The sequence below is a fragment of the Streptomyces sp. 3214.6 genome (assembly GCF_900129855.1).
GTDB lineage: Bacteria > Actinomycetota > Actinomycetes > Streptomycetales > Streptomycetaceae > Streptomyces > Streptomyces soliscabiei.
In genome coordinates, this window is sequence record NZ_LT670819.1 from 1658175 (window position 1) to 1887325 (window position 229151).

203 protein-coding genes, 1 tRNA gene and 15 pseudogenes (2 of these 219 cut by a window edge) are annotated in these 229151 nt (G+C 69.8%); 107 read left to right on the forward strand and 112 right to left on the reverse strand.

Annotated features, from left to right (window positions below; translation table 11 throughout):
* Window positions 1–835: the 3' portion of an MFS transporter gene (locus tag B5557_RS07400; RefSeq protein WP_079658367.1), read on the forward strand. The gene continues 509 nt to the left of window position 1, outside the view; the window shows 835 of its 1344 coding nt (coding positions 510–1344); its start codon lies off the left edge, out of view; the stop codon is at window positions 833–835.
* A 106-nt stretch (window positions 836–941) separates the two neighbouring features.
* Here the strand turns inward: B5557_RS07400 and B5557_RS07405 are convergent, their stop codons facing one another.
* Entirely contained in the window at window positions 942–1391 is a 450-nt protein-coding gene (locus B5557_RS07405) for a PPOX class F420-dependent oxidoreductase (protein ID WP_079658368.1), read from the reverse strand.
* Between the two features lie 83 nt (window positions 1392–1474).
* Between B5557_RS07405 and B5557_RS07410 the strand changes: the two genes are divergently transcribed.
* The 3 genes from B5557_RS07410 (at window position 1475) to B5557_RS07420 (ending at window position 4851) form a co-directional block, all read left to right on the forward strand.
* Complete coding sequence (locus B5557_RS07410; RefSeq protein ID WP_079658369.1) at window positions 1475–2131, forward strand: TetR/AcrR family transcriptional regulator; 657 nt, start codon at window positions 1475–1477, stop codon at window positions 2129–2131.
* The gene (locus B5557_RS07415; protein WP_079658370.1) at window positions 2128–3552 is read left to right on the forward strand and encodes an MFS transporter; all 1425 of its coding nucleotides are present in this window, start codon (window positions 2128–2130) and stop codon (window positions 3550–3552) included. Before B5557_RS07410 ends, B5557_RS07415 begins: the two co-directional genes overlap by 4 nt.
* Before the next feature lie 69 nt (window positions 3553–3621).
* Window positions 3622–4851 (forward strand): serine hydrolase domain-containing protein, encoded by a 1230-nt coding sequence (locus B5557_RS07420; protein ID WP_079658371.1) that lies wholly within the window; start codon window positions 3622–3624, stop codon window positions 4849–4851.
* 67 nt (window positions 4852–4918) lie between these two features.
* On the opposite strand, the gene B5557_RS07425 is transcribed toward B5557_RS07420, so the two are convergent.
* The 4 genes from B5557_RS07425 to ribA form a co-directional block, all read right to left on the reverse strand.
* A complete protein-coding gene (locus B5557_RS07425; RefSeq protein ID WP_079658372.1) occupies window positions 4919–6103 on the reverse strand; it encodes a saccharopine dehydrogenase family protein in 1185 nt (394 codons plus the stop codon).
* 81 nt (window positions 6104–6184) lie between these two features.
* The gene (locus B5557_RS07430) at window positions 6185–7240 is read right to left on the reverse strand and encodes a saccharopine dehydrogenase (RefSeq protein ID WP_079658373.1); all 1056 of its coding nucleotides are present in this window, start codon (window positions 7238–7240) and stop codon (window positions 6185–6187) included.
* Window positions 7237–8382 (reverse strand): NAD(P)/FAD-dependent oxidoreductase, encoded by a 1146-nt coding sequence (locus tag B5557_RS07435; RefSeq protein ID WP_079658374.1) that lies wholly within the window; start codon window positions 8380–8382, stop codon window positions 7237–7239. Before B5557_RS07435 ends, B5557_RS07430 begins: the two co-directional genes overlap by 4 nt.
* Before the next feature lie 113 nt (window positions 8383–8495).
* Window positions 8496–9155, reverse strand: coding sequence for a GTP cyclohydrolase II (gene ribA, locus B5557_RS07440; RefSeq protein ID WP_079658375.1), 660 nt, complete (start codon window positions 9153–9155; stop codon window positions 8496–8498).
* Window positions 9156–9193: 38 nt separating this feature from the next.
* Here ribA and B5557_RS07445 point away from each other — a divergent pair, with 38 nt between their 5' ends.
* On the forward strand, window positions 9194–10024 hold the full coding sequence (locus tag B5557_RS07445) for a creatininase family protein (RefSeq protein ID WP_079658376.1): 831 nt from the start codon (window positions 9194–9196) through the stop codon (window positions 10022–10024).
* Window positions 10025–10179: 155 nt separating this feature from the next.
* On the opposite strand, the pseudogene B5557_RS44905 reads toward B5557_RS07445, so the two are convergent.
* From B5557_RS44905 to B5557_RS07470, 5 genes and pseudogenes are all read right to left on the reverse strand, one after another.
* Window positions 10180–11193: pseudogene (locus tag B5557_RS44905) on the reverse strand (lysylphosphatidylglycerol synthase transmembrane domain-containing protein); the annotation flags it as partial.
* Window positions 11193–12248 (reverse strand): trans-aconitate methyltransferase, encoded by a 1056-nt coding sequence (locus tag B5557_RS07455; RefSeq protein WP_079658378.1) that lies wholly within the window; start codon window positions 12246–12248, stop codon window positions 11193–11195. The pseudogene B5557_RS44905 and the gene B5557_RS07455, both read right to left, overlap by 1 nt.
* Complete coding sequence (locus B5557_RS07460) at window positions 12245–13465, reverse strand: glycosyltransferase family 4 protein (RefSeq protein ID WP_099935516.1); 1221 nt, start codon at window positions 13463–13465, stop codon at window positions 12245–12247. The genes B5557_RS07455 and B5557_RS07460 overlap by 4 nt, the downstream gene beginning before the upstream one ends.
* Window positions 13462–13860 carry a 6-pyruvoyl trahydropterin synthase family protein gene (locus B5557_RS07465; protein ID WP_079658379.1) on the reverse strand — a complete coding sequence of 133 codons (399 nt, stop codon included), beginning with the start codon at window positions 13858–13860 and terminating at the stop codon, window positions 13462–13464. Before B5557_RS07465 ends, B5557_RS07460 begins: the two co-directional genes overlap by 4 nt.
* Window positions 13861–13971: 111 nt before the next feature.
* The gene (locus tag B5557_RS07470) at window positions 13972–14961 is read right to left on the reverse strand and encodes a zinc-dependent alcohol dehydrogenase (RefSeq protein ID WP_079658380.1); all 990 of its coding nucleotides are present in this window, start codon (window positions 14959–14961) and stop codon (window positions 13972–13974) included.
* Between the two features lie 108 nt (window positions 14962–15069).
* Between B5557_RS07470 and B5557_RS07475 the strand changes: the two genes are divergently transcribed.
* Entirely contained in the window at window positions 15070–15825 is a 756-nt protein-coding gene (locus B5557_RS07475) for a CDP-alcohol phosphatidyltransferase family protein (protein ID WP_079658381.1), read from the forward strand.
* Between the two features lie 92 nt (window positions 15826–15917).
* On the opposite strand, the gene B5557_RS07480 is transcribed toward B5557_RS07475, so the two are convergent.
* The 6 genes from B5557_RS07480 to B5557_RS07505 form a co-directional block, all read right to left on the reverse strand.
* On the reverse strand, window positions 15918–16646 hold the full coding sequence (locus tag B5557_RS07480; RefSeq protein ID WP_079658382.1) for a YcnI family protein: 729 nt from the start codon (window positions 16644–16646) through the stop codon (window positions 15918–15920).
* Window positions 16647–16721: 75 nt separating this feature from the next.
* Window positions 16722–17327, reverse strand: coding sequence for a hypothetical protein (locus B5557_RS07485; protein ID WP_079658383.1), 606 nt, complete (start codon window positions 17325–17327; stop codon window positions 16722–16724).
* Window positions 17328–17561: 234 nt separating this feature from the next.
* Window positions 17562–18812 carry an MDR family MFS transporter gene (locus tag B5557_RS07490; protein WP_079658384.1) on the reverse strand — a complete coding sequence of 417 codons (1251 nt, stop codon included), beginning with the start codon at window positions 18810–18812 and terminating at the stop codon, window positions 17562–17564.
* Entirely contained in the window at window positions 18809–20638 is a 1830-nt protein-coding gene (locus B5557_RS07495; RefSeq protein WP_079658385.1) for an ABC transporter permease subunit, read from the reverse strand. The genes B5557_RS07490 and B5557_RS07495 overlap by 4 nt, the downstream gene beginning before the upstream one ends.
* Before the next feature lie 4 nt (window positions 20639–20642).
* Window positions 20643–22157, reverse strand: a complete 1515-nt coding sequence (locus B5557_RS07500; protein ID WP_079658386.1) for an ABC transporter substrate-binding protein — start codon at window positions 22155–22157, stop codon at window positions 20643–20645.
* A gap of 11 nt (window positions 22158–22168) precedes the next feature.
* Window positions 22169–22765, reverse strand: a complete 597-nt coding sequence (locus tag B5557_RS07505; protein WP_079664648.1) for a GNAT family N-acetyltransferase — start codon at window positions 22763–22765, stop codon at window positions 22169–22171.
* A gap of 141 nt (window positions 22766–22906) precedes the next feature.
* Between B5557_RS07505 and B5557_RS07510 the strand changes: the two genes are divergently transcribed.
* The gene (locus B5557_RS07510) at window positions 22907–23860 is read left to right on the forward strand and encodes an ATP-binding protein (protein WP_079658387.1); all 954 of its coding nucleotides are present in this window, start codon (window positions 22907–22909) and stop codon (window positions 23858–23860) included.
* 59 nt (window positions 23861–23919) lie between these two features.
* Window positions 23920–24312, forward strand: a complete 393-nt coding sequence (locus B5557_RS07515) for an SCO5389 family protein (protein ID WP_079658388.1) — start codon at window positions 23920–23922, stop codon at window positions 24310–24312.
* Between the two features lie 169 nt (window positions 24313–24481).
* On the opposite strand, the gene B5557_RS07520 is transcribed toward B5557_RS07515, so the two are convergent.
* The 5 genes from B5557_RS07520 to B5557_RS07540 form a co-directional block, all read right to left on the reverse strand.
* Window positions 24482–25027, reverse strand: a complete 546-nt coding sequence (locus B5557_RS07520; protein ID WP_079658389.1) for a hypothetical protein — start codon at window positions 25025–25027, stop codon at window positions 24482–24484.
* A gap of 145 nt (window positions 25028–25172) precedes the next feature.
* Window positions 25173–26018, reverse strand: coding sequence for an alpha/beta fold hydrolase (locus tag B5557_RS07525; RefSeq protein WP_079658390.1), 846 nt, complete (start codon window positions 26016–26018; stop codon window positions 25173–25175).
* Window positions 26019–26217: 199 nt separating this feature from the next.
* A complete protein-coding gene (locus B5557_RS07530) occupies window positions 26218–27135 on the reverse strand; it encodes an LLM class flavin-dependent oxidoreductase (protein WP_079658391.1) in 918 nt (305 codons plus the stop codon).
* A 179-nt stretch (window positions 27136–27314) separates the two neighbouring features.
* Window positions 27315–29519: an elongation factor G gene (locus B5557_RS07535; RefSeq protein ID WP_079658392.1), complete on the reverse strand. Its 2205-nt coding sequence runs from the start codon at window positions 29517–29519 to the stop codon at window positions 27315–27317.
* A 361-nt stretch (window positions 29520–29880) separates the two neighbouring features.
* Window positions 29881–30585 (reverse strand): nucleotidyltransferase domain-containing protein, encoded by a 705-nt coding sequence (locus tag B5557_RS07540; RefSeq protein WP_079658393.1) that lies wholly within the window; start codon window positions 30583–30585, stop codon window positions 29881–29883.
* A 384-nt stretch (window positions 30586–30969) separates the two neighbouring features.
* On the opposite strand from B5557_RS07540, the gene B5557_RS07545 reads away from it, so the two are divergent.
* From B5557_RS07545 to B5557_RS07575, 8 genes are all read left to right on the forward strand, one after another.
* Window positions 30970–31758 (forward strand): hypothetical protein, encoded by a 789-nt coding sequence (locus tag B5557_RS07545; RefSeq protein ID WP_079658394.1) that lies wholly within the window; start codon window positions 30970–30972, stop codon window positions 31756–31758.
* A 68-nt stretch (window positions 31759–31826) separates the two neighbouring features.
* Complete coding sequence (locus B5557_RS07550; protein WP_079658395.1) at window positions 31827–32999, forward strand: NAD(P)/FAD-dependent oxidoreductase; 1173 nt, start codon at window positions 31827–31829, stop codon at window positions 32997–32999.
* A complete protein-coding gene (locus B5557_RS07555) occupies window positions 32996–33295 on the forward strand; it encodes a (2Fe-2S)-binding protein (RefSeq protein ID WP_079658396.1) in 300 nt (99 codons plus the stop codon). Before B5557_RS07550 ends, B5557_RS07555 begins: the two co-directional genes overlap by 4 nt.
* A complete protein-coding gene (locus B5557_RS07560; RefSeq protein WP_079658397.1) occupies window positions 33288–34718 on the forward strand; it encodes an FAD/NAD(P)-dependent oxidoreductase in 1431 nt (476 codons plus the stop codon). The genes B5557_RS07555 and B5557_RS07560 overlap by 8 nt, the downstream gene beginning before the upstream one ends.
* A 103-nt stretch (window positions 34719–34821) precedes the next feature.
* Window positions 34822–35745, forward strand: coding sequence for a dihydrodipicolinate synthase family protein (locus tag B5557_RS07565; protein ID WP_079658398.1), 924 nt, complete (start codon window positions 34822–34824; stop codon window positions 35743–35745).
* 24 nt (window positions 35746–35769) lie between these two features.
* Window positions 35770–36771, forward strand: a complete 1002-nt coding sequence (locus tag B5557_RS07570; protein WP_079658399.1) for a proline racemase family protein — start codon at window positions 35770–35772, stop codon at window positions 36769–36771.
* A 351-nt stretch (window positions 36772–37122) separates the two neighbouring features.
* On the forward strand, window positions 37123–37344 hold the full coding sequence (locus B5557_RS44910; protein WP_231976286.1) for a DUF6083 domain-containing protein: 222 nt from the start codon (window positions 37123–37125) through the stop codon (window positions 37342–37344).
* Window positions 37345–37487: 143 nt separating this feature from the next.
* On the forward strand, window positions 37488–38081 hold the full coding sequence (locus B5557_RS07575) for a CGNR zinc finger domain-containing protein (protein WP_099935525.1): 594 nt from the start codon (window positions 37488–37490) through the stop codon (window positions 38079–38081).
* 39 nt (window positions 38082–38120) lie between these two features.
* Here the strand turns inward: B5557_RS07575 and B5557_RS07580 are convergent, their stop codons facing one another.
* On the reverse strand, window positions 38121–38969 hold the full coding sequence (locus tag B5557_RS07580; RefSeq protein ID WP_079658401.1) for an MBL fold metallo-hydrolase: 849 nt from the start codon (window positions 38967–38969) through the stop codon (window positions 38121–38123).
* Window positions 38970–39188: 219 nt separating this feature from the next.
* On the opposite strand from B5557_RS07580, the gene B5557_RS07585 reads away from it, so the two are divergent.
* On the forward strand, window positions 39189–40364 hold the full coding sequence (locus tag B5557_RS07585; protein WP_079658402.1) for an alpha/beta fold hydrolase: 1176 nt from the start codon (window positions 39189–39191) through the stop codon (window positions 40362–40364).
* A gap of 2 nt (window positions 40365–40366) precedes the next feature.
* Window positions 40367–41284 (forward strand): alpha/beta hydrolase, encoded by a 918-nt coding sequence (locus B5557_RS07590; protein WP_079658403.1) that lies wholly within the window; start codon window positions 40367–40369, stop codon window positions 41282–41284.
* A gap of 705 nt (window positions 41285–41989) precedes the next feature.
* On the opposite strand, the gene B5557_RS07595 is transcribed toward B5557_RS07590, so the two are convergent.
* Window positions 41990–42907 carry a nuclear transport factor 2 family protein gene (locus tag B5557_RS07595; protein ID WP_079658404.1) on the reverse strand — a complete coding sequence of 306 codons (918 nt, stop codon included), beginning with the start codon at window positions 42905–42907 and terminating at the stop codon, window positions 41990–41992.
* 14 nt (window positions 42908–42921) lie between these two features.
* Window positions 42922–43704, reverse strand: a complete 783-nt coding sequence (locus tag B5557_RS07600) for an MBL fold metallo-hydrolase (protein WP_079658405.1) — start codon at window positions 43702–43704, stop codon at window positions 42922–42924.
* Window positions 43705–44015: 311 nt separating this feature from the next.
* Between B5557_RS07600 and B5557_RS07605 the strand changes: the two genes are divergently transcribed.
* The gene (locus B5557_RS07605; RefSeq protein WP_231976287.1) at window positions 44016–44831 is read left to right on the forward strand and encodes a helix-turn-helix domain-containing protein; all 816 of its coding nucleotides are present in this window, start codon (window positions 44016–44018) and stop codon (window positions 44829–44831) included.
* A gap of 187 nt (window positions 44832–45018) precedes the next feature.
* Here the strand turns inward: B5557_RS07605 and B5557_RS07610 are convergent, their stop codons facing one another.
* Entirely contained in the window at window positions 45019–45870 is an 852-nt protein-coding gene (locus B5557_RS07610) for an MBL fold metallo-hydrolase (RefSeq protein WP_079658407.1), read from the reverse strand.
* A gap of 96 nt (window positions 45871–45966) precedes the next feature.
* Between B5557_RS07610 and B5557_RS07615 the strand changes: the two genes are divergently transcribed.
* The 3 genes and pseudogenes from B5557_RS07615 to B5557_RS07620 all read left to right on the forward strand — a co-directional run.
* Window positions 45967–47028, forward strand: a complete 1062-nt coding sequence (locus tag B5557_RS07615; RefSeq protein WP_079658408.1) for a helix-turn-helix domain-containing protein — start codon at window positions 45967–45969, stop codon at window positions 47026–47028.
* Window positions 47029–47216: 188 nt separating this feature from the next.
* Window positions 47217–47393: pseudogene (locus tag B5557_RS46160) on the forward strand (histidine kinase); the annotation flags it as partial.
* Between the two features lie 19 nt (window positions 47394–47412).
* Window positions 47413–47798 (forward strand): annotated as a pseudogene (locus B5557_RS07620) (AMP-dependent synthetase); the annotation flags it as partial.
* 115 nt (window positions 47799–47913) lie between these two features.
* Here the strand turns inward: B5557_RS07620 and B5557_RS07625 are convergent.
* The 4 genes from B5557_RS07625 to B5557_RS07640 all read right to left on the reverse strand — a co-directional run bounded on the left by B5557_RS07625 (window position 47914) and on the right by B5557_RS07640 (window position 52974).
* The gene (locus B5557_RS07625) at window positions 47914–49185 is read right to left on the reverse strand and encodes an aldehyde dehydrogenase family protein (protein ID WP_231976288.1); all 1272 of its coding nucleotides are present in this window, start codon (window positions 49183–49185) and stop codon (window positions 47914–47916) included.
* 134 nt (window positions 49186–49319) lie between these two features.
* A complete protein-coding gene (locus tag B5557_RS07630) occupies window positions 49320–50420 on the reverse strand; it encodes an NAD(P)-dependent alcohol dehydrogenase (RefSeq protein WP_079658410.1) in 1101 nt (366 codons plus the stop codon).
* 125 nt (window positions 50421–50545) lie between these two features.
* Window positions 50546–51406, reverse strand: a complete 861-nt coding sequence (locus B5557_RS07635) for an SDR family NAD(P)-dependent oxidoreductase (RefSeq protein ID WP_331716829.1) — start codon at window positions 51404–51406, stop codon at window positions 50546–50548.
* Between the two features lie 146 nt (window positions 51407–51552).
* Complete coding sequence (locus B5557_RS07640; protein WP_231976289.1) at window positions 51553–52974, reverse strand: aldehyde dehydrogenase family protein; 1422 nt, start codon at window positions 52972–52974, stop codon at window positions 51553–51555.
* 159 nt (window positions 52975–53133) lie between these two features.
* Here B5557_RS07640 and B5557_RS07645 point away from each other — a divergent pair, with 159 nt between their 5' ends.
* Window positions 53134–53751 (forward strand): TetR/AcrR family transcriptional regulator, encoded by a 618-nt coding sequence (locus B5557_RS07645; RefSeq protein ID WP_079658413.1) that lies wholly within the window; start codon window positions 53134–53136, stop codon window positions 53749–53751.
* A 220-nt stretch (window positions 53752–53971) separates the two neighbouring features.
* Here the strand turns inward: B5557_RS07645 and B5557_RS07650 are convergent, their stop codons facing one another.
* The 3 genes from B5557_RS07650 to B5557_RS07660 form a co-directional block, all read right to left on the reverse strand.
* On the reverse strand, window positions 53972–54907 hold the full coding sequence (locus B5557_RS07650; RefSeq protein ID WP_079658414.1) for an alpha/beta fold hydrolase: 936 nt from the start codon (window positions 54905–54907) through the stop codon (window positions 53972–53974).
* 860 nt (window positions 54908–55767) lie between these two features.
* Complete coding sequence (locus B5557_RS07655) at window positions 55768–56004, reverse strand: TetR/AcrR family transcriptional regulator (RefSeq protein WP_079658415.1); 237 nt, start codon at window positions 56002–56004, stop codon at window positions 55768–55770.
* A 428-nt stretch (window positions 56005–56432) separates the two neighbouring features.
* Window positions 56433–57041: a CGNR zinc finger domain-containing protein gene (locus B5557_RS07660; protein ID WP_079664649.1), complete on the reverse strand. Its 609-nt coding sequence runs from the start codon at window positions 57039–57041 to the stop codon at window positions 56433–56435.
* 595 nt (window positions 57042–57636) lie between these two features.
* Between B5557_RS07660 and B5557_RS07665 the strand changes: the two genes are divergently transcribed.
* The 3 genes from B5557_RS07665 (at window position 57637) to B5557_RS07680 (ending at window position 60417) form a co-directional block, all read left to right on the forward strand.
* Window positions 57637–58425, forward strand: coding sequence for an enoyl-CoA hydratase/isomerase family protein (locus B5557_RS07665; RefSeq protein WP_079658416.1), 789 nt, complete (start codon window positions 57637–57639; stop codon window positions 58423–58425).
* Window positions 58426–58464: 39 nt separating this feature from the next.
* Window positions 58465–59181: a flavin reductase family protein gene (locus tag B5557_RS07670; protein ID WP_079658417.1), complete on the forward strand. Its 717-nt coding sequence runs from the start codon at window positions 58465–58467 to the stop codon at window positions 59179–59181.
* A 462-nt stretch (window positions 59182–59643) separates the two neighbouring features.
* Window positions 59644–60417 carry a maleylpyruvate isomerase family mycothiol-dependent enzyme gene (locus B5557_RS07680; RefSeq protein WP_079658419.1) on the forward strand — a complete coding sequence of 258 codons (774 nt, stop codon included), beginning with the start codon at window positions 59644–59646 and terminating at the stop codon, window positions 60415–60417.
* 372 nt (window positions 60418–60789) lie between these two features.
* On the opposite strand, the gene B5557_RS07685 is transcribed toward B5557_RS07680, so the two are convergent.
* The 6 genes from B5557_RS07685 to B5557_RS07710 form a co-directional block, all read right to left on the reverse strand.
* The gene (locus B5557_RS07685) at window positions 60790–61347 is read right to left on the reverse strand and encodes a TetR/AcrR family transcriptional regulator (protein WP_231976290.1); all 558 of its coding nucleotides are present in this window, start codon (window positions 61345–61347) and stop codon (window positions 60790–60792) included.
* 246 nt (window positions 61348–61593) lie between these two features.
* On the reverse strand, window positions 61594–62892 hold the full coding sequence (locus tag B5557_RS07690) for an SNG1 family protein (protein ID WP_079658421.1): 1299 nt from the start codon (window positions 62890–62892) through the stop codon (window positions 61594–61596).
* Between the two features lie 186 nt (window positions 62893–63078).
* On the reverse strand, window positions 63079–64281 hold the full coding sequence (locus tag B5557_RS07695; RefSeq protein ID WP_079658422.1) for an XdhC family protein: 1203 nt from the start codon (window positions 64279–64281) through the stop codon (window positions 63079–63081).
* Window positions 64282–64318: 37 nt separating this feature from the next.
* On the reverse strand, window positions 64319–66562 hold the full coding sequence (locus B5557_RS07700) for a xanthine dehydrogenase family protein molybdopterin-binding subunit (RefSeq protein ID WP_079658423.1): 2244 nt from the start codon (window positions 66560–66562) through the stop codon (window positions 64319–64321).
* Entirely contained in the window at window positions 66559–67557 is a 999-nt protein-coding gene (locus B5557_RS07705) for an FAD binding domain-containing protein (RefSeq protein ID WP_079658424.1), read from the reverse strand. Before B5557_RS07705 ends, B5557_RS07700 begins: the two co-directional genes overlap by 4 nt.
* Window positions 67554–68048, reverse strand: a complete 495-nt coding sequence (locus B5557_RS07710) for a (2Fe-2S)-binding protein (RefSeq protein WP_079658425.1) — start codon at window positions 68046–68048, stop codon at window positions 67554–67556. The genes B5557_RS07705 and B5557_RS07710 overlap by 4 nt, the downstream gene beginning before the upstream one ends.
* A 291-nt stretch (window positions 68049–68339) precedes the next feature.
* On the opposite strand from B5557_RS07710, the gene B5557_RS07715 reads away from it, so the two are divergent.
* Entirely contained in the window at window positions 68340–68924 is a 585-nt protein-coding gene (locus B5557_RS07715; protein ID WP_079658426.1) for a TetR/AcrR family transcriptional regulator, read from the forward strand.
* On the opposite strand, the gene B5557_RS07720 is transcribed toward B5557_RS07715, so the two are convergent.
* Complete coding sequence (locus tag B5557_RS07720; RefSeq protein WP_197697292.1) at window positions 68834–69577, reverse strand: IS110 family transposase; 744 nt, start codon at window positions 69575–69577, stop codon at window positions 68834–68836. The genes B5557_RS07715 and B5557_RS07720 overlap by 91 nt on opposite strands.
* Window positions 69561–70190, reverse strand: a complete 630-nt coding sequence (locus tag B5557_RS46165) for a TniQ family protein (RefSeq protein WP_443031338.1) — start codon at window positions 70188–70190, stop codon at window positions 69561–69563. The genes B5557_RS07720 and B5557_RS46165 overlap by 17 nt, the downstream gene beginning before the upstream one ends.
* A gap of 117 nt (window positions 70191–70307) precedes the next feature.
* Here B5557_RS46165 and B5557_RS07730 point away from each other — a divergent pair, with 117 nt between their 5' ends.
* The 10 genes from B5557_RS07730 to B5557_RS07775 all read left to right on the forward strand — a co-directional run bounded on the left by B5557_RS07730 (window position 70308) and on the right by B5557_RS07775 (window position 81972).
* A complete protein-coding gene (locus tag B5557_RS07730; RefSeq protein WP_079658428.1) occupies window positions 70308–71558 on the forward strand; it encodes an IS256 family transposase in 1251 nt (416 codons plus the stop codon).
* A gap of 65 nt (window positions 71559–71623) precedes the next feature.
* Window positions 71624–71863, forward strand: a complete 240-nt coding sequence (locus B5557_RS07735) for a DNA-binding protein (protein WP_231976169.1) — start codon at window positions 71624–71626, stop codon at window positions 71861–71863.
* Between the two features lie 625 nt (window positions 71864–72488).
* The gene (locus B5557_RS07740; protein WP_079658429.1) at window positions 72489–72752 is read left to right on the forward strand and encodes a helix-turn-helix transcriptional regulator; all 264 of its coding nucleotides are present in this window, start codon (window positions 72489–72491) and stop codon (window positions 72750–72752) included.
* Window positions 72753–72910: 158 nt separating this feature from the next.
* Window positions 72911–73795 (forward strand): DUF6083 domain-containing protein, encoded by an 885-nt coding sequence (locus B5557_RS44920; protein WP_231976291.1) that lies wholly within the window; start codon window positions 72911–72913, stop codon window positions 73793–73795.
* Between the two features lie 291 nt (window positions 73796–74086).
* Window positions 74087–75580: a UvrD-helicase domain-containing protein gene (locus tag B5557_RS07750; protein ID WP_079658431.1), complete on the forward strand. Its 1494-nt coding sequence runs from the start codon at window positions 74087–74089 to the stop codon at window positions 75578–75580.
* A 144-nt stretch (window positions 75581–75724) separates the two neighbouring features.
* Window positions 75725–76867: a PucR family transcriptional regulator gene (locus B5557_RS07755; RefSeq protein WP_159424342.1), complete on the forward strand. Its 1143-nt coding sequence runs from the start codon at window positions 75725–75727 to the stop codon at window positions 76865–76867.
* Between the two features lie 274 nt (window positions 76868–77141).
* A complete protein-coding gene (locus tag B5557_RS07760) occupies window positions 77142–78239 on the forward strand; it encodes an alpha/beta hydrolase (protein WP_079658433.1) in 1098 nt (365 codons plus the stop codon).
* Complete coding sequence (locus B5557_RS07765) at window positions 78236–80002, forward strand: FAD-dependent oxidoreductase (RefSeq protein WP_079658434.1); 1767 nt, start codon at window positions 78236–78238, stop codon at window positions 80000–80002. The genes B5557_RS07760 and B5557_RS07765 overlap by 4 nt, the downstream gene beginning before the upstream one ends.
* A 6-nt stretch (window positions 80003–80008) precedes the next feature.
* Window positions 80009–80896, forward strand: a complete 888-nt coding sequence (locus tag B5557_RS07770; protein ID WP_079658435.1) for an intradiol ring-cleavage dioxygenase — start codon at window positions 80009–80011, stop codon at window positions 80894–80896.
* A gap of 38 nt (window positions 80897–80934) precedes the next feature.
* Window positions 80935–81972, forward strand: coding sequence for a maleylacetate reductase (locus B5557_RS07775; protein WP_079664650.1), 1038 nt, complete (start codon window positions 80935–80937; stop codon window positions 81970–81972).
* A gap of 6 nt (window positions 81973–81978) precedes the next feature.
* On the opposite strand, the gene B5557_RS07780 is transcribed toward B5557_RS07775, so the two are convergent.
* On the reverse strand, window positions 81979–82884 hold the full coding sequence (locus B5557_RS07780) for a LysR family transcriptional regulator (RefSeq protein ID WP_079658436.1): 906 nt from the start codon (window positions 82882–82884) through the stop codon (window positions 81979–81981).
* A 228-nt stretch (window positions 82885–83112) separates the two neighbouring features.
* Here B5557_RS07780 and B5557_RS07785 point away from each other — a divergent pair, with 228 nt between their 5' ends.
* Genes B5557_RS07785 through B5557_RS07795 form a run of 3 tightly spaced genes read left to right on the forward strand, consistent with a single transcriptional unit; the run spans window position 83113 to window position 86484 of the window.
* On the forward strand, window positions 83113–84354 hold the full coding sequence (locus B5557_RS07785; RefSeq protein WP_079658437.1) for a hypothetical protein: 1242 nt from the start codon (window positions 83113–83115) through the stop codon (window positions 84352–84354).
* On the forward strand, window positions 84351–84926 hold the full coding sequence (locus B5557_RS07790; protein ID WP_079658438.1) for a flavin reductase family protein: 576 nt from the start codon (window positions 84351–84353) through the stop codon (window positions 84924–84926). Before B5557_RS07785 ends, B5557_RS07790 begins: the two co-directional genes overlap by 4 nt.
* A gap of 28 nt (window positions 84927–84954) precedes the next feature.
* Window positions 84955–86484, forward strand: coding sequence for an acyl-CoA synthetase (locus B5557_RS07795; RefSeq protein ID WP_079658439.1), 1530 nt, complete (start codon window positions 84955–84957; stop codon window positions 86482–86484).
* A gap of 296 nt (window positions 86485–86780) precedes the next feature.
* Here B5557_RS07795 and B5557_RS45670 read toward each other — a convergent pair whose 3' ends face one another.
* Together B5557_RS45670 and tcuA are read right to left on the reverse strand one after the other, a co-directional pair.
* Complete coding sequence (locus tag B5557_RS45670) at window positions 86781–86915, reverse strand: hypothetical protein (protein WP_269460209.1); 135 nt, start codon at window positions 86913–86915, stop codon at window positions 86781–86783.
* 534 nt (window positions 86916–87449) lie between these two features.
* The gene (gene tcuA, locus B5557_RS07800) at window positions 87450–88922 is read right to left on the reverse strand and encodes an FAD-dependent tricarballylate dehydrogenase TcuA (RefSeq protein ID WP_079658440.1); all 1473 of its coding nucleotides are present in this window, start codon (window positions 88920–88922) and stop codon (window positions 87450–87452) included.
* 241 nt (window positions 88923–89163) lie between these two features.
* On the opposite strand from tcuA, the gene B5557_RS07805 reads away from it, so the two are divergent.
* Window positions 89164–90066 (forward strand): LysR family transcriptional regulator, encoded by a 903-nt coding sequence (locus B5557_RS07805; RefSeq protein ID WP_079658441.1) that lies wholly within the window; start codon window positions 89164–89166, stop codon window positions 90064–90066.
* 222 nt (window positions 90067–90288) lie between these two features.
* Here the strand turns inward: B5557_RS07805 and B5557_RS46170 are convergent.
* Window positions 90289–90372, reverse strand: a pseudogene (locus tag B5557_RS46170) (hypothetical protein); the annotation flags it as partial.
* Window positions 90373–90422: 50 nt separating this feature from the next.
* Between B5557_RS46170 and B5557_RS07815 the strand changes: the two are divergent.
* A complete protein-coding gene (locus B5557_RS07815) occupies window positions 90423–90806 on the forward strand; it encodes a hypothetical protein (protein ID WP_037898926.1) in 384 nt (127 codons plus the stop codon).
* A gap of 242 nt (window positions 90807–91048) precedes the next feature.
* Here B5557_RS07815 and B5557_RS07820 read toward each other — a convergent pair whose 3' ends face one another.
* Entirely contained in the window at window positions 91049–91735 is a 687-nt protein-coding gene (locus tag B5557_RS07820; RefSeq protein ID WP_079658442.1) for a TetR/AcrR family transcriptional regulator, read from the reverse strand.
* 169 nt (window positions 91736–91904) lie between these two features.
* Here B5557_RS07820 and B5557_RS07825 point away from each other — a divergent pair, with 169 nt between their 5' ends.
* From B5557_RS07825 to B5557_RS07855, 7 genes are all read left to right on the forward strand, one after another.
* The gene (locus tag B5557_RS07825) at window positions 91905–93110 is read left to right on the forward strand and encodes a cytochrome P450 (RefSeq protein ID WP_079658443.1); all 1206 of its coding nucleotides are present in this window, start codon (window positions 91905–91907) and stop codon (window positions 93108–93110) included.
* Between the two features lie 48 nt (window positions 93111–93158).
* Window positions 93159–93356: a ferredoxin gene (locus B5557_RS07830; protein WP_030944786.1), complete on the forward strand. Its 198-nt coding sequence runs from the start codon at window positions 93159–93161 to the stop codon at window positions 93354–93356.
* Window positions 93353–94576, forward strand: a complete 1224-nt coding sequence (locus tag B5557_RS07835; protein WP_079658444.1) for an NAD(P)/FAD-dependent oxidoreductase — start codon at window positions 93353–93355, stop codon at window positions 94574–94576. The genes B5557_RS07830 and B5557_RS07835 overlap by 4 nt, the downstream gene beginning before the upstream one ends.
* Window positions 94573–95478 (forward strand): SDR family NAD(P)-dependent oxidoreductase, encoded by a 906-nt coding sequence (locus B5557_RS07840; protein ID WP_331716830.1) that lies wholly within the window; start codon window positions 94573–94575, stop codon window positions 95476–95478. The genes B5557_RS07835 and B5557_RS07840 overlap by 4 nt, the downstream gene beginning before the upstream one ends.
* 70 nt (window positions 95479–95548) lie before the next feature.
* On the forward strand, window positions 95549–96526 hold the full coding sequence (locus B5557_RS07845; protein WP_079658445.1) for a quinone oxidoreductase family protein: 978 nt from the start codon (window positions 95549–95551) through the stop codon (window positions 96524–96526).
* 87 nt (window positions 96527–96613) lie between these two features.
* Window positions 96614–97060: an SRPBCC family protein gene (locus B5557_RS07850; RefSeq protein ID WP_079658446.1), complete on the forward strand. Its 447-nt coding sequence runs from the start codon at window positions 96614–96616 to the stop codon at window positions 97058–97060.
* Entirely contained in the window at window positions 97057–97266 is a 210-nt protein-coding gene (locus B5557_RS07855; protein WP_079658447.1) for a hypothetical protein, read from the forward strand. Before B5557_RS07850 ends, B5557_RS07855 begins: the two co-directional genes overlap by 4 nt.
* On the opposite strand, the gene B5557_RS46175 is transcribed toward B5557_RS07855, so the two are convergent.
* The 4 genes and pseudogenes from B5557_RS46175 to B5557_RS43560 all read right to left on the reverse strand — a co-directional run bounded on the left by B5557_RS46175 (window position 97259) and on the right by B5557_RS43560 (window position 102020).
* Complete coding sequence (locus tag B5557_RS46175; RefSeq protein WP_079658448.1) at window positions 97259–98209, reverse strand: integrase core domain-containing protein; 951 nt, start codon at window positions 98207–98209, stop codon at window positions 97259–97261. The genes B5557_RS07855 and B5557_RS46175 overlap by 8 nt on opposite strands.
* A 254-nt stretch (window positions 98210–98463) precedes the next feature.
* Window positions 98464–98607 carry a hypothetical protein gene (locus tag B5557_RS43555; protein WP_159403790.1) on the reverse strand — a complete coding sequence of 48 codons (144 nt, stop codon included), beginning with the start codon at window positions 98605–98607 and terminating at the stop codon, window positions 98464–98466.
* 5 nt (window positions 98608–98612) lie between these two features.
* A pseudogene (locus tag B5557_RS44935) lies at window positions 98613–98708 on the reverse strand (hypothetical protein); the annotation flags it as partial.
* A gap of 144 nt (window positions 98709–98852) precedes the next feature.
* Entirely contained in the window at window positions 98853–102020 is a 3168-nt protein-coding gene (locus tag B5557_RS43560; protein ID WP_079658450.1) for a DUF1349 domain-containing protein, read from the reverse strand.
* 169 nt (window positions 102021–102189) lie between these two features.
* Here B5557_RS43560 and B5557_RS43565 point away from each other — a divergent pair, with 169 nt between their 5' ends.
* On the forward strand, window positions 102190–102963 hold the full coding sequence (locus B5557_RS43565; protein WP_159403789.1) for a FadR/GntR family transcriptional regulator: 774 nt from the start codon (window positions 102190–102192) through the stop codon (window positions 102961–102963).
* Between the two features lie 491 nt (window positions 102964–103454).
* Here the strand turns inward: B5557_RS43565 and B5557_RS07885 are convergent, their stop codons facing one another.
* Entirely contained in the window at window positions 103455–104213 is a 759-nt protein-coding gene (locus B5557_RS07885) for a FadR/GntR family transcriptional regulator (RefSeq protein WP_030944761.1), read from the reverse strand.
* 308 nt (window positions 104214–104521) lie between these two features.
* On the opposite strand from B5557_RS07885, the gene B5557_RS07890 reads away from it, so the two are divergent.
* The 13 genes and pseudogenes from B5557_RS07890 to B5557_RS44085 all read left to right on the forward strand — a co-directional run bounded on the left by B5557_RS07890 (window position 104522) and on the right by B5557_RS44085 (window position 116570).
* A complete protein-coding gene (locus B5557_RS07890) occupies window positions 104522–105886 on the forward strand; it encodes an ABC transporter substrate-binding protein (RefSeq protein WP_079658451.1) in 1365 nt (454 codons plus the stop codon).
* A complete protein-coding gene (locus B5557_RS07895; protein WP_079658452.1) occupies window positions 105883–106797 on the forward strand; it encodes a carbohydrate ABC transporter permease in 915 nt (304 codons plus the stop codon). The genes B5557_RS07890 and B5557_RS07895 overlap by 4 nt, the downstream gene beginning before the upstream one ends.
* Before the next feature lie 55 nt (window positions 106798–106852).
* Window positions 106853–107761, forward strand: a complete 909-nt coding sequence (locus B5557_RS07900) for a carbohydrate ABC transporter permease (RefSeq protein WP_231976292.1) — start codon at window positions 106853–106855, stop codon at window positions 107759–107761.
* 8 nt (window positions 107762–107769) lie between these two features.
* A complete protein-coding gene (locus B5557_RS07905; protein WP_079658453.1) occupies window positions 107770–109800 on the forward strand; it encodes a hypothetical protein in 2031 nt (676 codons plus the stop codon).
* Window positions 109797–110147: an L-rhamnose mutarotase gene (locus tag B5557_RS07910; protein WP_079658454.1), complete on the forward strand. Its 351-nt coding sequence runs from the start codon at window positions 109797–109799 to the stop codon at window positions 110145–110147. The genes B5557_RS07905 and B5557_RS07910 overlap by 4 nt, the downstream gene beginning before the upstream one ends.
* Window positions 110144–111049: an amidohydrolase family protein gene (locus B5557_RS07915; protein ID WP_079658455.1), complete on the forward strand. Its 906-nt coding sequence runs from the start codon at window positions 110144–110146 to the stop codon at window positions 111047–111049. Before B5557_RS07910 ends, B5557_RS07915 begins: the two co-directional genes overlap by 4 nt.
* 159 nt (window positions 111050–111208) lie before the next feature.
* Entirely contained in the window at window positions 111209–112252 is a 1044-nt protein-coding gene (locus B5557_RS07920) for a zinc-dependent alcohol dehydrogenase (RefSeq protein WP_079658456.1), read from the forward strand.
* Window positions 112249–113010 (forward strand): SDR family NAD(P)-dependent oxidoreductase, encoded by a 762-nt coding sequence (locus B5557_RS07925; protein ID WP_079658457.1) that lies wholly within the window; start codon window positions 112249–112251, stop codon window positions 113008–113010. Before B5557_RS07920 ends, B5557_RS07925 begins: the two co-directional genes overlap by 4 nt.
* On the forward strand, window positions 113007–113639 hold the full coding sequence (eda, locus tag B5557_RS07930; RefSeq protein WP_079658458.1) for a bifunctional 4-hydroxy-2-oxoglutarate aldolase/2-dehydro-3-deoxy-phosphogluconate aldolase: 633 nt from the start codon (window positions 113007–113009) through the stop codon (window positions 113637–113639). Before B5557_RS07925 ends, eda begins: the two co-directional genes overlap by 4 nt.
* On the forward strand, window positions 113636–114730 hold the full coding sequence (locus tag B5557_RS07935; RefSeq protein ID WP_079658459.1) for a sugar kinase: 1095 nt from the start codon (window positions 113636–113638) through the stop codon (window positions 114728–114730). Before eda ends, B5557_RS07935 begins: the two co-directional genes overlap by 4 nt.
* Window positions 114731–114791: 61 nt before the next feature.
* On the forward strand, window positions 114792–115790 hold the full coding sequence (locus tag B5557_RS07940) for an aldo/keto reductase (protein WP_079658460.1): 999 nt from the start codon (window positions 114792–114794) through the stop codon (window positions 115788–115790).
* Window positions 115781–116293 (forward strand): annotated as a pseudogene (locus tag B5557_RS07945) (IS5 family transposase); the annotation flags it as partial. The gene B5557_RS07940 and the pseudogene B5557_RS07945, both read left to right, overlap by 10 nt.
* 31 nt (window positions 116294–116324) lie before the next feature.
* Window positions 116325–116570, forward strand: coding sequence for a hypothetical protein (locus B5557_RS44085; protein ID WP_162499661.1), 246 nt, complete (start codon window positions 116325–116327; stop codon window positions 116568–116570).
* 35 nt (window positions 116571–116605) lie between these two features.
* Here B5557_RS44085 and B5557_RS07955 read toward each other — a convergent pair.
* Window positions 116606–116913, reverse strand: a pseudogene (locus tag B5557_RS07955) (transposase); the annotation flags it as partial.
* 135 nt (window positions 116914–117048) lie between these two features.
* Window positions 117049–117981 (reverse strand): LysR family transcriptional regulator, encoded by a 933-nt coding sequence (locus tag B5557_RS07960; protein WP_079658461.1) that lies wholly within the window; start codon window positions 117979–117981, stop codon window positions 117049–117051.
* Between the two features lie 105 nt (window positions 117982–118086).
* Here B5557_RS07960 and mdlC point away from each other — a divergent pair, with 105 nt between their 5' ends.
* The 3 genes from mdlC to B5557_RS07975 all read left to right on the forward strand — a co-directional run bounded on the left by mdlC (window position 118087) and on the right by B5557_RS07975 (window position 122543).
* Window positions 118087–119667, forward strand: coding sequence for a benzoylformate decarboxylase (mdlC, locus tag B5557_RS07965; RefSeq protein ID WP_079658462.1), 1581 nt, complete (start codon window positions 118087–118089; stop codon window positions 119665–119667).
* Window positions 119668–119747: 80 nt separating this feature from the next.
* Window positions 119748–121202: a benzaldehyde dehydrogenase gene (locus tag B5557_RS07970; RefSeq protein ID WP_079658463.1), complete on the forward strand. Its 1455-nt coding sequence runs from the start codon at window positions 119748–119750 to the stop codon at window positions 121200–121202.
* A gap of 57 nt (window positions 121203–121259) precedes the next feature.
* Complete coding sequence (locus tag B5557_RS07975; RefSeq protein ID WP_079658464.1) at window positions 121260–122543, forward strand: MFS transporter; 1284 nt, start codon at window positions 121260–121262, stop codon at window positions 122541–122543.
* A 4-nt stretch (window positions 122544–122547) separates the two neighbouring features.
* Here the strand turns inward: B5557_RS07975 and B5557_RS44940 are convergent, their stop codons facing one another.
* Window positions 122548–123327, reverse strand: a complete 780-nt coding sequence (locus tag B5557_RS44940; RefSeq protein WP_231976293.1) for a transposase family protein — start codon at window positions 123325–123327, stop codon at window positions 122548–122550.
* Window positions 123328–123391: 64 nt separating this feature from the next.
* Window positions 123392–123679 carry a hypothetical protein gene (locus B5557_RS07990; RefSeq protein WP_231976294.1) on the reverse strand — a complete coding sequence of 96 codons (288 nt, stop codon included), beginning with the start codon at window positions 123677–123679 and terminating at the stop codon, window positions 123392–123394.
* A gap of 1152 nt (window positions 123680–124831) precedes the next feature.
* Here B5557_RS07990 and B5557_RS07995 point away from each other — a divergent pair.
* Together B5557_RS07995 and B5557_RS42680 are read left to right on the forward strand one after the other, a co-directional pair.
* Window positions 124832–127051, forward strand: coding sequence for an alpha-L-fucosidase (locus B5557_RS07995; RefSeq protein WP_079658465.1), 2220 nt, complete (start codon window positions 124832–124834; stop codon window positions 127049–127051).
* 128 nt (window positions 127052–127179) lie between these two features.
* Entirely contained in the window at window positions 127180–127332 is a 153-nt protein-coding gene (locus B5557_RS42680; protein WP_107472564.1) for a DUF4177 domain-containing protein, read from the forward strand.
* On the opposite strand, the pseudogene B5557_RS08000 reads toward B5557_RS42680, so the two are convergent.
* Both B5557_RS08000 and B5557_RS08005 read right to left on the reverse strand, forming a co-directional pair.
* Window positions 127313–127675 (reverse strand): annotated as a pseudogene (locus tag B5557_RS08000) (transposase); the annotation flags it as partial. The gene B5557_RS42680 and the pseudogene B5557_RS08000 overlap by 20 nt on opposite strands.
* 150 nt (window positions 127676–127825) lie before the next feature.
* On the reverse strand, window positions 127826–128704 hold the full coding sequence (locus tag B5557_RS08005; RefSeq protein WP_037898931.1) for a 3-hydroxyacyl-CoA dehydrogenase family protein: 879 nt from the start codon (window positions 128702–128704) through the stop codon (window positions 127826–127828).
* A gap of 102 nt (window positions 128705–128806) precedes the next feature.
* On the opposite strand from B5557_RS08005, the gene B5557_RS08010 reads away from it, so the two are divergent.
* The 3 genes from B5557_RS08010 (at window position 128807) to B5557_RS08020 (ending at window position 131670) form a co-directional block, all read left to right on the forward strand.
* Window positions 128807–129604, forward strand: a complete 798-nt coding sequence (locus B5557_RS08010; RefSeq protein WP_079658466.1) for an acetoacetate decarboxylase — start codon at window positions 128807–128809, stop codon at window positions 129602–129604.
* Window positions 129601–130230, forward strand: a complete 630-nt coding sequence (locus B5557_RS08015; protein WP_007379932.1) for a TetR/AcrR family transcriptional regulator — start codon at window positions 129601–129603, stop codon at window positions 130228–130230. The genes B5557_RS08010 and B5557_RS08015 overlap by 4 nt, the downstream gene beginning before the upstream one ends.
* A 279-nt stretch (window positions 130231–130509) precedes the next feature.
* A complete protein-coding gene (locus B5557_RS08020; RefSeq protein WP_079658467.1) occupies window positions 130510–131670 on the forward strand; it encodes a serine hydrolase domain-containing protein in 1161 nt (386 codons plus the stop codon).
* A 484-nt stretch (window positions 131671–132154) separates the two neighbouring features.
* Here B5557_RS08020 and B5557_RS08025 read toward each other — a convergent pair whose 3' ends face one another.
* A complete protein-coding gene (locus B5557_RS08025) occupies window positions 132155–133375 on the reverse strand; it encodes a PucR family transcriptional regulator (RefSeq protein WP_231976537.1) in 1221 nt (406 codons plus the stop codon).
* A 292-nt stretch (window positions 133376–133667) separates the two neighbouring features.
* On the opposite strand from B5557_RS08025, the gene B5557_RS08030 reads away from it, so the two are divergent.
* From B5557_RS08030 to B5557_RS08040, 3 genes are read left to right on the forward strand one after another with little or no spacing between them, the layout of a single operon-like run.
* The gene (locus tag B5557_RS08030) at window positions 133668–133874 is read left to right on the forward strand and encodes a hypothetical protein (protein ID WP_079658469.1); all 207 of its coding nucleotides are present in this window, start codon (window positions 133668–133670) and stop codon (window positions 133872–133874) included.
* A gap of 38 nt (window positions 133875–133912) precedes the next feature.
* On the forward strand, window positions 133913–135343 hold the full coding sequence (locus tag B5557_RS08035) for an aldehyde dehydrogenase family protein (protein WP_079664654.1): 1431 nt from the start codon (window positions 133913–133915) through the stop codon (window positions 135341–135343).
* A 46-nt stretch (window positions 135344–135389) separates the two neighbouring features.
* Window positions 135390–136352 (forward strand): oxygenase MpaB family protein, encoded by a 963-nt coding sequence (locus tag B5557_RS08040; RefSeq protein WP_079658470.1) that lies wholly within the window; start codon window positions 135390–135392, stop codon window positions 136350–136352.
* A 265-nt stretch (window positions 136353–136617) separates the two neighbouring features.
* On the opposite strand, the gene B5557_RS08045 is transcribed toward B5557_RS08040, so the two are convergent.
* Complete coding sequence (locus B5557_RS08045) at window positions 136618–137187, reverse strand: MarR family winged helix-turn-helix transcriptional regulator (protein WP_079658471.1); 570 nt, start codon at window positions 137185–137187, stop codon at window positions 136618–136620.
* Window positions 137188–137266: 79 nt separating this feature from the next.
* A complete protein-coding gene (locus B5557_RS08050) occupies window positions 137267–138022 on the reverse strand; it encodes a glucose 1-dehydrogenase (RefSeq protein ID WP_099935560.1) in 756 nt (251 codons plus the stop codon).
* 108 nt (window positions 138023–138130) lie between these two features.
* On the opposite strand from B5557_RS08050, the gene B5557_RS08055 reads away from it, so the two are divergent.
* The 8 genes from B5557_RS08055 (at window position 138131) to B5557_RS08090 (ending at window position 146893) form a co-directional block, all read left to right on the forward strand.
* Window positions 138131–138754 (forward strand): hypothetical protein, encoded by a 624-nt coding sequence (locus B5557_RS08055; RefSeq protein WP_079658473.1) that lies wholly within the window; start codon window positions 138131–138133, stop codon window positions 138752–138754.
* Window positions 138755–138834: 80 nt separating this feature from the next.
* Window positions 138835–140445 carry an FAD-binding oxidoreductase gene (locus B5557_RS08060; protein WP_231976295.1) on the forward strand — a complete coding sequence of 537 codons (1611 nt, stop codon included), beginning with the start codon at window positions 138835–138837 and terminating at the stop codon, window positions 140443–140445.
* 73 nt (window positions 140446–140518) lie between these two features.
* Window positions 140519–141850, forward strand: a complete 1332-nt coding sequence (locus tag B5557_RS08065; protein WP_159424345.1) for an ABC transporter substrate-binding protein — start codon at window positions 140519–140521, stop codon at window positions 141848–141850.
* Between the two features lie 33 nt (window positions 141851–141883).
* Window positions 141884–142753: a branched-chain amino acid ABC transporter permease gene (locus B5557_RS08070; RefSeq protein ID WP_079658476.1), complete on the forward strand. Its 870-nt coding sequence runs from the start codon at window positions 141884–141886 to the stop codon at window positions 142751–142753.
* 3 nt (window positions 142754–142756) lie between these two features.
* Entirely contained in the window at window positions 142757–143827 is a 1071-nt protein-coding gene (locus tag B5557_RS08075) for a branched-chain amino acid ABC transporter permease (protein WP_079658477.1), read from the forward strand.
* A complete protein-coding gene (locus B5557_RS08080) occupies window positions 143824–144540 on the forward strand; it encodes an ABC transporter ATP-binding protein (protein WP_007379945.1) in 717 nt (238 codons plus the stop codon). The genes B5557_RS08075 and B5557_RS08080 overlap by 4 nt, the downstream gene beginning before the upstream one ends.
* Window positions 144537–145286, forward strand: coding sequence for an ABC transporter ATP-binding protein (locus B5557_RS08085; RefSeq protein WP_079658478.1), 750 nt, complete (start codon window positions 144537–144539; stop codon window positions 145284–145286). The genes B5557_RS08080 and B5557_RS08085 overlap by 4 nt, the downstream gene beginning before the upstream one ends.
* Window positions 145283–146893: an FAD-binding oxidoreductase gene (locus B5557_RS08090; protein WP_231976296.1), complete on the forward strand. Its 1611-nt coding sequence runs from the start codon at window positions 145283–145285 to the stop codon at window positions 146891–146893. Before B5557_RS08085 ends, B5557_RS08090 begins: the two co-directional genes overlap by 4 nt.
* A gap of 36 nt (window positions 146894–146929) precedes the next feature.
* Here the strand turns inward: B5557_RS08090 and B5557_RS08095 are convergent, their stop codons facing one another.
* The 5 genes and pseudogenes from B5557_RS08095 to B5557_RS08115 form a co-directional block, all read right to left on the reverse strand.
* A complete protein-coding gene (locus B5557_RS08095; RefSeq protein WP_231976297.1) occupies window positions 146930–147901 on the reverse strand; it encodes a transposase in 972 nt (323 codons plus the stop codon).
* A 2-nt stretch (window positions 147902–147903) separates the two neighbouring features.
* A pseudogene (locus B5557_RS08100) lies at window positions 147904–148418 on the reverse strand (IS5 family transposase); the annotation flags it as partial.
* Window positions 148419–148629: 211 nt separating this feature from the next.
* Window positions 148630–149469 (reverse strand): PRD domain-containing protein, encoded by an 840-nt coding sequence (locus B5557_RS08105; RefSeq protein WP_197697293.1) that lies wholly within the window; start codon window positions 149467–149469, stop codon window positions 148630–148632.
* A gap of 88 nt (window positions 149470–149557) precedes the next feature.
* A complete protein-coding gene (locus B5557_RS08110) occupies window positions 149558–151009 on the reverse strand; it encodes a glycoside hydrolase family 1 protein (protein WP_079658480.1) in 1452 nt (483 codons plus the stop codon).
* A complete protein-coding gene (locus tag B5557_RS08115; protein WP_079658481.1) occupies window positions 150996–152903 on the reverse strand; it encodes a beta-glucoside-specific PTS transporter subunit IIABC in 1908 nt (635 codons plus the stop codon). Before B5557_RS08115 ends, B5557_RS08110 begins: the two co-directional genes overlap by 14 nt.
* A 795-nt stretch (window positions 152904–153698) precedes the next feature.
* On the opposite strand from B5557_RS08115, the gene B5557_RS08120 reads away from it, so the two are divergent.
* Together B5557_RS08120 and ptsP are read left to right on the forward strand one after the other, a co-directional pair.
* Window positions 153699–153956 (forward strand): HPr family phosphocarrier protein, encoded by a 258-nt coding sequence (locus tag B5557_RS08120; RefSeq protein WP_079658482.1) that lies wholly within the window; start codon window positions 153699–153701, stop codon window positions 153954–153956.
* A 15-nt stretch (window positions 153957–153971) separates the two neighbouring features.
* Window positions 153972–155648: a phosphoenolpyruvate--protein phosphotransferase gene (gene ptsP, locus B5557_RS08125; protein ID WP_197697294.1), complete on the forward strand. Its 1677-nt coding sequence runs from the start codon at window positions 153972–153974 to the stop codon at window positions 155646–155648.
* Window positions 155649–156064: 416 nt separating this feature from the next.
* Here the strand turns inward: ptsP and B5557_RS08130 are convergent, their stop codons facing one another.
* The 5 genes from B5557_RS08130 to B5557_RS08150 are packed head-to-tail and all read right to left on the reverse strand — an operon-like array spanning window position 156065 to window position 160716.
* The gene (locus B5557_RS08130) at window positions 156065–157078 is read right to left on the reverse strand and encodes a branched-chain amino acid ABC transporter permease (RefSeq protein ID WP_079658483.1); all 1014 of its coding nucleotides are present in this window, start codon (window positions 157076–157078) and stop codon (window positions 156065–156067) included.
* Window positions 157075–157947: a branched-chain amino acid ABC transporter permease gene (locus tag B5557_RS08135; RefSeq protein ID WP_079658484.1), complete on the reverse strand. Its 873-nt coding sequence runs from the start codon at window positions 157945–157947 to the stop codon at window positions 157075–157077. Before B5557_RS08135 ends, B5557_RS08130 begins: the two co-directional genes overlap by 4 nt.
* Window positions 157944–158672: an ABC transporter ATP-binding protein gene (locus B5557_RS08140; protein ID WP_079658485.1), complete on the reverse strand. Its 729-nt coding sequence runs from the start codon at window positions 158670–158672 to the stop codon at window positions 157944–157946. Before B5557_RS08140 ends, B5557_RS08135 begins: the two co-directional genes overlap by 4 nt.
* The gene (locus B5557_RS08145; RefSeq protein WP_079658486.1) at window positions 158669–159397 is read right to left on the reverse strand and encodes an ABC transporter ATP-binding protein; all 729 of its coding nucleotides are present in this window, start codon (window positions 159395–159397) and stop codon (window positions 158669–158671) included. Before B5557_RS08145 ends, B5557_RS08140 begins: the two co-directional genes overlap by 4 nt.
* Window positions 159394–160716, reverse strand: coding sequence for an ABC transporter substrate-binding protein (locus B5557_RS08150; RefSeq protein ID WP_159424346.1), 1323 nt, complete (start codon window positions 160714–160716; stop codon window positions 159394–159396). The genes B5557_RS08145 and B5557_RS08150 overlap by 4 nt, the downstream gene beginning before the upstream one ends.
* Before the next feature lie 286 nt (window positions 160717–161002).
* Between B5557_RS08150 and B5557_RS08155 the strand changes: the two genes are divergently transcribed.
* The 7 genes from B5557_RS08155 to B5557_RS08185 all read left to right on the forward strand — a co-directional run bounded on the left by B5557_RS08155 (window position 161003) and on the right by B5557_RS08185 (window position 170326).
* A complete protein-coding gene (locus tag B5557_RS08155; protein WP_079658488.1) occupies window positions 161003–162370 on the forward strand; it encodes an amidase family protein in 1368 nt (455 codons plus the stop codon).
* 20 nt (window positions 162371–162390) lie between these two features.
* Window positions 162391–163395 carry a carbon-nitrogen hydrolase family protein gene (locus tag B5557_RS08160; RefSeq protein WP_079658489.1) on the forward strand — a complete coding sequence of 335 codons (1005 nt, stop codon included), beginning with the start codon at window positions 162391–162393 and terminating at the stop codon, window positions 163393–163395.
* 2 nt (window positions 163396–163397) lie between these two features.
* A complete protein-coding gene (locus tag B5557_RS08165) occupies window positions 163398–164132 on the forward strand; it encodes an IclR family transcriptional regulator (RefSeq protein WP_079658490.1) in 735 nt (244 codons plus the stop codon).
* Between the two features lie 105 nt (window positions 164133–164237).
* The gene (locus B5557_RS08170; protein ID WP_079658491.1) at window positions 164238–165866 is read left to right on the forward strand and encodes a thiamine pyrophosphate-dependent enzyme; all 1629 of its coding nucleotides are present in this window, start codon (window positions 164238–164240) and stop codon (window positions 165864–165866) included.
* Window positions 165867–165905: 39 nt separating this feature from the next.
* Window positions 165906–166847 (forward strand): malate dehydrogenase, encoded by a 942-nt coding sequence (locus tag B5557_RS08175; RefSeq protein ID WP_079658492.1) that lies wholly within the window; start codon window positions 165906–165908, stop codon window positions 166845–166847.
* Between the two features lie 59 nt (window positions 166848–166906).
* On the forward strand, window positions 166907–168367 hold the full coding sequence (locus B5557_RS08180) for an aldehyde dehydrogenase family protein (RefSeq protein ID WP_079658493.1): 1461 nt from the start codon (window positions 166907–166909) through the stop codon (window positions 168365–168367).
* Between the two features lie 252 nt (window positions 168368–168619).
* Window positions 168620–170326 carry an IS1182 family transposase gene (locus B5557_RS08185; RefSeq protein WP_231976298.1) on the forward strand — a complete coding sequence of 569 codons (1707 nt, stop codon included), beginning with the start codon at window positions 168620–168622 and terminating at the stop codon, window positions 170324–170326.
* Window positions 170327–170617: 291 nt separating this feature from the next.
* Here the strand turns inward: B5557_RS08185 and B5557_RS08190 are convergent, their stop codons facing one another.
* Both B5557_RS08190 and B5557_RS08195 read right to left on the reverse strand, forming a co-directional pair.
* Complete coding sequence (locus B5557_RS08190) at window positions 170618–170914, reverse strand: transposase (RefSeq protein ID WP_231976299.1); 297 nt, start codon at window positions 170912–170914, stop codon at window positions 170618–170620.
* A 250-nt stretch (window positions 170915–171164) separates the two neighbouring features.
* Window positions 171165–172013 (reverse strand): SDR family NAD(P)-dependent oxidoreductase, encoded by an 849-nt coding sequence (locus B5557_RS08195; RefSeq protein WP_079658496.1) that lies wholly within the window; start codon window positions 172011–172013, stop codon window positions 171165–171167.
* Between the two features lie 308 nt (window positions 172014–172321).
* Between B5557_RS08195 and B5557_RS44950 the strand changes: the two genes are divergently transcribed.
* Window positions 172322–172945 (forward strand): hypothetical protein, encoded by a 624-nt coding sequence (locus tag B5557_RS44950; RefSeq protein ID WP_231976300.1) that lies wholly within the window; start codon window positions 172322–172324, stop codon window positions 172943–172945.
* 175 nt (window positions 172946–173120) lie between these two features.
* Here the strand turns inward: B5557_RS44950 and B5557_RS08205 are convergent, their stop codons facing one another.
* Window positions 173121–173711 carry a TetR/AcrR family transcriptional regulator gene (locus B5557_RS08205; protein WP_007379949.1) on the reverse strand — a complete coding sequence of 197 codons (591 nt, stop codon included), beginning with the start codon at window positions 173709–173711 and terminating at the stop codon, window positions 173121–173123.
* Between the two features lie 105 nt (window positions 173712–173816).
* Here B5557_RS08205 and B5557_RS08210 point away from each other — a divergent pair, with 105 nt between their 5' ends.
* Window positions 173817–176042: an MMPL family transporter gene (locus B5557_RS08210; protein ID WP_079658497.1), complete on the forward strand. Its 2226-nt coding sequence runs from the start codon at window positions 173817–173819 to the stop codon at window positions 176040–176042.
* A 364-nt stretch (window positions 176043–176406) separates the two neighbouring features.
* Here B5557_RS08210 and B5557_RS08215 read toward each other — a convergent pair whose 3' ends face one another.
* Window positions 176407–177171, reverse strand: a complete 765-nt coding sequence (locus tag B5557_RS08215) for a glucose 1-dehydrogenase (RefSeq protein ID WP_107472566.1) — start codon at window positions 177169–177171, stop codon at window positions 176407–176409.
* The gene (locus tag B5557_RS08220; protein WP_079658498.1) at window positions 177168–177638 is read right to left on the reverse strand and encodes a VOC family protein; all 471 of its coding nucleotides are present in this window, start codon (window positions 177636–177638) and stop codon (window positions 177168–177170) included. The genes B5557_RS08215 and B5557_RS08220 overlap by 4 nt, the downstream gene beginning before the upstream one ends.
* Before the next feature lie 160 nt (window positions 177639–177798).
* Here B5557_RS08220 and B5557_RS08225 point away from each other — a divergent pair, with 160 nt between their 5' ends.
* Both B5557_RS08225 and B5557_RS08230 read left to right on the forward strand, forming a co-directional pair.
* On the forward strand, window positions 177799–179256 hold the full coding sequence (locus B5557_RS08225) for a benzaldehyde dehydrogenase (protein WP_079658499.1): 1458 nt from the start codon (window positions 177799–177801) through the stop codon (window positions 179254–179256).
* Between the two features lie 45 nt (window positions 179257–179301).
* Window positions 179302–181002, forward strand: coding sequence for a thiamine pyrophosphate-binding protein (locus B5557_RS08230; RefSeq protein WP_079658500.1), 1701 nt, complete (start codon window positions 179302–179304; stop codon window positions 181000–181002).
* A gap of 50 nt (window positions 181003–181052) precedes the next feature.
* On the opposite strand, the gene B5557_RS42690 is transcribed toward B5557_RS08230, so the two are convergent.
* The 3 genes and pseudogenes from B5557_RS42690 to B5557_RS44955 form a co-directional block, all read right to left on the reverse strand.
* Window positions 181053–181190, reverse strand: a complete 138-nt coding sequence (locus tag B5557_RS42690) for a carotenoid oxygenase family protein (protein WP_107472567.1) — start codon at window positions 181188–181190, stop codon at window positions 181053–181055.
* Between the two features lie 46 nt (window positions 181191–181236).
* Window positions 181237–181488 (reverse strand): annotated as a pseudogene (locus B5557_RS46180) (carotenoid oxygenase family protein); the annotation flags it as partial.
* Window positions 181434–181901, reverse strand: coding sequence for a carotenoid oxygenase family protein (locus B5557_RS44955; RefSeq protein WP_079658501.1), 468 nt, complete (start codon window positions 181899–181901; stop codon window positions 181434–181436). The gene B5557_RS44955 and the pseudogene B5557_RS46180, both read right to left, overlap by 55 nt.
* A gap of 327 nt (window positions 181902–182228) precedes the next feature.
* Between B5557_RS44955 and B5557_RS08250 the strand changes: the two genes are divergently transcribed.
* The 3 genes from B5557_RS08250 to B5557_RS44460 are packed head-to-tail and all read left to right on the forward strand — an operon-like array spanning window position 182229 to window position 184641.
* The gene (locus B5557_RS08250) at window positions 182229–182924 is read left to right on the forward strand and encodes a hypothetical protein (RefSeq protein WP_143688151.1); all 696 of its coding nucleotides are present in this window, start codon (window positions 182229–182231) and stop codon (window positions 182922–182924) included.
* Complete coding sequence (locus B5557_RS42695; protein WP_159424347.1) at window positions 182912–183310, forward strand: CHAT domain-containing protein; 399 nt, start codon at window positions 182912–182914, stop codon at window positions 183308–183310. The genes B5557_RS08250 and B5557_RS42695 overlap by 13 nt, the downstream gene beginning before the upstream one ends.
* Before the next feature lie 14 nt (window positions 183311–183324).
* A complete protein-coding gene (locus tag B5557_RS44460; RefSeq protein ID WP_197697295.1) occupies window positions 183325–184641 on the forward strand; it encodes a histidine phosphatase family protein in 1317 nt (438 codons plus the stop codon).
* 206 nt (window positions 184642–184847) lie between these two features.
* On the opposite strand, the gene B5557_RS08265 is transcribed toward B5557_RS44460, so the two are convergent.
* From B5557_RS08265 to B5557_RS08285, 5 genes are read right to left on the reverse strand one after another with little or no spacing between them, the layout of a single operon-like run.
* A complete protein-coding gene (locus B5557_RS08265) occupies window positions 184848–185117 on the reverse strand; it encodes a pentapeptide repeat-containing protein (protein WP_079658505.1) in 270 nt (89 codons plus the stop codon).
* A 15-nt stretch (window positions 185118–185132) separates the two neighbouring features.
* The gene (locus B5557_RS44960; protein ID WP_231976301.1) at window positions 185133–186158 is read right to left on the reverse strand and encodes a hypothetical protein; all 1026 of its coding nucleotides are present in this window, start codon (window positions 186156–186158) and stop codon (window positions 185133–185135) included.
* A 3-nt stretch (window positions 186159–186161) separates the two neighbouring features.
* A complete protein-coding gene (locus B5557_RS08275) occupies window positions 186162–187571 on the reverse strand; it encodes a hypothetical protein (RefSeq protein ID WP_159424348.1) in 1410 nt (469 codons plus the stop codon).
* Entirely contained in the window at window positions 187466–188227 is a 762-nt protein-coding gene (locus B5557_RS08280) for a hypothetical protein (RefSeq protein WP_079658507.1), read from the reverse strand. The genes B5557_RS08275 and B5557_RS08280 overlap by 106 nt, the downstream gene beginning before the upstream one ends.
* Window positions 188224–188604, reverse strand: a complete 381-nt coding sequence (locus B5557_RS08285) for a hypothetical protein (RefSeq protein ID WP_101375139.1) — start codon at window positions 188602–188604, stop codon at window positions 188224–188226. Before B5557_RS08285 ends, B5557_RS08280 begins: the two co-directional genes overlap by 4 nt.
* Before the next feature lie 753 nt (window positions 188605–189357).
* Here B5557_RS08285 and B5557_RS46185 point away from each other — a divergent pair.
* The 4 genes and pseudogenes from B5557_RS46185 to B5557_RS44970 all read left to right on the forward strand — a co-directional run.
* A pseudogene (locus B5557_RS46185) lies at window positions 189358–189807 on the forward strand (TniQ family protein); the annotation flags it as partial.
* A gap of 810 nt (window positions 189808–190617) precedes the next feature.
* Window positions 190618–190842, forward strand: coding sequence for a hypothetical protein (locus B5557_RS44965; protein WP_231976302.1), 225 nt, complete (start codon window positions 190618–190620; stop codon window positions 190840–190842).
* A pseudogene (locus B5557_RS46190) lies at window positions 190835–191263 on the forward strand (TniQ family protein); the annotation flags it as partial. The gene B5557_RS44965 and the pseudogene B5557_RS46190, both read left to right, overlap by 8 nt.
* A 180-nt stretch (window positions 191264–191443) precedes the next feature.
* Window positions 191444–191791 carry a hypothetical protein gene (locus B5557_RS44970; RefSeq protein WP_231976303.1) on the forward strand — a complete coding sequence of 116 codons (348 nt, stop codon included), beginning with the start codon at window positions 191444–191446 and terminating at the stop codon, window positions 191789–191791.
* A gap of 60 nt (window positions 191792–191851) precedes the next feature.
* Here B5557_RS44970 and B5557_RS08300 read toward each other — a convergent pair whose 3' ends face one another.
* Window positions 191852–192967, reverse strand: a complete 1116-nt coding sequence (locus B5557_RS08300; protein ID WP_159424350.1) for a TniQ family protein — start codon at window positions 192965–192967, stop codon at window positions 191852–191854.
* 297 nt (window positions 192968–193264) lie between these two features.
* Between B5557_RS08300 and B5557_RS08305 the strand changes: the two genes are divergently transcribed.
* Both B5557_RS08305 and B5557_RS08310 read left to right on the forward strand, forming a co-directional pair.
* A complete protein-coding gene (locus B5557_RS08305; protein WP_079657373.1) occupies window positions 193265–194515 on the forward strand; it encodes an IS256 family transposase in 1251 nt (416 codons plus the stop codon).
* Between the two features lie 65 nt (window positions 194516–194580).
* On the forward strand, window positions 194581–194820 hold the full coding sequence (locus tag B5557_RS08310) for a DNA-binding protein (RefSeq protein ID WP_231976169.1): 240 nt from the start codon (window positions 194581–194583) through the stop codon (window positions 194818–194820).
* A gap of 29 nt (window positions 194821–194849) precedes the next feature.
* On the opposite strand, the gene B5557_RS08315 is transcribed toward B5557_RS08310, so the two are convergent.
* On the reverse strand, window positions 194850–195686 hold the full coding sequence (locus B5557_RS08315; RefSeq protein WP_231976304.1) for a TniB family NTP-binding protein: 837 nt from the start codon (window positions 195684–195686) through the stop codon (window positions 194850–194852).
* A complete protein-coding gene (locus B5557_RS08320) occupies window positions 195686–196399 on the reverse strand; it encodes a hypothetical protein (RefSeq protein WP_231976305.1) in 714 nt (237 codons plus the stop codon). The genes B5557_RS08315 and B5557_RS08320 overlap by 1 nt, the downstream gene beginning before the upstream one ends.
* Window positions 196400–196618: 219 nt before the next feature.
* Here B5557_RS08320 and B5557_RS08325 point away from each other — a divergent pair, with 219 nt between their 5' ends.
* On the forward strand, window positions 196619–196984 hold the full coding sequence (locus B5557_RS08325; protein WP_173877650.1) for a nuclear transport factor 2 family protein: 366 nt from the start codon (window positions 196619–196621) through the stop codon (window positions 196982–196984).
* Between the two features lie 154 nt (window positions 196985–197138).
* On the opposite strand, the gene B5557_RS08330 is transcribed toward B5557_RS08325, so the two are convergent.
* The 6 genes from B5557_RS08330 to B5557_RS46195 form a co-directional block, all read right to left on the reverse strand.
* Window positions 197139–197720 carry a DUF6262 family protein gene (locus B5557_RS08330; protein ID WP_079658513.1) on the reverse strand — a complete coding sequence of 194 codons (582 nt, stop codon included), beginning with the start codon at window positions 197718–197720 and terminating at the stop codon, window positions 197139–197141.
* Window positions 197717–198913: a tyrosine-type recombinase/integrase gene (locus B5557_RS42705; protein ID WP_107472569.1), complete on the reverse strand. Its 1197-nt coding sequence runs from the start codon at window positions 198911–198913 to the stop codon at window positions 197717–197719. The genes B5557_RS08330 and B5557_RS42705 overlap by 4 nt, the downstream gene beginning before the upstream one ends.
* 1219 nt (window positions 198914–200132) lie before the next feature.
* Entirely contained in the window at window positions 200133–201014 is an 882-nt protein-coding gene (locus tag B5557_RS08340) for a tyrosine-type recombinase/integrase (RefSeq protein ID WP_231976307.1), read from the reverse strand.
* A gap of 391 nt (window positions 201015–201405) precedes the next feature.
* The gene (locus tag B5557_RS08345; RefSeq protein WP_231976308.1) at window positions 201406–202851 is read right to left on the reverse strand and encodes a hypothetical protein; all 1446 of its coding nucleotides are present in this window, start codon (window positions 202849–202851) and stop codon (window positions 201406–201408) included.
* On the reverse strand, window positions 202848–203609 hold the full coding sequence (locus B5557_RS08350) for a TnsA-like heteromeric transposase endonuclease subunit (protein ID WP_231976309.1): 762 nt from the start codon (window positions 203607–203609) through the stop codon (window positions 202848–202850). The genes B5557_RS08345 and B5557_RS08350 overlap by 4 nt, the downstream gene beginning before the upstream one ends.
* Window positions 203606–204721, reverse strand: coding sequence for a TniQ family protein (locus tag B5557_RS46195; RefSeq protein ID WP_443031339.1), 1116 nt, complete (start codon window positions 204719–204721; stop codon window positions 203606–203608). The genes B5557_RS08350 and B5557_RS46195 overlap by 4 nt, the downstream gene beginning before the upstream one ends.
* 186 nt (window positions 204722–204907) lie before the next feature.
* Between B5557_RS46195 and B5557_RS08360 the strand changes: the two genes are divergently transcribed.
* A complete protein-coding gene (locus B5557_RS08360; RefSeq protein WP_079658515.1) occupies window positions 204908–205609 on the forward strand; it encodes a GntR family transcriptional regulator in 702 nt (233 codons plus the stop codon).
* Between the two features lie 142 nt (window positions 205610–205751).
* Window positions 205752–207038: a flavin-containing monooxygenase gene (locus tag B5557_RS08365; protein WP_079664661.1), complete on the forward strand. Its 1287-nt coding sequence runs from the start codon at window positions 205752–205754 to the stop codon at window positions 207036–207038.
* 128 nt (window positions 207039–207166) lie between these two features.
* On the opposite strand, the gene B5557_RS08370 is transcribed toward B5557_RS08365, so the two are convergent.
* The 21 genes and pseudogenes from B5557_RS08370 to B5557_RS08470 all read right to left on the reverse strand — a co-directional run.
* Complete coding sequence (locus B5557_RS08370; RefSeq protein WP_079658516.1) at window positions 207167–208510, reverse strand: cytochrome P450; 1344 nt, start codon at window positions 208508–208510, stop codon at window positions 207167–207169.
* Between the two features lie 8 nt (window positions 208511–208518).
* Entirely contained in the window at window positions 208519–209112 is a 594-nt protein-coding gene (locus tag B5557_RS08375) for a GTP-binding protein (RefSeq protein WP_079658517.1), read from the reverse strand.
* A complete protein-coding gene (locus B5557_RS08380) occupies window positions 209087–209464 on the reverse strand; it encodes a DUF742 domain-containing protein (RefSeq protein WP_020125672.1) in 378 nt (125 codons plus the stop codon). The genes B5557_RS08375 and B5557_RS08380 overlap by 26 nt, the downstream gene beginning before the upstream one ends.
* On the reverse strand, window positions 209461–209862 hold the full coding sequence (locus B5557_RS08385; protein WP_079658518.1) for a roadblock/LC7 domain-containing protein: 402 nt from the start codon (window positions 209860–209862) through the stop codon (window positions 209461–209463). Before B5557_RS08385 ends, B5557_RS08380 begins: the two co-directional genes overlap by 4 nt.
* On the reverse strand, window positions 209859–211031 hold the full coding sequence (locus tag B5557_RS08390; protein ID WP_079658519.1) for an ATP-binding protein: 1173 nt from the start codon (window positions 211029–211031) through the stop codon (window positions 209859–209861). Before B5557_RS08390 ends, B5557_RS08385 begins: the two co-directional genes overlap by 4 nt.
* A 457-nt stretch (window positions 211032–211488) precedes the next feature.
* Window positions 211489–211573 (reverse strand) — tRNA-Leu (locus B5557_RS08395).
* A gap of 235 nt (window positions 211574–211808) precedes the next feature.
* Window positions 211809–212231, reverse strand: a pseudogene (locus tag B5557_RS08400) (aldehyde dehydrogenase family protein); the annotation flags it as partial.
* A pseudogene (locus tag B5557_RS08405) lies at window positions 212225–212392 on the reverse strand (succinate--CoA ligase subunit alpha); the annotation flags it as partial. The pseudogenes B5557_RS08400 and B5557_RS08405, both read right to left, overlap by 7 nt.
* A 13-nt stretch (window positions 212393–212405) precedes the next feature.
* Window positions 212406–213546 (reverse strand): annotated as a pseudogene (gene sucC, locus B5557_RS08410) (ADP-forming succinate--CoA ligase subunit beta).
* 167 nt (window positions 213547–213713) lie between these two features.
* Window positions 213714–214754, reverse strand: coding sequence for a sugar phosphate isomerase/epimerase family protein (locus tag B5557_RS08415; protein WP_079658520.1), 1041 nt, complete (start codon window positions 214752–214754; stop codon window positions 213714–213716).
* A gap of 71 nt (window positions 214755–214825) precedes the next feature.
* Window positions 214826–216208 carry a nucleotide pyrophosphatase/phosphodiesterase family protein gene (locus tag B5557_RS08420; protein ID WP_079658521.1) on the reverse strand — a complete coding sequence of 461 codons (1383 nt, stop codon included), beginning with the start codon at window positions 216206–216208 and terminating at the stop codon, window positions 214826–214828.
* Window positions 216205–217380 (reverse strand): metabolite traffic protein EboE, encoded by a 1176-nt coding sequence (gene eboE, locus B5557_RS08425; RefSeq protein ID WP_079658522.1) that lies wholly within the window; start codon window positions 217378–217380, stop codon window positions 216205–216207. Before eboE ends, B5557_RS08420 begins: the two co-directional genes overlap by 4 nt.
* A 3-nt stretch (window positions 217381–217383) precedes the next feature.
* A complete protein-coding gene (locus B5557_RS08430) occupies window positions 217384–218232 on the reverse strand; it encodes a TatD family hydrolase (RefSeq protein ID WP_079658523.1) in 849 nt (282 codons plus the stop codon).
* Complete coding sequence (locus B5557_RS08435) at window positions 218232–219044, reverse strand: EboA domain-containing protein (protein WP_079658524.1); 813 nt, start codon at window positions 219042–219044, stop codon at window positions 218232–218234. The genes B5557_RS08430 and B5557_RS08435 overlap by 1 nt, the downstream gene beginning before the upstream one ends.
* Window positions 219041–220306, reverse strand: a complete 1266-nt coding sequence (locus B5557_RS08440; protein WP_231976310.1) for a sugar phosphate isomerase/epimerase family protein — start codon at window positions 220304–220306, stop codon at window positions 219041–219043. The genes B5557_RS08435 and B5557_RS08440 overlap by 4 nt, the downstream gene beginning before the upstream one ends.
* Before the next feature lie 7 nt (window positions 220307–220313).
* A complete protein-coding gene (locus tag B5557_RS08445) occupies window positions 220314–221453 on the reverse strand; it encodes an inositol-3-phosphate synthase (RefSeq protein ID WP_079658525.1) in 1140 nt (379 codons plus the stop codon).
* Between the two features lie 84 nt (window positions 221454–221537).
* Window positions 221538–222884, reverse strand: coding sequence for a ThuA domain-containing protein (locus B5557_RS08450; protein ID WP_079658526.1), 1347 nt, complete (start codon window positions 222882–222884; stop codon window positions 221538–221540).
* A gap of 11 nt (window positions 222885–222895) precedes the next feature.
* Window positions 222896–225421, reverse strand: a complete 2526-nt coding sequence (locus B5557_RS08455; protein WP_079664663.1) for a PQQ-dependent sugar dehydrogenase — start codon at window positions 225419–225421, stop codon at window positions 222896–222898.
* Window positions 225422–225551: 130 nt separating this feature from the next.
* Window positions 225552–226550, reverse strand: a complete 999-nt coding sequence (locus B5557_RS08460) for a sugar phosphate isomerase/epimerase family protein (protein ID WP_079658527.1) — start codon at window positions 226548–226550, stop codon at window positions 225552–225554.
* 20 nt (window positions 226551–226570) lie between these two features.
* Window positions 226571–227815 carry a Gfo/Idh/MocA family protein gene (locus B5557_RS08465; protein ID WP_079658528.1) on the reverse strand — a complete coding sequence of 415 codons (1245 nt, stop codon included), beginning with the start codon at window positions 227813–227815 and terminating at the stop codon, window positions 226571–226573.
* A 440-nt stretch (window positions 227816–228255) separates the two neighbouring features.
* Window positions 228256–229151, reverse strand: the 3' portion of a protein-coding gene (locus B5557_RS08470) for a substrate-binding domain-containing protein (protein ID WP_079658529.1). It continues 166 nt past the right edge of the window; only the last 896 of its 1062 coding nucleotides appear in the window; its start codon lies beyond the right edge, outside the window; the stop codon is at window positions 228256–228258.

Genomic DNA, 229151 nt, shown 5'->3' on the forward strand with positions numbered 1-229151 from the left:
GCTCGTCTTCCTCCCGATCGCCGCACTGCCCGAGGACCAGCTGCTGTCGTGGGGGTGGCGGGTGCCGTTCTGGCTGAGCATCGCGGTCGCCGTCGTCGGCTACGTCATCCGCCGCAAGCTGGCGGAGACCCCGGCCTTCACCGCCCAGCAGGCCACCGGCGAGGTCGTCAAACTGCCGCTGGCGGTGCTGCTGCGCGAGCACTGGGCGGACGTCCTGCGGGTGATCGCGGGTGCGCTGGTCGCCTCGGTCAGCACCATCTTCACCGTGTGGGCGCTGGCGTACGCGACCAGTGACACGGTCGGCATGAGCCGGTCCTCCATGCTGTGGGTCGGCGCGCTGGCCAATCTGGTCGCGCTGGCGGCCATCCCCCTGTGGGCCACGCTCTCCGACCGCATCGGCCGCCGGCCGGTGTTCCTGATCGGCGCGGCCGGCAGCGCGGTGATGATGTTCGCCTACCTGTGGGCGATCTCCACCGGCTCCTACCCGCTGGTCCTGCTCCTGGGCATGGTCACGTTCGGCGTGGTCTACAGCGCCGCCAACGGGGTGTGGCCCTCCTTCTACGGCGAGATGTTCTCCACCCGCGTCCGACTGTCCGGCATGGCGATCGGCACCCAGATCGGCTTCGCCGTGGCCGGTTTCGCGGTCACCTTCGCCGCGCAGATCGCGGGCCCGGAAGGCGACGACTGGTCCTCGGTGGCCCTCTTCACGGCGGCGCTGTGCGTCCCGCCGGTGATCGCGGCCCTGTCGGCCCGGGAGACCACGAAGGTCCCGACGGAACTGCTGGGCGAGCGGGACGCGCACACGGCGGCACAGCCGGAAACCGTCACCGCCTGATTGAGCGGGTCACGCCGCCCGGGCCCCGTCGGCCTCCTCCCCTGACCTCCCGAGCCCCCGGACGCCTTCGCGGCTCCAGGGGCTCGGGTGCGGGGCGGCGGATCCGCTAGCCGGCATTGGCGCCCTTCGGGATGCCGTACGCCCGCTCGACGCGCAGGCGCAGCACCAGGCGGCGGTCGCGGACCATGGCGGCGCGGTAGTCCTCCCAGTCGGGGTGCTCGCCCATGACGTCACGATAGAGGCGGATCAGTTCCTCGACGGTGTCGTCGTAGGGGTCCTCGGCGACCGGCGTGAGGCCGGCGGTGCCCTCGGCGACCGTGTAGGCACGATGGTCGGGGGCGCTCACGTGGTACGAGGCCCGGGGATCACGGCGCAGGTTGCGGGTCTTGGCGCGGCCGTCCGTGACGGAGATCCGGATGACGCCCTCGTCCGGGTAGTAGTGGTGCGAGACGTTCGACAGCTGGGGGCGGCCGTCTCGCTTGAGGGTGACCAGCACCCCGCCGCGGCCCTCGGAGAGCAGCGCGAGCAGTGCGTTCTGCGTCGTGTCCTGAGTCATATCCGCACAACCCGCACCCCTCGGCGCACATTCCCCGCCACCGAGAGTAGACAATGTCTACGCCCATCCAGTAGACACTGTCCATGCATAGACCGGAGCCGCCTGACCAGCACTCGTCCAACCAGCACTCGACCGACCAGCACTCGCCCTATCAGCAGTCCTCCGATCAGGACCTGCGCACCCGCCTCGTCGATGTCGGCGTGGAGCTGGTGTCCCGGGAGGGCGTCGGGGCGCTGACGCTACGGGAGATCGCCCGCCGGGCGGGCGTCTCGCACGGGGCGCCGCGCCGCTACTTCCCCACCCATCTGGAGCTGCTGTCGGCCATCGCCCACCGGGGTTTCACCGACCTCGGCGTACGCGTGACGGCGAGCGGCGCCGGCGATGACGCGAGCGCGGACCCACACGGACGGGTGGCCGAACTGGCCCGCGTCTACCTGGAGTTCGCCCTGGAGAACCCCGGAATGTACGAGCTGATGTTCCGTCATGACCTGCTGGAGAGCGGTCACTTGCGACTGCGGGACACCAGTCTGCCGTTGTTCGGCGTGCTGGTGGGCCTGATCGGCCGGGCGCGCCCCGACGCCGACGCGCGAGCCGTCGCGGGCGCACTGTGGGCGAACCTGCACGGCATCGCCCAGCTGTGGCGCTGGGGAAGCCTCCAACTCGCCACGGGCGCCGACGACTTCGCCGCGCTCCTGCACACGGCTTTGGACGCGCATCTCGGTCCGCGGGCCGCGAGGTGAACCGCTCCTTGGCGCTCGCGAGCAGTGTGGCCGGTGCCATGGTGGTCGCCCTGGACGGCACGGTGCTCACCGTCGCCCAGCCCACTCTGCGCCGCGACCTGCACGCCTCCTTCGCCCAGGTCCAGTGGACCAGCACCGGCTATCTCGTCGCGGTGGCAGGCCTGCTGGTGTTCGCCGGGCGGCTGAGCGACCTCTACGGCCACCGGCGCGCCTACGCCGTCGGCATGCTCGGCTTCGGCGCCGCCTCGGCGGGCATCGTGCTGGCGCCGGGCGTCGGCTGGGTGATCGGACTCCGGGTCGTCCAGGGAGTGTTCGGGGCCCTGCTGCAACCGGCCACGCTGGGGATGCTGCGGACGGCGTACCCACCCGACCGGCTGCGGACGCCGATCGCGGTCCGTACCGCCTGCATCGGCGTGGCCGCGGCGGCCGGACCGGTGGTGGGCGGGGCGCTGGCCACGGAGTTCGGCTGGCGGTCCGTGTTCCTCCTCACCATCGCGCCCACGGTGCTGTTCGGCGCGCTCGCTCTCACCTCCCGGGGCCAGGACCAGGACCAGGGCCAGGGCCTCCCACGCTCCCCCGCCCCCGTCCCGCTCGACATCCCCGGCGCCCTGCTGCTGGCTGTGGCGCTGGCCTGCCTGGTGCACTCCCTCGTCAGCCTGCCCGGTCTCACCTGGTCGGCCCTTGTCGCCCTCGTCGTCGGCGCCGCCTTCGTACGGCACGAACGCCGCACCTCCTCGCCTCTGCTGCCGCCGGACGTGGTCGGCTCACCGGCGGTGGGCGGGGCGCTCGGCGTGCTCGTCGTCGCGTCCGCGGCCCTGAACGGCGGACTGTTCGTCTGCGTCTACGTCCTTCAGGACGATCTGGGGCTGACGCCGCTGCGCAGCGCGCTGCTCAGCCTGCCGCTGGCGGTGTTCCTGGTGGCCGCCGCGCCCGTCTGCGCCGTCCTGCTGCGCCGGGCCGGCGCCCGGGCCACGGTCGCGGGGGCGACGGCCCTCCTCGCCGTCGGCCTCCTCGTGCTCGCCCGAGCCTCCGGGTCCGTGGCCTTCTGCGCCGGGTTCGCGCTGGTGGGCGCCGGGTTCGGCGCCGTGATGGTCGCGGCGACCCATGTCGTCGTACGGCAGACCCCGGCGGAGTGGGCCGGGGTCGCGGGCGGGTTGCAGCAGACGGCGATGAACGTGGGCCCGGTGCTGGGCGTGGCGTCGGCGACCGTGCTCATGGCTCTCGGCGCGGCGGGTGCGCCTCTCCTCGTGCTGGCGGCCGCGACCGCGGCGGCGCTGCCGCTCTGCCGGACGCTGCCGAGCCGCGCGCGCCCCGGCGCACATTCCCCTTCCGGCGGTCCCCCGGCTGGTGGAAGCGACGCAACGCACACGGGACAGGGCGCGGAAAAGGGGTCCGCACACGCGTTCCCTACGCGACCATGAGGTCTGAGGTGGTCCGGGCAGGGTAGGGCCTGTCCCGCACCTTGAGAGAGCGCGCACCGGAGGAGAACGATGGCACTGCTGCGACAAGAGGTCGACCCGAGCGAGGTCGGGCTGGACGCGAAGGCGCTGGACCGCCTCGACCAGCACCTCGCCCACTATGTCGACGAAGGGCGCCTGCCGGGCTTCCTCGTGGCGGTCTCCCGTGGCGGCCGGGTCGCCCACCTCACCGCGCACGGCCGTCGCGACGTCGCCGCCGGGCTGCCCGTAGAGCCCGCCACCCTCTACCGGATCTACTCGATGACCAAGCCGGTCACGTCGGTCGCCGCACTGATACTGATGGAGGAGGGCCGGCTGCGGCTCGACGACCCGGTCGCCGAGCATCTCCCGGCCTTCGCCGACCAGCGGGTGTACGCGGGCGGCTCCGGCGCGGGTCTCACCACCCGCCCGGTCGAGCAACCGCTGCTCGTGAAGCACCTCATGACCCACACCGCGGGACTGACCTTCGCCTTCTACCACTGTCACCCCGTCGACGCGCTCTACCGCGAGGCCGGCCTGGAGTCGGCGGTGCTGCCGGGCTCGGACCTGGCCGGGACGGTGGAGGCGTACGCGCGGCTGCCGTTGCAGTTCGAACCGGGCACGCAGTGGAACTACTCGGTGGCCACCAACGTCCTGGGCCGGATCATCGAGGTCGTCTCCGGACGGCCGCTGGACGAGTTCATCGCCGAGCGGATCTTCCGCCCGCTCGGCATGCCGGACGCCGGTTTCCAGGTCACGGACGAGCAGGCGGGCCGGCTGGCGGAGCTGTACGGCGACACCGACGACGGCCGTATCGAGCCGATCCCGGGCCTGCCGCTGTTCGGCCGGCCGCGGTTCCTGTCCGGCAGCGGCGGCATGGTGGCGACGGCGTACGACATCCACCGCTTCACGGAGCTGCTGCGCCGCCGCGGCGAACTGGACGGAGTCCGTCTCCTCGCTCCGGAGACGGTCGACCTGATGACCCGCAACCACCTCCCCGGCGGTGCCGACCTGCGCGCCTTCGGCAGCCGCCCCGCCCACGACGAACCCGGTAACGACGGCGTCGGCTTCGGCCTCGGCGTCTCCGTGGTCGTCGACCCGGAGCGCACCCAGGCCCCCGCCGGCCTCGGCACCTACGGCTGGAGCGGCGTCGCCACGACGACGTTCTGGGTCGACCCGGCGCACGACGTGACCGTCCAGTTCCTCACCCAGCTGAGGCCGCGGAGGTCCCTGAAGCTGTACCCCGACCTGAAGCGACTGGTCCACGAGTCGATCACGGGCTGAGACGGCGGCCCACGCAGACCTCTCAGACCTCGAAGCCCAGGCAGCCCACGCAGACCAGCGGGCCGCCTCAGCTGTCGGCCCGCAGCGTGAACTCCAGGCCCTCGTCGGCGAGTTCCCGCAGCCACTCCTCGGACCTCGCCGCCGTCTCGGCCGCCCGGCTCAGCCCCGGCGGCAACGAGCCGTCCAGGATGTGCCGGACGCCGAGGGCGAGAGGCAGGGAGACACAGCGGGCCATGGCGCTCTCCCGGGCGTCGCCCTCCAGGTCCAGGAGGTAGCTCCCGGACCAGGACCTGCCGTTGTGGCCGACTTCGGCGCCGTTGTCGGCGTCCACCTCCAGGGACACCGCCAGGACCACCCGGTCGCGGTCGGTGTCGGTGGTGGGGTGCGCGGCCGCCAACTCCCGGGCCAGGGCGGCGATCCGGGTGTCGTCGCCGGCCTTCAGCTCCTCGAACACCGTGTCCCAGGCGCGCAGCCAGCCGTTCAGACGCAGGGTGCCGCGCACGAAGGTCCGTGGCTTCCAGGCCTGCGGCAGTTCGTACTGCTCGATGAAGGGGACGCTGTCGCGGTTGGGATAGACCTCGAAGGTCTCCCCGCCCGCCCCGCCGACGACGTGCTCGCGGGTCGCCTCCCAGGGCCGGTCGACCACGGTCTCGGTGCCGTCGTCGACGTGACGCGCGGGCGAGCGCAGGGCGTTGAGGACGCCGAGGGGCGCCCAGCTGAAGCGGTACTTGAACTCGTTGGGGACGGCGGGGATGCCGCCGCAGTACGAGGTGAGTCGGTACGAGGCGGACGTGTCGTCGCCGATCGCCTCCCGGGCGCGGGACACGAGGCTGTGCGCGAAGAGGTGGTCGATACCGGGGTCGAGGCCGGCCTCGGTGAGCACGACGGTCCCGGCCGCCTCGGCGGCGGGCACCTGCTGCAGGACCGTGTCCGAGACATAGCTGGAGCAGGCGAAGTGGGCCCGCCGGGCCACGCACGCCGACAGCAGCGCCGCATGCTCGGGGGCGGGGAGCATCGACACGACGACGTCCCCGGGTGCCAGTTCGGCCGTGAGCGCGTCGAGCGTGTAGGCGCGCGGCTCGGCGCGTCCGCTCAGGCCGAGCCGGTCGAGGGCCTCGGCGGCTCGCCGCGCCGTACGGTGCCACAGGCGTACCCGGTCGGTGCGCTCGCACAGGGCGGCCAGGCCACTGCCGGTGGAGAGGCCGGCGCCGACCCAGTGGACGGTGCCGTTCGCGGGAACGAGGTCAGACACGGCCGAACTCCCCTACTGTCACGACGCAGGTCCCTTCGGTCACACCGAACTCCCCTTCTGCCGAACGGAAATTCCCCTCTGTCACTGCGAACCCCCCTCTGTCACGCCGAGTTCACGGCTTGCCTCGCGGAAGCGGTCCAGGCAGCGGCCCCACGGTCCACCGACGCCGAAGTCCAGCAGATGGGGCGTCAGGGCCGCCGAGAAGTCGGCGCTGGACTCGCGTGGCAGCAGGGACGGCAGGTTGTCGATGGCGATCAGGTCGAGCGGGGGTTCCTTGCGCAGGCGGCGCACAGGGTCCGTCCACTCGGTGGTGCGGTCGTACACCGGCAGGACGTTGAGGGGCGATCCAACGTCGCAGGTGACGTCGGAGAGGGTGCGCAGCCGGCGGGCCGGGTCGTCGAGGTCCTCCTCTCGGACGAACGGCGGCACCGGGGTCGTGGCGAGGACACAGTTGACCAGCACGTCGTGGGCCAGCAGGGCGGAGCGGTCCAGGTCGCGGGTCTCGGCGAGGTCCCAGCAGGTGGGGTCGGCGCCGGCCGTGGTGAACGCGAGCCGTGCACCCCGGCCGCTGCGGCCCAGGGCGCCGACGACGAGAGCGGCGAACTCCTCGTCGCCGGGGGCCGGACGCAGCGTCTCGTCCAACTCCTCCTTGCCGGTGGGTCGCAGGGGCGCGAGGAGCCTGCCCCGGTGCTGGAGGACGGCCAGCGCCGCGCCCAGGTAGCCCGCCCAGAATCCGAACGCGGCGAGGCGACGCCCGTGGTCGTCGACCAGGTACTCCAGGTCGAGAAGCGCCCCTCCCCCGGCGGCGAACCGGCGCAACAGGTCGGCCGCGCCCGGCTGTTGCTTGTAGGCGTGCCCGAAGAAGACATGACGGTGCGCCAACTCACCAGGCTCGTCCGGGAGTTCCTTCAGGCCGAGGACGACGGCGTCGCGCGGCGCGGACACCCAGGAGCCCGCGGGGACGATCCGGGCGCCGACGGCCTCGTACTCCTGAGTCGGGTGGACGCGCTGCGGGGAGTCCTCGACGGTCAGGTGCACGCCGGCCTCGACGAGGCGGCGGGCGTCATCGGGGACGACCGGGGTGCGCCGTTCGGTGGTGCGGGCCTCATGACGCAGCCACAGGTGCAGTTCGGTCATACGCGGTTGACCTCCGGACGCGGGGCGTCGGCCGCGAAACGGTCGGCGCTCAGGGGGGTGACGTCCACGAAGGGTACGCGGCCGAGGTACAGGTCGCGGACGACCTCGCCGACCGCCGGGCCCTGAAGGAAACCGTGACCGGAGAAGCCGGTCGCATACAGAAAGCGGGATACCGAAGACGCCTCGCCGATCAGGGCGTTGTGGTCCGGGGTGACCTCGTACAGGCCCGCCCAGCCGCCCATGCGGCGCAGGTCGAGCAGGGCGGGAGCGCGGTGCTCCATGGCGGCGGTGAGGCGGGGGATCCACCGGTCGTGGGTGTCGGTGGCGAAGCCGGGGCGTTCGTCCGGGTCGGACATGCCGACCAGGAGGCCGGGGCCCTCCCTGTGGAAGTAGAGGGTGCTGGTGAAGTCGATGGTCATGGGGAGGTCCGGCGGGAGGGCGGGGACCGGTTCGGTGACCGCGATCTGGCGGCGCAGCGGCTGCACCGGCAGGTCCACTCCGGCCATCGCGCCGACGGCCCTGGACCAGGCGCCGGCCGCGCAGATCACCGTGTCGGTGGTGATGCGGCCGAGGGTGGTCTGCACGGCGGTGATGGCGGCGCCCTGCCGTTCGATGCCGGTGACGGCGGTGTGCCGCAGGATGCGCGCACCGCACCTGCGGGCGGCGGCCGCGTACCCGTGGACGACGGCTTCCGGTGTGCAGTGGCCGTCGTCGGGCGAGAACGCGGCCGCGTGTAACCCCTCGGTCCTGATCAGCGGGGAGAGGCGCTGCGCCTCGGCCGGGCCGATCATCCGGCTGGGCACCCCGAGCGCGTTCTGCAGCCGCACCCCGGTCTCGAAGGAGGCGACCTCCTCGGGCGTGGACAGCAGGAAGAGGTAGCCGACGCGGTGCAGCCCGATGTCGTGTCCGATCTCCTCGCCGAACCGCCCGAACGCCTCCAGGCTGCGCGCTCCGAGCTGGATGTTCAGTTCGTCGGAGAACTGGGCGCGCACCCCGCCCGCTGCCTTCGAGGTCGAGCCGGCGGCGAGTTCGTCCCGCTCCAGCAGCAGGACGTCACGGACGCCGGCGGCGGCGAGATGGTAGGCGATGCTGGTGCCCATCACCCCGCCGCCGATGACGACGACCGAGGCATGTGTGTTCACGCGAGCGGCTCCTTTCGGCGGCGGCCCCGGCCCGGTTGCCGGAGCCGAGGCTGTAGTACGCCGTGACCGCCGTGATCCCTACCCGTGTGGGCGGCGGTGCGAAGCGCGCGCGCTCAGGACCAGTGCGCCACCGCGTCCAGGTGGGGCAGCCGGTGGTCCATGCGCTCCCGCTTGGTGCGCAGGTAGGTGATGTTGTTCTCGCACGGCTCGATCAGCAGCGGCACCTCCTCGGCGACCTTGATGCCGTTGTCCACCAGCGCCTCGCGCTTGCGCGGGTTGTTCGACATCAGGCGGACGGAGCGCACGCCGAGATCGCGCAGGATGTCGGCGGCCACCTTGTAGTCGCGGGCGTCCACCGGGAAGCCGAGCGCCACGTTCGCCTCGACCGTGTCCAGGCCCTCCGCCTGCAGCGCCATCGCCCGCAGCTTGCCCAGCAGCCCGATCCCGCGCCCCTCGTGCCCACGCAGGTAGACGACTATGCCGCGGCCCTCGTCGACGACCGCGCGCAGCGCGGACTCCAGCTGGTCGCCGCACTCGCAGTGCTGGGAGCCGAACGCGTCGCCGGTCAGGCACTCCGAGTGCAGCCGGGTCAGCACGTCCTCGGCGCCGATCTCCCCGTAGACCAGCGCGACTTGTTCGTCGCCGCGGTCGTGGTCCAGGTAACCGACCGCCTGGAATTTGCCGTACACGGTGGGCAAGGGCGCATTCACCACGCGTTCCACACCGGTGCGCTGGGGGGTCTTCGTGCCGAGTACGCCAATGTTGTCTGTCATGATCTGGTTCCTAAGCAGAGACGAAGGGCCGGGAAAAGATGAGTGGTTCGGACATACGGTCGGCGGCGTCGGCGACGTACGGACAGGTGCCGACGGACACTACCGAAGACGTACGGACCCGGGGTGCCGGAGTTCCCACGCAGGTGGCGGTCCTTCCCGTCGGAAGCTTTGAACAGCACGGTCCGTACCTGCCGTTGGCGACGGACACACTGGTCGCCTGCGCCATCGCCCGGGAGATCGCCGAGGCGTTCCCGGTGCACCTCCTTCCGCCGGTGACCATCGCCTGCTCGCACGAGCACGCGGCCTGGCCGGGGACCGTCAGCATCTCCTCCGTGACCCTTCACGCGGTGGTACGGGACATCGCGGCGTCACTGCGCCGCTCGGGCGTCGAGGCCCTGGTGCTGGTCAACGGACACGGCGGGAACTACGTCCTGGGCAATGTCGTCCAGGAGTCCTCCGCCGCAGGCGAACGGATGGCTCTCTTCCCGGCCCCGGAGGACTGGGAGACGGCGCTGGAGCGGTCCGGGGTCGCGACGTCGTTGCTCACCGACATGCACGCCGGGGAGATCGAGACCTCGATCCTGTTGCACGCCCACCCCGAACTCGTCCGGCCCGGTTACGAGTCGGCCGATTTCGTCGCGGACGACCGTCGCCATCTGCTCACGCTGGGAATGTCCGCCTATACCGATTCGGGCGTCATCGGCCGTCCTTCCCTGGGGTCGGCGGAAAAGGGGAAGGAACTCCTGGCGAGCCTGGCGGAATCCTTCGGAGCGTATTTCTCGTTGCTGACTTCGGCGGATTCGGGAACCGAAAAGGAAGCAACCGAGGCGGCCGGCGCCGCGACGGACGATTCCGTGCGGTCGTCGTAGCGCCGCTCGTCGCCCTCGGGGCCGGCCATGTCGTCGGCCCCGGCCCCGGCTCCTCCGCGCAGCCCGGCGTACCAGCGGACGACCAGCACGACCGCGCCGGGCAGCGCCGCCACGAAGCTGAGCACGCCGTAGACGACGGCGACCGCGAGGCCGGTGCTCGCGCCGAGTCCGGCGGCGCCGAACGCCCAGGCGGTGACGCCCTCGCGGGGGCCCCAGCCGCCGACGTTCAGCGGCAGGCCCATGGCCAGCAGGGCGAGGACGGCGATCGGCAGCAGCGCGAGGGCGGAGGCCCCGGAGCCGGCGACCCGGGCGGCCACGACGAACATGCCGAGGTGCCCGGCCAGCACGACCGCCGACGACAGGGCGACGCCCGGCGCGTTGCGCCGCGACAGCAGTCCCTCGCGTGCCTCGGTCAGCGCCGCCCGCAGCCGCCCGCCGCGGCGCGGCTTCGAGGAGTTCATGCGAACGGCGAGGACGACGGCGAGCGCGCCCACCGCGGCGAACAGGACCGGCGCGGCGATCTGCCGGGCGTCCTGCATGACCGGTGACGGCAGGGTCAGCAGGACCGTTACGCCTGCCACGACCAGGACGAGTTGTCCGGCGGTGCGCTCCAGGACCACGGCCCGCACGCCGCGTCCGACGTCGCCGGCGCTCTGCCCGTGCCGCACCGCGCGGTGCACGTCGCCGAGGACGCCGCCGGGCAGGGCCGCGTTGAGGAACAGGGCCCGGTAGTAGTCGGCGACGGCCGGACCCAGCGGCAGCCGGATCCGCAGGGCGCGGGCCACCAGCGCCCACCGCCAGGCGCTGAACACGGTGGTGACGGCGCCGATCCCGAGCGCCACCAGCAGCGTCGGCGCGTCGATCCGCCGCAGTCCGTCGAGGAAGACGCCGGTGCCCAGCCGCCACAGCAGGGCGGTGAGGATGACGACCCCGGCGACGGTCCCGGTGTGCGTGCGGACGGCGCGGTTGCCGAGCAGCGCGCGCAGCCGGGAGGGCTTCTTCGTGTGCGGCGCGGTCACGATGACGCCGATGCGGGCCTCGGACACGGCGGCGTCGGTATGGGCCACCGACGGGCTGCGCAGGGGCCGTCGTACGAGCGGCCCGGTCCCCTCGCTCCACACCACCGGCGCCGCGGTCTGCACCCGGGGGCCCACCGTCTCCGCGCTCATCACGCCCCGCCCGTCGGCCGGGCCAGTGCCAGCAGGTCGCTGTGGTGGACGGTGACGTGCAGGTCGCCCGCCGCGCAGGCCGCCAGTCGGGCGGCGAGGTAGGACTCGGCGCGCTCGGCCAGTTCGGGGCGCTCCTCCACGGCCGCGCCGACCCAGCCGCGCAGCCACTGCGCGGTCAGGCCGACGTTCTCGGGGCCGAGCCGCCAGGGACTCGGGTGCACCTTGACGGTCGCGCCGTGGGCGGCGAACGCCTCGCAGGCCACGCTCACCGCGTCGGGGCCGAGGAGGCCGCCGCGCCGCTGGTGGTCGTTGAAGGCGGCGGCGAGGTCCGCGTCCAGCGGGTCCGGCGTGCTGAACTCGACGCGCCCGGCGACCGAAAGCGTCAGCAGCGCCGGGCAGCCCGCGCCCGCACAGGCCGCCGCGAGGGTCTCGACCTCCTCGCGGGTGAGGACGTCGAGCAGGGCGGAGGCGGTGACCAGCGAGGCGCCGAGCAGTGCGTCCGGGGTGAGGCGGGCGACGTCGCCGCGCCGCGTCTCGACGGTGACCCGGCTGCCGTCGGCGGCCGCGCGCGGGGAGGCGACGGCGGCGAAGTGCAGGAGGTAGGGGTCGCGGTCGTGCAGCACCCAGTGCTGGGCGCCGTCGAGGCGGGGGGCGAGCCAGCGGCCCATGGAGCCGGTGCCGCAGCCCAGGTCGTGGATGGCGAACCCGCTGCGGCCGGGCAGATTGGCCAGCCGGATCCGCAGCGGGTCCAGCAGGTCCAGCGCCCGCGCGGCGGCGTCGGCGGGCTCGCGCAGCTCCAGCCACTCGGGGGCGTACCGCGGCTGCTCGTCCGGCCCGCTGTCCCGCAGCCGCACGGTGGGCCGCTCACCGGGCCGGCCCATGGGCCCGGCGCCGGCGATGACGCTCTGAACACCGGCGTTCGCCACGGAGTTCGCGCCCGAGTCCGCGCCGAATACGGCCTCCACCACGGAAACAGCCTCCTTCCGGCCCGGCTGTGCCGGGATGCCGCCCACGCGTCGTGCCACGTCGGCCGGGGTCGCCGTCGTCTTCCTCATGCCGCCCTCCGGGGTTCGCTGGGAAGCCGGCCGAGGACTCCGGCCAGGCTCTGGGCGGTGGTCGCCCAGCCGTTCAGGGCCGCGCGGCGGCCTCGCGCGGCGGCCTTGAGACGGCGCCGTACGTCGGCCTCGCCGAACCAGCCGCGCAGTTCGGCCGCGAGGGCGGCCGGGTCCTCCGGCGGGACGAGGATGCCGGGGACACCGCCGTCGGGGGCGCGGCCGACCGCCTCGGGCAGCCCGCCGACGTCCGTCGCGAGGACGGGGATGCCGCGGGCGAGCGCCTCGGTGACGGCCATGCCGTAGGTCTCGGCGTAGGAGGTGAGGACCATCAGGTCGGCGGAGGCGTAGGCGGCGTCGAGGTCGGCGCCGGCCTTCGGGCCCGCGAGCTCCAGCCGGTCCTCAAGGCCGTATCTGGCGATGAGGCCGCGCAGATGGGCGACGTATTCCGGGTCCTGTCCGAGGCCGCCCACGCACACACAGCTCCACGGCAGGTCTCGCGCCGCGGCCAGCGCCTCGACCAGCCGGTGCTGGCCCTTGCGCGGGGTCACGGCGGCCACGCACAGCAGGCGGGAGACGCCGTCGGTGCCGGAGGCGAGGGGGGCGATGTCGGCGCCGGGCGCGGCGACGTGCACCCGCTCGGGGGCGAGGCCGTGGTGGGAGACGAGGCGGCGCACGGCCCACTCGCTGGTGGCGACGACGGCGGGCACGGCCCGCAGCACGGCCCGTTCCTTGGCGTCGAGTTCGGCCGCCACCTCGGGCGCGATGCCCCGCTCGTCACCGAGCGGAAGGTGGACGAGGACGACGAGCCGCAGCCGCTCCGCCTCGGGGGCGATGATCTCCGGGACCCCGCAGGCGACCAGCCCGTCGATGAGGACGACCGTGCCGTCGGGGAACTCCCGCAACGTGTGAGCCAGTTCCGCGCGGGCGGCCGCCTCCGGGCGGGGCCAGGAACCGTTCACCAGGTGCTTGTGGACCTGCCAGCCGAAGCCGGGCAGATCCAGGCAGAGGCGCCGGTCGTAGGCGTTGCCGCCGCTCGGGTTCGCCGGGTCGTCGACCCCGCCCGGCATCACGAAGTGCACGGAGCGCAGCGACATGGGGATGATCCCGCCGATCTTGGGAAGCGGCGCCTGCGCAGGCACGTACATGAGCGGGGCCTTCTGCACGGGCTGTGAGGTCGGGACGGTCTGCACGGTCTTCTCGAGGGTCACATCGGTCACAGGGCACGCTCGTAACTCGCCCAGGCGATGTGCGACTCGTGCAGCGTGACCGCGATGGCGGCGATGCCCCGGGCGCCCTCACCGAGCGCGCCCTTGTTGATCCGCTCCGCGAGGCGGTCGGCGACGACCTTGGCGAGGAACTCCGTCGACGTGTTGACGCCCGCGAAGTCGGGCTCGTTGTCGAGGTTGCGGTAGTTCAGCTCGCTGACCACGGCACCGAGTTCCTGCGTGGCCAGTCCGATGTCGACGACGATGTTGTCGTCGTCCAGCTGCTCGCGGCGGAAGGTGGCGTCCACGAGGAACGTCGCTCCGTGCAGGCGCTGCGCGGGTCCGAAGACCTCGCCGCGGAAGCTGTGGGCGATCATGATGTGATCGCGGACGGTGACACTGAACAACGGACGACCCTCCAGGTGCGGCGCGTCTGGTCCCCCGGCCGTTGGCCGCCGGGGGATGCCGTGTAGTACGGCTCTTCGCTTCCCCCCGTTCAGCCCGATCTCACTCTTTTCTCAGGTCAGGCGCTCCTGCCCGTACCCGATGCGGTGACACAGCGCCGGAATCTCGCCCGACGCGAGCTTCGGCATCACCTGCGGCAGCTCCTCGAAAGCGCTGTCCCCCGTGACGAGCGCGTCGAGCGCCGGGTCGGCCAGCAGCTCCAGGGCGAGGGCGAGCCGGTCGGCGTAGGTACGGCTGGAGCGGCGGGCCGGGGAGACGGTGCCGACCTGGCTGCTGCGGATCACCAGGCGGCGGGAGTGGAATTCCTCGCCGAGCGGCAGGGACACCTTCCGGTCGCCGTACCAGCTCAGTTCGAGGACGGTGCCTTCGGCCGACAGCAGTTCCAGGGAGCGGGCGAGACCCTGTTCGGTGGCGCTGGCGTGCACGACGAGGTCGAGGCCGTCGCGGGCGTCCTCGGGGGCCGCGAAGTCGATGCCCAGGGCCTCGGCGATCTTCGCCCGCGCCGGGTCGGCGTCCACCAACTGGACCCGGACGCCGGGGAAGCGGGCGAGGAGGGCGGCCACCGAGCAGCCGACCATGCCGCCGCCGACCACCGCGATCCGGTCGCCGACCAGCGGCGCCGCGTCCCACAGCGCGTTGACGGCCGTCTCAACGGTGCCGGCGAGCACGGCCCGCTCGGCGGGCACGGAGTCCGGTACGACCGTCACCGCCGTCGCCGGGACGACGTACCGCGTCTGGTGCGGATAGAGACAGAAGACCGTGCGCCCGACCAGCTCCGCCGGGCCTTCCTCCACCAGCCCGACGTTGAGGTACCCGTACTTCACCGGCGCCGGGAACTCGCCCTCCTGGAACGGCGCCCGCATGACCGCGTGCTGGCTCTCGGGCACCCCGCCCCTGAAGACGAGGGTCTCCGTGCCATGACTGACGCCGGACCACAGCGAACGCACCAGGACCTCGCCCTCGGCCGGGGCCGGAAGGGCGACTTCGCGGATCTCTCCCTCACCCGAAGAGGTGACCCAGAACGCACGTGCGCTGATCGACATCCACATCCTCCTGAACGATCGGGAACCTGTTCACGTACCGAGGTGTGCACAGTCCGCGCACAGTACGCGGCACTGATCATCTCTGTCATCTGGCCGGAGGAATGTGCGGTGGCCCTGAACAACACTTACGACGCAAGGCTGGTCCAGCAGGAGACCGCTGTGGGAGCGGGCGTTCAGATCCTGTTGCTGGCTCTGCTCGGCACGGCGATCGGCATGGGGCCGGCGGGCTGGGTCACCGGTCTCGTCTTCGCCATCGCCACCTGGGCGGTGCTCTCCCGGGCGCTGCACCGCTCCAGTCTGCGCACGTTCGGCCCGGCCAACCGGGTCACGCTCGGCCGGGCGACGCTGGTCGGCGGGGTGACCGCGCTGGTCGCGGACTCCTTCGAGAGCGCGCCGCCGGTGACGCTCCTGGTCGGTCTGACGGCGGTGGCACTGATCCTCGACGGCGTCGACGGCAAGGTCGCCCGGCGCACCGGCACCTCGACGGCGCTGGGCGCACGCTTCGACATGGAGGTCGACGCGTTCCTGATCCTGGTGCTCAGCGTGTACGTCTCGATGGCGCTGGGCCCGTGGGTCCTCCTCATCGGCGGCATGCGCTACGTCTTCGTCGCCGCGGCCCGCCTCGCCCCCTGGCTCAACGCCCCGCTCCCGCCGAGCACCGCCCGCAAGACGGTCGCCGCCCTGCAGGGCGTCCTGCTGCTGCTGGCGGGCGCGAACCTGCTGCCGTACGCGGCCAACTTCGCCGTCGTGCTGCTGGCGCTGGGCTCGCTGGTGTGGTCGTTCGGCCGGGACGTGCTGTGGCTGTGGCGCACCTCGCGCATCACGGTCGAGGCTGCGGCGCCGAAGATGCTGGAGCTCGTGTAGCGGTATCCCGCCCCGGCAGAGGTGAGGCCCGGATCGTGCAAACGGTCCGGGCCTCACTTCTGCGCCGGTGCCACGGCACCACTACGCCGGTGCTACGACCGCGTAGACCGCGTCCGTACGACGGCGAAGACGGCCGCGGCGAGGCCCAGCACGCCGATGACCAGCCCGGCGACGCCCAGGCCGCGGGCGGTGGAGTCACTGCTGTCGGCGGAGGCCGCTGTCGTGCTCTTGGGAGCGGCTGTGGAGGCGGGGGCGGGGGAGGCGGGGGTGTCGTCCGCCGCCGCTGTCAGCTTCAGCACCGGCGCCGGGTTCTCCGGCTCGTCAGCGCCCGCCGCGGCCTCCTCGATCCAGCGCACGGTCTTGCCGTCGGAGTACGTCTGCAGGGTCTTGAAGGCCAACTGGTCGGCGTCGTCGGGAAGCCGGCCGAAGGCCACGTCGAAGTCCTCGTACTGGCCGGCGCCGATCTTCCCGCCCGTCCAGGTGATCTCGGAGACGGCGTCGGTGATGGTGCCGTCGTCGGTCTTGACCGGCGTCTTGAGCTTGGTGGTGGTCACCTTCGCGGTCCAGCCGTCCTGCGGGTGGACCAGCACGCCGAGCACGGGGTGGTCGGTGGGCAGGAAGACCTGGACCTCGGTGGTGCTCGCGGTGTCCTCCTCGTTGGGAACCCGGAAGCTGAGGACGCCGTCGGCGGCGCCCTTGGCGTAGGTCTCGGGGTGGACGGTGACGTGCGCGGAGGCGACGCCGGCGGCGGTGAGGACCGCGGCGGCGGCGAACACGGCACCGAGACCGGCGCGGCGCAGGGCGAGGCGTGTCGTGGACATGAGTGGGTGATCTCCGTACAGGAAGTCAGGAAAGGTGGGGGTCGGGCCCGGACAGGTGTGGCGTCCGGCCCTGGTTCAGCTCGCGTACGGGATCGGGGTGGGCGGTCCGCGGCGGCTCACGGCGTGCCGCAGCAGCAGTTGCCGGGGCGGGACCGGAGCCGGAGCGGCGGCGGGGAGGAGGGACGGCGCGGGCAACGGGACGGGGGCGTCCCGCCACCAGGCCGCGAGGCCCGGCAGGAACGCGACCGCCCAGCGCAGCAGCTTCCACAGGGCGGCCTCCCCGCGCCGCAGCCACCAGGAGGCGGCGAGCGCGGCAAGGACATGGGCGGCCGTGGCGTGCGGGGTCATCGCCGTGGCGGTGTGGGCGTGCAGCTGCATGCCATGCCCGGACGGCATGGCCATCGCGGGCATGGTGTGCGCCGTCGTACGGGAGCGGGCCGCGTCGAACGCGACATGCAGGCCGGCCTGCGTGGCGAGCATGGCCGCGCCGATCCCGGGCAGCGAGCGCTCCCGGGCGCCGAGCAGCCACCCGGCGGCGAACACGGCCAGGAATCCGGCGCCGTCCGCCCACGGCGGCGGCGTGTCACCCGTGGCGAGCCCGTGCCCGGCGGCGGCCAGCAGCACACACACCGCGGCGAACACCGCAGCGCGCAGACTCCGGACCTCCGGGGACGCACTCATGGTGAGGGATCCTCCCACGCCCGACACATACGTCGACGCCCCCTCCCGCGTTCACCCGCCCGGCCCGCACGACGAAGCACCACGACGGCAGCACCCGGTGCGACAGCCACGACAATCCGCCCTCGCACACCGCCGACAACCCGACGGCCGGGAAGAACCGCCGGCCCATCCCCGACGACAACCCGCCGCCCGACCCGGGCTCGCCGTCCTGAGCACACCCCGCCGATCCCGAGTTCACCCCCTCCGGGCCGTACGGGGCAGCAGGGCGACGGCGGCGGCCGGCACCGCGGCCAGGAGGAGCCAGGGCACTGTCGGCGGCAGGCCGGTGTCCAGGAGAGTGCCCGTGGCCGCGCTGCCCAGGAGCACGATCAGCCCCGAGGCCGAGGACAGTGCCCCGGTGTACAGGCCGAGCCTGCCGTCCTCGGCGAGGTCGGGCACCCAGGCGCGGGCGGCGGGCGCGACGAGCATCTGGCCGAGGGTGAGCAGCACGACGAAGCCGGCCGCGGGCAGCAGCCCGCCCGTCCCGGTCCGCCCGGCGGGCAACGCGGCGGCCACGACGGCGAACCCGGCGGCGATCAGCGCGAGTCCGGCCGCCATCGACCGGCGCGGACTCAGCCGCTCCCCCACCCATCGGGTGACCGGCAGCTGCGCGGTCACCACCAGCAGCGACGACAGCGCGAAAAGCGAGGCCAGCGGCGCCTGCGAACCGGCCGCGCGCTCCACCTCGGCGGGCAGCGCGAGATAGAGCTGGTTGTAGGCGAGGAGGTAGGCGCCGTACGCACCGCACAGGGCGAGGAAGCGGCGGTTGCGCAGCAGCGGGCCGAGACCGCCGCGGACCTCGACGCGGGTTCGGCCGGGGATGTGCTGCGGCAGCAGCCGGATGTGACCGGCGAGGACGAGGACGAAGACCCCGGCGCCGGCCAGGCACACCGCCCGGAAGTCGACCTCCAGGAGCAGCGCGCCGAGCAGCGGCCCGACAAACGCCCCTGTCTGTCCGGCGACCGTGAACAGCGCCAGCACCCGGGTCCGCGACCCGCCGCCCGACTCCTCGTGCACCACGGCCTGCCGGGCCACCTCGGACTCGACGGCGGGCGAGAACAACGCGGCCGCGAACCCGATGAGCAGCACCGCCCCGACGACCGTCCAGGGCTGCTCGGCGTACCCGAGCCAGCCGAACCCGGCGATGCGCAGGACGCACCCGACGAGGACGACGGGCCGCACCCCGTACCGGTCGGCCAGCGCCCCGCCGACCACGAACAGGCCCTGTTGGCTGAAGGTCCGCAGCCCGAGCACGAACCCGACCGTCCAGCCCGCCATGCCGACCGCACTGCCCAGGTGCTCGGCAAGGAACGGCAGCACGGCGAAGAAGCCGACATTGAAAGCGAGTTGAGTGAGGATCAGGAGACGCAGCAGCGGCGTGAGTCGAGTCGTTTCCTTCACCCTGCGATGCGGCGGCGACAGGGGTGTGGACGCGGGCGTCGTCATCGTTTGCCCGCCAACTCGGCTTCGGCGACGGCCTGTTCACCGGTACGCAGGTGTGCCGGGCCCCCCGGTTCTGCCGGTTCCGTGTTGTCCGCCGTACGACGACGTCGTGGTCGTGGTCGTCGGAGTGCTCCGGCGGCGGTGACGGCGAGGGCGCCGAGGAGGGCGAGGACGGTGGCGGGGGCGAGGACGGCCCAGGGGGCACGTTCGGCGTAGGGCTGGTTCTCGGCGAGGAGCAGGCCCCACTCGGGGGACGGCGGCCGGGCGCCGAGACCGAGGAAGCCGAGGGATGACAGGGCGAGGGCGATGCCGGGCAGCCGCAGGAGGGCGTGGCGGGCGACGGGCGGCAGGACGGCGGGCAGAAGTTCGCTCCTCAGCAGATACCAGGGGCCGGCGCCGAGAGCCCGGGTGGCGGTCAGGTGGACGGTGGCCCGCTCCTGGCGCAACAGCGCCGCGGTGTGCGCGGCGAGCGGCGCCCAGGCCACGACCGCCACGGCCAGGACGGGTGCCGTGGGCCCGCTGCCCCAGACCGCGCCGACGAGCAGCGCGGCGAGAACGGGCGGTACGGCGTTGACGGTGTCCACGAGCGGCCCGGACAGCCGGGGCAGCAGTCCGAGCAGGACTCCGGCGGTCAGTGCGATCGCGCTGATGGCGAGGGCGAGGAGCAGGGTGTCGAGGGCGCCGTGCGCAACCCGGGCGAGGACATCGCGGCCGAGCGCGTCGGTGCCGAACGGATGGGCAGTGGAGGGGGGTTGGAGGCGCGCGCGGGTGTCGAGGGCCAGCGGGTCGCGGGGCAGGCCGAGGGCGATGACGACGAACAGCACAAGACCGTAGGCGAGCGGCAGGATCCTGCGGGCCGTCGGCGATGGCGTGTGGAGTGTCTGCAGGGCGCCGTCGCGCAGGGCGGGCCCGATAAGCAGCCGGGCGGCGAGCCGGGCGCCGCCGGTGGTGACGGCCGCGAGCGCGACGAGGACGAGTGTGCCGGCCTGGAGGACGGGCAGGTCCTGGGCGATCGCCGCCTGGAGGGTGGTCCGGCCGAGCCCGGGGATGTCGAAGATCTGCTCCACGGCGACGGACCCGCCGGTCAGTCCCACGACGAACAGCCCGACGTTGGGCAGCAGCCCGGGCAGGCAGCGGCGCACCGTCTTGCGGGCGATGACCCGGCCGCGCAGTCCGCGCGCGGCGGCGGCCACCGCCCATGGCTCGGCGAAGGCGCCGGACAACTGGTCGTCGAGGAGGCGTCCGAGCACCGTCCCGGCCGGCAGGCCGAGAGCGAGCGCGGGCAGCACGGTCCACTGCGGGCCGTACCAGCCGAGGGCGGGCAGCCATCCCCACTGCACGCCGACCACCGTGGCGAGGACCGAGGCGGTGAGGAACTCCGGCAGTGCGGCGAGGACGGCGGAGCCGGTACCGCCGGCGGTCCGGCCGTCGAGGCCGCGCCGCGCGCCGAGGTACAGGGTGCGGGCGCACACCCCGGCGGCGATGACGACGGCGACCGCCAGCGCCACCGCCATCAACAGCAGTGACACGCCCAGAGCTTGGAGGACGCCGGGCATGACCTCCGCGCCGGAGATCCACGACCGTCCGGCGTCCCCGTGCGACAACCCCGTGACCCACTCCCCGAGAAGGCTCAACGGGCCGCCTTCCAGGCCGAGTTGGGCGCGTACGTCGGCGAGCGCCTCGGGGGTGGGGTCCCGGTCGGCGGATCGTGCCTTGAGCACGGTGAGCGCCGGGTCGGTGTGCGAGAGCCAGGGCAGCAGCCCGATCCCGCACACCAGCAGCGCGGCCAGTCCGGCACGCCACAGCAGCGTGCCCACCCTGTTCCTCATGCCGTCAGCGCCGGGTGCCGGTGCCGACGAGGGTCCGCTCGTACGGGTCGAGGAGGACACCGCTGACCTTGGTGCCCACGCCGGTGATGACACGCTGGTGGACCAGCGGGACGACGGCGTCGGTGCCGAGGATCGCGGCTTCGGCGGCCATCGCGGCGTCCTGCCGCTTGCCGGTGTCGGCGACCGTCTGCGCCGCGCCGACGGCCCGGTCGGCTGCCGTGTCGCACAGCAGGGCGAGGTTGTAGCCGCCGTCGCAGGTGAAGTCACTGGCGAGCACGGAGACGGGGTCGCCGGTGTCGAGAAGACTGTTGCGGGCGCCGACGAAGGCGTCGAACTTCCCGGCGAGCGCGTCGCTCTCCAGTCGCGAGTACTCGCGCACCTCCAGCTTCACCGTGAAGTCGGCCTTCTCCAGCTGCTGCTTCAACACCTGTGCGGCTTCGGGGAGTTCGGGACGGTTGTCGTAGGTGGCGAGGGTGAGGGAGGCGCCGCCGGGGGCGCCGGCCTTGGCCCGCCCGGTGGGCGGGACACGCTTGCCCGCGGCCCAGGTGACGGCGGGGCCGTAGATCCCGGCGCCGGCGTCGGCGTGCCCCTCGTAGACACCCTCGGCGAGGGCGGAGGTGTCGACGGCCGCGCGGGCGGCGGCGCGCAGGGCCGGGTCCTTGAAGACGCCCGACTCGGTGTTGAGGAGCAGGCCGGTGGTGCGGGTGGTGGCGGTCTCGCGGCGGGTGTCGGCGTCGAGGGTCGCGGCCTGGGCGACGGGTATCGCCTCGGCGAGGTCGACCTGACCGGTGCGCAGCGCGTTGGCGCGGGCGGCGCCGTCGGCGATGAAGCGAACGTCGATGCCGGCGGCCTGGGCCCGGCCGCCCCAGTAGTCGTCGAAGCGGTCGAGGTCGGCGACGGTGGCGCCGGTCACTTTGGTGATCTCGAAGGGACCGGTGGCGGTGCCGACCGGGTCGACGGCGCCCTGCCCGCCGTCGTACGCCTTCGGGGCGAGGACGGCGAGGCCTGGGCTGGACAGCCGCAACGGCAGGACCGGGTCGGGGGCGGCGGTGGTGATCCGCACACCGGTGCCGCCCGCTGCCTTCGCGGTGAGCGTGACGCCGGAGAGCGCGGCGGGGGCCGGCCTGGCCTGGGTGGCGTGTGTGAGGGAGGCGGCGACGGCGACGGGTGTGACGTCGGTACCGTCCTGGAAGTCGGCCTCGCGCAGGGTGAACAGCCAGGTCCGGTCGTTCTCGCGGCGCCAGGACGCGGCGAGGGCGGGGGCGGCCGCGCCATTGGCGTCGAGGGCGGTCAGTCCTTCGGTGACACCGAGACGACTGAGGATCGTCGCGTCGGCGCCGTACGGGGAGAGGCCCTCGGCGGGTGGGAAGGCAAGGGCGACGCGCAGCCGGGAGCCGTCGTCACCGCCGGACGCCGCACCGTCGCCGCCGGAGGAAGAGGCGAAGCAGCCGGCGAGGAGCGGGGTGAGGAGGAGGGAGGCGAGCAGTCGCGGGAGAGGGGGGCGACGGGGGTGGAGCACGGGTGACCGACCTAGGGGGTGGGGGACGGAGCGGGGCACGGGGTGGGGGACGGGGTGGGAGCGTGGAGGGGGACGTCGAAGTGGACGATCCGCTGGCCGCCGCCGGGGTCCGCACGCTCGTCGTGCACGACCTCGCCGAGCGAGCGCCAGAAGCCCTCGGCCCCTTCGACGGCCGGGTCGGTGTGCAGATAGACGGAGCGGTAGCCGCCGTCCTCCGCCGCGAAGGCGAGGAGTTCGGCGACGAGCCGCCGGGCGAGGCCGCGCCGCCGATGCTCCCGCCGCACATAGACGCGACGTAGTTGCGCGGTCGTGCCGCAGGGGTAGCGCTCGGCGACATGCCGGGGGTTCGGCGGGTGCACGGGACCGCGGGAGTCCAGGGCGGCCGTGGCCACGACCTCGCCTCCCCCGCCCTCACCCTCAGCCCCCTCGACCGCGACCAGCAGGGTGTGGCGGGCCGGAACGAGGTAGGCGCCGAGCGGGTCGATGATGTCGCCGTGCCAGCGCGGCACATAACCGGTGCCGAAGTCGCGGTAGACGGTGTCGAGCATGACGGCACGGGCGCCGTCGAGGTCGTCTGGCCCCGCGGGCCTTATGCAGTAGTCACGCACCTGCACATCATATGCATTAAGGCTCATTCGCTTGATCACCGCCCGACACGCCTCCCGCCACCCCGCTCCGACTTGACAGCGATCATGACCTCCTTTAAATCTAGCCACATGACATTCATTTTCAAAAAGGCGGGCCGGTAGGTGCGCGTCGCGTTCGTGGGGAAGGGCGGCAGCGGCAAGACGACGCTGTCGGCCCTGTTCGCCCGGCAGTTGGCGCAGTCCGGCGCACCGGTGCTCGCCGTGGACGGCGACATCAACCAGCATCTGTCCGAGGCCCTGGACCCCACGGCCGAAACGCCATCCTTCACCGCCCCGCCCCTGGCCGCGCACCTGGGTGAGATCAAGGACCTGCTGCGCGGCGCCAACCCGCGGATCACCTCCCGTGAGGCCATGGTCAAGACGACCCCGCCGGGCCGCGGCTCCCGACTAATGCGCCTGCTGGGCGACGACGCACTGCACGCCCGTCACGTCCAACGCGTGGGCGGTGTACCGCTGATGGTGACGGGCGAGTTCGACGAGAGCGACCTGGGTGTGGCCTGCTACCACTCCAAGCTGGGCGCGGTGGAGCTCTACCTGAGCCACTTGGTGGACGGTCCCGGCGAGTACCTGGTGATGGACATGACTGCCGGTGCCGACGCCTTCGCCTCCGGACTGTTCACCCGCTTCGACATGACGTTCCTGGTGGCCGAACCGACCCGCAGGGGCGTCTCCGTCTACCGCCAGTACCGCGACCACGCCCGAGAGTTCGACATCCCTCTCGCCGTGATCGGCAACAAGGTGACCGGCGAGGACGATCTGCTCTTCCTCAAGGAGGAAGTGGGCGACGACCTGCTCACCCACCTCGTCCTCTCCCCCTGGGTCCGCTCGGCCGAACGGGGCAGCCCCCAGGGCGCGTTGGAGGACACCAACCGTCACGCCCTCAACGTCCTGCGCGAGACGGTCGACGCCCGCGCGAAGGACTGGCCGACCCTCCACCGCCACGCCGTCGACTTCCATCTGCGCAACGCCCGGTCCTGGGCGAACAAGGCAACGGGCCAGGACCTCGCGGCGCAGGTGGACCCGGAGTTCGTCCCCGGCCCGGCGTCACTGCCGTAAGCGGACCCGAACAACCTCACCCGCTCTCTCCCCTCCACAAGAACAGGACCCCCATACCCATGTCTCTCGACGTCTCCCCGAAGCTCCTCGCCGAGGCCGAAGCCGGTGCCATCCGCGAGGAGGACTTCGTGGACACGGTCCGCACCTCCCTCCCCTACGCCTACGAGCTCGTCGACTCCCTCGCCACCCAGCTGCACGCAGGTATCGGCGAGTTCACCGACAACCAGACCCCGCCGGCGTCCGAGCAGGAGCGCGGTCAGCTTCTGCGCGCCATGGCCAGCGACGCCATCCGCGGCAGCCTGGAACGTCACTTCAACATCACCCTGGCCTTCCAGAACTGCCACCGTGTCGCAGCGTTCCGCCCGGGGGCGCGGAACGGGGACACGTATGCACGCTTCACGTCCACGCGGGCCCAGGTCCTGAACCAGTCGGCGGAACTGCGGGACTGCTGACGCTGACGCGAACACCCCCAGTCGTCGACGCGGCTCACCGCCACGCGAGGAAGACCGTGCCGAGGCTCAGGAGATTCCGCGAGAGGGGCACGGTCTTCCCGCAGGCTGCCGTGGACACGGCACGGAAGTCGTGAGTGAAGTCCGTCGCCGCCCTCATCGCCCACCGACCTCACGCCCAACCGATCCCCGCAGCATCGAGCAGCCGCACCAAGTCCTTCCGTCCGTATCCGAGGAGTGCGGCGCGATGGGCCGACAGGAGCATCAGATGCGCCACGATCTGTGCGCCGTAGCCGTTTCTGTCCTCTCCGAACCACTCGTCGGGTTTCTCGACGCCGAGGCTGTTCATCACCAGCCCGTGCTCGCGGCGGATCTCGGCGACGGTGTCGGACACGGCACTCAGGAGCGAGGCCCCCGGCCGCTCGCACTCCAGGGCGAAGCAGCCCCGGTCGGCGGGTTCGCAACCGGTGGGCGGACGGGTGCGCAGGCTCTCGTACCGCTCGTCCCCGAAGCCCCCTTGCCCGAACTCCTCGTGCACCAGGGCGAACCGGTGGAATCCGGGCGGCGGCGGAGCGGGCGGCGGAGTGTACTCGCAGCCCGCGTCCTCGTAGACCAGCCGCTGCACCTCCTCCTCGTCCGCCAAGGTGACCGTGTAGCCGGTCTCGGTGTTGCGGCCGGTGATCGTGCCATCGGCGTTGCGCTGGAAATGCAGGCTCATGTGTACCCCCGTGGTCCTCACAAGCGGGAAGATCCCGACACCCGCACAACGGCCCGCCGATTTCGCGCGTGCCCCGTCCGCCATGAGTTCACTCGTTCGCGTGAACGACCCGCCTGCACACCCGCACGCCGCCCGCCTCAGGCCGTCAACCCACGTCCATGAAACGCTTCACCGTCGTCACGAACCGCTCGGGATCGTCCCGCCACGGGTAGTGTCCCGCCCCCGGCTGCACGACGAGCTCGGCCTTGGGAAACAGTTCCGCGAACTCCCGCATCACGCGCGGCGGTCCCGCCACGTCCACCTGTCCCGCGAGGATCAGCACCGGGGACGGGAAGGCGGCGAGGACTTCGCGGGTCGCGGTCGGGGCGAAGGCGCCCTCGGCGGTGTACACGGCTGCCGCCTCGCCGTTCCGCTGCCGCTCGCCCGCCTGGTCGAAGGACCGGGCCTCCTCGTCCCAACGGGCATGGAAGAAGGGGGCGATGGCCTGCCAGGAGCCGGCGGTGCCCCGGTCGGCGGTGACATCCTCCAGCGCCGTGTAGGCGGCGGCGAACCACGGCTCGCTCCCGCGCAGCCGGGCAGTCGTCAGACGGTCCTCGGCGGTGATCCCGAGACCTACCGCGTACACGCTCGGCGTGATCAGCAGCAGACGGTTGACACGGTCCGGGTGACGGGTGGCGTACAGGATCGCCAGGTTGGCCCCTCCGGAGTGCGCGAGCAGGTCGATCCGGTCGAGCCCGAGGTGTTCGCGCAGGGCGTCGACGTCGTCGACCTGGCGGTCGCAGCGGTACGACGCGGTGTCCGCGGGGGCGGCCGACTCGCCGGTGCCCCTGAGGTCCAGGCCGATCAGACGGCGGTGGGCGGTGAGGCCACCCAGGTCGCCCAGGTAGGCGGCGGACTGCATGGGGCCGCCGGGCAGACAGACCAGCGGCGGACCGTCCCCCGATTCGTGGTGGGCGAGGCGGGTTCCGTCGGGAGCGGTGAAGATCGACATGGCACAGAGCCTCACAGCGGCGGGCTCAGCGAGCAAGGGGATTCCCATCAAGGACGTCCCGCGCCGGCACAACCGACCGCTCCGCCCGACGCCTCACCGGCGACGCGGGCCTCTCACACAGTCCGGAACTTCGGCGGTACCGTCGGCTTTGCTCGCGTACCCCTGAACACGCCTGTGAACCAAGGGTTCTGACGTCAGATCAGGTGCGGGCGGCGAGGACCGCCTCGCGTACCGCCGGTGCGATCTCCTCGGCCCAGCGACCGAGTGTGACGTCGGCGGGGGTGCCGTCCTCAACCCGGAAGTGCACGAACCCGGAGGCCCCGAACTCCAGGACTGCGCCCGTGAGTTCCTCGACCCATTGGCCGATCGAGCCGCCCCGCCAACGCCCTTCGTGATCGCGCGGAGCGGCCGCCGCGGTGGCTGTGATGACGCCGGGCAGGTTGTAGACGGTGGCGACGTCGCCGGGTCGGCGGCCCGCCGTCAGCGCCGCTTCGTCGATGACGGGCCGCGACTCACGGTAGCGCGGGCTGAGCCAGTCCGCGGCGTGCCCGGGTATCCAGCCGTCGGCCACCCGCCCCGTGACGGCAAGGGATTTCGGGCCGACGGCGCCCGTCCACACCGGCGGCACCTCGACGGGGGCGGGTTCCAGATCCCGCACCTGGTAGAACTCTCCCTCGAACGTGACCGGTTCGCCTCCCCCGCAGAGCAGCCGGACCAGGGTGATCGCCTCTTCGAGCGCGCGTACCGCGGCGCCCGGCCCGAGCTTGGGCAGCCCGAGCCGGGCGATGTCGTCCCACAACCCGCCCGCCCCCATGCCCAGCACCAGCCGTCCACCGGTGAGGGCCGACAACGAGGTGACGGTACGGGCCAGCATCGGCGCCGGGCGGCTGGGCAGGTTGGTGACGCACACCAGCCCGGAGACCCGCTCGGTACGGCCGAGGACGACACCGAGGATGGCGTACGCGTCGAGCCGGCCGCCGAAGTAGGGGTGGTCGGAGACGGTTACCAGGTCCAAGCCCTGTCGGTCGGCCTGGACCGCCAGGCGGAGGGTTTCCCCGACCTCGTCGACGGCTGTGCTGATCCCGGTCCCGAACAACGGTTTGCTGTGCAGTGGCATGGCTGGGACAGCCCTTCCCCCCGTCGGTGGAGCGCCCGCGGGACACCCCTTTCAGTTCGTGCCACGAACGGTATGTGTGCGTGGCGCGAACCGACAACGGGACTTGTGACGTACGACGCCGTTGGGAGCGTAGGCCCACGGTCCAGGGTCCGCGGACCTACGCCTCCCGAATTCGGGACCTACTTGGTGACCGCAGGCGCCGACGCCGGGGCCGGGGCGTATCCCGTCGGTCGGGCCGAGAACGTGCCTCGGCCCTGGGTGCGGCTGCGCAGCCGGGTCGCGTAGCCGAACAGCTCGGCCAGCGGCACGGTGGCGGTGATCACCGCCGAAGCGCCGCGCACGGTCGAGTCGGTGACCCTCCCGCGCCGAGCGGCCAGGTCCCCGAGGACTCCGCCGACGGCGTCCTCGGGAACGGTGACGCACACCTCGACGACCGGTTCCATCAGGACCATCGCGCAGCGGCGCAGGGCCTCCCGCAGCGCGAACCGGCCGGCCGTGCGGAAGGCGGTCTCCGAGGAGTCCTTCACGTGGGTCGCCCCATCGGTGAGGGTGACCCGCAGCCCGGTGACCGGGTGCCCGCCCAGGGGGCCCTCGGCGAGGGCGTCCCGGCAGCCGGCCTCCACGGCACGGACGTACTCCTGTGGCACCCGACCGCCCACGACGGCCGAACGGAACGCGAAACCGGTTTCGACGTCGCCGTCCGCGTCCTCGCCGCCGACCGCGTCGAGCGGTTCGACGTCGAGCACGACGTGCGCGAACTGGCCGGCGCCACCGTCCTGTTTGACGTGCCGGAAGAGCACGCCGGACACCCCACGGACGACCGTCTCGCGATACGTCACCCTCGGACGCCCCACGTTGACCTCCACGCCGACGCCACGGCGCACCTTCTCCACCGCGACCTCCAGATGCAGTTCACCCATGCCCGACAGCACCGTCTGACCGGTCTCGGGATCGGTCCTGACGACCAGCGACGGATCCTCCTCCGCCAGCCGCGCGAGTGCCGAGGCCAGCCGGTCGGCGTCGGTGCTCGACCGCGCCTCGACCGCCACGGAGACGACCGGTTCGGCGACCCCGGGCGGTTCGAGGACGATCGGCGCGTCCGGCGCGCACAGGGTCGAGCCCGCACGCGCCGACTTCAGTCCGATCACGGCCACGATGTCCCCGGCGACCGCGCGCTCCACCTGGGCGTGCCGGTCGGCCTGCACACGCAGGATCCGACCGATCCGCTCGGTGCGTCGCGTGCCCGACTCCCACACCGCGTCCCCCTTCTCGATCGTGCCCGAGTACACCCGCAGGTAGGTGAGCCGACCGGTGGGCGTGGCGCTGACCTTGAACGCGAGAGCGGCGAACGGCGCGGAGGGGTCGGCGGGCCGGTGCTCACCGACGACCTCCTGCACACGATCGACGTCTCGCTGCACCCTGTCGGCACCTCCCTGCGTACTGTCGGCGCCTCCTTGCACACGGTCGGCACCACTCTGCGTGCTGCGGCCGGTGGCCTGCACACCGCGTACCGGCGGCACGTCCAGCGGCGACGGGAGGTAGGCGACGACGGCGTCCAGCAGCGGCTCGATGCCGCGATTGCGGTAGGCCGAGCCGCACAGCACAACCACCACGTCGCCCGTGCGGGTCAGGTCGCGCAGCGCTCCGGAGAGGGTCTCGGCAGACAGCGTCTCCCGGTCGCAGAACTCCTCCAGCGCGGCCGGATGCCGCTCCGCCACAGCCTCTTCCAGCAGCCTGCGCCGACGCAGCGCCTCCTCCCGAAGCTCCTGCGGCACAGCCGCCTCGACGGCCGTCCCGCCGGTCATGTCGCCGTCGTCGCTCCAGGTCAGCGCCCGCATGCGGAGCAGGTCGACGACGCCGGTGAAGCCGTTCTCCCTGCCGATGGGCAGGTGTACGACCAGCGGGACCGGGTGGAGGCGTGCCCGGATCGACGCCACCGCGGCGTCGAGGTCGGCGCCGACCCGGTCGAGCTTGTTGACGAACGCGATCCGGGGAACACCGTGCCGGTCGGCCTGCCGCCACACCGATTCGCTCTGCGGCTCCACCCCGGCGACGGCATCGAACACCGCCACCGCCCCGTCGAGCACCCGCAGGGATCGCTCCACCTCGTCGGCGAAGTCGACGTGCCCGGGGGTGTCGATCAGGTTGATCCGGTGGCCGTGCCAGTCGCAGCTGACGGCCGCGGCGAAAATGGTGATTCCACGGTCGCGCTCCTGGGGGTCGAAGTCGGTGATGGTGGTGCCGTCGTGGACCTCGCCGCGCTTGTGCGTGGTCCCGGTGGCGTACAGGATCCGCTCGGTGACGGTGGTCTTGCCCGCGTCGACATGGGCGAGGATGCCCAGGTTGCGTACGGCGGAGAGGTGACGGTCGAGGTTGTTGCGCACGGCCCTTGGCCTTTCGGGGCGTTTCCGAGAACGGGCAGCGCGATTTCCGGACGAAGGCAAGGAGAGACACGTGCATGAACATCGTGACGCGCACGTGACTGACGCACCGTCACATATGGCTCATCGACGGCGCGTTGGACTACTCGGGCAGTTCGTCAGGACATCCGGTGCCGGCCGCGCAGCGAGCACCGGACGGACGAAGACACGAGGATCACCTCGTAGCGGGAGCGGGGAGCGACGACAGCGGTACGGTCACGCATGGCGGGCTCCCCTCGTTCGCATCGGTGCGGCGCGCCCTGATCGTGGGCCACGCTTGGTCTTCGGTGAGTGTAGGGGCGGACGGGCGTGCCCGGCACGCGATTTATCGCACCGGGCCCTGCGCCATCGGGTAGAACTGCCTCCGCACCTGACGCAGCCATGAGTCGGCAGCTGTGTCGTCGGGGTGTTCGGGCAGAACGCTGCGTGTCTCGGCGAAGGCATCCTCGAATCCACGCAGCAGCGGCAGCGCCGCTTCGGGGTCGGCGGTGACCTGTTCGCCGAACCGGTGATAGCTCTCGGGGTCCTCGACGCGAATCGTCAGCTTCCCTGTGGTGTAGAGCTCGTAGCCCTGGGTGCACAGCCGCTTGAGGTGACGGGCGTGCTTGGCGGTCCGACTGCGGATGCCCGCGGTAAGGGTCCCTTCGCTGCGGTTCTGGAGTTTGCGGAACTGCTGGGTGGCGTAACCGAGATAGGCGTCGCGGACTCGTCGTGCGCTGAGCAACGTCTCGCGCAGGGCGATGAGTTCGTCACCGAGGGGGGTGCGCACCTCGTACAACTCCTCCGGCAGCCAGACGAGTTCCATCACGGTCGGGTTGCCGCCGAGGGCGAGTCGGCACCACTTCGCGGCCTCGTGCAAGGTGCGGTCCGGTGACGTGCTGACGTGCGACTCCTGCGGCCGGTGCAGGCCGTGCAGTTCCTCGGTGGGAGCGGCGAACATGCCGAGGCGGTCCACGTCGGAGCCTTCGTGGGCGAGCCCGTAGGCGGTTGAGCCGACGATGCCGGACAGCAGGATGTTGGTGACGGTCACTGGTGCCCCCCGGGTCGTTCCCCGATGCTGATCAGCGCCGCCCGGTCGGGCGACGGGACCGCCATGATGCCCCGGCGCCGGCCCGGAGCACCTCGCATTTTTCGGCGGCGCCCACCCAGGCGCCGCCCGCCCGGTCGCCCGGCCCTCGCCCCACCATCGCCGCGACCGTCCGCACGCCCGCCGCCTCACCCGTACGGCTCATTGCGCTGGTCGCGCGGCATGGCCGGTGGTGCCGTGGAGGAGCAGGGGCAGCCCGCCCCGCCCTCAGGAGGCACCGTGACCACCCCTCGCCCGTCGTCCCGCCCGTCCTGCCCGCCCCGCCCGCCGGGCCCGGCCGGTCCGACGCGTCCGGCGCGTCCGGCTCGTCCGGCTCGTCCGGCTCGCATGCTGGCCGCCGTCCTGGCCTGCGGAACGCTGCTGGCCACCGCGGCCTGTTCCGGCGGGGACGACAGCGCGTCGACCGACTCGGGTGTCGCGGCCAGACCCGTCGCCGAGCGGACCGCCACCAAGTCCCCGGACAAGCCGCTCACGAACGCCCGCGCACAGATCGCACTGATCACGGAGGGAGATCTGGAGGACGCCTGGAATCAGGTCAAGACCGCGGGGAACTGGCACGACACCCTGCTGATCGACAAGGTCGACGTCGCCCAGTTCCTCACCGCCAAGACGCAGGCCGCCAACTGTCAGCGACTGCTCGACGGGCTCTACGAGAACGACCTGCTGGGCAAGCCGTCGGGCGGGGCGGCGCTCACCGGCTTCCAGCAGGGCGACTCCCGGTTGCTCTACCAGGTCGCCGCATACGACAAGGCCGACCTCGACCAGTCACTGAAGTGGCTGGCGTCGCTCCCGACCGACTGCGACCAGTTCAACGCGGTCGGCTCAGCGAACTCCACCCGAACCGTGCAGGTCGTCGAGGCATCCCTGCCCAAGGTCGGCGACGCCCGGCAGGGCGTGACCGTGACGGTGCAGGGCGTCTCCGGGGGCTCCCCGGTCACGCTCACCCTCGACGTCGCCGTCGTACGGGTCGGCGACGACGCGATCACGGTCACGAACGGCGGAACCGACGGCGTGGACCACGACAGCACCAAGGACGCGGTGAGCCATGGCACGACGCGGCTGAAGGACGTCCGGGAGGGCCGTACACCGGCCCCGGAGCCCAGCCAGTTCGACTGACCGAAGCTCCGCGCCCGGCCGTCTCCGGCCTTCTTCCCCCGAGCAGAACCATGTGACATATTACTGTCGTGACCAAGCGACCGAGCGGTGACGTCGTGGTCGTCGGCGCCGGCATGGTGGGCGCCGCCTGCGCGCTGTACGCGGCCCGTACCGGGCTTGAGGTGGTGCTGGTCGACCGCGGTCCCGTGGCAGGCGGCACCACCGGCGCCGGCGAGGGCAACCTCCTCGTCTCCGACAAAGAGCCAGGGCCCGAGCTCCAACTGGCCCTGCTGTCCGCCAGGTTGTGGGCCGAGCTGGCCCAGGAGCTGGGCACAGCCGTCGAGTACGAGCCCAAGGGCGGCCTCGTCGTCGCGTCCGCCCCCGAGACCCTCACCGCCCTGACGGATCTGGCAACCGGACAGCGGGCGGCCGGGGTGGAGACAGTCCACGTCGGAGCGGACCAACTCCACGACCTGGAACCGTACTTGGCCCCCGGCCTCGCGGGCGGTGTGCTGTATCCGCAGGACGCCCAGGTCATGCCCACCCTTGCCGCCGCGCACCTCGTACGGGCCTCGGGCGCGCGGCTGGAGACCGGTCGCACCGTGACACGGATCCTGCGCGGCGCCGACGGCGCCGTCCGGGGCGTGCGGACCGACCGGGGCGACCTCCTCGCGCCGGTCGTGGTGAACGCGGCCGGGACCTGGGGTGCGCAGGTCGCCGAACTGGCGGGGGTGCGGCTACCGGTACTCCCCCGCCGGGGCTTCGTCCTGGTCACCGAGCCGCTGCCGCGCCGGGTGCGGCACAAGGTGTACGCCGCCGACTACGTGGCCGACGTGGCGAGCGACTCGGCCGCCCTGCAGACCTCACCGGTCGTCGAGGGGACCGCCGCCGGGCCGGTGCTGATCGGCGCGAGCCGGGAACGGGTCGGCTTCGACCGGTCCTTCTCGCTGCCGGTCGTCCGCGCCCTGGCGGCGGGGGCGACCCGCCTGTTCCCGTTCCTGGAGCAGGTACGGGCGATGCGCACGTATCTCGGCTTCCGCCCGTACATGCCCGACCACCTCCCCGCCATCGGACCCGACCCGCGCGTGCCCGGGCTGTTCCACGCCTGTGGCCACGAGGGCGCGGGCATCGGGCTCGCCACCGGCACCGGCCACCTGATCGCGCAGACCCTCGCCGGTCAGGGCCCGGAACTGAGCCTGACACCGTTCCGCCCCGACCGCTTCGACCACCCCGACCGCTCCGCCCGGGAGGCCGCGCCGTGAACCCCCTGAAGCTGGTCCGGGCTCGCCCCGGCACCCCGTTCACCCTCACCTTCGACGGCCGGGAGATCGAGGCACTGCCCGGGCAGACGATCGCCGCCGCGCTGTGGTCGTCCGGTGTCACGGCCTGGCGCACCACACGGGCCGGAGGGCGTGCGCGCGGGGTCTTCTGCGGGATCGGCGTCTGCTTCGACTGCCTGGTGACCGTCGACGGCCGCCCCAACCAACGCGCCTGCCTGGTGCCTGCAGCGCCGGGCGCGGACATCCGCACGCAGGAAGGGACGGGCCACGATGACTGAGCGGCACCCGGTGCTCGCGGTGATCGGCGCGGGCCCGGCCGGGCTCGCCGCCGCGTCGGCAGCCGCGGCGCACGGCGTGCGGGTGGTGCTGATCGACTCCGCCGCCGAGGCGGGCGGACAGTTCTACCGGCAGCCCGCACCCGCACTCCGCGCCCGTCGCCCCCAGGCACTCCACCACCAGTGGGGCACCTGGGAGCGACTGCGCGCCGGACTCGACACCCACCTCGCCGCCGGACGCGTCACGCATCTGAGGGAGCGTCATGTGTGGTGTGTGGAACGGGAGTCGAACGGCTCGGTTGGATCAGCCGGCTTCACCGTGCACGCACTGACGGGTCCTGAGCAGGAGGAGTCCGTCGCGGTCCGCGCAGACGGGGTGCTGCTGGCGAGCGGCGGCTACGAGAAGGTCCTGCCGTTCCCCGGCTGGACCCTGCCCGGTGTGATCACCGCGGGCGGCGCCCAGGCCCTGTTGAAGGGCGGACTCGTGCTGCCCGGCCGTACGGCGGTGGTGGCCGGCACGGGCCCCCTGCTGCTGCCCGTCGCGGCCGGCCTCGCCGCTGCGGGAGCGCGGGTCGTCGCCCTGGTCGAGTCGGCCGAGCCGGGGAACTTCGTGCGTCGCGCCCCGGCCTGGGCCACAGCCCCTCGGAAGCTGGCCGAAGGCGCCGGGTACGCGGCCCGACTCCTGCGCCACCGCATCCCGGTGAAGACCCGTCACCTGGTACTGGAAGCGCACGGCGCCGAACGGCTGGAGTACGTCGTCGTCGCAGCGCTGAACGCCGAGGGCCGGCCGGTGCCCGGTTCCGAGCGACGTGTCCCCTGCGACACCCTCGCCGTCGGGCATGGTCTGCTGCCGCACACCGATCTCGCCGAGGGGCTCGGCTGTCGCCTCGACGGGCCGGGCGTGCGCGTCGACGACGAGCAGCGCACCGACGTCCCCGGCGTTTGGGCCGCCGGGGAGACCACGGGCATCGGCGGCGCGGAGCTGTCGCTCGCCGAGGGGCATATCGCCGGACGGTCGGCGGCGGCCAGGCTGACCGGCACGGTTCCCGAACCACGGGCGTGGGCGCCGGCCGCCCGAGCCCGGACCCGGCTGCGGTCGTTCTTCGCGGCACTGGACGGCGCGTATGCCGCACGGCCCGTCCGGTGGACGGACCAGGTGAGCGACGAGACGGTCGTGTGCCGTTGCGAGGAGGTCACCGCCGGCGCCGTCCGCGAGGCCGTCGGCACACTCGGCGCGGGTGACCTGCGCACCGTGAAACTGCTGACCCGGGCCGGTATGGGCTGGTGCCAGGGCCGGATGTGCGAGCCCGGCGTGGCCGGTGTCGCCGGCTGTGAGCTCACCCCGGCCCGCCGGCTGCTGGCCCGCCCCGTGCCCTTGGGGGTGCTGGCCACCGCGCCGACCGAACCCACACCGACGACCCAGTGATATGTCACATGCCACTCTCATCCCACACGCCAAACGCCACTCTCCCACCACTCATCGAACGCTCATCGAGCGCTCATCGAACGCCACATGAAAGGGACCTCGGATGACCGCCCCCACCCCTCCCCCCGGCCCCGCCGAGCCCCGGCATCGTCCCTGGCGTGGTGTCCTCGTCGCCACCGCGCTCCCGCTCAAGCGTGACCTCTCCGTCGACTACGACCGGTACGCCGAACACTGCGCCTGGCTGGTGGCGAACGGCTGTGACGGCGTCGTGCCCAATGGCTCACTGGGCGAGTACCAGGTGCTCACGCCCGAGGAACGCACCAGGGTGGTGCAGACGGCGGTGAGCGCGATCGGCGGGGCGCGGGTGATGCCCGGGGTCGCCGCGTACGGCTCAGCGGAGGCCCGCCGTTGGGCCGAGCAGGCCGCCGAGGCGGGCTGCGAAGCGGTCATGCTGCTGCCACCCAACGCCTACCGCGCGGACGAGCGTGCCGTCGTGGCCCACTACGCGGAGGTCGCCCGGGCGGGCCTGCCGGTCGTGGCGTACAACAACCCGATCGACACCAAGGTCGACCTCGTGCCCGAACTGCTGGCGCGGCTGCACGGCGAGGGTCTCATCCACGGCGTCAAGGAGTTCTCCGGTGATGTCCGACGCGCCTATCGGATCGCCGAACTCGCCCCCGAACTGGACCTGTTGATCGGCGCCGACGACGTGCTGCTGGAGTTGGCCGTGGCAGGGGCCAAGGGTTGGGTGGCGGGCTACCCCAACGCGCTGCCGAAGGCCTCGGTGCAGCTGTACCGGGCGGCCGTCGCCGGTGATCTCACCACGGCGCTCCCCCTGTACCGTCAGCTCCATCCGCTGCTGCGCTGGGACTCCCGCGTCGAGTTCGTCCAGGCGATCAAACTCTCGATGGACGTCGTGGGCCGCCACGGCGGCGGCTGCCGTCCGCCACGGGTCCCGCTGCTGCCGGACCAGGAGGCGACGGTCCGCGCGGCCACCGAGAAGGCCGTCGCCGCAGGACTCGCGTAACTCCGCACCGGACAAGGGGACTTCATGCGCAGTAAGCTCGTCCTGCACGCCGTCGACTCGCACACCGAGGGCATGCCCACCCGCGTGATCACCGGCGGGATCGGCACCATCCCCGGCGCGACGATGAACGAGCGGCGGCTGTACTTCCGTGAACACCGCGACGACGTCAAGCAGTTGCTGATGAACGAGCCGCGCGGGCACTCCGCGATGAGCGGCGCCATCCTCCAGCCGCCCACCCGGCCGGACTGCGACTGGGGCGTCGTCTACATCGAGGTCTCCGGCTATCTGCCGATGTGCGGGCACGGCACGATCGGGGTGGCGACGGTGCTCGTCGAGACGGGCATGGTGGAGGTCGTCGAGCCGGTCACCACCATCCGCCTGGACACCCCGGCCGGACTCGTCGTCGCCGAGGTGACGGTCGAGGACGGCGCGGCCACGTCCGTGACCTTGCAGAACGTCCCCTCCTTCGCGGTCGCGCTGGACCGTAAGGCGACCCTGCCCGACGGGAGCAGCGTGACATACGACCTGGCGTACGGCGGCAACTTCTACGCGATCCTGCCGCTGGAGGAGTTCGGGCTGCCCTTCGACCGTGCTCGAAAGGACGACATCCTGCGGGCCGGCCTGTCCCTGATGGAGGTGATCAACTCCGAGGAGGAGCCGGTCCACCCCGAGGACCCGTCCATCCGCGGCTGCCACCACGTCCACTTGTACGCGCCCGGCGCCACCGCCCGGCACTCGCGGCATGCGATGGCCATCCACCCCGGCTGGTTCGACCGCTCGCCCTGCGGTACGGGGACGAGCGCGCGCATGGCGCAACTGCACGCCCGGGGCGAGCTGCCGTTGCACACCGAGTTCGTGAACGAGTCCTTCATCGGCACCCGCTTCACGGGGCGGCTGCTCGGCATGACGGAGGTCGCCGGCCGCCCAGCGGTGCTGCCCAGCTTCACCGGCCGCGCCTGGATCACGGGAACGGCCCAGTACCTGCTGGACCCGACGGACCCGTTCCCGGCGGGGTTCGTCCTGTGACGCCTGAGAGCGGCCCCTGAAAATGAGAGTTGACAGGGCCTCTGACGCGTAAATACCTACCGGCGTGGGCAAAACCGCAGGTAGCTGACCAGCTGACCTCCGCCTCCTGCGCTGCCACCCCGCAACGCGGTGTTGATCAAGGGCTATGGGGCCTTCAGCGTGCCCATTTACCCCTCCCACGGCGGCCGGCGAAGCCGCCCTGGATCGCTGACCTGCGTTCAGCCGATCGGGCAGGACGATGTGAACGTCTGAGCGTTAAATCGAGCGCGCGTCGCCTTGTATAGGACTGTTCGGACTACTTCTACGGCCCCGACATCACACCACGGCGTGCGGGCTGGCACCTTCGCGCGCATGCGCCCCTCACCCGTACCCCGCCGCTGGGACAACAGCCCGATCTCTTCCCATCCGCGACGCTCCCTGTGTGTAGATCCCGACAGCCCTAGCCGACTTCTGCGTTGTGCCCAGCGCGGCCGCTGCCGTGAATGCGGCAATCCAGCCGAGTGGTCTCTGGTGACGGCAGCGCCTGGTGCCGACTCACCCACGCGAGCATCTGCCCGGCCCAGGGGAGCGTGAAGTGCAGCGCCTCCGCTCTTACGGTCACCACGCGGTGCCGCGCACTCGCCGGCGCGTCGAACGCACGGGGTCGCCGTTAGGGTCTTTTCGGCGGCGATCCCGTTCTCCTCGCCAATGAAGACTGGAGCTAATAAGCTATGCCTATGTCTGAACTCGCGAGCGAACGCTACACCGACCGCATCGCCACCGGACCGCTCATCCTCGTCCAGGAGGTCCTGAACACCCGTGCCGCCGGCAAGCCCGCACTCGAGGACCTGCTCTCGACGCCGGCTTCTGCGACGTCATGGCTCTCCAGTGCGCTGGACGAATGGAGTCGACGCTCCGGGGCGGAGGCGCCGGCAATCGAGGTCGACGAACCGGGGCTGGTGCGGCTTCAGCAGCTGCGCGCCTCGCTGCAGATGGCGGTGTCGGGTGCGGTACGCGACGCTCCGGTCCGATCCGCGCCCAAGGGGGTGAGCGGCGCGCTCGAGGTGCGGATCGACGGCGACGGCGTTTTCTCGCTGGCGCCGCGCGGCAAGGACGCCGGTTGGGTCGTCGCGGCCGTGCTCAACGAGATCACGAACGCCCAACTGACTGACACATGGCGTCGTTTGAAGATGTGCCGCAACCGGGTCTGCTCGGTTGCGTTCTATGACGGCACGAACCCCAACAACGGCGTCTGGCATGACGTGCGCATCTGCGGTAACGCCGTGAACCTGCGGGCCTCGCGCCAGCGCCGGGCGGCCGCGCGCGCGTAACGCGCCGCAGGACCGCCCGACCATACGGGCGCCGGCTGCTCAGCCTTTCGCGGCCCGGCAGGAGCCCCACAGAGCACCGGGATTGATGCGCGACGGGTGGCGCTCGAGCATGTACTCGTAGAGCTCGAGGGTGCTGCCGGTGCGACGCACCCCGCTGTTGAAATCAAGGATGTAACGACGGGTCTCCTCTATGTGACGAGGCTCGTCGCCGGCGGCCGGATCCTTGTGTCCCGCCACGATCGCGGTCGGCGCCAGCGCCTCGACCGTGTCGAGAGCCCTCAGCCACTCGGCTCGCCCGTCCGCGTCCGACGCCGCCAGCATGAGGTGCACGTTGTTGTAGATCACGTCGCCCGCGACGATCAGCCCCAGGTCGGGAACGTGCAGGCAGGTGGTGTTGTCGCTGTCCGTGTGTCCCAGGCGGACCGGGCGGACCTCCGCCCCGCCCACCGTCAGGACGTCGCCCTCCAGCGGTTCGGCGAGCACCAGTTGCTCAGGGATCTGCTCCGGGAACCAGGCGCGCCAGACCGCCTTGAGGACCTCGGGCGAGGACTGGTAGGCCATGTCCTCGACGACCTCGGGCAGCGCGAAGGCCCGCGCACCGGGGTACTGCTGCAGAACGGCTCCGAGACCGAACCAGTGGTCCCCGTGGCCGTGCGTGACGTACACGCTCGTCACAGGTGCCTCACGCTCGCTGAGCCAGTGCAGCAGGCCCTCTGACTGCGCGATCGTGAAGAGCGGATCCACCAGCAGTGCCTCTCCCCCGTTCGAGATGAGGACGCTCGACGTCGGCGACCAGGAACGCTCGCTCTGATCGGGCGGAACGTCGGAGTTGGTGGTCGGCATGCCGTCCGCGATGTGCACGGCGTAGGTCAAGGCGCTCGACGTCATTGTTGGACTCCTCGGATTCTCGGGTGGTCGCTCCCACTCCGGCCGGAACGTGGAAGGAGCCGGAAGTCCCGGTCCTCGTTCCGTCACTCACAGAGCGATGACATTGACGCAAGCATAGACCCTATGCTTACGTCATAGAGCTCGCGTCGACCGAGAATCCCGAGAGCCACTGGCTCCGATTCGTCGCCGCAAGAGAGCGATCGTCAAAGGAGACACGAGATGAACAGCCCAGCGACGCAGGCTCCGACCGCGGTGCTCGTCCACGGATACCTGGACGACGGCGCCATCTGGAACAGCGTCCGCACCGTCCTCGACGAGCGGTCGATCCCCTCGATCGCGTTCGAGCTCGCCGGCATGGGTACGCGCGCCTCGGATCACGGGCCGTTCACACTCGCCCGCTGGGCCGACGACCTCGAGAGCGTCGTGCGCTCGACGGAGGGCCCCGTCGTGCTCGTCGGCCACAGCATGGGAAGCCAGATCGCCGAGCTCGCCGCCGCCCGCCTGGCCGAGCAGGTGCGTTCGCTCGTCCTGGTCAACCCGATCCCCCTGGCGGGCACTCACCTCCCCCCGGAGCAGATCGCCCCCTTCCAGGCACCCGATCTCGGACTCGACGCGCAGCGTGCCTTCCGCGGCGCTCTCGCCACCGCGTTCCCGGCCGAGGAAAATGACCGGCTCGCCCAAGTGACGCTGCACGTCGACCCGTCGACGATCTCCGACACGGCGACCGCGTGGAACAACGGGCACCCGGACGGACAACAGCCCACCAAGTTCCACGGGAGCGTCGCCATCCTGCGCGGGGAGAACGACCCCTTCGTCACGGAAGAGGTCGTCTCCGCGTATGTCGCGCCCCGCTTCCCCGGCGCCGCCTCGCAGACGATCACCGGCGCGGGTCACTGGGCGCACGCCGAGAACCCGGCAGCCGTCGCCGCCGTCGTCACGGCGGTCGTCGAGGAGATCGCGTCGAACCCCGCCGACGGCCGCCCGGCCAAGGCCTGGACGAGTGCGTTCGAGCAGCGCACCGAGGAGTCCTTCGCGGCCGCCCTCTCGCCGAACGTGCGGATGGAGGCGAGCGCCCTCGCCAAGCCCCTGGAGCGCAAGGAGCAGGTCGAGGCCCTCATGGCCGCGGTGAGCTCCGCGTACGAGCGGCTCGAGTTCGTCCGGAAGGTGCAGGACGGCCCGCGGACGTATCTGGAGTGGGAGGCCAGCGCGTTCGGTGGCTTCGAGATGAAGGGGATCACGATCCTCACACGTGATGACGAAGGGCTCATCACGGAGATCGCCATCCACCACCGCCCCCTCGGCGCCGTGGTGCAGATCAACGCGAAGGTCGGGGCGCCCCTGACCGCGGCCGGCCTCATCCCCGCCGAGTACTTCAACTTCACGGAAGGCGAATGACCATGACCGAACGCATCGACGTAGAGTTCACGGCGGACGGGGGCGTGACTCTGCGCGGCTGGCTCTACCTGCCGGACGCCGAGGGCCCGCGCCCCGCGATCACGATGGCGCACGGATTCGGCGGCAACCGCGAGATGGGCCTCGACCCGTACGCGCGCAAGTTCGCCGACGCCGGGTTCGTGGTGCTCGTCCACGATCACCGCACGTTCGGCGCCAGCGACGGCGAGCCCCGCAACGACGTCGACCCGTGGCGTCAGATCGCGGACTGGCGCCGCGCGATCAGCTTCCTGGAGGCCCGGCCGGAGGTCGACGCGGACCGCATCGGGGTGTGGGGCACGAGCTTCGCGGGCGGTCACGCGATCGTGCTCGGCGCGACCGACGTGCGGATCAAGTGCGTGGTGTCGCAGGTGCCCACCATCAGCGGATTCGAGCAGTGGCAGCGCAAGGTCCCGCCGGAGCGCATCGCCGCCTTCGAACTCGCCCAGGCGGAGGACGAACGCGCCCTGGCCGCCGGCGGTGAACTGCGGTACCAGACGTCCATCGGCGACGATCCGGCCGACCCGGCCCTGTACCCCAGCCCGGACGCGCTGCGGTTCTACCGTGACCTGGTTCCGCCGGGCCGCGAGAACAACACGGTGACGGCTCGCTCCAGCCGGGCCGCGCGGCTGTACGAGCCGGGAGTATGGATCACCCGGGTCTCGCCCAAGCCGCTCATGATGATCGTCGGGACCGGCGAGACGGTGATCCCGACCGACATCCAGCTGGCCGCCTTCGAGCGAGCACTGTCCCCGAAGAAGCTGGTCCTGGTGCCCGGCGGGCACTTCGACGCCTACAAGGTGCACTTCGAGGAAACCAGCGGCGCCGCGCTGTCGTGGTTCCAAACTCACCTCGACCCGGTCCCGGCCTCAACCGGCTCGTGAGACGGAGGCGGTTCCGGCCACTGCTGGAACCGCCTCCCCAGGCGGGTGACCGCCGCCGCCTCTCTCCCTGGCGGAGCGCTTCCGGAACGTGGCTGCCACGGTCACGCGCCACCTGGCCCGGTCGGCCATGACATGGGCGCGTCGTCGAGTGCCGTACCGACCCGTTCACCGCCGCCGTGTATGTAGCCAGCGCGGACGTGCAGAAGCCCCGTCGCGGGCGGCGGCTGTAGCGCTTGGGGCGGTGCAGGTTGCAGTGCTCGCGCCGGCAGCTGAGGCGCGCCCGCGGCGATCGCGGTCGGCGAGCGTCCGCAGGACAGCCGGTTGGCGAGCGGATCTGGGCTGTGGGCAGCTTCGGACAAGCGTTGAAGTCGTCCTCCACGACGGCCAGGGGCACGCCGATGGGAGGCGCCTGCCAACGGGGCGGACGCGGCGCCGGTGCTCCCCATTCAGGCCACGACTGCGGACGTGCGTCACCGACCTGGCGGACTGCTTCCAGTCGTCGGCCCCTGCGGTGAGCTCCGTCCGCGTGTCCTGGCGAGGTCGCCGGGGCACACGGACGGCCCGATGGGCGGCCCGCTGAGGGCCGTCCCGACCCGAGTGCCGCAGCGGCCGTGATCCGGCGTGGTGAAAGCGAGATCCCACCCACCCGGCGAGGAACCTACTGGGCCGCAGAGGGACGTTCCGTTTTCGTGAACGCCCCTCAGATCAGAACATGGTGTTGTCGTTGACGGAAGTGGCCGGCACGTCCTGAAGCACGTCCCAGTGCTCTACGATCTTCCCGCCCTGTACCCGGAACAGATCCACGACCGACTGCCCGCGCCCGCCGGGCGCGTTCACGTAGTGACTGTGGACGGCGACCAGTTCTCCCTCGGCGACAATGCGCTTGCGGGAGACGGTCAGTTCCGGGAACGCCCGGAAGTACGCCCCAAGCCCGTCCCGCGCACCGGCCACACCATCCGCGATGCCGGGATTGTGCTGGTGGTACCCGGCGCTCCAGTACAGGTCGAGCGCGGACAGATCCTTGTCGACGATGAGCCGGTCGAATGCCTTGGTGACGAGCGCCTTGTTGGCGGCGGTGAGCGAGCGCGGACCAGGTTGCCCGGTCTGCGGCCGACTGACGGTGGAGAACATGTCGTTGCCGTTGACGCTGCCGTCGGGGACGTCCTGCAGGGTGGCCCAATGCTCGGCGATCTTGCCGTCCTGGAACCGGAAAATGTCCATGACGGCCGAGCCTCGACTTCCCGGCGTCAGTACGAGGTTGGAGTGCACCACGACGAGGTCGTTCTCGGAGATGACCCGCTTGACGTCGTACTTGGTGTCGGGGAACTGCTGATGCAACCCGGCAGCGAAGTTCTTCAACGCCTCGGCGCCGTCGGACGCGAGGGGGTTGTGCTGGATGTAGTCGGCCCGCACGAACCTGTCCACGACCTCGGTGTCACCCCGCTCGAACGCTTCCTTGAGGACGCATACGGCAACGGTCTTCTGGTAGTCGAGCCGGGCGCCGCCGTCGACGTGCCCGATGGCGTGACCCGCACTGACGGGCGGCGAGGCGAAGGGTACGGTCGCGGTGCCCAGCAGGGCGGACGTGGCGACCGTGGCGACGAGGACGCGACGGGTGGTCATGCAGTCGGACTGACTCAGTTCTTGGGGCCGAACATGTAGGCGTTGGCGACGTCGATGAGGGCTGCGCCCTGGTAGGCGGGGTAGCGCTCGGTGATGGCCTTCTTGTAGGCGTCGCCGTCGTCACCGAGCAGCTCCCGGCCGGCGTTGACGTAGTCGGTGAGCTCGGCCCAGACGGCGGGAGTGGTCGGCTCGCCGTGGCCGGGCAGGATGGTGTCGTACTCGGTCTCGGCCGCGAAGCGGTCGATGTTGGCCTGCCAGCCGTCGAAGTCCTTGTCCAGGAACCACAGGTGAGTGTGGTTGTAGACGACGTCCTGAGCGACCAGGACACCCTCCTCGGGCAGCTTGATCACGAGGGTGGTGTGGATCTCGCCGCCGGTGACCTTCTCGAACACGAACGGGATGCCGTCGATGACCTCGGTGCCCGGGGTGATCTCCACGGTCGGAGTCATGGCGGCGAGCGGGATCGCGGTGCCGGTGGGCAGATCCGTCTTGGCGCCCATGGCGACGATCTCCGCGGTGGTCTCCGGCAGGGCGTGCACCGGGACGCCGAAGCGGGCCGCGCCCTGGTAGTGGTCCGGATGCGCGTGGCTGATGACGAGGCGGTCAAGCGGCTTGCCCAGGCTCTTGGCGTAGGCGACGACCTCGTCGGCGTAGGCCAGGACGAACTGCGCGTCGACGGCGATGATCCGCAACGGCGTCTCGATCAGCTGGGTGGTGACGCCCAGGCCGTCCTCGGGCGAGACGTAGCTGTGGATGCGGACCTGGCCCTTGTCGATGACCGTGAGGGTGCCGTGCATGACTGTGCTCCTGTCGGAATGCGGATGAGCGGTGATGAGGGGCCGCGGGGAGGGGCGGACGCTGATGGCCGGCACACGACCGGCCATCGGCCGCAACGGACACAGCCGGCTTTCCGCTGGCTTTCCACTCCACGGGCCCGCGTCCCTGGAACAACTCCATACTGGGACGGAACCGGAGACCCTGCGAGGTACGCTGCGGTCTCGTGATGGTCCACAGGCGACAAGCGCGGCAGAAGCTCGGTCGGCGGGAGACAGGCCTGCCGAAGGTGGTTTTCCATCCTCCGGCCGGAACCCCGGCGGGTGTGGAGGTCATGACCCTGGCCGACTTCCGCGACCGCATCCGTGACTGGCCCTGGCACATCGCCACCCCGCACCGGCAGGACTTCCACGGCCTGATGCTGGTCACCGCCGGCACCCTGCGCCACCGCGTCGACTTCACCGGGTACGTACTGCCGCCCGGTTCCTGGCTGTGGATCCGGCCGGGCCAGGTGCACCAGTGGCAGAACCTTGACCAGGTCGAGGCCGTCCTGATCTTCTTCCAGGAGGACTTCGTCGCCCCCGAGACCGCGGAACTGACCGCACTCGGCACCGGCACTGCCCCGACGCCCTTGTACAGCCCCGATCCTTCGGAGGCCCCCGTGCTGGCAGCCGCGGCCGAGCAACTGGCCGCGGAGTTCTCTCAGTGGGACCGCCGTCCGCTGCCGGTGCACACCGCCCTGCTGCACCGCCTGCTCGACGTCGTACTCCTGCGCCTGGCCCACCTGCAGCAGCACGACCAGGCTGCGGAATCAGCCCCCGAGCCCTTCCTGCGCTTCCGCGACGCTGTCGAACGCGGTTTCTCCCGCACCCATCGCATCGACGACTACGCCCGCGAACTCGGCTACTCCACCCGCACCCTCACCCGCGCCACCCAGACCGCGGCGGGCCTAAGCGCCAAGGACTACCTCGACCAACGCCTCGTCCTGGAGGCCAAACGACTCCTCGCCCACGGCACCGAACCCGCCTCCACCATCGCAGCCCACCTCGGCTTCACCAGCGCCACCCACTTCGGCAAGTTCTTCCAACGCCACACCGGCCGCACCCCCCTGGCCTTCCGCGCCTCCCAACGTGCGTCGCCGCCTGCGTAGCCGCCCACGCCACCGGACTGCGTGAACGAGTTCGGCGAGGGCTGCTTTGGGCGCTGGCCCGTTGGAGTCACGAGCAACGCATTCCATCCCTTGGGCCAAAAGCCTGACTGGGCCGATCGCGCCGTCTCGAAGGGGGGCGTCGAACCCGGTCGCAGCAGTTCGCCCTTCCAAGGCGGGCACTTCCGGCTCAGCCTCCGAACACCTCCGGCGGCACCCCCAGTTCCTTGGGTCCGACAAGCCCGAACGAGGGGCCTCGAGTGAGCCAGAGCAGCATGGGCAGGGCACGGTCGGGGTGCCGCCGACTCATTTCGCGGGCGATGTCGGCGACGGGTACCCGTGGCTTGGCCACCTCCTGGTAGTCCTCCAGCCAGGCGCGGGTGTCGTCGAACACCTCTTCCCCGCCCACCGGGCCATGGCCCGGGACCACGATCCGATGTTCTCCCAGCGCCTGGACCTGGTCCAGGGCGGTGAGCCATGACGCGGGGTTGTTGGTGTCCGCCATGTAGCAGTGCGAGTGGTGGTTGAGCAGGTCCCCGGCGATCACGGCTTGCGCGTCGGGCACGTGGAAGGCGGTCGCGTGCACCGTCTCGGCCACCGGGAGGTCCACGAAGACCACCGCGTGCCCCTCCAGGGAATAGCTGTCCCCGGTCAGCAGCTCGGGCACCGGCATCTCGTCCGGGATCTGGTCACCGTAGGCTTCCTGCCAGTGCAGGCGCTTGGCCGGCCACTCCAGGATCCCGTCGATGACGCCCTGCCGGGCCAGGATCGGGGCGTTGGGGAAGGCGGAGGCGATCTCACCCATGCCGCCGTAGTGGTCCGGGTGCGCGTGCGTGATGAAGGCCGCCTTGAGCTGTTTACCGCTGTCACGGACGCGATCGGCGAGTTCGCGCGCCTCGTCGATGACGAACTGCACGTCGATCAGGATCGCGTCGTGCTCGCCGCTGATGAGGACGCAGTTCGGCGACAGAGCCGCTTCGGAACCCGCGAACACATCGAAACGAAGCCCGTTCCGCTGCTCCGAGAAGATAGTGGTGAGCATGGGTCGCTCCTCTCTGACCGACCCTTTTCGTGCCACTCAATGCGTGGCACCCTCTGAGCCGTGCGGTAACGCTAAGGAAACCTGGGAATCCATGACATGACTGGGAGCGCGCCGTTTTCGGCACCACAGCGCAGCTATGAAGCCGAAAGGCGTTTCACCACGTTCGGCCTGGACCATGACCCGTGGGACTACTGGAGCGAGGTGACCCGCACGGCGTTCGTCGCCATGCGTGCGGCCGCACTGCCCGGCTCGGCTCCCGTCCCAGGTAAGCACGGCTTCGCTGCGTCCGCTGTCGCCCGGGTGACGGGCGGGCTGCTGGTCAGCACCATGCGGGCGGATCCGCATGAGGCCGCTCGTACGCCTGACCTGGTCAGGAGGGCGGCAGGAGAGGACTTCTTCCTGACGCTGCTCACCGAGGGATCGGCCAGGCTCCGGCAAGGCGACCACGCCGCCGAGATGGGTCCCGGCGACTTCGCTCTCGTGGACAGCGCCCACCCCTATGTGTTCCGCTTCGACCGCCCGTTCCGCTCGGTGGTCCTTCAGATACCCCGCGCGATGCTCACCTCCCGCTGCGCCGTCGCCGAGCACGTCACCGCCGTACCGTTCCGGACCACGGGCGGCACGGGCGCCTTCGTCAGCCCTGTCCTGCGCGCCCTGGCCGAACAAGGTCATGACCTTGGCGAGGCGACCACCGCATCCTTCATGAGGAACCTTCTCGATCTCCTGGCCACCGCGTGTGACGCTCTCGGCTCGGACGTCTCCGGGAAGTCGGGTGCGGCCGTTCACCGACGTGATCTTCGCCGGGCCAAGGCCCACCTCGCGGACCGGCTCCACGACCCCGGCCTCACGCTGCTGGCCGCCAGCCACGACCTGGGCTTTTCACTGCGTTATCTGCACGAGCTGTTCCGCGAGGCCGACACCACACCGCGCGCATGGCTCTATGCCCTGAGGCTCGACCGCGCCCGCGCCATGCTGTCGGGGGCCGGATACGACGCTCAGAGCATCAGCAGCATCGCGCTGCGCGTCGGGTTCAAGGACGCTTCCCACTTCTCCCGGGCGTTCAAGTCCCGCTTCGGGACCAACCCTGCCACCTACCGCAGAACGCATTCAGATGCGGCGAGCCCGCGCTCGAACATGTTGATTGAGGTGAACAGGTAGAGGCTGGCCACGTCCTCATCACACGTCGAAGGGCGATCGGGTCCGTTGACACGCCTGGCTGGAAGGTCTGAACGGTTGTCGGGAGCAGGCGCCCTCTCCGTCTGGAGGTGGCGTTGTGACGTACGCCTCGCGATGGTGGCCGCAGAGCCGTCGTGGGAAGCCCTGGCTGCCCAGGCGGACCGCGCTCGGTGGCCCAGGAGCGGCGGCGCATCGCCGAGTCCCTACACGACAGTGTGGGCGCGATGCTGTTCGGCATCGGGTCCTCTCTGCGCCAGCTCCAGACCGAGGCGCGCGCGACACCGCACGTGTCCGGGCGGCTGTCCGTGATCGAGCATCAACTGTCCCTGGCCGGCAGCACCCTGCGCGAGCTGGTCGGTGCCGGGCCTCGGTGCCGGGGAGCCCCTCAACCCCGAAGGTATCGACCAGGTGGTCCACCAGGCCTGAGGTCTCACCATCCGCGACGGCTTCGGGCAGACCGAGACCGCCGCCCAGATCGGCAACACTCCGGGCCAGCCACTCAAGCCCGGTTCGATGGGCCGGCCGCTCACGGCAACGAGGAGCGCACCGCCGACGCCATGCGCGACGACTTCTACCGCACCGGCGACGTCGCCTCCCGGGACGCCGACGGCTACGTCACGTATGTGGGCCGCGCCGACGATGTGTTCAAAGCCAGCGACTACCGGATCTCCCTGTTCGAGCTGGAAAGCGTCCTGATCGAGGTGCTCGGCGCCGATCGCGCCGAAGCGCTACGGAGCCCCGCTCGCGGTCCAGGTCCTCTCAGCCGACGGGTTCGTGCCTGGGACACAATCGTCCATGTCGGTGATCTGGGATCAAGGTTCGGCGTCTGGGCGATGAAGGGTGACCGCGTATCGATGCGGCATCGGCTCACCTGTGCGGGAACGCCGCGGGTCGAACCATGTACTGGCGCAGGTACAGGTCGCGGTAGGTGACGGGGCCGCGGGGGCCGGGGACGCGGTCGATGTTGATGCCGGTTTCCGGCAGGCGCAGGAGCTTGAAGCCGTCGAGGAGGCGTGTGGTGGAGTTCCAGAAGACGCCTGAGCCACCGTAGGCGTCCATGAACCGGTCTGCGGTGTCCGGGTCGTGGGTGGCGATGGCGGCGGCCAGCCCGGAGGTCTCCTCATTCGCGATCCGTGCGGCTTGGACCGGGCCGTCCGCCTCGTCGATCGTCACCGTTGCCGCACGCTCGGAGTCCAGTGACCACTCGTAGCCGCGCGGGTGGGTGTGCGGCGGCAGCGATGCGGCGATGCCCAGGTCTTCGAGGGTCTGGAGAATGCCCGGCAGCAGCTTGTCGTGGACGGCCCGGTCGAGGAGAAGCAGATTGAGCCGGTTGCAGACGCCCAGCCGGTCCAGGCCGCTGGTGACCAGCTCGTGCACCAGCTTCTCGTCGGCGTCTGGGGCCACGTAGAGCACTGCGCCGCCGTCCGCGTGGGCCAGCGTGCGCACACCGTGGCGGGCGGCCTCGCGGCCGAGTTCCCGGGTGCTGTCGCCGCTGCCGCGCAGGATGACCAGGGGGATGGTGTCAGGCAACGACACCAGCGCGTATGCCGCTGCTCGGTCCTCGCTCGGCACCAGCTGAATGGCGTCCGGGTTCAGTCCCGCGTCGGTGAGAGCGGGCGTGATCACGTGGGTGACCAGGGCCTGGGAGGAGCGCAGGGCCGCCGAACCGGTGCGCAGCACGCCGCCGTTGCGGGACTTGAGGAACTGGGAGGCGACGTCGAGCGTCACATTCGGTCGCGCCTCGAAGTTCGCGCCGATGACCCCCACCGGGCGGCGGCGCTCCAGGAGGACCAGGCCGTCGGGACGCTCCTCGAGGACGCTGTCCCGCGGCTCGTGCGGCACGTCCGCCAGCGTGCGCAACGCCGCGGCCATGTCCTCGAGCCGCGGGCCGGTCAGCCGGAGGCGATCCTGCAGTGCGGCCGACATCCCGCTCGATGCGGCCGCTCGCAGGTCGGCCTGATTCGCCGCTGTCAGCAGGTCGCGCGCCGTGTGCAGTCGCTCCGCCATGGCCCGCAGGGCGGTGTCGATCTCCTCGTCCGACGCCCGGGCCAAGGCCGCCGAGCCCTGCGTCGCCCGGACCGCGCAGGCGTGCACCGCCTCCTGGACGGAGCGGGGCACGCTCATCTCGTTCCTGCTCACATCGGTCCCTTCGTGGTCCAGGCGCACTACGCGTCGGGCGACAGGAGGATCGTTCAACAATCCCGGGGCAGTGCCACTGTAAACCGCCCGGTTTCCGCAACGGAAAGGGTGCCGTTCTCTCCCGTGCCGGGTGCTCAAAAAGTGACCACCGGCTTGAGCGTGACCCCGCTCTCGCTGTCCTCGAAGGCCTGGTTGATGTCCTCGAAGTCGTAGTGCCTGATGAGTCTGTCGAACGGGAACCTGCCGGCCTCGTAGAGAGCGATCAGCTGCGGAATCAGCACCTGAGGCACGGCGTCGCCCTCAAGGACGAAGGTCACGCCGGCGCCGGTGAGCATCGAGCTGCCGATGTCGACGGGCGACTCGGTACCGGGCTTTGCCAAGCCCACGATCGCGGCGTGGCCGAGCAGGCCCATCGAGTCGATCATCTGGCGGAAGACGACCTTGTTGCCCGTCGCGTCCAGCGCGTAGTCCGCGCCGCCGCCGGTGATCTCCTTGATGCGGGCGACCGGGTCCTCGTTCCTGCTGTTGATCGTGTGTGTGGCGCCGACGCTCTTGGCGAACTCGAGGCGGCTGTCGACGATGTCGACGGCGATCATGGTCGTGGTGCCTGCGGTCACTGCCGCGAGCAGGCCGGAGAGGCCGACCGCGCCCGTGCCGAAGAGCACGAAGCTCGAGCCGGGCTTCGGCTTGAGCACGTTGAGCACGGCGCCCGCGCCGGTCAGGACGCCACAGCCGAGCGGGCCGAGGATGTCGAGCGGGGCGGTCTCGGAGACCTTCACCACGCTCCGCTCGGCGACGTTCGTCACGCCGGCGAAGGAGGACTGTCCGAAGAAGTGGGAGGAGACGGCGGAGCCGTCCTCGGCACGGAAGGCCGTGCTGCGGTCCGGGCGAGCGCCACCGAAGTTGCGCATGGCGAAGTCGGTGCAGTAGGCCGGGTGGCCGGCGTTGCAGCTGGCGCACGCACCGCAGCTGGCGAAGCTGAGCACGACGCGGTCGCCGGGCGTGATGCCGGTGACCGCGGAGCCGACCTTCTCCACGATGCCCGCGCCCTCGTGGCCGAGTACCGCCGGAAGCGGCGTGGGGTACCACTGGTCGCGCACGATCGCGTCGGTGTGACAGACACCGGTGGCGACCAGGCGAACCTGCACCTCGTCAGGGCGAGGCTCGTCGATCTCGACCTCCTGGATGACGAGCGGCTGTTCCTTGGCGGTCGCGATGGCGGCCTTCACCTTCATGACGGTCTCTTTCTGTGCATGATTCCCATACAGAGCGGCTCGGTGACGGGCACGGCAGCCATGGGCAGGGGGGTGGGTGGGCACCGTGTTCGCACGGCCTTGTGCCGTCGCGAAGCTCGGGCGTGTCAGTGGCCGGGCCCACTCGAGCGCATCTGCCACTTGGTCAGCGCACCGAAGGCCAGAACGTTGGCTCGGCGGGTGGTGAAGCGCGAGGTCAGGGTGGTCACCCAGTTGAATGTGCCGGAGACGACGCTGGGCGGAGGGTTGCGCCGGTCCAGCGTGCGCAGTGCGGTGGTGACCACCTGGCGCGGGGTCTGCAACCGGACACCGCGGGCCATGTCGTCGGAGCCGAGCGCGTCGAAGAACTCGGTGCGGGTCGGGCCCGGAGAGAGGGCGAGCACGCGCAGGCCGGTCCCTCGCGATTCCTGCCACAGCGCCTCGGTGAAGCTCAGCACGAAGGCCTTGGTCGCCCCGTAGACGGCGGCGTTCGGCCACGGCTGGTACCCGAGGGAGCTGGCGACGTTGACGAGGAAACCGGTCAGCTGGTCGATGAACGCCTTGGTGACGTCGACCAGGCTGGCCACGTTCAGACCGATCTCCTGCTGGACGCGTTCCGCGTCTTCCTGGCGGAAGGGGGCGTGGGTGCCGAAGCCGGCGTTGTTGACGAGGCTGGTGACGGTGATCCCGCGCCGGGCCACCTCCTTGGCCAGTGCTTCGCCGGCGGCCGGCACGGTGAGGTCGAAGGGCACCGCCGTGACGGTGACCTGGTACTTCGCGGACAGCTCGTCGGCCAGGGCCTCCAGCCGGTCCGCGCGGCGGGCGACCAGCACGAGGTCCGAGCCGCGCTCGGCGAGCAGGCGGGCGAACTCCGCGCCGAGTCCGGCGCTCGCCCCGGTGATCAAGGTGGTCTGGGTGCGGTAGTCGATCTTGTTCATGGCGGTCGGGGAGGCGGCGCCCTCGCGTGCCTCTTCCCCTGCTCCTTTCAATCCTTGCGACGGTCGGCGACCGTCATCCGGTGCCAGGACGGGCCCGGAGGCCCGCCTCGGCGATGGTCGTGACGTTCAGGCTGGTCGTTCCTGGTTGCGGGGGCGGTGATCACGCGCCGCGCCCGCTTGCTCGTGGCCGATCCGGCTCACGTGATGCGTCGCAGGATGCGGTCCTTGCCGCGGGTGTAGGGCGGGGTGGCCACGCCCAGCGTGTCCGGCTTGAGCGGCTTGTCGAGGACGGACTTGAGGTGACTGAAGGTGTCCAGGGAGTACGAGCCGTGGTAGCGACCCATGCCGCTCTCACCGACGCCACCGAAGGGCAGGTCGAGCGCGCCGAGCTGGAGGAGCGAGAGGCCGAAGGCCAGGCCACCGGAGGACGTCTCCGCGGTCAGGCGCCGCTTGGAGCGCTTGGACGCGGTGAAGGCGTACAGGGCCAGCGGCTTGTCCCTTCCGGTGACGAAGGCGATGGCAGCGTCCAGGTTGGGGACGCGCACGACGGGCAGGATGGGGCCGAAGATCTCGTCGCGCATCACCGGGGAGTCGGGGTCGACGTCGGCCAGCACGGTCGGGGCGATGTAGCGGGCGTCGCGGTCGTGGTCGCCGCCGACGACGGTCCGGCCGTCGTTCAGCAGGACGGTCAGCCGATCGAAGTGGCGCTCGTTGACGATACGGCCGTAGTCGTTGCTGCGAGCCGGATCGGTGCCGTACATCTCTCGGACCGCCTGCGTCAGGTGCGCCTCTATCTCGGCGCCTGCCTCACCTATCGCCAGCACGTAGTCGGGTGCGACGCAGGTCTGGCCCGCGTTCATGAACTTGCCCAGGGCGATGCGGCGGGCGGCCGTCGCGAGGTCGGTGCCGGGTTCGACGACGGCGGGGCTCTTGCCGCCCAGCTCCAGGGTGACCGGGGTGAGATGACGGGCCGCGGCGGTCATCACGATGCGCCCGACCGCGCCGTTGCCGGTGTAGAAGATGTGGTCGAAGCGCTGTTCCAGCAGGGCGGTCGTCTCCGGCACGCCGCCCTCGACGACAGCCACGGCCTGCGGGTCCAGGACCCGGGGCAGCCAGTGGGCGAGCACGGCCGAGGTCGCGGGGGCGACCTCGCTGGGCTTGAGGACGACGGCGTTGCCGGCGGCCAGGGCACCGATGACCGGCGCGAGCGCCAGATTGAGCGGGTAGTTCCAGGGCGCGATGACCAGCACCACACCCAGCGGCTCACGCACGGTCCAGGCGCGGGACGGCATGAGCGACAGGGGCACGGAGGCTCTCTTCGGACGCAGCCACCGGTCGAGATGACGCAGGGTGTGGTCGATCTCCCTGACCAGGAAGCCGATCTCCGTCATGCGCGACTCGGTCGCGCTCTTGCCGAGGTCGGTCTGCAGCGCTTGGACGAACACGTCCTCATGCTCCGTCAGCAGACGCCTCAACGCCTGCAGCTGCTGCTTCCGCCAGGCGACGGGCTTGGTGCGGCCGGTGTTGAACGTGGCCCGCAGTCGCGTGACGGTCGCCGCCGCAGAGGCCGCCGTAACGGCAATGTCCGGCTGACCGCCGGTGGGTGCGTTGGTGTTCATACCGAGGAGCATATACGAAACGAAAGCATTTCGTTTCGTATGCTTGTATACTTGTCGTGTGACCTACCGCACCCTTACTCAACGTTCCGTATGGCAGCCCGCCCGACCAGTGCGCCCCGCCGCCCATACGCCCCGCCGGATCTCTTCGGGAGCCGTCCGATGACCGAGGCTCAGGCACGCCGGGGACGCCCCCGCGATGCCTCCCGCGACCGTGCGCTGCTGGAGGCGACCATGGCCGTCCTGACCGAGAGCGGCTACCGCACGCTCACCACCGCCGCCGTCGCGTCCCGTGCCGGAGTCTCCACCGCCACTCTCTACCGCCGCTGGCCGTCCAAAGAGGTCATGGTCGTCGACGCTGCCGCCGCCTACGCCCAGGAACTCACGACACACACCGACACCGGCACACTCGAAGGCGACCTCCGCGCCCTGCTCCGGGACAAGGCGGCTTCCCTGACCGGGAAGGAAGGAGGGGTGTTGCAGACATTGATCGGGGAGGCCCGGCACAACACCCCGCTGGCCGAGGCCCTCACGAACACGTTCGTGCTGCCCATGCGCCGGCGCATGGAGGAGATCACGAAGCGTGCGGCGGAGCGGGGCGAGATCCCGCCGGTGGAGCATGCCGACCTGCTCGGCGACCTGGTCCTCGGTCCCATGGTCAGCAGGTTCTTCCTCACCCCGTTGCCGCCGGACCAGGTGGACGCGGCAACCGCGGCGGAGACCGCCGACCGCCTCCTGCCCTTTCTCCTGCGCGCCGTCGGGCACAAAGAGCACGCCTGAGCGAAGGCGGCCCCCGAACGCGCCCGAGAAGGGCACGTTCACCGGGTCGCCTTTCGCGCAGCGACGCCGCCGGCGGCGGACCGTCTTCCGGAAGACGGCCCCGGGCCACCGAGATCGGTGTCCGACTGCGCCGCGTACCTCGGAGCGTCGGGCGTCGGGCGTCGGAGGGGCAAAGGACCTCGTCGCTGCCCACAGTGCCCTGACCGGCCGGCGGCGGGGGTCAGCTGTTCAGGAAGCCCAGGATGTGCTCGGCGACGGTCTTGGGCTGCTCGAGGTGCAGGAAGTGCCCTGCGCCGGGCACCACGACGCGTTCGAAGCCGCTCGTGAACACGGCTTCCATGCCGTCGCTCAACTCCACGGCCATGCAGTTGTCGTCGGCCCCGTGGAGGTAGAGGGACGGGACGGTGATGGCACCGCTCGCCCGGGCTTCCGCAGCCTGGGTCCCCGCGTCGCCGGGAGGCGTGAACAACTGGCGGTAATAACCCAGGGTCTCGGTCAGGACTCCTGGCGCACGGAGGGTCTCCTTGAGCGCGACCCGCTCCGCGTCCGGCAGCTCGTAGCCGGGCGACCATTCCCGCCAGAGCCGGTCGATGAAGGCGAAGTCGTCGAACTCGACGGCCGCCTCCGCCATGGCCGTCTGGAAGAAGAACATGTACCAGCTGCGTCGCTGCTGGTCGCCGTCGGTGACCCATGCAGTGCGCAGTTGAGGGCCGTAGGGAACCGACATGCCGACAAGCTTGCGGACACGCGTCGCGTCGAGGCCGGCTGCCGCGTACGCCGCCCGGGCGCCGAGGTCGTGACCGATGAGGTCCGCCTGCTCACGCCCGAGCGCTTCGATCAGGGTAAGGACGTCCTGGCCGGTCGCGGACGCACGATAGGAGCCGTCGGGTGCCGCGCCACCGGGCCAGTATCCGCGCTGTGCGGGTGCTACCGCCCAATACCCTTCCTGTGCAAGGCGGTCGAGAAGTCCTGCCCAGCTGGCTGCGTGGTCGGGAAACCCGTGGAGGCACAGAACGAGTGGCCCGCTGCCAGCCTCAAGGATCGGAACCTCCAGCCTGCCGGCCTGAACCGTCCGATGACGGACACGATCGGCCGCGTGGGACGTGCCGGTCGAGGAGCCCTCGGCAAACGGCGGTCGCTGGGTCACCTGTGTCATGCGTTCGACCTCCAAGCCGCCCTAGCGGCGGCGCGGTCCCGCGGGCCCGGACCGAGTAGTGGGTTGCATGTCCTGCTCCAGCCGAAAAAGCGGCTGCCCCGTGCTCGAAGATCTGCACTGGATGCAATGAGCATAGGCACTTTGATTATGTTGCTCAAGTAGCTCTTGAGATGAGCAAATAGATCACAGTTGTTTCAGCGGGCATTCCACCGTCGGACGACTCCCGCTGGACTGGACACGAAGGGGGCCTTGTCACGACGGTGGCATCCACATCTCGCTGGGCACCGTCGACGAGGTCGGCGCCTTCGAGTTGACCGACGCACACGCTGCACCGCCGGCCATCACCTGGATCGCCCGTCGCGGGCCTGCACGTCCGGACCGGGCAGTCGGGAACAGGTCACTGTCTTCGTCATGGCCGAGGCGGAGACCATCGAGTCGACCACGTGACCCCGGACGGGGCCTTGCGGACCCAAGCCGAGCCCTCAGCCCGGAAGATCTCCGCAGGCCACGCCGGGCGCACGCCGTGCACAACGCGTTGCTGCGCCCGGGCCGCCGGCGGCATCGCAACCGCTGACCAGCACCTGTTCGACCTCGCCGTGCCGCGAGCCGTGCGGTTGCGGTGTGTCAGGCCGGGCGGCCGCCGGAGGTGCTACGGACCGGACAGCGGAAGAACGGCATCCATGGCGAGGTCGAGGAGCTCCGCCACGGAGCGCTTGCCATCGCAGGCGACCCACTCCCGACGGGCATACGCGAAGCGGCTACGCCGGCGGCGGCGAGCGCTCCCGCGCGCAGCCGATGCTCCTCGCCGGGCGGCGTTTTCGCGAGTCGTGGGACGAGCGACTGGGCGATGACCTTCTCGATCACTTCGTCGAATGCGCGGCGCAACGCGTACCAGGGTTCTTCCTCGGGGGGCGCGCCGCCAGTGCGTCGGCGATGTCGGTGCCGGTTTCGTCGAGCACGTAGGTCACCACGGCTTCTTTGTTCGCGAAGTAACGGAAGAGGTTGCGTGGTGACAGGCCGGCCGCCATGGCGATCTGGTCCACGGTGGTGGATTCATACCCGTTCGCGAGGAAGAGGTCGACTGCGACCGTCTTCACTTCCTGCTGTACCGCTCAACCGCGCCGCGGTCTCCCTTCTCGCCTCCCACTTGAAGGACCTGCTGGAAAGGGACGGTGTCTCGTCCTGATCCCGCGCACCGAAGGACAGGGGCGCCTGGCGTCGGGCGCCCCTGTCACGCGTACGAAGACTGCGAGGCTGCCGCCGGCCGCCCGCAGACGAGCCTTCGGTGGGTTCTGCCGCGCCCGGGCGCGGCAGCCGCGTTTCTCTTCGACGGACGGCCCACCGCCGATGCCCTGCGGCCCGCCACCGCGAGCCGTCCACCACCCTGATCCTCGCGCAGGTCACGGTGATGTGTGAGGGGTCATGATCCTTGACGCCCTGGCGGGATCGCCTCCGCGGAACCGCTAGCGGGACACGGGCAGATCACAGATCCTGTCCATGGCACCGCTGCCTCGATGAAGGCCCCCTACCCGGCGGTCCGCACGCGCTGACGCGCCCGGTGGGCTCGCAGGTTTTCCGGGTTGCCGCAGGTCTTGGTGGAGTGCCACACGCCGCTGTTGTTGCGGGAGCGGTCGAAGAAGGCCGTCGTGCAACGGGCGTTGCGGCAGATCTTGAGCCGGCGCCAGGTGTCCGCCTGCTGGGCCTGGAACATCTCGAGGAGCACCAGGGCGGCCACATACCGCCAGCCTTGTCCGCGCGGCTCCAGGACGACCCGCCCGCTGCGGTCCATCCGCAAGGCCGCCGCCGCGACGTGAACGGCGGGCGCCACCTCAGCGTCGTCGCCGCGTGGGCCGTCGCCGTCCGGTGCGGCGAGAAGCCGCCTCAACTCGGCACGCAGGCCACGGAGTTCTTCGAGATCGTTCTCGGTGAGCCGCACCTGCGCGGCGGCCTGCGCCGTCTCCTGGGCCCAGCCCTCCAGCGCCTGGTCGGCCCATGCCTGCGCGTCGGCGAGGTCGTCCAGAAGATCTGCTGCCCGGGGACGGCCGGCGGAGATGGTGTTGAGCAGGTCGTGCACCAGCGCCAGCCCGAGAGGAGCGGGCTCGACTTCGTACCGCGTGGATGCGGACCACGCCATGGCCCTGCCCCCTTCGCTCGTCGTCATGGCCGACATGACCGTGGCCATGTGGCCACTGCCTCAGGGTACGACACCCCCTGCCACCTTGAAATGAAATGGGCTAACGGCATACAGTCCTTTCAGTTGGATCGGCAACGCAGCCACACGAAGGGTGTCGCTCATGAGCTCGTCAGCCTCCACAGCGCCCAGGAAGCCCTTGGCGCTCCGGAGCGGGAGAAACGTGGCGGCACCGCTGTCGCGCCGCCGATGACCCCAGCATCACCGTGGAACGTGTCGGCCCCGTCGTGCCATCACGCCTCCCTCCTGCCCCCGCACTACCGTCGTCGACGGAGCAGCCACGCGCTTGGAGGGGCTCGGCACGATCGCCGCACCCCGCGTCGCGTTCTTGACCTGGTACCGCTGACGGGCTCGCGCAGCCGCGCCGCGGACAGGTCCTGAAACCCGGCCGGCTGACACTCATCAGCGGCGGAGGCCAGTTCGCCCCGCGCAGCACGCAGTTCCCCGCCGTCACACAATCCGCCCCCAACCGGTTCTGCGACCGCCTCACCCGATGGGCCGCGAGCCCGCCCCTGCTGTCGAGAGCCAAGGAAATGTCATGCCCGTTCTCACCCATTCCATAGATGGCGATGTCGCCACGATCGTCCTCGACAATCCTCCGCAGAACCGCTTCGCGCCCGAGTTCACCCAGGAGCTCAGCGAGATCGTCGACGCCCTCACGCGCAGCCAGGCCCGCGCCGTCGTACTGCGGGCCGAGGGACCCGACTTCAGTTACGGTGGCGACTTCCGGCCCTGGGTCGACGCCGACCGCACGAGCCTGCGGGCCGACTTCGACCTCGCTCTGTCCGTGATCAACCGGTTCGAGCAGCTCCCGATCCCGGTCGTGGCCGCGGTCCAGGGGCTGTGCTACGGCGGCGGCTTCGAACTCGCGCTGCGGGCCGACATCATCCTCGCCGCCGAGAGCGCCCGCTTCGGCCATCCCGAGCAGTCGCTCGGCATCGTCACCCTCCTCGGCGGGATCCACCGCGTGGCCGAACGGGCCGGTCGGGCCCGCGCCTTCGAATGGGCACTGACCTCCGAGCAGGTACCCGCCACGGTCATGGCCGAGGCCGGGGTCATCAACCGCGTCGTCCCCGACGACGAACTCCGCACCGAAGCCGAGGCCTTCGCCCAAAAGATCGCCCAGGGCCCCACCCGGGCGCACGTCGCGCACAAGGCGTTGCTGCGCGCCTGGGCCACCGGCGGCATCCCCGCCGCCGACCAGCAGCTGTTCGACCTGGCCGTCCCTCTCTTCGAGACCGAGGACGTCAAGGACGGCCTGGCCTCCGCCGCCAAGGCCCTCAAGGAGGGCCGCCCCCGGCCCGTCCTGCCCTTCAAGGGCCGCTGATCCCCTCTCCCCCACTAGCCGCCAGCCAGAGGACACCACATGATCATCGATTCCGCCGACCTGGACGCGAAGTCCGCCTACAAGCTGCTCATCGGCAGCGTCATCCCTCGCCCCATCGCCTGGGTGAGCACCCTGTCCACCGAAGGTGTGGGCAACCTGGCTCCCATCTCCTTCTTCACGGTCGTCGGGCGCAAGCCGCCCCGGATCTCGCTGTCGTTCCAGCCGCGTTCGGACGGTGCCACGCTCAAGGACAGCTTCGTCAACATCCGGGACACCGGCGAGTTCGTCACCAACATGGCCACCCTGCCGCAGATCGACGGGCTGAACCGCAGCGCCTTCGAGTTCGAGCCCGACGTCGACGAGTTCGACGCGGTCGGGCTGGAGAAGGTGCCGTCCGAGGCCGTTCGCCCGCCCCGTATCAAGGGGGCGCCCATCGCGTTCGAGTGCACCGTCGAGCACATCTTCTCGTCGCCCGACGGACTCAACAACGCCGTCTGGGGCAATGTGGTGCGCTTCTACATCCGAGATGACCTCTACGTGGGCGGCCGGATCGACTTCGGTGCCATCGCTCCGGTGGGACGACTCGCCGCCGAATACACCCTCGTGAACAACGCGTTCGAGACGCCGCTCGACCCCGAGGTGATCAAGGAGCGCTCCGAACGCCGGATGGAGCGCCTGGACCAGAAGGACACGTACTACTCGCCGATCGACACGCCCCACTGGTCGCCGTCCGGGTCCACCACCACGCTCGACTGACAGTGAGGGTGGGACGCGGTGACCCTGCCTGCGGGGACCGGTTCGCCGATTGACCGACGTCTCGTGGCGACTCCGCCGGACATCACCCGGCCTCCATGAGGAAGCACGTGTCGCGGATGAACTCCTCCCGAATCAGGAGGCGCAGAACGACGCTTCCACCCACGATGCCGCCGTGATCATCGCGGTTCGGCTGCGGCGGTTCCGCCCCCGCCCTTCGGCTCACCGAGCAGGGCGACCGCACAGTCGGGCTGGAGGCGGGCTCCCGTTTCTCTCCCTCCGACTCGCCGCCCAAGGGCTCCTGGGACGTCGAGAACCAAGCTGGTCGCCAGGGGCAGCGTGACCGAACTCCCGCATGATCGCATCGGCCAAGGCGCCCTTCGCGCCCAGGAAGCTGTGTACAGGCGCAGAGCGGGGCCGGCAAGGCACTGGACAGGAGGTCCGAGCGCCGACACGATCGCGTTCATGACACCCGAGGATGCCATTGTCGCCACTGCCGACCGGATCGCGGAGCTGCTGCAGGCGGGGGCCGACCCGCACACGCCGCTGCCGGGCGCCGAGTGGACGGTGGGGGAGGCGGCGGCTCATCTCGCGCTGGCGGGGAAGCTGATGGCGGACATCGGGGCGGGAGAGGACCGCCCGTACGGCGATGGGACGCCGAGCGGCCTCGCGGCGGCCAACCGTGCGGCTCTGGCCGTCTTTCCGCAGCGGGATCCGGCGGTCCTCGGCGCGGAGATCGCGAATACCGCCCGAGCCTTCGTTGCGACCGCGGCCGGCCGCAGCCCGCGGGAGGCGGTGCTGACGCCGATGGGGCCGATGGACGTGGCGACCCTGGGCTCGTACCTGCTCACGCACTTGCTCGGGCACGGATACGACATCGCGGTCGCGCTGCGCGGGCCCCACATGGTCAACCGGGAAGTAGTCGCCTTCACGCTGCCGTTCATGCGGTTGGCCATGCCGCGTGCTGTGAACGCCGGCGCAGTCGGCCACCACGCGTGCTATCTGTTGCGGATCGCCCGCGACCGCTTCGCCGTGACCTTCGCGGACGGCGTGCCCACGGTCACCGACACCCCGCCCCGGCGGCCCGACTGCACGATCGCCATCGACCCCATCGCCTTCCTCCTCCTCGCCCTGGGCCGCTGGACCGCCCCCACCGCCATGGCCCGCGCCAAGGTCGTCGTCTGGGGCCGCAAACCGTGGCTGGGCCTGCGCTTCCCGATGCTCTTCACAGCGCCATAGACGAGCGAGCGGACTGGCGCGGACGGCCTCTTTGACCATCGCCTCCCACATGAGGCCGGGAGCCCGCCAGCCCTTCGAGCAATGGCGAACGCTTGACCGCGGCTGATTTCGACGCACCCCGAAACGCTTCTCATGCAGATGCAGGGATACGCCGTCGTGGCGGCCGCCGGGGCGCAGGGCGACGACCTGATCGGCGAGGTCGTCCGGGCGGGCTGGATGAGGATCTGGGAAGCGTGCATCTGGCGCTGGGTGCCGATGCCGACCGGACGGCACGTCTCTTTGCCTGCGGCATGCTCGGTAGCACGCTCACCGCCATCGGCCTCCCCCGGGCGCGGAGCCAGGAGGCCAGGTTGCTTCCGGAAGGACGCGGCGTCAGCGCGCGCCTGCCGCATCCAGCAGGGTGACCACCGTGGGTGCGATGAGTCCCGTCATGGTGTCGGCTCCGATCCCCGCACGGGCGCTGGCGCCGTCGAAGACCAGGATCAGCTGCCAGGCCAGCAGATCGGGGTCGCTCGCGCCACCGCGCTCGGCCTCGGTGCGGAAGAAGGCGGTCAGTTTCGCCTTGATCCGGTGTGCCACCTGGCTCGCGGGGTGATTCTGGTCCTTGAGCTCGATCTGCACAGCCAGGTACCGGCAGCCTCGGAAGGCGGGCGCGCCCGCATGCGACTCCAGTTGCTCGAAGACGTGCAGGATCCGCTCGCGGGGGGAGCGGCCGTCGTCCGCCGGGGGCAGGAGAGTGGCCACGAAGGGGGCAGTGCGCTCCTCCAGGCTTGCTGCCAGCAGGTCGTCCTTGCTGTGGAACAACTGGTACATGGAGCGCTTCGACACGCCCGCCGCCTTGCATAGCGCGTCGACGCCGATATTGACGCCGTCCTGGTAGGTGAGCGCGGCCGCCGCCTCCAGCAGGCGCTCTCTGGAAGATGGCTTCACTTCGGTGGTCCTGTCGTGAGGATAACTCGAATCCGACGAATTGAAACCGATCGGTTTTCAGCGATGCGGGGAGCCGACCGGCGTCGTCCAGGCACTGAAGTCCGCTCAGAGGCTCGGCGACGGTCTCGGGGGAGAAAGACCGTCGCCGAGCCCTGATGGTGTGCACGCCCCTCGTCCCCACGGGGGCGACACACACGGGGCCACTCCGCACACGGCCCCGCCCTGGGGGACGCGGAAGGAATTCCGCTACACAGGGGTGGCGTTCTTCTCGGGGTCCGTCTCGGCAGGGATGCGGTGCAGCCCCTTGCGGTCGTACCACCCCAGCACGCCGAACCCGAACAGTGCGGCCGCCACGAGGCCGACGGCCATCATGACCCAGCCCCGGGTCAGGCCCGCGTCGCCCTGCGCGCCGTAGTAGAGGATCGCGCGGATGCCGCCGGCGATCTGCCGCAGGGGCTCGAACTCGGCGAGGAAGCGGTAGAAGCCGGGCAGCGCCTGGATCGGCGTGGTGGCGTTGGCCGTTGGCACCGCCATGCCGATGAAGACCAGCGTGGCCACCAGCATGCCGGGGGTGCCGAACACCGCGAGGAGGGTGAGCGCGCCGATCCCGGAGACCGCGACGGCGCACACCGAGTACAGCCACAACAGCGGCAGGTGGGAGGCGTCCATGCCCATGATGCCGACCGCCCCGACCATGACCAGGGTGCCCATCAGCAGGGACAGGGCCGCCATGAGGGTGCTGCTGATGGCGAGGGTCTGCACACGGGTCGCCCGGATCAGCGGGCGGTGCAGGCGCAGCGGACCCAGGTCGTTGTGGGTGTAGCCGAGGGTGTGGTCCACCTGGCCGCTGATGACGTTGGCGGAGAGCATGCCGACGACCACGAGGGCGAGCGCGTAGTAGAACGCGGTGAGGCCCAGGCCGCTGTGCGAGTCGAGGGGATGGCCGTCCTTCACCGTGACGGCGGCCGGATCGGCGAGCAGGACGCGGGCCGCGGCGGGCAGCTTCTCCTGCGCGGGTCCGATCTGGGCGGTCAGTTCCTTGCCGATGTGGAGCGAGGCGTTCTCGGCGGCCTGCGTCGTCGCGACCCTCGCCAGACTGGAGCCCAGGCTGCCGGCGGACTGGTTCGTCAGCACCGTCAGCGCCGGGCGGACCGGGGTTTCGGCGGCCGCGGTGCCGGTCAGGGAGGCGACCGAGGACGTGAAGTCAGCGGGCACGACAAGCGCACCGTACAGCTTGCCCTTGCCGAGTTCCTCCTTCACCTCCCGCTCGTCCATCACCTTCCAGTCGACCTTGCCCCCTCCCGCCGTGGACTTCTTGATCGAGTCGGTGATCTGTGCTCCCAGGTTCACCTGCTTGCCACCGACCGCGGCTCCCTTGTCGGCGTTCACCAGGCCGACGGGCAGGTTCTTCATGTGGCCGGCCGGGTCGATGTTGGCGCCGACGTACAGCACGGCGAACAGCAGCGCGAGAACGCCGGTGATCACACCGCTGGCGATCCACAGGGGTTTCGCGCGCAGCACGCGGAAGGGATGAATTCCGTTCATGACTTACTCCGGCCTGGACAGCACAGCTACATCGGGAGAAGACCGGACGGCACCATCGCCGGACCGGGAACCTGCAGACTCACAACCCTTCGGCACACGAAGGCAACCGTGGATCACGGTCTCGGCCGCCCCCCAAAGGGAAACCGACCGGTTTCCCATCAATAGTAAACCGATCATTTTCGTTATTCAAATCGACCTCCGCAGTCCCCGGGAGGGCTCGGCTCGCGGTCGCGTCACGCGGCCACCCGCGCCGATCACCGTCGGCCGGCGGACGTCAGTAGCGTGGTGGATCGGTGTGTGTGAGTCGCTCAGGGGCATGCCTGTTCCGCCGTGGCGGGCGGCGACGATCTCGGCGGCGATGGACAGGGCGGTCTCCTCGGGTGTGCGGGCGCCGAGGTCGAGGCCGATGGGTGAGTGCAAGCGGGTCAGTTCGGCTTCGGTCAGGCCGACTTCGCGGAGTCTGCGGTCGCGGTCCTCGTGGGTGCGGCGGGAGCCCATCGCGCCGATGTAGGCGGCGGGCAGTCGCAGGGCCGTCTCCAGCAGAGGCACGTCGAACTTGGCGTCGTGGGTGAGGACGCACACCACGGTGCGCTCGTCGGTCAGGGTGCGGTGGAGGTAGCGGTGCGGCCAGTCGACCACGATGTCGTCGGCCTCGGGAAAGCGCGTCCGGGTGGCGAAGACGGGCCGGGCGTCGCACACCGTGACGTGGTAGCCGAGGAACTTGCCCACGCGTACCAGGGCCGCGGCGAAGTCGATGGCGCCGAAGACCAGCATGCGGGGCGGCGGCACGCTTGATTCGACGAACACGGTCAGGTCGGGATCGCAGTGGGTTCCGTCCTGCCCGATGTCGAAGGTGCCGGTGCGGCCGGCTTGCAACAGGGAGCAGGCTTCGTCGACGACGGCGCGGTCCAGGTCGGGACGTCCGCCGAGTCCGCCGTCATAGGATCCGTCCTCACGGACCGTCAGCGCCCGTCCGAGAAGCTCTGCCGGGCCGCGGATCACGCGGGCCAGCGCCGCCGCCTCGCCCCGGGTGGCGGCCGACAGCGCCGTCTGGAACGCCTTCTGGCCGGGCGCGTCGACGGGTACGGGCGTGACCAGGATGTCGAGGACACCACCGCAGGTCAGGCCGACGGCGAAGGCGTCCTCGTCGCTGTAGCCGAACCGCTCGTGCACCGCCTGGCCGTCCTTGAGCGCCTGGGTGCACAGGTCGTAGACCGCGCCTTCGACACAGCCGCCGGAGACCGAGCCGATGGCCATGCCGTCGGCGTCGACGGCGAGCGCGGCGCCAGGCCCTCGCGGAGCGCTGCCGCTGACCCCCACGACGGTGGCGACGGCGAAGTCCCGGCCTTCCTCGAGCCACCGGCTCAGCTCGTCAGCGATGTCCAGCATGGGAGCTACTCTCTTGCCTGCGCAGATCGGACCGTCGTCACAGCAGCTTGTCCAGCGTGATAGGCAGGTCCCGTATCCGCTTGCCGGTCGCGTGATAGACGGCGTTCGCGATCGCGGCCGCCACGCCGGTCATGCCGACCTCGCCCAGGCCGATGATGCCCAGGGGCATCGTCTTGTCCGGTTCGTCGAGCCAGTCGACGTCGATCGGGGGGATGTCGGCGTGCACGGGCACGTAGTAGGAGTCGAGCCCGGCGCTCATGGTGCGCCCGTTGCGGGGATCGATCAGGCTCTGCTCCGACAGCGCCATGCCGATGCCCATGACCACGGCCCCGCGGAGCTGACTGGCCGCGGTCTTGGGGTTGATGACGCGGCCGACGTCGAACATGCCGAGCCAGCGCGAGATCCGCAGTTCCCCGGTGTCGGCGTTCACCCGCACCTCACAGAACTGCGCGCCGCGGGCGGCCTTGGACCAGCGCTGGTCCTTCAGGAAGTTGGACAGGAACCGGCCCTGACTGCCCAGCGCGCCCAACCGTGTGGCCGACCCGACCGAGGCCTCGAGGAACGGGCGCCCCGTCGCACGCAGGGCGGCCGCCGGTTCCTGACCGGTCGTCCCCGTACGCCGGGCCAGGGCACTCACCTTCCGGGTCAGCTCGGCGCACGCGGCGAGGACGCTGGTGGCCACCGTCGCAGTCTGGTTCGAGTTGCCGGCCATCGGCCCGGACGGCAGGGCCGAATCGCCGTACTCGACTTGGACCTTCTCGTACGCGATGCCGAGCGCGTCCGCGGCGATCTGTGCCTGTACGGTCGCGGAGCCCATGCCCATCTCGTGGAAAGCGCACTGCACGAGCGCGCTGCCGTCGTCGCTCAGCCGAACCTTGACGTCGGCGACCAGGCGCAGGGTCGGGTGGTAGGCGGTGGCCGTGCCCATCCCGACGAGCCACTCGCCATCCCGCATGGAGCGGGGTTCGGGGTTGCGGTCCGCCCAACCGAAGCGTTCGGCGCCTCTCTCGAAGGCTTCACGCTGCATCCGCTGGGAGAACCTCCTGCCACCCGTCGGATCCTTTGCCGGCTCGTTGCGCAGCCGCAGGGCGATCGGATCCATGGACAGCTCGTAGGCGAGTTCGTCCATCGCCGATTCCAGCACGAAGCTGCCGATCGCCTCCCCCGGGGCGCGCAGCCAGGTGTTGGGCATCAGATCCATGGCGACGAGGTTCTGCCGGGTGACCATGTTCTCGGCGCCGTAGAGGTGCCGGGCCGGCGAGCTGGTCGCCTCGAGCAGGCCCCCGGCCGAGCCGGTGCGGGTGACGCTGTCCTGGATCAGCGAGGTGAGCCGGCCGTCGCGGGCCGCACCGAGCGCGATCCGGTTGGTCGAGGCGGTACGCCCACCGGTGGCACGGCTGACGGCCCTGCGACTCAGCGCCAGACGCACCGGCCGCCCGACAGCCTTGGCCGCCATCGCCGCGATGACCGTGCCGGGCCAGACGGCGAACTTGCCACCGAAGCCGCCCCCCACGAACTCGGCATGGACGCGGACATTCGACGCCGGCACACCGAACCGCCAGGCCAGGTAGCGGCGGCTTTGGTCCATGGCCTGCGTGGTGTCGTGCACGGTGAGGTGGTCACCGTCCCAGACGGCGACCGTCGCGTGCGGCTCGATCGTGTTGTGCTGCAGGCCGGGCGTGGTGTAGCGCAGGTCGACCGAAACTTCCGCGGCGGCCAGCGCCTTATCGGCGTCACCCTTTTTCGTGTGGCCGGCGAAGGTGAGGTCGCCCTTCGCCGGGGTGGCGTTCGTCTGCTCGGCGACGAAGTCCACCCGCGCGGGCAACAGGTCGTAGGTCACTTCGACGAGCGGGGCGGCCTCGTTCGCCGCGGCCGAGGTCTTGGCGACCACGACAGCGATCGGCTGGCCGTCCCAGAAGACCTGATCCGTGTTGAGGTAGTCGAGGCTGGTCCCCGACACGCTCGGTCCCAGGTCCCGCACGATGTTGTGGTTGCGTACCGAGCGGATCCTCGGTGCGTTGATGTGGGTGAGGACCGCGACGACGCCGGGCACCGCGGCCGCCGCGGTCGTGTCGATGCCGGTGATCGTGCCCCGCGCGACGGTGGCGTGAACCAGCGTCGCGTACGTGAGGTTCGGGTAGTGGTGCTCGGCGGAGAACCGCACCGCCCCGGTCACCTTCGCGTGGCCGTCCCGGCGGTCCACCGGCCGTCCGACCGCGCCCCCGACGGGCACGGAAGCGTCCAGGCCGGACTCGGAGCCTGTCCTGGTGTGTGTGGTCACGATGCGCTCCGCTCGGCGTTGAGTTTCCGCAGCACGGCCACGACCGTCCGCTGGGCCAGGTCGATCTTGAAGGCGTTGCCGGACTGAGGCAGGGCTGGGGCGAGTTCGGCGGCGGCGGCGCGGGCGAAGCTCTCGTCGGTGGCTTCGGCGCCGAGCAGCAGCTCTTCCGCTATGCGCGCCCGCCACGGCTTGGTCGCGACGCCGCCGAGCGCGAGGCGGACCTCGGCGATACGGCCGTCGTCGGCGACCTTGATTGCGGCGGCGACGGAGACAAGGGCGAAGGCGTAGGACGCGCGATCGCGGACCTTGCGGTAGCGCGAGTGCGCCGCGATCGCCACTGGCGGCAGCTCGATCGCTGTGATCAGCTCGTCGGCGGCCAGCACCGTCTCGATGTGGGGAGTGTCGCCGGGCAGCGTGTGGAAGTCGGCGACCGGGATACGCCGGATGCCGCGCACGCTCTCGACCTCGACGACCGCGTCGAGCATCACCAGCGCCACCGCCATGTCCGAGGGATGCGTCGCTATGCAGTGCTCGCTCGCCCCCAGCACCGCGCTGCCCCGGGAGAACCCGCCGATCGCGTCACAACCGCTGCCGGGCGCACGTTTGTTGCACGCCGAGTTCTCGTCGTAGAAGTACATGCAGCGGGTGCGCTGCAGCAGGTTCCCTCCCACGGTCGCCATGTTCCGCAGCTGAGCGGACGCCCCCAGCAGGATCGCCTGCGCCAGCACTGGATAACGGGTCCTGATCAGCGGGTCCGCCGCGAGCCGGCTGTTGGTCACCAGTGCGCCGACGCGAAGGGTGCCGTCGGGGAGTTCCTCGATCCCGGTCAGGGGCAGGCGTGTGATGTCCACGAGCGTCGCCGGGTGTTCGATGCCCTCCCGCATCAGGTCGACGAGGTTCGTCCCGCCCGCGAGGAACTTGACGTCATCAGAGTCGGCGATCGTGCGCAGCGCCGTGGCCGTGTCCGGGGCGCTGAGGTAGGAGAACGACTTCACTTCGCGACCTCCTTGATCGCCGCGACGATGCCGTTGTAGGCGCCGCAGCGGCACAGGTTGCCGCTCATCCGCTCCCTGATCTCCGCCTCGTCCAGCTCCCCGCCGGTGTCGGCGAGGTGCTCGGTCGCCGCGCTGGGCGCGCCTTCCTTGTGCTCGGCGAGCATCCCGATCGCCGAGCAGATCTGGCCCGGCGTGCAGTAGCCGCACTGGAATCCGTCGGTGCGGACGAACGCCTCCTGCAGCGGGTGGTCGACCCCTTCGATAGTGGTGATCTCCCGGCCCTGGTACTGCACCGCCAGCGCGAGGCACGCGTTGATCCGCCGACCGTCGGCCAGCACCGTGCAGGCGCCGCACGCGCCCTGGTCGCAGCCCTTCTTGGTACCGGTCAACCCCAGGTACTCGCGCAGCGCGTCGAGCAGGCTCACCTGCGGCGCGACGTCCAGCTTCTGGGCGGACCCATTGATCCGCAGTTCGATCTCCACCGTGGTCATTCCTCCGGTTCGCCCGAGGGCTCGTTCTCTTGAGGGGGGCCATCAGGCACGTAGGCCAGGACCAGAGGGACTCCGCTCCGCGGACTTCGGAAACCGTCGGCCGGGGAGCCGAATCATGAGAGGAGGTCCATGATCTAAAACAGGAACGTAGCAGTTAGACCGATTACTCGCATCACCCTTGTCGCAACTTTACATTCCCATGCAACAGCATTGATGCAAATCAGTACAAATCCGCAGGTCAGGCGTATGGTCTTCGGTGCATCACGAATCAACAACGGGAGTGGATAGGTCATGGGCCGACCCCTGCGGGCCGATGCCGCGCGCACTGTGCGCGCGATCCTGGAGGCGGCCGAGCAGGTCCTGGCAGAAGACCCCAGCGCCTCCATGGAGCAGATCGCCGAGCAGGCGGGCGTGGCCCGAACGACGGTGCACCGGCGGTTCGCCAACCGCCAGGCCCTCATCGAGGCCCTCGGCGCCTCGGCGAAGCGGCAGCTCATGGAGTGCGTGGAAGACGCCCACATGGACACCGCCCCACCGCTCGTGGCACTGCACCGCGTCACGGCGAACGTACTGCGGATCAAGAGCGTCTGGCGGTTCACCCTCGGCCACCCCCTCGCCGAAACCCCTCTCACGGCGGAGATCTGGTCCGAGATCAACGCCGGCGCCCTCGAGTTCTTCGCCCGTGCCCAGCGCGAGGGGCTCCTCGCCCCGGACGCGGACCTCCTGTGGGCGCGGCGGGCCTACTACGCCCTCGTCGACGAGGCCCAGCACGGAGGCGGCGCGGATCACGACCCGGACCAGGTCCGGCAGAACGCGGACGCACTGGCCACGCTCGTCGTCGACACCTTCCTGCGCGGCATGGGACCCCACGGCTGAACCGTCGGGTCTACGGCCCCCGTCTCCTCTGGTCTTGCCCTCCGCCGCCGACCGGACGATCGTGGCTCGAGCAGTTGCGGGGCGACCCGTTGGACCAGGTCGCCGATCATCATCGTCAGCTCCTTGGCCTCGGCGTCCAGGTACTGCCACCGCTCGGCGAGCGTCCGCAGGGTGTGCCGAAGGGCGTCCTCGGGTCCTTCCAGACGGCGAGGACGCAGAGCTGCCAGCTGCCGCGCCAGGCTGATCTGTGTCTTGCCTGCAGTCTCCCGCCGCAGGGCGTCCGAGGCGTGGACGAGTATCGCCTTGATCGTGACCATCGCCGCCGCACGCTGTTCAACGGCCTGGTCATGGGCGATCTTGAGCTGGCGGATCATCTCGGCCTCGCCGTCGGCGGTCTTCGGCGTGGCCGTCGCGAAACCGGCCAGCACAGCGCGGGCAGCGTTCTCGGCGTCCAGGGTGTCGGACTTTCCGTTCATGCGTCGCAGCCGCCGGTCCGGGCGTCCGGCCTCGACCACCTTGTGGCCGGCCCTGCGCGGGAATGACGTCAACGTGGCGCCGTAGGAGCCGGCGCCCTCGATCCCGAAGGCCCGTTTGTACGCGGTGTCCAGCCATCGCCGCTGCGCGTCAACCGTCCGCTCATCTGCCCGGCTCACACGAGCTGCAGACAGCCACTGTGCACACGGCCTCCCGTGAACGGAATTCGCGCAGCACGTTGGAAGCCTGCCCCACCGTGCCGGCACGGCCCGAGGCCGGGCTCCACCCCGCCGCAGTACCCCAACCGCATACCGGACACCGATCCAGCAGCGTCACCTGATGCTCAGGGCGCACCGCCGCACACGACAGCTTCCACCACAGCCGCCACACCCCGCCCGACGCCAGTAGACAGCACGGCCAGGCCCGGCTGCCGTACACCTCCACCCACTCCCGGGCCGCCGACGGCCAATCCGCCTTGCTCGCGGAGGGCACCGCCGGCACACTCAGCGGCCCACCGTCGAAAACCGACAGGTGCATCTTGTCCACTGCGCTGCCCGGGACACCCGTCGTGGCGTACACGGCCTGCCGGGCCGCCTCATCACACTGCACTCCGAACACAGGGGGCCGGGTACTCGCATGAACCCCTCGAAGGTGCAGCCCCATCAGGTCGGCGACCTCAGCCGGCGGACATCGGTTCACGCGCGCCATCCGATCCACCCACGACGCGAACGCTTCATCCGCTCGCGGAGCTGTGACCAGCGCTAATCTCCCGTGGCAGCATGCACCGAGCAATGCTCAAGACTTGTGGATCAGCCTCGGGTTGGCGCGTGAAGGGCGTACCTTCCCGAATGATCCTGTGATGGTCATCGAGTAGGCCGACGTTGGCGCGTCGGTCGGGAAGGCACGCCCGTGCTCACGGTAGTCAACGAAGACGGAACGACACCACACGGCTCCCTGATCGACGAGATCGTCCGGGAGGGCGCACGGCGGATGCTGGCCGCCGCGCTGGAAGCCGAAGTCAACACCTACATAGCCGAGTTGGCTGATCAGCGGGACGCGTCCGGGCGGCGTCTGGTGGTGCGCAACGGCTTCCACCAGCCGCGGAAGGTCACGACCGCGGCCGAGGCGATCGAGGTGAAGGCCCCGCGGGTCAATGACAAGCGCGTCGACGAGGCCACCGGGGAGCGCAAGCGGTTCTCCTCGGCGATCCTGCCGCCCTGGGCCCGCAAGTCCCCGAAGATCAGCGAGGTGCTCCCTCTGCTCTATCTGCACGGCCTGTCGTCGGGTGACTTCGTGCCCGCGCTGGAGCAGTTCCTCGGCTCCTCCGCCGGCCTCTCGCCCGCCACGGTCACCCGGCTGACCGGGCAGTGGCAGGCCGATCACACGGCATTCGGCGAGCGTGACCTGTCGGCGACGGACTACGTGTACGTGTGGGCCGACGGCATCCACCTGCGGATCCGCCTGGCCGAGGCGAAGTCCTGCGTGCTGGTCGTCATGGGGGTGCGCGCGGACGGCACGAAGGAGCTGATCGCGATGGCCGACGGCTACCGCGAGTCCGCCGAGTCCTGGGCCGACCTGCTGCGTGACTGCGCACGGCGCGGGATGCGCGCTCCGGTCCTCGCGGTCGGCGACGGAGCACTGGGCTTTTGGAAGGCCCTGGCAGAGGTGTTTCCCGAGGCCCGCCATCAGCGGTGCTGGGTTCATAAAACGGCCAATGTGCTCAACGCGATCCCGACGTCGGCCCAGCCCAGCGCGCGAAAGGCGCTGCAGGACATCTACAACGCCGAGGACCGCGACCATGCGGTGAAAGCCGTCGCCGCATTCGAGAAGACCTACGGCGCGAAGTGGCCCAAGGCCGTCAAGAAGATCACCGACGACGTTGACGAGCTGCTGGCGTTCTACGACTTCCCGGCCGAGCACTGGGTTCACCTGCGCACCACGAATCCGATCGAATCGACCTTCGCGACAGTGCGGCTGAGGACCAAGGTCACCAAGGGCGCCGGCAGCGCGGCCGCCGCACTTGCCATGGTCTTCAAGCTCGTCGAATCCGCCCAGGCGCGCTGGCGAGCGGTCAACGCGCCCCACCTCGTGGCACTCGTCCGTGCCGGAGCCCGCTTCGAACGCGGCCTCCTGGCCGAGCGGCCGAAGGCGGCGGCGTGATGAACCAAAGACGCCGACCGGGGCGATCTTGGCCGCGAAGCAACCGCGGCTACGCTCTACTCAAAGTGGACATCGTCGAGGACGACGCCTGGTCGTCCCAGCCAGAAGCCGCCCGCAGCCTGGGCATCACGCTCATCCGCGTCGGGATGCTCATCGCCAACCGCCGTCTCATACCGGCAGAGAACCCGGCTGGTCAGGCTGGAGTCACAACTGCCAGCGTCCAAGCCGAGGAAATCTGGCGAGCGAACGCGACAAAGCGAGCGAAGCTCGCCCGTCTCCTGAAGGACACGATCAACTGGTTCTGATCACTGATCCACAAGTCTTGACGATAGCTCGCGCGGGCATCGTCTCCGCCGAGCACGCACCTGTCCGGATGGTTTGGCCGTGGATACCAGGGTCGTTTCAGGAACGACGGCGGCCTGTGAGGTGGCCGCCGCGCACGCGGTGCAGGCGTCGGAAAGACGCCAGCGGCGTCCGCCTCGCTCGCGGACGAGAAGAAGCCGGATCGGGCCGTCGCAACCGCGGTGGCGGGGATGCTGGCGGCAGCCCCGCTCGTGGCACTGACAGGTCCGCAGGTGGGCCGGAAGCGGGGCTAGCCGGGCGTGCGCTGCCAGGTGAGCCAAAAGCTCGGACCTGGCGGCGGAGCCCGCGAGCGGCCGCCCGCCGTGCGTGCACTGCTGGCACACGAGTACTGGCCCGCCGGGCTGAGGGCGCAGTTCGACCGTCCAGGTGCGCCGGACTCCCGGGCGCACGGAGCAGAGTCTCATGGCGCGTGTCTTCCTCCCGCCGTTCACTGCGCCGGCGCTCTGCCGGACTGAGTCGGGCGCACACGCTAGTGCAGACCTCTGCCCCTCGATCTTGCCCTGACAAGCACAAATAGGGCAGAGGTCTGCACTGACAGGGCAGGTGTCTGCACCTTCCGATGGGTAAGTGACGATCTTCCCGCCCGACCCGGACTTCGAGGCTCTGCGTCTGGAGCTCGCCCGGTTGCGTGCGGCGCGGGGATGGACGTACGACGAACTCGCTGCCCGCAGTGGCCTGGCCAGAAGGACGCTCATCGAGATCGAGCAAGGCCGCACGATCGGCACCCTCAAGTCATGGCACGCCCTCGCTCACGCACTAGACACGCCGCTCGATGAGCTCTTCGGCACCCTGTGCCGCGGGCATGAACCCCCGCAACCGATGAGTGGTTGACGGGCCGTCCGAGCCCGTCAAGTGTTCAGCCGATCGGGCAGGATGATGTGAACGTCTGAGCGTTAAGTCGAACACGCGTCGCCTTGTATTGGGCTGTTCGGACTACATCTACGGCCCAGACATCACACCACGGCGTGCGGGCTGGCACCTTCGCGCGCATGCGCCCCTCACCCGTGCCCCGACGCTGGGACACCAGCCCGATCTTTTCTCATCCGCGACGCTCACTCTGTGTCGATCCCGACAGCCCCAGCCGACTTCTGCGTTGTGCCCAGCGCGACCGCTGCCGTGAATGCGGCAATCAAGCCGAGTGGTATCAGAGAGTCCGGGACCGTCCCGTCCTCCTGCACCCCCAAGAGTTGCCGACGGCCGCGGTGCCCGCCGAATACCGTTGGCACGTCAGCTCCGGCCTCGCGTATCCCTCTGGGGACGGCAGCGCCTGGTGCCGACTAACCCACGCGAGCATCTGCCCGGCCCAGGACACCGCTGACGCCGCGGCCTCTGAGCTGACGAGACTCCGGCGGACGCTGGCCGTAAACACACGTCGTCTGGTGGATGCCGGACGCTTCACGCCAGCGGCGTCGGCGAGCCCTGCGGCCCGGCCGCTCGAGGACCCGTGCCGACCCGCCAGGCCCGTCGTCCAGATCTTGTACGTCCGTTACCTTGCCGCACGACCTCTGGACGAGATCCAGTGCGTGGCCCAGACACGGCGACGCGACCGGTGCACCCTCAGGATGCTCGACGCCGACCGCTCGGCGGGTATCTGGAGACTGGTTCCGGCAACAGCCTCCCAGGGGCAACTGGCTCTGCCTGCCGAGGTGATGGCCTTGTACGACTTGAGCTCCCTGCCCTACGCCGAACAGCTCCGCTGGCGGACGCAGCGCTGTCCCCAGCACGCGGCCACTCCAACAGCCGCGGACCTGGCACTGACGGACTGGGAACCCTTCGATCCGCTCGTCCACCACGCGTACGTACACCGACGGCTCCCCACCCACGGCCGCCGGCCCCATCCAGGTGGCGGAGCGCAGAAGGCGGCCCGGCGATGAAGAATCCTGATCGGCCAGACCGCGACAGCTCAGGGGCAGAAGCCCGCTGCCTTTCTCGCCCGGACCGTCGCAGAAGCTGTCGCGCGAGACGAGCAGACCCGCACCCGACATCTGACCACGCGGCTCCAGGATCTACTCGCCCATCACACCCCCGAAGCCGTACTCACCTGCGCGGCACGCGTCCTGCTCGACCACCAGCGCCCACCCTCGTGTTCTTCAGTCGACGCGGATGACCAGCGGCCTGGCGCCGTACACACGACCCTCTGACCCGTCTGCACCGCGGAGTTCTCGTTGCACACGCCGACCGACGAACAGGCCCACGCCTTCGATACCTTCCGAGCCGGTCACCACATCGCGCTGCAGGCTGGCGCCGGTACAGGCAAGACCAGCACGTTGGACCTGTTGGCCAGGAGTACTCGACACCGAGGCTGCTACATCGCCTTCAACAAGACCATCGCCGAAGACGCCGCCACCCGGTTCCCACGCTCCGTGCAGTGCAAGACTGCCCACGCCACAGCCTTCGCAGCGGTCGGCTATCGGTTCGCCCATCGGCTCAGGAGCCCGCGCCAGCCGGCCTGGCGGATCGGGCACGCCCTCGGTGTCGGGTCCCCTGTCCGTATCGGTGACCACGAAATCAGCCACCGGACTCTGTCCCACACGGTGCTGCGTACGGTCACCCGCTTCTGCCAGTCCGCCGACAAAGCCCCGGCTCCTCACCACGTCCCCGCCCTGCGCAGGCTGTGCGCACCGAACGAACGCGCCCAACTCGCCGAAGCCGTCATGCCGTTCGTTGCAAGAGCCTGGAAGGATCTGCAGAACCCCGACGACGGTGTGGTGCGCTTCGAGCACGACCACTACCTGAAGATGTGGGCTCTGACCGAGCCGAAGATCGAGGCAGACTTTCTCCTCCTCGACGAAGCCCAGGACACCAACCCCGTCCTGGAGCGGGTCTTCGCCGCCCAACGCAGTCACGCCCAGCTGGTTATGGTCGGTGACTCCGCCCAGGCCATCTACGGGTGGCGAGGGGCCAGGGACGTGATGGCGGACTTCGACGCCACCCACCTCACCTTGACCCGCTCCTTCCGCTTCGGCCCACTCCTCGCCGAACAGGCCAACCTGTGGCTCGCGCTCGCCCACGCGCCGATCCGACTGAGCGGTACCGACACCATTCCGACGAAGGTCGGCTCGGTCACGAGTCCAGACGCGGTGCTGTGCCGCACCAACATCGGCGCCATGACCGAAGTCATGGGACAGCTGGAAGCTGGCCGCCGGGTGGCCCTCGCTCGAGGCGGGCAGACACTCCACGCGCTGGCGCGCGCCGCCCGGGATCTCAAGGAAGGTCGGCGCACATCCCACCCCGAACTGGTTCTCTTCGTTTCATGGGGGGAATTGCAGGAGTACGCGGAATACGATCCCGTCGGCCGCGATCTCCAGCCCTTCGTGGAACTCGTCGACACTCACGGGCCCGAATCCATCATGGCCGCCGTCGATGCGCTCACCGACGAAAAAAACGCAGAGGTCACGGTCTCCACCGCACACAGGGCGAAAGGCCGGGAGTGGTTCGACGTCAGAATCGCCGACGACTTTCCCCCTCCGCCAGGCAGCGACCAACTGGATGAGTGCGGCAGCCCGATCCCGGAACCCGTGAGCGAAACGGACGCCCGTCTCGCCTACGTCGCCGTCACCCGCGCCCGGCACAATCTGGACCTCGGAGGGCTCGCATGGATCGAAAACCAAGCCGCCCTTGCCTGTGACACCCGACGGACCCATCCACTGCCGGTCTGAACCGGACGTCTGGGTGGCGACTGCATTCCTACAGCCACGTCCCGGTCGGTGCTGCCCTCGGCCCAGGTAAACCGGCTTGTCGACCGGGTCGGCGCGGGTCCGGTGGCCTGCGCCATCACACTTGCCCAGGGCATGACTGATCACGTGACCACGCAGATCCCGCAGTTTGGCGTGGACGGCCTCGTGCAGGAGCTGCGGAAGGGATGTGAGGCCGTCGCGTTGAGCATCGTGGCTGCGCTGGCCGAGAATGCCGAGGTCGTGCCGGAGCCTCCGGCAGAAGCGCTCACGGGCGCTGTGGAGACTGCGGGCCGGGCAGTCGGTATCGAGCACCTGTTGCAGAGCGTCCAGCTCGTTCATGCCTACGCCGTCAGGGAGCTCCTGGACGAGGCCGAACGACACCTGCCTGCCTCCGACCGGTTCGCGGCGGTGGCGCATGTCTGGGAGGTGCTGTTCGCGATCGTCAACCAGTTGTACGCCGAGATGACTCGCGAGTTCTCCCGGGCGCACGCCGCCTGGGTGACCAGTTCGGCCGCGGTGCGCATGGAGCTGGTGCAGGACGTCCTCGACGGAAAGCCAGTCGCTGCCGATCATGCGCACCGCGTCCTGGGCTACGACCTCACTCGCCGGCACACCGCCTTGGTGGTGTGGGCTGACGATCTCGAACAGGCCGATCCCGGCCGGTTGGCAGGGTGTGCCGAGCAGTTGCTGAGGGCGGGGGGAGCGACGGGCACCTTGATCCTGCCTGTCGGCCGGCAACGGGTGTGGGCGTGGGGGTCCAGTGTCCACGGTGCCTCGGTGACGCCGCCGACGTCGACGGCCACGCCCCGGTCCGGGATTCGGGTAGCGGCCGGGCTGGCCGAGTCCGGCGTCGAGGGGTTCGCGTTGAGTCACGGTCAGGCCCTCGATGCCGTCCGGGTCGGGATGCTGTCCCGCACCGACCGGTGGCTGTTCGACTATGCCGAGCTCGACCTGATCGCCATGCTCAGCACGCATCTCGATGAGGCGCGCCGGTTCGTGCGCCGTGAGCTGGCTGGACTCGCCGGATCCGGGGAACCTGCCACCACCCTGCGCACCACCCTCAAGTGCTATCTGGACACGGAACGGAGCCTGAACACCACGGCTGAGCTGCTGCACGTCGCGCGTAACACGGTTGCGTACCGCATCCAGCGGGCCGAGCAGCTGCGGGGCCGGGAGACCAAGGTCCGGCGGATGCACCTTCAGGTTGCGCTGGCGCTCGCGGAGGAGTTCGGCGACCTCGTGTTGAGCGAACAGGCCACCCCGCGCTGACGGCGCTGACGGCCCCTTTGGACTTCGGTCCATCGGCGGCAGGCCGGTTTGCACCACGGACCAAGCGCCGCGAAGGCTGTGTCCGCTGCACGCGCTCTACACCGACGCCCTGGTCACCCTCGCCGCCACGCGCACCTTCCCGGTGAAGTACCCGCCCTCGGGGATGCTGATGAGCGCCATGCATCACGGCGTCCCCAACTGGCATTGGACCGGCCCGGAGGCGGTCACCAATAGTGCTGGGCATGGGCGCAGACGCCGTGACGGAGGTTCGCCGATGACCAGCTCCCCACCACCCGGAACCGCCGAGCCGGCCCGTGCCGCCTCGCCGTTGACGATCAGCGAGCAAGGCGCGTTCTGGGTCGGCGTCGGGCGCAAGCCGACCGAGGCCGGGACGGCCGCCGAGGCCGCGATGTACGTCCAGTACCAGATCCCGGCCGATCTCCGGTATCCGCTGCCCGTGGTGATGGTCCACGGGGGCGGCGGCCAGGGCACGGACTACCTGTCGACGCCGGACGGGCGCCCCGGCTGGGCCACCCGGTTCCTCCAGGCCGGTTACACCGTGTACGTGGTCGACCGTCCAGGTCATGGGCGCTCCCCGTACCACCCTGATGTCCTCGGGCCCATCGAGGGCGCGGCGCCGACGTACGAGTTCATCCGCTGGCTGTTCTGCGACGGGGCGGGACGACCTGGCAGCCAGTGGCCCGGCAGCGGCGAGGTCGGCGACGACTCCGCGCTGGACCAGTTGATGGCGAGCCAGGGCCCGACGCTGCCCACTTTCGCCGAGAACGAGGAGCAGATGCGGCGTTGCGGGGCCGAGTTGCTGGACCGTATCGGACCGGCCGTGCTGATCACCCACTCCATGGGGGCGCCGTTCGGCTGGCTGGTCGCCGATGCCCGGCCCGGGCTGGTGAAGGCCATTGTCTCCATCGAGCCGATGGGGCCGCCGTTCATCGAACTGCCCGGCCTCGGAAAGCTGGAGTGGGGGCTCACCGCGGCCCCGATCACTTACGAGCCGCCGGTACGGACCCCGGAGGAACTGCGCCTCCGGCTGCGCGAGGCCGGGGGCGACGGGCTGCAGGACTGCCTCGTCCAGGACGAACAGGCCGGCCCCGTGCGGTCCCTGCCAGGGCTCCAGGGCTTCCCGATCGCAGTGGTCGCGGCCGACACCTCGCCGTTCGCGCCGTTCCAGCACGGTGTCGCCGACTACCTCGCCCAGGCCGGTGCGGACGCCGAGTTGCTGCGCCTGGCGGACCTGGGGCTCACGGGCAACGGTCACCTGCCCATGGGCGAGAAGAACTCCGACGACGTGGCCGAGGCACTGATGACCTGGCTGAACAAGCGACTGGCGGATGTGGAGGAAACGTCCCGATGACAACCGTGCCGACCGTGCCGACCGTCGAGACCGATGTGCTCATCGTGGGAAGCGGGCCCGCGGGAGCGAGCGCCGCACTGGCGCTGAGCACCTATGGCGTGCCGAACGTCATGGTCACCCGCTACTCACGCCTCGCGGACACGCCCCGGGCGCACATCACCAACCAGCGCACCATGGAAGTGCTGCGTGACCTGGGTGTCGAAGAGGATGTGATCGCCCAGGCCACCCCGCAGCATCTGATGGGCAACACCGTCTTCTGCACCGCCATCGCGGGCGAGGAGCTCGGCCGGCTGAGGTCCTGGGGCAACGAACCGCTCGTGCAGGCCGCGCACGAGCTGGCGAGTCCCACCCGCATGTGCGACATGCCGCAGCACCTCATGGAGCCGGTGCTCGTGAACGCGGCCATAGCGCGCGGAAGCCAACTGCGGTTCGACACCGAGTATTTGTCGCACGAGCAGGACGTTGACGGCGTGACCGCCACGGTCCGCGACCGGCTGCGCGGCGACAGGTACACCATCCGCGCCAAGTACCTGATCGGCGCGGACGGCGGCCGCAGCAAGGTGGCCGAGGACGCCGGACTGCCGATGGGCGGCCAGATGGGCGTGGCCGGCAGCATCAACATCGTCTTCGACGCGGACCTCAGCAAGTACGTGGCGCACCGACCCGCCACCCTCTACTGGGTGCTGGCGCCCGGCGCGACCGTGGGCGGCATCGGCGCCGGCCTGGTGCGCTGCGTACGGACGTGGAACGAGTGGCTGATCGTGTGGGGCTACGACGTCGACGCCGGGCCGCCGGATCTCACCGAGGAGTACGCCCTGTCCGTCGTCCGCAAGCTGATCGGCGACGACGAGATCCCGGTGACCATCAAGTCGTCCTCCGCGTGGACGGTCAACGAGATGTACGCCGAGACGTACTCCAACGGCCGGGTGTTCTGCGCGGGCGACGCCTGCCACCGGCACCCACCGTCCAACGGGCTGGGCTCCAACACCTCCATCCAGGACTCCTACAACCTGGCGTGGAAGCTGAAGCTCGTCCTGGACGGCACCGCGTCCCCGTCCCTGCTGGACACCTACAGTGACGAGCGGGCACCGGTCGGCAGGCAGGTCGTCACCCGGGCCAACCGGTCCATCGGTGAGACGGCACCCGTCTTCGTGGCGCTCGGCGGCCTGGCGCCGCAGACCCCCGGGCAGCTGTGGCGGAACATCGCCGCCCGCAAGGACGCCACTGCGGAGGCCGAGGAGCAGCGGGCGCGGCTGCGGGAGGCGATCGCCTTCAAGGCGTACGAGTTCAACGCCCACGGCGTGGACCTCAACCAGCGCTACACCTCCGCCGCGATCGTCCCGGACGGCACCGAGGACCCCGGCTTCGCACGCGACCCCGAGCTGCACTTCCAGCCGAGCACCCGCCCCGGCGCCAAGCTCCCGCACGCCTGGCTCTCCGCGGGCACCCGCAATCTGTCCACCCTGGACCTGGGCGGGAACGGCCGGTTCACCCTGATCACCGGCATCGGTGGCGAGCCCTGGACGGAGGCCGCCCGCATCCTCGGCAAGGAGTTCGGCCTGGAGATCGCCACGGCGGTCATCGGCCCCGGCCAGGAGTACGAGGACCCGTACGGGGACTGGGCCCGGCTGCGGGAGATCGGCGACTCGGGCGCGCTGCTGGTGCGGCCGGACAACCACGTGGCCTTCCGCCGCCAGGACGCCACCGGTGACGTCACGGCCGCACTGCGGGACGCGCTGCGGCAGATCCTCGGGCGGGGCTGAGCGGCCATGGACCTCACGGCGAAGACCGCGAAGCCCGCGGAGACCGAGACGACGACGGCGGTGCTGGAAAGCTTCGCCCACACCTCCGATCCCCGACTGCGCGAGGTGCTGGCCTCCCTGACGCGTCACCTGCACGATTTCGTACGGGACATCGAGCCGACCCAGGCCGAGTGGGAGCGGGCGATCGACTTCCTCACCGCAACCGGGCACATGTGCGACGACACCCGGCAGGAGTTCATCCTGCTGTCGGACGTCCTGGGTGTGTCGATGCTCGTCGAGACGATCAACGACCACAAGGCGGCCGCCGCGACCGACTCGACGGTGCTCGGCCCCTTCCACATGACCGAGTCCCCGGTCCGTGAACTCGGGGCGAACATCGATCTGGTCGGCGGCGGCGAGCCGTGTGTGATCAGCGGACGGGTCGTCTCCGTCGACGGCACCCCGCTGCCCGGTGCGACGCTGGACGTGTGGCAGGCCGACGACCAGGGCTTCTACGACGTCCAGCAGCCGGAGAAGCAGCCGCCGGGCAATGGGCGCGGGCTGTTCACAGCGGACGCGGAGGGGCGGTTCTGGTTCCGCTCGTGCGTTCCGAGCCCGTATCCCATTCCGACGGACGGGCCGGTCGGCTCGCTGCTGGAGGCGACCGGCCGTCACCCCTACCGTCCGGCCCATGTCCACTTCATCGTGGGCGCCGAGGGGTACAGCCCGGTGACGACGCACATCTTCGTGGCGGGCAGCGACTATCTGGAGTCGGACGCCGTCTTCGCCGTGAAGGAGAGCCTGGTCGAGGAGTTCGCCGAGGTGGACTCCCCCGCGGAGGCCGCGGAGTTGGGCCTGGCCAACCCCTTCCGCCGGGCACGCTTCGACATCGTGCTGCAACCGGTGATCGCGTGAGGGAACGCGCCCTGGACTTCACCTATCAGGCACAGCCGATGCGCGTCCTCTTCCGGTCGGGTGCCGTCCCGGACGCCGTGCCCGACGAGGTCGCGCTTCTCGGCCTGCGCCGCGTCCTCGTGCTGTGCGACGACCATGGCCTGGACACGGCCCGTGCCGTCGCCGCGTCTCTCGGCGACGCCTGCGCCGGCCTGCACGCGGGGGCGGTGACGCACGTCCCGGTGGAGGTCGCCGACCTGGCCGTCGAAGCGGCTCGCGAAGCCCGGGCCGACGGCTGCGTGGCGGTCGGCGGCGGTTCCGTGACCGGCCTGGCCAAGGCCGTCGCGCTCAGGACCGGACTGCCGATCGTCGCCGTCCCGACGACGTACGCCGGATCGGAGATGACACCCGTCTGGGGCCTGACCGAGGGCGCGGTCAAACGCACCGGGCGCGACCCGAAGGTGTTGCCGCGCAGCGTCGTGTACGACCCGCTGCTCACGCTCACCATGCCGCCCGTGGGGTCCGCGACGAGCGGCATGAACGCGATGGCGCACGCCGTCGAGGCCCTGTACGCCCCGGACTCCACTCCGATCGTCTCCCTCATGGCGGAGGAGGGTGTGCGGGCGCTGGCCGCGGCCCTTCCCGAGATCGTCGCCGACCCCTCGGGGCATGACGCGCGCAGCCGCGCGCTGTACGGGGCGTGGCTGTGCGGTGCATGTCTCGGCGCGACCACCATGGGGCTGCACCACAAGCTCTGCCATGTGCTCGGCGGCACCTTCGACCTGCCGCACGCCGAGACACACGCCGTCGTCCTGCCCCATGTGCTGGCGTTCAACGCGCCGGCGGTTCCCGAGGCACTGGCGGCGCTGCGCCGGGCGCTCGATGTCCCGGATCCGGTGAGGGAGTTGCGCGAGCTGGGCGAGCGGCTGGGCATCCCGCGATCGCTCGCCGACCTGGGCCTGACCGCCGCCGACGTGGACCGTGCGGTCGATGTCGCTCTCGGGGCGCCGTACGCGAATCCCCGCCCGGCCTCCGCCGACGATCTGCGCGCCGTCCTGCACGCGGCCTGGGCGGGCGAGCCGCCGTACGGTGGCTGACCGCTTCTACTGGGCGAGTTCGGCGTACGGAACGCCGGTCGCGCGTCGGGCCACCCGGCGTGCGACCTCGGCGAACGCCGGGGCGGCGGGCGAGTGGCCCGTCTCCGGATAGGCGACCGCGGCCACCGCGCCGAGGGGCTCTTTCGGAGCGACGGCCTCCACTCCCGGGTGTGGCGGGAACATCCGGGCGCCCGACAAGGGCATCAGTCCCACCATGTGCTGGTAGGCGATCTTCGAGGCCATGTCCAGGGCCGAGCGGGCGTGGGAGCCGACCGTCGGGGCCTCGTGGTCCCCGTGGCGTCCCCCCACCCACAAGTCGTCGCCCGGGTGGGGGGTGACCCAGGGCTGGTCGTAGACCTCGGTCATGTCCACCGCGGCGGCCGAGGCCAGCGGATGCCCCTTCCACAGCGCGAGGGAAACGGGCTCGGTGAAGATCGGTACGCGTGTCAGGCCCGGCATGTCGACGTTCAGACACAGCAGCGCCACGTCGCACTCGCCGGCCAGCAGCGGGGCTTGCCCCTGGTGGAAGTCCGCTTCGTGCACCCGGATCGTGGCTCTGGGATACCGCTCGCGGAACGCCTCGATGACCGGATGCGTCAGCTCCGCGAGAGCCACCCCGTAGAGCGCGACCCGCACCTCGTCCCGCCGCCTGGCCCTGATGGCGCCCGCGGCGGCGGCGAGCCGGTCGGCATCGGCCAGCACCTCGCCCGCCCGTTCGAGCAGTTCCGCGCCGTCGGCGGTGAGCGCCACATGCCGTTTGTCGCGGTCGAACAGCTGGACGCCCAGCTCACGCTCGAGGGCGGCGATCGAGCGCGTCAGCGCGGGCTGGGTGAGGTGCAGACGCTCGGCGGCGACCCGGTAATTCAAGGTCTCGGCGAGCGCCGAGAAATGGCGCAGGTTCCGGAGTTCCACTCAGCCCTCCAGAAAGGCGAGGTCCACGGCGTTGTGGTCCGCGCCAGGTTACAGCGCGCTTCCCCGCACGTCACCAGGCAGAAATGTGCGGCATTCCCGTCACCCCCTCCGACCTGGTGTGATGCACGGCACTCATCAAGCCCACAGCCACCGGCATTGGACGGTCCTTCGCCGCGCCGCCAACACTCCCTTCAGGCCGACCCAGAACAACAGCGGATGGGGTGCGAATTGTCCGAGACAACCGAGGCAGCCGAGAAAATCATCGAGATTCCGCAGCCGGAGCCGGACCTGACACCGGAGGAACTGGTGCGCCGGGCCGCCGGCATGAGGTCCTGGCTACGTGATCAACAGGACGAGACCGAACAGCGGACCGGTATCTCCGAAGACACGCACAAGGCGTTCCTGGAGGCGGGGTTCTACCGGTCCCTCCAGCCACGCCGCTTCGGCGGCTACGAGTTCGACCTGCGGACCTACTCCCGGATGGTCACCGAGGTGGCCCGCGGCTGCCCGTCCAGCGGCTGGAACCTGTGTCTGGCCGCCTCCCACAGCCTGGTGGTGGCCGGCCGCTTCCCCGAGAGCACCCAGCGCGAGGTGTTCGGGCCGGACGGCGACTTCCGGGCCCCGCTGCCGATGGCCCCGAGCGCCACCGCGACGAGGACCCCCGACGGGTACCGGGTCAACGGCCGCTGGGACTACTCCTCCGGAGTCAACGTCTCCACGCACTTCCTGGGTGGCGTGCTCATCATCGACGAGGAGGGCGGCACGCCCACGCCGGGCCTGGTGCTCGTGCCCTCCGGCTGGCGGATGCTCGACAACTGGGGCGAGATCCTGGGCTTCCGCGGCAGCGGCTCCAACAGCGTCGTGGCCGAGGAAGTCCTCGTACCGTACGAGTACGTGTCCAGGACCTACGCCGCGGCGAACGACGCCACCGACGGGCCGGGTGTGGAACTGCACGGCAACCCGATGTACGCGGGCCGGCTGATAACGTTCTTCAACATCCAGCTGTGTTCGATCGTGGCGGGCACCGCCTGGGCCGCGGTCGACGAGTACCGGCGGATCATCACCACCAAGAACAGCCCGATGCCGCCCTTCAAGCCGCGCAGCCACGATCCGGAACACCAGCGCAACCTCGGCCTGGCCACGGCCCTGGCCGACAGCGCGCAGCGGATCATCCTGTCGGTCGCCGACGACTACACCGCCTACGCGGCCCGGGGCCTGGCAGGGGGCGAGCCCTTCTCCGAACTGGACGACCAGGCCCTCTCCGTCACGGCCCGGCAGTCCGGCCAACTCGCCTGCCAGGCCGTCGAGATGCTGGCCTCGGCCAGTGGCTCCAGCGCGCTGGCGAACGGCCAGCGCATGCAGCGGTACCTGCGCGACGTCGCCACGTACAAGACGCACGTCAACGCCCAGCACAGCTGGTTTGCCACGGGATACGCCCGCTCTCTGCTCGGCGTGGAGAACCCGGCGTGAACCGGTCGACGTCCGCCGCGACGACGCCCGGCGGCGGCCCGGCGGACGACCCCGGCCGGTTCCGGCACGTGCTCGGCCACTACCCGACCGGTGTCACGGTGGTCACCGCGAAGGAACCCGACGGCACCCCGGTCGGCATGGTCATCGGCTCGTTCACCTCGGTGTCCCTCGATCCCCCGCTCGTCGCGTTCTTCCCCGGCCGCTCCTCCACGACCTGGCCGAGGATCATGGCCGGCGGCTCCTTCTGCGTGAACGTGCTGGCCGCCGGCCAGGAAAGCCTGTGCCGGGATGTCAGCGCCAAGGCACCCGACGTCTTCGACCGCCACCCGTGGCGCGGCGCGCCCTCGGGCAGCCCCGTCCTGGCGGGCGTCGCCGCCTGGATCGACTGCGACATCGCCGACGTGTGGACCCTCGGCGACCACTACTTCGTCCTCGGCCGCGTACGGGAACTCGGGGTGGAGAAGAAGACCGGCGTCTCGCCGCTGGTCTTCTCCCGGGGGCGGCTCGCCACGTTGCCGCCCCACCGGGACCACGACGACTCGGCCGACTACACATGGCCCGACTGGCTCTGAGAGATCTAATAGAGAAGAGAGACGCACCATGCGCAATCAAGGGCTCGGCTCGTGGCCCGCGCGGCGCGCCCGCATGGCACCGGAGGCCACCGCCGTCGTGCACGACGGTGGAGCCCTGTCCTACGCAGAGCTGGCCGCGCGCGTGACGCGGCTCGCTCACGCCCTGCGTGCCCTGGGGGTCGGCCACGGCGACCGGGTGGCCTACCTGGGCGCGAACCATCCGGCCCTGGCGGAGACCCTGTTCGCCGCGAACGCGCTGGGCGCCGTCTTCGTACCGCTCAACACCCGCCTCGCGGCACCTGAGTTGGCCTTCATCCTGGGCGACTCGGGAGCGTCGGTCCTGGTGTTCGGGGCCGAACTCACCGACATCGTCGACGCGTTCAGGGACGACGTCGAGGTGAAGCACTACATCGAGGTGGGGAAGGCGTACGAGGAGCTACTCGCGAGCGCGCCGGACAACCCCCTGGACGAGACGGTCGGCCTCGATGAGGTGTGCATGATCCAGTACACCTCCGGCACCAGCGGCCGTCCCAAGGGCGTCATGCTCACCCACGCCAACATCGCCTGGAACTGCTTCAACATCCTGCTGGACGTGGACATCGCCTCCGACGACGTCGCTCTGGTGGTAGCACCGATGTTCCACACCGCCGCCCTCAACACCGTCTTCCTGCCGGGCTTCCTCAAGGGAGGGACGTCGGTGCTGATGCACGGTTTCGACCCGGAACGGGTGCTCGACGTCATCGCCGAGCACCGGGTGACGAGGATGTTCGGCGTGCCCGCGATGTACCAGGCCATGGCCCGGTCGTCGCGGTGGGCGACGGCCGACCTGTCGTCGATCCGGATCCTGCAGTGCGCGGCGGCACCCGTCCCCAAGGCCCTCATCCACACCTACCAGGACCGTGGCCTGACCTTCCTCCAGGCCTACGGCCTGACCGAGACCGCCCCCGCCGCACTGGGCCTGCGCGCACAGGACAGCATCCGCAAGGCCGGCTCGGCCGGCACGCCCTGCTTCTTCACCGACGTACGCGTGGTGCGGCCCGACCTCACCGATGTCGCACCGGGCGAGGTCGGCGAGGTGATCATCGAGGGCCCCAACGTGATGAAGGGCTACTGGCAGTGGCCCGAAGCGACCAAGGACGCCTTCGTGGACGGAAGTTGGTTCCGCTCCGGAGATGCGGCCACCGTCGACGAGGAGGGGTACGTCACGATCGTCGACCGGATCAAGGACATGTACATCTCCGGCGGGGAGAACGTCTACCCCGCCGAGGTCGAGCAACTCCTCCACCAGCATCCCGCGGTCGCCGAATGCGCGGTGATCGGCGTACCCGACGAACGATGGGGCGAAGTGGGCAGAGCGCTGGTCGTGCCCCGCGCGGGCGCCGACGTGTCACCCGACGACATCATGAACTCCCTGTCCGGCCGACTCGCCAAGTACAAGCTCCCCAAATCGGTCGTCCTCATCGACGCCCTGCCCCGCAACGCCACCGGCAAGATCCTCAAGGCCCGCCTGCGCAGCCAGTATGGCTCCATGCCGGCCCGCGGCGCCGAGGAGGCATGAGGCGCCGACCATACCCCGCATCACAGCATGGACATGCCCAGCAAGTGGTCGACCTGGCGATCAGTACCACGAGGGAGCGATGACGAACCGAGGAAGATCGGACTTGACGTCCACTCAGCACCACAGCTCCCACGCCACCGACCGCGCCAATCTTCAAACTACAAGCCTCGGAGTCATGCCTCGGCTTCGGTCTCGACGAGATCAGCGGCGACGGCAGCTGGGAGCAGTGAGTACGTCCGATGGATGAGGAAGACTGCCATGGGGAGTTCCGCGAATACCGCCAGGGCCGACGACAGTCAGATATCCGATGTGTTGATGGCGAGCGACACATCGAAACAGGCGTCGCAGATCAGCAGGACTCCGGTGGCCATTGCGGAGACGGCGAGGACGCGAGGCCGCTGCCGCCAGCCGAAGTAGGCCGTGGATGCCATGGCCGCGATCAGCAGGACGCCTCCTCCGTCAAGGCTTCCTCACCGAGCCCGGACGAGGCCACTGCCAGAAACGGACTTAACTTCTATTCGGAACATTTGTCATTCGTGCGTCAAGAAATCGCCATGGCCCGGCGACGCCGGCGCGCGGACCGCTGCCGAAGCTCCGGAAACCGCAGCTCAGGCATGCCCTCCACCTCCACCCGTTGCAACTCCCGAAGTAGGTCGTCGAACCGAGGGACAATTCCCCAAACCGCAGGTCAGGGGCCTTGGCGGTCGACTCATGGATCGCCACGCACTCCGGGTGACGCGTCATCGGGAAGGTATGCAGTCTGACTCCACCCGGGAAACATGCAGCTCAGAGGCGCTTTCAAGGACGAATCCAGGCCCCTCGGAAGGCTTCGTGCGTCATACGTGCGTCATCACCACAGCCGTGCGTCAGCAACCGCTGGGGCGCGCGGGCCGACTTCATCGACGAAGCAGGCGGTCACCGCATCTAGCACATACCGTGTGATTCAACCCGTTGCGGCGTCGCCGTCAATGCGTGTCGGCGGCTGCTGAGCGCCCGGCGCGCCTGCCGAGCACCGAACCGGCGGTGAGGCCGGAGCCTCCAGGGTAGTTGAACCAGAAGAGCCCGCCGACGAGTTCGCCGGCCGCGTACAGCCCAGGGACGGGGCGGCCGCTCAGGTCCAGCACCCGCGCGTCGGCGTCGATCCGCAGCCCGCCGAAGGTGAAGGTGATGCCGCAGGTCACCGGGAAGGCGACGTACGGAGGAGTGGTCAGCGGCTGGGCCCAGTTGGACTTGGGAGGGGTGATGCCCTCGGTCCGGCAGCCGTCCTTGACCGTCGGGTCGAAGCGACCGGAGACAACGGCGGCGTTGAACCGCTCAACCGTCTCCGCCAGCCGGCCCTCGTCCATGCCGAGTTCCTTGGCCAGGCCCTCCACGGTGTCGGACTCCACCCTGGTGATGCCCGCAGAAGCGTACTCCTCGGGGCGCAGCAGCGGCGCGGACGTCGCGTCGAAGAGCTGGTAGGCGACGCCTGCCGGTTGCTTGAGGATCTCGGCACCGTACTTGGCGTAGGTGTAGTTGCGGAAGTCCGCTCCCTCGTCGACGAACCGACGCCCCTCGGCGTTGACCACGATGCCGAACGGGTAGCCGCCGCGAGTGAGTTGGTTGGTCAGCTCCCGGTCGCCAGTTGCTCGGGCTTGGCTGTCCCAGGCCACCGCGTGGCAGCCGCTCCAGTGGCCGTAGGGTTGCGCGCCGGCCGCCAGGGCCATGCGGATGCCCTCGCCGGTGTTGTACGGGGTTCCGCGCACCAGGGCCAGGTCCCAGCCTGCGCCCAGATAGCCGGCCCGCATCTGCGGGTTGGCCTCGAAGCCGCCGCTGGTGAGTACCACGCCGTCGGCCTCGATGCTCTGCCCGTCGGCGAGCATCACGCCGCCAACGGAGCCGTCGGCTGCGGTGGCCAGGCCGGTGACGGGGCTGTCGAAGCGGACTTCGATGCCGCTGCGATCGGCGGCGGCAAGGTGCTGGTCGATCATTCCTTTGCCCCCGCCGACCACGCCGACGGCCAGTCCGCCCCAGAACCGGTAGCGCCCGTCCACTTCGTAAGCCTGCCGGTGGAACATGAGCTCGAATCGCAGGCCGAGGCTGCGCAGCCAGGTCATCGTCTCGCGGGATTCACCGACCAGGATCCGGGCGAGTTCGGGGTCGGTCCTTCCCTGGGTTACCTGGGTCAGGTCGGCGAGGAAGTCGTCGTCGGTGTAGGGGGCGAGGTCGACGCGTCCTGCGCGGTCCCCGGGAAGTGGCTCGACCAGCGAGGTGAGGTCGGTGAGCCCGCCGTGGCTGGTGCGCATCGCCCCGGCAGTGAAGTAGGAGTTGCCTCCGGCCCATTGGCGGGGGGCCTTCTCCAGCAGCAGCACCCGTGCGCCCTGCTGTCGGGCGGACTGAGCCGCGCTGAAGCCGGCGTTCCCGCCGCCGACCACGACGACGTCCCACTGCTCGGTCATGTGTACTCCCATGGGTTCGGACAGCAGATGCCCGGATCGGAGATCCTTTCGGGGCTGGGGCGTACGGATGAGGGACTGTGTGCGTACGCGACCGCAGCTTGAATCTCTTTCACCAGGGCCCGGCGGGCGGGTTGACGGCTGCGCGGCCCGCCCGCCGGGCAGTACGACGATGCGCCAGCAGCGCCATCAGTACAATCGAAAGAAATTGAAGCTGCTTTCACAAATGCTTAAGGCGGTCGCGATGAGCCTCGACGTACGCCGCATGCTGGTGCTGGCCGAGGTGGCTCGCCGGGGCTCCATCACGGCGGCCTCGATCGCCCTGAGCTATACGCCCTCGGCGGTGTCCCAGCAGATCAGCAGGCTGGAAGCGGAGGCCGGGCAGCCGCTGATCGCGCGGCACCCCCGGGGCGTCACGCTCACCGAGGCCGGCCGCACGCTGGCCGAGCATGCCGCACGGATCGATCGCCAGTTGCGAGCCGCACGCCGATCCCTCGATGACATCGCGGGCCTGCACAGCGGGACCTTGCACATCGGTACCTTCCCCACCATCGCCGCATCCCTGCTGCCCCGCGTCGTGCGCGCCTTTCGCACCCGGTACCCGCAGGTGGAGCTGGCCGTGCACAGCGACCGCAACGCCGGCCTGATGGACCTCCTGGAGAGCCGGGAGATCGAGCTGTCCTTGATGTGGGACTATCCGTGGCGGCGCCTGGACGAGACCAACCTCGATGTCACCCATCTGCTGGACGACCACACCTGCCTGGTCGTCGCCACCAGCCACCCGCTCACCGCCCGGCACTCCGCCGGTTTTGAGGAGCTGGCCGAGGAGAACTGGATCGTCCGGGGCGATCACCCGGTCGCCGAGCTGCTCACCCGTAGCTGCCGTGCCGCCGGCTTCGAGCCGAAGATCGCCTACCGGGCACACGACTACCAGGAAGCCCAGGCCATGGCGGCGGTCGGCCTGGGCATCACGCTCGCCCCCAGGTTCGCCCTGGCCAGCCTGCGGGACGACGTCACCACCATCGACCTGGGCCCCTCGGCCCCCGTTCGCCGCATCCTGCTCACCCGGCTGCGCGACACTCCACCGACACCGTCGGCCAAGGCCATCGCGGAACTGTTCATCGAGACCGCCGGGACACTGTATTGATAGACAGGCGTTCCGCGGTGTGACTGCCGGCGATCGCCGCCGTCCCGCGGGGCGTGCCCAGGACCCGTGACCGCCGAGCCGCGCGAATGGACGCGGGCGTCGCCGTCGAGGCCTGCATGCCCTCCAGCGCCAGGCCGACCAGCGGGAGCTATCGCGGGATGGGCGGGGGTCGCCGTCGACGACGACGAGGTCGGCGAGGAGGCCTGGGCGCAGGCGGCCCGTCAGGTCGCTCATACCGAGCAGGTCGGCGGCCGAGGACGTGGTGGTGGCCAGGACCTCGGCGGGACTCATACCGCCCTTCTCCATGAGGGCCAGTTCACCGAGGTATCTACCTCGACGACGAGGGAATCGAGCTGATGCTCGCCCACGGCACCTGGTTGGTGCCCACGCTGTCGGCGCCGCTCGCCGTGATCCGGCTCGCCGAGGCCGGAGGCAACATGCGCCGTCGCGTGCACCCCGGCGGCGCGGACCTCGGCCATCATCATGGCGAGTTCGTCGTCGCGGAAATGCGCGTGCCGGGGGTCGTCGCCGGGCGAGGCCACTCCCCCGGTGGTGCACACCTTGATCGCGTCGGCACCGGCCCGAAGGATCTCCCGCACGCGCAGTCCCTCGGCAACCTCGCCGCGTCCACCATCGCTGGCATCCTCTGGAGTGTGTTCTCCCCAGCAGCCGCATTCGGCTATCTGGCTGCCTGGATGCTCCTGGCCCTCGCCGGTCTCCTCCTCTCTCTTCGGCGCTGATCGCGGAGCATTCCGCACGTTCTGATAGCCCGGGTTACCGACAGAGTCGCAGTTCCGGGGGTGCGGTCGAGGTGCGCGCTGGTCAGGACGACCTTGGAGCTGGTGCCGTACGCGGGCTGTCCGTTGAGGTTGGGGCAGCGGCCGGTGTGGGTGCCGGATCGGTGAACGAACCCCCTGCTCGTGGTGCAGCGCCGGCCGATTCGAGCGGTAGCCGCGCTTCAGCGGCGTCCGGTGCGACGTTCTCAACTGCCTCGCTGGCTGTGTGCGGCGTCGAGCGTCGGGGTTGATGGCTGAGGGGCCGGTATGGGCAGCAGCCGGTGCAGCAATGACTGCTCCAGTTCGATCAGGATGTCTTCGCTGCTGGTGTGGTGACCTGGCAGGGTGTGCCAGAGGACCAGTTGGCCGTGCAGGGCGGTCCACAGGTGGATGCCGACGGTCTCCGCTTCCGGTCGACGGGCGGGCGCGATCGCCGCGAGATAGGTGTCCACGGCGTGGGTCCATGCCTGGAGCACGGTGCCGAGGGGGGTCTCGGCGGAGGGCTGACGCTCGGGTTCGTATTCCAGGCTGAACATCAGCCGGTACCGGCGGGGCTTGTCGATGGCGAATCTGCGGTAGGCGGCGGTGGTGGCCGCTATCCGCTCCCACGGGGCGGCGCCGGCCGCGGCGGCCGCTTCCCCTGCCTCGCCCATCGCTGCGGCCAGCGCCCGGTAGGCGGCGTCGAGCACGGTGGCGACCAGTTCGGTCTTGTCCTTGAAGTGCAGATAGACGCTGGGCGCGGAGATGCCGACCTCGCGGGCCACTCCTCGCAGGGAGAGCGCGTCCTCGCGTCCCGTCTCCTCCAGGATGCGGGTCGCCGCGTCGAGGATCTCCTGCCGTAGCCGTTCCCCCTCGCCCCGCACATTGGGCACCCGCCTGACCTGCTGCTTCATGGCCACCTCCTCACTGTGTGCACCCTATCTACCCGCCCGGGCCCCCTGCCCGTACGGCCGGCGCCGCAGAGGCGGAAACAGAGGGAGCGGCTCCACACCTTCGACTAACGGTGTTAGTCTATCAAGCAGAACACCTAACGCTGTTAGTTGATGGTGGAGAGGAACAGCTATGCCCTCGTCTGTGTCCGTCCCCGCGTTCGAACTCGCCCGTCCGAGGGACGCGCCTCTTGATCCTCCGCCCCTGTATGCCGAACTGCGGACGGAGCGCCCGGTCACCCGGGTCTCCCTGTGGGAGGGGCAACTCAGCGCGTGGCTCGTGACCCGCTGGGAGGACGCGCGGGCGGTGCTCAGCAGCCCGGCGTTCAGCTCCGACCCGTCTCGGCCCGGTGCGCCCAACTTCAAGCCAGGCACCCCGCAGCCCCGGCGCGGCTTCTTCCAGGGCCATGACGACCCCGTGCACGCCCTGATGCGGCGCACCCTGACCCGGGAGTTCATGGTCAAACGTATCGACGCGCTGCGTCCGGCCATCGCCCGTCTGACCGACGAGCTCCTCGGTGACCTCACGGGGCGGCCGGGCCCGGCCGATTTCGTGGAGCGCTTCGCGCTGCCGTTGCCCTCCCTGGTGATCTGCGAACTGCTGGGCGTGCCGTACGAGGACCACCCCTTTTTCCAGCGGCACTCGAAGGTCTTCGTCGACCTGACCGCCACGGCGGAGGAGACCACCCGTGCGCAGCAGGCACTGGCCACGTATCTGCTGGAACTCGTGCGGACCAAGCGCACGACGCCTGGCGACGACCTGGTCACCCGGCTCGCCGAGCAGGTCGACGCTGGTGTCATCACCGAGCAGGACGCGGCCGACCTGAGCTCCTTCCTGCTGTTCGCCGGGCACGAGACGACGGCGAACATGATCGCGCTGAGCACCATCACCCTGCTGCACCATCCCGAGCAGATCCCGTACGTGCTCGGCGATCAGGACCAGGTGGCAGGCGCGGTCGAGGAGTTGCTGCGCCACATCTCGATCGGGCACGGCGGGCTGCGCCGTACGGCCGTGGAGGACGTCACCATCGGCGGCGTCACCATCCGCGCCGGCGAGGGTGTGATCATCCCGGTCGGAGTCGCCAACCGCGACCCGGAGATCTTCGCCGCCCCCGACGACCTCGACCTGGAACGCGCCGACGCCCGCCGGCACCTGGCCTTCGGCTACGGCATCCACCAGTGTCTCGGCCAGCCGCTGGCCCGCGCCGAACTCCAGATAGTCCTGCCGGAACTCTTCCGCCGGCTCCCCGGCCTGAAGGTCGCCGTGCCGATGGAGGGCATCGCTTTCAAGCGGGATTCCATCGTCTACGGCGTCCACGAACTGCCCGTCACCTGGTGACCCGCACCCGCTTACCCACCCCACCGCCCCCCACAGGGAAGAACCGTCATGCGTGTAGAAGTCGACGTTCCCAAGTGCGTCGCCTCGGGCCAGTGCGTCATGCTCGCCCCCGACGTCTTCGACCAGCGGGACGAGGACGGGATGGTCGTCCTCCTCGACGCCGCCCCGCCCGCCGAACTCCACGACGCCGTCCGTGAATCGGCCACCGTGTGCCCCGCGGCCGCCATCCGCCTGGGAGAGTCATGACCACGGGCACGGCCGGTGAGCCGGCCGGCGCACCGGGCCGCGTGGTCATCGTCGGCGCCTCCGCGGCCGGTCTCGCCGCCGCCGAAACCCTGCGCCGGTCGGGTCACACCGGCACCATCACGCTCATCGGCGACGAGGCCACCGCTCCTTACGACCGGCCGCCGCTGTCGAAGGAAATCCTCCGCGGCGCCTGGACACCGGACCGGCTGCCCTTGCGTACCGAGGCCGAACTCAACGCCCTCGGCCTGGAGGCCCGTTACGGCCTCGAGGCCATCGGAGTGGATCTCGCCGCCCGGACGGTGCTGCTGTCCGACGGCAGCGAGGTGGCGTACGACGGACTGGTCGTGGCCACCGGAGTCCGCCCCCGGCGGATGCCCGGCACCCCGGCCCACACCCTGCGCACCCTGGACGACGCCCTCGCCCTCAAGGACCGCCTCGGCCCGGGCCGGAGCCTGGCCGTGGTCGGCGCCGGGTTCCTGGGCGCCGAGGCCGCGGCGGTGGCGGCCGCTTCGGGCACCCGTGTAACCCTCATCGAACCCGCGCCCGTCCCACTGGCTCACGCGGTCGGCGAGGACATCGGCCGCATCCTCGCCCAGGCCCACCTCGAGCACGGCGTGGACCTGCGCACCGGGACAGGGGTCACCGAGGTCGTCTCCGGCGGCATACGGCTGGCCGACGGCAGCACGGTCGAGGCCGAGACGGTGCTGGTGGCCGTCGGCTCCCGGCCCAACACCGAGTGGCTGACCGGCAGCGGCCTCACCCTCGACGACGGACTGGTCTGCGACGAGTTCTGTGCCGCCGCACCCGGCGTGTACGGCGCGGGCGACGTGGCCCGCTGGCACAACCCGCTCTTCGACACCTCGATGCGCGTCGAGCACCGCACCAACGCCACCGAACAGGGCATGGCCGCCGCCCGCAACCTCCTGGGCGCCCGGCGGCCCTTCGCGCCCGTCCCTTATTTCTGGTCCGACCAGTACGACATGAAGATCCGTGCCTACGGCTACCTGCGCGGTCACGACGAGGTACGGATAGTCGAAGGCAGCCTGGCGGAACGCAAGTTCACCGCGGTCTACCGCTTTGGCGACCGGCTCACCGGTGTCCTGGCCGTCGGCATGCCACCCAGGCGCATCCGTGGCTGGCAGCAGGCCATAGCTGCCCGCACCCCATGGCGCGACGCCCTCTCGAAACCCCCGTCCCTCCCGGAAGGAGCGGCGGCATGAGCGCCACCACCGGCCCGGAAGGGGTCGACGCGGCCGGCGCCGACGGGATCCCGAAACAAGAACAGGAGACACACATGACCGAGAAGGTCTGGTTCATGACCGGTTGCTCACGCGGCTTCGGCCGGCTGTGGGCGGAGGCCGCGCTGCAGCGGGGCGACAAGGTCGCCGCGACCGCGCGCGACGAGAGCAGGCTCAAGTCGCTGGCCGCGGCGTACCCCGACTCCTTGCTGGTCCTGCCGCTGGACGTCACCCGGCGCGGCGCCGTGTTCGACGCCGTGGCCGCCGCCCACGACCACTTCGGGCGGCTCGACGTGATCGTCAACAACGCCGGTCACGGCCTGCGCGGTGCCGTCGAGGAGGTCCAGGAGGCCGATGTCCGGGAGCTGCTCGACACCAACCTGCTCGGGGCGCTCTGGGTGACGCAGGCGGCGCTTCCCTTCCTGCGCGCGCAGGGAGGCGGCCACGTCCTGGCGGTGTCCAGCCAGGGCGGACTGATGGGCGAGGCGACCCTCGGTCTGTACAACGCCTCCAAGTGGGCGCTGGAAGGGATGATGGAGGCCCTGTCGAAGGAAGTCGCCCACCTCGGCATCAAGGTCACCATCATCGAACCCGGGCCCTACGCCACCGAGTTCTCGTCCCCCGCCTCCCTCAAGGCGTCACCCGAGAACCCCGCCTACGACGAGGCCCGCCAGGCCCTGTACGCGGACTTCGATCCCGCGGCCGTCGGCGACCCCGCCGCCACGCCGCCGGCCGTGCTGGCGGCGGTCGACGCCGCCGAGCCCCCGCTCCGGCTGATTCTGGGCAAGTCGGCCCTGCCCAAGGTCCGCAGCCACTACGACGCGCGCCTGTCCACCTGGGACGCATGGGCCCCCGTCTCCGAGCGCGCCCACGGCCACCCGTAGTTGACCGACACGGCATTCGCCGCAGGGCGTTGCCCCCTGCCGTCCCACCCCCCAAGAAAGGCCCTGAAGAGTGAAGGCAGCTGTCTACCGCCGCAACGGCGGCCCCGAAGTGCTCAGTTACGAGGATGTGCCGGACCCCGTCCCCGGCACCGACGAGGTTCTGATCAGGACGGAGGCCATCAGCATCGAGGGCGGCGACCTGATGTGCCGTCTCCTTATACCCCCTCCGGCGGACGGGTTCGTCCTCGGTTACAGCAGTGCCGGTGAGGTCGTGGCGGTGGGCTCCGCGGTCACGGGCTTGGAGGTCGGCCAGAAGGTCTGCGCTTTCGGGCAGGCCCATGGACTGCCGGCCGGTTCCCATGCCGAACTGCGCGTCGTACGCCCGGAGCACTGCTGGGTGCTGCCGGACGGTTTCGATCCGAAGGCGGCGGCCTTGGTGCCGGTCACCTTCTCGACCGCCTACGAGGCGCTGTTCGAGCGCGGCCGTCTCACGAGCGGCGACACCGTGCTGGTGCAAGGGGCGGCCAGCGGGGTCGGGCTGGCGGCGATGCAGCTCGCCAAGAAGGCGGGTGCCCGCGTGATCGGGAGCGCGTCGAACCCGGCGCGGTTCGAGGAGCTGCGTCGTTACGGCCTCGACGAGGGAATCGACTACCGAGGCGAGAACGTCCGTGACCGTGTCCTGGCCCTGACCGGCGGGCGTGGTGTCGACCTGGCCGTCGACTGCGTGGGCGGTTCGCTGCTCCAGCAGCTGATCGAGGCCACCCGTCACGGCGGGCACATCGTCCCGCTGGGCACGGCTTCCCGCGAAGAGAGCACGGTCGACGTCGTGAGCCTGATCCGCAGCAACACGACGCTCCACGGCGTAGGGCTCGCCTCACTGCTCCATGAGGCCCGGGTCCACGCATACATGGCGGACCTCATCCGCCGCATCGCGGACGGCGAACTGGAAGCCGTGATCGACCGCGTCTTCCCCCTGGCCGACGCCGCGGCCGCGCACCACCACGCCGAGCAGCGCGGCCGCATCGGCCGGGTCGTGATGGTGCCCTGACGTTCCCGGCGAGCACCAGCCGCACCAACCCGGGCCGGCGACGGCCCGCACCGCAGCAGACGATCAGAAGACAGAAGGAGAAACACCATGACCTTGCTCATGGAAGTTCGCTACGAAGAAGCCGGCGTGAGCTCGGTGACGGTCGATGTCGTCGTCGATGCCAGCGCGGAGTTCGCGTGGGATGCCGTGCGCGATGTCTATGCGGTGGACACCCGGCTCATCCCGGGATTCGCGCTCCACGTGGAAAAGGGACCGGACAGCAGGACGGTGACGTTCGCCGATGACATGAAGATCACCGAGCGCATCGTCGAAGTCGACGATGGCGCCCGAAAGCTCACCTACCAAGCGACCGAGGGCGGTCCGCTGACACACCACCTGGGGTCACAGACCGTGCGGGAGGACGAGGAGGGAGTCCATCTCGTCTGGACGACCGAGTTCGCGCCCGCGTCGGTCGTCGACTACGCCACCAGCACCATGCGGACCACCGTGGCACTCATGAAGAAGACGATCGAAACGGCGTTCGCCGATCGGTGAGACCCCTCCTGACCACCTCCGGGCAGGCCGCCCGGCCGATGATGCGCGCCGTGGAGTACGACAGGTACGGCGGTCCCCAGGGGCTGGAGATTCGCGCAGTCGCGCGGCCGCAGCCGGGCGCCGGCGAGTTGCTCGTCCGCGTCCACGGCACGAGCGTCAACCCGGTCGATGTGTCGATCCGGTCCGGTGGCATGAGGCTCACGTAGGGCCGCAGCTTCCCCAAACGGACCTGCCGGGATCCTCACGGGGGAGGTGGTCGCCCTCGGCGGTGGCGTGACCGACCTGACGCACGGACAACGGGTGTGGGGGTTCCTCACCGACGTGTCCAGCCGTGTCGGGGCCGCCGCCGAGTACATCACCGTGAAGGTATCGACCGTCAGCTTGGCCCCGGGCAAAGCGGACCTGGCCGAGGCGGCGGCGCTGACGAGTGTCGGTGTCGCCGCGCTGCACGCCTTGCGTGACGTGTTGCGGCTCGCCCCGGGCGACAATCTGCTGATTGTCGGGCGCGTGGTGGTGCGGGCGGCCCCTCCAATCAGTTGGGTATCGCCATGGGTGCCGGTCACCCCCATGGCCGGCACCGCCAATCACACCTTCTGTCGTGATCTCGGGGCTTCCCGTACGGTGTGGCCGCTCGTGGTTGTAGTAGTTCACAAACTCGGCGAGCGTGACGCGGCGTTCGTGTTCGGACGTGTAGTCGCGCACGTACGCCCACTCGCGGGCGAGTGTCCCGTTAGAGCGCTCTGCCTTCCCGTTCGTGCGCGGGGTGTAGGGCCGGGTCCGCTTGTGCGTCGTACCGGTCGCGACGAGCGCGTTGGCCCAGGTCGTGGACCGGTGGCACGACCCGTTGTCGGTGAGGTAACGGCGGATCGAGGTGGTGCCGTGGGCGGCGACGAAGGCAGCGGCGCGGTGCCAGAAGGCGACCGCGGTGACGGCCTCTCGTCGTCCAGGGCCTCGGTGCAGGCGAGCCGGTCCGCCTGGCCGTGCATCCGCCACCCACCGCCGACGGGGATGCGACCGAGCTTCTTGATGTCTACGTGGATCAGGTCGCCAATGCGTTCGTGTTCGTAGCGGATGACTTTGCGCAGTTGCTCGCCAGTGGGCGGGGATCGATGTCGCGCAGCCGGCTGAGTCCCCGCAGACCGAGGACACGGTGCACGGTGGCCGCTACGACAACAAGCCTGAAAGCTACCAGGCCGGCCTCGAAATATGCGCCGGCCTCCTCTGTGATCCGACACCTCGGATCACAGCCTTGATCACAACTCCATACAGGCCCTGGTCGAGGAACTTCTGGGTACCGCCGGCGAAGTCGGTGCGGATCAGGGTGCGCCGGCCGCGCCGGAACTTCCTCGGCAGCTGCTCCAGGGTCCTCGCCGACAAGGTCGCCGCCGGCCAGACCGCCGTGGTCACTGCTGCGTGTCGCTGCCGTCCCAGGCCTTCTGCCGGGCAGGGTCGCTGTTGGTGGTGGAGCCCCAGCCGTCGGCGACCATGCCGTTGATGGGTCCGAGTTGCAGATGAGGTACCCGCCGGTGGTCGGCTGGAAGGACCACAGCTGGTTGTTGCCGCCGGCGAAGGAGTGCCGCTGTCTCGAAGTCCCCCTCCGGTGACTGAAGCTGTTGATGTCGAGGACCTTGCCGCTGTTCCTGTTCACGATCTTGTAGAGCTGCCCGCCGGCCGGGACGATGCCAGTCCCGGTCAGCGCGACGTCTGCGTCACATCCTCGGCGTGGCCAGGACCGCCAGGCGACGCTGAGCCTGGCGGTCCTGCCGCAGTCCCCGGTGCCCCTTCCGCTTCGTCAGCTGATGGAGAACTGGCTGAAGCTCGCGGTGCCGGGTGCCGGGGCGTGGGCCGTGAAGAACGTGCCCGCGTCCAGGCTGCTGTTCGCTCCGGTCAGTGTGGCGGTGCCGACGGTGGTCCAGGCGGTGCCGTCGACGGAGTAGGAACCGGTGACCGAGGTGCCGCTCCTGACCAGCCGGAGCCAGACGGGGGCGGAGCGGCCGGTCTTGGTGGTGCTCTTGTCGACGTAGCCGTCGCTGTCGGAGTCCCACTCCAGGGTGACGCCGTTGCTGGGAGTGACGGAGAGGGAGGCGTAGCCGGCGGACGAGCCGGCTGCGGCGATGTTGTTGCGCAGCATCAGGCCGGCCTTGCCCCAGCCGTTGGTGTTGTCCTGGCTGTCGACGTGGACGGTGACCGTGGAGGATGTTCCCGCGGCGGCCGGCTGGTAGGCCGCGGAGTACTCGTCGTCGTGCAGCGCGGTCGTTTCCCAGGTGTCGATGCCCGCGCTGGTCAGGGAGGTCACTCCCTGGCTCTGGCTCACCGCGGCGGGGATGGAGCCGTAGGCCCGCCAGGGCGAGGTGACGATCTGGAGCTTGCTGAAGGCCGCACTGCCGGCTGTGGTGCTGTGGGCGGTGTGGATGACACCGGCGTCCTGGGTGGCGGCCATGGACGGCAGGGTCACCGCCGAGCCGATCTGGGTGAAGGTGGATCCGTCGGTGGAGTAGTAGCCGGACACTTGGGTGGCGGTGCGGGTGAGCCGCAACCAGACCGGTGCCTTGACCGAGGTGCTCGTGGAGGTCAGCTGGTCGAGGTAGCCGTCGCCGTTGGAGTCCCACTGGAAGCTGACGCCGTTGGCCGGGGTTACCACCACGGTCGCGTAACCGGGTGAGGAGCCGCTGCCGGTGAGGTTGTTGCGCAGCACGACTCCGGCCTTGGCCCAGGCGTTGGTGTTGTCGATGTTGTCGACCCGGGCTGTCACCGAGGTGCCGTTGACGGCGGCGCCAGCCTGGTAGACGGTGCCGTAGGTGTCGTCGTGCTGGCCGCCGGCACCCCAGATGTCGGTGCCCGCGTCGGTGACGGTGAAGAAGCCGCCGGTCTGTCCGGTGGCGGCGGGGGTGGAGGAGTAGGCGCTGTAGGGGCCGGTGACGGCGCCGGTGGTCAGCGGCCGGTACTGCGGCTCGATGCCGGCGTTGTTCATGACGGTCTGCGCGCCGGACGGCCAGTTGCCGTTGGTGACGACGACGGTGCCGCTGACGGTGTCACCGTGGCCGTCGGTGCTACTGATGTTGGCGTTGTCGTTGTCTGTCCAGTTGTCGGTGACGGTCAGGGCGCCGGTGTTGTGGGTTGAGCTGATGTGGGCGAAGAGCCACTTGCCGGCGTAGCGCACGACGTTGTTGGTGTCGGTGAAGTTCCGGGAGCCCTCGTCGTGGTAGAGGCCGTAGTAGTTGTTGCTGTTGTGGCAGTAGTTCCCCGTGACCGTGCTGCCGGGCGAGGCCGACAGGGTGTACACGCAGCCGCCGTCGGCCATCTGCTGCATGATGTCGTGGATGTGGTTGCCCGTGACGGTGTTGTTCTGGGCCGTGGTGGGCGTCGAGTAGACGGGCTGGTAGTCGTACAGGCCCCGGTTCGCGTAGTCCGGGCTGCCGCCCGGGTCGTTGACGCCCCAGCCGTAGCCGATGGCGAGGCCGGAGTACGGCAGGTTGTACACCTCGTTGTGCGAGACGCTCGCGCCGTTGACGTAGGTGACCAGGAGGCCCGTCATGTCGCGGTAGTCGATCGCCACGTCGTGGATGACGTTGTCGTTCAGGGTGATGTTCTTGTTGGTCATCCGGCTGTCACTGGGGTGGTGCGCGTCCGCCTGGAGCCCGCCGACGACGATGCCGCCGCCCGCGTCCTGGGTGAAGACGTTCCCGATGGCGGTGATGGTGTCGGCACCGAGTCCGACACCGGTGGCGTGTGCGTTGGCGTCCTGGCCGATGCCGAGGGCGAGCTGCCCGAGGTTGGTGAACTGGTTGCCGGTGAAGGCGATGTGGTCGGCGGCCGAGACCTGGACGGCGGCCGGCATCTGGTTCCAGTGCGGGCGGGTCGCCTCGAACAACTTGCAGCCGTGACCATTGCAGGAGGTCAGCCAGTCCGACGGGACGGACCAGGTGCCGGCCAGGTAGGTCCCGGTCTGCTGGGCGGCGTACCCGTTGCTCCCGCTCGGCCCCGTCCAGCTGGTGCCCGAGAACTGCAGCCCGGAGAACGTGATGTGGGTGGCGGGAGAGGCATAGCTTCCCCCGACGTCGATGAGCGAGTCGAGCTTCGGCACCTCGACGTCCGCGGTGCTCATGCTCTGCCCCGCCAGCGGCTTGTAGTACAGGGTGCCGGTGTTGGTGTCGAGGTACCACTCACCGGCGGTGTCGAGGAACTCATAGGCGTTCTCGATGTAGAGCGGGCCGACCCGGAGCGGCTGGGACAGGGTGTCCCAGCCGAACGTGTTGTTGGTCCATGAGGGCTCGGTCATGGTGATGGTGCCGTTGCTGATGCCGGACACCGGGGCGTAGCGGTCGGTCCAGGACCCTATGCCGTGCATCTCGGTCCGGCCGGGGTTCGCAAGGCTGTTGAGGTAGCTCAGCGAGCTGCTGGTGAACGTGTAGCCGCTCGTGGTCACGGTCAGGTCCGAGCGGTTGACCGTGGAGCGGGCCCGCTGCGCCAGGACGCCGTCGACGTACAGCTGCCGGGTGTCGAACCCGGTGCCGACGTCCGCCTTCCAGATGTTCTTCGCCGAGTCCTGCAGCGTCCAGCCCGTGGCCCGCTGCGCGCCGGTGATGACGGGATGGGCGCCCAGCGCGGCTTTCCAGATCACCGTGTGGCCGCCGGTGCCGGAGTCGGCGGCGGTGAAGGTGAGCGGAGCGGAGAGTCGGTAGGTGCCGTCCGCCAACTGCACGACGATGTCGCCGGTCATGCCGGCGTTGACCGCACGCACCGAGGTCTGCGCCTGGGTGATCGAACACGGCTGGCTCACGGAGCAAGCGGTGCCGGTACCCGAGGGGGACGCGTAGAGCGTCGTCATGGTCGCGGCCTGCGCCGTTCCGGCGGACGCGACTGCGGAGAGCAGGGCGCCGACGAGCGCCGTCGCCGCGGCCGCGGCACGTATCCGCAGCCCGGGGCGGTGTGAGGGAATCGTTCTTCGGAGTGACAGCACGAGGGCTCCTTCGGTGATGCGACACCGTGCCTGGTCCCATCCCGGTCGCGACCCGGCGGACTTCGGCCATGTTTCACCGGCGTTTCGCCGGGCGGACGAACTTCATCATACGAATGACATAATCCACAAGGTGTATGCTGTGGCATTTACTGATCACGAGGAGCCGCACGTGGCCCGTACCCCGGCGAATCGTCAACGACTGGCGTCTGCACCCTCGGAGGGGTCGCTGGGAGCCGTTCCCCGACGGCAGACCGGCCGGCTCAGCGACACCGTGGTCACCTATCTCGTCGACCGGATCGTGGGCGGGGCCTATCCGCCGGACTCCGCGCTGCCCATCGAGGCGGTGCTGTGCGAGGAGTTCGGCGTCAGTCGGACCGTCGTGCGCGAGTCGGTGAAGGTACTCGAAGAAAAGGGGCTGATCAGGGCGGCGCCCGGGCGCGGTACACGGGTGCGCGAGCCACAGGAGTGGAATCTTCTGGACCCTGTCGTCCTGGAGGCTCAGGTCCGTCACGACCGGACGCTGACGATCCTCGACCAGCTGGTCAGTGTGCGGATCGCCCTGGAGGCCGAGATGGCCGCCGACGCGGCCGGCCGCATCACCGACCTCGAACTCGCCCAACTCGAGGAGCAGGTCACCGCGCTGCGGGAGGCACTGGACGACCCGGTGCGCTACGCCGAGGAAGACGCCGCCTTCCACGAGATGATCATGAGGGCTTCCGGGAATCTCCTGGGTCAGGCGATCATCCGCAGCGTTCACGGCAAGGCCCGCCTGTCACGCCTCTACACCGGTCACTCGACCCGCGACGGCTTGACCATGTCACTGGGCGAGCACGTGGCCATACTCGAACTGCTCCGCCATCGTGACGCCGACGGAGCCGCCCGCGCGATGCGCGAGCACATCGCCCGGGCATGGGCGAGCCGCCGACCGACCCCGCAGCCCTGACGGCACCGACGGGCCCCACGCCCGCCCGCACCAGCACGTTGGATACATCCGGTCACGCCGCCGACCGAGCCCTACACGGCGGCGTCAGCCCGCGCGAGTACCGCAAAGACCACTGCACTCCTCCACAGGCCCGCCTCACAAACCTCACGGTGGCAGGTGCAGACGGGAAGACGGCGTGCCGCTTTCTCGTCGTCCTCAGGGTTTCGTCCCCGCAGGGCCCAAATCGCCGCAGGCGGGCCACCGAAGCCCCCTCTCCCAGAGGGTGCGTCGCGGCCCGCAGGCCCCCCACTCTCACTTTGTACGGCGGCAGCAGCGGGCACTGACTCAAGATCGGCCTCGGCTCGACCCGCTCGCTGACCACTGCTGGATGCCTGCGACGCCTCGACCGCCGAAGCGCCATGCTCATCGAGTGGCCGGTCGCCGGTGGCGCCGGTCAGGACCGGCGACTCCTCACCCTGTGACAGCCCCTCCGGCATGTGCCGGCACAACGGTCAGCCGAACAGGCGGCGCTGGATCTCCCGTCGGTAGTCTTCCAGCGTCCGGTCGAGGTGTACGGCCGTGGCCGCGGCGGCCTCGTCGGGTCGGCCGTCGCGAATGGCGCGGTAGATGGTCTCGTGCTCCTCGACCGCGGCCGCGGTGCCCTCGCCGATGGTGTCGTGGACGATCGCGCTGGACTGGCGCTGCAGCTGGCGGGCCTCACGCACCGCGCTGCCGAGGAACGGGTTGTGCGAAGCCGCGGCCACGGCGGCGTGGAAGTCGTCGTCCGCCTGGTTGAAGACATCAACCTCACCGTGGACGTACCCGTGCCGGCACTGCTGCATGGCGACCTCGATGGTGCGCAGTTCGGCGGGCGTGGCCCGGGTGGCCGCGAGCTTGGCGGCAACCGTTTCCTGAACCCCGCGGAACTCGAACAGCATGAGCACGTGATCGAGGTCCACGGGCCGGAAGAAGCCGGCCCAGCGGCTGGTGATCAGCATGCCGTCCTCGTCCGCGACGAACAGTCCGCGCCCCTTGTGCACCCGGACCCGGCCGAGGGCCGAGAGGATCTTCACGGCATCTCGGACAACCCCCCGGCTGGTGCCCAGCTGCAGGGCCAGGTCCTTCTCCGTGGGGATCCGGTCGCCGGGAAGCAGGCGCGACTCGGCGATGAACTCGAGGATCCGCTCCGCCACGACCTCGTAACCGGGCCGGTAGTCGCGCCGCTCGTCCGCGCCGTTCACCTCTGCCGCCACGACGGGCGTGTCCTTCATGTGTCCTGCCTCCGGGTGGCTGCGACTACGGTGACTGATCAATCTTAAACCGCGTTCATCCTACCCCAGACACTCTAATAAGTCGGACTCATTTGGCGCTTCTGATCATCAGTCTGCATGCAAATTATGGCCTTTAGTGCCGTTTTAGCTGCGTATATGACTCGCAGTAGTCACCTTGACATGCACGCCGAATCTCAAGAAAAGACCTACTCACCCCTTGACTCGCCCGTCGATATCGCGGCTAATTTCTTTCCTCGGCGGTACGACAGAGCCGTCAGCAGCCGCAAGCAAACCCAGTGGAGTCGCTCATGTCCGTCTACAAGCCTTCGGCCGCCCAGGAGACAGGGACCAGCAGGAGACGTATCTCGCTGCTGGCCGGCTGTGCCGCCACCGTGCTGCTCACCGTGGCCGCCTGCGGCAGTGGTGGCGGCGCCGGTACGACCACCAAGGACGGCTTCGCCCAGGCGCCGCAGAAGGACGGGGCGTTGACCGTCTGGGTGGACGCGACCCGGATGGACGCCGCGAAGCAGTACCAGGCGTCGCACCCGGACGTGAAGATGAACATCGTCAGCTACGACGGCGACGCCAACGGCTCGAACTACCTCCAGACCAAGGTCCAGCTCTTCAACCGCACCGGCAAGGGGTGGCCCGACGTCGTCTTCAGCTCCCAGAACAACGAGGTGACCTGGGCGGTCGACGCCGGCTTCGCCGCCCCGCTGAACAAGGGCCTGATCCCGGACGCGACCCTCGGCGGGTTCGCGAAGGGTGCCAACGACGTCTGCACGGTCGACGGCACCATGTACTGCCTGCGCAACGACCTCTCCCAGGCCGTGCTCTGGTACAACGCCCCGCTGATGAAGAAGTTCGGCTACACGGTGCCGACGACCTGGGAGGAATACCAGCGGATCGGCGAGAAGGTCGCCAAGGAGCACCCCGGCTACCTCGTGGGCGACGCGGGCGACTCCTTCACCCCCGAGATCTACCTGTGGGCGAGCAAGTGCGGCGCCAACCACATCACCGGCCCCAAGTCCGCGTCGGTCAACACCGCCAGCGAGGCCTGCACCAAGATGGCCAAGCTCATGGACGTGCTGATCAAGAACAAGTCCATGTCCATCAGCGGCGTCTTCAGCACCGACTTCGCCAAGAACGAGGCCGACAAGGTCCTGCTCATGCCCGGCCCGGCGTGGTACGGCGGCGCGGTCTTCAAGGACGGCCTCAAGACCCCGGCGAAGCAGATCGCGGTGGCGCCCATGCCGCAGTGGCAGGGTGAGACCTCGCCGTCCACCGGCAACGTCGGCGGCGGCACCTGGCTGCTGTCCCAGCACTCCGAGCACATCAAGGCGGCCACCGACTTCCTGAAGTGGGTCACCACCGACAACGCCTACCAGGGCGAGAAGGCCCCCGGCTTCCCGGCGTACGCACCCGCCGCCGAGAACTGGCTGAAGGCACAGGCCGCCTCCGGCTACTTCGTCGGCGACCTCACGCCTCTCAAGGACGCCTCCTCGCAGGTGTGGTCGGACTGGGGGTCGGGCCAGTTCAGCCAGGAGGCGATCTGGGCCGCCACCGTCAAGCCCGGCCTGACGCAGGGCAAGAGCATCGAATCGCTGCTGCCCGCCTGGCAGGACTCGATCGTCAAGTACGCCAAGGCCGACGGATACAAGGTCTCCCGGTGACGCTCACGCCCTCCTCGGCCGGCTCCGTCCGGGGGCGCCCTCGCGGCACCTCCCGGCAAAGCCGGGCCGGCGTGGCATTCGTCGCCGGTTACGTACTGCTGCTGGTCGCCTTCGGCGTCCTTCCCACCTGCTACGCGATCTACTTCGCGTTCACGAACGCCGGAGGCGCCTTCACCGGCATCTCCAACTTCGTCACCACGGCACAGGACTTCCGATTCGTCGACTCCCTGAGCCACGTGGCCCTTTACCTGGTCTTCTGGCTGGTCTCACTCGTGGTGTTCGTGGTGGTCCTGGCGCTGCTCCTGCACAAGCTGTCCTTGGGGCCGGTCAGTCAGGCACTGCGCTTCCTCTACTACATCCCCGGAGCCCTCGCCGGTGCCGCGAGCGTCCTGGTGTGGCTGTTCATGCTCGACCCGACGGTCAGCCCGGTCAGCTCCCTGCTGGAGACGCTGGGCTTCCACACCTTCGGCGAGGTCATCGCCCCCGGCAATCTGGCGCTGTTGTTCACGATCATCGCCTTCTGGACCGGCGCGGGGGGCTGGATCGTCGTCATGTACGGCGCGCTGAACAACATCCCCAAGGACGTCATGGAAGCCGCCCGCATCGACGGCGCCAACGGCTGGCAGACCGCCTGGCGGGTGCAGATCCCCATGCTCCGCAAGTGGATCGTCTACATGGTGATCCTGGCCTTCGCGGGCGGCGCTCAGCTCTTCGTGGAGCCGCAGCTGCTGTCCCTGGCCAGTACGGGCGTGGCCGGACGCGACTACTCGCTCAACCAGCTCACCTACGACTTCGCCTTCCAGATGAACAACATCAACGGCGCCGCCGCGGTCTCGGTGGAGCTCCTGGTCGTCAGCGTGTCGGTCGCCGGTGTCTTCGTCGCACGATCGGGGTTCTTCGATGCCGACTGAGACCCGACCCACTCCCCTTGCCACCGCCCCACGCACGGAACGGGACACGAACGCCATGAGCCGAACCCGGCACGGGGAACCGCGGCGGCGCCGCCGGTCCCCGCAGCACGTGGCCTCCCGGCTGCTGGCGGGCTCCGTGCTCACCGTCTTCGTGGTGTTCTTCGTCCTGCCGGTGCTGTGGCTGCTGCTCGCGGCGACCAAGACCGACCAGCAACTCGTCCACGACAACCCCCTGACCTTCGGCTCCTGGCACGCCTTCAAGGCCAACTGGCACGCGCTCACCGCCTTCCAGGACAACGCCATCCTGCTGTGGCTGCGCAACTCCGCCGTCTACGCCGCGATCTCACTGGTCATCACGCTCTGCCTGGCCATTCCCGCGGGGTACGCGCTGGCGATGACCGAGTTCCGCGGCCGACGCACGCTGCTGATCGCGACCCTGGTCGTGATGCTGATGCCGAACGCCACCCTGGTGGTGCCGCTGTTCCTGGAGCTCAACGCGGTGCACCTGATCGGCACGATGTGGTCGATCATCCTGCCCTACTCGTTCTACCCGTTCGGCGTGTACCTCACCTACATCTACTTCACGACCGCCGTCCCCAAGGACCTCCTGGCCGCGGCACGCATGGACGGCTGCTCCGAGTTCGGCGTCTTCCGGCACATCGCGCTGCCGCTGGCCACACCCGTCATCGCGCTGGTCGGCTTCTTCAGCTTCGTCGCCAACTGGACCAACTACTTCCTGCCCTACGTCATGCTCCCCGACAGCGACCAGATGCCCATCCAGGTGGGCGTCGGCAGTCTTCTCAGCAACGTGCCGTCGTTCAACCCGACCGTCGGCACCCTCGCCATCCAACGCCCGCAACTGGCACTGGCCACGCTGGTCGCCATCACACCGGTACTCGTCGTGTTCCTGTTCGCCCAGCGCTTCCTGGTCAGCGGAATGCTCGCCGGCGCCACCAAGGAGTAACAGCTCTCATGCCATACAGCCCTGACTCCCACCTCTCCGGCGACCCCGGCGACGACATCCCGGCCGCCGACCGGTCCACCCCCGCTTCCGACGTCCAGGCCGCAGTGCCGCTGCTCGAACCCCCCGGCTGGGCCGTGGCCCAGCGCGCGCTGTTCGACCTTCTCGACCACGCCTGGCGCCGCTTCGCACGCGACTTCACCGGCCCCGACGGGCGCCTCAACTACACCGGGCCGCTGACCACCCGCGACGGCGTGGACGACTTCTACGAAGTGTTCTTCAACTGGCCCCAGCTGTACCTCCTCGGCGGCGCCGACGACCTGCTGCCCGCCAGCGAGAAGCACTGGGAGGGCGTCACCAGGCAGCTGACCGAACTGGACATGCTGCGCGACGAGTTCGAACGCGGCTACGACTGGTTCCACCAGGGCGAGAGCCTGCTCCTGCTCTACTTCCTGTGCATGGCCGCCCCCGACCGCTGGCGTGAGCGCGCCCTGCGCTTCGCCGAGTTGTACGTCGACCCCGCCAAGGGCAACTACGACCCCGAGCACCGCATCATCACCCGCCCCCACAACGGCAGCGACCCCGACCGCACCGGCCTCTTCGACGGCGACGTCTACCCCTGGCTGCCGAAGGAGGCGGAGACCTACGGCTTCCCCCTCGAGTGGATCCCCGAGGTGGCGAACGGCCCCTTCCCCCTGTCGGCGGACCCGCGGCTCGGCGACCAGATGCGGGACCGGATGGGCGTCGGCGACACCACGATGAACCTCGCCGCGGCCGGTCTGGTCCTCAACGCGTGGATCCTGTCCGGCGAGGAGCGCTACCGGGACTGGATCGTCGAGTACGTGGGCGCCTGGCGCGAGCGCACCCGCGAGAACGGCGGCCTGATCCCGGACAACGTCGGCCCGGACGGGGTCGTCGGCAGCCTGCTGGAAGGGCGCTGGTACGGCGGCCACTACGGCTGGTCCTGGCCGCACGGCTGGCACAGCCTCGGCCACGCGGCCTGCGTGGCGGCGCTCGCGGCGGCCACGGTCACCGGCGACGACAACTACCTCGCCATGGTCGCGACCTCCCTCGACACCCTCATAGGCCACGCCAAGGTCATGCCCCACACCGAGGCCGACTCCAGCCTGCCCTCCAAGTGGGCGGTCGAACTCGGCCCCGACGACGTCCACACGCCCACCCCCCACCTGCCGTTCCGCCACAACGACTCCGGCTGGTTCGACTACAACCCGGCCACCCCGCCCGTGCCGGTGGCCCTGTGGCACCACACCTCCTCCGACGCCGACCGCGCCCGGCTGGAGGCACTGCGCGAAGCGGACGGCATCGACTGGCGCACCGTGCGGCCGTTCCGGTCCAAGGAGGACTCCGGGCACGAGAAGGCGTGGTTCGCCTTCCTCGCCGGCGACGACCCCGACTACCCCGAGCGCATCCTCGCCACCGCCCAGGCCCAGATCCGCCACCGGCTGCGGCGCATCGACCGCTACCGCGACCTCGACGTGCCCGAGGCCGACATCCACGTCTGGCAGCTGTGCAACCCGGTGGTCACCGAGGCCCTGGTGCAACTGACCTGGGGCGGCCCGCAAGTGTTGTACCAGGGCGGTCTGCAGCAGGCGAGGCTGCGCTACCACGACGCCGACGCCCGCCGCGCCGGCCTGCCCGCCGACGTCGCGGCACTGGTCACCTCCATCGACCCCGAGGCGACCACCGTCGAACTGGTCAACCTCGCCCCCGAGACGGACCGCACGGTCATCGTCCAGGCGGGCGCGTTCGCCGAGCACACCATCACCAGCGTCCGGTACACGACGTGCACGGACGACGGCTGGATCGGCGACATGTACGACTACGGCCACTCCGAGCCAGTGGTCGCCGAGGCCGAGACCCCGTGCGACGGCCCTTACCTGACGGTCCGTCTGCCCGCCTCCACCCGTATCCGGCTCACCCTGCGGCTCGGGCTACGCACCCGTACTCCCAGTTACCGGGCCCCGTTCGACAACGCGGCCGAGCAGGCCGACTCCACCGAGACGACAGGGGAACCGGCGTGAAGCGCATCGCCCAGACCATCAGGCTCCGTCCCGAGCACCGCGAGGAGTACCTGCGGCTCCACTCCGCCGTGTGGCCCGGCGTAGAAGCCGCCCTGCTCCGGGCGAACATCCGCAACTACAGCATCTACCTCCACGGTGACGTGCTCTTCGCGTACATGGAGTACATCGGCGACGACTTCGAGGCGGACATGGCGTCCATCGAGGCCGACCCCGAGACCCAGCGCTGGTGGAAGCACACCGATCCGTGCCAGGAGCCCTTCCCCGACCGGGGCGAGGGACGCCAGTGGACCGAGCTCCCCGAGATCTGGCATCTGAGCCCGCCTGACCCGACTTGGACCACCCCATGAACGCACCCGTGCTCGTGGACGCCCACCACCACCTGTGGGACCTCGACCACCGTCCGCAGCCCTGGCTGGACGACCCCGGCGTGGCGTCGATCCGCCGCACCTTCACCCCCCATGACCTGCGCACCACCGCCACCCACCGCATCGCGGGCCGACGGCTGCACAGCACAGTGGTCGTCCAGTGCATCGCGGAGATCGCCGAGACCGAGGACCTGCTCGCGCTCGCCGAGCGGGTACCCCTGATCCAGGCCGTGGTCGGCTGGGCCGACCTGACGTCACCGGCCATCGGTGACGTACTCGACCAGCTGCAAGCCGGGCCGGGCGGCGGATACCTGCGCTCCTTGCGGCACCTCGTCCAGGGCGAGACGGACCCCGACTGGCTCCAACGCCCCGACGTGGAACGCGGATTGCGGGCGGCCCGGGATCGCGGACTGCGCTACGACGTGCTCGTGCGCGACCACCAGCTCGGTCAGGCTATCCGGCTCGCGGAACGCTTCCCGGACCTGCCCCAGGTGCTCAACCACGCGGGCAAGCCGGACATCGCCCGTGGGGACATCGCCGAGTGGGAACGCCGGATGCGGCAGCTCGCCGGGCACCCGCAGGTGGTGTGCAAGGTCTCGGGGCTGATCACCGAGGCCGACCACACCCGCTGGACCACCGCCGACATCCGCCCGGTCTGGGAGGTGCTGCTCTCGGCCTTCGGCCCTGAGCGGCTGATGTTCGGCTCGGACTGGCCGGTCGCCAACCTGGCGGGTGGCTGGAACCGGTGGGCCGCCACCGTGGACGAACTGCTCACCGGCTGGAGCGAGAGCGATGTCGACGCGCTCCTCGCCGGCACCGCGACCGCGTTCTACGGCCTGGCTTCCGTTTTCACGAAGGGCGACGCGACCGCCCGGAGGGCCTGACCCGCTCCGGCTCCGCGACGAGACCCACTGCCGCGGAGCCACATCCCATGACACGGACTCACACGAACTCGCGCGAAACCAGCGCCGGACACATAGCCACGGACGCCGAGCCACTCGGCATCCGTAGGCACCGGTCCGCGCCGAAGGGACCCTGCCCCCATGACACTAGCCGCCCGATACCTCTGCGCCCGCACCCTGGACACGGCCCCCGCCCACAGCGCGCCGCCGGGACCCGGTGAGGTGGAGCTGGCCCCGGCCTACGTCGGCATCTGCGGGACCGACCTGCACATCTTCCACGGCGACATGGACGCCCGGGTCAGCGCACCGGCCGTCCTGGGGCACGAGATGGCCGGGCGCGTGGTCCGCTGCGGGCCGGACGTAACGGACTGGCGGCCAGGCGACGCGGTCACCGTGATGCCGCTGCGCTGGGACGACACCTGCCCGGCCTGCCTCAACGGCCACCAGCACATCTGCCAGCACCTCGACTTCATCGGCATCGACTCCCCCGGCGCCATGCAGCAGCGCTGGACCGTCCCCGCCACCACGCTCATACGACTTCCCGACTCCCTGCCCCTGGACCGGGCCGCACTCGTCGAGCCCACCGCGGTCGCCGTGCACGACGTCGGCCGGGCCCAGGTGCGCGAGGGCGAGCGGGTCGTCGTGGTCGGCGGCGGTCCGGTCGGCGTCCTGATCGCGCTGGTCGCCAAGGCCGCCGGCGGGGACGTGCGGGTGGTGGAGCTGAGCGCCCACCGCAGGCTGCTCGCCGAGGAGTTGGGCCTGCCCGTGTGGGACCCGGCCGCCGAGGACCTGGCCGCACTCGTACGGGAGTGGACCGGCGACGCGGGAGCGGACGTCGCCTTCGAGGTGTCCGGGGCGGCAGGCGGCGTGGACACCGCGGTCGACGTGCTCGGCGTGCGCGGCCGACTGTGTCTGGTCGCGATCCACTCCCGCCCGCGCGAGGTGAACCTGCACCGCTTCTTCTGGCGCGAACTCACCCTCGTCGGCGCCCGGTTGTACGACCGCTCCGACTTCGAGAAGGCGGTGAAACTGGTGGCCGACGGCACCATTCCCGCCGACCGGCTGATCAGCAAGGTCGTGCCGCTCACCCAGGCACCCGCCGCCTTCGAGGCGCTGGAGGGTGGCGGCGACGTGATGAAGATCCTCGTGGACTGCACCGACGACGCCCAGGGAGCCGCCGTATGACCGCCTTCGACCTCACCGGACGGCTCGCCGTCGTCACCGGAGCCCGGCGAGGCATCGGACGGGCCATGGCCCGCGCGCTCGCCGGGGCCGGCGCGGACGTCATCGGCGTCAGCGCCTCCCTGGAGGAGTCCGGCAGCGCGGTGGAAAAGGATGTCGTCGCCGCAGGCCGCACATTCGAGGCCATCCGCACCGACTTCGCGGACCCCGAGGCGGTACGGGCCCTGGGCGCGGACCTCGCCGGGCGCGAACGCCCGGTGGACGTCCTGGTCAACAACGCGGGCACGATCCGCCGCGCCCCGGCCGCTGAACACACCGACGCCGACTGGGAGTTGGTGCTCCAGGTCAATCTCAACGCGCAGTTCGCGCTAACCCGCGCGGTCGGCGCGGCGATGGTCGCCCGCGGCCAGGGGAAGGTCATCTTCACCGCATCGCTGCTCAGCTTCCAGGGCGGCATCACCGTGCCCGGCTACACCGCCGCCAAGCACGGCATCGCGGGCCTGACCAAAGCGCTGGCCAACGAGTGGGCCCCGCACGGTGTGAACGTCAACGCCATCGCCCCCGGCTACATCGCCACCGACAACACCCAGGCCCTCCAGGACGACCCGGTGCGCAGCAAGGCGATCCTGGACCGCATCCCGGCCGCGCGCTGGGGCAGCGCCGACGACCTCGCGGGCGCCACCATGTTCCTGGCCTCCGACGCGGCCGCCTACGTCCACGGCGTAGTCCTGCCCGTCGACGGCGGATGGCTCGGCCGATGAGTGACGTAGACCTGGCCTGCGTGCTGGACGGCGCCCGTGTCATGCCGGTGCTGACTGTGCGCGACGCCGCCACGGCCGGCCCGTTGGCCGACGCGCTCGCCGCGGGCGGCGCCCGGTGCGCAGAGGTCACCTTCCGCACCCCCGACGCCGAACAGGTCCTCAAGACCATGGCCTCCCGCGGAAGACTGGCCGTCGGCGCCGGCACGGTCCTCACGCCCGAGCAGGCCGAGCGGGCCGTGGCGGCCGGGGCCCGCTTCGTGGTTTCGCCCGGCTTCGACGAGGAGGTTGTCGCGAAGTGCGGTGAGCTGGGGGTCCCGGTCGTGCCGGGCATCGCCACCGCCACCGAGCTGATGTGCGCCCTGAAGGCAGGCCTCGACACCGTCAAGCTCTTCCCGGCCGAGCCGCTCGGCGGCGTCCCGATGCTGCGCGCGCTCGCAGCGCCCTTCCCCCAGGTACGGTTCGTGCCGACGGGCGGCATCGACGCCCGTCGTCTGCCCGCCTATCTCACCGACCCGGCGGTCCTCGCCGTCGGCGGCAGCTGGATGGGCACCGTTGCCCATCTGGAGCGGGGCGAGTACGGGGAGATCCGCCGGCTGACCGCCGAGGCCGTGCACGGGAGCGCGACGTGACCGACGTGGTGGCACTCGGTGAGGTGATGCTCCGCTTCGATCCGGGCGAGGGCAGGATCCGCACCGCCCGCACTCTCCAGGTCTGGGAAGGCGGCGGGGAGTACAACGTCGTGCGCGGACTGCGCCGCTGCTTCGGCCTGCGCACCGCCGTCGTCACCGCCCTCGCCGACAACGAGGTCGGCCGGCTGGTCGAGGACCTGATCCTGCAGGGCGGCGTCGACACGTCACTGATCCGCTGGGTGCCCGCGGACGGCATCGGCCGCGGGGTGCGCATCGGACTGAACTTCGTCGAGCGGGGCTTTGGCATCCGGGGCGCACTGGGCGTCAGCGACCGCGCGCACACGGCCGTCTCTCAGCTGCGCAAGGGGGACATCGACTGGGACGCCATCTTCTCGGCCGGAGTGCGGTGGTTCCACACCGGCGGCATCTTCGCCGGCCTGTCCGACACCACCGTGGACGTCGCCGACGAAGCCATGGCGTCCGCCCGCCGCCACGGCGTCACCGTCTCCTACGACCCCAACTACCGCCCCAGCCTCTGGGCCGGCCGCGGCGGCGCCGACCGGGCCCGCGAGGTCGACGTACAGCTCACCCGCCACGCCGATGTCGTCGTGGGCGCCTTGGGCCTGGCCGGGCCGTACCCGGGTGCGGTACGCATCGGGGCGGACGAGGTGCAAGACGCCCTCGTCGAAGTGGCCGGGCTCCTGCCTCAGGCCGAGGTCCTCGCTACAACGCTGCGTCACGTGCCCTCCGCCGGGGTCAACGACTGGTCCTCCGCGGCCTGGTCGGCCCGTACCGGATTCGTCCGTGGCCCGCAGATGTCCGGCTTGCACGTCCTCGACCGCATCGGCTCGGGTGACGGCTTCGCAGCCGGCCTGATCTACGGACTGCTGACCGCCTGCGGGGAAGAGGACGGACCGGCGGCCGCTGCCACACCCTTGGCGCACCTCGACGTCGCCGCGCTGAGCCGCGCCCTCGCCTACGGGACCGCGCACGGGGCCCTCACCATGACCACCCCCGGCGACGTGTCCATGGCCTCGCTCGCCGAGGTGGAGGCGCTGATGGCAGGCGGCTCGGCCGCCGTCAGAAGGTGACAGGCCCGTGGGCGCTCACACCGTCCGCGTCATCCAAGGAGAACAGTTGACACACAGGAGCATGGGGCGCCGGAAGATCGGGAGCACCCCTGTCGAGCTCACCGAGCTCGGCTTCGGGGCCTCCGTCATCGGCAACCTCTACAAGGCCACCCCGGCGCAGGACGCGCAGGCCGCGATCGAGGCGGCGTGGGACGCGGGCATCCGCTACTTCGACACCGCACCGCACTACGGCCTCGGCCTCTCCGAGCGGCGCCTGGGCGCCGCACTGCGGGACCGGTCGCGTGACACCTACGTCATCTCCTCCAAGGTCGGCCGTCTGCTCGTCCCCAACGAGCACCCGCGTGGCACCGACGACGAGGGCTTCGTCGTACGCGATGACCTGCGCCGACAGTGGGACTTCAGCCGGGACGGGGTCCTGCGGTCCATCGAGGACACGCTGGAACGAACGGGACTGGAACGCCTGGACGTCGTCTACCTGCACGATCCCGACGCCCACTGGCGGCAGGCCGCCGAGAAGGCCATGCCGGCTCTGGCGGAACTGCGCGACCAGGGGGTGATCGGCGCGATCGGCGCCGGCATGAACCAGTCGGCCATGCTCGCCCGCTTCCTGCGCGAGACCGCTGCCGACGTGGTCATGCTGGCCGGTCGCTACACCCTCCTCGACCAGTCGGCACTGGACGACGTCCTTCCCGCCGCACACGAACTCGGCAAGAGCGTGGTGGCCGTCGGCGTGTTCAACTCGGGACTGCTTTCCCGCGACCGGCCCGCCGAGGGCATGAAGTACGACTACCAAGAGGCTCCTTCGGCCCTGGTGACCCGCGCCAGGGCGATCGCCGAGGTCTGCGCGAGGCACGGTACGACATTGCCCGCGGCAGCGGTCGCGTTCCCGTACAGCCATCCCAGCGTCATCAACGTCACCCTCGGCATGCGCACCGCGCAGCAGGTCGCACGGAACGTGGAACTCCACCGTCAGCACATCCCCGAAGGTCTCTGGGACGATCTCCGCGACCGGGGGCTGATCAGGTCGGACGTGCCCCGGGCGAACGAGTCCGGGCGGTGATCGACGGCTCGCACGTCAGGGCGCTTAAAGGCGGCCCAAAACAGGACCGAGCCCGGTCGACCGTGCCCGAACAGGCTCCAAGCACGATCTGATCACCGACGGGCACGGCATCCCGCTGGCGGTATCGCTGGCCGGCGGAAACCGCAACGACGTCACCCAGCTCATCCCCCTGCTCCAGGCCGTCCCGCCCGTACGCGGCCGGCGCGGACGGCCCCGACAACGACCGGTCGCGCTCTACGCCGACCGCGGCTACGACCACGACAAGTACCGCAAGCAGGCGCGGGCCCTGGGGGGGGACCCCGGTCATCGCGCGGCGCGGAGTCGAGCACGGTTCCGGACTGGGCGTGCACCGCTGGGTGGTCGAGCAGAGTTTTGCACTGCTGCACTGGTTCCGCAGACTGCGCATCCGCTGGGAGATCCGCGACGACATCCACGAAGCCTTCCTCAGCCTGGCCTGCAGCATCATCTGCTGGCGCCGACTGGTCAACCTGTCACTCTGTTAGGAGTTCTCAGGCAGGGCTGCGAGCGTTCGACGTGCCCAACGAACCATTCGTCGACGCAGCCCGGGCGCTCATCAGCGGCGAGCGGTTTCCGCCCCTCATCCTCGTCGGCGAAAGGCAGGACAACCTGGTCTGCCTTGAGGGCCATCTGCGTCTGACCGCCTACGCCCTCGTCGGCTTCCCGACCGGCATCGCGTCAGCGGTGTGCATCGTGAAGCCTCAGGTCAAGTGTCTGGTGTGCGCGGGGTTCGGGGTGCTCGGGCTGGTCGTGGGCGGATGACTACGGCGAAGATCATCGGTCACCGGGAGACTTCGCCGCGCGGTGGTGGAGTCGACGCTGACCAGGGACAGATCGATCTCGCCCCGCTTCGCGGCTTCCGCGATCAGGCCCTCCAGCAGGGCCTCGAAGACACCGGCGTCACGCCACTGTCGGAAGCGGTGGTGGACGGTCGCCAGGTACCGGACTCCTGCGGCATCTCCCGCCACTGGCCGCCAGTCTTGAACCGCCAGATCACCCCCTCGAACTGCTGCCGCAGCCGCTCGGGATACGGGCCGTACTCACCGATCGGCAGGTACGGCTCGATGAACTCCCATTCCTCGTCCGTCAGTTGCACGCGTGTCACACAGGAAGGTCTACCGCTCCAGGCCCCGCCACGACGGCGAATCCCGCAGATAGATCACGACTCAATACGCGCCCTAGGCCGCCCGGCAAAGCACGACCGGCGCGTTTTGCGCATGGCGAGAGCGCGGCCGACCGCTCAGCCAGCACTCGGCGGCAGCTGTGCAGGGCTGACCAACTCCCCCAGAACATCAGCCATGAACTGCACCAGCCACCGCTGGGACGGACTGCGTGATGCCTCGTGCCCGGCGTAGAGCGCCACTTCGATCGGTTCCGTGTCGAACGGGAGCCTCACGAGGCGCAGGCGGTGGGAGGCGGTGAACACCTCGCCGACGTATTCGGGGACGATCGCGATGAGGTCGGTGTGTTCCAGCAGGTAGGGCAGCACCGTGAAGCGCGTGGCGTCGACGGCGACGCGCTCCAGGAGGCCGTGCGTGGCGAGGAGCAAGCGGGGCACGTCGTGGCCGTGGGGGCCGTACACCGTCGCGTGGTGTTCGGCCGCGAGGTCCGCCAGCGTGACGGAGGCGCCGCGGATGCGGGGGTGGTCGGCGGCGACCATACCGACGTAGCGCTCGTGGAAGAGCGGGATGCGGACGGTGCGGTGGGACGTGAGGACCGGCGTGGCGACGAAGGCGTCGAGTTCACCGCGGCGTAGCTGGCTCTCGACGGAGTCCACGTCCAACGGGCGGACAGTGAAGGACACTCCGGGAGCCCGCTCGCGGGCCGCAGCGGCCAGCCGGGGCAGCAGGGTGACCTGGCCCAGGTCGGAGAGAGCGATGGTGAAACGCCCTGACATGGCGGTCAGGTCGAAGTCGTTTTCCTGGCGGATCACGGCGTCCATGCCGGCCAGCGCACGCTGCAAGGGCTCGTAGAGGCGCTGGGCGCCGGCGGTCGGGGTCAGGCCGCGGCCGGTGCGCCGGAAGAGCTCGTCGTCGAAGTGCCGGCGCAACTTGGCCAGGCTGTAGCTCACCGTGGGCTGAGTGACGTGCAGCGTCTCCGCCGTCGCCGTGACGCTGCCGGTCTCGTAGAGCAGCACGAAGACGCGGGCGAGGTTGAGATCGAAGCTGCTCATATCGAACAAGTCTATATCGCAGCCAGCCAACATTTATTAGTCCGAAAGTCGTGCGGTGCCTAGCGTGGCCTGCATCACTTCGGCGTCGCCGCGAAAGGAACGTTTGTGCCATCCGTGCGCCGTGTCTGCCATGAGTTCCTCCAACGGCAGGAGCTCACCACCGTCTTCGGGAATCCCGGCTCCAACGAGCTGCCCTTCCTCGCCGACCTGCCGGACGGCTTCCGGTACGTCCTGGGGCTGCACGAGGGCGCCGTGGCGGGCATGGCGGACGGCTACGCACAGGCCACGGGACGTCCGGTGCTCGTCAACCTGCATGCCGCGTCCGGCTCCGGCAACGCGATGGGCGCGCTCACCAACGCCGTGGCCTCGCGCACTCCGCTGGTCGTCGTGGCCGGCCAGCAGGTGCGGCCGGCCATCGGACCGGAGGCCAACCTCGCCAACGTCGACGCCCCGTCGCTGATGAAGCCGCTCGTCGGCTGGGCCGCCGAACCGGCCTGCGCCCAGGACGTGCCCCGGGCCCTCGCCCAGGCCGTCTTCGAGGCGCGGTTGCAGCGCCGGCCCACCTACCTCTCCGTCCCCTATGACGACTGGGCGGTGGACGCGGGCGAGAACGCGTCAGCCGTGCTGGACCGGCAGGTGCACCGCGCCGGAGTGCCCGGCGCGGAGCAGGGACGCCGGCTGACCGATGCGGTGACCGCCGCGCGCAGGCCCGCGCTGGTGCTGGGCGGTGACATCGACTCCGACGGTCTCTTCGACGACGCGGTGCGGCTCGCGGAGCGGCTCGGCGCTCCGGTGTGGGCGGCACCGTCGCTGTTCCGGCTGCCCTTCCCCAACCGCCACCCGCAGTTCCGCGGGGTGCTGCCGGCGGGGATCGAACCAGTCTCCCAGGCTTTCGAGGGTCATGACCTCGTGCTGGTGCTCGGGGCACCGGTCTTCCGTTATCACGAGTACCTGCCCGGCCGGTATCTGCCCGAGGGCACCCGGTTGATCCAGGTCACCGAGGACGCCTCCGCCGCCGCCCGCGCGCCGATGGGCGAGGCTCTGGTCGCCGACCCGGCCGCCGTCATCGACCTGCTGCTCAAGGAGCTCGACGCGGCGACGGAGCCGACGGGCGACTACCGGCCCACCCCCACGCCGGCCACCGGGCAGGGGACGCGGCTGCATCCCGAGGAGGTCTTCGCCTCCCTCCGGGACGAACTGCCCGACGACACGGCGTACGTGGTGGAGTCGACCTCGACGACCTCCTCGTGGTGGCGCCAGATGGACCTGCGGCGGCCCGGCTCCTACTACTTCCCGGCAGCGGGCGGACTCGGCTTCGGCCTGCCCGGCGCCGTCGGGGTCGCCATGGCCCAGCCCGACCGGCCGGTCGTCGGCGTGATCGGGGACGGCTCGGCCAACTACGGCATCACCGCCCTGTGGACGGCCGCCCAGCACCGCCTGCCCGTGACCGTGGTGCTGCTGCGCAACGGAACCTACGGCGCGCTGCGCTGGTTCAGCGGCCTGCTGGGTGTCCCGGACGCACCGGGCATGGACATCCCGGGCCTGGACTTCACCCGCATCGCGGAGGGCTACGGCGTCTCCGCCCAACACGTCGAGAGCGTGGACGAACTACGGGCGGTGCTGTCCCAACGCTCGGACGGACCCCGGCTCGTCCAGGTCGACACAGCGCTCACGACACCGTCCTGACCACGACGCCCACCCCACGAACACACCTCACGAACACACCTCACAGAAGTCATCCCCCTCAGACAACGGAAGGAAGACCGATGACACTCCTGGACAACGACGTCTGGAGCAAGAAATTCCTCAGCGACGGCTGGCAGGACGCCACCCGCGAGCACCAGGTCACCGAGCCGGCGACCGGCGCGCAGCTCGGCACCGCCGGCCTTGCCACACCCGAGGACGTGCGCCGCGCCGCCACCCGGGCCGCCGAGGCGCAGCGGTCCTGGGCGGCCACGCCCCCGCAGCAGCGGGCGGCCGTACTGCGCCGCGCGGGCGAGCTGTTCACCGAGCACGCCGCCGAGATCGAGGACTGGCTGATACGCGAGGCGGGCTCGGTACGGGCCAAGGCGGCGTTCGAGGTGCAGCTTGCGATCGGCGAGTCATTCGAGTGCGCGGCACTGCCCACGCACCCTCAGGGAGACGTACTGACGTCCGAGGAGGTTCGCTGGTCGTTGGCCCGGCGCCGCCCCGCCGGCGTCGTGAGCGTGATCGCGCCGTTCAACTTCCCGCTCGCCCTCGGCCTGCGTTCGGTGGCACCCGCGCTGGCGCTCGGCAACGCGGTCCTGCTGAAGCCCGATCCGCGTACGGCGGTGAGCGGTGGCGTGGTCATCGCCCGGATCTTCGAGGAGGCCGGGCTGCCCTCCGGACTGCTGCACCTGCTGCCGGGCGACAGCGCGGTCGGCCAGGCGGTCGTCGAAGCACCCGAGGTACGGGTCATCTCCTTCACCGGCTCCACTCCGGTCGGCCGTGCGATCGGTGAGCAGGCAGGCCGTCTGCTCAAGCGCGCCCACCTCGAACTCGGCGGGAACAACGCGCTGGTGGTGCTGCCGGGCGCGGACGTGCAGAAGGCGGCCTCCGCCGGTGCGTTCGGCTCGTATCTGCATCAGGGGCAGATCTGCATGACCACCGGTCGCCACATCGTGCACGAGTCGCTGCTCGACGAGTACAGCGCCGCGCTGGCCTCGAAGGCCCGGGCGCTGCCCGTCGGGGACCCCGCCCGCGAGGATGTGGCGCTCGGCCCGATCATCGACCGGCGGCAGTTGGAGCGGGTGCACCGCATCGTCACCGACAGCGTCGCTGCGGGCGCGACGCTGGCCGCGGGCGGCGAGATCGACGGCGCCGGCTACCCGGCCACCGTCCTGACCGGCCTCACCACCGACATGCGGGCATGGCGCGAGGAGATCTTCGGCCCCGTCGCACCCGTCATCGGCTTCACCACGCTCGAGGAAGCCGCCCGGATCGTCAACGACTGCGAGTACGGCCTGTCCGTCGGCATCCTCGGCGACGTCGGTACGGCGATGAAGCTCGCCGACCAGATCGACTCCGGCAAGATCCACATCAACGAGCAGACCGTCAACGACGAGCCCAACGCCCCGTTCGGCGGAGTCAAGGCATCCGGCACCGGGTCCCGCTTCGGTGGAGCCGCCGCCAACGTCGAGGCCTTCACCGAGGCCCAGTGGGTCACCGTCCGCCCGGACATCGCCGACTACCCGTTCTGATCCCGGCTCCCCCGTCCCCATCCCGTCCCCCGTAGCCGCTACAAAGGGAACCCAGCCATGACACCCATCACCTCACCGAACACCACCGACGCCGCCTCGAGAACAGGCACGTCCGACCGCAACGTCTGGACCGTGGTCCTGTGCTGGATCACCGTCATGCTCGAGGGGTACGACCTCGTCGTCCTCGGCGCCATCATCCCCACCCTGCTCAAGACCCATCACCTGGGCATGACAGCCGCGGACGCCACCACGGTCGCCACGCTTTCACTCGTAGGCGTCGCCATCGGCGCCATCCTGGTCGGCCCGCTCGCCGACCGCTTCGGACGACGCCTGCTGCTCATCGGCTCGGTGGTGGAGTTCTCCGTCTTCACCCTCCTGTTGCCCCAGGCCACCTCCGTCGGGATGTTCGCCGCGCTCAGGCTCGTCGCCGGTATCGGTCTCGGCGCCTGCATGCCGGCGTCGCTGACCATGATGGCCGAGCACATGCCCGCCGCACGCCGGGCTCGCGCCAGCACCCTGACCATGACCGGCTACCACACCGGTGCCGTGATCACGTCCCTGCTGGCCCTGCAGGTCACCGACAACTGGCAGGTCCTCTTCTACGTCCTCGGCATCGCCGGACTCGTCATCGCGGTCATCCAGTGGTTCCGCCTGCCGGAGTCCGAGGCGTTCGTCCGCACCAAGGAAGCGCCCGCCTCCCAGCGCGTCGCATTCGGCGAACTCCTCAGGCCGGCCTACCTCCGCGCCGGCATCGGCATCTGGGTCGCATCCTTCATGGGCCTGCTCCTGGTCTACGGCCTCAACACCTGGCTGCCCAAGCTCATGAACGAGGCCGGCTACCCCATCCCCACGGCGGTCACCCAACTGCTCATCCTCAACGTCGGCGGGGTCGCCGGCCTGGTGCTGGGCGGCTTCGTGGCCGACCGGCGCGGCATCAAGCCCACTGCGCTCAGCTGGTTCGCGATATCGGTGGCCATGCTTGCCTGCCTCAGCATCAGGATGCACAGCAACCTGCTCCTCGACACCGTCGTCTTCCTCACCGGCGTGTTCGTCTTCTCCGCCCAGGTGCTGATCTACGCGTACGTGACGAACTTCTATCCGGCCTCGGTCCGCAGCACCGCCCTCGGCTCGGCCTCGGGCATCGGCCGTATCGGCTCCATCGTCGGCCCGACGATCACCGGTGCCCTCGTGGCGGCAGGCATCGGCCACCCCTGGGGCTTCTACTTCTTCTCCGCCGTGGCGGTCGCCGGATTCCTGGCCGTGCTCACCCTGCCCGCCCGGGCCGCCGCGCCACAGGCGGAGGCAACCGCGGCCGCGCCGGCCGCCGAACCCGCCGTCTGACCCATCACGGAAGGGCGGTACGGCACCGAACGGGCCGTACCGCCCTGTGCTCGATGCGGTGAAGAACCCCGACAGCCACACTGAACCCATGGAACACGTCGGCCGGATACCCGCTCCGCCGCTCGACCAGTTCATCGACGACATCTACTGTCTGACCGGGGTGCCGCCCCACCGGCTGATGAACGTCCCGCCGATGCCGTCGGCGCACTTCTTCCTGCACCTGAGCAAACCCGTCCGGCTGTGGGACTCCGACCGTGCGTGGTTCATGGGTGTGTGGACGGAGGCGCTTCCTCTTCGAGTACCCCCCGCATGCGCGGCTCGTCGGCGTGCACTTCAAAAGCGCGATCACGAGCAGGCCGTGGCATTTGTTCCTGCCCGAGTGGTTCTTGCGGTTCTCGACCCCGGTGCGCCGCCGGGTACGTATCACCGAGCCGTCCAGCAGCACCACACCGCCACCCTTTCGGGCGATCTTCTTCAGGGCCCGGTTCAGGCGCGGGGCGCGGGCGGCCAGCAGCCCGACGACCTCCCGCATCCAGCGAGTGACGGTGGTGCGATGGATGCCGTTGCCGCCTGCCAGGTCGCCGGGCCGCTGGTCACAACGCAGTACCGCCAGCACGATGCCGGCGATCTTCCCCGCGGGCAGGGCCCGCCACCTGGAGCCGATCTTCTTGAAGTGGCCGCGTAACAGGTCGGCGAGCCAGTTCAGGGTGGCACTCGACAGCGGCAGGCGGGCGATGTGGACAAGACCGTCAGAGCCCTCGACGGGATGGTTGTTTTTCTTCACACCAAACTCAACTGCCGTCGGGGGCCCGCCGGTTACGCCCTCTTGTCGCCCCGGTCCGCAGCTACTACAGGCGTGCGGTGAACTTCCCGTCAGGCCGCTTGTGCAGCCGGCCCCGATCGGCGAGCTTGGTCATCTCCGCCCGCAGCGGCTCCAGCCTCCCGCGCACCCCCACCTCAAGCCCCAGCTCCTCACCCACCCCCTTGCCCTGCACCGGACCGCCAGCGGCCCGCACGATCGCCAGGATCCGGCGGTAGTCGGCGGGCAGCGCGGCCTCGTCGCCAGTCTCACCGCGGTGCGGGATCAGCAGCACCGCACGCCCCGCCACCTCCGCCTTCACCGGAACGCCGCCCACCCTCCCCACGATCCCCGGCGTATCGACACGGTGACGGATCGTAGGCGGCCAGCTCACGCAGGCGCAGCAGAACCAGAGAACCCTCCCGACCGACCGGTCAGACGATCTTCACCATGGTCACCCGCCGCCCACCAGCCCGAGCACCCCCGACCCCGCGCACACCAGCCCACCCGACCTGCACCTTTCACGATGCACACTACTCAGTGCCTGATCGGCACCTCGCCGACCATGGGACGCTGGGCGCAATAGACCAGTCACCTCGGGCTACGTGGGCTGATGGTGCGGCGTGGCGGAGTTGCTCGGGCGAGCGCTGTTCTCTTCCCGCGCTGCTCAGTAGACCCTCTCGAGCAGCGCCTACTGCTGAAGTTTCCTCGACTGCAACCGACGGACTCGAACAGGCCCGCCGGCGCGCTCGACGCCGGCCAACTCGGCAGACCCGAAGGGCCGGTCTGAATGTCAGGGCGCACCAAAGAGCAGATGTCCTGCCCGGCGCAAGACGATCCCACGGCCGCGACGAGGTCGAGCACAGTGAGCCGCACGTACGTCGCTCCCCCACGTCGCCGTCCATCGCTCGTACTGCCGGGTCGCGTTGGGCCAGGCCGGGGCTGACCGGAGGACCGGCGCCCTCCCGGCACTGCAACCGATCCGGGACCACTGACGCCTGACGGTTAAACATACCATGTCTATCGAGGGATAGATCAGCAGAATCTCGCACAAAAAGGAACAAAAGCTCAGTTGGCGAGCTGCTTTCATCCCTGCACGACCGTTGACATGGGCAGGGTGAGTGCCGCAATTTCATGCGTGACATCCGGCACCACGCGGCTCAGGGGTCTGCAAGAAGTCCCGGAGCCGAAACGGTCACGCGGCGGTGCTGCCGTACGGGAACGGAGTGAGGACATGTCGTCAGGAACCTGCTCTGCCACGAGATCCCTGGAGTCCGCACAGACCGTTGCCGTTCGCAGCCGGTGACGCGCTCCATCCACCCGCTTGCGCCGCGGACTTCGTCGCCCGTAGGCCGTGGCGCCGAGTCAGTCACCTGCCGACCGTGTCCGGTCCGGGTTGCGTCGCGCACGTCGTGCTCCCACCACCTGAAGTGCCCGCCACTGACCACCGGCCCTGGTCTCCCACCACAGCTCTGACGGAGGTACCACCATGATCAACAGACGCCAGTTCCTGGCGAGTGCCACGGGTGTCGCGGCGACTGCGGTCGCAGGCAACGTCCTCGCCGCCGGCACCGCCCGGGCCGCGACCACGTACACCCCCACGTGGGCCTCGGTCGACCAGCACACCGCGGCTCCCGAGTGGTTCAAGGACGCCAAGTTCGGCATCTACTACCACTGGGGCGTGTTCAGCGTTCCGGCCTACGGGAACGAGTGGTATCCGCGCCGCATGTACATCAGCGGCGATGCGTGCAACCAGCACCACATCGCCACGTTCGGTGACCCGTCGGCGTGGCCATACCACAACTTCATCAACGGCGCGAAGGACCTGAACGGCAACTTCAACAAGTTCGCCCCGAAACTGAAGTCCGCGGGCGGGAACTTCGACCCGGACGAGTGGGCGCAGCTCTTCGTCGACGCCGGCGCCCGGTTCGCCGGCCCCGTCGCCGAACACCACGACGGATTCTCCATGTGGAACAGCTCGGTCAACGAGTGGAACTCGGCCGCCAAGGGCCCCCAGCTCAACCTGCTCCAGTTGTTCACCGACTCCATCCGCGCCAAGGGGCTGAAGCTCCTGGTGGCCATGCACCACGCGTTCAACTTCAACGGCTACTACGACCACGTGCCCGCGCAGTCCGACCCGAGCCTGCAGAAGCTGTACGGGCAGTTGGGCACCACGGCCGAGAACCAGCTGTGGTACGACAAGCTCAAAGAGGTCATCAACCTCGCCAAGCCCGACATCATCTGGCAGGACTTCGACCTCAACAAGGTCGACCAGACGCAACTCCTGAACTTCCTGTCGTACTACTACAACCAGGCCCAGGCGTGGGGCCGCGAAGTCGTCGCCACCTACAAGGACGGCCTGAACGGACACGGCGAGGTCTTCGACTACGAGCGCGGCGGCCCCGGAGACATCACCGCCCCCTACTGGCTCACCGACGACAGCATCTCCAGCTCCAGCTGGTGCTACACGAACGGCATCGGCTACTACAGCACCCAGCAGATGCTGCACTCACTGATCGACCGGGTCAGCAAGAACGGCAACATGCTGCTCAACATCGCCCCGATGGCGGACGGCACCATCCCCCAGGCCCAGAAGGACATCCTCCTCGGCATCGGCGACTACCTGCGCCGCTTCGGCGAGTCGGTCTACTCGACCCGGGCCTGGACCACGTACGGCGAAGGCCCCACACATATGGGCGGCGGCGCCTTCACCGCCCCGCAGGTCGGAACGGCACAGGACATCCGCTTCACCCGGAACAAGAACAACACCGTCCTGTACGCCACGGTCCTCGGCTGGCCGGGAAGCACACTGACCATATCGACGCTCAACTCGGCCCGGATCAACGTCAGTTCCCTGACCTCGGCGAAGCTGCTGAACTCCACCGCCGGCACCTACACGGACCTGCCCACGCCGACGCAGGACTCGACCGGGCTGCACGTGACCCTGCCGTCGTCGGCGCCGTTCTCCGCCCTGGCCTACGTCGTGAAGCTGACCTTCTCCGGCCAGATCCCCGCCGTGCAGCCGCTGTCCGGGGCCGTGGTCTACCAGGACGTCAACTACTCGGGCGGCTCCTCCCTGCTCCAGCTCGGCTCCTACACCGCCGACCAGTTGTCGCTCGCCGGCCTGCCCAGCCGCAGCCTGTCCTCGCTGAAGCCGGCCCCCGGCTACCAGATCATCGGCTACTCCGGTGACAACTTCACCGGCACCGCCTGGACCTTCGACGCCGACAACGCCGACCTGCGCGTCACCGGCAACAACGACACCGTCGTATCGATGAAGGTGCAGCTCGCCCCCTCGGCATGGTTCAGGATCACCAACGTCACCGACGGGCTGGTGCTGGACAGCGGCGGGAACGTCCCCAGCGACTCCAACCTCAAGCAGTGGACCTGGAACGGCAGCACCAACCTGCAGTGGCAGGCCGTAGAACTCGGCAACGGCTACTACAAGCTGGTCAACCGCGCCAACGGCATGGTCGCCGACGGCGGGGGCGCCACCACGAACGGCTCCCCAGCCCTGGAGGCGACCTGGACCGGTGGCAACAGCCAGCAGTGGCAGCTCAAGTACCAGGGCGGCAACAGGTACTGGATCGTCAACCGCGCCACCGGCCTCGTCCTCGACGGCGGCGGCGACGTGCCCTCGGGCTCCGTGACCAAGCAGTGGTCCGGAAACAGCAGTACCAACGTGCAGTGGACCTTCACCAAGGTCTGAGCGTGCGCGCCAGCGGGGGCCGGAGCAGCCGCTCCGGCCCCCGCTGGCGCGCACGCAGGTGTGACCTGCCTCGCAGCATGATTGGCTGGCCCTGGGCAGTGCAACAACACACCGGAGGGCACGCAGGCATGAGCAACGGCCACACCTACGAGTACAAGGTCGTCAGTTTCAGGGAGTCGCTGATCGGTGACGCACTGGACAGCGACAAACTGGAGAAGGTTCTCAACAAGCATGCCGAGGACGGCTTGAGCCTGAGAACTCCTAACAAAGTGACAGGTTGACCAGTCGGCGCCAGCAGATGATGCTGCAGGCCAGGCTGAGGAAGGCTTCGTGGATGTCGTCGCGGATCTCCCAGCGGATGCGCAGGCTGCGGAACCAGCGCAGCAGTGCAAAACTCTGCTCGACCACCCAGCGGTGCACGCCCAGTCCGGAACCGTGCTCGACTCCGCGCCGCGCGATGACCGGGGTGATCCCCAGGGCCCGCACCTGCTTGCGGTACTTGTCGTGGTCGTAGCCGCGGTCGGCGTAGAGCGCGACCGGTCGTTGTCGGGGCCGTCCGCGTCGGCCGCGTACGGGCGGGACGGCCTGGAGCAGGGGGATGAGCTGGGTGACGTCGTTGCGGTTTCCGCGGTGCTTGAAGAACTGGTTGAAAAGGGACTCACAGTTGCCGGTTCGGTCGAGCGTCGCGACCTCGCCCACGGCTACGTCGCACCCGAAGCCGCATGAGGTGTCACGGGTGCGAGTAGTGAGGCCCGACGTGATGCGGACGGTGCGTCAGGCGTCGCTCGCCGCGGTGGCGTAGTCGTCGTAGAAGCCGCGGCCGGTCTTCACGCCGAGGCGGCCGGTGTCGACGTACTCGTGCAGCAGTCGGCGGGGCCCCTCGGGCAGGTGCGGATTCTCCGAGGCGTAGTGGTTTTCGATGTCGAGGACGACGTCCAGGCCGACCTGGTCCATCATCCGGAACACCCCGAGCTTCACGCCGGTGTTCACCTGGAACATCGCGTCGAAATCCTCCGGCGTGGTCACCCCTTCGGCCACGACCTCCAGCGCCTCGCGCTTGATCGCGGCCCAGACCCGGTTGAAGATGAAGCCGGTGCTCTCCCGGTGGGCCTCGAAGGGGTGCACTCCGTAGCGCGGCAGCTCGGCCTTGAGCCGCTCGATGATCGCGGGGTCGGTGGCCCCGTCGCTCATCAGGTCGACCGCGTTCTGCGCCGGCGGCATGTAGAAGTGCATGTTCAGTACCCGCTCCTTGTGCTCCACCTGCTCGACGAACAGGCGGGAGGCGTAGGAGGAGGAGTTGCTGGCCAGGATGGTGTCGGCCGGGGCGATCCGGTCCAGATCGGCGAACAGGCTGCGCTTGAGGTCGAGCCGCTCAGGCACCGCCTCGATGACCAGCCACGCGTCGTCCAGCGCGGCTTCCAGTGTGTCGACGCCGACCACGTGGCCCTCGGTGGCGCCGGGCCGGGAGGCGACCACCTCCGGCAGCTCTGCTGCGACGTAGTCCAGGGCCGCGGTCCGGACGTCGGCTGACAGGTCGTACAGGCGTACCAGCCCACCGTCGGAGGCGAACATCATCGCGATGCGGCGGCCGAGGGTGCCTGCGCCGATCACCGCGACCGGGCGGGCGGCGAGCTGACGAGAAGTGTGGGTCATCACGAGACTCCTTTGTGCACGTTCGGTCCGGCTGGTTGCCCGACACGCGAACTCGATGCAAACTGTACTCAATACGTTTTGTATCGCAAGGAGAGTGGAGCAGTGCGCGAGTCCGAGGTGGCGCGTCAGGCGCTCACGCCGCTGGGGGTACCGGTTTATCCGGTGCGCGCGACCCGGTTCACCGACCGGGAGTACTTCAACATCGTCTACCGCACCGACCCCGATGCCCTGCGCGCAGTCGTGCCCGAGCCGCTGACCGTGCCCGAGCCGCTGGTGCGGTTCGAAGTGATGAAAATGGGTGACGTCGAGGGCTTCGGCCCCTACCTGGAGAGCGGGCAGGCGATCGCCGTGGAGTTCGACGGCGAGGTGGGCGAGTACCTGCACGCCATGTATCTGGACAGCTTCGCCGCCACGGCTGCGGGCCGCGAGCTGAGTGCCTACCCGAAGGTGGCCGGCAGCCCGGCACTGTTCACCGACACCGGTGCGCTGGTCGGCACCCTGGACCGCGGCGGCCAGCGGGTGGCCACCGCGACCATGCCCTACAAGTGGCAGCCCCTCGACCTCGATGCGGCCCGGGAGCAGATCACCGTGCCCACCTTCGCGCTCAAGCAGGTGCCCAACGTGTTCACCGGGCAGTTGCGCGCCTCGGACCTGGTCCGCACCGAGATCACCGACATCGTGGTCAAGGAGGCCTGGACCGGGCCCGCCCGCCTGCAGCTGTTCGAGCACGCGATGGCCCCCCTGGCCGATCTGCCGGTGCTCGAGGTCGTCTCCGCCAGCCACATCCTCACCGACCTGACCCTCAGCCCGGTCACCTCCGTGCACGACTACCTGAACAGCGGCTCGCCCCTCAGCCAGGAGGCAGGCTCGCAGCTGGCGACGGAGAGGATGGCCCGATGAATCACCCGACCACCCCCGCGCCCGCACGTCCACCCCGCCAGCGCAAGGCGACCCGCGCGCAGCTGATCGCCGCGGCCGCCGACCTGTTCGCCGAGCATGGCACCACCAACGTCAGCATCGGGGCGATCTGTGAGCGCGCCGGGTTCACCCGCGGCGCGTTCTACTCCAACTTCAAGACCGTCGACGACGTCTTCTTCGCCCTGTACGAACAGCGCAACGACGAGGTTCAGCAGCGACTGGAGGCGCTCGCCGCCGACGCGCCGTTTTCTGAGCAGGCTCACTGTTCCCTGGAGTCCGTCGTGGCCACGATATTGCGGGCGCTGCCGATGGATCCGCAGTGGGTTGCGATCCGCACCAGTTTCGCGGGGCAGGCCCAGCACCGGCCAGAGGTCGCGGCCGCACTGCGCGAGCATGCCGAGCAGCTCCGTCGGCATCTCCAGCCGCTGCTGTTGCATGTCCTGGAGCTCACCGGCCGTCGACCGCTGGACTCCGTAGAGGATTTCACCCGGGCCGTCATCACCGCGCACGTCGGCGCGATCACTCAGTCACCACTCCACGACGACCCCGAAGCCGTCCGCGAAGCCGTCGTCCGCGGCATCATTCTCGGCCTGACCACCGAGCAGTGAGCAACAGCACCTCCGCTCAGCTCAGCAGTCCTGGCTGTGGACGTGAGGGCGGGCCACGCTGCGCGGGTCGCGGACGACGCACGCGACAGCCTCTCGATCCGATCGTTCACACGGGCCGGGTGCGCTTCAAAACCCGTTCCGCTCCAGCGGCTCAGCCGCCAAGGCGACCGTGCCTGCACGACGCGGGGCCCGTTCAGCCCTTTTAGTAAGCATTAGTCGTTTCGTTCTTCTGGGCTCAGCGCTGCTGAGACATTCAAAACACGAAGGGAAAAGCTGAGGATGAAAGAGATCTCGGGTCAGTGCGACGACCGGTTCGCCGCAGTGAGGAAAGCCTTCGAGCAGGCCCTGGACGAGAGCCAGGGCGGGGCATCGGCGGCGGTGTTCCTGGACGGCGAGCCGGTGGTCGATTTGTGGGGCGGCTACGCCGACCGTGCGCAGACCCGGCCCTGGACCCGCGACACCCTGGTCAACGTCTGGTCGGTCACCAAGACCATGACCAACCTCTGCGCGCTTGTGCTTGCCGACCGCGGGGAGCTGGACCTGTACGCACCCGTGGCGCGGTACTGGCCGGAGTTCGCCGCCGAGGGAAAGGACGCGGTCGAGGTCAGGCATCTGCTGTCCCACACCGCCGGGCTGGCGGGCTGGGACGTGCCGCTGGCGGCTCCCGACGAGCTGTATGACTGGGACAGGTGCACCGACCTGCTCGCCGCGCAGAAGCCCTGGTGGCAACCGGGCACCGCCTCCGGCTACCACGCCGTGACCCAGGGCTATCTCGTCGGTGAGGTGGTTCGCCGGATCACCGGGCAGAGCGTGGGTCAGTTCTTCGCCGAGCAGGTGGCCACCCCGCTGGGCGCCGACTTCCACATCGGCCTGCCCGCCGAGGCCGACGATCGTGTCTCGAATGTCTTCAACATCGATGGCCTCTCCTTCCCGCCCGAGCTGGAGGAAACGGGTGCCAAGGTGTTCGGGCGCCCCAACGTGCTGGCCGACCCGGAGCCGTTCGCGGCCACGCGCGCCTGGCGGGCTGCGGAGATTCCTGCCGCCAACGGCCAGGGCAATGCGCGCTCGGTGGCCGCCGTGCACTCGGTGATCGCCTGCGGCGGCGAGGCACGCGGTGTGCGAGTGCTGTCCGAGAAGGGCGTCCAGACCCTCTTCGATCAGCAGTCGGATGGCGCCGACCTGCTCCTGGGAAAGCACGTGAAGTTCGGTATGGGCTGGGGGCTGGGCAACGACGATCTGCCCATGGCCGGGCCTCGTACCTGCTACTGGGGCGGCGCTGGGGGCGGCATGGTCATCGCGGACTGCGACAACCGCCTGACCGTGGCGTTCACCATGAACCACATGAAGATGGGCGGCAGTGACGGCAGCATCAACACCGGCGGCGACGAGCGGTTCCACCGCATCGCAGAAGCCGTCTATCAGAGCCTCGGCCGCCCGTAAACGCCCGCACCGACCACAGCAAGCGTGCTCGACGGATCCGTCGAGCACGTTCCAGACCTAGGACCAACGCACAGCGTGATCTTGAGCTGTGAGCCTCGAACGGGAGCCTCGATCGGGAGATCGCCGCAGGCCGTGAGTATGAAGCAAAGCCGCTCCTCGATGTCCAGCATCGCGGATGGCGCTCTCCCTGTCTTGCGGCCGACACTGGACAGTACTTACGGCCAGGCCGAGGCCCCACCTCCGGCCTGGCCCGCTGAACTGCAAGGGGACGGCGGAGGGATGGACGGGCCAACGGCACGAGCGCACGCCGTTCCGCCCGGGATTCCCTTCGGTACGCCGGGCGAGGTCGTCGGCCAACGGTCCGGCTTCCGCATCGACGAAGCCCGGACTGCTGGGGCGTTGGCGCTTGTGCCCTTTGACCATCTCCCGCAGCGGGCGGACCGCTGGAGAGTGTGGCGTCCCCGGCCCGGATGATGGGCTGCATCTACTCGTCCTGGAGGTTCAGCCAGTGCATCGCGTCCAGGGCGATACCGACATTGGTGCCGTGCCGGTCCAGAGTGACGGGCAGGCGGTCTTCGGCGCGGCGAATGCGTTGCAGGATGGTGTTTCGGTGGGTGAACAGCAGCTCTGCTGTCCGGGATGCGTTGTACCGCTGGTGGATAAACATTCGCAGCGTGTCACGTAGGTCCTGTGGGCCTGAGGCCAACGGGCCGAGAGTGGCGTAGATGAATTCGCGTAGCCGGGCTTCATCTCGGGCCAGCAATATGACGGCGGCGACGTCGTCATAGAAGGCGACCCGGTGCGCGTTGTTGCTCTGCACCAGCCGTTGGGTCTCCACCGCGCGGTCGTGGGTGCGTCGGAACCCGTCCACTCCCTCGTCCAATGAACCGATCGCAAGCCTGACGTCGCGGTGCGGGGCTAGAGCGGTCTCGAGCGCCTCGGCCGAAACTGGGATTCCGGGCGTCAGCCACAGCCACAGCGACGAAGCGCTGGCATGAACGAGCAGCCGGCTTCTGGACTCCGCGATCCGGCTGAGCTCGCTCGCCACCTGCACGAGTGCCGCGCGATCGGCGAACTGTGGTGGCGCCCAGAGGATTACCCCCAAATGTCTGGCTGAAAGCGAGTATCCGAGACTCTGATCAGCGCCGGTCACAGGAACCGGTGCTCCACCCAGGATGAGATTGACCAGCTCAAGGCGCCTTACGTGCTCGTCGCCCGACAGAGCTGCGCGCTCCTGCTCCAGAATGTCGATCACGGCAGTGACTGTGCGGTCGACCCAGAGCGACAGTGAGCGCGAGGCCCGGTCAAGAGCGGGCTGCAGGACGGCGGTTTCATCGCACAGTGAAAATGCGATCCGCATCAAGATGGACCACATCGCCTGTTGAGCGGCGTAGTTGGAAGCGCGGAAGGTGTCCTCCTCACCCCAGCGATACCCGTCGCGCGAGATGTTGACGATCTGGCTTGTCAGGAGGGGCTCCACGTCCCGCCACGGGTCCTCGTACATCGAGCGTGCCCAATGATGCGAGTAGGCCCGGGTCGCCTCACCGATCGCCTCTGCAATGGAGGGGTCCGATCCGAAGCGGGCATCGATTGCGTTGACAAGTGCGTCCTGGATCGGACGCAAGACGGAGGGATCGGCCAGGAACTCCTTGCACATGGTGCGTAGCAATTTTTCGGAGTCGCCCCGCAAACCGGCGCCATGCATAGCGCTCACACTACCCCTCCTTCCTGTGCCCTGTGCTGTGCACTGTGCACTGTTCTCTCGGTTAATGCTGTGCATCACAACATTGAGTGGCGCCTGTCACAGGTCGACCATGAGTGCGTCGGTGCGCTCGCCGACCCCGCGATCGGACAAAGGCGAACGGCGATGGGAGGGTCAGGTGACTCGTGTGTCAGGGCCCCGGACTGAAGCGCGATTCAGGTCCGGTGATGGCGAGTGTGAAGCAACGATCTTCCGTCCCGCCGTTTCCCACGATCGAGGGGCCCTACCGACCATCGTGCTCACGCACGGAATCTCCGGGGTCAAGAGCCACCCGCGAGTCGAGATCCCCGCGCTGCTCTCCCTCTACCAGGCCGGCCGGTTGAACCTCGACGAGCTGATCACCAACAAGTACCGGTTCGAAGACATCGATCAGGAGTACCAGGACATGAAAGAAGGCAAGAACATTCGCGGCATGGTGATCCACACGGACGCCGACCGTTGAGCGCCCCGACCTACATCGGCACCCCCGCAGGCGGCCAGGTGCTGGACCGGACGTCCCTGTACATCGGCGGTGAGTGGGTGGCCTCGGCCGGGACCGACCGGATCGAGGTGCTGAACCCGGCCACCGAGGAAGTGATCGCCCAGGTCGTGGCCGGGACACCGGCGGACGTGGATCGCGCGGTGGCCGCTGCGCGCCGGGCGCTGCCGGCCTGGTCGGCCCGGCCGCCGGGCGAGCGGGCGGACTACCTGGAAAAAGCCCACGAGGCGCTGGTGGCCCGGACCGACGAGATCGCCGCGCTGATCTCCCGAGACATGGGGATGCCGCTGCAGGCCGCCGCATCCATACAGGTCGGCCTGCCTGCCTTCAACCTGGCGAACTTCGCCCGGCTGGCCCGGAGCTTCCCGTTCGACGGCCCCGAGGTCGGCAACTCCCTGATCGTGCGGGAACCGATCGGTGTGGTCGGCTGCATCACCCCCTGGAACTTCCCGCTGCACCAGATCGTGCTGAAGGTGGCGGCTGCGCTCGCGGCCGGCTGCACGGTGGTGGTCAAGCCGACCGAAGTGGCTCCGCTGGCGGGTCATGCGCTGGCCTCGATCTTCGACGACGTCGGCCTGCCGGCCGGGGTTTTCAACCTGCTCAGCGGGTTCGGCCCGGTGGTCGGCGAGGCGCTGGCGGCGCATCCCGGGGTCGACATGGTGTCGTTCACCGGCTCCACCCGGGCCGGGAAGCGGGTCGCGGTGGTGGCGGCCGAGACGGTCAAGCGGGTCGCTCTGGAGCTCGGCGGGAAGTCGGCCAACGTGCTGCTCGACGATGCCGACTTCGAGCGGGCGGTAGCCGATGGCCTGGCCAAGTGTTACGTCAATTCCGGTCAGACCTGCTCGGCGCTGACCCGGATGCTGGTGCCGGTCGGCCGGCTGGCCGAGGCGGAGCAGATCGCCGCCCGGGTGGCCGGCGAGTACCGGCACGGCGATCCGTCCGACCCGGGGACCCGGCTGGGGCCGCTGGTCAGCTCGGTCCAGCTGGAGCGAGTCCGGTCGTACATCCAGAAGGGTATCGACGAGGGCGCAACCCTGGTCGTCGGCGGAGTGGAGAGCGGGCGCGACCCTGCCGACCTGGGCCGGGGGTACTACGTGCCGGCCACCGTGTTCTCCGGCGTCACCCCGGAGATGACGATCGCCCGTGAGGAGATCTTCGGCCCGGTCCTGTCGATCATGCCGTACCAGGATGAGGACGACGCCGTCCGGATCGCCAACGACACCGAGTACGGCCTGGCCGGTGGGGTCTGGTCGGGCGATCCGGAACGAGCGCTGCGGGTGGCCCGGCGCCTGCGGGCCGGTCAGATCGAGGTGAACGGGGGCGCGTTCAACCCGGGCGCGCCGTTCGGCGGATACAAGCAGTCCGGCGTCGGCCGCGAGGGCGGCGCCCAGGGACTGGAGGAGTTTCTGGAGACCAAGGCGATCCAGCGCTAGTGCTTGACGAAATCACCAGACCCGATCAGGAACTCGAGGAGGACACGTGGCCACCAGGGAGAAACCGCGCAAGTGGATCGACGCCGAGATCGAGGCGCTCGACCCGGACGTCGATCACGCCCGGATCTGGCAGCTCGGCAACGCCTACCGGACCAGCCCGATGATCCTCAACATGGCGGTGTGCCATGGCTTCCTGCGGCTCGTCGGGCCGGGCAGCGGCGCACGCACACTCGTCCGCGGCGGCACGGGCAAGGTCGTCCTGCACCAGCAGCGTCGTATAGAGGGCACCATGCGCGCGGTGTGGACCTGGTACCTCGGCGAGGGTGCGCACGACCCGAGCGTGCGTGAGTCCGTCGAACAGGTCAACCGGCAGCACGACGCCTGGGCGGGGAAGTACCCCGACGCGATCCTGGACGTACGCCAGTACACGTACACGATCTGCGTCTTGGCCGCCGAGCCGCACCGGGTGATGCAGCGGCTCGGCCTGCCCGGCTTCAGCGCCAAGGAGCAGCGGGCCGCCCACCGGCACTGGTCGCAGATCGCCGGGCTGTTCCGTATCGGTTCGGACCAGGGCGTCCCGGTGCCGGCGGACTTCGACGGGATGCTCGCCTTCCTCGCCGACTTCGAGCGCAACGACTACTCGACCGCTCCGGAGAGCAACGTCGTCGCCGAGGCGATGCTGCAGCAGTTCTGCGACCGCTGGTTCCCCCGCCCGTTGCACGGGCTCGGTCGTGCCCTCGTGCTGTCCCTTGCCACCCCGGAACTGCTCGCCGTCCACGGGCTCAAGGGCCCGCGACCGCTCGTGGCCCGGACCCTGCGGCGGACACTGCGCACGCTCATCACCGTCCAGGTCCGGTGGGCGCCCGACCCGGTCGAGGTGGCGCCGATCCGCGCCGCGTTCGCCGAGCCCCGCCCGGAGACCCCGATGGGCGGCCGGCTGAAGGCCGCTCTGTCCGGCATGAGGGGACAACGGCCCGCGCCGGACGGGTCGACGAGTACGGACGTCTGACGTGTCGGCCGGGACCGGTGCACGGTCGTCGGGATCCTCGCCCCTTCCGCGTCGGCTCCCGAACTCGACCCCGCGGCGGTCGTCGGCCGGCTACCGTCCCCGGCCGGGCGGTCGCGGGCGGCCTCGCCTCGACCCTTGTGATGGGCCGCTGCCGACCTGTACCCGGCGGTCCGTGCTGCCCGGATCGCTCCGACCGAGGAGCCGGCGACGCCGTCAGCCGACACCGCGCGGCCCGCCGCCTCACCCACCGGTTCGTTGCGAAGGCTCACGGCGTGCCGACGTCACCGTTCACCACTCGGGTGGCGTCCGTGATCGTGCTGACCTCATGCCGACGGATCTTCCGCAGCAGCCGGACCAGGGTGCCGCGCTCGCGGGCGGTCAGGGCTCGGGCCCACTCGGCCTCGCGGGCGTTGTTGCGTGCGAAGAGCTCACCGACCACGTCGTGTCCGTAGTCGGTGAGCTGGATGGTGACGGACCGGCCGTCCTTGTCCGACCTGCTGCGCTGGATGAGTCCCTTGCGTTCCAGGGTGTTGAGCACCGCCGAAACGCTGGCCTGGGAGACATTGGTCAGCCGGGCGAGCTGCAGCGGGGTCAGTTCGCCGACCGTCTTGACCGCGAACAGGGCACGAAAGCTCGCCCAGGTGAGGCCGGCCGGGCGCTGGACGCTGACCTCGAAGTCCTGCTGGAGCCGTTCAGCCGCTCTTACCAGTCCGAAGATCATGAGCATGGCGTCGATGTCCGCGTCCGGCGCGAAGGATCGGATGGCCTCGGCGGCCTGGGCGTCGGCCTCGGCCGGATCGCCGGGGATCGGGAGCTGGGACTGGCTCGACCGCATGAAGGGACTCTGTCCTCACGATAGGAGAAGTTACTGAGAGGTCTCAGAATATCGCCGGCTCGCCGCACATACTGCCCGGTTACGACGCGGTGGCCCCCGCGTCCACAGGCAGAGCGGTCCCCGTCACGAAGGACGACGCGTCGGAGCAGAGCCAGAGCACGGCATCGGCGATCTCCTCCGGTTCGGCGAACCGCTTGATCGCCTGGGGGGCTACGGCCTGCGCCTGGAGTTCGGGCGGCAGAGCGGCGATCATGTCGGTGCGGACCGCCGCCGGGCAGACCGCGTTGACCCGGATGTTCCGGTCCGCGCACTCGATGGCGGCGGTCTTGGTCAGACCGATCACGGCATGCTTGCTCGCGGAGTAGGCGGCGCCCTGCGGAAGGCCGATGAGCCCGGCGAGCGACGCGGTGTTGACGATCGCACCGCCACCCGACGCGGCCATGAGGGGGATCTGCGCCCGCAGCCCGTGCCAGACCCCTTTCACGTTCACGGCGAGGCAACGGTCGAAGGCCGCCTCGTCGGTGTCGGTGACGCTGCCCTGCACGGCGATACCCGCGTTGTTGTGCGCGAAGTCCAGCCGCCCGTACGTCTCTGCCACGGTCGCCGCGAGTGCGGTGCACTCGTCGGCCTCGGTGACGTCGCACGCGACGAACAGTGCCCGCCCGCCGGCCTGCTCGACCAGCCGCACGGTCTCCAGTCCGGCGGCGCGCCGACTGCCCAGATCGGCGACGACGACCGCCGCCCCGGCGCGCCCGAATGCCACGGCGGCGGCTCGTCCGATGCCACCTGCCGCGCCGGTGACCAGCCCGGCCTTGCCCTTCATTGTGATCTCCACGCCTCCGAGACTAGCTCGATGTCTTAGTAATTCACACCCGCTCAATACCTAGACCTCTAATTAATTGGTTGCTACGTTGAGGCCGCTTCAGAGCGAGAGGAGCGCACCGTGCGCCTCATTCCGGCCGTCGTGCCGCGACTGGACGTCCTGAACGTCCCGCGCGAGGCAGAGCGCCAGCTCGGCCTCGCGACCGATCCCCGTCAACGGGCGATCCTGACCAACTTCCGCCGCCACGCCATGCTGGAGGTGTCCGGCCGGTGGCCGGAGATCCTCGACCCGGATCTGACCGTGCCCCACCCCGTCTACCGCATCGCCGAAGGCGACAACACCGCCGTCTTCGACGGCCATGACGCCGTCGCCGGCTTCTACCGCACGATGACCGACGCCGGACTGAACGTGCTCGTGCCGCTCACCGAGCGCATCGCGGTCGCGGACTGGGGACTGGCCATCGAGTCACTGCTGGGGCAGATCATCCCGGGTGCGCTGATGAAGCCCGCGATGGGCGAGGACGTCGACGACCTCGACGCCCACTACCTCGTCACCCACAAAGTGGCCAATGTCTGGCCCTATGACGAGGCCGTCAAGCTGCTCGGCGAACACGTCTACATCGACCGCGCCTCACGCGAGGTCCACCGCATGGATCCAGCGGACGTCGTCACGCCGCAGCAGGCCGCTGACCTGCTGGCACCGTTGCTCGACACCCCTATTGACGTGGGTGTGACCCCGGCGTAGCTTCCAGAAATCGGTTAGATCTCTCAGTATTTTTCTGCATCCGCGGGTCCGAGCCGGCCCGCATGTCCGGGAGGCCCGACGTGCCTTTCCAGCCACCTTCCCACACCACCGTCCGCCCGCTCCCCGACGCCGCCGCCAACGCCTTCGTCGCGGCGCTCGGCACGGACGCGGTCCTCACCGCCCCCGAAACCGTCGACGACTTCCGAGACCCCTTCTCCCACCCGGGCTGGAGCGACCACACCGCGACCGCCGTCGTCATGCCGGCCACCGTCGAAGAGGTCCAGGCGGTCGTCCGCATCGCCGGCGAGCACCGCGTCCCGCTGTGGACCTTCTCCCAGGGCCGAAACAACGCCTATGGCGGACCCGCACCCCGCGTCCCCGGATCGGTGCAGGTCAGCCTGCGCCGCATGAACCGCGTCCTCGAAGTGAACGAGGAACTGGCCTACGCGGTCGTCGAGCCCGGTGTGCGCTTCTTCGACCTGTACGACCACCTGCGGGCCAGCGGTCACAAGGTCTGGTCCTCCGCCCCCGACCTCGGCTGGGGCAGCGTCATCGGCAACGCCCTCGACCACGGGATCGGCTACACCGTCGACGGCGACCACGCCGCCCGGCTGTGCGGCCTGGAAGTCGTCCTGCCCGACGGGAGTCTGCTGCGCACCGGCATGGGCGCGATGTCCGGCAACCGTGCCTGGCACGCCTACCCCCGTGGCTTCGGTCCCACGGCCGACGGTCTGTTCAAGCAGTCCGGACTCTCCATCGTCACCCGGGCGGGAGTGTGGTTGATGCCCGAGCCTGAGTGCTATCTCTCCGGCGGCGTCCAGGTGCCCCGCAAGGAGGACCTGCCCGTCCTCATCGACGCGCTTCGCCCCCTCCTGCTGGACCGCACCCTCCAGAACCACCCCGCCATCGGCCATCCGCTCTTCATCGCCTCCGTCATGGACGGCGCACCCACCCGTGCCGAGGTGTACGACGGTCCCGGCCCCGTACCCGAGGACGCGGTTCTCCGGCTCGCCCGGCGGTTGGGCCTCGGCCGCTGGAACATGCGCTTCGCGCTGTACGGCACCGAGGGCATCGTCGACGCCCGCCTCGCCCGGATCAGGAAGGCACTGTCGGTCATCCCCGGCGTCCACGTCGTCGGCGAGAAGTTCGCCGGACACGCTGTACACGACACCGCCCGAGATCAGAACGCCCAGGTCCAGGCGGGCATCCCCAGCCTGGACCTGATGCGGGCACTGTCCTGGTACAGCGGCGAGGGAGGCGGCCATCTCGACTTCTCCACCGTCTCACCCCTGCGCGGGGAGGACGTCGTACGGGTGCATGCCCTGCTGGACGACCAGCTGAGCGGCAGCGGGCTGGACTACGACCCCGCCATGATCCTGGGCCAGCGGCACATCACCAACGTCGCCCAGCTCTACTTCAACCCCTGCGACGAGAAGCAGACCGGCGACGCCTACCGGCTCTACCCCGAACTGGTCCGCGCCCTCGCCGGGGCCGGCTACGGCGTCTACCGCACGCACGTCGACTTCATGGACGCCGTCGCCGACACCTTCGACTTCGGCGATCACGCGCTGCGCCGCTTCAACGAGCGACTCAAGGACGCGCTCGACCCACACGGCATTCTCTCCCCCGGCAAGCAGGGCGTCTGGCCTTCCGGACTGCGCCACCTGCGCGACGTGTCGCCCAGCCGCTGACCCGCTTCCGCCCGCGCGCCCTTCCTCCCTTCCCCTTCGCCCCAGTCGACCACCGTGAGCAACGGAGCCCATTGTGAAGACCAACGGCAATCGCCCGCACAGATCCACGAGCACCCGCGTGCTCACCGTCGCCGCCTGCGCACCCCTCCTGGCCCTGCTGGCCACCGGCTGCGCCTCCACCGGCACCGACGCCGCCGCGGCCTCCTCCGCGAAGCCGTCCAAGGCCTCCAAGTGCGGCCTCGGCAACGGCAAGACGGCCACCGGGCCGGCCATCAAGCTCGGTGCCATCGTCTCTGACACCCCCGGGCTGAGCTTCACCGACGTCACCGACATGGCGAACGCGTACTTCTCCTGCGTCAACGCCAACGGCGGCATCAACGGCCGCCCCGTGAAACTCGTCGTGGAAAAGGACGCGCTCGACCCGCAGTTGACCGCGTCCCTGGCGACCAAGCTGATCGACACCGAGAAGATCGTCGGCTTCACCGCCAGCAGCAGCGTCCTGGACTGCTCGGTCAACGCCAAGACCTACGAGACGAAGGCCGTCTACGGCATCGACGCGGGCCTCGCCCTCGACTGCTTCAACTCCCCCGCCATCGCGCCGGTCAACGTCGGCGCAAGTTACAGCGCGCTGGCCACCGCCCAGTACCTGCTCGACAAGGGCGCCAAGAAGCTGGTCGTCTTCACCAGCAACACACCCGGCTCCAACGCCATCAACGCCAGCATCAAGGAGCTCGGCAAGAAGGCCGGCGTCCCGGTCACCGCCTGGGTGGAGAACGTCCCGGTCGCCGACGCCAACGGGCTCGCGCTCAAGGCCGCCCAGGCCGCGGGCGCCGGCGGCGGTGTCGTGGTGAACCTCAACGCGGGTGAGGCTCTGAAGGTGTTCAAGGCAATCGAGCAGCAGGGACTGATCGACCAGGCCATATGGGGCTGCCCGGCGGGCTGCAACGACCAGTCCATGCTCCAGCAACTGGGCAGCGCCTGGGACGGCAAGCTCGGTGTCAACGCCGAGATGAACCTGGCCAGCTCGCCCGGTCCGGACAACCAGCTCTATCTCCAGCTGCGCCGGAAGTACGCCCCGAAGACCCAGCTCGGAAACTTCGGCCAGCTCGGCTTCACCGCCGCACGGATCGCCGTCCAGGCGCTGCTGAGCATCAAGTCCGGCGACTACACCACCGCCACCGTGGGCGCGGCGTTCAAGGGTGTCAAGGACTACCGGTCCGACCTGTACTGCAAGCCCTGGTACTTCGGCACCCAGGCGTTCCACACCGCCAACAACACCACCCGGACCATCACTCCGAAGAGCGGTCAGTGGACGCAGACCCAGGACTGCTCCGAGATGCCCGCCCTCCCGAACAACAACTTCGCCAAGATCCGCGCATACGAGAAGCAGATCGGTCTCGGCTGACCGCCGGCGGCTGATCGGAACCGGACGTCTCCCATGCCAAGCCTTCTGCCCTTCCTCGTTCTCGGACTGGCTCTCGGTGGTGTGTTCTCGCTCTCCGGCGTCGGCATCGTGGTGCTGTACCGCACCACCGGAGTGCTCTATCTGGCGGGCGGAGCGGTCGGCGCCGTCGGTGCCTTCACCGCCTGCTCCTTGGCCACCACCGCGGGCCTGTCCGTCTGGCCCGCGGCCGCACTCGGCGTGGCGCTGTCGGCGGCGATCACCCTGGTGTACGGCCTGCTCCTCGGTCCCCGGCTCGCTCAGCGCGAACCGCTGGTCAAGGCCGCGGCCACGCTCGGTCTGACGCTCGTCCTGCTGGGCACCATGTCCTGGATCTGGGGCGCGCAGACCTACTCCCTCTCCCTGCCCACGACCGCCTGGGGCATCGTCCTCGGCACCGTCCACGTCAACGGCACCCAGCTGATCAGCCTGGCGCTCGGCCTGCTGCTCACCGCCGTCACCGCGCAGTTCCTGGACCGCACGGCGCTGGGCACGGCGATGCGCGCGCTGGCCGACGACCGGGAGAGCAGCGCGCTGCTGGGCGTACCGGTACGCCGGGTGGAGGCGGCCGCCTGGCTGGGTTCCGGCGTCGTCTTCGGCGTGGCGGGGATCGTGCTGTCCAACCTGGTCGGCCTCGACATCACCGGGCTGACGTTCCTGATCATCTCCGGGCTGGCCGCCGCCCTCGTCGGACGGCTGGAGTCGCTGTGGACCACGCTGGCTGCCGGCCTCGTCATCGGGGTCGCCCAGTCCCTGCTCACTCCCGTGGCGAGCCTGTCCTCCTACCGGTCCATGACGCCGTTCCTGGTGGCGATAGCGGTCGTGCTGGTCATGGCCGTCCGCCGCCCGTCACAGACAAGGGTCTGACGAATGAACGTCCTCGAAGACGCGCACCGCGCCACCGCACCGGACCATGCGCGGCACCCGACGGCGGCCATCGGGCACAGGCTGCGGCAGCCCCTGTCGGCGGCGGCCTGGCCGGCCGCTGTGGCGGCGGCCGCGCTCCTGCTGCCGCTGTTCACCAGCGCGTACTGGATCCAGGTCCTCACCGCCGCGGCGGTGTTCTCGGTCGCGGCCCTGGGTCTGAGCGTGCTGTACGGGCGGGTCGGGCTGATCTCACTGGGCCAGATCGCGATGCTCGCAGTCGGCGGCTGGACCGCGCAGCGGCTGGGCCAGACCGGCGCGTTGCCGTTCTGGCTGGTAGTGCTGGCCACCGGTGTGGTGACCGGACTGATCGGAATCGTCATCGGGCTCCCCGCCCTGCGGCTGTCCGGCCTGTACCTGGCCCTGATCACCCTCATGCTGGCCGCTGCGGTCACCATCGTGCTGACCAACACCAACTTCCCCAACGGCGGACCCGGCTTCCTCGGCTACGACCCCGTGAAATCCGGCACCGTGCCGCTGGCCCGGCCCGCCGTCGCCGCCGGCGACACCGCGTACTTCCGCTACACGGTCGTGGTCTGTGCCCTGATGTTCCTGCTGGCCATCGTCCATACCCGGGGCAGGCCGGGCAGGGCCTGGGCGGCGATCCGGCAGAGCGAGCACGCGGCGGTGGCCGCCGGGATCAACGTCACCCTGTACAAGCTGTGGGCCTTCGCCCTGGCGTGCTTCATGACCGGTGTGGCCGGGGCCCTGCTGGCGGCCAGCGCGGGCGGGCTGACGGTCTACCAGTTCCCCCCGCAGGAGTCGATCACTCTGCTGGCCGCCCTGCTGATGGCGGGCATGTACCACTTCGCCGGAGCCGTCGTGGCAGGGCTGATGCTGAAGGCGATGCCCGCCCTGCTCGACACCTGGGGGGTCAGCGGCAACGTCCTGCTGATCGTCTTCGGGGTGGGCCTCGTGCAGACACTGGTCACCTCGCCGGAGGGCATCGCCGGCCAGATGAGCCGGGACCTGGCCCGGCTGGGCGCCCGGGTCCGGATGCGGAGGACCACGTCATGATCGAGATCAGGGAGTTGACCGTACGCTTCGGCGGCGTCACCCCCATCCAGGCCATGGATCTGACGCTGCCCGGCGGCGCCTGCGGCCTGATCGGCCCCAACGGCGCCGGCAAGACCACCTTCTTCAACGTACTCAGCGGCTTCGTCACCCCGGCGACGGGCCGCGTCCTGGCATTCGGTGACGACCTGCTGGCCCTGCCGGGCCACCGCCGAGCCCGCTGGGGGCTGCGCCGCACCTTCCAGACCGAGCAGGCGATCGAGCAACTGTCGGTGTACGACAACGTGGCCATGGTCCACGAGCACACCGGGGGCCACCGCCGCGACCGCCACCGCGACGTGCTCACCGCCCTGGACTTCGTCGGCCTTTCCGTCAGCCCCACGGCCCCGGTCGGCGCCCTGGGCGCGGGGGAACGACGGCTGGTCGAGCTCGCCCGTGCGGTCGTCGGCCGCCCCCGCGTGGTCCTGCTCGACGAGCCCGCCGCGGGACTGCCGGACGAGGAGACGGGCCGGATCGGTGCCGTGATCCGCCGCATCCCGGCGGAGCTGGACGCCATGACCGTACTGGTCGACCACGACATGAGCCTGGTGTCTGCCTGCTGCGACGTCACCGCCGTGCTCGACTTCGGCCGGCTCATCGCCGCCGGTCCCACCCAGGAGGTCCTGCGCGACGAGCATGTCGTGCGCGCCTACCTCGGTACCGAGGAGGTCGCATGACCGTCACCACCGCGCCCGCGCTGCACGTCGAAGAGCTCCGTGTCGCACGCGGAACCCGGACCGTGCTGCACGACGTACGTCTCGACATCCCCGCCGGAGAGGTCACCGCTCTCCTCGGCCCCAACGGCGCGGGCAAGTCCACCCTGGTCCTCGCGCTGGGCGGCATCCTGCGCCCCACCGGCGGGCGCCTCCTGCTCGGCGAGCGCGAGCTGACGGGACGCCGGCCCGAGAAGGTGCGGGCGGCCGGGGTGGCAGTCGTACCCGAAGGACGGCGGCTGCTGCCCAGCCTGACCGTCCGTGACAACCTGCACGCCGCGGTCTACTCCCTCGGCCGCGAGGCCCGCCGGACCGGAGTCGAGTACGCGCTGGAGCTCTTCCCCGAGCTGAGGCAACGCTGGCACACCCCCGCCCGTGCCCTGTCCGGCGGGCAGCAGCAGATGGTCGTCCTGGCCCAGGCACTCGCCTCCCGGCCGTCCGTGCTGGTCGTGGACGAGCTGTCGCTGGGCCTGGCGCCGGTCGTGGTCAAGCGTCTGATGCCGGTCCTGGCCGACGTCGCCGCCGCCGGCACGGCCGTCCTGCTCATCGAGCAGTTCGCACACGTCGCCCTCGCCCTGGCCACCACCGCCCACATCCTGGAGGGCGGCCGCATCCGCTTCAGCGGCACGGCACAGGAGCTCAAGGACAACCCCGAGAAGCTGAGCGCCGCGTACCTGCTGCGCACGAATGCCGAGGACTCCCCGTCATGACCCGACCGCCCCTCTCCGCCGACGCTCTGGCCGCTCTCTCCGCCGCCCTCGGCCCGGAGCATGTCCTGCACCGCCCCGAGGACCTGCTGCCGTACCGCGATCCCTACGCCCACGCCTCCTGGCAGGAGCACATCCCCTCCGCTGTCGTCTCGCCCGCCACCGTCGAGGAGGTCCAGGCCGTCGTCCGGATCGCCGGCGAACACAGCCTGCCGCTGTGGACGTTCTCCCAGGGCCGCAACAACGGATACGGCGGTCCGGCCCCGGCCACCACCGGCTCGGTCTCGGTCAGCCTGCGTCGCATGAACCGCATCCTGGAACTGGACGAAGACCTCGCGTACTGCGTGGTCGAGCCCGGTGTGCGCTTCTTCGACCTCTTCGAGGAGATCCGGCGGCGCGGCCTCGCCCTGTGGCCCTCCATCCCCGACCTCGGCTGGGGCAGCGTCATCGGCAACTGCCTCGATCACGGCGTCGGCTTCACCCCGCTCGGCGACCACCCCGGCCGCCAGAGCGGCATGGAGGTCGTCCTCGCTGACGGCTCCCTGCTGCGTACCGGCATGGGCGCCATGGAGGGCAACCCGTCCTGGCCCGTCCGCAAGCCCGGCTTCGGTCCGTCGGCCGACGGGATGTTCATGCAGTCCAACTACGGCATCGTCACCAAGATGGGCTGCTGGCTCGTACCGCAGCCCGAGGTGTACATGTCCTGCGACGTGCGGGTCGATCGCGAGGAGGACATCGTCGCCCTCGTCGACACCGTCCGCCCGCTGCTCCTGGACCGCACCATCCCCAACTACCCCATCGCGTACAACACGATGCTCGTCGGCGGCGCGCTCAGCGGTGTGCCCCGCGAGTACTGGTACCGGGGAGAGGGCGCGCTTCCGGAGGAGGCCATCGACCGTATAGCCCGCGAGACGGACACGGGCCGCTGGTACATGCGCTTCGCCCTGTACGGCCACGCGGAAATCGTGGAGCAGCAGTACGAGATCTGCCGCCGCGCCTTCGAGGCCATCCCCGGCGCCCGCCTCACCGCTCGCGCATACGACGGCGCCACCGCCGTCGACCGGCTCACGGCGCCCGTCGAACCCATCCCGGACGGCCCGGCCGCCGCCCTGCCGCGCATCCGGCACCAGTCCGACACCACCCAGGCCGGCGTCCCCACGCTCGACCTGTTGGACAACCTCAGCTGGGACGAACACGGCGTGGGCGGCCACCTCGACTACTCCCCCGTCGCCCCGCTCACCGGCGAGGAGGCGCTGGAGCAGAACCGCTGGCTGCGCTCCGCCCTCGCGGCAGAAGGCCTGGACTACGCCACCTCCCTGATGCTCACCCCGCGCGCCTTCGTCAACATCACCTCGTTGTGGTTCAACACGGCCGACGCGGCGCAGACCCGGCACGCGTACGACGTGATCGGCCGGCTCATCCCGGAAGGCGCCCGCCGCGGCTACGGCGTCTACCGCACACACCTGCGCCACATGGATGCCGTCGCCGACACCTTCGACTTCGGCGGCCACGCCCAGCGACGCTTCAACGAAGCCGTCAAGGACTGCCTCGACCCGCAGGGCATCTTCTCGCCCGGCAAGCAGGGGATCAGGGCGCGGGCGCTGCGCTGAGCTTGACTCTGTCGGGGATCGTGGAGTCGCTGGGGGTCAACTGCCGAGAGTTCGCCAGGACTTCAGCCGGGGGATCTCACGCTGGTCGAGGTAGTCCTGGAAGGCAGTCGGTGGGCGAGACGTCGGGGGTTCCTCGGTCGGTGACAGTCCGCTGAGGCGCTCGATGTTCACGGCGATGGCCGTCAGGACGTGCTGGATGTGGTCTCTTCCTTGTCCTCGGTAACGGCAGCGGCGCATGCCGTGTCCGTGGGCGAACTCGTTGACCGTGCTCTCCACTCCGGAGCGGGCCGCGTAGCGGGCCTTCCACTCGGGTGTCTGCTGTTCCGTGCGGACGCGGAGTTGCGGGTCGCGGAGCTCTCGCGGGGGAAAACCCACGGTGCGGACGTTGTCGGCGGTGCTGGTGCACTGGGCGCGGACCGGGCAGGGGCGGCACTGGGTCTTGGTGAACCGGGCCACGATCAGCGGGGCCGCGGTGGGCGAGGACGTCGGGTAGGGGCCGTGCCAGCCCGCGCTGACCTGTCCCTGGGGGCAGGTGACCTGCTGATTGTCGTAGTCGATGTGGAAGTCGTCCCGGGCGAAGCCCTCGTTTTGGCGGTGCTGGCGGGTGGGGTTGCTCTTCAGCGGGCCGGAGACGGTGACCTGGTGTTCGCGGGCGGCTTGTTCCAGGTGGGGCAGGGAGGTGTAGCCGGCGTCGACCAGGTGCTCGGTGGGGAGCAGTCCGCGGCGGGCTAGGCGGGTATGGATGCCGGGTAGGACCTGGCTGTCGTGGGTGGTGGCCGCGGTGGTGGCCACGTCCGTGATCACGTTGGGGCGATCGGGAGCACAGGACTCGGTCAGATGGGCGGTGAACCCCTTCCAGCTGATGATGTGTCCGTGGCGTGCGTAGCGGGCCGAGGTGTCGTAGGGCGAGACAATCGCCCCGGAGGAGGGCGGCAGCCGGGGCCCGCCTTCCTTCTCGGCGGTGCGCCAGCACAGGCGGCCCGCGGCATCGCGGTGGTAGTTCTGCACGCCACGGCCGGAATCTTGTCCAACAGCGGCAGCAACTGGGTGACGTCGTTGCGATGTCCGCCGGTCAGCGACACTGCGAGCGGGATGCCCTGGCCGTCGGTGATGACGTGGTGTTTGCTGCCCGGGCGTGCGCGGTCGACCGGGCTGGGCCCGCTTTTGGGCCCCTGCGGGCGGCCCGGACGTGGGAGGAGTCGATCACCGCCCGGGACCAGTCCAGCTGGTTCTTCGAGCGCAGCTTGTTCAGCAGCAGCTGGTGCAGCTGGTCCCAGACGCCGGCCTCGTTCCAGGCGGCCAGCCGGCGCCAGCAGGTCATCTGCGAACCAAAACCGAGCTCCTGCGGCAGGTACTCCCACTGGATGCCGGTGTGCAGCACGAACAGGATGCCGCACAGAGCCTGCCGGTCGGGCACCCGCGGCCGCCCCTCGACCTGCTTGGGCGGTGGTGCCGGCAGCAACGGCTCGATCAGCGACCACAGTTCGTCCGACACGATCCACGGCCGCGACTGACGCTTCCCCATGCTCTCGCCAACGAGCGATCAAGCTGGCAGTCACATGATCAAACCGCTTTTGTCAGAGCCAGTTAGTCCACCCACGCCCGCCCGGCACGTACCTGCCCGCCAGAGCCCGGCTCGCAGGGGCGCGTTGGTCGGGGAAGCACTGTCAATCCACGGCAGGTGCGCGGATCCCATTCACATGCCAAGTCGCCTCAAGGGTGGGGCGGGGGCTTTCCTACTCTGGTGCCACTCGGGCGATGTGGAGTGCCAGGTAGGCGATCTCCTCGTTGGGCGGTTCCGCGCCGTAGGTCTGCCGCACATACGTGGCGATGCGGCCGGCCGCGTCCACCGCACGCGGGTATCGGCCCGCGAGCTGGGTGTAGAGGAAGTCGTCGGTGCTGGTCAGGAGTTTTCCGCTGAACAGCCGCTCAGCGAAGTACTGCAGGTGGCTGATGAACCGGGCCTTGTGCAGATCGTCCTCGTCGAACCGGGCCGAGGTGGTGTGGGTGACGATCTGCAGCACCGAGTTCAGCAGCTGAACGACGCGCATCGGGTCGGCGTGCTCGGCTCCTGTGTCCGCGTTGACCAAGTGGAACGCGACGTTGGCCGCTTCGTCCTCGGGCAGCTGAACCCCCAGTCGTTCCCGCAGGAGTTCGACACTGCGTACCCCGATCGTCCACTGTGCGGGGTAGAGCGTGCGCATCTCCCATGTGAAGCGGTTGGCGACCCGCAGTCCCTGTCTGGTCCGTTCGGCTGCGAAATGGAGGTGGTCTGTGAGGGCCAGGTAGATGTGCGGGTCGAGGTCGAGTCCTTTGTCTGCGGCCAGCGCGACGATCTCCCGGGTGAGTTCGATGTAGCCGGGCGGTATCGCGGCCAGGAGCTCGGTGAGGTGCTGGCGGTCGTCGTCCGGTAGGGGGACGAAGATGCGGTCGGGGGCGTTGGGCGGCACCGTGTCGCCCGGTTTGTGCCCGAAGCCGATGCCCTTGCCGAGCAGCACCCGCTCCACCCCGGTGTCGTCCTCCACGAGGACGACGCTGGAGTTGAGTACCTTCTTGATGGTCTGGCGAGACGACACTGTCTGCATCCTCAACGGGGTGAAAGCGGGTCGGGCGGCCTTACCCGCACTGGAACGGACGGCACGTGCAGGGCGGGGACGGTCCGGTTCAGGTCAGGTCCGTTCCGTTCGTGGCGATGACCTTGCGGTACCAGTCGAAGGAGTCCTTGCGGTAGCGGTTGAGGCTGCCGTCGCCCTCGTCGTCCTGGTCAACGTAGATGAACCCGTAGCGCTTCGACATCTGTGAGGTGGACGAGCTGATCAGGTCGATCGGCGCCCAGCTGGTGTATCCCATCAGGTCCACGCCTTCGTCGACGGCCTGGATCATCTGCGCGAAGTGGGCCCGGAAGTAATCGATGCGGTAGGGGTCGTGCACCTTTCCGTCTGCTGTCAGCTCATCCCGCATGCCGAGGCCGTTCTCGACGATGAACAGCGGGAGGTGGTAGCGGTCGTAGAGGGAGATGAGCGCGATCCGCAGGCCGACCGGGTCGATCTGCCAGCCCCACTCGGTGGAGTCGAGGTAGGGGTTCTTCACGCCGAGGATGGTGTTGCCGGGGGTGCGCTCGGCGTCGGGGCTGACGGATTCCGTCGAGGAATTGTAGTAGGAGAAGGAGATGAAGTCCGCGGTGTGCGCGGCCAGCAGTTCCTCGTCGCCGTCCTGGAAGGGGATGGTCACCCCCTTGCGTTGCAGGGCGCGCAGGGCCAGCCTCGAATATGAGCCGCCGGCCTGAACGTCCGTGCACAGGTACAGCAGGCGCTCCTTGAGCTGGGTGGCGGCGACGTCTTCGGGTCGGCACGTGTTCGGATACGTCAGGAGCATGGTGAGCATGCATCCCATGCGAGCGTCCGGGACCAGCTCGCGCAGGAGTGCGGTGACGCGGGCACCGGCCACGAACTGGTGGTGCAGGGCCGTGTAGCAGGCCTGGTCGAGGCTGCCCTCGACGGTGTCCGGGATGATGCCGCCCGAGGTGAACGGGTGGCGCAGGATGCCGTCGATCTCGTTGAACGTGAGCCACAACTTCACGTACGCGCCGAACTCCGTGAAGCAGGCCCGGGCGAAGCGCTCGAACAGCTCGATCGTGGAGCGCTCGACCCAGCAGTTGTTCTTCAGCGCCAGGTGCAGCGGCGGGTCGTAGTGGGAGAGGGTGACGAGCGGTTCGATGCCGAGGCGGCGCATCTCCTGGAACATCGCCCGGTAGTGGTCGATGCCGGCTTGCAGCGGTTCCGTCTCCTCCCCGGTCGGAAACAGCCGGGTCCAGGAGATCGAGACGCGCAGCGTCTTGAATCCCATCTCGGCGAAGAGCGCCAGGTCCTCGGGGTAGCGGTGGTAGAAGTCGATGCCGCGCCGCTTGGGGTAGCGGGAGTCGTCGGTGTCGGCGATCGCCTTCTCGACGCTGTCCCGGGTCCAGGTGTGGAAGGCGGCGTACTCGGTGGGAGACAGGTGCGGCTTGTAGGCGGCTACGTCGGACACGGCGGGACCTCGGCCGTCCTTGCTCCAGGCGCCCTCGACCTGGTTGGCGGCCACGGCGCCGCCCCAGAGGAAGTTGTCAGGCAGCGGCATCGGAGAGTTCCTTCTTGCGGAGGGTGGCGAGCGGGCCGTCGGTCCCGACCGGGCCGGTGGCGATGTCGGAGAGCGGGTGGTCGGCGGAGTTGAGGACCACGACCGGCGTGGTCAGCACGTAGCCTGCGGCCTTGACCGCCTCGATGTCCACGTCCACGACGAGCTGGCCCGCGGTGACGGTGTCGCCCTGGGCGACATGCGCGGTGAAGTGCTCACCGGCCAGCTTCACGGTGTCGATCCCGATGTGGACCAGGATCTCGGCACCTGACGGTGTGGTGATGCCGATGGCGTGCTTGGAGGGGAGCAGCGAGGTGACGGTGCCGTCCACGGGCGCGACGAACCGGCCGGAGGTCGGCTCGATCGCCACTCCCGCACCGAGCACTCCCGAGCTGAACACCTGGTCTCCGACCTCGGAGAGCGGAACCACGACGCCGCTGACCGGAGTGATCAGCAGCTCGCCGGCGCCCGACGCCCCGGCGGACACGGACTCGGGACCTGCCTGACGGGTCTTTTCGGCGATGGCCGCGGACGTGGAGTCCTTCCAGGTCAGCGCGGAGATGGCGAAGGCGACCCCAAAGGCCACCAGCAGGCCTACGACCGCATTGACGATGTTGGACGGATCGTCGGCGTTGACGAACATCGACATGCTCGCCAGACCCGGGCCGACCACGGCGTAGGAGGAGACGTGGGTGATGCCGACGTAGGCGCCCCCGCTGAACGCCCCGGCGACCACCGCCACCAGGGTCCGCTTGTTCTGCAGGGTCACGCCGTAGAGAGCGGGCTCGGTGATGCCGAACAGCGCGGAGACGCCGGCAGAGAGGGAGGTGGCGCGCAGTTCCTGCCTCTTGGTGCGCAGGGCGATGGCCAGGGTCGCACCCGCTTCACTCATGTTGTGCGCCAGCGAGGCCGGGTTGTAGAGACTCTCGGAGCCGGTCGCGGTCATGGTGTTGATCGTCGGAGGAATGAACGCCTTGTGCATGCCGACCGAGATCACGAAGGGAAGCAGTGCGGCGAGCAGTGCGACCGCGACCCAGCCGAGCGTGGAGTGCATCCACAGCATCGCCGAGGTGAGCTGAGTGCCCATGCCGTAACCCAGGGGGCCCAGCGCCAGCATTGTCACCGGCACGACGATCAGGAAGCACATCATCGGTACGAAGAACACCCGGATCGGCCCCGGCGTGTATTTGTTGAAGAACCGCTCGACGATCGCGAGGAACAGAACGGCGAGAATTGCGGGGAATACCTGCGCGTTGTAAGGCACGTTCGTCACAGGGATCCCGAACATCGAGATTCCACCTTCTCGCGTGATCAGCTCGGTGAATCCGGGATGCAGCAGCACCCCGACGGTGCCGAGCGCGACCGGCCGGTTCACGTTGAGTTTCCGCGCCGTCGTGTAGGCGACGAAGAGTGGCAGGAAAGTGAAGACCGCTGTCGGAATGGCAGCGAAGAGGAGGTAGGTCGGATCGGTGTCCGACACCCAGTGGATCGTTGTCAGCAGAAGCAGCAGTGACTTCAGTACGCCCGCGCCGGCGATGGCCGGGACGACCGGGGTGAAGACGCTCACCACGAAGTCCATCACCGTGCCGCCCAGGCGCTTCCAGGTCCAGGGCGTCTTGGCGGCGGGCACCGCCCCACCATCCCCGTCACGGTCACCGAGCAGCCTGCTCAAGGCGTTGTGGAAGTCGATGACCTTGCTGCCGACGACGACCTGCGTCTGCGGCGGGCCGGTCACGACCCCCACCACACCCGGGATGGCCCGCAGGCGTTGTGCGTCCACTTTCGCGTCGTCCGCCAGGGTGAAGCGCAGCCGGGTCGAGCAGTGCTGCAGGGCGGCGACGTTCTGCGCGCCGCCCAGGGCGTCGAGAACCGCTTTCGCGCTCCCGTTCACGTCCATACCAATACTCCTTGCGCCTGTGGCCCGGTACGCGACTGATCTGGGAGGCAGGGTGTTTTCGGGCAACAAAAAAGGACCCGGCGGCAAACGCGTTCGGTTACGCGTTTTCCGCTCGGATCCTGCCTGCATGACCAGTCACATGTCCTGGCGACAGGTTGCAGGAAGGTGACAGGGGTGTCAATACAGCGGGAAGAAACAACACGGCACGTTTCGCGCCAGGTCGTCGAGGGGGTGACGGCGAACAGCGCGTCAAGGCCCGCGCGGGGCGGGCGAGTTGTTCCTTCCACGGCCGTGCCCGCCGGACCTGGCCGACGCCGGCAAGACGCTGGCCATGCCGGCAGGTGGGCGTTCCGCGCGCAGCGAGGCCCCGGGTGACGTGGCCTGCGTCACAGTTGCGTGTGGCGGGTGTCCCGCTTTACCTTGGCTGCCGCCCCAGCGGGTCATCTCCGGTCGGACGGCCGGGGTTCTCCAGTAGCTCTTCGACCTCCTTGCGAGCGGTCCAGCGGACGGACCGCTCACAGGTACAGGTCGACGCGGCGCAATTCATCACTGCCCTGTGGTACTTCTTCGTCCGATCTCCCAACGGTCGCAAGCTCAAGGGCGATCGCACCGGCAGAGCACCGCCACGCGCACCGTCCGACCCCAGCCTGACGAGCCGCTCCCGGCTGCAGGTCCTGGAGTTCCGTCCGGGAGAGCCGCTCACCGAGGGCGAGGTCGCCCCCCTCATCTGCACGGCGTCCGGATGCTCGTCGAGTGCCGGAACCGGCAGGCCAACACGTCTCGAAAGGGTCCGATATGCCCTCCCGCACTGTGACCGTCGGTTCCGCCGTCGGTCTGCACGCTCGTCCCGCCGCACTCATCGCGGCAGCGGTGAGCGAGTACGACGCCGGCATCACACTCGCCAAGCCGGGCGAGGAAGCGGTTGACGCCTCCTCGGCGCTGCTGATCATGACCCTTGGCGCCCAGCGGGGGGACACCGTAGAGGTGGCCGGTGAGGATCCGGCGGCTATCGATGTGATCGCCGACCTGATCGCACGCGACCTGGATGCCTGAGGAGCGATGATGACCGTGACGTCGAACATCCTCAGCGGCACGCCTGTGGTGCCCGGTGTCGTCTACGGCCCGGCGGCCCGGATCACCAACGAGATTCCCCTCAGTGCCGTTGACGCCTACCGCCGCCGCCCGCCAGGCGACCCCGAAGAACTCCTCCTCGCGTACGACAGTGCGGTGGCGCGGGTGGCCGAGTCGCTGCACGCTCGCTCCGCCAACGCCTCCGGGAGCGCGGCCGAGGTCCTCGTCGCGACCGCCGGACTCGTCCGGGACAAGGGCCTGCGTCACTCTGTACACAAGCGGCTCGAGGCGCGCGAGCCGCTGCTGACCGCGGTCTCCGGGGCCGTGGAGGAGTTCACCGTCCTCTTCACCAAGATGGGCGGCCTCATGGCCGAACGGGTCACCGACCTGGAGGACATCGAGCGGCGGATCACCGCGCGGATCGTGGGGGTGGCGGAGCCGGGGCTCGTGCTCCCGGCCGAACCCAGCGTCCTCGTTGCCGAGGATCTGGCGCCGGCCGACACGGCCGGTCTGGACCCTGGGCGCATCCTCGCCCTGGTCACCGAGAGGGGCGGCCCCACCAGCCACACCGCCATCATCGCCCGGCAGCTGGGGCTTCCCTGCATCGTCGCAGCGTCCGGCGTCACCTCTGTCCCGGACGGCACACGGCTCTTGGTCGACGGCACGTCAGGAACCATCGAGTCCGAGCCCGACGCGACCCACGCGAACCGGCGGGTCGCGCAGGGCCGCGCGTGGCGTGAGCGGCTGGCGACCTGGTGCGGCCCCGCGAGAACTGCCGACGGGGCGCCGGTAAAGCTGCTCGCCAACGTGGCCGACGGCCGGTCAGCCCGCGCCGCGGCCCCGACGCCCGTTGAGGGTGTCGGGCTGTTCAGGACCGAGCTCTGCTTCCTCAGCCGGGAAACCGAGCCCGACGTCGAGATACAGGCGGCGATCTACGCCGAGGTGCTCGCCGCGTTCGACACGGGACGAACCGTGGTGATCCGCACCCTCGACGCGGGTTCCGACAAGCCCATCCCCTACGCCACGTCGGCAGGCGAGGACAATCCCGCCCTCGGCGTCAGGGGATTGCGTCTCTCGTTCGGCAACCCCGGCCTCCTGAAGCGGCAGTTGGACGCCGTCGCTCTCGCCGCCGCGACGACAGGGACCTCCCCTTGGGTGATGGCGCCCATGGTCGCGACCGTCGACGAGGCGGCTGGCTTCGCAGCCGAGGTCCGCTCCCGTGGACTCACCGCCGGCATCATGGTCGAGACACCCGCGGCGGCACTTCTGGCCGACCGGATCCTAGACGTCGTGGACTTCGTCTCCATCGGCACCAACGACCTCACCCAGTACGCCATGGCCGCCGATCGCCTGGCCGCGGACCTCGCGCACCTCACCGACCCCTGGCAGCCGGCAGTCCTGCGGCTGGTGGCGATGACGGCCGAAGCCGGCCGGCGGCTCGGCAAGCCTGTGGGGGTGTGCGGTGAAGCTGCCGCCGACCCCCTCCTCGCCTGCGTCCTTGTCGGCCTGGGCGTCACCTCTGTGTCCATGGCACCCGCGGCCGTACCGTCCGTCGGCGTCCAAGTGGAGAGCGTGGCCGCCAAGCAGTGCCGGGCGGCGGCCGAGAACGTCATGAGGGCCGTCGACCCGCAGGAAGCGCGCGAACTCGCCCGCGCGGTCCTCACGCCGGCGTGACCGCGGACCCGGGCAGGGCGAGAGCCGGCTGCCCGGGTCCGCCGGTCTGCCAGGAACGTGTGCGGACGCGCGTTGCCCGCGGATCACCCATCCCGGGTCCTGGCCGGCCGCTTGGCATGGGCTGCCCTGACCACGACGCCCTCGATGCCGACCGTGCCCCAGACCGGGTCCAGCCGGCCCACGCGGTCGCCCGGTCGGTCGTGGACGGGCACAGGATGAACCGGGCGGCGAGCACTTCGCGGGCGAAGAGGTCCTCCCACTCGGTTCCCGCGGCCTTAAGCACGTCGAAATCGATCAACTGGGCAGGGCGGACAGCCTCAGCCCGGACGGCGCTGCGACGGCGCGGTTTCGAAAGTTCACCGAAGCTGCGGTACGACGAGCTCTCCGTCGAGCACGAGGGCCTCGCCGAGGCCGATCTATGACCGGACCGTATGGCGCACCGGGAAGACGGCGAAGCCCGTGCGGTGCGCCAGCGTCCCCCACAACCCCCGTGGCAGATACAGGGAGACCACGATCGCGGCCGCGCCCACCACGATCAGGTACCAGACACCGCTCTGCGCGAAGTACTTGTCGAGGAGGAAGTACGTGATCGCGCCGACGACGGGGCCCTCGATCGTGCCGATGCCACCGATGATCACCATGAAGACCATCAGGGCCGAGTACTGCACCCCGAAGATCTGCGTCGGCGACGCCACCCCCAGGCTGTTGACGCAGATCACCGCACCGGCGGCGGCACATCCGGCGGCCGCTGTGATGTAAATGATCCGCTTGCCGCGTGTGACGTTCACGCCGAGGGAAGCGGCGGCCGTGTCGTCGTCACGGATGGCCTGGAGGCTCAGGCCGAGCCGGCTGCGCAGGACGGCGTAGGTGCCGAGCACGGCCGTGGCCATCACGGCGAGCGCCAGCCAGTAGGTGAAGGCGCGCCGCAGCACCGGATCGGTGGTGACGTCCGAGAGGGTGCGTCCACTTGCAGCACCCAGGGAGTCGAAGCGGACCACGATCAGGCGGACGACCTCGGCGATCACCCAGGTGCCGACGGCGAAGTAGCCGCCGCGCAGCCGGAAGGCGAGGTACGACACCGGCCAGGCGAGCAGAGCCACCGCGGCGGAGACGACGAGCGTGCCGGCGTAGACGTTCACGCCGTGGTCGTTGACGACGAACAGCAGGTAGGCGCCCAGGCCGATGAACGCCTGCTGGCCCATCGACATCATGCCCGCGTACCCCGCGAGCAGGTTCCACATGGAGGCCAGGGCCACCAGGTAGCAGAGCTTCACCAGTTGGGCCGTCACCCCCGATTCGACGACGTAGGGGAGGGCCGCCATCGTCAGGAGGACGACGGCCGTTCCTGCCAGGCCCAGGACGGTAGCGCGGCCACCGCGGTGTACGGCCGGAAGTACGGTCGCCTCGGCGGGTGCTGTCTGGACGGTCATGCGAGGACACTCCTGCCGAACAGGCCCTGCGGGCGGAACACCAGGACCAGGAGGAAGACCACGTGCCCCGTGAGCAGGGGAAGGTCCGGGGAGATCTGGGCGCCGACGGACTGCGCCACACCGAGCACCACACCACCCGCGAGCGTGCCCCACAGCGAGCCGAGACCGCCGATGATGACCGTCTCGAAGGCGAACAGGACGGTGAGCTGACCCTCGAAGGGGGTGACGCCGCCCTGTCGCATCGTGTACAGGACACCGGCCAGGGCCACCGTCGCGAAGGCGATGACCGAAGTCAGGGCGTACACGCGGCGGTTGTCGACGCCCATGAGGCGGACCACCGCGCGGTCGTCGGACGTGGCCCGGACTATGCGGCCGGGCTGCGTGCGGAAGAGGAAGAGGTGGAGGGAGGAAAGGACCGCCACCGCCGCGCCCACCGTGATCAGGGGGAACCAGCCGATGGCCAGGCCACCGCCGAGGTCGATGCTCGCGGTGCCGAGCGAGCCGATGGGCAGGGGCTGCGCGTCGCTGCTGAACACCTGGACCAGGACGTTCGGGATGATCACCGAGATGCCGAAGGTGACCAGCATCGGGGCGAGTTCGCCGAGGCCCATCGCCCGGTCCAGCAGGGAGCGTTGGACCAGGTAGCCGAGCCCGCCCACCGCGATCATCGACACCACGACGGTGACGGGGACCGGGACGCCGTAGTGGGCAGCGGTCACCGAGGCCACATAACCGCCGAGGATCATCAGGTCCCCGTGGGCGAGGTTGGCGATCCGCATCACGCCGAAGACGAGGGAAAGTCCCGCGGCGGCCATGGCGAAGATGCCGCCGAGCAGGACGCCCTGCAGGATTGCGTTGAGCCAGTTCATGGGGTCTTCACCTCCGGGAAGGCACCGGTGCCGAAGTACGCGGCGGTCACCTCGTCGCGGGTGAGTCCGGCCGTCGTGCCGGTTAGCACGATCCGGCCCTCCAGGACACACGCGATGCGGTCCGCCACGGCGAACGTGCGGTTCAGGTCCTGCTCGACCAGGATCACGGTCGCGCCCTCGGCACGGATACCGGGCAGCGCCGTGTAGAGCTGGTCCACGACGAGCGGGGCCAGGCCCAGGGAGACCTCGTCGAGGAGCAGCAGACGCGGATTGCCCATCAGGGCGCGGCCGATGGCGACGGCCTGCTGCTCACCGCCGGAGAGCCGGGCTGCCTTGCGGGTACGGCGGTCGGCGACGAGCGGGATCGCCTCGTACACCTTGGCCAGGTTCCAGGGGCCCTTGCGCCCGGTGGCGGCGCCCACCTGGAGGTTCTCCTCCACGGTGAGCGACGGGAAGAGCCGGCGGCCCTCCGGGACCAGACAGACACCCTTGCGGGCCCGGCGGATGTCCGGCTCGGCGGTGACGTCGTCACCGGCCAGGCCGATGGTGCCGCGGAAGGGCTTCAGGGCTCCCGCGACGGTTTTCAACAGAGTTGATTTCCCTGCGCCGTTGGCGCCGACAAGGGCGAGCAGCTCACCCTCGGCCACGTCGAGGTCGATGCCGAACAGGGCCTGGAAGTCGCCGTATCCGGCATCGACGGAGTCGACTCGCAGCAGCGTGCTCATGCCGCCGCACCTCCCAGATAGACCTCCGCGACCTCGTCGCTGGCCAGTACCTCGTGCGGGTCGCCGTCGACGCGGATCCGGCCGTAGGCGAGGCAGACCAGCCGGTCGACGACCTGGACCAGGGCCTTGACGACATGCTCGATCCACAGGATCGTCACGCCGGACTCCTTCAGGGACAGCACGGTGGTGACGAGTTCCTCCGCCTCGGCCTCGGTGAGGCCGCCCGCGATCTCGTCGAGGAGGAGCAGGTCGGGGCCGGTGGCGAGCGCCCGCGCCAGCTCCAGCCGTTTGCGGCCGAGGAGGGGCAGTGAACCGGCGGGCTTGTTGGCGAGGTGGAGCAGCCCGGCGGTCTCCAGCGCGCGCAGGGCCTGCTCGCGGGCGGGGGCGCCGCGCAGCCGGGCTCCCCGCTCGGCCCCGACCAGGGCGTTCTCGAACACGGTCAGGTCGCCGAAGGGGCGCGGTATCTGGAAGGAGCGGCCGACGCCGAGCCGACATCGCTGCGCCGCGGAGGTGCGGGTGACATCGCGGCCCGCCAGCCGCACGGAACCCGCGGTCGCGCGCTCGACGCCCGAGATCGCACTGAGCAGGGTCGACTTGCCCGCGCCGTTCGGGCCGACGATGCCGACGGCCTGCCCCCGGGGTACGGTCAGCTCGACGTCTTCCAGGACCCGCAACTCCCCGAAGTGCACGGCGAGATGGTCCACTTCGAGCAGGGGGCCGGTCACAGTTCCGCCGCCTTGGCGTCGGGCTTGACCTCGGGCAGCAAGCTGTTGCTGATGACCTTCAGTTCGTACGCCTCACCGCTGCCCTTGACCCACTGGGTGCCGACCATGGGGATGGTGGCGACGTTCTTGACCGGGTTGGCCGCACCGCCGCCGGTCCAGGAGAGGTGGCCGAGGACGGTGTCGAGGCTGGTCTTCGCGATCTGGGCGGCGACGGCCTCGCGGTCCTTGGGGTTCGCGTTGCGCAGGACGTGGTTGGCGACCTCGAACAGCGCGTGGTTGGGGCCGAGCCCCTGGTTCCACGAACGGCCCTTGGACAGCGGGGACTTCTCGTAGTCGTCGGCGAGCGCGGTGGCCGTCTGACCGGTGATCGTGGAGGTGAACGGGAACTGCGGCACCCACCAGCTCGCCGTGCACAGGCCGTTGCCGAGGTTGTTCGGCAGGGAGGCCACCGTCGACTCGAAGAGGATGGCCTTGGAGATGGTGGCGATCTTGGGCTTGAAGTTCTGCTGCGCGGCCTGGGTCCAGAACGTCGCGAAGTCGGGCGGCGAGGGCACGCCGGCGAGGATCTCGACGCCCTCCTTCTTGAAGTCCGCGATGATCGACGAGAAGTCCTTGGTGCCGGGCTCGTAGGAACCGGGGTCGACGAAGGTGAAGCCCTTGGTCGGGGGCTGCGCGCGGTAACCGGTGGTCTTGTCGCGGAAGGCGTTGCCGTCGGAGTCGTTGGGCCACAGCACGCCGACCTTCTTGTTGGTGGCGTGCTGCCGCCACATGTCGCTCTCGACCCTGGCCACGTGCTCGATGCCGTCGAAGAAGTGGAACGTGTACGTGAAGGTCTTCTTCGGCGTGCCGCCGCGTCCGAAGAACCAGGCCTGCCAGGGCTCGATGGTCGAGACGCAGGGCACGCCCTCGCTCTCGCACTTGGCCGCCACCGGGTGGATCGTGTCCGGCGTCGCGGTGACGAGGACCAGGTCGACCTGCTGCCGGGAGATCAGCTCGTCCGCAATGGTGGCCGCCTGCTGGGGGTCCGAGCCGGTGTCGCGGTCCAGGATCTTCACGTCGTAGTTCTTGCCGTCGTGGGTGATCCCCTTGGCGAAGAAGGCACGCATCTGCTGGAGGATGTAGGCGTCGGACTCGGCGAAGGCCGCGTAGGCGCCGGTGCGCGGACTGACGTAGCCGATCTTGATGGTGTCGCCGGTCGAGGTGCCCGAGCCCTTGAGGCCGGAGGAACAGGCGGAGAGGATCGGGGAGGCCGCCACGGCAGTGGCTCCGAGGCCTCTGAGGACGCTGCGGCGGGAGGGCTTGATCGCGGGGTGTTCCATTGCGGGCTCCGGAGGGCCTTGAGCCGCAGGTCGCGGACTGCGGCGGGTGGAGGAAGTGGCCGCGAACGTAGGCCCGCCGTCGGAGCCTGGACAGGGCATGGATTCGATATGCGAGACAGCTGAGCCGTCGGTGACCTCAATGAGACGTCCAGTTGCAGGCAGGGGACGTGGAGGGGATACGACACGTCCATCACGGGGTCGCGAGGGCTCCCGGAGACCTGTCTGGAGTCTCGCATTGCGAAACAGCCCTGTTCACCGGCAGCGGCGAGGCCCTTATGGTCCGCCCATGCACACCGCCCTCTCCCGGCTCGCCGCCGGGACGCCCACCAGCGTCTCGCTCACCGAGGAACTCCTCACACGTGCCGAGCGGGCCGGCGACCTGGGGGCCTACGTCACCCTCGACGCCGACCGCGCTCTCGCCGAGGCCGCAGCGGCGGACCGTGGCCCCGCGCGGGGCCCGCTGCACGGGCTGCCGATCGCGGTCAAGGACAACATCCATGTCGCCGGACTCCCCAACACCGCGGGCTGCGAGGCGCTCGCCGGATTCGTCCCGGACCGCGACGCGCAGGCGATCACCCGGCTGCGCGCCGCAGGCGCGATCGTGCTGGGCAAGACCAACATGCACGAGCTCGCCCTGGGAGCCACCACCGCGGGCGGCCCGTACGGTCCCGCCCGCAATCCGGCCGACCCCGGCCGTTTCGCGGGCGGAAGCAGCGGCGGCACCGCCACGGCCGTCGCCGCGGGTCTGGCCCCGGCCGGGCTGGGCACCGACACCGGCGGCTCGGTCCGCGTCCCGGCCGCGCTCACCGGCATCGCCGGTCTCCGCCCGACCACGGGCCGTTACCCGGCCGGGGGAGTGACCCCGCTGTCGTGGACCCGCGACACCATCGGACCCATGGCCCCGACCGTCGCGGACCTGGTCCTGCTGGATGCCGTCCTCGCCGCCGACCACGACCCGGCCGAGGAACCCGACCCGCGCGATGTCGTGCTCGCAGTACCCGAGCACCACTTCACCGAGCCCCTGCATCCCCGTACCGCCGAGGTGTGGGAGCACTCCCTGGACGTCCTGAGGACCGCCGGGGTCAGGCTCGTGCCGGTACGGCTGCCGGAGGTCGAGACGGCCGAGGAACGGGCCGGATTCCCGATCACCCTCTACGAGGTGGCCAGGCAGCTGCCCGAGTATCTGAGCACGGCGACGGGCGGCATCGATCCGGCGGAACTCCTGACCCGCATCACCCACCCGGACGTACGCACGACCATGGAGAGGGTCGTGTTCCCGCAGGCGGTCACCGAGACGGCGTACAAGGCCGCCCTCGAGGTCCGCGACCGTGTCCTCGTGGACGGCTACCGGCGGATCTTCCGCGAAACCGGAGCCCATGCCGTGCTCTTCCCCACCACCCCCCTGCCCGCCGGACGCATCGACACCGACACCGAGCGTGTACGGCTCGACGGTGTCCTGCGTCCGTCCTTCCCCACCTACATCCGCAACACGGGACCCGGCAGCGTCGCCGCTCTTCCCGGCCTCACCGTGCCCGTCCGGTCGGCGGGCCCGGGACTTCCGGTGGGGGCGGCGCTCGACGCGCCCTGGAACACCGACCGACGGCTCCTGGGCCTCGGCCTGCTGGTCGAAAAGCTCCTGGAAGCGGGAGCATGAAGAGAAGGAGACGACCGGACATGACAGACACCATCCGCCGCTTCAAGGCCGCGGCCGTCCAGGCCGAGCCCGCCTGGCTCGACGCGGAGGCCGGGGTCGCCAAGACCGTCGACCTGATCGCGGAAGCGGCCCGGGGCGGTGCCTCGCTCATCGCCTTCCCGGAAGTGTGGATCCCCGGCTATCCGCACTTCCTGTGGCTGGGCGCGGTCGCCGACCAGGTCCCCTTCGTCGGCCGCTACCACGCCGCCTCGCTCGCTCCCGACGGCGACGGACTGACCACGATCCGCCGCGCCGCCCGGCAGCACGGCATCACCGTCGCGCTCGGATACAGCGAGAAGGACCACGGCACCCTCTACATCACCCAGACCGTGATCGCCGCCGACGGCAGCGTGCTGCTGCACCGCCGCAAGCTCAAGCCGACCCACGTCGAGCGCACCTTGTTCGGCGAGGGCGACGGCAGCGACCTGAAGGTCGTCGACAGCGCGCTCGGCCGGCTCGGCGCCCTGAACTGCGCCGAGCATGTCCAGCCGCTCAGCAAGTACGCCCTGTACGCGCAGAACGAGCAGGTGCACGTGGCCAGTTGGCCGTGCTTCGGGCTCTACCGCGACCTCGCCTTCCAGCTCAGCGCCGAGGCCAACATCGCCGCGTCCCAGGTCTACGCCATCGAGGGCAGCGCCTTCGTCCTGATGGCCACGCAGGTCATCTCCCCGGCTGGCATCGACGTCTTCGCGTCCACGCCCGAGCAGCGCCGCCTGCTCACCGCCGGCGGCGGGTGCTCACGGATCTTCGGCCCCGACGGACGTACCCTCACCAAGGACGTCGACGAGGGCGAGGAGGCACTGGTGTACGCCGACATCGACCTCGACGAGATCGACCTCGCGAAGAACGCCTACGACCCGGCCGGGCACTACGCACGCGCCGACGCCACGTACCTCGTTCACCGGCGCGAAGCCCGCCGCCCCGTGCTCGGGGAGGCGGTTCCCGCCGAGAGCGCGTTCCCGGCGCTGGACGACGAGATCACCTGACCATGACCCGACCCGCCGAAGACCCCCCGCCGAGCCGGCCCTCCGTCCAGACCCTGGACCGGGGGCTCAGGCTCCTGGAAGTGATCGCGTTGTCGGACGTGCCGCTGACGCTGGCCGAACTGAGCCAGCAGATGGGGCTGCACCGCTCGATCGTCTACCGGCTGCTGCGCACCCTCCAGGACCACCACCTGGTCGCGCACACCACCCACGGGTACGTCATCGGCACCCGCGCCCAGTCACTGGGCCGGCGCACCCTGCCCATGCTCCAGCGGATCGTCAAACCGGAGATCGCCAGGCTGGCCGCGCGGGTGGGCCTGACCTCCTTCTTCGTCGTCCGGGACGGCGAAGAAGCGGTGACGCTGGTCTCCGTCGAGGTCGAGAGCACGCGCTCGCGCACCGTCTACAGCCCCGGCGACCGGCATCCGCTGACCCTGGGCTCCCCGGGCATTGCCATGCTGTCCGCCGAGCCCCAACTGCTCGGTGAGCGACCGGAGATCAGCCGGGCCCGGACCAGCGGATACGCCACCACACGCAATGAGGTCGTGCGCGGCCTCGGGACGATCTCGGCACCGGTCGTGTCGGCGCCCGGCCACGCCGTCGCCGCCGTGTCGATCGCCTTCACCGTCGAACACCCCGGCCCGCCACAGATCGAGGCCGTCCTCGACACAGCACGCCGCATCACCGGCCGGTTGCGCGGCGAACTGTCCACCGGGGCGGTTCTGCCCGGGGTCGAATGACGTGTCCGCTTACGCGGGTACGACTCGTTTCGCATAGCGAACGTGCCTGTGGTTCGCGGAGGATGCACGGCCTAGCGTCCCGTCCTGGCAGAAAGGGGACCAGAGATGACCACGGCCGCCCACGCCAGGACCGTCAAGGAACAGACCTTCGACGTTCTGCGCGAGTACGACCTCACCACCCTCTTCAGCAATCCGGGGTCCACCGAGGTCGGCTTCCTCGCCGACCTGCCGGCCGACATCTCCTTCGTGCTCGGCCTGCACGAGGGCTCGGTCGTCGGGATGGCCTCCGGCAGCGCCCTGGCCACCGGTCGCCCCGCGCTCGTCCTGCTGCACACCACCGCCGGATACGGCAACGCCGTCAGCGCCCTGGCCACCGCCCGCGCGAACCGCGCGCCCCTGGTGGTGATCGTGGGCCAGCAGGACCGCCGGCATCTGGCCCACGAGCCCTTCCTGGCAGGCAGGTTGGACGGCCTGGCGGGGGAGTACCCGGTATGGCAGCACACGCCGGCCCGTCCGCAGGATGTCCCCGGCGCCGTGGCCCGCGCCTGGCACGAGGCCCAGGAAGGCCGTGGTCCGGCGGTCGTCGTGGTCCCGATGGACGACTGGTTCGCCGAGGCCGAGGAGGATGTCGCTCCGGCCGCGCCGCGCGGGCCGCTCGCGGTACGAGGCCGTCGTACGGCCTCCGACGACGCTCTGGCCGACCTCGGCGCGCTCTTGACGGCCGCCGAATCGCCCTGTCTCGTGGCGGGCGCCGGCAACGACTCGGCGGACGGCTGGCAGGCGCTCGTCACGCTGGCCGAGCGCCTCGAATGCCCGGTCTACCAGGAGCCGTTCGGCGCCCGTGCCGGATTCCCCCAGGACCACCGTCTCTTTGCCGGCCACCTCCCCGCGGTCCGCCCCGCACTGCGCGAGGCGCTCGCCCCGTACGACACGGTCCTGGCCGTCGGAGCCGCCGCGTTCCGTCAATACACCTACGCTCCGGGCGACTTCACTGTGGCGGGCACCCGGGTCGCCGTCATCACGGACGATCGGGAGGAGGCCCACCGCAGCCCGGCGGAGCTGGTCCTGCTCGCCGAACCGGCCGACACCGTACGCCGGTTGGCGCCACTGGTGCCCGACATGCCGCGTTCCTCGACACTGAACCGGCAGACAACGCCCCAGCCCCCCGCGCCCGGTGAGCCCCTGCGGGCCGCTCACGTACTGGCCGCCCTCGCGGAGAGGCTCGATCCGAAGACCGTGGTGGTCGAAGAGACCCCCTCCAGCCGCCCGGACCTGCACCGGCTGCTGCCCGCCCGCGCGCCGCTCGGCTTCCTCAGCGCGGCCATGGGCGGGCTGGGCTTCGCCATGCCGGCCGCGATCGGAGTCCGCCACGGCGCCCCGGACCGGCCCGTGGTGGCCGTGCTCGGCGACGGCTCCTCCCTCTACTCGATCCAGGCCCTGTGGAGCGCCGCCCACTACGGCATCGGCGTCCTGTACGTCGTCCTCGCCAACGGCCGCTACGCGATCATGGACCGCCTCTCCGAGCGTGAGGGCTCGGCGGCCCCGGCCTGGCCCGCGTTCACCGAGCTGAGCGTGTCGACCCTCGCCCGGGGGCTGGGCTGCCCGGCCGAACGGGTCGAGGACCACGCCGCGTTGCTGTCCGTCCTGGACAAGGTCCTGCCGACGCTGGCGGACCGGCATGAGCCGCTCGTGCTCGAGGTCACCGTCCAGGCCGACGCCCACTACTCCTCCTGACCCGTTGAACTGACCCGCTGAGCACGGAAGGCACAACACGTGAAGGTCGTCATCATCGGAGGCGCCGGCGGCATCGGCTCCTCCGCCGCGTTCAATCTGCTCTCCGCGCAGGGGACGTACGAGATCGTGCTCGTCGACACCCGCCCGAACATGATCACCAGCCACACCATGGACCTGGAGAACGCCCTCGGCCTCGGCGCCACCGCCGACACCGTCCGGGGCGGCACCCCGGAGGACGCGCTCGACGCGGACGTGGTGGTGCTGAGCGCCGCCGTCCCGCTGCGGCTGAACTCCTCCCGTTCCGTCTTCCTCGCCGACAACGCGCGGATCGTGAACGAGTGCCTGCGTCCCCTGCGGGAGGCGGGAGCGGACTTCGGCGGACTGGTGCTCCTGCTCACCAACCCCGTCGACCCGCTGCTGACCTGGGTGCAGCGGCAGGGCTGGCTGCCCCGTGAGCGGCTGATCGGCTACACCCTCAACGACAGCCTCCGGCTGCGCACCGGGATCGCGTTCGCGCTCGGGGTGCCGCCGAGGGACGTCGACGCCTGGATGCTCGGCGAGCACGGCGAGGGCCAGGTCCCGCTGTACAGCCGGGTCACGGTCGGCGGGGAACCCGTCGTGCTCGGCGACGAACAGCGGTCGGCCGCCGAGGAGTACGTGGACACCTGGTACTCCAAGCACGTCGCCCTGGACTCCGGCCGCACCTCCACCTGGACCACCGGCCTGGGCACCGCCCGCCTCATCGAGGCGATCGCCACCGGTTCCGGAACCCTTGTTCCCGCCTCTGTCGTGCTGGACGGCGAGTACGGCGTGCACGGCACCAGCCTCACCGTGCCCGTCGAACTCGGGCCCGAAGGTGTACGCCGCATAGCGGCCTGGGATCTGCCGGAGGAGGAAGCGGACGGCATGGTCCGGGCCGCGGCCCGTGTCGAGGCGAGCGCCTCCGAACTGACCGACCAGGCCGTGGCCCGGCAGTCCTGACACCGCTCACCACGCACCACCACGTATCAACGACGCTACGTAGCAAGGAGAACGACCCCATGGCCATCACCCGAGACCTGTACGTCGCCGGCAGAGACGTGCCCGCCGCCTCCGGCCGCACCACCGACGACATCAACCCCTTCACCGGGGAGGTGTACGCCACCGTCGCCGCCGCCGGTCCCGAGGACGTCGTGCGTGCCGTGGACGCAGCCGACTCGGCGTTCGAGGAGTGGGCTGCACTGGCCCCCTTCGCCCGTCGGGCGATCTTCCTGAGGGCCGCCCACCTGCTGGACGGACGCGGCACACAGGTCGCCGACCTCATGGCGCAGGAGGCGGGCGGCACCCGGCCGTGGGCGTTCTTCAACGTGGGGTTGGCGGCGAACATCCTGCGCGAGGCCGCGGCCGCGATCACCGCCCCGCGCGGCGAGGTGCTCAGCGCGCAGGAACAGGGCGCGCTGGGCCTGGCGGTGCGCGAACCGCTGGGCGTGGTCGCCGCGTTCGCGCCCTGGAACGCACCCGTCATCCTGGGCGTGCGCGCTGTGGCGGCGCCCTTGGCCGCGGGCAACACGGTCGTCGTCAAAGCGAGCGAGGACGCGCCGATCGCCTGCGGGCTGCTGGTCGCCGACGTGCTGCGGGAGGCCGGGTTGCCGGACGGCGTGCTCAATGTCATCACCAACGCCCGTGAGGACGCGGCCGAGATCGCCGAGGCGCTGATCGCCGACGAGCGGGTGCGGGCGGTGAACTTCACCGGCTCCACCGCTGTCGGGAGGATCATCGGCGAGCTGGCGGCCCGTCACCTCAAGCCCTCCGTGCTGGAGTTGGGTGGCAAGAACGCGGTGCTCGTCCTCGACGACGCGGACGTGGACTACGCCGTGGACGCCGTGACGTTCAGCGTGTTCATGAACGCAGGGCAGATCTGCATGTCCGGCGACCGGATCCTCGTCCACGAGTCCCTGGCGGAGGAGTTCACCCGGAAGTTCACCGCGAAGGCGGACTCGCTGGCGGCCGGTGACCCAGGGGAGCCGTACACGGTCGTGGGCCCGCTGGTGAGCGCACAGGCCGCACGGCGGGTGGCCGACCTGGTCGCGGACGCCGTGGCCAAGGGTGCGAAGATCCTGGTCGGCGGTGGTGAACCGGACGGCGCGGTCCACCCGGCGACCGTCCTCACCGATGTCCCGAGGGACGCGGACCTTTACCACGCGGAGGCGTTCGGCCCGGTCTGCGTCATGGAGACCTTCACCGACGACGACACCGCGGTGACCCTCGCCAACGACACCGACAGCGGCCTGACCTGCGGCATCATCACGGAGAACGCCACCCACGGACTGACGGTGGCGCGCCGGATCCGTACGGGCATCGTGCACATCAACGACCAGTCCGTGGCCGACGAGCCGCAAGCCCCGTTCGGTGGGGCGAAAGCCTCCGGGTACGGGCGCTTCGGCGGTCGTTGGGGAATCGAGGCGTTCTCCAACACCCGCTGGGTGACCATCGCCACCCAGCAAGCGCACTACCCCTTCTGAACCGACTTGTCGGTCACTTTGTGGTAGGCCTGGGGAAACGTTCCCCTGCGCACTGGGAGTCGTCGCCGATCCAGAGACTTTCACGAACGACCTGTCCGGCGGTGACTTCCTGCGCAGAGGGGTGCTGGAGCGGGCTGGGAAGGATGACTTAGCTTGACTCTGTCGGGGATCTTGGAGTCTCCCGGCGCGGCAGTAGGGTCAGCGGGCATGCTCGGTTGGTTCCGATGACTGATGCAGCTGTCGAGGTGCCCGTTGTCCCTCCGCCCCCGTTCCGGTGAACGAGTCCCGCCTCTGACTGCGCAGGTCGCGCGGGCGAGCAACCCGGACGGCACGACGGCGATATGGGTGCGCGACCGGCTGGATGGGCTGTGGTGTGACGAGGACTTCGCCGACTGGTACCCGCGGGACGGGCGTCCGGGTCTCTCGCCCGCTCAACTGGCCACGGTCTGTGTGCTGCAGTTCCTGCTCGGCCTGTCGGACCGGCATGCCGCCGAGGCGGTCCGCTGCCGGATCGACTTCAAGTACGCGATGGCCATGGAGCTGGACGATCCAGGTTTCCACCACAGCGTGCTGGCCGACTTCCGGGACCGTCTCGCCGAGGACGGCCGGGCCGACCGTCTCCTCGACCTCGCGCTCGCACGCCTGAAGGAAGCCGGTCTCGTCCGCGAGCGCACCACCCAGCGCACCGATTCCACCCACGTCCTGGCAGCAGTGCGCGACCTGACCCGCCTGGAGCTGGTCACCGAGGCGGTCCGCGCGGCACTTGAAGAAGTCGCCGGCATGTCCCCTCACCTGCTCGACGAGCTGGTCGATGAGGACTGGGGGCTCCGCTACGGCCGTCCAATCCGCCTGGGCAAGAACCCCACCAAACCCAAGACCAGGATCCTCGCGACCGGAAACGACGCCGTCCGGCTCCTGGAACACCTCCACCGTCACGGAGCCGACCGTGCGTCGGGCCCGCGTGTCCAGGCCCTGCGTCAGATCATGGTGCAGAACTACCACCGCGATGCCGCGGGCCGCCTGTGCTGGCGCACCGCCGAGAAGGAAGGCGGGCCCGGGCTGCCGCCCTCCTCCGGGGCGATTGTCTCGCCCTACGACACCTCGGCCCGCTACGCACGCCACGGACACATCATCAGCTGGAAGGGGTTCACCGCCCATCTGACCGAGTCCTGTGCTCCCGATCGCCCCAACGTGATCACGGACGTGGCCAGCACCGCGGCCACCACCCACGACAGCCAGGTCCTACCCGGCATCCATACCCGCCCCGCCCGCCGCGGACTGCTCCCCACCGAGCACCTGGTCGACGCCGGCTACACCTCCCTGCCCCACCTGGAACAAGCCGCCCGCGAACACCAGGTCACCGTCTCCGGCCCGCTGAAGAGCAACCCCACCCGCCAACACCGCCAAAACGAGGGCTTCGCCCGGGACGACTTCCACATCGACTACGACAATCAGCAGGTCACCTGCCCCCAGGGACAGGTCAGCGCGGGCTGGCACGGCCCCTACCCGACGTCCTCGCCCACCGCGGCCCCGCTGATCGTGGCCCGGTTCACCAAGACCCAGTGCCGCCCCTGCCCGGTCCGCGCCCAGTGCACCAGCACCGCCGACAACGTCCGCACCGTGGGTTTTCCCCCGCGAGAGCTCCGCGACCTGCAACTCCGCGTCCGCACGGAACAGCAGACACCCGAGTGGAAGGCCCGCTACGCGGCCCGCTCCGGAGTGGAGAGCACGGTCAACGAGTTCGCCCACGGACACGGCATGCGCCGCTGCCGTTACCGAGGACAGGGAAGAGCCCACATCCAGCACGTCCTGACGGCCATCGCCGTGAACATCGAGCGCCTCAGCGGACTGTCACCGGCCGAGGAACCCCCGACGTCTCGCCCACCGACTGCCTTCCAGGACTACCTCGACCAGTGTGAGATCCCCCGGCTGAAGTCCTGGCGAACTCTGGGCAGTTGACCCCAGCGACTCCAAGATCCCCGACAGAGTCAAGCTGAGAAGCCGTTGTCGTACCGAACTTGATCGGTGTGTTTCCGCAGCTCATGCATGATGTCGGTGTTGGCGGGACAGGCTCGGCGGGTCGAGTTGTCTCGTGGGTGAAGGTGCCGGGATGGCGTCGGTCGTGGGTCTGCTGGAGGAGCGGGTGCTCGCCGCACTCGCCGAGGCGGAGACAAACTGGCAGGAATGGCTGATCGCGCGTCAGCGGGTCGGCGAGGTCCTGTCCGCGCCGAGGCCCGTGGAAGCCGTCGATCACCGCGGCGGTCGGCTCCGGGTCGCGGCCTGCGTCCTCGCAACCATGCCCCGCAGCCGATCGTGGAACTCAGCCAGCAGGCCCCGCGCGCGCCACCGCCGCGCGAAGGCGTAGACCCGGTCCCAGGCGGCGAAGTCCGCCGGCATCGCCCACCACTTGATGCCGTTGTCGACCAGGTAGCGCACGGCGTCCGACATCTGCCGGTGGCAGTAGCCCTCCGGCTGCCCGCCCCGCCCCTGCAGCCACGGCGGCACGGGCATCGCGTCCCGTACGGTGACCCACTCGGTGTCCGTCATGTCCAAGTCGTAGCCGCGCGCACGGTCCGGACGGTTGCCCGCATTCCCGAACCAGTGAGCGAGGCAATCACACGACCGGGTAGCCGAGTTGGAGGACACAGGCACAGGAACGCAAGACTGCGACAGAGGGCCTCCTGGCCGGCTCGTTTGGACTTCGACAATCCCGAGCTGGACAGGAGGCCCTGCCTTCATACGCGAACCGGCTGGAGATCACCCGACCGAGTCACCTCAATCGAACCGATGCCCACCACTAGGCCGCCTCGGGAAGCGGGAAGCTGCGGCGCATCAGGGCGTCGAAGGCGGCGTCGGGGAGCAGGCGCTTGGCCAACATGGTGGCGCGGGCGAGCGCGCCGATCGCGTACCGGGCGCGGGGCTTGGCGGTGGTGGCGGCGCGGACGATCACCTTGGTGGCGGCCTCGGCGGGGACGGCGCCGCTGCGGCGGGTGAAGGCGTGGTTGGCGTACATGTCGGCGAGCTTGGCTCGGAAGCCGGCGTACGGGTCGGCGGCGTCCGAGGCGGGGGCCATGGTGCCGACCGCGGTGCCGCTGAACTCGGTGATGGTGGGCCCGGGTTGGACGACTACGACCTCGACGCCGAAGGGTGCGACCTCCAGGCGCAGCGAGTCGCTGATCGCCTCCACGGCGTGCTTGCTGGCGTGGTAGAAGGCGCCGCCGGGAGGGGAGAAGCGGCCGGCCATGGAGGAGAGGTTGACGATCCGGCCGTGCCCGGCGCGGCGCATGCCCGGCAGCACCAGCTGGGCCATCCGGACCAGTCCGAAGACGTTGGTGTCGAACTGGGCGCGGACCTCGGCCGGGGTGGCGGACTCCACGGGCAGGTGCAGCCCGAATCCGGCGTTGTTGATCAGGATGTCGACGCTGCCGTGCTCGGCCTCGACGGCGGCCACCGCGTCGGCCATCGACTGGTCGTCGGTGACGTCGAGCGGCAGGGTGGACATGCCGAGCGCGGCCAGGTCGGCCAGGGTCTCGGGGCGGCGAGCGGTGGCGTACACGCGGTGGCCGAGCCGGTGCAGGGCCAGCGCGGCCTGCCGGCCCATGCCGGAGGAGCAGCCGGTGATCAGGATGGTCCGTGTCGGGGTCATGGGGTGGCCTTTCGGTGCAGGAGGTCCCAGATGCGGCTTTGGCGCGGTCCAGGTCATCGGTGGGGAGGGAGTCGAGGCCGCCGGGGCGGGCGAGTTTCATCCTAAGCTAAGTTTGCAGCGGACTGCAACATTGCGGTGGGCTGTAACTTGCGAGCATTCTGAGAGCAAGGTCTGCGGGAGCGCGGTAAGGCACGGCGCAGCGAGGCGGTCATCCGTGCCGCCTTCGAGTTGTTCGCCGAGCAGGGCTAAACGCCACGACGGTCGCCGAGATCGCGGAACGGGCCGAAGTCTCGCCGCGCACGGTGGCCATGTACTTCCGCTCCAAGCAGGACATCGCCATGTCCAAGTTCAGCGAGGGCGCGGACCGGCTGACCGAGGCGATGCGCGAGCGGAGCCCCGACGAGCGTGCGGTGGACGTCCTCGGGCGGTGGCTGCTGGCGGAACACGAGTCGGGCGACGACGAGATGGTCGCACTGGAACGCCGCATGTTCGTCGCCAACCCCGAACTGGCTGCGCTGCGGACGGCACGGATGGACGCCGCCATCCGCGAATCGACCAGAGTCGTCGCCGAGGATCTCGGCGTCGCCCCGGATTCCGTCGGGCCATCATCACCGAGCCGTACCGCTGCGCACCACACCGCGCGGACACCGCACCAGCCCCGCCCCGCCGCGCTCCAGCTCACCCGGGCGACGCCGCCCGGCCGCACCACCGGACGCCGGCAGCGCACCCCGCCCCCGGCACGTGAACCACCCCCAGTGCCCCCCGGCCCGCAGCCCTGCTCCCGCTGGTCGATTCCCGGGCCCCCAGACACACCCCGGACCCGGCCCACACCCCACCCCGCGTTCCGCCTCGCCTTCGCGATCCCCGCGGCCCTGGCGCTCCTACCCCTGGTGACCGCTCGCGCTTTCGCCCACGGGGTGCACCACTCCTGAAAGTGCGGAGAGCCGGCGTGCGGTGCCAATGCCGCGGCAGGCAACCTTCGCCCCGTCGCGACGCTTCCCCCGGCCCCAAGGGGGGCGGGAGGTGCCCCCATGCACGCTCGCCCAGCCTTCGGCCGGGAGGTGCCCCCTTCGCCGCAACTGGCCGAAAACTCAAGGACACCCGGCGCTAGCCGGCGTCCCGAGGAAGGGACTCGATGGCCGCCTCAATGAGGCGCAGGGCGACCACCGCGGCCTGTTCGAGGTCGGACTCCTGGGTGCCGGTGAAGAGCTCGATGATGATGGCGGTCGCCGCGACGGCCACCATCCGGGGGCCGACGGAATCCGGGGCGACGCCGAGATCCTCGGCGACGACTCTGGTCGATTCGCGGATGGCGGCGTCCATCCGTGCCGTCCGCAGCGCAGCCAGTTCGGGGTTGGCGACGAACATGCGGCGTTCCAGTGCGACCATCTCGTCGTCGCCCGACTCGTGTTCCGCCAGCAGCCACCGCCCGAGGACGTCCACCGCACGCTCGTCGGGGCTCCGCTCGCGCATCGCCTCGGTCAGCCGGTCCGCGCCCTCGCTGAACTTGGACATGGCGATGTCCTGCTTGGAGCGGAAGTACATGGCCACCGTGCGCGGCGAGACTTCGGCCCGTTCCGCGATCTCGGCGACCGTCGTGGCGTCGTAGCCCTGCTCGGCGAACAACTCGAAGGCGGCACGGATGACCGCCTCGCTGCGCCGTGCCTTACCGCGCTCCCGCAGACCTTGCTTCACCATGGCGCCAAGATTACTGCAAAATTACAGCTCCTCGCAATATTGCAGCGCACTGCAAATTTAGCTTAGGCTGCAGTCGTCTCGACAGATCGGCGACAGGGAACAGTCATGGCTGGAAAGTTGTACGCACTCGGCCGGTGGGCGGCGCGCCGCCGGCGCTGGGTGGTGGCGGGCTGGCTGCTGCTGCTCGCGGTGGTGGGCGGGCTCGGGATCACCCTCCACGGGAACCTCTCCACACAGTTCAGCGTGCCGGGGATCGAGGCGCAGCGGGCCACGGACCTGCTGAAGAAGGAGTTTCCGGAAGCTGCCGGCGCCGACGCACGCGTGGTGTTCGCCGCGCCGCCCGGTGCCACGCTGCTCGGCGGGAAGGAGCAGGCCGCGATCGCCTCGAGCCTGCACAACGCCGCCTCGGTGCCCGGGGTGCTCTCCGTGTCCGACCCGGTGACGGGCCAGACGATGTCCGCCGACCACACGATCGGCTTCGCCGACGTCCAGTTCACCAAGGCGGCGGGAGAGGTGCCGAAGTCCGCCACCGATGCGCTGACCTCGGCGATGGGACCGGCCCGGGACGCCGGCCTCACGGTCGAGTACGACGGCTCGGCGATGGATCCGACCGTCTCGGTGAGCGGCCCCGCCGAGATCATCGGGATCGTCGTCGCGTTCCTCGTACTCGCCCTCGCCCTCGGGTCGCTGGTCGCGGCCGGACTGCCCATGGTCACCGCCTTCGTCGGAGTGGCGATCGGCGTTCTGGGCGTCGAGTTCGTGGCCGGGTTCGTCCAGATGACCGAGACCGCGACCACCCTGGCGCTGATGATCGGCCTGGCCGTCGGCATCGACTACGCCCTGTTTCTGGTGTCCCGCCACCGCGAGCAGCTGGCCGGCCAGGGTGACGACGAGCTCGACGTGCAGGACTCGATCGGTCGCGCCACCGCCACCGCGGGCAGCGCCGTGGCGTTCGCCGGACTCACGGTGATCATTGCGCTGGCGGCCTTGTCTGCCACCGGCATCCCGTTCCTGACCGTCATGGGCCTGGCCGCGGCCTTCACCGTGCTCCTCGCCGTCCTGGTCTCGCTCACCCTGGTGCCGGCCGTGCTGGCCTTCGCCGGTGAACGGCTGCGTCCCCGCGCCAAGCAGCGCCGCTCCCGGAGCGCACGTCCCGACTCCGCCCGGGCGTGGGGCCTGGCCTGGGCACGCATGATCACCCGCCGACCCGTCGCCGCCCTGCTCGTCTGCCTGGCGGCTCTCGGAACCGTCGCGCTGCCGGTCGGCCACCTGCGTCTCGGCCTGCCCGGCAGCGAGACCCAACCCGTCGCCAGCACCCAGCACCGCGGCTACGACCTGCTCGGCCAGGGACTCGGGCCGGGCTACAACGCCACCGTCACCGTCGCCGTCGACACCGCCCGCGTCCCGGACGCCCAGCGCACCTCGCTCCTCGACAACCTGGCCGACACGCTGCGGCGCGACACCGGCGTCGCCGCCGTCGCCCCGCCGGTGACCAACCAGTCCGGCACGGTCTCCCTCCTCAGCGTCATCCCCACAACCGGACCGGACGACCAGGCCACCACCGACCTGGTGCACCGGATGCGCGACGACGACAAGCAAGCCGTCACCCAGGCCGGCGGCGTCATGTACGTCACCGGCACCACCGCCACCGCTATCGACGTCTCCGCCAAACTGGCCGACGCACTGCCCCTGTTCATCGCCATCATCACGATCCTGGCCATCGTCCTGCTGACCATCGCCTTCCGGTCACTGCTGGTCCCCCTCAAGGCCGTACTCGGCTTCCTGCTGTCCACCGCGGCCAGCCTCGGCTTCGCCGTCTGGGTCTTCCAGGACGGCAACCTCACCGACGCCTTCGGAGTCGCCGCCGCCGCACCCGTGGTGGCCTTCCTCCCCGTCCTGCTCGTCGGAGTGCTCTTCGGCCTCGCCATGGACTACGAGGTCTTCCTGGTCAGCCGCATGCGCGAACACTTCGAGCACACCGGCGACGCCCGCGAAGCCGTCGCCCACGGCGTGGCCAGGAGCGGACGCGTGGTCGTCGCCGCCGCACTGATCATGATGGTCGTTTTCGGCGGGTTCATCTTCACCGACGACCCCGTCATCAAGTCGATCGCCTTTTCCCTCGCCTTCGGCGTGCTCTTCGACGCCTTCGTCGTCCGCCTGACCATCGTCCCCGCCGTCATGGCCCTGCTCGGACACCGTGCCTGGTGGCTCCCCCGCTGGCTCGACCGCGTACTGCCCGACGTCGACATCGAAGGCGCCCGCCTGCCCGCTCCCACACCGACCGCCAACACCCCGGCGACCAACCCGGTCCGGCAGCTCGACCACGTCTGACCCGAACACCCGCTGACGCGCAGTATGACGGTGCGTCAGCGGGTACTCCCGGCTGCGGCCTCGCGCGGTCAGCCGCCGCGAACCTCGAATCCCCACTGGCCGAACGCCGGTCAGACAGACACAGGGTGATGCCGTGTCAGGAGATCGTCGCCTCACCGGGGCTGGCGCCGGTCCCGGCCAGTGTGGAGGGCGTGCAACGGCTTCTGACAGCACATACGTGAGCCGGGCCCGCGGCACCAGGCCGCAGGCCGCAGGCCGCAGGCCCGACGTGTCTCACGCGGAGGTGTTCGGACACAAGAGTGCCGGGGGACCCGAACTCGCGGGTCACGCCCGGCACCTGCCCCGTCCTCCTCCGCCGGAGGGTTCACATCGCCGACGCCCCCGCGTCGACCGGCAGACCGACCCCCGTCACGAAGCTCGCCTGGTCCGAGCAGAGCCACACCACCGCCGCCGCGACCTCCTCCGGCTCGCCGAGCCGCTTGATGGCCATGCGGCTGACCCACTGGGCAACCTGATCGTCCGTCAGCGCGTCCATGAGCGGTGTGCGAATGGAGGCAGGACACACGGCGTTCACCCGGATTCCGGACTCGGCGTACTCCACGGCGGCCGTCTTGGTGAGGCCGAGCACACCGTGCTTGCTCGCCACGTACGCTCCGAGCAGCGGCGGCGACACCAGCCCGGCCAGCGAGGATGTGTTGACGATCGCGCCGGTGCCGCCCTGGGCGAGCATCTGCCGGATCTGGTGCTTCAGCCCCAGCCAGACGCCCTTGAGGTTGACGGCGATGACCCGGTCGAAGTCGGCGGCCTCCATGTCGACGAGGCTCGCCTGGTGCTCGACGCCGGCGTTGTTCAGCGCGAAGTCCAGCCGCCCGTAAGCTCGTACGGTTTCGGCGACCAGCCGTTCCTGGTCCGCTTCGCGGGTGACATCGCAGGGAACGAAGCGGGCACGGCCCCCCTCCTTCCCGATCAGCTCGACCGTCTGCTCCCCGCCGTCCCGGCAGCTCTCCAGGTCGCTGACAAGCACCGCGGCACCCGCCCGTGCGAAGGCGAGCGCGCTGGCCCGGCCGATACCGCCGGCGCCGCCCGTCACCAGTCCGGACTTCCCCTCCATGAACGGTGTGCCGGTCACAGCGTTGCTCCCTCGCGAATCTGGATCAGCTCGATCAGGTTGCCTTCGGGATCGGCGAGATAGCCGAAGCGGACATCAGGGTGGGGGGCCGGGCCCGGTGGCACGATCACTGAGGCGCCCGCGGCGAGCACTCGGTCGTAGAGGCCGTCCAAGTCGCTCACCCGAAGGCAGAAATGCCCGTAACCCTGGCGCAGTACGGCCGTGTTCGGGTCGGACGCGGGGGGCGAGGGGACCGAATCGGGGCGGGACATGAGCTCCACCGCGTAGCCGTCGGCGGCGCGCAGCACCACAGCACGCATGCGCTGGTCCTCGACCTCGAAGCGGAACTCCTCGGTGAGTCCGAGGGCTTTGGTGTAGAAGACGACGGCCGCGTCGAGATCACGGACCGACAGTCCGACATGGTCGATGGCCGTGGTTGCGGCCGAGGCCCGGGGTGCCGCTGCCGACGTGGGGTGCATCGAGCACATCGCTGCCTCCTGTGGAGTAGTCAACAATCTAAGATATCTAAGCAGTCTGGCGATGTCGGCAACAAGACTTCTGCAGGTGGAAGGACCATCCGTGCACAGGTCTTGCGAAATTGAAACACACGACAATACTGTGAAGTCTAATCACTTCAGGGAGTGCATCGTGAGCCTTCTCGACGCGGACACATGGACTGCGAAGATCTTTGCCGACGGCTGGTCCGGCGGTTCCGGCGGGACCGCCCCGGTCATCGAGCCCGCCACCGGGGACCGGCTCGGCGCCATCGGGATGGCCGACGCGGAGGACGCGCGCAAGGCCGCCACCCGAGCGGCGGCCGCGCAGGCACAGTGGGCGGCCCGGCCGCCCGGGGAGCGGGCCGCCGTCCTGCGCAGGGCCGGCGCGCTGTGGGAGGCGCACGCCGAGGAGATCCAGGACTGGATCGTCCGCGAGAGCGGCGCCATCCGCGCCAAGGCGGCGCTGGAGACCCACATCGCCGCCCAGGAGTGCTACGAGGCCGCCGCGCTGCCCAGCCATCCGCACGGCACTGTGCTGCCGTCCGACGAGGCACGCTGGAGCTTCGCCCGGCGCCGCCCGGCGGGCGTGGTCAGCGTCATCGCACCCTTCAACTTCCCGGTCATCCTGTCCATCCGCTCCGTCGCCCCGGCCCTCGCGCTGGGCAACGCGGTACTCCTCAAGCCCGACCCGCGCACGGCGGTGTGCGGCGGAGTCGCCCTCGTACGGATCTTCCAGGAAGCCGGTCTGCCGGAGGGACTCCTCCAACTACTACCCGGCGGCGCCGACGTGGGCGAGGCCGTGGTCACCGCTCCCGAGGTCCGCGTCGTCTCCTTCACCGGCTCCACGGCGGCGGGCCGCCGGGTCGGAGAGCTGGGTGCCCGCCATCTCAAGCGCACGCACCTGGAACTCGGCGGCAACAACGCCCTCATCGTGCTGCCCGGCGCGGACCTGGCGCTGGCCTCCTCCGCCGGCGCCTTCGGCTCCTTCATGCACCAGGGCCAGATATGCATGTCCACCGGCCGCCACCTGGTCCACGAAAGCCTGCACGACGCCTACGTGGAAGCCCTGTCCGCCAAGGCCACCCACCTGCCCGTCGGCGACCCGGCGTCCGGTCAGGTCGCGCTCGGCCCGCTCATCGACGACCGGCAGCTCGGGCGCGTCGACGACCTCGTGCGGCGGACCGTGGCCGCCGGCGCCCGGCTCGCCGCCGGCGGCACCTACCAGGACCTCTTCTATGCCCCGACCGTGCTGGCGGCCGTGACCCCGGCGATGCCCGCCTGGACGGACGAGGTGTTCGGCCCCGTGGCGCCCGTCGTGCCCTTCGCCACGACGGAGGAGGCCATCGCTCTCGCGTCCGAGAGCGAGTACGGGCTCTCCCTCGGCATCCTCGGTGACGTCGGCGACGCCATGGCCATCGCGGACGCGGTTCCCAGCGGCATCGTCCACATCAACGAGCAGACCGTCTCCGACGAGGCGAACGCCCCCTTCGGCGGCGTCGGCGCCTCCGGTACCGGGTCGCGCTTCGGCGGCCCCGAGGCCAACATCGAGGCCTTCACCGAGACCCAGTGGCTGACCGCGCGCCCCCGGATCGCCCCCTACCCCTTCTGACCGGGCATCCTCAACCAGCATCACCAGAACAGGAGTCGCGCCGCCATGGGCGAGATCAACGCCGGTCAGGCCATCGTCAATGCCCTGCGGGCCGAGGGTGTCAGCCATGTGTTCGGCATGCCGGGCGGCCATGTCCTGCCCCTCTACGACGCCATCCACCGCACGCCCGGCATCAGCAGCTTCCTGGTTCGCCATGAGCATCACGCGGCGGCCATGGCGGCGGCGTACGCCCAGCTCACCGGCGAGCCCGCCGTGGTCCTGGTCACCGCCGGACCGGGCGTCACCAACACCCTCACCGCGGTCGCGGAGGCATACGTCGGGGCCCTGCCCATGATCGTGCTCGGCGGCCGCGGCGCCACGGCGACCGCGCACCGGGGCGCCAGCCAGGAGGTCGCCACCGACCAGGTGTTCGCCCCCGTCACCAAGTGGTCGGTCCGGGTCGACCGGGCCGACCTCCTCACCGACGTCCTGCGGCAGGGTTTCGCCCGCGCCCGCGGCGGCAGGCCGGGCCCCGTCCTGATCGACATCCCGCGTGACCTGCTGACCCTCGACGTCCCCGACAAGCCGTACCTGCCGGTCGGCCCGCCCGCCCGGCTCGCCGCCGATCAACCGGCCGTCGACGCCGCGGCAGCGGCCCTCGCCGCTGCCCGCAGCCCGCTCCTCGTCGCGGGTGGCGGAGTCGCCTCCTCCGGCGCCTTCGACGAACTGCGCGCCCTGGCCGAACGCCTGTCGGCCCCCGTACTGACCAGCCTCGCCGGACGCGGCAGCCTCCCCGACGACCACCCCCTCGCGGCCGGTGGCCTCGGCGCCCACCGCAACCCCGTCGCCAAACGGCTGCTCGCCGAGGCGGACGTGGTCCTCGGCCTCGGCACCCGCTTCGAGGAGATGGAGACCAACTGGCAGCCCACCGCCCTCCCGTCCCCCGACGCCACCTACATCCAGGTCGACATCGACCCGGCCGAACTGGGCCGCGCCATCCCGGCCCACGTCCCCGTCAACGGCGACATCAAGAGAGTCCTGGAGCAACTGCTCACCGCCCTGCCCGAGGACACACACGCCTCCCCCGGCCGCACGGAGCGCCTCCTCCAGGACATCACCGCCCTCAACGCCGCCGTCGACCGCATGGCACTCGACGACAGGGCCCCGATCCATCCCGCCCGCGTCATCCGCACCGCCCGCTCCGTCTTCCCCCGCGACACCGTCCTCGGCGTCGACGTCGGCGCCCTCGCCCAGCACATCGGCGGCGCGTTCCCCTTCTTCCGCGTCTACCAACCGCGCTCCGTCATCACCCCGTCCAGCTTCTACGGCATGGGGTTCGCGGCCGCCGCCCTGCCCGCCGCCCGCCTGGTCCACCCGCGGCGGCCCGCCCTGTGCTTCGTCGGCGACGGTTCCTTCCAAATGGTCATGAACATCGTGCCGATGGCCGCCCAGTACGGACTCGCAGTCACCTGGTGCGTGCTCAACGACGACGCCCTCGGCTCCATCCGGGACCTCCAGGAACACACCTACGGCAACCGCATCCAGGACACCGAGTTCCCCTTCCAGCCCGACTTCGCCCGCCTGGCCGAGGCCTGCGGCGCGTACGGCGAACGCGTCGACGACCCGGCCGCCGTACCTGACGCCCTGAAGCGCGCCCTCGCGGAGAACGCGGCCGGCCGCCCCGCCGTCCTGGACTTCGCCGTCGCGCGCACCCGGCTCGCGCAGACCAAGGAGCACTACTTCACGACCTACCCGCAGGACGAGTGATCGTGGCCCGCCTCGGGCCCTCCGAAGCGGGCGCCTTCCAGGGCTCCTTGTCAGCCCGCGTCGGGGATCCAGCTGCCGTGGAAGCCGAGGGGGACCCGGGCCGGCAGATGGACGGTGGCCACGGGGGCCGCGGTGACGTCCTGGGCCGCCAGGATCACCAGGTCGGTGGCGGAGCCGCTCGGGGTCATGGACGAACACCAACAGATAGCCGTCGTCCTCGGCGCCACCGGCCGCGGGCACGAAGACCGGCTCGGCGAGCGTCGCGGCCCTGCCGAACGTGCGGATCTCCTGGGTCCCGCGGTGGAGATCGTGCTTGATCAACCGGTTGGAGAACGCGTCGTCAGGGAGCTGCTCGAGTTCAAGGGTGCTGGCACAGGACTCGATCAGATCGGTGGTGGCCGCCGTGTAGCCGTAGCGGTACGGCAGCGAGATCAGCCGGTCGTTGATCCGGGGGAACTCCTGCGGTCGGTCGTCGAGGCGCTGCACAGTGGCCTTCCCCGCGGCCGGGTCGAGGGTGGGCGGTCCAGGGCGGGCGTGCCGTGGCCTTCGATGGAGCCGGTGGCTTTGGACATCATCCTCGGGTGGGTGACCACGTCCAGAACCACGCGCTCCCTGTCGTCGTAGGCGTTCAGCGTGTGGAAGATCCATACGGGATCCACATCGACCCACCGCACGTCGGCCGCGATTCCCGCCCGCGGCATCACCCCTATGCGGGCCTGGTGCGCGTCGTTCCACTCGTAGGGAACCGGCGCGCCGCGCAGGGCGGCCTCGCGGCTGAAGGTGACCGGCAGGTCGTAGATGAGGACGTGGTTCTGGGTCAGGGCGAAGTCGTGCATCATCGCGCCTGACGGCACGGAGATGTTTTCGCTGCGGGTGACCCGGCCCTCGGGGCCGACCACGTGATAGGAGACCTAGCAAGCGAGGCGAATAATGGCGCTTCGCTTCGGCCGTTCGCCGTACCGCCGGAAGGAGCTCGACTGCACATCACCGTCCATGCCCCTGGTCTGGTGGCCCTCGGTGATCTGCAACAGGAGCTCACGGTCTACCCAGGACGCGACTCGGACGTCGTCCGCTTCGGACTGCGGACAGCAGCCCCCGGCGTGCACCGCGTGACAGCACCGGCCTTCCGAGGCGGCACCTTTCTCGGAGAGGTGCACTGTCAAATCTCGGTCGAGGACGGCGGACCGACCAGGGACGGCCGTACGCAGACCGCCCTCCTGCCCACCTTGGCCTTCGAGCCCGGAGAAGTCACGCTGCAGGTGCTGGAGAAGGACCGGCGGGCCGGCACCTTCACTTTCCAATTGCTCAGTGCCGACTGCCATCCGCCGGAGGTCTTCAGTTTCCGCGCTGGGGACCCCCGAGAAGCGACCCGGCAGATCTTCGAGGAACTGAAGCGGGCCGCCAAGGCGGCCGCCGACGGTGACCGCAGCGTGCACCCGGACAAGCTTCGACGGCGCCTGCGCGCTCACGGAGTTCAGCTGTGGACTTCCGCCGTCCCGGAAGCGGTACAGCACCAGTTCTGGGAAGAGGTGGATCGGATCACCGCGTTCACTGTCCTCGGGGAGCAGGACATCGTTCCCTGGGAACTCATGTACCCGCTGAACGAGGGACGCGAGGACAGCGGCTTCCTGGCGGAGTGGCTCCCGGTAGTCCGCCGCGTGTTCGACCAGGAACGGGTCGGAAGTATCGCACTGCCCAACACGGCCTTCGTCGTACCCCCCAACTCGCCGCCCGACGCCCACGACGAAGTCGACGTGCTGAGGGCCAGCCTCGGCGCCGAGGTCGTCGACAGGGGAGTGCTCACCGATGGCGAAGCCCTGGGAGAGCTGATCGAAGGGCTATGCGGGGCTACTTCACTTCGCATGCCACAACTCGTTCAGTGGTGCGGGCTCCCGTGTGCGGATGGCGGATGGTGCCTTTGATCCGATCGACCTCGCTGCAGCGGCCCAACTGCGCAGTCTGCGCCCATACGGCCCGCTGGTGTTCTTCAACGCCTGCCGCAGCGCCGGCGAGATCGACTGGTTCGGCGCAAGCCTGGGGGGCCTCGCAGTTCCTGCAGGCCGGTGCCGGGGCGTTCGTTGGAACGCTCTGGCCGGTACGGTCCCAGTCCGCACTGATGTTCGCCGACGCCTTCTATCGCCAACTCGTCCTGAAGAAGCAGCCACTCGGACAGGCCTCGCTGGCCGCACGTCGAGCCATTAGCGATCAGGACGGTGACCCGACCTGGCTCGCCTATTCCGTCTACGGCAGCCCGGCCGCCACCGCACACACCACCACTCCCGGAAGTATCGGCGTCAGAAACTCTTGAGGGAGCCGCAGAACATGGACGATTCGGTCTTCGTCATCCACGGCGTGGCCAACCGTGACCAGCAGGGCTTCGCAGCTATGGTCGCCGACCTGCAGACCGCGTCCGGCCTCGACATGGTGCCGGTCTATTGGGGCGACCTGGGAGCCGACGACCGGTTCATCACGGCCGCGCTGCCTACCCGCCGCGCCGCCGTCCCCGGCGCCCACAAGGACAGTGGACTGCGCGACGCTGATGAACCACCGAGCGTCGCCCTGCCCGAACCCGTGCTCGTGTCGGCCCTGGCGTCACAACCCGAGGTCCCCGAGCAGTGGCCGCAGGTGGAGGCCGCCGTGCGTGAGCGGCTGGCGCGCGACGAGCTGCAATTCGGTTCATCGGGGCTACGGCACGCCCCGCTTCGAGAAGACCCGGAGGACGCCCTCGAGTATCTGGCCGAGGAATGGCCCAAGACGGAATGGCTGCGGCGCACCGACGCCCCTCTCCTGCTCTTCGAAACGAGCCGTTCCCTGGCCGAGGCCCTCATCGAGGCCGCCGATCTCTGGGCCGACGGCGGTGGCTCCTACGACGGACTGCGGGCCAGCGACGGAGACGCGGGACGGCTGCGGACACTGGTACGCAATCGACTGCGCGGCCTGGACCGGGTGGCGGGAGCCGCGATCCAGGCGGCGGCCGGGCGCCTGGATCCCACGCTGCGCACCGAGTTCGGGCCCGGGACCACCCAGCTCCTGGGGGACGTCCTGGTTTACCAGCGCCACCTGCGGCACGGCGAGTCGCAAAACGTCACGGACAACATCGCCGGGGCCGTGCCGAACGCTTCGCTGACCGAGCGAGGCCATGAGCAGGCCGCCCTCGCGGCCCGGCCCCTGGTCGGCGAGCGGATCGGCGCGGTCTACTCCAGCACGGCCTTGCGCGCACAGCAGACAGCCCAGCCGCTTGCCACCGCCGCCGGCGTCGATGTCCAGGTCCTGCCCGACCTCGTGGAGGTCGGCATCGGCAGGCACGAGGGAAGCAGCAACCCCGCCGTCCGACGGCAGACCGCCGACGTGCTCAGCTCCTGGGTGGTCGACAACGACCTGACACAGCAGGTCGCGGACGGCGAGACCGGCCTCGCGGTCACGGCCCGCATGAGCAAGGTGTTCCAGGTCATCGCCGAGCAGCACCGGGGCGAGACCGTCGCCGTCGTCGGCCACGTCGCCAGCCTCACCGTCGCACTCGGCCAGCTCTGCACCGTGGGAGCCGCTGTCTGGGGCACACCCCTGCCCCACGCGCAGCCCTTCCTCATCGAATGGCACGGCTCCACCTGGTGCTGCCCCTCATGGCCAGAAGCGAACTGACGCACCGCAGCCCAGACGACCCAATCCACAAGTCTTGACTATTGCTCGTCGCTGCCCTCCACTTCTCCGGCAGGGGGAGCATCGTGGTGATACGGCCCTACTCAGGCGCAGGAGCGGACCTAACAACGGCTGCTGGCACTGGCGCCCGACTCGGTGAAGAGGATCAGCCCGTACGTGCACCGGGAGAAACCATGACGGTGCAACGGTCAGCTCGGCCGAACAATGTCTGGAGGGGGAAGGAGAAGCCCTGCGGGTAGAGCGGTCAGCACCAAGTCGTCGAACTGGGGTGGCGAATCCCACGAGGCGACAGAATGGAAGTCCACGCTGCCGCTGGGGAACGTCACGCCGTGGAGGCTGACCTCTCCGCCAGAGAACGTCGCATCATCAAACTTGACCGTACTGCCGGAGAACACCGCGTCATCGAAACTGACCTCGCTGCCGGAGAACGTCGCGCGGGTGAACCGGACCCCCTTCATACGGCATGGACCGTATTACCACTGTTGCTTGGCACGGGGGTCCTCGATCTCGTTGTCTGTCGCGATATGGCCATGCTCCTGATAGGGCATCTCGTCCGGGTGCCGTTCGAGCCTGGTGCGCCGCCAGGCCGCGTCGAAAGAGAGATTGCCCTGGCTCGCCCGGGCGAGTTGCCACGCCCGCCAGCTCGTCCAGGGCGAGAGGAGCCATCGCCACACTGACGTACTCACCGGACCACCACGTCTGCGAGGCCGAGGCAGATACCAGCCGTCCCCCTCACGACTCGCCCTCCGGCTGGGTGGCGGCGTGCCCGTTGACCAGGGCTTGTGCCTTCGCGGCGTGGTGTGGCCTCTGGGCGCTGTCCATGCCGGCGGCCAAAAGCGTGTACACATGCGCTTTTGGGTGTGGTCAGGGAAGCTGGCGAGGAACTCGCGCAGTACTTCGACGGCCTCGTGCTCGACGCTCCGCTCGTCCTCGGGGCGATACCGGGCGAATACCTCCGCGACCACGTTTGCATCGTCAGCCAAGCGCACAAGTTGCGACCAGTCGGCATTGTCCCGCTCGATCCATCGTGCCAACAGGGCTGCGGGATGGGCCAGTTCGGCAGCGAGTGCGCCGGTCTTCTGCAGCCGCAGGGTGTCGGTCACGGCCTGTCGGCGCTGAGCGGCCAGCAGCGCTGCCACGGCGGCCCGGTCGTCCGGTAGCAGGTCGAGGGTGAGCTTGGCCTTGAACTCGATGAGAGGGTCGGTGGGCAGCTGACGTACTCGGCCGAGGTGCTGGCCGCAGATGTCCCGCGCCGAGGCGAGGTCGGCCGGGTCACAGGTCTTCGAGACCTTGCTCGCGGCGTCCCTGAGTGTGGTGCGCACGGCTCCTGCGATCTCCTCGACGAGGCTGGGGTAGGGCGGCTCAGTGAGCACGGTCGCCGTGATCCGGGCGGTGAAGCCGATCCCGGGACAGGCGCTGCGCAGGCGGACCTCGAACCGGGTCAGACCGCGCTGTACCGCTTTGCGCGCACGGCGGCGCGACCATCGGGTGGAAGTCATCGGTCAGGACTCCGCCGACGCGCGCTCGTGTGCGGTGATCAAGGAGGAGAGCGTCGGAGGCAGCCGGAGGTCCTTGCGCAGTTCGATGACCGCTTCGCCGTCGGCCACTCCGGGTTCCCCGAAGATGAGCGCGGCGACTGGGGAGGCGACCAGATGGCCCAGCATGATCTGGTTGAGAAGGTCCGTCAGGAGCTCGGTCGGCATGTCCGCCGCCTTTCGCGCCTCGGCCCAAGCGGTCAGCAACTGCCGGCATTCAGCTTCGACCCGGGTGTCGGCCAAGGCCGCGTTCCAGCCGTCCAGGAGCGCTTCCTTGATGTCTTCCTTCTGTTCGGCCGCCGCGAGCATGACTTGCAGAACGTACGGGTCCACCCGCGGATCCAGCAGCGACAGGAAGGCCCGATGTCCGGCCAGGTGCTTCTTCTCAGTGGCCCATTTGATGACGGTGCTCCACACCCGCGGCAGCTGGCCGTCGCGTGCCGCGATGTCCCGCAGCGCATCCTGCGCTGCCTGCACGGCCTCGTCCGTCTCAGACCGGTCGAGGATGTGCCTCAGGCGCACGAGGGCCTGACGTGGGTAGTGCTCGGCGAACTCGCCCTGGCAGACCAGTGCCACGACGGTCGCGACGGCCTCCGATTCGTCCTGAGCTGAGTCCAGGAGCAGGGCACGGACCTGGACGCCCAGTGTGTCCGCTTCGGCGGCGACTGTCAGGACACGGGCGATCAACTCACGGTGCTCCGTGCTGTCGGCGCCTTTGTCGATCCAGGCGTGGATCTGCTTGACGACACGGATGTCGTTCTCCGCGACGGCCAGTTCGACCAGAAGGTCGCCGATGGCGGCCAGCCGGTCGGCCCCGGGGCCCTTGGGCGCTGTGAGGGTGTCCAGCCACTGCAACAGATGGGGGTGGATGTCAGCCCGCTGCTGCCACAGGTGGAGCAGGACGGCACGTGCGTAGCCGGATTTGTGATCGAGGGAGACCGTCCTTCCGTTGACCTCTGCGCCCATCTTCGTCAGTCGGGTGGTCAGATCGGGTCCGGTAAGGATGGTGCGGACGTCCGTTTCCGGATCATCGCCCAGCAGCGCTCGGGCGCTGTTCTGGATGGTGAGCGCATCCTTGCCGTTGAGGAACAGGGACGCGATGAGCAGGGCACGGTCCTCGGGCTTGTCCTCGGTCTCCCTGAATACGTTCTTTACGGCCGTGCGCCACTCCCGGAAGGAGCCGAGGGCGTTCTTGAGGCCATCCGGCGAGTCGTCCGCGGAGGCAAGCTTGGCGGCCAGTCGGGCAGCATCGTCGGGACGACTGCTGTCGGTCAGCAGATGCCCAGCCTCGCCGGCAGAGCCTTCCTCCGTCGGCGTGGTGAGCCAGCGGATTCTGTCAGGAAGGTGGTGCACGTACTCCAGGTGCGACCTGGCCACGCGGTGCGGGGAGGGTCGGGCCGTGGCGCGGGCGACAACGCTGGCGACACGCCCTCGGGCCAGCCGTGTTCGTCGGCGATCACGACGAGGAAGGAGCCCGAGAACTTCAATTCCTCGGCGTAACTCACCAGTTGCTGGGCGACGAGACCGGGCTTGTGCCAGGAACTGATCTCCGCGGCCACGTCCAGCAGGTAGCACGTTCCCGGCTCGTCGGGCAGCTCGGTGATATCCGGTAAGCCTGGCCTTTCCCAGTCTGGCGCGATCGACTGGAGCTTCAGCGCCTTGCCCCCGGAGCGCTCCTCCGCTTGCGAGACCTCCCACAATGCCTTGATGCCGGCAGCGCGTTTGCCGTACCCGGAAGGCCCGGCGATGACGGCCAGCCGCGGCCCGCCCCCGGTAAGCCGCTCGATCGCGTCGGATGCCGTCCGCACCCTTTCGTCGCGCACGCTCAGCTCCACCCACGCCCGGCGTACGGCGCGGAGTTCGCTCTGCGGGATGTCGGTGACCGGCAGCGGTGGTTTCCTCGTCATCGTGACGGAGCCCGCGGCTACGATGATCTTCGAGTTCTGGTTCCCGCGGATCTGCACTTGCTGGCCGGGCGTCGGTGGGACGCCGGGTGGGGGCGGCACGGCCCCGTGAGCGGTCTCCTCGCTCACCGGCTCTGCTCCGGTGAGCGGTAGTGGAAGCCACCCGAGGCATTGATGTCGCCGTTGGAGATGACGACCATGCTCTCGGTGTTGTGGTGCACACTCGTCCGCGCCCCGTCACCGTTGTCTGCTCCCTTGACCTGGTCAATCAGGTCCTGCAGCTCCTGGACTGCGTCGGGATGCTTCCTCAGGAATACCGCCAACTGCATTTCCAGCTCGCTTCGCAGCTGTTGTTCCACCGACCCGCGTTCACTGGCCGCGCTGTCGAGGAGTTGCTGCCGTGACGAGTCGACCAGCTGCAGTTCCTGTTCAGCGCTCTCCTCACCACCACGCCGGAAGAGCCGGGCGACAGCAGCCCGCACGGAATCCCACGTGCTCTTGGCCATCTCGGTGACCAGAGCTCCGGCTCCCACGCCCGCGACTTGCATGATGTCCAACGCGTCCCCCAGGGTCGTATCCCCTACTCGGCGAGGCGTGCAGGGGTCGGCGGCATATTCGACACATCAGGGTGGATGTCTGTGCGGGGGTCGGTAATCGAAAGTATTTGCCACATATCTGAACGCGTAATTTTCAACTACCCGGAACCGGTCAGTCCTTGCGGGTGTGGTGAGGCGCACGTGAGACGAGGTAACTAAAACTCGGGCAAAACGGTCCACTGGCGGATGTTTTCCGAGGACATTTGGCCAATGGGTCGCTTTGGGTAATTGTCCTGAAGTGGGCGCAGTATGCAGATGTGAGCCCCGGGCGTCGGTTAGGCGGGTGACGCGTGAGCGGTAAACGGGGCGTGTGCGGTCCCCGGGTATAGAACCGGCCACGTAAGAGGGCCACGACAGCGGGACCGCTCGCACGCCATTGCTTCGGCCTGCACAGGGTCGGTTTCCTGCCCGGACTTCCCGATCGCACTGGGCGCATTGAGCGCTGCGGCGGCGGAGAGCCTCCAAGCTCCAGGGTCCGTCTGAGGACTGGGGCGAACCCAGCCGCGCCACGGGTGGGGATGTACTCGGTGGGCCAGGGCCGAGCTACAGCGCCTTCGCCCGCACCCGAAGATCAGCACGGACGACGACCCGCCGCAACCACACTGAAATGCCCGTTTTCCGAGGCCGCCTGTGCACCCTGGTCGGAAACACGGAAAGAAGACCATGGACGTCCCAAGCTCCTTGCGCAGGCTGGCGTTGGTCCCCGAGCCGTACTCTGGTGAGTCGCTGCTCAGCTGGGTGGATGCGCTCGCGCGCCTCAATCAGGTCTCCCGGCCCATGGCGCTGCGACTGACGGGCATAGCCAACACCTCAGCGCTGTCGGACAGCTTCGGCCACCACATCAGCGACACCGTCGTTCACTCGGTTCGCCTCACCACCGGGCTGACGGAAGAACAGGTGCGGGGCATAACGCTTGCCCGCTACGCAGGAGTGGCACTGGACCCACTGCCGCAACCTGACGCGGAAGGACGGTACGCCCTGGGCGGCTGGAGATATTGGCAGCGGAAAGTGTTGCGCCCGCATTCCAGCGCCTGCCCGGTGTGTCTGAGTGAGAACGGCGCCCGGTGGCTGTTGAAGTGGCGGCTGATTTGGTCCTTCGCGTGTGTCGAGCACCAGCGTTACCTGATCTCGGAATGCCGAGGTTGTGACGCTGGCCTCCATCCCCCGAGGCCCGGGACTCCTCAGTCCTGGATCTGCCCCGGGCCAGCTCCTGGCTGGGGACGCTACAAGCCGAGCAGGCCCTGTGGCCGTGACATCCGCCGCATGACTGCGAAGCCAGTCCATGACGTCCAACTTCTCGACTGCCAGCAGCGGATCGACCGCCTCCTGGATGGTTCTGGAGACCCATCACGCGAGCAAGTGCGCGAGCTTTTCGGAGCGTTGTACCGATCGATGCAGGAGGCGTGGAACGCGGAGCGGCCGGTGCACCTCCCTCGCACCGACAAGGTCGTCGACCAGGCCTGGGGCAGAGACCACGCACCCGACGGCTTCCGCTGGCAGCCTCGCCCACTGATCGTGGCCGCCGCTCTTAAGATCGCAACCGAGGCTGGCCTCGGCTCGGAGAACGGTAGGACAAGCAAAGCAGCAGACCAGGTGAAGGCGCGGCCGAACTGGGGGCCTCCCCGGCCGCGGATCCTCGTACCCCGTGGCGAGTTCCAACTGCCTGCGAACCGCTTCGGAGGTTACTGCCACCACGAAGGCTGCGGAACCTGGGTGCCGGCTGGGCACGGTGCGAGGGTGAACGACGCATCAGGCGGAGGCACTTACTGTCCACAGCACGCGGACCAGTTCATCGCCCAGGCATGTCCTCGGGCACACTCCGGACCGATCACGAGCACTGACCCCCGACTCCGATTCCTCGACGCGCGGCTCTGTGAGGAAGAACGGCGGCTTCAAGAGGGGAACGCCGAACTGTCAGAGCGGGTGATCGCGGGTCAGCGGCTGATCCTGGACGCCTGCATAGACACCGATCCACGAACCAGCGAGGGGAAAGCGCTGCGGTATGCCGCACGGTGCCTGCTGCTGCCCTACGTCAGCCACCCGGAGTTTCGGCCGACGTGGCTGCCTCGACGGGGTGAGAACCCCGCGTACCCCATCGCGGAGGGCTCGACCGGCGGGGCCAACGGCGAGATGGTGGGCCGTGGCTGACCAAGAGCGAGTCCGGCGGCTCGGGTCGGTTGCGACTCCGTTGGCCGGGGAGTCGTTTCTCAGCTGGGTCGACACCCTGGCTGTTACCTGGAATGTGCAGCGCGGAGTGGCTTTGCGGGAACTGGGGCTGCCCGGCCGGCCGGATTTCGGCGCAGCGCAAATTCATCTGAGCCCTGAAGGGCTTGAAGGAGTGTGCCGACGGACGGGGCTGCGGCCGGTGCAGGTGAAGCGGATACTGTTTTCCTTCTACGCTCCTACGGCACTGCCCCAGTTCGCGTCCTACGAAAGTCGGAAGTGGCCCGTCCGCGTTCCTTGGCTGCGGCGCGATCACTCGGCGGCGTGTCCTCTTTGCCTGCAGGCGTCGGAGGGCCGCTGGTTGCTCAGCTGGAGGTTGAAATGGACCTTCCTGTGTGCGGATCACCTGGTGTACTTGGTGGACCGTTGTCCACGCTGCAATCTGCGGCTCTATTGGCGTCATGAGTGGACCGGTGCTGGACAGCGGGAGCACTGCACTCGGCCCTTGGGGCAGCGAAATCGTGCGGCCATCCGCGCAGGTGCCACAGTGTGCGGGTTCCGGGTCCTGGAGATTCCAGCAGTCCCTGTGGACGACGAAGAGGCTGTCCACGTCCAACGCCGTGTCTCCGCGCTGCTCACACCCGCAGACGCCTCGCACAATGATCTGTCGCGCCGCTTGATGGTAAAGATGTCAGAGATCGTCCGAGATGCTGCACAAAGGAAGACGATGGGCGCCATGCTCGACCGGATGGAAGACAGCGTCGTACGAGCCGTCGAGAGCGTGAGGCCACCTTTCGATGACCACCCACCGTTGTCGTGGACGCTGGAGAACGGATCGCCCGCCGCCGTTTCCGCCCTCGTGCGTATTGCCGCCCGCACTGTGCTGTTGGACAGCCCGGGTGCCGACGCCGCCGCTGACGGTGCGATCAACTAATAGGGCCCCGGCCTGACTGCAACGAGTCACGGCGTGCCGTGGCGAGAATGCCTCGACGACTCAGCGAGGCACAGAGCCGCAATTGTCTGATGTGGTGGCGCGATCGACGTGCTTGGAGCACAGAACCAGCGGACCGTCCTTCGTCTGTGCCACGACTCCTTGCCCTGGCGGTACCCAGACCAGGCAGGCGACAGCCCGGCACGTGCCGCCGAAGCGGTTGACCGGCGCCACGGCTCCGGTCGCCCTGGGAAAGCCGTCCGTCGACCACGAGGCCATGTCCACCTGATCGTGGACCCTTTGGGCGGTGCCGAGGCCACCCAGCGTGGCGATCTTGATAAGGGCCGCGGTCAGCAGCGGATCGTCCAGATACGACAAGATACCGCCGTGGCCGCGCCACCGCCGGTGGAGCACGGCCTCGGTGTCCGGAAGCGACGGGGCGAAGTCGTAGCCGCCGGTGATGTCCTCCAGCGCCAGGTGCAACGTGCGCAGGATGTCTGTGCTGCCCGGACGGTGTGGATGGTCGACGAGATCGTCGAGACGGCGCTGGCATTCAAGGAGGTGTGGGTCGGACAGTCGGGGCGGACGCATGCGCCAGATGGAGCGCTGGCAGACGACCCCCGGACGTCTCCAGTCGGGCTGGCCGCACACCACAGCGCTTCCCAGACTAGGAATCACCTGATGCAGACCCCTGCCGCAACCGCGGCAGGAACTGATCAGGAAAGCGCGGTGGCGTACACAGGCGAAGGACCAGATCAGACGCCATCGCAGCAACCACCGTCCGCCGTTTTCCACCAGACAGGCTGGACACGCGCGCGACCGGAGCGGCTGGGCAAGTCGCTGGCGGTGCAACCGCATGGCGATCGTCCGATGGTTCACAGAGGAAGGCGCCCCCGCCAGAACACCATCCGCATAATGCATGAGCGTTATCCGACGGAGTTCCCCGGCCGACAAGCCGGTGGTCACCCCCACGCGAGCCATCGTTCCTGTCGGAAGATGGGTGCCGAAGCGCACGCTGGGCCGGTACGTGGAGCCGCCGGGGCGGGCAAAGGCCGAGAAGCGCAGGGCATGCAGGCGGCTGATCCGGTTGAGTCGGGCGAGTGCGTCGACCCAGCTGAGCAGGGACTCACCGGGATACGGCTCCGGTACCAGAGCAAGGCGACGCAACGATTCGGACACACGCAGAGCATGCCAGTGAGCCCTTATCGGGCCACGTCAGGCGCTACTTGTGTCCTCAGGCACTTCCGTCTGCTGCGGCCGACTTCTTTTTCGGCTTGCTTGTGCTCTTAGACGACGGGCGGGACCGCAGTTCGACAACCTTGGCGTAGGTACGTTCGTGGTCGTACCGACAGGGAGCAATGCTCAAGACTTGTGGATCAGCCTCGGGTTGGCGCGTGAAGGGCGTACCTTCCCGAATGATCCTGTGATGGTCATCGAGTAGGCCGACGTTGGCGCGTCGGTCGGGAAGGCACGCCCGTGCTCACGGTAGTCAACGAAGACGGAACGACACCACACGGCTCCCTGATCGACGAGATCGTCCGGGAGGGCGCACGGCGGATGCTGGCCGCCGCGCTGGAAGCCGAAGTCAACACCTACATAGCCGAGTTGGCTGATCAGCGGGACGCGTCCGGGCGGCGTCTGGTGGTGCGCAACGGCTTCCACCAGCCGCGGAAGGTCACGACCGCGGCCGGGGCGATCGAGGTGAAGGCCCCGCGGGTCAATGACAAGCGCGTCGACGAGGCCACCGGGGAGCGCAAGCGGTTCTCCTCGGCGATCCTGCCGCCCTGGGCCCGCAAGTCCCCGAAGATCAGCGAGGTGCTCCCTCTGCTCTATCTGCACGGCCTGTCGTCGGGTGACTTCGTGCCCGCGCTGGAGCAGTTCCTCGGCTCCTCCGCCGGCCTCTCGCCCGCCACGGTCACCCGGCTGACCGGGCAGTGGCAGGCCGATCACACGGCATTCGGCGAGCGTGACCTGTCGGCGACGGACTACGTGTACGTGTGGGCCGACGGCATCCACCTGCGGATCCGCCTGGCCGAGGCGAAGTCCTGCGTGCTGGTCGTCATGGGGGTGCGCGCGGACGGCACGAAGGAGCTGATCGCGATGGCCGACGGCTACCGCGAGTCCGCCGAGTCCTGGGCCGACCTGCTGCGTGACTGCGCACGGCGCGGGATGCGCGCTCCGGTCCTCGCGGTCGGCGACGGAGCACTGGGCTTTTGGAAGGCCCTGGCAGAGGTGTTTCCCGAGGCCCGCCATCAGCGGTGCTGGGTTCATAAAACGGCCAATGTGCTCAACGCGATCCCGACGTCGGCCCAGCCCAGCGCGCGAAAGGCGCTGCAGGACATCTACAACGCCGAGGACCGCGACCATGCGGTGAAAGCCGTCGCCGCATTCGAGAAGACCTACGGCGCGAAGTGGCCCAAGGCCGTCAAGAAGATCACCGACGACGTTGACGAGCTGCTGGCGTTCTACGACTTCCCGGCCGAGCACTGGGTTCACCTGCGCACCACGAATCCGATCGAATCGACCTTCGCGACAGTGCGGCTGAGGACCAAGGTCACCAAGGGCGCCGGCAGCGCGGCCGCCGCACTTGCCATGGTCTTCAAGCTCGTCGAATCCGCCCAGGCGCGCTGGCGAGCGGTCAACGCGCCCCACCTCGTGGCACTCGTCCGTGCCGGAGCCCGCTTCGAACGCGGCCTCCTGGCCGAGCGGCCGAAGGCGGCGGCGTGATGAACCAAAGACGCCGACCGGGGCGATCTTGGCCGCGAAGCAACCGCGGCTACGCTCTACTCAAAGTGGACATCGTCGAGGACGACGCCTGGTCGTCCCAGCCAGAAGCCGCCCGCAGCCTGGGCATCACGCTCATCCGCGTCGGGATGCTCATCGCCAACCGCCGTCTCATACCGGCAGAGAACCCGGCTGGTCAGGCTGGAGTCACAACTGCCAGCGTCCAAGCCGAGGAAATCTGGCGAGCGAACGCGACAAAGCGAGCGAAGCTCGCCCGTCTCCTGAAGGACACGATCAACTGGTTCTGATCACTGATCCACAAGTCTTGACGATAGCTCTACGACAGGACGATGGAGTCCATGATCTCGCGCGTGATGGCCTCAGTTCCGAGCTTGACAGCGCGCACGGCACTGCGGCGGATGAGAGCGTGGAGACCAGCGATGCTGCCGTTGGTGCGGTCGTGGAGGTAGCGCCAGTGTCGGCGGGTCAGGCTCTTCTTCTCGTGCGCGTGGTTGGCGATGAACTTGATGTGGTCATTGGAGGCCCGCCCCTCCTTTTGGGAGCAGTCCAGGAAATGCAGGTCGTCAAAGACGAGCAACTGCGTACCGCATGCCTTGAGCGCGGTCAGGACACGATCGTCGATGGTGTCCTTGGTGCCGCTGGTAGGCACATTCAGGTAACGGGCGATCGCGATGGAGATCTGCTTGGGGGTGACCTGGTCGGCGAGGGAGATGTAGACAACGGGGACGTACGCCCCCAGCCGATCAGGGGCAAACCGCTCGGGGAAATCCTCGCGGAGGTCGAGCTCGAACTTCCGGCCGATCATCTTGACCAGAGTGGACTTACCGACCGTAGGTGGGCCGTCGATGAGAAGTCCCAGCCGAGCTCCGGGTGGAGCCATCTCGTTCGCATCGAGCAGTTCCGTGATCTCCGATTCGAAGTGCTGAACGGCAGGAGTCCAGGCCAGAACCAAGGCGCTGTGATACCGGTTGCGGCTGCGGATCAGACGACGCCGTTCCGGATCGTCTTCGGCCATCGCCACATAGGTGTCGTACGGGGGAAGGCGAGGACGGGGTGGCGGTTCGTAGAAGACGTACGCGAACCAGTCCTCCTTGGTACGCGGTTCGGCCAGACCGGGATGGGTGCTGTCGGAGTCCTTCGGCGGCAGGGCCATCACAGTGTGTCGTCCTCCTCTGGACGGCCGCCCCACACCTCGTACGCCGGCAGAGTGTCGAAGTCGATCGTGGCCTCTCCTTCGTCGTCCGCGGGCAGCGGTGGCACGGCCCGCAGGTGGGAATCCTTGACCGATGCCTCGGCGGCGGAATCGACAAGGTCGGTGCGAGCTTTGTCCCGCGCCGCCGCCCTGGCTCGCTCGGCGTCCCGGGCCCGCGCCCGGCGGGAGCGTGCGGTGGACGCCTCGGCGGCGTCCGTGCGGTTCTGCAAGTCCAGCAACGCGTCCAACACGGCCTCTTGATCCTCTGGATTGCGCCCTCGTTCGCGCAATTCCTGCTTGACCTGGCGCAGCGTGATGTCCGTGAACGGCTCCAGCCCGGTCAGGGCATGCGTCCAGCGCAGAGTGTGCCAGTCGCCGGTGTAGGGGTCGTGGAGGTAGACCTGTGTCATGTCCCGCGGGTCGTAGCGGACCGGCCAGGCGCCCGTGGCGTGTGCGTAGGGGGACTTGGCACCGTTGTACGTGCCCGTGATGGGCGCGCTGTAGTGCAGGTAGTCCTTCTGGATGCGGCGGTCGTGAATCCCGCACCAGTGGATCGGCAGCAGCTCCAGGAACAGGTTCGGATCGCGTGGGGCAGCGATGTAGCCGCAGCGGTGCACCGCCAGCCGGTAAGCGTCGTTGGGTGACAGGCTGATCTCCGGGAATCCCGGCAGCACCAGCCCTTTGTGCTGGCGCCGCTGGTAGACCGCTTTACCGACCGCAGGAGCTCGTGAACCGGCTCTGAACTGCGGCGATTCATAGACTACATGTTCGTGACGATGGGATGGGGTCCTCGCTGTAACTCGACCCTGCGGACCTCGACCCCGGACTGTTGTTGATCACTCCGGGCCAGATATTCGCTGTGTCCGGGGGCCGGGTGTTCGTAGGGTCCGTGCATGACGGACGAGAGTGAGCGGGCAGTGCAAGCGGCCATTGATGGGGAGTTGCGGCTTCTGGATCCTGAGGTGCGTGCTTCTCCAGCCCTCGTTTTGGAGCTTCTGGATCCGGAGTTCACCGAGATCGGAGCGTCTGGTCGCTGGTGGGACGTGGAGTCGATCCTCACGGTGACGAGTGGGGGAACAGTGTCCTCGGAGTCGCCGGTCAAGGTCAGCAAGATGTCCGGGACCGTCCTGGCTCCGGGGATCGTTCACCTGACGTACTTCGCCGACAACCAGGAGCGCCGGGCATGGCGGAGCTCCTTGTGGCGCCTGACCGAGACGGGCTGGCGCCTGTACTTTCACCAAGGCACTTTGGCCAGTTGAAGGATGTCTGCCCCGCCGTCGGCGAGGGCGGCAGGAGCACATCTGTCCTCCCACCGAAAGGCCGCAGGTGGGGCCAAACACTCACTTCCGGAATCAGTGGGATGGCCCGTCCACCGGGACGGTGGACGGGCCATGAGATGCCGGCGGGATGTGATCAGGCTGGTGGTTCCGGCCCGGTGAGGCGGGCTTCGAGGTCGGCGACCCGTCGGTCCTGGAAGCGGAGGTTGGATCGGGCGGCTTTGAGCCGCTCGTCGAGGGTGCGGTTGTCGGCGGTCAGCTGGCGGACCCTTTGCTTGAGGGTGGTGTTCTCCGTGGTGATCCGCTGGACGACCTCTTCGGTCCACTCGGCTTGCAAGTCCCTGATCTGGCCGAGGAGTTCACCGATTCGGGTGCGCTGGGCGAGGATCTCGGCCTGGGCGGCCTTGAGTGCGTCCTCGGCGTTCAGCGCGCGCTCGCGCCAGGTCGCCTCGCGCTCGTCGTCCTGTTCGACGAGCATCCGGGTCCGGTGATCACCTGCCTCGGTCATCGCCGTGGCGATGGCGGCCCGGGCCTCGGGGTTGGCATAGAGGAAGGTGCGTGAGACGTTCGCCCGCCGGGCGACAGCGGCGACGCTGACCTGGGCCTTCTCCCGGTGGAGCCGGGCGATGGACTCACGGACCCGTAGGAGGGCCGTTTCGGTCTTGCTGCGTCGGGCCGCCAGGGCAGCGGCAGTGCGGGGTTCGGGGACGCTGTTCATGCGACGTCCTGTTCGGGATCGGTGTCCTCGGCTGTGCACGTATCGCTGTACTCGTCTGGCTCGGCGCCGCCCGCGTGAGCGAGGTCGGCGGCGCGGAAGGCCGTGGACCACACGCGGTGGAAGTAGTCCTGGGGTTTGCGCAGATCGAGGGCGAGGGCGTCATCGAGAAGGCCAAGGCCGGCCAGGGCCTTCTCCAGGCCGTAGATGGCGCGGGCGGTCGGCTCGAAGTAGCGGTGCAGGTAGTCGGCGGTCGCGTCGTCGGGGGCGCCCTCGGCCAGCAGCCGCCACTGCTCGCGCTTGCGCCGCCAGTAGAGGAGGTCGGCGCCGGACAGGACGAACTTGTCGCAGTTGTGGCAGTCAAGGTTCCAGGGGCAGGCGCCGCCGTCGATGACGGGCTGGAAGGTGCAGAACCCGCCCTCGGCAGGTGTGCTGCGGCGGGACAGGTCGATCGCGAGGGACTGGGCCTGCTCGCGGGTGAGCGGGGCCGTCGGCTCGGTGAGGAGTTCGCCGGGGTTGGCGGTGCCGGGGCCGGTGACCCAGACGTGCTGGAGGACGTCCTCCAGGTCGGACTGGGTCAGGTGGATGTAGTGCTCGGCCATCCGCTCGGAGACGTGGCCGAGGTAGCGGCGGACGTGGGTCAGGCTCGCCCCGGCCCGCAGCAGGCTGGTGGCCAGACTGTGCCGGGCCTGGTGAGGGACCCACCGGCCGATGTCGAGTTCGTCGATCCACGGTTTGAAGCCCTTGTGGAACCAGTTATAGGACAGCGGCGTGCGTCCGTTGCGGTTGCGCTGGTTCGTCGGGAACAGCGCCATCTGGGCCCGTTCCTCGACGGTGGGCGGCCGGTTGTTCCGGGTCTCGAACAAGGCGAGGGTCTTGCGCTGGCGGTCCTGCAGGAGCTGGTGGACCCGTTCCGGGACCCTCAGCGCCTGGTCGTAGTTGCCGACCTTGGTCTGGTCATGCCAGAGCATGGGGAGTCCGCCGTAACGGCCGAGGCAGTCCAAGCGAAGTTTGAGCACCTCGCTGCAGCGGCGGCCGGTGACGATGATGGTCTCCCAGGCGTCCCGCAGGCCGCGGTCGAAAGGGTCGTAGGTCTCCGCGAGCCCGCGCAGGTTGGTCTCGTCGGCGAGCGCGCGGGCGACACCGTCGGCGAACGGCGGCCGAGCGCGGCTGACCATCCGCCCTGGGGCGGGCATGGCGGCGATGAAGCCCCGGTCCAGGCCGAGGCGTTCGGCCTCTGGAGTTCCAGGAAAGTGCTCATCTCCAGACCGGCTCGGCGCATGTCGTCGAAGGTGCCTCCGCTGCGGGGACAGCTCGGAGAACGCAGGATCGCGACCAGGTGGTCCCAGATCAGGTCACGCAGCCATCGCTGCGAGACACCGGTGAGGTCGATGCGGATCGCGCGGCCGGTGAGCTTGCGGCCGAAGTGCTCGGTGAGGATGTAGCCGAGTTCGCGCGTCTCGTCCGGCGTCATGTAGAGAGGGTGCAGGGCGCCTGCGATGGCCTGGGCGATGTAGACGCCCTCGCGGGTGACCGCCTTGCGCCGGTCCGCCTCGTCCCAGTCCAGGTCGGTCAACGAGCGCAGACCGTGTGCGCGGCCGTAGTTCGCCAGCCGCTGCAGCGGGGCCAACTCCCAGCGGCCGTGGGGTCGTTGGGTATGCCAGAACATGCCCCACTGAACCTCGGCTCGCAGCAGCGGGTGCAGGTCCCGGAGATTGACCTGCGCGGGCCGCAGCACCGCCGCGGCCGTCGTGCACCACCGGCGGAAGGCCGGCTCGTCCGCGTACTCGACCGGAGTGGGCCGGCCTGTGCGTTCATAGCGGTTGCCCCACTGACTGGGCAGAACCGCCCCTCCGGGGCGGCCCTGATTTCGGTAGTGCCGGTCGTGGCGGAAGCACAGCCCCAGCGGTGAGTCGGCCAGGTCGGGGCAGACCCGGACCAGGCAGTTTCCGTAGCCGGGGGCCGCTTGCTGGTCGGCGAGCCAGTCGTCGAAGTCGGCGTCGGCGCCGTGACGGTCACGGTGGTGATACCACCGGAACTGATGGTGGTGGCAGAGGTCCAGAGTCAGGTGGCGAGCGGGCCGGTCGGGGCAGATCCGGCATGGGCGCTCTTCCACCTCCTGGCCGGGGCCGGCGGGAGGTGCCGTGCGCAGGAAGTCGGCTCGTGATGTTCCGGCATCGCGCTGCCGACGCCAGAGCATCTCGTGGGCCGAGCACAGGTCGCCGTGGCCCATCGTGGTCCGTTCGCAGTCCGTGACCAGGCAGTTCCAGCGGTAGACGGGGTGATCGGGCGGGATCGTGATGATGCCCGGGCGGAACAGCGGATCGAAGGAAGGCGCGTTGATCAGCGCGGCGAGGACCTCCAGCCGGTCCCGGCCCGTGCGGGTGTCCTGCTGTGTCGGCAGGGTCGTCACGATCACTTGCCCTCACCCCAGACCGTGCGCAGGGCGGCATCGAAGGTGGGGTCGTGGAGGTCGACGTGGCCGTAGACCTCGTCGACCGTGGCGGCCGAGGCCCAGCCGCCGGCGTCCCGGGCTATCAGCAGGTTGCCGTCGGCGGCGTCGAGGACCGCGGAGGTGAACGTGTGCCGGAAGGCATGGGGTTTCACCAGCCCGAGCCCGGCGCGTTTCCCGGCGCGGCCGAGCATGCGCCGGGCCCCGACGGGCGCCCACGGCTGTCCGGCGCGGGCGCCATGCAGTTGGACCAGGAGCATGCCGTGTCCCGCTCCGCGCGGGTACTCGCTGGTGAGGTACTCGAAGTAGGTGTGCACCATCTCCGGACTGACCCGCTTGATCAGTCCGCCGGTGACCGTGCCGTGCTCGACCTGCCAGGGGTGCTTGGTCTTGGCCTCGGCCCGGTTGGGGTTCTCCGGCCGGTGGCAGACATGCAGGTGAGGGCTGCGGCACTCGTTGCAGGCCGCGTTCTCCCGCAGGTGCAGGTCGACCAGGTGCAGCCCGCACAACTCGCCGATCCGAAGCCCGCCGTCGGCCAGCCAGGTCACCACCATCCGGTCCCGGGCCGAGTGCACCGACTCCAGCAGCTTCTCCCTCGCCCCGTCGGGCAGCATCTTCGGGTGCCTGCGGTGAGGTCCCTTCGGCGCGAGCGGGTTCGCCGGCATCGCTGACTTCACGTGCCCGAGGAACGAGCGGCGACGGTCCACCCGCGACGGCAGCCGTGTGCCGTCGAGCTTCTCACCGAGGTCGACGTTGACGCCGAGGGAGGCTTGGTGCAGGTAGAAGCCCTTCAGGCAGGACGCCGCGATCGACAGAGCGGACCGGCCGTAGGGGCGTTTTGCCAACCCGCCACGGCTCCCCGAGCGGCATGTGGACCTCAGCGCCGATGATGCCCATGTACCGTTCCAGGTCGCGCAGTTGGACCGTGTCGAAGGCCAGGCACTCGCGCTCCAGCCACCGCAGATGGTCCACCAGGTAGTACGCGTACGTCTTCTGCGTGCCCGAGCCGTCATGGATGCGAAGGAACCGGTCCGCCTCGGCGTGAAGCGTGCCCTCCGGCCAGACGATCGTCCACGATCTCCGTCCGCCCTTCCGCTCGATCTGCTGGACCCGCAAGTCCCCGACCACAAGCTGCCGTACCACTCGTCCTCCGTACCGACTCCAGAACATGACGAACGTCCTGAACCCGGTCGGTAAACAAGCCCATGACGTCCACGCCACAGGCTCGAACGGACATCACGAACAGCACAAACTGCGGTCGGTAAAAACCGCGACGACGTACTCGGCGAAGAACTCCTCCAGTTCCTCGATCGTCCACCGGGCGATCGCGTCGACATTCCGGCCGCGGTGCACCACATGGTTGCCCTTGTAGCCGGCGATGTGCTCGGAGAACTGGCTTCTGATCGTCTTGAAAGCGGCCTCGACTTGAGGCTTGTCGGTAGGCCGGTACTTACGGGTGTCCTGGATGGTGATCCCATGGCGGCGGCACACGTTCTTCACCGCCTGAGAGGCGAACGCCTTGCCGTGGTCGATCACGATCTTCTCGGGAAACACGACCGGGCGGGCTGCAGCGGCCGCGAATCGCTCGTCCTGCGCGAGCAAGGGTTCGCATGGTAGGCGCAGGATCCGGTGCCGCAGCCCCCCGGGCCAGCCCGGACGCATAGGCTCCGGCATCATCGCATCCGCGATGACCAGTCCCGCGTCTACGCTCTTCGTCCCCTTGGGCACCAGACGCCATCCCAGCAGACTGCGGGTACACACGTCGATTGCGATGGTCAGATCCACCGAAAAGACGACGTCCTCGACCGGATCGTAGGCACGTACGTCCAGCCAGCTGGTGTCGATCATCACGAGTTCACCGGGACGGCTGGCGGTGATCGGACGGTAGTATCCGTCTGGCCGGTTCGCCACAGACTGCCGTGTCGTGGCCTGTCCAGTGGTGTAGCGGCCGGGCAGGAGGGCGGCGACGTACCGGTTGAAGGTCTTCAGCACCGGCATCTTCACCGCGTCAGGTCCATGCGTGTCTACAAGGCGCCGCTCGACTCGGCGACGCAGCCGGTTCAGACTGCCGGTCGAGTCGTCCGCCTCCGTCACGTTGTATTGGGTGATGATCGCGTCGATCAACCGTGGATCCGCCCCAGCCAAAGGATCCGACGGCCGATGGCTACGCCGGTCCACCAGCCCCCACGGGCCTTCTTCCCGCCACTTCCGCAGACGTCGCCACATCTGCTGCTCGCTGTAACCCAGTTCCCGCGCTTTGCTCTGCACACGCTGGGCCAGCGACACACCGGGGGCGTACTCCGGTCTGGGTTCTCCGGGCGCTGCGTCCTGTGGATCCCCAGTGCGAAATCCGGTCGTCATCTCCAGAAGGTGCTCCTGGGCGCGCTGCAGTCTCTCCAACTGTTTGTCGCTCAGCTGGTCGAACAGGGCGGCGGCGTCCAGCCACAGCTTCGCTGTCGAGGCGTCGTGTTCAGAAGAGTCCTCGCGCTCCCCGCTCGCGTCGCCCTCGTAGGGGCGGAAGGTCGGATCCGCGAGAAGGTGGCCCACACCGATCACGGTCCACGAACCGCTCTCCGAACGCAGTCGCACCCCGTCGTCTGTCACCCCGGTCACCGTGTGCACCTCATCGTCCAGCCACACCCTGGATCCACGCTGCAGGCGTACGGCGCCGTCAATCGTCATGCCCGTGCCTCCGCCGCGGTCGTCACCAACGTTGTGTCCCGCAACGGGAGATCCAGATCGGTGACGATCCGCTGATGCCACATCAGGTGATACAGCACCCCGCGTGCCAGGTCCGGATACTCCATGAACCGGACGAGCTCCCCAATCTCTACTGGATCACGGGCCAGTTCGAGCAGGCGGGGAACCAGATCCGCACCCAGGTGCAGCGGGCGCCGAGCGCTGGACAGCAGATCGACGTTCACCCAGCGCTGCCCACTCGGCTCCGAAACCATGGCGTAGTCCCAGCCCAGCCGCTCGCACGTATATCGGGTGCGCTCCTCCTGCAACAGCACCTTCGGATCGTCACGCAGTTCGGAGTTCTTCACGTCCAGCAGCAGTGCGCTGCCGTCGCGGTGGCGTACGAAGACGTCCGGCGTGTGCTGCCAGGCCCCACGGGCGTCGATCGCATCGAACTCCAAGGGCTGAGTCACGAATGCGGTCACTTCCGAGTCGAAGTCCAGCAGCATGAGCCACTTCGACTCCAGCACGCTTTCGTAGTCAGCGAAGTCCCCCCACTTCGCCACCCAGTACTGGCCCGGCATGTGCCCTTGGTCCCGGTGGCTGGGAATCTCCCGCACCATCCTGCCGTTCTCGAACGGCAGGTCAGCAGCCTCCTCCAACGGCACCAGATGCTGAACTCCTTCAGAATCGACGTACCGTACCCGCACCACGTCGACGTCTCGAACAGATGACTCCGGTACCTGCGCATCACGGCTCACCGCGAGTACCTCCTCTCCGCGGACTTCTGGTCGAAGAGCCCCAGCGGCACCTGCGCTGCCACTGCCCTCGCGAAAACCCCCGGCATCGGGAGCCGCATCAACGGACGAGGCGTCAAGCAGCCTTCTTCAACCGCCGTACGCACCAGCGGCGCTAACCCTCGAGTCAACTCCTGCCTGTCGGCCGCTGCCAAAAGAGGGGTAACCACCGTGAGGAACGCTGCCGCAGCTGCGGCCGAAGCAGGGCCCCAGCCGAATCGGCCCCGATACACGTCTCGCTCCACGCGTTCGTCCAGAAGAGCCCTGGTACACCAGCCCGGCACGTCCGGTAGGCGTCCCAAGATCGTGGGCAGCCCGAGCCGCAAGAAGATCACACAGGCACGGAAGGCCTCGAACCACTGTCGTGCCGATACCTTCGTGCCACCCAGCGTGGGATATGCCCGGCGGTACGCGATGTCCAGCCAACGCCGCTGTGCGTCGACCGTCCGTTCGTCTGCCTGACTCACGCGAACCGCGGATAGCCACTGTGCACACGGCCTCCCGTGACCGGAATTCGCGCAGCACGTTGGAAGCCTGTTCCACCGCGCCGGCACGGCCCGAGGCCTGGCTCCGCCCCACCGCAGTACCCAACCGCACGCCGGACACCGATCGAGCAGCGTCACCTCATGCTCAGGGCACACCGCCGCACACGACAGCTTCCACCACAGCCGCCACACCCCGCCCGAGGCCAGTAGACAGCACGGACAGGCCCGGCTGCCGTACACCTCGACCCACTCCCGTGCCGCCGACGGCCAATGCGCCTTGGTGGCAGTGAGCACCTCCGCCACGCTCAGCGGCCCACCCTCGAAAACCGACAGATGCATCCGGTCCACTGCGCTGCCCGGGACACCCGTCGCTGCGTACACGGCCTGCCGGACCGCCTCATCACACTGCACTCCGAACACAGGGGGCCGGGTACTCGCATGAACCCCTCGAAGGTGCAGCCCCATCAGGTCGGCGACCTCAGCCGGCGGACATCGGTTCACGCGCGCCATCCGATCCACCCACGACGCGAACGCTTCATCCGCTCGCGGAGCTGTGACCAGCGCTAATCTCCCGTGGCAGCATGCACCCACCTCCTGAGAGTGACCTGTATCACTAACATTTTGAGGTATCCACTCTCATTTGCACTCTCATGTTGAGGTATCCACTCTCATTTTGAGGCGCCGCGCTCAACACCGGGGCCCGCCGTAGATACTGATGGCCGTGATACGTGACATGGCACAGCGCGATGGCACAGCCCGTTTCCGAGGAGACCCATCATGGCCCGGCCGCCCGTGAGCAGCAGCCAGCAGCCCGCCGAGTCGTCGCTCCCCGTGCTCGGCGGGCGCCGCAGCAGCTACCGCGAGCGGGTCGCGGACGCCCTGCGGGCCGCGCTGATCGCGGGCGAACTGCGGCCCGGCGAGGTGTACTCGGCACCCACCCTCGCCACCCGTTTCGGCGTCTCGGCGACGCCGGTCCGCGAGGCGATGCTGGATCTCGCCAAGGAGGGCCTGGTGGACGCGGTCCCCAACAAGGGGTTCCGGGTCACGGAGGTCTCCGACCGGCAGCTCGACGAATACACACACGTGCGCGCGCTGATCGAGATCCCCACGGTGGCGGCGCTGGCGACGAGCGCCGACCCGGTGTCGCTGGAGGCGCTCCGCCCCGCCGCCCGGGAGATCGTCGCCGCCGCGGTCGCGGGCGACCTCATCGCCTACGTCGAGGCCGACACCCGCTTCCACCTGGGCCTGCTCGCCCTGGCGGGTAACGCCCATCTCGTCGAGGTCGTCCGGGAACTGCGCGGGCGCGCGCGCCTGTACGGTCTGACCGCGCTCTCCGCCTCGGGCCGTCTGCTGGCCTCCGCCGAAGAGCACCTGGAGCTTCTGGACGCCCTGCTGGCGCGCGACGAACGGGCTGTTCGCGAGGTCATGACACGGCATCTGGGGCATGTCCGGGGGTTGTGGGCGTCAGCCCGGGAGTAGGCCGCCCGCCGCGCAGATACCCCCGGCGTGCCCGAAACGTCCTGTGATCCTTGTCGCGGACGGGCGAAGAGTGGGCGCAGCGCCGGTTGGGCAGTCAATTGCCCGTGCGCGAAAGGATGGTGTCTATCCCGTGGGGGAAGCCGTGCGTCTGTGTGTGATCGGTGCGGGACTGTCGGGGCTGGCGACGGCGCACGCCCTGAAGAGCGCCGGTGTCGACTTCGTCTGCCTGGAGCAGTCGAGTGACGTCGGCGGGCTGTGGCGTCGGCCGCAGGCGGGCGAGCGCGGCCCCGGCTATCTGTCACTGCACCTCAACACCGCCAAGCAGCTCACGGGTTACGCGGACTTCCCGATGCCCGCCTCCTACCCGCTCTACCCCCGGCACAGTCAGGTCGCCGCCTATCTGAGCTCGTTCGCCGAGTGGTCCGGCATACGGGACCGCATCGAGCTGGGGACGACCGTGGAGTCCGTACGGCAGAAGGCCGACGGTGGGTGGACGGTCGTCAGCCGGGATGCCGACGGCACGATGTCGTCCCGGAGTTTCACTCAGGTGATCGTCGCCTCCGGGCACAACTCGGAGCCGTCGATGCCCGCACTGCCGAAGGGTGCAGAGACGTTCACCGGGACGATTCGCCATTCTCTCGACTACCTCGACGGCAGCGCTTTCGCCGGACAGCGCGTCATCGTCGTGGGGCTCGGCAACTCGGCGGTGGACATCGCCGCGGACCTCTCCCGGCACGCCGAGCTGACCGTTCTCTCGGCACGCAGGGGACTGCACATCATGCCCAAGCAGTTGTTCGGCATGGCGCTCGACGAGATCGCCGACGCGCCGTGGTGGATCAGCATGTCGCTGGCGGAGCAGCGTCGTTTCATCGAACAGGCCCTGTTGATCGCCCGCGGCAGACTCCGCGACCACGGGCTGCCCGAGCCGGACCATCCGGTCTTCGCCTCGGCCGTCACCATCTCCGACGAGATCCTCAGCCGTATCCGCCATGGCGCGGTCACCCCGAAGCCGTCGATCGACGCCGTCGACGGCGGCCGGGTCTCGTTCGTCGACGGCACCTCGGTCAGGGCCGACGCGATCGTGTACTGCACCGGCTACCAGATGACCTTCCCGTTCCTGGAGCCCGGCTGCCCGATCGGCGCGCAGGGCTCGGTCGAGCTGTACAAACGGGTCGTCGCCCCGGACCGTCCCGGACTGTTCTTCGTCGGTCTGGTGCGCCCGGTCGGTTCGATCACACGGCTGGTGGAGGCGCAGGCGCGGTGGATCGCGCGGCTCGTCAACGGCGATGCGGTGCTGCCGGAGGCGGAGGTCATGCGCAAGGAGATCGCCACGTACCTGAGCGGTGTCGCGGGTCAGTACGGGCAGCGGGAGAGCGCGTCGATCCAGGTCAACGTAGCGCCGTATCTGCAGGAGCTGCGCGAGGAGTGAGGTCGGCCGGGCCCCCGGACACCAGAACGCCGGGACACCGGGACACCGGGACACCGGGACGCCGACAAGGAGATACCCGCCCCGAAGGGCGGGTATCTAGTTGGCTGCAGCGGTGTGAGTACAGCTCATCACTTGGTCAGCCAGTTGAGGAACTTGCTCCACACTCCGGCCTGTTCATGGCGGACCGCTCCGGTGGTCTCTCGCGCCGGCGCCTGAGGGGTGGTCTGCCGGCTCGGACGGATCATCGTTTTGACGGGGGTGTACCGCGCGGGAAGCGTGACGAGGCCACGACTGAAGGCGCCCTGACGCCACGTCAGACTACCCTCAGGCACGCTGAGTTCGACGTCCGGCAGGCGGTTGAGAAGGTTTTCGACGGCCGTCACGACGATCTGTCGGGCGGGTTCCTTCGAGGGGCAGGCGTGCGGGCCTGCGCTCCAGGCCAGGTGCGCACGGTTGCTGCCGGCCTTGCGGGCCGCCGACAGCGTGGGACCGGTGTTGGCGGCGGCGATGCTGACCAGCATCAAGTCGCCTGCGGTGAGCTTCTGACCGGCGAACTCCATGTCGGACACCGGGTAGTGGGCTGCGAAGTTGGTCATGGGCGGGTTCTCCCACAACGTGTCGTCCATCGCCTCCTCGATCAGCCCGCCCTCATGGGCGTACCGGTCGTCGGTGAGGATTCGGTGCAGCGTGTTGCCGATGAGGTTGACCAGCGGCTCGGCTCCCGCGCCCAGCAGCAGGGAGACCTGATGCACCATCTCCTCGTCGGTCAGACGGGTTTGATGCTTCAGCAGCCATGAGGTGACGTCCTCGCCCGGCTTGCGCCGCTTGAGGGCGACGAGTTCGCCCACGGCCTCGAACAACACCTCACTGGCCTTCTCGGCGTTGACGCCGTCGAACATGCCGGAGATGCCGAAGAAGACGCGGTCGCCGATGTCGGCGGTGCAGCCGAAGAGCTCGTTGAACACGAACAGCGGGAGCTGCTTGGCGTAGGAGCCGACCAGGTCGGCCGAACCGCGTTCGCCGAACTGGGAGATGAGGAAGTCGGAGATCCGCTCGACGCTCTGGCTCAGCCGCATCGGGTCGATGCGCGCCATGCAGTCCGAGATGGACTGCCGCAGCCTCAGGTGTTCGGCGCCGTCGGAGGACATGCAGTTGGGCCGGTAGGCGAGCACGGGCAGAACGGGGCTGTCGGGGGCGATCCGGCCCTCGTTGAGGTCCCGCCAACGGCGTGCGTCCTTGCGGAACGAGCCGGAGTCCTGCAGGAGTTGCAGGGCGGTGGCGTAGTCGGTGACGAGGGTGGCCTCTACTCCCGGGGCGATCTCCACGGGCGCGGTCGGCCCGTAGTGCCGCAGGTAGGTGTAGTAGGGCTCCGGGTCGGCCGCGTACTCCGGTCCGTAGAGCGGCACTCGGCCACCGGGCTGGTGCGCCGGGCAACCCGGAGGGGGCACGGGGGCGGTGGGTTGGGCGTCCATGTCTGCTCCTAGTGGGCACGGTCCTGCAGGTGACGGACGAGGGTGATCAGCGCTTCCGCCGAGGACTTCTCGTCTCGTGCGTCGCAGGTGACGACGGGGGTGTCGTCGAGCAGGTCCAGTGCGTCGCGCAGGGCCATCTCGTCGCGCAGCGGCGAGCCGTCGAAGTGGTTGACGGCGATGGCGTAGTCGAGTCCGTACTGCTCGATGAGGTCGATCACGGCGAAGGAGTCCGCGAGCCGCTCGGGGTCGACGAGCACCAGCGCGCCGAGCGCGCCGCGTGCCATGTCCTCCCACATCTGGACGAAGCGTTGCTGGCCCGGCGTTCCGAACAGATACAGCACGACGCGGTCGCTGATGGTCAGACGGCCGAAGTCCATGGCCACCGTGGTGGTGGTCTTGCCCTGGACTCCCTTGAGGTCGTCGACGGACTCGGCGGCCCGAGTCATCGTCTCCTCGGTGGTCAGCGGCTCGATCTCGGAGATCGCCCCGATGAACGTGGTCTTGCCGACCGCGAAGTGGCCGACGACGAGGATCTTCACCGCCGTCTGCGTAGCCCCGTCGCGGACGTACGCCTGTTCATCCAAACTTGGCCCTGAGACCATTCAGCACCTCCTCCAGGATGTCCCGGTCGGCGAGCGGCGCCCGCTGCACGGGCGGACGGGTGATGAGATAGCCGCCTTCGGTGAGGGCGGCGAGGAGGATCTTCACCACGCCCAGGGGCAGTTGGGTGTGCCCGGCGATCTCGGCGACCGAGAGGTAGCCGGCCGAGCACAGGTCCAACAGGTTCTGTTCCTCAGGGGACAGACGGGTCGGCCGCTGCTCGTGATCGGCGGCCGCCGTGACCAGGGTGATGAGGGAGAGCTGCCCTTCGTCGGGCAGCCCGCGCCCCTTGGTGATGACGTACGGGCGCACTAACTCCGGTGTCTGGGGCTCCAGTTCGTCGAAACCGTTCATGACCGCGCGCCGAGGTTCTCGCGCGGCGGTGTCATCAGGGCCTTGCCGAGCTGACCGACGAGCTGCTGCATCCGGAAGGTGATGTCCGCCATGTCGACATCCGGCGAGGCGGAGACGCCGAGGTAGGCGCCCTCGCCGGCGGAGATCAGGAAGACCCAGCCGCCGTCGAACTCGACGAGCGTCTGCCGCCAGCGCATCTGCGGGTCCTCGCAGAAGAACGCGAGCGAGCGGCTGAGCGACTGCACCCCGCTCATCGCGGCGGCCACGCGGTCCGCGTCGTCCTTGTCGAAGTCCTGCGTCCGGGCCATCAGCAGGCCGTCGGCGGAGATCAGGACTGCGTGCAGGGCCCCGGGAATCTCCAAGGCGCTGTCAAGCATCCATGACAGATCGTCGTTCACGAGACCTCATGCCCTTCGCTGCTTGCACCACGTGTGCTGCTCGACTTGTCCGCGGGATCCGCAGGCGTGGCCCGGCCCGACTGGGTACCCCGCTGGAAGGCGCCCATGATCGCCGCCGTCTCGGCGCCCGAGCGGGCGGGAGTGGCGGCGGACGCGCTGCCCGGCACGATTGCCATGGGCCGCTTGCGACGCCGCTTCGGCAGGCCGTCGGCGGTGGTGGTGTTGGCGGTCAGCGCGCCTTCGGGGCCACTGAAGCCCGTGGCGGTGACGGTGGGAGCGACGGCCGGAGCCGGCTCCTTCTGCTCGGGCGCGTTGGTGAGCAGGTCGTGCGGCAGGAGGAGCACCGCGCGGACACCTCCGTAGGGGGAGGTCGAGTCCACGGACACCTCGAAGCCGAAGCGCTCGCTGAGCACACCGATCACGGCGAAGCCGAACTGCGGCGGGTTGCCGAGTGCGGAGACGCCCGAGACCCGGTCGCTGGCGAGGAGTTTGTCGGCGCGGGTGCGCTCTTCGTCGTTCATACCGACACCGGCGTCGTCGACGACGATGCAGATACCCTTGGGCACCGTACGAATGTTGATTTCGACGACGGTGTCCGGGCTGGAATAGCTCGTGGCGTTGTCGAGCAGCTCGGCGAGGGCCAGTGCGACGGGTTCGACGGCACGGCTCGTGACGCCGAAGTCGACCTGCGAGAGAATCTCCACCCGCCGGTAGTGGCGAACCCTGCCCTGCGCGCTGCGCACCACGTCGTAGACGGACGCGACATCACGTGCGCGCCCCAGCCAGCCGTCGCAGAGCACTGCGATGGACTGGGCGCGTCGGCCGAACTGCGAGTTCGTGTGGTCGATCTCCAGGAGGTCCTGGAGGATGACCGACTCGCCGTATTTGTTCTGCAGCCGGGAGACAATCAACTGCTGTTCCGCGGCCAGGCCCTGAAGGGTCCGCATCGCGGACTTGAGGACCGTTTTCGTAGCCTCTTCGGCTCGTTCCTGAGCTGCCTCGACGGATTGCGCGTACTCGTTTTCCAGCGCGGAGTAGTGGGACTTGAGCCCCGCGATCTCCTGCCTTAAGGCGCGCGCCACCCTGCGCTGACGCACAATGAGGGTGACTGCGACGAGTACGGCGACGAGGAGAGCCCAGAGTACCGGGTTCTGTATGTAATCAGTCATAAGACTCTCTTCAGGCGGCCTCGACTGACGGCCAGTTGCTGAATTCCCGTCAATGCGGGTGGACCGGCGGACCGCCCACACCGGGGTGACCGCCCGGACTGTCCCCGTAGTCGGAGATGTCGTCTTGCACCCATCCGCCCGCTCTACAAGCGAGCGTGATCGTATCACCACAAGAACGAGCCATAGACCGTCAATACGGGGGCAGAGATGAACATTGACGAACTGTCAGCAAGCTGTCGAGCACCGCGCGAAGCACGGCCCGAGGCGCCGCCCGAAGCGCCGCCCGGACAGGGTGCCCGGCGTCACGACGGGACAAGCAATAAACGGGCTTCCGCGACATTCGGGCGGCAATGGATACGGAAACAACAAAACCCGCACCCGGCGGATCGCCGAATGCGGGCACTGATTGATCAGCAAAGATCACCGAGCGAAATCCGCTCGATGCAGAGGGTGAGAGTGTCCGAGGGGGGACTTGAACCCCCACGCCCGATAAAGGGCACTAGCACCTCAAGCTAGCGCGTCTGCCATTCCGCCACCCGGACCAGGTGTCTGCCGCCGTGCGGAAGCGTTCCCCGCGGCGACATGGACAACAATACCAAGCTTTCGGAGTGCGTTTCACCTGCATATCCCCTGGCCACACAGGGGGCGGGGCACCGCCGCGGGCGCCTCACGCCGGGTGACCGCGCGATCGCTCCGCGCTCGGGCCGCCCGCTGGGCGCGTCGATCGTCCTGGCCGTCGCCAGGACGATCGACCACCTGGCTGAGGAGCACCCGGGGTCAGGGCATCTGCTGGTACTCCGGGAAGTTTCCGGGCAGCCGCTCCCCGGTCGGTCCTCGTGTCACCGCGCGCACCAGCAGGTCCCCGCCGACGAACGCGCCCCGCCAGGAGGCGCCGAAGCCGCCGAAGAGCTCGTCGCGGTCGCCGCGGGAGCGGGGCGCGCCGTGGCCGACCTTAAAAGCCCGGATCTGCGGGGCCAGTCGGTCATAGGTCGCCCGGTCGTCCGTGGACAGTGTGGCGACGAGCGCCCCGTCGGACGCGTTCATGGCGGCCAGCAGCTCCGCCTCCGTGTCGACGAGGACGATGGTGTCGACCGGGCCGAACGGCTCCGCGTGGTGCAGGGGTGAGGACGGCGGCGGCCCCAGGAGCGTGACCGGTTGGACGTAGGCGGAGGTGTCCTGGCCGGGCAGGAAGCGGGCACCGCCCGCTCGCCGAAGTCGACGGACCGGCCCGCCTTGCGCGGGTTGACGCCGACGACGACGTCCGTGCCGGCGGCGAGCATGCGCCGGGTGTGCTTCATGCCCTCGCCGCCGGTCATGCCCCGGACGAGGATCTTGCTCTCCTGGGTGAGGTAAATGGCCATGGCGTCCGGCTCCTCAGGCTGCGGTGGCGAGTTGGGCGGCCCGGCGAGCGGCGCCGTCCATGGTGGTGGCCTGCTCGATCAGGGGATGGCGACGTCCGTCGAGGATCGCCCGCCCCCGGGCGGCGTTGTTGCCGCCCAGGCGGACGACGAGCGGTTTGGTCAGCCGTACGGTGTCCAGGGCGCGCACGATGCCGTCGGCGACCGCGTCGCACGCGGTGATGCCGCCGAAGACGTTGACGAAGACCGACTTCACGGCGGGGTCGGAGAGAACGACCGACAGGTCGTCGGACATGGTCCGGGCCGACGCCCCGCCGCCGATGTCGAGGAAGTTGGCGGGGCGGGCGCCGCAGCCGGCGACCACGTCGAGGGTCGACATGACGAGTCCGGCGCCGTTGCCGATGATGCCGGCCTCGCCCTCCAGTTTCACGTAGTTGAGGCCCTTGGCCGCGGCCGCCGCCTCCAACGCGTCGCTCCGGTCCGCGGACTCCGTACCCCAACGCGCCCGTCGGAAGGACGCGTTGTCGTCGAGGGTGACCTTGCCGTCGAGGGCGAGGATCTGACCCTGCCGGGTGCGCACGAGCGGGTTGACCTCGACCAGGAGGGTGTCCTGCCGGATCAGCACCTGCCACAGCCGGGCCAGGACGTCCACGGTCTGCGGCGGCAGTCCGGCTGCCGCAGCGATCTCGCCGGCCTTCGCCGAGGTGACGCCCTGCGCCGGGTCGACGGGGATGCGGGCAACCGCCTCGGGCCTGGTGGCGGCGACCTCCTCGATCTCCGTACCGCCCTCGGCACAGGCGACCGCGAGGAAACGGCTGGCCGAGCGGTCCAGCACGTAGAAGACGTAGAACTCCGTCTCGATGTCCACGGGTTGGGCCGGCATCACGGCGCCGACCGGGTGCCCCTTGATGTCCATGCCGAGCACCTGGCGGGCCGTCAGCTCGGCCTGCGGCCGGATCAGCGGCGAGCTTGACTCCGCCTGCCTTGACTCCGCCTGCCTTGCCTCGGCCACCGGTCTTGACCTGGGCCTTCACCATGACTCGCCCGCCTAGCCGCCGGGCGATCTCGCGCGCTTCCTTGGGTGGATCGGTCACCTCGGCCCGTGGCACCACGATGCCGTGTTCCTCGAAGAGTTGCCTTGCCTGGTGTTGGTACAGGCTCGCACTGCTGCTGCGGCAGCCGGGCCGGAGCGGGCAGATCAGCTCGACCGCCCGGCCCCGGTCCGCGGGTTGACGAGGCATGCGCGTATGGAGGCCCCACCCCGGCAGGCACGAGGTGGGGCCTCCACGCGTGCGTGGTCATCTCATCCGGCGTCGCCCGGTGCTCAGCACTTCTCGCGCAGCGAGTGCAGGTGCGCGCTCGACTTCCGGGCGAAGGCGAACGACTCGACCGGGTTGTCGTGTTCGGCCTGCCAGTGGTGGGCCAGGCGCTCGCCGCGCAGCCGGGTCACGGCGGAGATGAACCGCTGGTAGTCGATGTCACCGTCACCTACGTCGACCATCCGGTACCCGAAGGGGTTCGAGGGGTCGCTGACGCCGTCCTTCACATGGAAAAGCGGGTAGCGGTGCGGCTGCCTCAGTACGTAGTCCAGCGGCTCGAAGGGCGCGGGCGTACCGTCGGTCCGCGCCGAGAAGCGGAACTGGCCGACGTACGCCCAGAAGATGTCCATCTCCAGGAACACCAGGTCGGGGTCGGTCTCGGCGAGCAGCACATCGTAGAGGCGGACCTTGGGGTTGTCGGTCGCGAAGGCGAACTCGTCGGAGTGGTTGTGCTGGTAGAACTTCATGCCGCGGGCTCGCGCCGCCGCTCCGTAGGTGTTGAACTCCTCGGCCGCGCGTTTCCAGGCGTCGACGGTGGACCCGTAGCGGAAGGGGCCCGAGGCGGTGCCGATGTGCTTGAGACCCAGGGCCTGGGCGTCGTCGAGGACCTTGGTGAGGTTCTGGGCGAAGGTGTAGGCGTTCGGGTCGTCGGCGTAGTACCCGACGTGGCTGCCGATCGGCGTCAGGCCGTGGTTGCGGGCCAGCCGCCTGAGCTGGGCGAGGGTGATGGGCCCGGCGGACCCCTGGGTGTAGCCGGCGAACTCGACCTCGTCGTAGCCGTACTTCTTCAGCTCGGCGAAGACGGCGGCGAAGCCCAGCGTGGAGACCTTGTCCCGCAGGCTGTAGAGCTGGACGCCGAGCCGGCCGGGGGGCAGGACGGGCCGGCCACGGCCGGCGGCCGACGTTTCGGCGGCGGGTGCTGCCGTGGCCGGGGTCGCGGCGGCTCCCAGCAGTGCGGCGGCGGTGGCGCCCGCGGCGACGCCGAGCATGCCTCGTCTGGTGAGGCGGTGGGTGAGTTCGGGGTCCGTGTCGGAGATGCGGCTCATGTCTGGAACTCCTCGGGGTCGGAGGGCGTTGTCAGTGGTGAGTGCTTCACTTGTGACCAGTCGGCAACCTGTCAGGACAGGCCGGCCAGTTGGAGCAGCAGTGCTTTCACGTCGGTGGCCGCGACGCGGTCGCCGAGCGAACGGGGGGTGGAGCAGATGAGGAGCGGACCGTCGGCGTCGCTCGTCGGAAGGCGGCCGTGGCTGCCGCGAATAGGTGAAGGATCGAGAGGCACGACCGCCATGCGGTAGCGCATGCCGAGCTTCTTGCGGGCCAGGGCGGTGGCCGCCTTGACCTTCACACAGGGGTCGTGTGGATCCATGAACAGCTCGACCGGGTCGTAGCCGGGTTTGCGGTGGATCTCGACGAGCCGTGCGAAGTCGGGCGCACGGGCGTCGTCGAGCCAGTAGTAGTACGTGAACCAGGCGTCCGGCTCCGCCACGGCGACGAGTTCGCCGGAGCGCGGATGGTCGAGGTGGTGGGCCTTCTTGCCCTCGTCGTCGAGGAGTTGCTCGATGCCGGGCAGTCCGGCGAGCGCGGCCCGGGTGGCTTCCAGGTCCTCGGGGCGGCGTACGTAGACATGGGCGAGCTGGTGGTCCGCGACCGCGAAGGCACGGGACGCCATCGGGTCGAGGTACTCCATGCCGTCCTGGGTGTGCACCTCGAGCAGGCCGGCGCTGCGCAGGGCGCGGTTGATGTCGACGGGGCGGCTGACCGGGGTGATGCCGTACTCGGACAGCGCGACGACGGTACGGCCCTGCGTGCGGGCGTCGGCCAGGAGGGGGGCCATGGCCTTGTCCAGGGCGGCGGCCGCCCGCAGGGAGCGCCGGTCGTCGGGGCCGAAGCGCTGGAGGTCGTAGTCGAGGTGAGGGAGGTAGCACAGGGCGAGGTCGGGTCGGCGGGTGCGCAGGATGTGGCGGGTCGCGTCGATGATCCAGCGGCTGGAGACCAGGTCGGCGCCCGGTCCCCAGAAGTGGAACAGGGGGAAGGTGCCGAGTTCGTCGGTGAGTTCGTCGTGCAGGGCCGGGGGCCGGGTGTAGCAGTCGGGCTCCTTGCGACCGTCGGAGTAGTAGATCGGTCGGGGGGTGACGGTGAAGTCGGTGTCGGCGCCCATGGCGTACCACCAGCAGATGTTGGCGACCGTGTAGCCGGGGTGCGCCCGGCGGGCGGCGTCCCACAGCTTGTCTCCGGTGACGAGACCGTTGTGCTGCCGCCACAGCAGGACGTCACCGAGCTCACGGAAGTACCAGCCGTTGCCGACGATGCCGTGCTCGTCCGGGAGGGTCGCGGTGAGGAAGGTGGACTGCGCGGCGCAGGTGACAGCCGGCAGGACGGTCCCGAGCGGCGCACGGGAACCGGCCTGAGCGAGGGCTTTGAGGTGGGGCATGTGGTCGAGAAGACGGGGGGTGAGACCGACGACGTCGAGGACGAGCAGGGGAACAGGAGCGTCGCTCACGGCAGCTCCTTGAGGCCGAGGTCCGTCAACAGGTCGCGGGCCAGGGAGAGTTCGGCGGCGATGCCGTCGGCGAGCTGGGCTCGGGCGCGGGGCCGTAGCTCGGGTGGGAGGGCCTGCCACGTGTAGGTCTCGACCTCGAGGTGTCGGGTGAGCGGGTGCGGGCCGCCGACGAGTCGGGTCAGCGCGGCCTTGAGTACCGGGAGCGTGGAGGTGAGGGGCGCGGCGGGGGCCGCGTGCAGCGGGACGTGGAAGTGGGCGCGCCAGGGACCGCTGTCGGGCAGGGCGTTGCCTGCGAGAGCGGCGCCGAGGTCGTCGGTGCCGTGCAGACCGGCGGCGTTGGCGGTGACCGTGCGGGTCTGGTGCAGAAAGCGGGGTTCGTCGAACGCGGCGAGAGCTTCGCGTACGGCCGGGAGACGGGGGTGTTCGGCGTGCAGGGCGGCTGACAGCTGGGATTTGACGACAGGGACGCGGGCTGCGGCGGGCGCGTCCAGGACGGTGTGCGGGTCTTCGAAGGAGGTGGCGAGATGGCAGGTGTCGACACAGACGCCGATGCGGGGATGACCGATGGCCGTGAGCGGGGCGAGGGCGTCGGCGGTGGTCTCGATGATGCAGCCGGGTTCCGGTTCGAGGCCGACGTGGACGGAGCGGCCGGTGAGGTCCGCCAGCGCGTCCAGGCGGTCGGCGAGGGTGCGCAGGGCGGAGCGGGCCGTATCGGAGTGTTCGGTGGTCCACGCGGTGCGCCAGCCGAGGGGAAGGGTGGAGACGGTGCCCTCGGTGACGTCGTCGGGAAGCAGCCCGGCCAGGACACGGGCCAGTGCCGTGGTGTGTTCGAGGCGTTCCGGGTCGGCCCAATCAGGCTTGTACACACGGTACTTGACTTCGCCGGTGCCGAACCCGTCGTAGGGGAAGCCGTTGAGGGTGACGACTTCGAGGCCACGCCGGTCGAGTGCGGTGCGCAGGCCGCGCAGGGCCGAAGGATCGGTGTCGAGGGTGCGGGCGGCGTCCTTGGCGAGCCACAGACCGATGCCGAGCCGGTCGCGGCCGAGGCGGCGACGGACGGGTTCACAGTGGTCCCGGAGTTGCGTGAGGACGCCGTCGAGGGTCTCGGCGGGGTGGACGTTGGTGCAGTAGGCGAGGTGGACGGTGGTGCCGTCGGGGTGGCGGAAGCGCATCGGTCACTCCCCGCCGCGCAGGATGGAGTTGCCCTCGTGCGTGGGGTCGGGGGCTGCCACGTCCAGGGTGAGGCGGCCGCTGAGGCCGTAGAAGGAGACGGGGTTGCGCCACAGGACGAGATCGACGTCGTCCTCGCCGAAGCCCTCCGCGACCATGAGGTCCGCGACCCTGCGGGTCTTGAGGGGGTCGCTCCTGCCCCAGTCCGCGGCGGAGTTCACGAGGACCTTCTCCGGACCGTGGGCCCGGAGGATCTCGATCATGCGTATCTCGTCCATCTTCGTGTCGGGATAGACGGAGAAGCCGAGCCAGCAGCCGGCGGCCTTCGCCTCCTTCACGGTCGTCTCGTTGAGGTGGTCCAGCAGGACCCGGTCCGGGGCCAGGGCGGACTCGCGGACGACTTCGAGGGTGCGGCGCAGTCCGGCGAGCTTGTCGCGGTGCGGGGTGTGCACGAGGGCGGGCAGAGCGTGGTCGGCGGCCAGCTGGAGCTGGGCGGCCAGGGCGGTGTCCTCGGCGGGTGTCATCGAGTCGTAGCCGATCTCACCGACGGCCACGACGTGGTCCTTGACGAGATACCGCGGCAGTTCGTCCAGGACGGCGGCACAGCGCGGGTCGTTCGCCTCCTTGGGGTTGAGAGCGAGCGCGCAGTGGTGGGCGATGCCGTACTGCGCGGCCCGGAAGGGCTCCCAACCGAGGAGGGAGTCGAAGTAGTCGAGGAAGGAGGCGGGCGAGGTGCGGGGCTGACCCAGCCAGAAGGACGGCTCGACCACGGCGCGGACGCCGGCCGCGTACATCGCCTCGTAGTCGTCGGTGGTGCGCGAGGTCATGTGGATGTGGGGGTCGAAGATGCGCATCAGGACTCCTTGCCGTGGGGGTGGACCGGGCTGTGGCGGCTGCCCGTGCCAGGGGGGTCCGTGCGGTCGAGGGTCGGGCTGTGCGGGTCTGGCCGACCTGGGTCCGGGCGGTGTGAATCCGCGGTGCTCGAGGGAGGTGCGATGGGCGTGCCCGGGTCGGTCAGGGTCAGGACGCGGTCCAGATCCGGGGGTACGGGGCGGCCCGCCGCGGTGCGTTCGGCGGCGTAGTCGGCGAGCATGCGGGCCAGTTCGGCGTCGGCGCGGGCGCGCTGTTCGAGGCCCGCCACCTCGTCGACGGGCACTCCCGTGAACAGGCACTTCAGGACGGCGTGGCGCCACGCGTGGGCGTCGAGATGGCGGGCCGTGTAGGGGCCGACGGCGGCGGCGAGGAGCCGGGTGTCATGGGTGCGCAGGGCGTCCTCGACGAGCGGAAGGGCGTCGGGACCGGACACGAGGTGGGGCAGTGCGTGCAGGACCGCGCGACGCTCGTCGGCCGTGCCCTGGAAATAGACGCGGGCGAGGGTGGCCGGGTCGGCGCGGGCGGCGTGCAGGATGAGCACGCGGGCGGCGTCGGCGTACCGGCTGCCGCAGCGGCGTCCGGCCTCGGCGAGGCGCAACTCCCAGACGGATATGGGCCCGTGGGTCCCGGGGTGGGCAGCGGCATCGTCGAGAGCCTGGTGGAACCAGGTGCGGGCGGTTCCCTGGAGGTGGGTGTCGAGATGGCTGTGCAGGGCCTTGAGGGGAGCGAGGGCGAGGGTGGTGCCCGTGGGTCCCGCTGCCCGGGGTGCCGGGTCGGCCTGGGGCGGGGTCATGGAGTGCTCCCTTGCGGGGTGGCGGAGGGCTCGCCGGGTGGAGCGACGGACGGGTTCGCTGCCGGGGAGGGCGGGCTCGGGAGGACTGCGTGGGAGGGAGGCTGCGGCCGGCCGGCGGGGCGGTCGGCCGGGGCGAGGCGGGAGGGCGGTCGCGGGTCGGCGTGCTCGACGGCTTGGGCAGCCGCCTGCGCACGGCGCAGGAACGGAAGGGAGAGTTCGGCGTGCTGGGGCCCGGCATGGGAGTGACGGGGCAGTTCGACCACCGTCAGCCCGCGGTAGCCGGTCGCGGCCAGGGCGGCGAGGACGGGCGGGAAGTCGATCTCGCCGTCTCCGAAAGGAAGGTGTTCGTGGACGTCGCGGCGCATGTCCTCGATCTGGACGTGGCGCAGCCAGGGAGCGGCGGCGGGTACGCAGTCGGCGGGAGGGAGCGGTTCGAGGCACTGGCAGTGGCCGATGTCCAGGGTGAGGCCGAGGGACGCCGGGTCGCCGAGAGTGCGGCGGAGCCGGTGGAAGTCGGCGAGGGTCGCGAGGAGGTGACCGGGTTCGGGTTCGATCGCGAGGGGGATGCCGGCGGTCGCGGCGGCGTCCAGGACGGGGGTGAGGGTCTCGGCGAGGCGCTGCCATGCCATGTCCGGGTGCGTGTCCGGGTGCGTGTCCGGGTGCGTGCCCGGGTGCGTGCCCGGGTGCGTGCCCGTCGGGAGGGTTCCGCTGAAGCAGTGGACGGCGTGCGCACCGAGGTCGCCGGCGATGCGGATGGCCCGCAGGAGCAGGTCGACGCGGCGGGCGCGGTCGTCCGGATCCGGGTCCAGGAGGGAGGGGCCGTGCTTGCGGCGCGGGTCGAGGACGTAGCGGGCACCGGTCTCCACGGTGACGCCGAGCCCCAGCGTGTCCAGTCGGTGTGCGACGCGTCTGGTGCGGGCGCCGATGTCCGGGGCGAACGGGTCGAGATGCATGTGGTCGAGGGTCAGTCCCACGCCGTCGTAGCCGAGATCGGCGAGGAGGTCGAGGGCGTCGTCGAGGCGCAGATCGGCGAGGCCGTTGGTGCCGTAGCCGAAACGGAGCGGGGGCGAGGGCGGCGGGGGCGGGGGCGGGGGCGAGCTGTCGCCGGGAACAGGAGGCAGGAGGGGGTGCGTGGGCCGAGCGGTGCGACGCGGACGGTTTTCCTGCGGGGCGTCCTGTCGCGGAGCGTTCCCGCGGTCAGCGCGTTCGCGGTTGCCATGTTCGAGGTCGCCATGTTCGAGGTTGGCGTGTTCGAAGCTCATGTGGTGCTCACCCCGCCTCCTCACCGGGCGCGTCCTTCAGCCGTCCGGCGAAGCGCTGCAGGTCCGCGTGCTGCTCCGCCAAGGCCGATGGCGCCTCGCCCACGGGGTCCTTGAAGAAGAAGGCGAGTTCGCGGAGCGGGCCGGACAGGCCGGCTTCGTGGGCCCGGGCGGCGAGGCGGGCCAGATCGAGGACGAGGGGTGCGGCGAGCGCGGAGTCGCAGCCCTGCCAGATGGTCTGGAGGATCATCCGGGTGCCGAGGAAGCCGTCGAAGGCGACGTGGTCCCAGGCGGTCTTCCAGTCCCCCAGCACGGGCACGTCGTCGATGTGCACCCGGCCCTCCGGAGTGACGCCGAGGGTGTCGGCGAGGACGCGCTCCTTGCCCGCGTTCTTCGCCTCGGCGGCGGCCGGGTCGGCCAGGGCGGCTCCGTCGCCGCCGCCCAGGAGGTTGGTGCCGGACCAGGCCCGCACCGCGAGCGCCCGCTGGGCGAACATCGGGCCCAGCACGGAACGCAGGAGCGTCTGGCCGGTCTTGCCGTCGCGTCCGGCGTACGGCAGTCCGCTCGACTCCGCCAGGGAGGCCAGCGCCGGATGGTGCAGCCCGGTGGAGGGCGTGAAGTTCACGTACGGGCAGCCCGCGCGCAGGGCGGCCGCCGCGTACAGCGAACTCGGGGGAAGCGCGGGTCCGTTCGCGGCGGGTTCGGTGGAGGCCACGTTCACGACGACCGCGCGCGCCAGCCCGCGTCGGCGTACGAAGTCCGTGAGGTCGGCGCTGAACGCGGCGATCAGCTGCTCTTCGTCGCGGGTGTCCCCCGGGACCGGGCCTCCGGGGCGGATCTCCCGGTCGGCGGCGGCGAGTTCGGCGCCGACCGCCGCGGGCAGCCCGGCCGGCAGGACGCCTCCGGCCGCGAGTTGTTCGGCGCGTTTGGGCAGGGGACAGTCGGAAGTGTCGTGTCCGCCGAAGACGAGGGAGGACAGGGCCGGCAGGTCGCTGTCGGCGAAGGCGGGCGACTCGGTGACCAGGCCCGTCGGCGGGTGCAGACCGCCGGTGACGGCGGCGCATCCCGCGACCACGGTGGTGGCCACGGAACCGCGGGCCCCGATCAGCCAGACGCCGACGCGCGGGGGGCGGGAGAGTGACGCGGACATGGGCAGCCTCCTTGTCGTGCGCGAACCCCGGAGAACGAGGGGGTGACGGCGGGCGGGGATCCGGCGTCCCCCGCCCGCCGCCGTTCAGTCGCCCTTGACGGGCAGTTCCTTGATCCGGACGTCACGGAAGGACACCTGGTCGTCGGCCCCGTGGTTCTGCAGGCCGATGTGTCCGTCGCGCAGGCTCCGGGCCGGGTCGGTGTTGGTGAAATCGTTGATCTTCACGCCGTTGAGCCAGACGCGCAGGCGTTCGCCCTCCACGCGGATCTCGTACGTGTTCCACTCACCCGGCGGGTTCAGCGCGCGGTCCCGTTTGCGAAGGTCCGCGGACCTGAAGCCGTAGACGGACCCCGTGGTCTTCTCGGGGACGTCGGTGGAGTCGATCTGGATCTCGTAGCCGTTGTTCACCGCGGACCACGGGTCGTCCGACGGCGGGAAGCCCACGAAGACACCGGAGTTGTCGTCACCGGAGCCGCTCGGTTCGCCGGCCGTGGTCTTCCAGTCGAGCTTCAGGGAGTACGCCCCGAAGCTGCGGCCCGCATACCAGAGCAGGCCCATGCCGCCCGTCGACGTCAGCGTGCCGTCGTCGGAGAGGGTGAAGGCGCCGGGGCCTGCCTGCTGCCAGCCGTCCAGGGACGTGCCGTCGAAGAGCGGACGGTATCCGTTCTCCGGGCGGCAGTCCGCCTGCACTTCGCCGACCGCATACTGGATCCCGCCCAGCAGGTGTCTGCGCAATGCCGGATCCGCGTAGGACTCCTTCGTGTGACCGACGCCGGTGTAGAACGCGCGGCCACCCTGGTAGTTCTGGCACCAGGCGATCGGATGGTCGCCGTTCATGGTGCCGCCCGTGTACGACGACTCGTCGAGCGAGGCCAGGACATGGACCCGCTCGCGTGGGTTGGAGCGGTAGTTGTACCACTCGTCGGTGCGATTCCAGGTCCGGTCGAGTCCCGAGGTCGCCGGGTGGGCCCGGTCCTCGACGGCGACCGTAGCGGGCTGGATCGCCGGGTGCGACTGGAACCAGGCGCCGACGAGGCCGCCGTAGAACGCCCAGTCGTACTCGGTGTCGGCCGCCGCATGGATCCCGACGTAGCCGCCGCCGTGCCGGATGTAGCCCTCGAAGGCCTCCTGTTGGGCGGCGTCCAGGACGTCCCCGGTCGTCGACAGGAAGACGACCGCGTCGTAGCGCCGCAGGTTCGCCCGTGTGAACGCGCCCGCGTCCTCCGTCGCGTCGACCGTGAAGCCACCCGTCGCGCCGAGCTCCCGTAGCGCCGTGACGCCGTCCGGGATCGAGTCGTGCCGGAATCCGGCCGTCTTGGAGAAGACCAGCACCCGTCGACCGTCGTCCGTGGCTGCCGAGTGGGCCTCGGCCGGCTGTGCGAGGCAGCCGAGGAGCAGGGCGGCCCCGGCGACAGCATTCACTGTGCGCATGCGGTCCTCCCTCAGCCCGTCGCCGTCGTGAAGGTGAAGTCGTCCACCTCGTACAGGGTTCCGCTGCCGCCCTTGAAGACCAGGTAGAGCGTGGTCGTGCCCCTCGGGGCGCGGGACAGGCCGGCGCTGACGTCCTGGTAGGTGTCCCACCCGCCCGTGACCGGCACGGTCGCCTTGCCGAGGAGGGTGCCCTTCGGTGAGCCCGCGCGGACCTCGAGGACGCCGCCGGCGTCGGCGGAGGAGACCCGTGCGGTGATCTTCTGGGCGTTGCCGAGCACGTACGGCGTGAAGGAGATCCAGTCGCCATGGCTGATGTCACCGACCGTGCGAGCGCCGTGGGCGGACTCGCGTGCGGTCACCGTGACGCCGGAGGAGGCGCCGAAGTGCTCGGCCTGCCGGTGGCGGGGCTGGAGGACGTTCTGGTCGTGCGAGGTGAGCGGGGCCTGGCCGCCGCCTCCGCCGTCGGTGTACTCGGCGTCCAGGACCCCGAAGATGTTGGCGTCCTCGTCGTGGCCGCCGTCGGCGCTGGTCTGGAGGGTGCCGGTGCAGCCCTTGGCTGTGGTCACCGGGTGGCCGTGGCTGTCGTGGCCGAGGACGAAGGTGACCTCGACCTTGGCGCAGTCGATCGCCGTGCCGTCCTCGGGGTCGGTGACCTTCACCTTGAACGGGATCGCGTCGCCGAAGCTGAACAACTGTCCGTCCTTCGGTGTCTCCAGGACCACCTTCGGGGCCGTGTTGCCGACGACGATCTGCACGCTCGCGCTGCCGGTGCGGCCGGAGCCGTCGGCGGCGGTCAGGGTGGCGGTGTAGGTGCCGTTGCTCTTGTACCTGTGCGTGGGGTTGGCCGCCGTCGAGGTGCCGCCGTCGCCGAAGTCCCAGCGGTAGGTGAGCGTGTCGCCGTCCTGGTCAGTGGAGCCGGCGGAGGAGAAACGCACCTTAAGAGCGGCCTGTCCCGAGGTACGGTCGGCAGCGGCCTGGGCGACCGGGGAGTGGCCGTCGGTGGCGTTCTCGATGCGGTACAGACCCGAGTGCTCGTCTCCGCCGAACCAGGCCGTGCCGTAGTCGAGGACGTACAGGGCCCCGTCGGGCCCGAACGCCATGTCCATGACCTGGGTGCCGGTCCACGGGACGGGGTTGATCGACTGCACGGAGCCGTTCGCGTCGCTGACGATGCGCTTGATCCAGCGCCGGCCGAACTCCCCGGCGAAGAAGTTCCCGTCGTACGCCTGCGGGAACTTCACCGGCGAGTCGAGCGAGGCGTCGTAGTGGTAGACGGGCCCGCCCATCGGCGACTCCGAACCGTCCCCGAACTCGGGTACCGAAGCGCCGTCGTACGGGATCCAGGCGGGCTGGGCCGGGGGCAGGTCGGTGAGTCCCGTGTTGTGCGGCGAGGTGTTCTTCGGAGCGCCGCAGTCGAAGGGCGCGCCGGATGCACCGGTCGCGAAGTCGTAGGCGACATACGGGTCGTTGTCGCCCGTGCAGAACGGCCAGCCGAAGTTGCCGGGACCGGTGACGCGTGCGAACTCGACCTGGCCGGCCGGTCCGCGGGCCGGATCGGCGGCGCCGGCGTCGGGACCGTAGTCGCCGACGTAGAGGATGCCGGTGGCCTTGTCGACACTGAAGCGGAACGGGTTGCGGAAACCCATCGCGTAGATCTCGGGCCGCGTGCGATCCGTGCCGGGCGCGAAGAGGTTGCCGTCGGGGGCTGCGTACGAGCCGTCGGCGTTCACCTTGATGCGCAGGATCTTGCCGCGCAGGTCATTGGTGTTTCCGGCGGAACGGCGGGCGTCGAAGGCGGGGTTGCGGCCGTCGCGGTCGTCGATGGGGGTGAAGCCGTCCGACTGGAAGGGGTTGGTGTCGTCGCCGGTGGACAGGTAGAGGTTCCCCGCCGCGTCGAAGTCGATGTCGCCGCCGACATGGCAGCACAGGCCGCGCGAGGCGGGCACGTCGAGGATCTTCTTCTCGCTCGTGGTGTCCAGCGTCCCGTCCGTCTTCAGCACGAAGCGGGAGAGGCGGTTGACGCCGTCGAAGGGGGCGAAGTCGGCGGCCGTTCCGGTCTCCGGGGCGTCGCCCGCCGGAGTGTTCAACGGCGGTGCGTAGTAAAGGTAGATGAAGCGGTTGCTGGTGAACTCGGGATCCACACCGATGCCTTGGAGGCCCTCCTCGTCGTGGGAGTAGACGTCGAGTTTGCCTGCCAGCCGGGTGTTGCCGGCAGCGTCGGTGAGCCGGAGTTCGCCGTCGCGCGAGGTGTGCAGGACCGAGCGGTCGGGCAGCACGGCCAGCGACATGGGCTCGCCGACCTCGGCCTCCCCCTTGGCGAGGGTGACCTGCTGGAAGTCCTCGGCGGCGGCTGCCGCGGCCACCGGGTCGGCGACGGCTGCGCCGGCCCGGGGTGTGGTGAGGGTGAGGGACGCGCCGGCCAGCAGGGCGCCGCTCAGGAGGGCGACAGCTCTGCGCAGTGAAGGACGCCGTCGCCTGCGCGTCCCGGCTCTGCCGGTGCGGTGAGGGGTGCGAGTGGTGGGGTCGTTCCCGTGCACGGGTGCCTCCAGGATGTGGGGCTGGTTGTACGGGCGGGTGCGTACGCCGGGATGCGCCGTCATCCCGGCGAGCTGATGAAAAGTCAGAGATGCCTGGTCCGACGGAAGTTGTCGAACTCAGTTGTCGAACTCAGTTGCCGAACGCCGCGTCGAAGGAGGCGGACGGCGGCTCGAAGTCGTAGGCCTTGAGGCGGGTCAGGGCCTCGGGGGCGCCCTGGAGTCGGTCCATGCCGGCGTCCTCCCACTCCACGGAGATCGGTCCCTGGTAGTCGATGGAGCGCAGCATGCGGAAGACGTCCTCCCAGGGGACGTCGCCGTGGCCGGCGGAGACGAAGTCCCAGCCGCGCCGCGGGTCACCCCAGGGCAGGTGGGAGCCGAGGCGGCCGTTGCGGCCGTCGAGGCGCTTGCGGGCCTCCTTGCAGTCCACGTGGTAGATGCGATCACGGAAGTCCCACAGGAAGCCGACCGGGTCGAGGTCCTGCCACACGAAGTGGCTGGGATCGAAGTTGAGGCCGAAGGCCGGTCGACGGCCGACCGCGTCCAGCGCGCGCACGGTCGTCCAGTAGTCGTAGGCGATTTCGCTGGGGTGGACTTCGTGCGCGAACCGCACGCCCTGCGCGTCGAAGACGTCGAGGATCGGGTTCCAGCGCTCGGCGAAGTCCTCGTAGCCGCGCTCGATCATCGCCTCGGGGGCGGGCGGGAACATGGCCACCAGGTGCCAGATGGCGGAGCCGGTGAAGCCGATCACCGTGTCGACGCCGAGGGCCGCCGCGGCCCGCGCGGTGTCGGCGATCTCCGTGGCGGCCCGCCGCCGGACGCCTTCCGGCTCGCCGTCACCCCAGATGCGGTCGGGCAGGATCGCCTGGTGGCGTTCATCGATGATGGCGTCACAGACGGCCTGCCCCACCAGGTGGTTGGAGATGGCCCAGCACTTCAGACCGTACCTGTCCAGGAGTTGGTGGCGGGACTTCACATATCCGGGGTCCGTCAGTGCCTTGTCGACCTCGAAGTGGTCGCCCCAGCAAGCGAGTTCGAGGCCGTCGTAGCCGAAGTCGCGGGCGAGGCGACAGACCTCCTCCAGGGGCAGGTCGGCCCACTGGCCGGTGAAGAGTGTGAATGTGCGCGGCATGCTGCAGCCCTCCTCGTTCCTCAGTCCGCGATGGGGGTGTAGACGGAGTTCTTCTCGGCGCTCTCCTCGACGGCCGCCAGGACGCGCTGCACCTGCAGCCCGTCGGCGAAGGAGGGTTCGGGCCGGCTGCCCTCGGCGACGGCATGGACCAGGTCGCGGGCCTGGTGGACGAAGCTGTGCTCGTAGCCGAGGCCGTGCCCCGGGGGCCACCAGGCGTCCAGGTAGGGGTGGTCGGGTTCGGTGACGAGGATGCGGCGGAATCCGGCGTGTGTGCCGGGTTCGGTGGCGTCGTGGTACCAGAGCTCGTTGAGGCGCTCCAGGTCGAAGGCCAACGAGCCGCGCTCACCGTTGAGTTCGAGGCGCAGCGCGTTCTTGCGTCCGGTGGCGAACCGGGTCGCCTCGAAGGAGGCGAGCGCCCCGGAGGCGAAGCGGCCGGTGAACAGGGCGGCGTCGTCGACGGTGACCGTGCCGGTGCGAGTGCCGGCGCCGGCGATCGTGCCGGTGCCGGTGCCGTCGGCGGACGTCGCGCTCAGGCCGCTCGTCGGCCCGTCGGTCAGCGGCCGCTGCCGTACGAAGGTCTCGGTGATCGCGGAGACTCCGGCGAGCCGCTCCCCCGCCAGGTGCTGTGCCAGGTCGACGATGTGCGCGCCGAGGTCGCCGAGCGCCCCGGAACCCGCCAGTTCCCTGCGCAGTCGCCAGGTCAGCGGGAAGTCCGGGTCGACGAGCCAGTCCTGGAGGTACGTCACCCGCACATGCCGCAGGGCGCCGATCCTGCCCTCGGCGACCATCCGCCGGGCCAGGGCCGTGGCCGGGACACGGCGGTAGTTGAACCCGACCATCGCCAACTGGCCCCGCCCGTAGGCGGTTTCTGCCGCGCGCGCCATGGTCTCGGCTTCCTCGACAGTGTTGGCGAGGGGCTTTTCGCACAGCACATGCTTGCCGGCGGCCAGCGCCGCGACGGCGATCTCGGCGTGCGAGTCGCCGGGGGTGCAGATGTCGACGAGGTCGATGTCGTCCCGGGCGATCAGGGCACGCCAGTCGGTCTCGGTCGCCGCCCAGCCGTGTCGGTCCGCCGCCGCACGCACGGCGGAGGCGTCGCGGCCGCAGATCACGGCGAGGACCGGTCGGTGGGGCAGGTCGAAGACGCGGCCCGCGGTGCGCCAGCCCTGGGAGTGGGCGGCGCCCATGAACGCGTAACCGACCATCCCCACCCGGAGCGGCGGCTTGCCGGCTTCCGGTCCTGCTGACTGCTGCGGCTGTTCCATACGGTGGTCCTCCTTGTCGTCGTGGCACGGTGGGGGGTGGGACGCCGCCGGATCCAGGGCACGGACCGCGCGGCAGGCGGCAGGCGGCTGGTGGGAGCAGGTGGGCATCGGCCGGGAGCGGGCGCCGTGGTCGTCCCGGGTCCACTCAGGCCGCGGACGCCCGCCGAGGCCCAGTCACCGGATGCGCCTCTCCGTACGACGAGCGCCTTGCTCGCAGCCGACGGCCCCTGCACCCCGGCCGAGGCCCCGGCCAGAGGGCGCCGGCCCCGCCGACAGAACACCCCGCATCCGTGGCCCGTGGCCCGTGGCCCGTAACCCTTGGCGCCCGTCCGGTGCCCGCTCGACCACACCGGCGGACCGCACCGGTAGACCGCACCGGTAGACCGCACCGGTAGACCGCACCCGGTGGGCTGTGCCGCCGCCCGCCGGGCAGTCGTGTCCTACTTGAAGCCGGTGGACATGTACTGGTCGACGTTCGTCTTGTCGACGACGGCCGAGTAGAGGGTGATCGAGGCGGGGATCTCGAACTCGGCGAGGCCGCCGACTCCCTTGCCCTGGCCGAGGGCGCGGGCGAGGTCGATCGCGGAGGCGGCCATGGTCGGCGGGTAGAGAACGGTGGCCTTCAGCACGCCGTTGTCCTGCTTGATCGCCTGGAACGCGGCGAGCGCCCCCGCGCCGCCGACCATGATGAAGTCATCGCGCCCGGCCTGCTCGATGGCGCGCAGCGCGCCCACGCCCTGGTCGTCGTCATGGTTCCACAGCGCGTCGAACTTGGGCTGAGCCTGGAGGAGTTGGGCCATCTTCGCCTGTCCCGACTCGACCGTGAACTCGGCGGCCTGGCGGGCCACCTTCCTGATGTTGGGGTAGTTCTTGAGAGCGTCGTCGAAGCCCTTGGTGCGCTGCTTGGTGAGCTCCAGGTTGTCCAGCCCTGCCAGCTCGATCACGCGGGCCTCGGACTTTCCCTTGAGTTTCTCCCCGATGTACCGCCCGGCGTTGAGGCCCATGCCGTAGTTGTCGCCGCCGACCCAACACCGGTACGCCTGAGGGGTGTTGAAGATCCGGTCGAGGTTGACGACCGGAATCCCGGCGCGCATCGCTTTCAGGCCGACCTGGGTGAGGGCCTTGCCGTCGGCGGGCAGCACGACCAGGACGTCGACCTTCTTGTTGATGAGGGTCTCGATCTGGCCGATCTGCTGGGCGGTGTCGTTCGAGCCCTCGGTGATCTCCAGGGTCACATCTGAGTACTTCTTCGCGCGGCTCTCGGCGTTGTCGTTGATGGCGTTGAGCCAGCCGTGGTCGGCCTGGGGTCCGGCGAAGCCGATGGTGACCTTCTTGC

Excerpts from the sequence above, each read along its gene's own strand:
- B5557_RS07405 (WP_079658368.1), bottom strand. The coding sequence starts at position 1,391 with ATGACTCAGGACACGACGCAGAACGCACTGCTCGCGCTGCTCTCCGAG.
- B5557_RS07410 (WP_079658369.1), top strand. The coding sequence starts at position 1,475 with ATGCATAGACCGGAGCCGCCTGACCAGCACTCGTCCAACCAGCACTCG.
- B5557_RS07420 (WP_079658371.1), top strand. The coding sequence starts at position 3,622 with ATGGCACTGCTGCGACAAGAGGTCGACCCGAGCGAGGTCGGGCTGGAC.
- B5557_RS07430 (WP_079658373.1), bottom strand. The coding sequence starts at position 7,240 with ATGACCGAACTGCACCTGTGGCTGCGTCATGAGGCCCGCACCACCGAA.
- ribA (WP_079658375.1), bottom strand. The coding sequence starts at position 9,155 with ATGACAGACAACATTGGCGTACTCGGCACGAAGACCCCCCAGCGCACC.
- B5557_RS07445 (WP_079658376.1), top strand. The coding sequence starts at position 9,194 with ATGAGTGGTTCGGACATACGGTCGGCGGCGTCGGCGACGTACGGACAG.
- B5557_RS07455 (WP_079658378.1), bottom strand. The coding sequence starts at position 12,248 with ATGAGGAAGACGACGGCGACCCCGGCCGACGTGGCACGACGCGTGGGC.
- B5557_RS07470 (WP_079658380.1), bottom strand. The coding sequence starts at position 14,961 with ATGTCGATCAGCGCACGTGCGTTCTGGGTCACCTCTTCGGGTGAGGGA.
- B5557_RS07480 (WP_079658382.1), bottom strand. The coding sequence starts at position 16,646 with ATGTCCACGACACGCCTCGCCCTGCGCCGCGCCGGTCTCGGTGCCGTG.
- B5557_RS07485 (WP_079658383.1), bottom strand. The coding sequence starts at position 17,327 with ATGAGTGCGTCCCCGGAGGTCCGGAGTCTGCGCGCTGCGGTGTTCGCC.
- B5557_RS07490 (WP_079658384.1), bottom strand. The coding sequence starts at position 18,812 with ATGACGACGCCCGCGTCCACACCCCTGTCGCCGCCGCATCGCAGGGTG.
- B5557_RS07495 (WP_079658385.1), bottom strand. The coding sequence starts at position 20,638 with ATGAGGAACAGGGTGGGCACGCTGCTGTGGCGTGCCGGACTGGCCGCG.
- B5557_RS07515 (WP_079658388.1), top strand. The coding sequence starts at position 23,920 with ATGTCTCTCGACGTCTCCCCGAAGCTCCTCGCCGAGGCCGAAGCCGGT.
- B5557_RS07520 (WP_079658389.1), bottom strand. The coding sequence starts at position 25,027 with ATGAGCCTGCATTTCCAGCGCAACGCCGATGGCACGATCACCGGCCGC.
- B5557_RS07525 (WP_079658390.1), bottom strand. The coding sequence starts at position 26,018 with ATGTCGATCTTCACCGCTCCCGACGGAACCCGCCTCGCCCACCACGAA.
- B5557_RS07530 (WP_079658391.1), bottom strand. The coding sequence starts at position 27,135 with ATGCCACTGCACAGCAAACCGTTGTTCGGGACCGGGATCAGCACAGCC.
- B5557_RS07545 (WP_079658394.1), top strand. The coding sequence starts at position 30,970 with ATGCTGGCCGCCGTCCTGGCCTGCGGAACGCTGCTGGCCACCGCGGCC.
- B5557_RS07560 (WP_079658397.1), top strand. The coding sequence starts at position 33,288 with ATGACTGAGCGGCACCCGGTGCTCGCGGTGATCGGCGCGGGCCCGGCC.
- B5557_RS07565 (WP_079658398.1), top strand. The coding sequence starts at position 34,822 with ATGACCGCCCCCACCCCTCCCCCCGGCCCCGCCGAGCCCCGGCATCGT.
- B5557_RS07570 (WP_079658399.1), top strand. The coding sequence starts at position 35,770 with ATGCGCAGTAAGCTCGTCCTGCACGCCGTCGACTCGCACACCGAGGGC.
- B5557_RS44910 (WP_231976286.1), top strand. The coding sequence starts at position 37,123 with ATGCGCCCCTCACCCGTACCCCGCCGCTGGGACAACAGCCCGATCTCT.
- B5557_RS07575 (WP_099935525.1), top strand. The coding sequence starts at position 37,488 with ATGTCTGAACTCGCGAGCGAACGCTACACCGACCGCATCGCCACCGGA.
- B5557_RS07580 (WP_079658401.1), bottom strand. The coding sequence starts at position 38,969 with ATGACGTCGAGCGCCTTGACCTACGCCGTGCACATCGCGGACGGCATG.
- B5557_RS07585 (WP_079658402.1), top strand. The coding sequence starts at position 39,189 with ATGAACAGCCCAGCGACGCAGGCTCCGACCGCGGTGCTCGTCCACGGA.
- B5557_RS07590 (WP_079658403.1), top strand. The coding sequence starts at position 40,367 with ATGACCGAACGCATCGACGTAGAGTTCACGGCGGACGGGGGCGTGACT.
- B5557_RS07595 (WP_079658404.1), bottom strand. The coding sequence starts at position 42,907 with ATGACCACCCGTCGCGTCCTCGTCGCCACGGTCGCCACGTCCGCCCTG.
- B5557_RS07600 (WP_079658405.1), bottom strand. The coding sequence starts at position 43,704 with ATGCACGGCACCCTCACGGTCATCGACAAGGGCCAGGTCCGCATCCAC.
- B5557_RS07605 (WP_231976287.1), top strand. The coding sequence starts at position 44,016 with ATGACCCTGGCCGACTTCCGCGACCGCATCCGTGACTGGCCCTGGCAC.
- B5557_RS07610 (WP_079658407.1), bottom strand. The coding sequence starts at position 45,870 with ATGCTCACCACTATCTTCTCGGAGCAGCGGAACGGGCTTCGTTTCGAT.
- B5557_RS07615 (WP_079658408.1), top strand. The coding sequence starts at position 45,967 with ATGACTGGGAGCGCGCCGTTTTCGGCACCACAGCGCAGCTATGAAGCC.
- B5557_RS07630 (WP_079658410.1), bottom strand. The coding sequence starts at position 50,420 with ATGAAGGTGAAGGCCGCCATCGCGACCGCCAAGGAACAGCCGCTCGTC.
- B5557_RS07640 (WP_231976289.1), bottom strand. The coding sequence starts at position 52,974 with ATGAACACCAACGCACCCACCGGCGGTCAGCCGGACATTGCCGTTACG.
- B5557_RS07645 (WP_079658413.1), top strand. The coding sequence starts at position 53,134 with ATGACCGAGGCTCAGGCACGCCGGGGACGCCCCCGCGATGCCTCCCGC.
- B5557_RS07650 (WP_079658414.1), bottom strand. The coding sequence starts at position 54,907 with ATGACACAGGTGACCCAGCGACCGCCGTTTGCCGAGGGCTCCTCGACC.
- B5557_RS07660 (WP_079664649.1), bottom strand. The coding sequence starts at position 57,041 with ATGGCGTGGTCCGCATCCACGCGGTACGAAGTCGAGCCCGCTCCTCTC.
- B5557_RS07665 (WP_079658416.1), top strand. The coding sequence starts at position 57,637 with ATGCCCGTTCTCACCCATTCCATAGATGGCGATGTCGCCACGATCGTC.
- B5557_RS07670 (WP_079658417.1), top strand. The coding sequence starts at position 58,465 with ATGATCATCGATTCCGCCGACCTGGACGCGAAGTCCGCCTACAAGCTG.
- B5557_RS07680 (WP_079658419.1), top strand. The coding sequence starts at position 59,644 with ATGACACCCGAGGATGCCATTGTCGCCACTGCCGACCGGATCGCGGAG.
- B5557_RS07690 (WP_079658421.1), bottom strand. The coding sequence starts at position 62,892 with ATGAACGGAATTCATCCCTTCCGCGTGCTGCGCGCGAAACCCCTGTGG.
- B5557_RS07695 (WP_079658422.1), bottom strand. The coding sequence starts at position 64,281 with ATGCTGGACATCGCTGACGAGCTGAGCCGGTGGCTCGAGGAAGGCCGG.
- B5557_RS07710 (WP_079658425.1), bottom strand. The coding sequence starts at position 68,048 with ATGACCACGGTGGAGATCGAACTGCGGATCAATGGGTCCGCCCAGAAG.
- B5557_RS07715 (WP_079658426.1), top strand. The coding sequence starts at position 68,340 with ATGGGCCGACCCCTGCGGGCCGATGCCGCGCGCACTGTGCGCGCGATC.
- B5557_RS44920 (WP_231976291.1), top strand. The coding sequence starts at position 72,911 with ATGCGCCCCTCACCCGTGCCCCGACGCTGGGACACCAGCCCGATCTTT.
- B5557_RS07760 (WP_079658433.1), top strand. The coding sequence starts at position 77,142 with ATGACCAGCTCCCCACCACCCGGAACCGCCGAGCCGGCCCGTGCCGCC.
- B5557_RS07765 (WP_079658434.1), top strand. The coding sequence starts at position 78,236 with ATGACAACCGTGCCGACCGTGCCGACCGTCGAGACCGATGTGCTCATC.
- B5557_RS07770 (WP_079658435.1), top strand. The coding sequence starts at position 80,009 with ATGGACCTCACGGCGAAGACCGCGAAGCCCGCGGAGACCGAGACGACG.
- B5557_RS07775 (WP_079664650.1), top strand. The coding sequence starts at position 80,935 with ATGCGCGTCCTCTTCCGGTCGGGTGCCGTCCCGGACGCCGTGCCCGAC.
- B5557_RS07795 (WP_079658439.1), top strand. The coding sequence starts at position 84,955 with ATGCGCAATCAAGGGCTCGGCTCGTGGCCCGCGCGGCGCGCCCGCATG.
- B5557_RS45670 (WP_269460209.1), bottom strand. The coding sequence starts at position 86,915 with ATGGCATCCACGGCCTACTTCGGCTGGCGGCAGCGGCCTCGCGTCCTC.
- tcuA (WP_079658440.1), bottom strand. The coding sequence starts at position 88,922 with ATGACCGAGCAGTGGGACGTCGTCGTGGTCGGCGGCGGGAACGCCGGC.
- B5557_RS07805 (WP_079658441.1), top strand. The coding sequence starts at position 89,164 with ATGAGCCTCGACGTACGCCGCATGCTGGTGCTGGCCGAGGTGGCTCGC.
- B5557_RS07815 (WP_037898926.1), top strand. The coding sequence starts at position 90,423 with ATGCTCGCCCACGGCACCTGGTTGGTGCCCACGCTGTCGGCGCCGCTC.
- B5557_RS07820 (WP_079658442.1), bottom strand. The coding sequence starts at position 91,735 with ATGAAGCAGCAGGTCAGGCGGGTGCCCAATGTGCGGGGCGAGGGGGAA.
- B5557_RS07825 (WP_079658443.1), top strand. The coding sequence starts at position 91,905 with ATGCCCTCGTCTGTGTCCGTCCCCGCGTTCGAACTCGCCCGTCCGAGG.
- B5557_RS07830 (WP_030944786.1), top strand. The coding sequence starts at position 93,159 with ATGCGTGTAGAAGTCGACGTTCCCAAGTGCGTCGCCTCGGGCCAGTGC.
- B5557_RS07835 (WP_079658444.1), top strand. The coding sequence starts at position 93,353 with ATGACCACGGGCACGGCCGGTGAGCCGGCCGGCGCACCGGGCCGCGTG.
- B5557_RS07840 (WP_331716830.1), top strand. The coding sequence starts at position 94,573 with ATGAGCGCCACCACCGGCCCGGAAGGGGTCGACGCGGCCGGCGCCGAC.
- B5557_RS07850 (WP_079658446.1), top strand. The coding sequence starts at position 96,614 with ATGACCTTGCTCATGGAAGTTCGCTACGAAGAAGCCGGCGTGAGCTCG.
- B5557_RS07885 (WP_030944761.1), bottom strand. The coding sequence starts at position 104,213 with ATGAAGGACACGCCCGTCGTGGCGGCAGAGGTGAACGGCGCGGACGAG.
- B5557_RS07890 (WP_079658451.1), top strand. The coding sequence starts at position 104,522 with ATGTCCGTCTACAAGCCTTCGGCCGCCCAGGAGACAGGGACCAGCAGG.
- B5557_RS07900 (WP_231976292.1), top strand. The coding sequence starts at position 106,853 with ATGAGCCGAACCCGGCACGGGGAACCGCGGCGGCGCCGCCGGTCCCCG.
- B5557_RS07905 (WP_079658453.1), top strand. The coding sequence starts at position 107,770 with ATGCCATACAGCCCTGACTCCCACCTCTCCGGCGACCCCGGCGACGAC.
- B5557_RS07915 (WP_079658455.1), top strand. The coding sequence starts at position 110,144 with ATGAACGCACCCGTGCTCGTGGACGCCCACCACCACCTGTGGGACCTC.
- B5557_RS07920 (WP_079658456.1), top strand. The coding sequence starts at position 111,209 with ATGACACTAGCCGCCCGATACCTCTGCGCCCGCACCCTGGACACGGCC.
- B5557_RS07925 (WP_079658457.1), top strand. The coding sequence starts at position 112,249 with ATGACCGCCTTCGACCTCACCGGACGGCTCGCCGTCGTCACCGGAGCC.
- eda (WP_079658458.1), top strand. The coding sequence starts at position 113,007 with ATGAGTGACGTAGACCTGGCCTGCGTGCTGGACGGCGCCCGTGTCATG.
- B5557_RS07940 (WP_079658460.1), top strand. The coding sequence starts at position 114,792 with ATGGGGCGCCGGAAGATCGGGAGCACCCCTGTCGAGCTCACCGAGCTC.
- B5557_RS07960 (WP_079658461.1), bottom strand. The coding sequence starts at position 117,981 with ATGAGCAGCTTCGATCTCAACCTCGCCCGCGTCTTCGTGCTGCTCTAC.
- B5557_RS07970 (WP_079658463.1), top strand. The coding sequence starts at position 119,748 with ATGACACTCCTGGACAACGACGTCTGGAGCAAGAAATTCCTCAGCGAC.
- B5557_RS07975 (WP_079658464.1), top strand. The coding sequence starts at position 121,260 with ATGACACCCATCACCTCACCGAACACCACCGACGCCGCCTCGAGAACA.
- B5557_RS07995 (WP_079658465.1), top strand. The coding sequence starts at position 124,832 with ATGATCAACAGACGCCAGTTCCTGGCGAGTGCCACGGGTGTCGCGGCG.
- B5557_RS42680 (WP_107472564.1), top strand. The coding sequence starts at position 127,180 with ATGAGCAACGGCCACACCTACGAGTACAAGGTCGTCAGTTTCAGGGAG.
- B5557_RS08005 (WP_037898931.1), bottom strand. The coding sequence starts at position 128,704 with ATGACCCACACTTCTCGTCAGCTCGCCGCCCGCCCGGTCGCGGTGATC.
- B5557_RS08015 (WP_007379932.1), top strand. The coding sequence starts at position 129,601 with ATGAATCACCCGACCACCCCCGCGCCCGCACGTCCACCCCGCCAGCGC.
- B5557_RS08020 (WP_079658467.1), top strand. The coding sequence starts at position 130,510 with ATGAAAGAGATCTCGGGTCAGTGCGACGACCGGTTCGCCGCAGTGAGG.
- B5557_RS08025 (WP_231976537.1), bottom strand. The coding sequence starts at position 133,375 with ATGCATGGCGCCGGTTTGCGGGGCGACTCCGAAAAATTGCTACGCACC.
- B5557_RS08045 (WP_079658471.1), bottom strand. The coding sequence starts at position 137,187 with ATGCGGTCGAGCCAGTCCCAGCTCCCGATCCCCGGCGATCCGGCCGAG.
- B5557_RS08070 (WP_079658476.1), top strand. The coding sequence starts at position 141,884 with ATGCCAAGCCTTCTGCCCTTCCTCGTTCTCGGACTGGCTCTCGGTGGT.
- B5557_RS08075 (WP_079658477.1), top strand. The coding sequence starts at position 142,757 with ATGAACGTCCTCGAAGACGCGCACCGCGCCACCGCACCGGACCATGCG.
- B5557_RS08080 (WP_007379945.1), top strand. The coding sequence starts at position 143,824 with ATGATCGAGATCAGGGAGTTGACCGTACGCTTCGGCGGCGTCACCCCC.
- B5557_RS08085 (WP_079658478.1), top strand. The coding sequence starts at position 144,537 with ATGACCGTCACCACCGCGCCCGCGCTGCACGTCGAAGAGCTCCGTGTC.
- B5557_RS08090 (WP_231976296.1), top strand. The coding sequence starts at position 145,283 with ATGACCCGACCGCCCCTCTCCGCCGACGCTCTGGCCGCTCTCTCCGCC.
- B5557_RS08110 (WP_079658480.1), bottom strand. The coding sequence starts at position 151,009 with ATGCCGCTGCCTGACAACTTCCTCTGGGGCGGCGCCGTGGCCGCCAAC.
- B5557_RS08115 (WP_079658481.1), bottom strand. The coding sequence starts at position 152,903 with ATGGACGTGAACGGGAGCGCGAAAGCGGTTCTCGACGCCCTGGGCGGC.
- B5557_RS08120 (WP_079658482.1), top strand. The coding sequence starts at position 153,699 with ATGCCCTCCCGCACTGTGACCGTCGGTTCCGCCGTCGGTCTGCACGCT.
- B5557_RS08130 (WP_079658483.1), bottom strand. The coding sequence starts at position 157,078 with ATGACCGTCCAGACAGCACCCGCCGAGGCGACCGTACTTCCGGCCGTA.
- B5557_RS08135 (WP_079658484.1), bottom strand. The coding sequence starts at position 157,947 with ATGAACTGGCTCAACGCAATCCTGCAGGGCGTCCTGCTCGGCGGCATC.
- B5557_RS08140 (WP_079658485.1), bottom strand. The coding sequence starts at position 158,672 with ATGAGCACGCTGCTGCGAGTCGACTCCGTCGATGCCGGATACGGCGAC.
- B5557_RS08150 (WP_159424346.1), bottom strand. The coding sequence starts at position 160,716 with ATGGAACACCCCGCGATCAAGCCCTCCCGCCGCAGCGTCCTCAGAGGC.
- B5557_RS08155 (WP_079658488.1), top strand. The coding sequence starts at position 161,003 with ATGCACACCGCCCTCTCCCGGCTCGCCGCCGGGACGCCCACCAGCGTC.
- B5557_RS08160 (WP_079658489.1), top strand. The coding sequence starts at position 162,391 with ATGACAGACACCATCCGCCGCTTCAAGGCCGCGGCCGTCCAGGCCGAG.
- B5557_RS08165 (WP_079658490.1), top strand. The coding sequence starts at position 163,398 with ATGACCCGACCCGCCGAAGACCCCCCGCCGAGCCGGCCCTCCGTCCAG.
- B5557_RS08170 (WP_079658491.1), top strand. The coding sequence starts at position 164,238 with ATGACCACGGCCGCCCACGCCAGGACCGTCAAGGAACAGACCTTCGAC.
- B5557_RS08180 (WP_079658493.1), top strand. The coding sequence starts at position 166,907 with ATGGCCATCACCCGAGACCTGTACGTCGCCGGCAGAGACGTGCCCGCC.
- B5557_RS08190 (WP_231976299.1), bottom strand. The coding sequence starts at position 170,914 with ATGACGGACACCGAGTGGGTCACCGTACGGGACGCGATGCCCGTGCCG.
- B5557_RS08195 (WP_079658496.1), bottom strand. The coding sequence starts at position 172,013 with ATGACCCCGACACGGACCATCCTGATCACCGGCTGCTCCTCCGGCATG.
- B5557_RS44950 (WP_231976300.1), top strand. The coding sequence starts at position 172,322 with ATGTACTTCCGCTCCAAGCAGGACATCGCCATGTCCAAGTTCAGCGAG.
- B5557_RS08205 (WP_007379949.1), bottom strand. The coding sequence starts at position 173,711 with ATGGTGAAGCAAGGTCTGCGGGAGCGCGGTAAGGCACGGCGCAGCGAG.
- B5557_RS08210 (WP_079658497.1), top strand. The coding sequence starts at position 173,817 with ATGGCTGGAAAGTTGTACGCACTCGGCCGGTGGGCGGCGCGCCGCCGG.
- B5557_RS08220 (WP_079658498.1), bottom strand. The coding sequence starts at position 177,638 with ATGTGCTCGATGCACCCCACGTCGGCAGCGGCACCCCGGGCCTCGGCC.
- B5557_RS08230 (WP_079658500.1), top strand. The coding sequence starts at position 179,302 with ATGGGCGAGATCAACGCCGGTCAGGCCATCGTCAATGCCCTGCGGGCC.
- B5557_RS42690 (WP_107472567.1), bottom strand. The coding sequence starts at position 181,190 with ATGACCCCGAGCGGCTCCGCCACCGACCTGGTGATCCTGGCGGCCCAG.
- B5557_RS42695 (WP_159424347.1), top strand. The coding sequence starts at position 182,912 with ATGGTGCCTTTGATCCGATCGACCTCGCTGCAGCGGCCCAACTGCGCA.
- B5557_RS44460 (WP_197697295.1), top strand. The coding sequence starts at position 183,325 with ATGGACGATTCGGTCTTCGTCATCCACGGCGTGGCCAACCGTGACCAG.
- B5557_RS08265 (WP_079658505.1), bottom strand. The coding sequence starts at position 185,117 with ATGAAGGGGGTCCGGTTCACCCGCGCGACGTTCTCCGGCAGCGAGGTC.
- B5557_RS44960 (WP_231976301.1), bottom strand. The coding sequence starts at position 186,158 with ATGACTTCCACCCGATGGTCGCGCCGCCGTGCGCGCAAAGCGGTACAG.
- B5557_RS08285 (WP_101375139.1), bottom strand. The coding sequence starts at position 188,604 with ATGGCCAAGAGCACGTGGGATTCCGTGCGGGCTGCTGTCGCCCGGCTC.
- B5557_RS08315 (WP_231976304.1), bottom strand. The coding sequence starts at position 195,686 with ATGGCCCTGCCGCCGAAGGACTCCGACAGCACCCATCCCGGTCTGGCC.
- B5557_RS08325 (WP_173877650.1), top strand. The coding sequence starts at position 196,619 with ATGACGGACGAGAGTGAGCGGGCAGTGCAAGCGGCCATTGATGGGGAG.
- B5557_RS08330 (WP_079658513.1), bottom strand. The coding sequence starts at position 197,720 with ATGAACAGCGTCCCCGAACCCCGCACTGCCGCTGCCCTGGCGGCCCGA.
- B5557_RS42705 (WP_107472569.1), bottom strand. The coding sequence starts at position 198,913 with ATGCCCGCCCCAGGGCGGATGGTCAGCCGCGCTCGGCCGCCGTTCGCC.
- B5557_RS08345 (WP_231976308.1), bottom strand. The coding sequence starts at position 202,851 with ATGACGATTGACGGCGCCGTACGCCTGCAGCGTGGATCCAGGGTGTGG.
- B5557_RS08360 (WP_079658515.1), top strand. The coding sequence starts at position 204,908 with ATGGCCCGGCCGCCCGTGAGCAGCAGCCAGCAGCCCGCCGAGTCGTCG.
- B5557_RS08370 (WP_079658516.1), bottom strand. The coding sequence starts at position 208,510 with ATGGACGCCCAACCCACCGCCCCCGTGCCCCCTCCGGGTTGCCCGGCG.
- B5557_RS08375 (WP_079658517.1), bottom strand. The coding sequence starts at position 209,112 with ATGGTCTCAGGGCCAAGTTTGGATGAACAGGCGTACGTCCGCGACGGG.
- B5557_RS08380 (WP_020125672.1), bottom strand. The coding sequence starts at position 209,464 with ATGAACGGTTTCGACGAACTGGAGCCCCAGACACCGGAGTTAGTGCGC.
- B5557_RS08390 (WP_079658519.1), bottom strand. The coding sequence starts at position 211,031 with ATGACTGATTACATACAGAACCCGGTACTCTGGGCTCTCCTCGTCGCC.
- B5557_RS08415 (WP_079658520.1), bottom strand. The coding sequence starts at position 214,754 with ATGAGCCGCATCTCCGACACGGACCCCGAACTCACCCACCGCCTCACC.
- eboE (WP_079658522.1), bottom strand. The coding sequence starts at position 217,380 with ATGCGCTTCCGCCACCCCGACGGCACCACCGTCCACCTCGCCTACTGC.
- B5557_RS08430 (WP_079658523.1), bottom strand. The coding sequence starts at position 218,232 with ATGCGCATCTTCGACCCCCACATCCACATGACCTCGCGCACCACCGAC.
- B5557_RS08435 (WP_079658524.1), bottom strand. The coding sequence starts at position 219,044 with ATGACCCCGCCCCAGGCCGACCCGGCACCCCGGGCAGCGGGACCCACG.
- B5557_RS08440 (WP_231976310.1), bottom strand. The coding sequence starts at position 220,306 with ATGAGCTTCGAACACGCCAACCTCGAACATGGCGACCTCGAACATGGC.
- B5557_RS08445 (WP_079658525.1), bottom strand. The coding sequence starts at position 221,453 with ATGTCCGCGTCACTCTCCCGCCCCCCGCGCGTCGGCGTCTGGCTGATC.
- B5557_RS08450 (WP_079658526.1), bottom strand. The coding sequence starts at position 222,884 with ATGCGCACAGTGAATGCTGTCGCCGGGGCCGCCCTGCTCCTCGGCTGC.
- B5557_RS08460 (WP_079658527.1), bottom strand. The coding sequence starts at position 226,550 with ATGCCGCGCACATTCACACTCTTCACCGGCCAGTGGGCCGACCTGCCC.
- B5557_RS08465 (WP_079658528.1), bottom strand. The coding sequence starts at position 227,815 with ATGGAACAGCCGCAGCAGTCAGCAGGACCGGAAGCCGGCAAGCCGCCG.